Raw genomic sequence first — 172,415 nt, 5'->3', positions numbered from 1 at the left:
AATGGAGGCGCCTCCCGGAGTCGAACCGAGGTCCACGGATTTGCAATCCGCTGCATAGCCACTCTGCCAAGGCGCCTCATTTGTGAATAAAGCTAAGCTTTTTCACCACCCTTTTGAGCCGTGCTCTCTTGGGTACGGGATGCATTCTACGGATTCGAGCGATCGAGTCAACACTATTTTTATTTTTTTAAATCGTTTGACTAGAATTTGTGCGAAAGACGATGGATTGCTTAGTTTTAATACTAAAAATCGCTTAAATACACTTGTTTATCATAAAACTTTGGCTACGCCTTACACTGCTGGCCGTGCGTTGCGTGCATTGAAGTATTAATAATCAGAAGACTCGCCTCTCTAAGACTCTCCAAGGACAAAAACAAGACTTAGATCACAAATGGAACTCTATCGAAGCAAAAGCCCCAGATACAAATTGTAAGCATGGCCGTTAGCAAGCATTGAAAAGCGAGAGAAGCAAAAAATGCTGTAGATTGTCTTAGATACAAAAAAGCAGGCTATTAAGCCTGCTTTCTAACATCAGAATTTAATGGTGCTCTTCATTCAACAGATCGTCTTTCGCAGCAGCCAAATATTGAATCATTGACCAATATGTCAAGAAAGTTGCCACATACAAGGCCGCAAAGCCTAGCCAAACCATCCATTCATCGTAACGCCATATCAACACCCATAAGGCGAACATTTGCGAAACAGTTTTTACTTTGCCAACCCAAGATACCGCAACACTCGCTCGCTTACCGATTTCAGCCATCCATTCTCGCAATGCTGAGATAATGATTTCTCGCGCAATCATCGTTACCGCAGGAATGGTCACCCAAATTGAATGATAATGTTCCGTGATTAGAATCAATGCCGTTGCCACTAGCACTTTATCAGCGACAGGATCAATAAACGCGCCAAAACGAGAAGTTTGGCCAAGTTTACGGGCCAACATGCCGTCAAGCCAGTCAGTAAAACCCGCTACCCAAAACACCATTGCTGCTGCAAACGGTGCCCATGAATAAGGTAGATAAAAGACAACCACAAAAACAGGGATTAGGAACAGTCTAAGAAGAGACAGAATGTTCGGGATATTCAAACGCATTTTATTATTCTCTTACACATTGCGGCTTAATGTTGCGCGATTTTCCTTATTGTTTCAATGCTTGGAAAATAATTTCTGCTAAAGAGTGACTTATTCCCGGTACTTTGGCGATTTCTTCGACACTTGCACGTTTAAGTTCTTGTAACCCACCCATGTACTTGAGTAACGCCTGACGTCGTTTAGGGCCGATTCCCTCAATCCCTTCGAGTGCACTCGTACGTCTGGTTTTACCTCGCTTAGCACGGTGCCCCGCTATAGCATGGTTATGACTTTCATCACGAATATGTTGGATAAGGTGCAGCGCAGGAGCATCGCTTGGTAAATGAAACTCGTCCCCATCGACTGTAATCAGCGTTTCTAAACCTGGTTTGCGAGTAACGCCTTTTGCAATACCTATCATGATAGGACGCTTTGGCCAATCCCCCCAGTACTGCGAAATGATGTCATGCGCACGATTTAACTGACCTTTACCGCCATCGATAAAGATGATGTCGGGAATTTTCTCTACGTCCAATTGCTTCGAATAACGGCGCTCCAACGCTTGTCCCATTGCTGCGTAATCATCACCACCGGTAATCCCAGTAATGTTGTAGCGACGATACTCTTGCTTTACGGGGCCTTCGTTGTTGAACACAACACATGACGCAATCGTGCTTTCCCCCATCGTATGAGAGATATCAAAACATTCTATTCGAGCTATAGACTCCAAATTCAATGTTTCGCGAAGCGCATGAAAACGTTGATTAATCGTCATTTTGTGATTGATTTTGGTGGTAATCGCCGTTAGTGCATTCGTGTTCGAAAGCTTGAGATACCTTGCTCGAGAGCCAGTTGGCGACGTATGAAAATGAACCTTACGGCCTGCCACTTCACTTAACGCTTTCTGTATTGGCGCAATATCTTCTGCCAACTCTTGATTCAAAATAATACGAGAAGGAATTGTACGTGCTTCGTTATGGCTCAAATAGTATTGAGTCAGAAAACTATCGAACACTTCCTGCTGGCTTGTATTTTGTGGGATTTTCGGAAAATGGCTACGGCTACCAAGCACTTTGCCTTGGCGTATCATCAGGATATGGATACACGCGATACCATTCTCCTGAGCAAACCCGAGTACATCCATATCATCCATGCTGTCTTCTGAGACGTACTGCTGCTCTTGAACACGCCTAATCGCTTGGATTTGATCGCGAAATTTAGCGGCATCTTCAAAGCGCAATTGCTGACTGGCAACTTCCATTTTCTCGATCAGTTGTTTGAGTACTTGCTGATCTTTGCCTTGCAAAAACATGCGCACAAAGCCAACCAACTCTGCATATTCTTCATCAGAAATGATGGTATTAACGCATGGTCCTGCACAACGACCAATTTGGTACATCAAACATGGGCGCGTTCGGTTGGAATAGACAGTGTCTTCACACTGGCGCACAGGAAATATCTTTTGCAGCAAATGCAATGTTTCTCTTACTGCACCAGAATCTGGGTAGGGGCCAAAATATTCACCTTTGCGCTTCTTGGCGCCACGGTGGATAGAAAGCCGTGGGTGCTTATGACCGCTAATAAAGATATAAGGGTAAGACTTATCATCTCGCAGCAACACATTGTATTTCGGCAAATACTGCTTGATGTAGTTATGCTCTAAGATCAGCGCTTCTGTCTCAGTGTGAGTCACCGTGACGTCTATTTTGGCGATATTACTGACAAGCGCGCGAGTTTTCTCACTGTCTACTTTTTTCCGAAAGTAGCTTGAAAGGCGCTTTTTAAGGTCTTTGGCTTTACCTACGTAGATTACAACAGCTTCGGCGTTGTACATTCTGTAAACGCCGGGCTGATGAGTTACTGTCTTGAGAAAGGAAGCCGAATCGAAAGGAGGATTCACGCTAAAGGGTCTCGGTGTCCAGCATTCCGTGGCGAATCGCTAAGTGAGTTAACTCAACGTCACCATTAATGTCCAATTTACTAAAAAGTCGGTAGCGATAGCTGTTGACTGTCTTTGGACTTAAATTAAGTTGCTCAGAAATATCCGTTACCTTTTGGCCTTTGGTGATCATAAGCATGATCTGCAATTCACGTTCGGATAAGTCTTTAAAAGGGTTCTCAGAGGCTGGAGAAAATTGACTCAATGCCATCTGCTGCGCAATCTCTGGTGAGATGTAACGCTGACCACTATTAACTACACGAATCGCATTCACCATTTCGTCAGGGCCAGCACCTTTGGTTAAATAACCAGACGCACCTGCCTGCATCACCTTGGTTGGAAACGGGTTTTCTGTATGAACGGTAAGTACGATGATTTTCACATCAGGATTCACGCGAAGAATTTTTTTAGTGGCTTCCAAGCCACCAATTCCTGGCATGTTCATGTCCATTAAAACGACGTCAGCATGATTACTGCGACACCATTTTACTGCATCTTCACCGCTGTCAGCTTCTCCTGCTACGTTCATTCCACGGACGTCTTCAATAATACGTCGTATCCCTGTGCGAACCAGCTCGTGATCATCTACAAGGAAAACATTTATCAAACTTGTATCTCCACACTTTGTATTGGTTCTGCACCCACATAACCATTATTTGTTAAATGTGGATATCAGTATGACTGCCTATATACTAACGTAATCGACAAAAAATTGCTTTCTATGAATATGTGCTGAAACGCAAACTTTAGCAAGAACTTATTCATAAACCACTCTATTATTTTAGAGCGTGATGAGCAGAACCGAAATCTAAGAAAAGACAATTAACAACATTAAGTACAATAAATCAAGTAACTAGGTTTCATATTGCCCAGAGAAACACGCTATAACTTAAAATGACACTGTCCCTCTTGCACCAAAGACTAACTTGTAATCACTAATTCCAGCAAAAATTTGAGACGCTTTCTTTACTGGTTATTTTCACAGTTCTTAGTGTTAAACTAACGTTCTTCAAGTTTTCTAAGGTTTCTCACATTTGAATATTCAACAAGGCTTCCTGCTAACTCGACAGGCACGAGACATCAAAGGTCAAACTCAAATCGAGCTGTGGCTTTCGACAGAAGCAGGTCCTACTCAGTTACTTATTAATGGTGAGAAGCCAGTATTTTTCATCGCTCAGAAACACTCAGAGCAAGCAAAGACACTCGCACGAGAAAAAAACATATTCGTCGACATCCGCCTTTTGGATCTCAAAACGTTTGAACATACGCCTCTTGCTGCCTGCTATACCAATGTAACCAGAGACGCTCTCGCACTCAAAGACACATTCGCTCAAAAAGATATCACTACGTATGAAAGTGATATTCGCCTCGCCGATCGCTACCTAATGGAGCGTTTTATCAAAGGCAGTATCGAGTTTACAGGCAATGTGACTCGCACCAATGGCTACCAACGCGTCCAGAGCGCAAAATGCCGTGCGGGGCAATACGAGCCGAAGTTAAACGTTGTCTCGTTAGATCTAGAATGCTCTGAGAAAGGCATTCTTTACTCAATCGGATTAGACAGCGTCATGGATTCCCGCGTTATCATGATCGGAGAACCAGAACCTTCGGAGACACCGATACAATGGGTCCAGGATGAAAAGGCGCTTCTAGAAGCACTCATCGATTGGTTTAAAAAATTCGACCCCGATGTCATTGTCGGTTGGAACGTCATTGATTTTGACTTTCGTCTGCTACACAAACGAGCAGAATGGCACAACATGAAGCTAATGCTTGGTAGAGCAGACCAAGCCAGCTTTTTTAGAAGTTCATCTCAAAGCCAACAAGGGTTTATCTCCATTCCCGGGCGAGTTGTGATGGATGGTATCGATACGCTAAAAACGGCTACTTACCACTTTCGATCTTGGTCATTAGAGTCTGTATCTCAAGAACTCTTGGGGGAAGGTAAAGAAATCCACAACGTGCATGACCGTATGGATGAGATCAATCGTATGTACCGCTCCGACAAACCATCGCTGGCTAAATATAACTTACAAGACTGCGTGTTGGTGAACAAGATTTTCAATCACACTCACCTGCTTGACTTTGCAATAGAGCGCTCTCGTCTCACTGGTGTCGAACTGGATCGTGTCGGCGGTTCGGTTGCAGCATTCACAAACCTATACATGCCTCAGATACACCGAGCAGGCTACGTTGCCCCAAACCTACACCCTGAAAATTGGATTGCGAGCCCCGGCGGTTACGTGATGGACTCCATCCCTAACCTATATGATTCTGTTTTAGTATTGGATTTTAAGAGTCTATATCCATCGATTATTCGCTCTTTCTTGATTGATCCTATGGGTTTAGTTGAGGGGTTATTGCTCGATATTGGAAAAGAAGAAAATCAGGCTGTACCTGGCTTTCGCGGTGGGCAGTTCCATCGTACGAAACACTTTTTACCAGAAATGATTGAAAAGCTTTGGGCAGCACGTGATGTTGCAAAGAAGAACAATGAAAAAGCTTTTTCTCAGGCAATCAAAATCATCATGAACTCCTTTTATGGCGTACTGGGCTCATCGGGATGTCGTTTCTTTGATACTCGGTTAGCTTCTAGTATTACCATGCGCGGACATGAAATCATGAAGCAAACTAAGGTGCTGATTGAGGAGCAAGGATATCAAGTGATTTACGGCGATACGGATTCCACATTCGTGTCTTTGAATCGACCATACAGTCAAGTAGAAGCTGACACTGTTGGAAATCAATTAGTTGATTACATCAACTCTTGGTGGCAAGAACACCTGCGTTCTGAGTACAACCTAACATCTATGTTGGAAATCGAGTATGAAACCCATTATCGCAGATTCCTTATGCCAACGATTCGTGGCGCAGAAACTGGATCGAAAAAGCGCTATGCGGGTTTAATCGGTGAAGGAAAGCAAGAACGGATTGTATTTAAAGGGTTAGAAAGTGCCCGTACTGACTGGAGCTCGTTAGCACAGAAATTTCAAAATACACTCTATAGCATGATTTTCCATGGTGAAGATCCAAGCGACTATGTCCGAGAGATGGTTGAGAAAACTAACAACGGTGAATTTGATGAACAGTTAGTGTATCAAAAGCGACTGCGCAGAAAACTGCATGAGTATCAGAAGAACGTCCCGCCACAAGTGCGTGCAGCTCGTTTAGCCGATGAGATAAATGCCAAGCTTGGCCGCCCATTACAGTATCAAAACAAAGGACGAATTGAATACATTATTACCGTGAACGGTCCTGAACCTTATGAGTACCTCAATAGTCCGATTGATTATCAACATTACATTGATAAACAACTCAAACCCGTTGCAGATGCGATTCTCCCTTTCATAGGGACGGATTTTGACAGGCTTTCAGCGCCACAAATGGGGCTGTTTTAGCCGATACGAAACTCTGTTTTCTGGTACTGTTTGACTAACCAATCACCAAACGCATCAATTAGCCCGATAACAGAACGCTTGGGAATACCCCGGCCAGAAAGTAAAATTTCTAGCCGCTCGATCTCAAGCTGCTTTTCAGGATGATAAGTTAAGAATACCTTGCCACACTCTACGGGGTCATCAAACCAACGTTTATCTCGATACATCACCAAAGAGTATGACGCTCTTAGTAACTTTTTAGCAATCACGCGCTGGGCGACTACCTGCTCTTCTATCGTCTTCGCTTGTACGATTTTTTTGCGATACACCGCAATCCAATCTTCCACATCCATATTCCAGTGCTTAGCAATTTCCCAACTTGGGACGTAATCACCAAAACAGTCTGCTAGATCATCACCATAAACACAGACACAGCAATGCTTAAGCATAAAGCCCCAAGTGAAAATACTGTCTAAATGAGCTACTTCACTCACTAAGGCTGTACGGACCGATACACCATTAACGTGAGGGTAACTCTGCTGCGCACGCCACTTAATTGTGTTGAGCAAAGTCGCGCGATTGTGCTCAAAGGATGATTGAGTAACGACAACCAGGTCTAAGTTCGACTTCCCAACGATCGCTGTTTTACGAGCAACACTACCGTATACATAAACGCTGTGTAAGTTTTGCCCCAATCCACCTTTGAGACAAGCGATGACTTCCCTAATTAAAGGCGCAAACTCTGGTTGAAATGGTTGTTTAGGATCGATAACAGGCAGAGACATGACTTAAAACGTGTTCTCAGATGGTTCAAGAAGTTGGACTATATGTTCTCTTAGCCGACTCACTGAATCAAGTCCATTCAGGTGTTTAGTCATGGGAGTAACAACAAATTTCTGCAATGAATTTTAATGCTAGGCGGCTAACTTAGCGCTATAATCACCGAGTTTTGCTTAATAAGTATGAATAGGAATATACAATGCCAAAGGCAAGTGAAATCAAAAAAGGCTTCGCAATCGAGTCTAATGGTAAAACTCTTCTAGTTAAAGACATCGAAGTAACGACTCCAGGCGGTCGTGGCGGCGCTAAAATCTACAAAATGCGTTGTACAGATCTAAACACGGGCGCACGTGTAGATGAGCGTTACAAGTCTGATGACGTTGTTGAAACGGTAGAAATGAACAAACGTGCAGTTGTGTACTCATACGCTGACGGCGATGAGCACATCTTCATGGATAACGAAGACTACTCACAATACACATTCAAGCACAATGAAGTTGAAGACGACATGCTGTTCATCAACGAAGATACACAAGGTATCCACATTATCCTTGTTAACGGTGCTGCAGTGGGTATTGAACTACCATCTTCTGTTGAGCTAGTGATTGAAGAAACTGACCCTTCAATCAAAGGTGCTTCTGCATCTGCTCGCACTAAGCCAGCACGCTTCGCTTCAGGTCTTGTCATCCAGGTTCCTGAGTACATTGCAACTGGTGACCGTGTTATCATTAACACAGCTGAACGTAAATACATGAGCCGAGCATAAGCATGTCTGATTTGATTTCTTACGACGACGTCATCGACGCAGCGTACGACATTTTCCTTGAGATGGCTCCAGATAACCTAGAGCCTGCTGACGTGATTCTGTTTACTGCGCAATTTGAAGATCGTGGTGCCGCAGAACTTGTTGAAACCGGTGATGACTGGGTTGAACATGTTGGCTTCGAGATCGACAAAGAAGTATATGCAGAGGTTCGTATCGGCCTAGTAAATGAGGAAAATGACGTTCTTGATGACGTATTTGCTCGTATGCTAATCAGCCGAGACCCTGAACATAAGTTCTGCCATATGCTTTGGAAACGCGATTAACGTTTCTTCATCATGAACAAAGATACCAGCCTAGTGCTGGTATTTTTTTATCTGTTATTTTCGTCTAGCTGAGATATTTGTTTATACAAAGCACCCTGCTCTATATAGGCTTTAGACCCTTTTGTTATGTAACAGATAAGAAAAAGGCTTGCCGAATTGGCAAGCCTTTCTGATGTTTTGCTATCGATTAACGATGCTTGTTGCGTGCGCCTTGGTCACCAGCAGTCTTCTTCGGCTTACGACGAGAAGGGTTGTTGCTGCGACCTTTTGGCGTGTTAACACGCTCTTCATGGCGCTTAACTGCGCGACGAATTTTTTGGCTGCGTGCACGCTCACGTTTGCGTGACGTGTTGTCTTTGTTCAGATCAAGCATGGTTTCTTTCTCTGGACGAAGCTCTACAAGCTCACGCAAGTAGTTTACTTCTTTCAGGTCAAGCTCCATCCAACCGCCACGAGGCAGTTTCTTGTCTAAGAAGATGTCGCCGTAACGAACACGTTTCAGACGGCTAACGGTACACTCTTGCGATTCCCATAGTCGACGAACTTCGCGGTTACGACCTTCGTTGATAACAACGTAAAACGTGTGGTTCATGCCTTCACCACCCGCGTAAACAACATCTTCAAAGCGAGCTAAACCGTCTTCCAGTTCAACACCTTTTACTAGATTACGAACTTTCTGTTCAGTTACTTCACCGAACACACGTACTAGGTATTCACGTTCAACTTGGCGGCTTGGGTGCATTAAGCGGTTCGCCAGTTCACCATCCGTTGTGAAAAGTAGAAGACCAGAAGTGTTCGCATCCAGACGACCAACTGAAATCCAACGAGAGCCACGAATTTTTGGCAGACGATCAAAAACAGTACGACGACCTTCTGGATCGTGACGAGTACACAGTTCACCCTCAGGTTTGTAGTACGCAAGTACACGACAAATCACTTCTTCTTGAATCTTTGCAGAGACAATGTGACCATCGATACGAACTACGCTGCTCTCGTCTTCAAGTCTTTCACCAAGCTTAGCGACTACACCGTTCACGCTAACGCGACCAGATTTAATTAACGATTCAATCTCACGACGAGAACCGTGACCAGCACGTGCTAATACTTTTTGTAACTTTTCGCTCATTTATCTACCTATGTGTCGTCTTCACAGACGTCTAGACCAGGATTGGTCTGCATTTTGCTATTTACCCATTTCAGTGGGATTTTTCGGTCGGACATTATACGTAACTTTCTTAGTTAATGTAAGCTAAATCGGCGCCATTCTCTACACCAAAATTCACTTCAAAAATGACCGAAATATTTGTCCTATTCTGCAACTTTTTTACTACTTAAAGCAGTCATTGCTCAACGAGAATCCCACTAATATCGGTCTTCCTGAACCACTTTAACCACGCGGTACCTGATAAAATTGTCAGGGTTACAACAATAACCACTTGGGGTGTGTTTACTGTTCGTATTGCTAGAAAACAACGAAGAATAAGCCGTCCCGGTTTGCTGCTAAGTAATACCAATCACCGCAGACAATGAGCGCTCATAGCAAAGCACGGTCGTGGGTAACAAGACAAAAATTGTCTTTAAGTCATTAGTTCACATCAAAAATAACACTAATGCTATCGTGTACTCTGACTCACTCGGTTCGCTCTGCACTCTCGGCGATTGGCATAAATCAGACAAAAAGGAATAGAACAATGTCTATGCTAAATCTCGACCTAAATTGGATTTTTGGGACATCTCAAGATGACGATATGACAGGCACAAAAGGCTCTGAAACAACCGATATTTTCTTCGGCTTCTGTGGTGATGATAAGTTTGTAGGATACGGAGGTAATGATATTGTCTTCGGTGGCTGGGGAGATGATACCTTGCTTGGTGGCCGAGGTAACGACTTTGTTTCTGGCGGCTTTGGAAACGACTTCCTATCCGGCGGATTAGGAAACGACAAACTCTTTGGTGGCTGTGGCGACGACACAATTTTTGATTATTCAGGCAACAACTACTTGAGTGGTGGCTGGGGTAACGACACGCTCGTTGTTGGTGATGGTGAATCAGTACTGAGCGGTGGCTGTGGAGACGACACCTTCGTGCTTACAAACCGCCTTGCTATTGGTGTACCTGATCAGCCTGTATCTTCCAACGATATTGATGTCAAAGCCGACATTGTCGATTTTAATATTTTCCATGACAAACTTGTCTTTGATATGGGCCGAGACACTGATAACGATGGCATTCGAGATACGTTCTTGGATTCAGCGGATGATCTGACTTTATCTTACAATGAATGTGGCTGGGCAGTATTCTCAAGTGATGAATACAATGTTGAAGTGACACTAAACGGTGTGAGCTCTGCATACATCAACTATGCAGAACAAAATGGTATCGACATTTTCGATTTTGCTTAACCTCAATCAGTTAAGTTCAATGAGATATTCGATATGACAACTAAAATAGGAGGCGCGATGCCTCCTATTTTGTTTGGCGGTGGTGCGTCTACTATTCGAATGGTGCAGGGTCACCTGATCCCAAACGAACTACAACAGGTTCACCTTCGCTAAAGTCAATTACAGTCGTAGGTTGTTCACCTAGGTAACCGCCATTAAGAATCACATCAACCGCATGTTCTAGTTTATCGCGAATATCCTCTGGATCAGATTCTGTTACGTCACTGCCAGGTAGAATCAACGACGTAGACATCATCGGTTCACCTAATGCTTCCAACAAGTCCAAGGCAATTTGATTGTCTGGGACACGGATACCGATGGTCTTACGTTTTGCATTCATCAAACGACGCGGCACTTCTTTTGTGCCTTTGAAGATGAAGGTGTAAGGACCTGGTGTGTTATTTTTCAGCAGTCGGAATGCAGAGTTATCCACTCGCGCATAGAGAGAAAGCTCCGACAAATCACGACACAATAAAGTAAAGTTATGCTTATCATCCAGACGACGAATCTGACAGATTCGTTCCAGTGCCTGTTTGTTCTCCAACTGACAGCCAAGTGCGTACCCTGAATCAGTAGGGTAAACCACAACGCCGCCGTTACGAATGATTGCTACTGCTTGATTAATCAAGCGAGCCTGTGGGTTTTCTGGGTGAACGTAAAAAAACTGGCTCATTGTAATTCCTCATTATCGAGCCTCTCGGCTCTATATTTTTATGGGTTCTCGACTTCGTATTACTGAGTATTATTCAACGAAGGATCTATTCCCCAATCTTTCCAAACTGGTTCGACGCCAGCAGGCAACCATAGGTTCCTTCCTAGCTCCATCCACGGTGATGGGTAGTGAAAATCACTGCCTTGAGAGGCTAATAGTTTGTATTGTATAGCATAATCAGCCAAGTTGCGCCTTTCTTGTTGCGCTTGCTGTGGCTGTGCAACTTCCATCGCATCACCACCCGCTTCGACAAACGCTGCTAGAAGACGCTTAATCCACTTCGCTGTCAACTTATATCTACCAGGATGCGCTAATACCGCCATTCCACCAGCCGCATGGATAGCATCAACCGCATCCTTCATCGAACACCAATTCGGTGGTACATAACCTGGGTTATTACGCGTTAGGTATTTTTTAAACACCATTTGCATGGTTTTTGCGTAACCATTATCTACCAACCATTTCGCGAAATGCGCTCTTGTCACTGGAGCATCACCGGCGATTTGCCTTACCTCTTCAAGCACACCTACTCGAGTTGCTTTTTGTAGTCGCTCTGCAATTAACTCAGATCGTGTTATGCGATGCTGCTTCTGTTGTTCTATGAGGGCAGATAATTGTTCATTTTCCGGATCGATATTCAGGCCGACAATATGAATATCTTTGTTTTGCCAGACGGTCGATATCTCAATGCCATTGATGATTTTTATCGGCAAATTATTATCTTGAACGTATTGCTTAGCTAACGCCAAACCGTCAACCGTATCATGATCAGTGATCGCCAAAACCTCGATATCAAAACTCAGCGCCCTTTCCACTAAATCTTTAGGTTCTAACCGACCGTCCGATGCAGTGGTGTGACTATGTAAATCAATTCTCATATTTTTATCGTTTTAATGCCGTTTTGGGGTTGACTTTTTACTCTCGCACTAGTTAACTAGTACATAAATACAAAGTACGTAATTTAAGGTTCACCATGTTACAAGAATTTAACCAAAACCAAAAAGCGAAAGTTGCGGTTTGTCTTAATAAGGCAAACTCATCAGATCTTGCTTGGTGGCGCACTTGGACTAGTTCTTGGTGGGCAAACGTATACTTCTAGTTTATAGAACCAAACGTTGTAAAGCCCGCTACTTAAGCGGGCTTTTTTGTTTTGTTGCTCATTTCACATTCAACTGCCTAAACATTAATCGAATATAGCCAACTCTAGATTGGGAGAACGTTTGCTTTATGCGACTATGTACGGCAGGAAGATTTAAACAGCTACAAGGAGGTCTTGTGAACAAGGCCATTGAAATTAAGAAACTTGGACAGCTTGAAGCGCTAACGGCTTCCGTCCCTTATACTCAAGACCCGACTCGCTTGTTCCACACACTATGTGAGAACAAAACTGACAGCCTATTGCTGGAATCTGCTGAGATCGATTCAAAGCAAAATTTAAAATCCCTGCTGATCGTAGATTCAGCGGTTCGCATTGTTTGCTTCGGCCATACCGTTAGCATGCACGCCTTGAGCAATAACGGTAAAAACCTACTGTCTCACCTAAACCAGAACATCCGTGGTGACGTTGAGAGCAAGTTCGATGGCGAAACGCTAACTTTGCAGTTTAACCAGCCATGCGACACGTTAGATGAAGACTCTCGCCTACGTGAAGCCTCTTCTTTCGATGCGCTACGTTTGGTTCAGCATAGTTTTGATATTTCACAGCAAGACAAACACGCAGTTTTCCTTGGTGGTCTGTTTGCCTACGACTTAGTCGCAAACTTTGAGCCGCTTGGTAATGCCGAAGCAACAAATCAGTGTCCAGATTACGTTTTCTACGTCGCGGAAACACTACTTGTTGTCGACCATCAAACGGAATCTTGCCAGCTTCAAGCGACGTTGTTTGTTGATGGTTCAGAGAAAACAGCGTTAGAGACTCGTATTGCAGAAATTAGCGCCCAGTGTGCAGCGCCAAAACTGTTGCCGAGTGCAGAGCAAATAACAGATGTAACGGTAGAACCTAGCGTGTCTGATGCAGACTTCTGCCAAACCGTTCGCGACTTAAAAGAGTTCGTAGTGAAAGGCGATGTATTCCAAGTTGTACCGTCTCGTAGATTCACTCTACCTTGTCCTTCTCCACTGGCGGCTTACAAAGAACTGAAACAAAGTAACCCAAGCCCTTACATGTTCTACATGCAAGATGAGCTGTTCACTCTGTTTGGCGCATCACCTGAAAGCGCGCTTAAGTATGAAACCGATACCAACCAAATTGAAATCTACCCAATTGCAGGCACACGTCGCCGCGGTAAGCGCCCGAATGGAGAGATCGATTTCGACCTAGATAGCCGCATCGAACTTGAACTACGCACCGACATGAAAGAAAACGCAGAACACATGATGTTGGTTGACTTGGCACGTAACGACGTCGCTCGTATTGCTCAAGCTGGCACTCGCCACGTAGCAGACCTTCTAAAAGTCGACCGTTACAGCCACGTGATGCACTTGGTATCACGCGTGGTTGGTCAACTGCGTGAAGACCTAGACGCGCTGCACGCATACCAAGCTTGTATGAACATGGGCACGCTCACTGGTGCACCAAAGATTCGCGCAATGCAGTTGATTCGCGATGTGGAAGGCGCACGTCGCGGTAGCTACGGCGGTGCGGTTGGTTACCTAACTGGTGAAGGCACACTCGACACGTGTATCGTCATTCGCTCAGCTTACGTAGAAAACGGCATTGCTCAAGTTCAAGCTGGTGCAGGAGTGGTGTTCGACTCTGATCCGCAAGCGGAAGCAGACGAAACGCGCGGCAAAGCACAAGCGGTAATCTCTGCTATCCAAGCAGCGCATAAGTCACAATAAGGAATAGGGTTCAGAGATGGCTAATATCATTTTTATCGACAACTTTGACTCGTTCACCTACAACCTTGTGGATCAATTCCGCTCGCTAGGTCACTCAGTCAAGATTTACCGAAACAACATTCCAGCAGAAACCATTGAACAAGCGATAAACGAGCTTGAAAACCCGGTGGTTCTGCTGTCACCAGGTCCTGGTGCACCGTCAGAGGCAGGCTCAATGCCAGAGCTTATCCAACGTATGAAAGGCAAAGTACCGATGATCGGCATTTGTCTTGGTCATCAAGCTATTGTTGAAGCGTACGGCGGTACTGTTGCTGGCGCGGGCGAAATCATTCACGGTAAGGTCTCTATGATGGAGCACCAAAACCATGCGATTTACCAAAACCTACCATCACCACTTGCAATTGCACGTTACCACTCGCTGGTTGCGACCAAGGTTCCTGAGAGCCTAACCATCACAGCAGAAGTGGATGACTTGGTCATGTCTGTTGTACATGAAGAAGATAAAGTTTGCGGGTTCCAGTTCCACCCGGAATCTATTATGACGACCTACGGAGCAACACTGTTGGCCAATGCCATTGAATGGGCACTTGAAGAACAAACTTCAGCGAACCCACTCACTGCTTAAATAGCACTTGGCACATAAGAAATTTAGGAGAGGAAATATGGAAGCAATCATCAACCCTATTATTACCAAACTGTACGAGCAAGAATCGCTTACTCAGGAAGAGAGCCAACAGCTATTCGACATCATTATCCGTGGGGAACTAGACCCAATTTTGATGGCATCAGCACTGACTGCACTAAAAATCAAAGGCGAGACACCGGATGAAATAGCAGGCGCGGCAAAAGCGCTGTTGGCAAATGCAAACCCATTCCCTCGTCCAGATTATGATTTCGCAGATATCGTAGGTACTGGCGGCGACGGTCACAACACCATCAACATTTCAACCACTGCGGCGTTTGTTGCTGCAGCATGTGGTCTAAAAGTAGCGAAACACGGTAACCGCAGCGTTTCGAGCAAATCGGGTTCTTCTGACCTTCTTGATTCATTTGGTATCAACCTAGCTATGAGCGCAGACGATACGCGCAAAGCGGTAGACAATATCGGTGTTGCTTTCCTATTTGCACCTCAATACCACGGTGGTGTGCGACATGCGATGCCAGTGCGTCAAACCATGAAAACACGCACTATCTTTAACATTCTTGGCCCACTGATTAACCCTGCTCGTCCTAACATCGAATTGATGGGCGTTTACAGTGAAGAACTGGTTCGTCCTATCGCAGAAACCATGCTACAAATGGGTATGAAGCGCGCCGCTGTAGTACACGGCAGTGGCTTGGACGAAGTAGCAATTCACGGTGAAACAACCGTTGCCGAGATCAAAGACGGTAAGATCACAGAATACAAACTAACGCCTGCAGACTTCGGTCTAGAAGCGCACCCGCTAGAAGCGATCAAAGGTGGCGATCCTGAAGAAAACAAAGCGATCATTACCAACATTCTGACGGGTAAAGGTACAGACGCGCAATTGGGCGCAGTGGCGGTGAACGTTGCTCTGCTAATGCGCCTATTCGGCCACGAAGATTTAAAAGCCAACACGCAACAAGCGATTGAGGCAATGAATTCAGGCAAGGCGTACCAATTGGTACAACAACTTGCCGCACACGCTTAAGGAATTGAAGAACATGACTGACTTCAACACTCAGCAAGCTGACAACCTGTCTGAACACGTTTCTAAGAAAGAAGCAGAAATGGCAGAAGTACTGGCGAAAATTGTCCGCGACAAATATCAGTGGGTAGCAGACCGTAAGGTGTCTCAACCGCTAAGCACATTTCAGTCTGATTTGCTGCCATCGGACCGCAGCTTCTACGATGCTCTGAGTGGCGAAACGACGGCATTCATCACCGAATGTAAGAAGGCATCTCCTTCTAAAGGTTTGATTCGTGATCACTTCGACTTGGATTACATTGCATCGGTTTATAACAACCATGCTGATGCGATTTCAGTCCTAACAGACGAGAAGTACTTCCAAGGCAACTTTGACTTTCTTCCTCAAGTACGCGGTCAAGTCAAACAACCTGTTCTGTGCAAAGACTTCATGGTAGATACCTACCAAGTTTACCTAGCACGTCATTACAGTGCTGATGCCGTGCTACTGATGCTTTCTGTCCTTAATGACGAAGAGTACAAAGCGCTAGAGGAAGCGGCGCACAGCCTGAACATGGGTATCTTGACCGAAGTCAGCAACGAAGAAGAGCTTCATCGTGCCGTTAAGCTTGGCGCACGCGTTATCGGCATTAATAACCGTAACCTTCGCGACCTAAGTACTGATTTGAATCGTACTAAAGAACTGGCACCGACAATTCGTGAACTGGCTCCTAACGCAACAGTAATCTCAGAATCTGGCATTTATACGCATCAACAAGTTCGTGATTTAGCGGAATACGCAGACGGCTTCTTGATTGGTAGTTCACTGATGGCAGAAGACAACTTAGAACTTGCTGTACGTAAAGTGACCTTAGGCGAAAACAAAGTGTGTGGCTTAACGCATCCAGATGACGCAGCAAAAGCATATCAAGCAGGCGCAGTATTTGGTGGCCTGATTTTTGTCGAGAAGTCGAAGCGTGCGGTCGACCTTGAGGGTGCGCGCTTAACCATGAGCGGTGCTCCACTTAACTACGTAGGCGTGTTCCAAAATCACGATATCGACTTTGTTGCTTCTGTCGTGACCTCTTTGGGTTTAAAAGCGGTGCAACTGCACGGTCAAGAAGACCAAGCTTACGTTAATCAGCTAAAAGCAGAGCTACCAGCATGTGTTGAAATCTGGAAAGCTTACGGTGTGACAGATGCGAAGCCAGAACTGCTTTCGGACAACATTGACCGTCACCTATTAGATGCACAAGTTGGCACTCAAACAGGTGGAACCGGACAAGTGTTCGACTGGTCACTGATCGGCGACCCAAGTCAAATTATGCTAGCGGGCGGACTGTCGCCAGAAAATGCTCAACAAGCAGCGACACTAGGTTGCTTGGGATTAGATTTAAACTCTGGTGTAGAAAGCGCACCAGGCAAAAAAGATTCACAGAAGTTGCTTGCGGCCTTCACCGCCATTCGCAACTACTAAAGCTGGACATCAGCTAAAAAATTTAAAGCTATTCGTAGCGAAAAATACGAGAAGGAATATAACGATGGCAAAACTGAATGCCTACTTTGGCGAATACGGCGGTCAGTACGTTCCGCAAATTCTAGTTCCAGCGCTGGAGCAACTAGAGCAAGCGTTTATAGACGCGCAAGAAGATCCAGAATTCCGCAGCGAATTCATGACGCTTCTCCAAGAGTATGCGGGCCGTCCAACGGCTTTGACTCTAACTCGTAACCTAACCAAAGGTACGAAAACCAAACTGTACCTAAAACGTGAAGACCTACTTCACGGTGGCGCGCACAAGACCAACCAAGTGTTAGGTCAAGCTCTGCTTGCAAAACGCATGGGTAAAAACGAAATCATCGCAGAAACAGGCGCAGGCCAACACGGTGTAGCAACTGCACTAGCGTGTGCGCTGCTTGGCCTTAAGTGTCGCGTTTACATGGGTGCAAAAGACGTTGAGCGTCAAAGCCCGAACGTATTCCGTATGAAGCTAATGGGCGCAGAAGTTATTCCTGTCCACTCGGGTTCAGCAACGCTTAAAGACGCATGTAACGAAGCGCTACGCGACTGGTCTGCAACTTATGAAGACGCGCACTACCTACTAGGTACAGCGGCAGGTCCTCACCCATTCCCAACCATCGTGCGTGACTTCCAACGCATGATTGGTGAAGAAACGAAGAATCAGATTTTGGCACGTGAAGGCCGTCTTCCTGATGCGGTTATCGCATGTGTGGGCGGTGGTTCAAACGCTATCGGCATGTTTGCTGACTTCATCGAAGAAGAAAGCGTTCGCCTAATTGGTGTTGAGCCAGCAGGTAAAGGTATCGATACTGACCAGCACGGTGCACCACTTAAGCATGGTAAAACAGGCATCTTCTTCGGTATGAAAGCGCCATTGATGCAAGATCCAAACGGCCAAGTTGAAGAGTCTTACTCAGTATCTGCTGGTCTTGATTTCCCTTCAGTTGGTCCACAACACGCCCACCTAAACGCAATCGGCCGTGCTGAATACGACAACGTAACAGATGATGAGGCGCTAGAAGCATTCCAAGAGATTGCGCGTCACGAAGGTATCATCCCTGCTCTAGAATCTTCTCACGCACTGGCTCATGCACTGCGTATGGCTCGTGAGAACCCAGAAAAAGAGCAATTGTTGGTTGTTAACCTATCTGGTCGTGGTGATAAAGATATCTTCACTGTGCATGCCATCCTAGAAGAAAAAGGAGCAATCTAATGAGCCGTTATGAAAAGATGTTTGAGCGCCTAAACGAAAAGAACCAAGGCGCGTTTGTACCGTTCGTAACGGTTTGCGATCCAAACGCAGAGCAGTCTTACAAAATCATGGAAACACTGGTTGAGTCTGGCGCAGATGCCCTTGAACTTGGTATTCCATTTTCAGATCCGCTAGCCGATGGCCCAACCATCCAAGGCGCTAACATTCGCGCGTTAGATTCAGGTGCAACACCAGATATCTGCTTCGAGCAAATCGGTAAGATCCGAGCTAAGTACCCAGAGTTGCCTATTGGCCTTCTGATGTACGCGAACCTTGTTTACTCTCGTGGTATCGAGAACTTCTATGAGCGTTGTGCAAAAGCAGGCATCGATTCTGTTTTGATTGCAGACGTACCAACTAATGAAAGTGCTGAATTTGTTGCTGCTGCAGAAAAGTTTGGTATTCACCCAATCTTCATCGCACCACCAACGGCAAGTGATGAAACACTGAAGCAAGTATCAGAGTTGGGTGGCGGATACACTTACCTACTCTCTCGTGCAGGTGTTACTGGCGCAGAAACCAAAGCAAACATGCCTGTAGGTCATATGCTCGATAGACTGAACCAATTTGATGCACCACCAGCGCTACTTGGTTTTGGCATCTCTGAGCCTGCACAGGTGAAACAAGCACTAGAATCTGGTGCGGCTGGTGCAATTTCTGGTTCAGCCGTGGTAAAAATCATTGAAGCAAACGTTGAGCAGCCACAAATTATGCTCGACAAGCTAGGTGAATTCGTTTCTGCAATGAAAGCTGCCACTCAAAAATAATTTCAGTTTGATATGACACAACAACGCCCGCTTAACATTATGTTTAGTGGGCGTTTTCTTACTATCGCGTTTATACCACGTCATTTTTTGTTCAACGCCCGCACTTTCCAAATCTATCTCAAGCAGAGCACTCAAAGAGTGTTAAGCTTGGGTAACTTAACTAACTCAATAAAGCAATGTGCAGTAAGGTTGCTACATGGAAGAAGTCAAAACACTGCTAGCCAAATGTCCTGTACTATCAGGGCTGCCAGATAAAGGGCTCAGTGAAGCAGCGCAAATGACTAAGGTTCGCTGCTTCGACGAAAAAGCACTGATTTGCAATAAAGGTGCACTTCAATCTTCTCTTATGGTCATAGCTCAAGGTGCAGTGAGAGTGAACTCAATTAGTTCAAAAGGCAAAGAAGTCACACTGATGATTTTCGAAGCTGGTGGCTGGTTTGGAGACAATGTTTTTTCTCCCGGTATGCCTCGTATTTTTGGTGCGACCGCGCATTCGGACGTGACTGTAATGGAGCTTCCTGGAGATAAATTTCGCCAGTTACTCGCCAAATACCCTCAAAGTTACCCCACTATACTCGACTTACTTAGCCGCCGTTTATGGTCTGCTATTTCTGTTATCGAAGATGACGCGATTAGAGGAATTGAAGAACGAGTCGCCAAAAGGTTGTTGCTGCTTGCTGAATACCAACTTAATCAAGCGATCGATACTCGACCATGCGTTGTCAGGGTAACAAGAGAACATATCGCTAACATGATGGGGCTAACTCGTCAGAGTGTACACAAGATACTAAAACGATTAGAAAGTATCGGGATGCTAGAGCTAAACTATGGCTCAGTAACCATTACCAATCCGAAGCGCTTAGAAGAATACTTTAAAGAACTCGAGCAATAGATCCATTCAACAAACGCTAAGTATTGTCTAACGATAGCTAAAAAACTTATGCATCTAATTGGTCAAGAGCACAACACCATTTGCGCTTAGGCAAGTGGCGCTGTGACACAAAAACCATTAAATTGACTAAGCTATATTCAATTCAGATTTCAACTCACGTTTCAAAATCTTTCCTGTCGCACTCATCGGGAGGTGTTCACGAATTTCGACATAACGAGGATACTTAAACGAGGCTAATTGCTCTTTACCCCACTTATGTAATGAATCGGCGTCAATGTATTCTTTTGGTTTAAGTACAACGTAGGCTTTTATCTCTTCGCCATACTCTTCATTTGGAATCCCTATCACCGCTACCATTGAAACTGCAGGATGAGTCATGAAAACTTCTTCAATTTCTCTGGGATAAACATTAAATCCACCTCGAATGATCAGATCTTTCATTCTATCGACAATAAATAAATTACCTGAACTGTCAAAGCGGCCCACATCACCAGTATGGAACCAACCATTTTGTAGCGCAGATTCAGTAACTTCTGGGCGGTCAAGATATCCCTTCATAACATTATGACCACGCACAACAATCTCACCTTCTTCGCCTATCGGTAGTGCATTGCCTTCAATGTCGATAACTCTTACTTCGACGCCTTGAACCGGTTGACCTACCGAGCCTGGTATTCGCTCCTGATCTAAATGATTAAAACATGCAATAGGACTTGTCTCCGACAACCCGTATCCTTCTAAGATCGGCACATTAAATGTTTCTTCAAAGGTTCGAAAGATTTCGGTTGGTAATGGCGCACCACCGCTTACTGCAACACGCAATGACGAGGTATCAAATTGATGCTGCACATGAAGCAGACCGATGTACATCGTTGGCACACCAGCAAATATCGTCACCCTATGTTTTTCCACCAGCTCAAGAACATGTTTAGGCTCAAACCTAGGCACTAACACCAATGTTGCCCCGCCCAAAACACTAGCATTTAAGTGGACGGTTTGACCAAATGTATGAAATAAAGGCAAAGTTACTAAGTGAATATCATCGGCCTGGCTGCCCATAATGTTTTGTGCCACCAGAGCGTTCATTATGATGTTCTGCTGAGTCAGTTCAGCGCCTTTTGGTAAGCCTGTCGTCCCTGATGTATACAAAATCACACATGTATCATCCGCATTACGCGGTATATAATCCGGCAACGGTTGGACATCGGCTATAAACGCATTGAGAGTTATTACACCATTCCAATAGCTTTCATCTTGAGATTGAGTCAATACGACTATGCCTTCGCATGTATCGACTTGTTCAAAGGCTTTGACACCCTCTTTTGCCATTGGCAGTTCTTTCGTCCCTTCAAAGCAGAAATAAAACTTCGCTTTTGAATCTTCTAAGTGATACTTAATTTCTCGCGCTTTCAAAAGCACATTTAATGGGACTGCAACCGCGCCAGCTTTTTGTATTGCATAATAAACAAACGCGAAAAAAGGAATGTTTGGGCATGAAATCGCAACGCGGTCACCTGGCTTTACGCCTTTATTGATTAAAGACGCTGCGATCTTGCCGGCGATCGCATCAAACTGCGCATAATTTATCTTTTCAGTGCCACATATCAACGCCGTTTTATCTGGTTTACTCGCAGCATTTCTTTGTAACGCAGCAGCAAGATTCATCATAGTCTCTTCACCTCTTACTTGTCTTTCTCGTCTAATCAGCTCAGGAGCATTAACTAAGCAAGTTATCTCTAACACTGGATCGTCAGCATTTGAGTCTCACCAGTCATTACAATTTAACATTATGTTTACAACGCAATTAGAGCCAAGAATGTAAAGCAATTAACATTTCAGAAGGCAAATTAATAAAAGTGTGAGCTTGAAAGAGATGAATTGTTATAAATATCAACCCAAGTCACTAAAAACTCTGACTGCAATAGCAAATACAAAAGCGGTTAAAATTAACAAAAAGAAAACAAATAAAGAAAAATAAACTTGAACAATCCTAAGCGCGACCCTTATAAGAAAAATCAATAGCAAACGTTTGCTATTGAACAAAACTTTATCGTTCGTCAATAAAATATCGATTAATCCATCAATAATACCTTGCTGCATATTGCCAATTGTAAACGATAAGTGTAAAAAGCAAGGCGAGATAATTATCCGTAAATCCATTTATGGTTAGTGGGTAATTTTAGGATTTTACATTTTATTAGCACAGAGGTTATGGAAGTGTTAAAAGAAAAGAGTTTGCTAAACAACATTGGCGTACAAGTCGTAATCGCCATGATCGTGGGCACAGCCGTTGGTGCCATGATGGGTCATGATGCGACAGTGTTCGCTCCTTTAGGTGCTATCTTTATCAACTTAATCAAAATGTTGGTTATTCCTTTGGTCGCTGTAGCCTTGATTTCTGGCGCCGCTGGTCTTGGGAACAGCCAGTCAGCAGGTAAAGTTGGCATCGTCACTCTAGGTTATTTTGGTTTAACATCCGCCCTAGCCGTTGCGCTTGCACTATTTATGGGTGAAGTATTCCAACCAGGCATGGGTATCGACGTCTCTGGCGTTGAAGGCATGTTCTCAGCAGAATACGCTTCAAAAGGTGAACTACCTACTTTCTGGGCAACCATCACTGGTATGATCCCAACCAACGTTTTCCAATCACTAAATGAAGCAAACATCCTACAGATCCTCGTTTTCTGTATGTTCTTTGGTATTGCGATTTCTAAGCAAGCAAAAGAGCGTCGTGAACCAATCATCAATGGTGTTAACTGCATCGTTGACGCAATGGTTTGGATGATCAACAAAGTAATGATCATTGCACCTATCGGTGTATTTGGTCTGATGGCAGAAGCCGTCGGTACGTTCGGTTTTGGTGCGCTAATGGTGGTGTTTAAACTGTTCGTTGTTTACGTTGCCGCCATCCTAATCTTCGGTTTCGTTGTTTACCCAGCAATGGTGCATGTTTTCACGAAGACATCTGCGAAGAAATTCCTGTCTTCAATGAAGAAACCGCAAGCAGTTGCGCTTTCAACAGCGTCTTCTATGGCAACACTGCCTGTTACAATGGACACCTGTGAAAAAGAGCTGGGCGTAAAAAATTCAACTGCATCATTTGTTCTGCCTCTAGGCGCAACGATCAACATGTCAGGTAATGCGATTTACTATGGCTTGGTTGCTATCTTCTTTGCTCAACTGTTCAATATCGATCTAGGCATGGGCGCTTACATTGCAATTATCGTAACGTCTACATTGGGTGCGGTTGGTCAAGCGGGTGTTCCTGGCCCTTCTTTCCTAGTGGTTGCCGTGCTTCTTGCCGCTGGCATTCCAATTGAAGGTCTACCGCTGCTATTCGCTCTTGACCGTATTTTCGATATGATTCGTACAGCACTGAACATCACAGGTGATGCTGCATGTGCAGTTATCGTTGATGCGCTAATTGAAGAAGAAACGGCAGAAGCTGAGCTAAAAAAGCAAGAAGCCTAACCCTTTCTTGAATAGACCAAAAACCGCTCATAATGAGCGGTTTTTTTGTCTTTTCTTGCATTACGTAACTATACAAATAGAAACCGATGGCATAAATTTTTCAAAATGATATAAACCATTACAAAATATAACAAAACGTTAGAGCTAGGTTATATCATGAGTCTTGAGCAATCTTTGGAATATCTCACCAAAATAAATTTGCCGATCGAATCAAAGCAGCAGGCCCTGGTTGACTCAGTTATTCTTACCCTAACGAAACAAAAACGAGATGCTCTTTTTCAACAGGTTGCTCTGTATCGAATAAAACTGCTTAAATCTCTCTTTCCTAAACACGCATCAAAAAGTCTTTCTGCACTATTTGAGTTAATGGATTATCGAGATTTAGTGCAACAGTATCCGACAGGTTTCTCCAAAGAGATTCGTTTACTTGAACAACTTGCCGCAGATTGTTACCCGCATTGGATGGTTTTCTGGTGTCAATGCGAGATCGAAGCAATCAAGCAAAAATATCCTTCAAACGAAGCTGCGATTCCTACTCCGCTTCCGTTTGACGACCACAGCTATACTAGCGTGTTAATTGAAGATATCGCAGATTGCGATCTTGAGGTAATGCTGCCAAATCATGCAGCGTTAATGCCGATTTCCGAAGCGATCACACTGAGTAATCTTGAGCTTTTCGTCCAAACTGAACAATGGTTTGAAATCTTGCCTCTTTTATCACTCTCGCAAAAAGGGCAGCACTTTGCGCTCTTGCTCAAATCGTCATCTTCACCAATCTTGGTCTCCTCCGCTTTAGTGCAAAGCTGGCATCAACGAAATAACTGGCTCAGTTACTCACCACAGTTTAGTAACGAACAATGGCAGTTTTGCTTTCCTAATCATGGGTACAGTGTTCTCAATCAACTGGGTATTTTGGAGTGTCGTGCTCTAACTCCTGAGCACACTCTTGTTGGGTTTGATGCTCAGTTTCAATCTCATGTAAAGAACACTGAAGCGGTTTGCGAAGTACTGCGTCTTACGGTGGGAGGCAACATTCAACAAAAGCTGTATTTTTTGTATCTGGCGCAAAAAACTATGATGAGCGAGCTCTATAAAGCAGGCTATAAGCTCGGCTTTACCATTATTGAGCAAGTGTTTATGTTAAATTTCTATCAATCTATTGATTTAAGTGCCTACTTTCACTCAGGATACCGCGACATTAACGGTGACGGTACCAAGACATACCGCGGTTTCTGGAATTTAGGTATGATGGTTGAAGCATTTCAAGACATACAATTTCGCGACTACAAACATTGCGTACGAACAAAAAGAATGGATAAAAAGGTGAATGAGCATGCTTGATGTTCATTTGCACGGTCTCTTTTACCCAAAAGCAATGGCATTGTACGCGACTGTACTAATAGTATTCGCTTGGCTACTGTATTACTGCTATCGCCTAAAACAGAAGAGTGAATCAATCTTAGGCTCGCATCACGCGCCTTACATCGCTTATTCCAGCTGTATCATTGTTTGGATAAGCAGCAACGCCTATTTCCATACCGATTTATTGCCAGAATTAGGCTCTGTTGGTGGCATTTTTATGGCTAAGTTAGCGAACTTAGCGTCTTTTTTCGCCTTTGCGTTTGCATTCTATTTTTCTTGCCAGTTAACCGCAGATGTTAAAAAAACAGCGGTCAAAGTCTGGCAAAAAGTCGTCTTTGTCACACTAGCAACGTATTCACTGTACATCAACTTAGTGCCGAATCTTACTGTCGAAAATGTCACCATTAGTGGTCCAAGCCAGTTCGTCATTAAATTTGGCCCACATACCTCATATTTTTTCATTAGTTTGCTAGCTTTCGTGGTACTAACGCTGCTTAACTTGATTGCCATGCGCGCTAACAGCAGCAAGCTCACGTTAGCAAAAAGCAACTATATGATCGCTGGCATTTTGGTATTCATGTTATCTACGGCAGTGATACACCTTGGAATGACGTATTTCCTTGGCGACTTCTCCCTAACTTGGTTACCACCAGCACTTTCAATCAGCGAAATGTTGTTTGTGGGCTATGCCCTACTTACCTCTCGCTTCTACAGCGCTAAATATCTCACGTACTTAACGGTAAGCGCGCTCTTAGTCTGCGCCATTTTTGTTCTGCCGCTAGGGGCGATATTTATTCCTATCTCTGAAGATAACCAATGGCTTGTTGCGGTACCTTTATGCGCGCTTATCGGTATCAGTTGGCACTTGCTTTTTAAGCGAGTCAGTCGTTTCGCTTCATATTTTATTTATGGGAAACGACACACTCCCGTTCAGCAAATCCTTGGGTTAGAGGAAGAGTTTAAACGCTCAATAGATGATGCTATGCGTCAGTTGGCATCGTTACTTAACATACCAAACAACAAGCTACAGCTAGTCACTAGCAATTACACAGAAACGTTTTACGAAGAGTACCTGCCGTCAAGCAAGTCAGTTCTCGTGCTTGATGAGTTGTCTGAAGAAATTGATTATGCCTCCTCTTCTAAAGGGTCGATGAGAAAGCTCTACGAGCGTATGCGCTCAAGCAATACTGCGCTCGTTATGCCTCTCTTCGGTCGTGGAAAATCTGTTACTCACTTGCTGATTTCTTCACATAAAATAGATAATAAGCTGTTTTCTAATGAAGAAATCTCAGCTCTGCAAACGTTATTAGTTCGCATCCAGAGCACCATTGAAGCCGATAGAAAGGTACGCCAAAGCCGTGCGCTGGCTAACTCCATTGCACATGAAATGCGTAACCCTCTCGCTCAAGTACAATTACAATTTGAAGCTTTAAAACAGCATATAGAGTCAAACGCCTCACTGGATATGCTAAAAAGAGAAATTGATAAAGGTGAAGCCGCTATACAACGCGGTCGACAACTTATCGATATTATTTTACGAGAAGTTAGCGACAGCTCACCAGAGCATGAGCCTTTAGCTCTCACTTCCATACATAAAGCCATCGACCAAGCAGTAAGCCGTTATGGTTTTGAAAACGATCAAATAATTGAGAGAATTAACCTGCCACAGGCACACGATTTTGTCGCGAAGTTAAATGAGACCCTGTTTAACTTTGTCATTTTCAATTTGATTCGTAACGCTATCTACTATTTTGATTCTTATCCCGACAGTCAAATTGAGATTCGTACCCAGGCGGGGGCTTACGAAAACATTCTGATCTTCCGAGATAGTGGGCCAGGTATAGATCGCAGTATCTTACACAAGATATTTGATGACTTTTTCTCGTATCAAAAAAGCGGAGGCAGTGGCTTAGGTTTGGGCTATTGCCAACGTGTTATGCGCTCCTTCGGAGGACGAATAGAGTGCCAGTCTGAATTGAGCGAGTTCACAGAATTCTACTTGTATTTCCCAGTCGTACCAAACGCACCAAAACCAGAGACATTGAGAGCACCGGACTTTGATAACTGGAAAGCAACTCCATCACATTCTGAAAATCATTCAGCTCAACACGTACAAGTATGTAAAGATGCACCAACAGTGCTCATTGTTGATGACAAAGAGGTGCAACGCACCTTGGTACAGATGTATTTAAAAAGATTGGGAGTCAACAGCTTACAAGCAAATAATGGAGCCTCTGCGGTAGAACTATTCCACTCTCACAAGATTGATCTCGTTCTTATGGATGTCCAAATGCCGGTAATGAATGGATTTGACGCCAGCCAACGGATTAAGCAAATCACATCCTCCGTTCCAATCATTGCCTTATCTGGTGAGTCTGGAGCTAGAGAGTTGGAGCTAATTTCGACACTCATGGATGACAGGCTCGAAAAGCCCACCACGTTAAATGCACTTCAAGTCGTCATCCAAAGATGGTTACAGAACGAGAATTTTGCACCTTCCAACACTTTTTAATTTGCAAATATAGAATTGGCACTAGATGTGCATTATTGGAGTAAATCGAATTATCCAGAAGGTCAAGCAGGCTGCAAATGAGTAGCGTATGAGCTTGATAAGGAGATCGCCATGTTACTTCATCGACATACATACTACGGCTTGATTCATCATGGAATCAAAACACTGTTACTTGATCGCTTAGGCCACTATACAGAAGAAGAGTATCATCAATATCTGACCCTGATGACTGGTAAATCCACTTGCTTCACGATGTCTCTCGAAGAGCTAGAAGCAACGGTCGATAACTTACTGCGGGAAGGCTATTTAGAAGATGTAAAAACGCTTATTTCCCAATATCAACGTGTGGCTTAAGGTTTAAAACTCTCAACTCTATTGCCGCTTCACGCGGCAATTTTTATTCCTTCCATTTGCTGTTTCGACGTGGAAGAAGCTTGCGGGCTGTACGATATACTAAGCGTTACTATTCTTACCTTAACTTCCTCAGTATTCACATCTTGTCAGATTCCGTTAGACTGTCTTCAATTCAACAATTAGGTAGATTTTGCCATCATGAAGCAGATCCTAGACTTTATACCACTCATCGTTTTCTTCGCTTTATACAAGCTGTACGACATCTACGTGGCGACAGGTGCACTGATCGTAGCAACAGCCATTCAGCTTGTCGTCACCTATGCGCTGTATAAGAAAGTCGAAAAGATGCAGCTAATAACATTTGTTATCGTCACTATCTTCGGCGGCATGACCCTTTTCTTCCACGACGACAATTTTATAAAGTGGAAAGTCACCATCATTTACGCGATTCTGGCGATTGGCTTAGCAGTGAGCCACGCATTGGGAAAATCAGCCATCAAAGGTATGCTAGGCAAGGAAATTACGTTACCTGACGCTGTTTGGGCAAAGATTAACTGGGCTTGGGTTGGCTTCTTCTCATTCTTCGCTGGCCTAAACATTTATATTGCTTACGAATTGCCGTTGGATGTTTGGGTTAACTTCAAAGTATTTGGAATGTTGATCGCGACATTTGCTTACATGATTGCGACTGGCTTTTACATTTATAAACACATGCCAAAAGAACAAAAAAATAACTCATCCGATGTGTCCACTGATGATTAAAAACTCAGTTTTGCTATAATCCGCGACTTCACAGCGACCTTAGGGTCGCTGTTTTGCTCCATGTATCAGTAAACCGCTCAAACAACGTACCGTTTTCAGACCATTCTTGCTGCTGTAAACCAACTTTCTCTGGTCCGGTATCTGCGGTTTTTTAAGGACCTTTGGTTCTAGGTATTTACTATGTTGGCGCTTAGTTTGAGCGCCTTTAAGATTTAGGATGTCACAATGAGTCAAGAAATTAGCTCTCCGAAAGGTCAAATGCTGCTTCGTACCCTTGCAATGCCTGCAGATACAAACGCCAATGGCGATATTTTTGGCGGTTGGATAATGTCTCAGCTCGACTTAGCAGGCGCGATTCTGGCAAAAGAGATCTCTTGTGGTCGCGTTGTCACCGTTTCGGTATCAAGCATTACGTTCAAAAAACCTGTTGGTGTGGGCGATGTCGTATGCTGCTACGGCGAATGCACTAAGATCGGCCGCACATCCATGAGTATCGATTTGGAAGTATGGGTCAAACCCGTCAAAGCTCACGGTGTTGGCGAACGCTTCATGGTTTGTGATGCGACCTTCAACTACGTAGCCATTGACAGTGAAGGTAAACCACGTCCGGTTCAGAATTAGTCAACCTACAACGCTAACAGTTAGAAAGGACCTCACATTTTCTGTTGTTCACTTGTGAGAGACACAAAAAAGGCGTTAAATTAACACTTTACCCTACCAATTAAGGAACTATGCTATGTGGTATGTCATCTTTTCACAGGACGTTGAGAACTCGTTGGAAAAACGCATGAGCGTTCGCCCACAACACTTGGGTCGCTTACAAAAGCTACAAGACGAAGGTCGCCTTCTTACAGCTGGTCCGATGCCTGCGATAGATTCTGACAATCCTGGTGAAGCTGGATTTACGGGCTCAACTGTCATCGCTGAATTCGCCTCTCTAGAGGATGCTAAAGCGTGGGCAGAAGCCGATCCTTATGTAGCGGCTGGTGTTTACGATCATGTAATCGTGAAACCGTTCAAAAAAGTGTTTTAATTTATGAAAAAATTACTGTGTCTTTTCTTGGTATTTGGTGCTCTGGCTGGCTGTTCATCAACCGATGATAATCAGCGCCAACTTGAGCTTATGGCATCAAACCGAGCAGGAGTCTTGTCTGCGGGCCTCCCTTTAGAGTACGGTCCACTGCAAATAATGCGTGTCTCATCCAACAAAAATGTTGTAGAGATGATGATGATTTATAACGATAGCGCACTCGGTGCAAAGCCGTTAAATCAAGTACTGAATACCAGTATCTATACCTACTGCAGCAACCCAGAAGTTCGCAAGCAAATTGATATGGGCTTGATGTATCGTATTAAGGTACGTAATTCTCGCGGTCAGTTGATGGCAGATGAGTTGGTTTCCGCACAGACTTGTACTCAGGTGAAGTAGCTACAGTAATTTTTGTTGCTTTCGGCATGAGACGATGATTCGCTATTATTGGATAATCTGAAAACGAAAGTTAACAATTAAGAATAGAAAAACGGAGACCACAGTCTCCGTTTTTATTTGCTGTAACGATGTGTTACGCCAGCTCAGCACGGAGCTTCTTCGCCGCTGAAACCAGATTTGCCAATGCGGCTTCTGTCTCCTTCCAGTTTCGTGTTTTCAGACCACAATCTGGGTTTACCCACAAACGTTGAGCCGGAATTTTTTCTGCCGCTTTCTTGATTAAACCTTCAATCCATTCTTCCGTAGGAATGTTTGGTGAGTGAATGTCATAAACACCAGGGCCAATTTCGTTCGGGTAATTGAACTCTTCAAATGCTTTCAGCAGCTCCATATTTGAGCGAGATGTTTCAATGGTAATGACGTCCGCATCGAGTGCCGCAACCGAATCAATGATTTCATTGAACTCGCTGTAACACATATGAGTGTGAATCTGAGTTTCTGGTTTTGCACTTGCCGCAGAGACCTTAAACGCATTTACGGCCCATTCTAAGTACGCTTTGTGATCGCGTTTTTTGAGTGGTAAACCTTCTCGAATGGCTGGCTCGTCAATTTGAATGATATTGATGCCTGCATCTTGCAGGTCAGACACCTCATCACGTAGTGCCAAAGCAAGTTGCTGCGCAATTTCTTGACGTGTGATGTCTTCACGTGGGAACGTCCAACATAAAATCGTTACTGGTCCAGTCAACATGCCTTTCATCTGTTTGCTGGTTAGCGATTGTGCGTACGTCGACCATTCAACTGTGATCGGTTTTTCACGTTCAATGTCAGCAACTACAATGGCAGGTTTCACACAGCGAGAACCATAACTCTGTACCCAACCAAATTTGGTCGTTTGAAAACCCGCCAAGTTCTCAGCGAAGTATTCCACCATGTCGTTACGCTCTGCTTCACCATGAACTAGCACATCTAGGTCGAGCGCCTCTTGACGTTTTACTGCGTCAGCAATATGTCCTTTAAGTGCTTGGATATATTCAGACTCAGATAATTGACCTGTACGATAAGCGCTGCGCTGCACCCGGATTTCACCCGTTTGAGGAAAAGAGCCGATTGTCGTTGTTGGCAACAAAGGCAAGCCCAATACTTCAGCTTGATGCGCAGCACGCTCCGCGTAAGGTGCGCTGCGCTCGGCAAGTGACGCAGTAATACTGTTTAAACGTGCTTGAACTTGTGGCTTATTCACATGCGTTGCCGTTTTACGTGCTTTGATTGGCTGGCTGTAGGTATCACAAGCGAGAATCGCATCTTGATCACCATCGAGTGCGCGGCCAAGCAAGGCGACTTCTGTTACTTTTTGTTTTGCGAACGCAAACCAGCTTTTCACTTCCTCACTGAGTTCTGTTTCCTGTTCCAGATCAACCGGGCTATGTAGCAAAGAGCATGAACTGGCAACCCAAAGTTTGTCGCCCAGTTTCTCTTTGACTGGCTGTAGACGCTCGAGTTGGGCACTTAAATCTGAACGCCACACGTTACGACCATTCACAACGCCAGCAGAAAGCACCCACCCCTCCGGTAACTTGGCAACCACATCGTCAAGCTGCTTAGGGACGGTAGATAAATCGATATGCAAACCATCTACCGGAAGCTCTACAATTTTGCCTAGCGTATCGCTTACGGAGTCAAAGTACGTCGTTAGCAGCACTTTTACATCGCTTCGAATCACTTGGTAGGCTAGCTTAAACGAATCAGCCCATTTGCTTTCTAGCTCCAGTGACAAAATTGGCTCATCAATCTGAACCCACTCAACACCTTGACTTGCTAGCTTTGCCAAAATAGCTTGGTAAGCAGTAAGTAAGCGTGGTAGCAGGGTTAAGCGGTCAAACCCTTCTTCGACCTCTTTGCCCAAGTAAAGGTAACTGACTGGACCAAGCAAAACAGGCTTCACTTGGTGGCCAGCTTGAAGCGCTTCGTTGACTTCTTCAAACAGTTGCGGCCAGCTCACTTCAAACGTATCGTCCTTGCTGAATTCAGGGACGATGTAATGGTAGTTTGTGTTGAACCATTTGGTCATATCCGATGCCGCAGCGCCCGCACAGCTGCAACCCGCCTGAGATTGACCGCGACCCACTTTAAACAACGTATCCAGGTTAGGGAAACCATCAGCGTGACGCTTTGGCACATGACCCAATAGCAACGTGGTCGTCAGTACATGATCGTACCAAGCGAAGTCGCCAGCGGTGGCAAAACTCAAACCTGAATCCGTTTGCGTTTGCCAGTTTTTGGCGCGTAGATCTGCCCCAACCTTTTTAAGCTCAGCTTGATCAATTTCTCCTCGCCAGTATTTCTCCTGAGCGAATTTTAATTCTCTTTTTTCACCAATGCGTGGATAACCTAGTATGTGAGTCGTTGTCGCCATGTCCCTATTCCTTTCTCAATTTTGTTCAATTTGTTTGGTTCAGAGCATCTTTCGGTAAAGAATAAGATGTCTGGATGGCTAAACTATCGCTCTCATCTGATATTAGAACAACGTCCATTTATTCAACTTGTTTATTAAAAAAATTCATCATGAAGCGACATGATTCGCAAATAAAAACAACAAATAGACGTCTAGACGTTTACATATCCATTTTTTGTCGTTAAGTTATTTACACGATTGCTATTCTGTTCATAGCGAGCAACAAAGGATGAAAGGAATTCATGATAGAGCTAAAACATTTGCGGACACTCACTTCGCTTCGAGACACTGGCTCTCTAACGGCGACAGCGACCGCTTTGCATCTCACTCAGTCGGCACTGTCTCATCAGATCAAAGATTTGGAGGCGCGAATTGGAGGGCAACTGTTCCTGAGAAAGACTCGTCCGGTGAAGTTCACTTCAGAGGGAGAAATCCTATTGCGTCTTGCAGAAGATATCCTTCCGAAACTCGCAAGAGCAGAAAATGATATAGCGAGCTTGAAAGAAGACGTCAATGGCCGATTACATATGGCCATTGAATGTCACTCTTGCTTCCAATGGCTAATGCCTGCACTTAGGGAGTACCAACTTGCTTGGCCTAGCGTAACATTGGACTTTTCCTCTGGTTTTGGCTTTGAACCACTCCCAGCTCTATTGGCAGGCGAACTTGATCTCGTTATTACTTCCGATATCCAACCTCGATCTGAAGTCCACTACGAGCCTCTATTCGACTTTGAAATGCGTTTAATTACCGCAACCAATCACCCATTGGCGGAAAAAGAAATTATTGATCCGCAAGATCTCGCAGATCAAACCATGCTCTCTTATCCGGTTCAAAAACAAAGGCTGGACGTCGTAAAACACTTTCTTCAGCCAGCAGGAATAGAACCTGCGAAATGGAAGCAAGCCGACAACACTCTCATGTTAGTTCAGATGGTCTCTGCTGGATTAGGGGTGGCGGCACTACCCAATTGGGCGATTTCTGAATTTTCTCGCCAAGGTCTTATTACCAGTAAACCTTTCGGCCAAGGCTTATGGCGTCGCTTGTTTGCTGCAACGCGTCACTCAGAGAAAGAAAAGCGTTACTTACAAGCTTTTTTCGCAACCGCGAGGCTACAATGTAAAAGCCACCTTGACGGAATCAAGGTGGCTTAAAAGATTTGGATTATGAAAGGCTTAGCGTTGATATGCTTTAAATTGGTTAGTCAATGGATCGTACTGATAACCGAGCATATCAAGCTTGCCGACTACAGACTCTACATCCATCTCATACACTGATACTAACTCGTCAAAACTGTCGCACTCTAAACGTAGCTTTTCGTTGACGATACCTAGCAAAATAGTGCTGTCCAGATTACCTACATTGCTTAAATCCATCGCGACTCTCCTCTTCGACAAGGTATATAAACAAGCGTAGTAGCAATTATGCGAATTTAAAGTGAGTGCGATCTAAAACGTGATCACCTTATACCCAAGCACCAAGAAAGCACTTGGATATAAGCTGTCTAGCTTTGTCTTTAGAATAGAGGTTAAGCCGCGAGAGAGAATAAACCTTGCAGGCTCGTCATCGACGCGAGTGCTAGCAACAAGGCAACGCTCAGTTGCACCTTTTCTGGTTTCTTATGCGTAAAAATATGCCAACACCACACAATAATTGAAGAAATTAGCATAGCTAAAGACAGCAAGATCGGCTGTGTCGCAGCGTTTAGTGTGGCTTCATTTAACTGGTAAGAAGCAAACAACGTTGCGATGACTAATAGCATTCCAGACACAATGCCCGTAACTGGTAAAATACGGTGAAATGCCTGTAGTCTGCTGCGAGCTATCGTAAGCAGCAATTGAGAAAATGACGCCCCAAGGAAAAATATCATTAGCGCCATCGCTATCGATGCTGGCCAGCTTGATTGCTCAAATACTTGAATACTCACATACGCAAAGGCCAAACCATTCGCTAAATGCATCGCCCATAGTGGCCCTTTCTCACGCGTTTTCTTGGTTTGAACCTGAGAATAAAAGTAGAAAATAGCAAACACGATCATAAATGCTTCAATGCGAAGTGACGCAACAGCGAGCCACAATACAGCTACTGCTGGCAACATTTTATGAAGACGTCCTCGCTGACCAGGACAAATATCGCCCTTTATTAGAAGCAAAGTCAGTAGCGCTTGTGCGCCAAATAGCATCGGAGGGAAAGTAACCAGCAATTGTTGAATCATGTTGAATGCACGCTCAAAAGTCATTTTGGGGGGCGATAATATCAAATCAACTATCGCCAAACCACCGAAAGTCGGCCCCCAAATGAGCTAAAACGGTAAGACAATTTTATTCACAGAGAGGCAAGATACTTCAACGCGTCTTCCTGCGTTAAAACTCCACGGTACTCTTCTTTGGTATTACACAGTACCCAAGGGAAACGAATCCCGGTTTTAACCAACTCTCGAATAACAGAGACAGGTAAATCCTCATCAACCAACACAAATTCGGTGCTCATTATCTGATTAACAGGACGTTTCCAAATTCGGCTTTCTCGTTCAGTTTCTCGCTCTGTGCCCATCGAGGGCGTTAGGTGTAAATTCACCGTCTCTTTCGTAATTAACCCAACACAACGATTTTCATTGAGAACAACTAAAGGCGAGCTTGGATTCAAATTCATGTACTCCACTGCCAAGGAGAGCGGTTCTCCAGGGTCCATAGACCTGACTTGTTCATGGCTCACAGATTGCAACACATCACTTTGCTTAGACTCAATCGCGATGTCAGAGAACAGATGCTCATAACTGTTCGCTTTATCCATCAAATCGACAGGCACGGCAGCAGAAAATAGAAAGCCCTGCATGTAATCGACACCGATTTCTGCCAATACTTGAAGTTCTTGCTTGGATTCCACGCCTTCAGCAACCACTTTTACATTCATTTGCTGTGCAAGCTCGGTGACCATTTTCACAATGTTATAGCTGGTGCTCCCTTTATGAATGTTCTTGATGAATTTTCGGTCTATTTTCAGTAAATCAAACTGCCCTTTTTCTAGATAAGAAAAAGAAGAATACCCAGTACCGAAGTCATCAATCGCGATCTCAATGCCCTCTTTCCGCACTTCCTCTAGAACTCGAGTATGCTCCTCATCTTGTTCAAAATACGCGGTTTCTGTTAGCTCGATAGTTACTCGCTTAGGGTCTACACCACTGGCTTTAATCAAATCATGCGACCGCTGAAGGATCTGAAGAGAATCCAATTTCGTATTGAGGGAGCGATTGATGGTCACGCCCACTTCCTCGCCATAAATTTCTTGTAAGCGCGGAAAGTGCTTCAACGCAGCTTGGCAGACCACATCATCAAGTGCCGCTATGAGTTCTAGATCTTCAATAATAGCGATCATCTTCTGCGTACAATACGCATCATTTTCATCATAGAAGCGTGCGAGGGCCTCGAACTTAACCACTCTTCCGGTTTGAACGTCGATAATCGGTTGAAAGTAAACGTCCACTAGTCCACTCTCTATTTGCGCCTCCAAAAACGCCTCGAGATGTTGGCGCTTCACTAATTCAGAGTGAAGTTCACTGTCGTAAAAGTTGAAATAGCTGCCTTCACCGGAAATAGAGGACAACATCGCTTGCGCTGCATGTGCTAGCGCTTGTCTTGGTCGGTTCGTATCATAGCCAAGGATTGACACACCAGTTTGGCCTTTAACGATAGTGGCATGCATTTTTGTGCCCATTTCATTTCTAAGCTCATTAAAGAATCCTTTCATGGCAATTTGGATCAAACGAACCGGGCTCAACCATTGACAATGAGGGGTCTGCAAGCATACGACAAACACATCCCGAGATAACTGCCCCGCAATACTGGTGTAGCGACTTCGCATAATAAAATCTGCAAAACCTAATTGCTGTTCAAGCAAGTATCTCTCCGAAAACTTGGGTCTGAGTGTCATAACAATGTTGAGTTCTTTATTTCTGCTTTCATTCGCTAAGTTAGCTAATTGGAGTTCAAATTCTTTCCTCGTTGGTAAAAAGGCAGCCCAATCATGCTGTTGTTCACAACGATTTTTCATCCACAACAACGAAGCAGAAATATCCGTAGAAAATCCGAGATAGAGAATTCGTCCAGAATGAAACGTAAGTCGGTAAATACAAAGATGATGAGCTTGGTTGCTACCGTTTGCTGTTTTGCTCAGCAAGTTACCACACCAACATCCTTCATCATTAATTTGCTGCCACAGCTGATCATAAAACGCTTGGCTATGGTGAGAGGTACTGAAAATATGAGTTTTAAGCCCAACCAGATCTCGGTTTTGATAGCCCATTTGTAACTCAAAGGCACGGTTACAACCTAAGATGCGCGTATCTTCATCGGCAACTAAAACGCCTACATTTGGCAAATCAAAAATCGTTTCGAGAATTTTCGCTAACTCCTCGCAACCAGTGATTGTTAATTGTGGAATGATAGTGCCTTGGATAATGCGCTTATTGAGCCTTTCAAAACTAATAGTAACGTGCACTAAGTTAACGTTTTTTAGCATCATGCAACAAGAAAACCGCCCCCGTCCGCCAAAGAGTTCCACTTCTAGAATTCGTTGTTTTAGCGTTTCTTGTTGCCCCATCAGCATATGATCAAACAAGTTATTTAGGCTGGTTACTGGCGTACTTATCCCAAATGCCTTTGCCATTCCTTGCTGATCACATTCGAACTCGCGAGTATCAATATCGTAAGACCACTCTATAACAGGAGTTAGACTGGAAGTCGTTTGCATTTTTGGATGCACTGTTGTCGTAGATTCACTCATACCCTAGCCCCTTTTTTTGTAATTAGCCCAAGGCTCAAAATTCACAGTCAATTCGCGACATTCCAGTTGGGACCTGCCGATCCTCTTTATAGATGGATTGTGTCAACGATAAGCCTATCGACTTAGAACTATTTCCAGAGCAGCTCAGCCTTTTGCATTTAATATGCACTAATTTGATTATAGGCTTTACCCCATATAAGCACACCATTGCTTATGATTTGTATTAAGATTGCGACATTTTTCATGAACCGATCTATAACCATGAGGCTTTCAAGGTGAAATTAGACAGAAAATCGCCGATAGAGCATTGATATTTTTACAAACCAAATAAAACTCGATGAACTAAGCTTGAATAGATGAGTTTGTTATAGATACCTGATAATCAAATCGCTATAATTCGCGCTCCCTGGAACAGAGAGCAAAATATGACCAATAACATCACTCCTATTCATGAGTACAAAAAATACTGGGCAGAGTGTTTTGGTACGGCACCTTTCTTGCCGACCAGTCGCAAAGAAATGGATGCCCTAGGATGGGATAGCTGTGACATTATCATTGTAACCGGTGACGCTTATGTGGATCACCCAAGCTTTGGTATGGCTATCATTGGCCGCCTGCTAGAAGCACAAGGTTTCCGTGTCGGTATCATTGCTCAACCAGAATGGCAAAATAAAGATGCGTTCATGCAACTTGGTAAGCCAAATCTGTTCTTCGGGATCACTGCGGGTAACATGGACTCCATGATCAACCGTTACACCGCGGATAAAAAGCTTCGTCACGATGACGCGTACACACCGAATAACGAAGGTGGTAAACGCCCAGACCGAGCAACGTTGGTTTACTCTCAACGTTGTCGTGAGGCATACAAAGAAGTACCTATTGTTTTAGGTGGTATCGAAGCTAGCCTACGCCGTGTGGCACACTACGATTACTGGTCAGATAAAGTTCGCCGTTCTGTACTGTTTGATGCAAAAGCAGACATCCTACTTTTTGGTAACGCAGAGCGCGCACTTGTCGAAGTAGCACATCGCATCGCAAACGGCGAAGACATCAGCACCATGACCAATATTCGTGGTACTGCCGTGAACTTGCCAGCGGCGCCAGAAGGCTACACGGTTATTGATTCTTCTCGCATTGAAAAACCTCGTAAAGAAGCGTTCGTACCAAAGAACCCATACGAAGTAGAAACTCAGTGTGAAACTAAAAAAGACGAGCCAGTTGCACAACCAATCACAATTCGCCCATCACGCCACGATGCTGCGACGACTGCGGTCCGTTTACCTTCGTTTGAAAAGCTAAGAAACGATCGCATTCTTTATGCGCATGCAAGCCGTGTATTGCATTTAGAAACGAACCCGTACTCTGGTCGAGCGTTACTTCAAAGCCATGGTGATCGTGAACTTTGGGTAAACCAAGCTCCAATTCCATTGACGACCGAAGAGATGGACTTTGTGTTTGGCCTGCCTTACGCGCGTATCCCTCACCCTATGTACGGGAAAGCAAAAATTCCTGCGTACGACATGATCAAGACGTCTGTAAACATCATGCGTGGTTGCTTTGGTGGCTGTTCTTTCTGTTCGATTACCGAGCATGAAGGTCGAATCATTCAAAACCGTTCGAAAGAGTCTATCATCAACGAGATTGAAGAAATTCGCGACAAAGTTCCAGGCTTTACCGGCACAATTTCCGATCTTGGTGGCCCGACTGCAAACATGTACCGCCTGGGCTGTAAAGATCCAAAAGCGGAAGCGAACTGTCGTCGTCCTTCTTGTGTATTCCCGGGCATCTGTAACAAGCTAAACACAGACCACAAACACACGATCGATTTATACCGCGAAGCGCGTAAAGTTGAAGGCGTGAAGAAAGTGATGGTTGCATCTGGCGTACGTTACGACCTTGCGATTGAATCACCAGAATACGTGAAAGAGCTCGTGACTCACCACGTGGGCGGTTACTTGAAGATTGCACCGGAACATACAGAGAAAGGTCCTCTTGATCTGATGATGAAGCCAGGCATGGGTACGTACGATCGCTTTAAAGAGATGTTCGAGAAATACAGTGCAGAAGCAGGCAAGAAGCAGTACTTAATCCCTTATTTTATCTCTGCGCACCCAGGCACAGAAGACGAAGACATGCTGAACCTTGCTCTGTGGCTGAAAAAGAACAACTTCGAATGTGACCAAGTACAAAACTTCTACCCTTCGCCAATGTGTAACGCAACGTCGATGTACTACTCAGAGACAAACCCTCTGAAACGCGTGAAGTACAAAAAACGTGAAGATGTACCTGTAGCAAAAGGTGAACGTCAACGTCGCCTGCATAAAGCGCTGTTGCGTTATCACGATCCAGCAAACTGGCCAATGATCCGTGAAGCCCTAGTCAGTATGGGTAAAAAACATTTGATCGGTGACAAACAAGGCTGTCTCGTTCCTGCAGAAGACATTGAAGCACAAACACCTGCGCAACGTCGTAAATCTGGTCGTCACGGGGCAAACCGCTTTGCAACCAAACATACCAAAAATCAACCAGGCTTCGGTGGTCATTTGAACAAACGCTCTGAAAGCGGTTCAAAAGATGGTAAGCCATCTGGTAACCGTAACGGTTCTGGCAAAGCTACAGGTGGTCAACGCCCTGCAAGCAACGGCCAACGTCCTAGCGGCAACGGTGCAAACCGCCCGGCAGGTAGCAAGCCGCAAGGCCAAGGTCGCCCGCAAGGACAAGGCAAACCAGCTGGTCAACGTAAACCAAAGCGTCGCTAATTATTTAGAGCTTAAATACTAGAAAGGGCTCCAGAGTTAACTCTGGAGCCCTTTTGTTTTGTCGGCTCATTGAGGCATCACTCACAACTCAAACTTTGATTCAATCAATACAAAAAATGGTAAACACCAACCAACTTATTGGAAAAACAAACAATTATTTGATTGACGCAAAACCATAAAAATATAACCCATTGATTTTTAATCGCTTTATTTTGGTGCGATATTTGCGTAACAGAGTAAAACTCTTAAACATGGGCTAACGATGAATAATCCACTTCCCCCAAAAACTTCTATGTTCTGGTATGACAACAGCTATACCTATGAGGAGGCCGTTCAGGCATTTGAAAGCGATGGTACACTGAAATCGCTGAATATCGTTCCAATCACGGAATCCGATGATCTTGCTGGCTCACCCCCAGAGCGCAGTATGTTTTGGGAGGGAGAAACAAAAAAAATCGATCCGCCACCGCCGTCTGAACCAGAGCCTCTAAATTTAAAAACTGAGAAAGAAGCAACGGAAGCATCACCTGCGCACTTTATCCCAGTCCGCTATGCCATCGATCAGCTAGAAACAGAAGAGACACAACCTTTTGGTTTGCCTGAAGAATGGAAAGGCCAAGGCCCAGCCAAACTCAATACCGTTGGTTACACCCTGCGTCAACTGCGCGACGGTTGGCTGTATGTCTATGATGCAATCAACAAAAGCTTAGACGAATACGAAATCAAAGGAACGCAATTCACGCTCTATAAGTTGGGAGAATCAGAAAGCCCAAAATCAGAGCAGCGTGGGACACCACAAGATGCAAAGCCCTTCCTTACTTACGTCAACGGAAGCGTACTATCGATTTGCTTCTCTGAGCACCGGTGGACATGGCACACGTTCATGCGCGTACTTAACAATCCGAGTAATCATATCGATCGCATGCAAACCATTGTTCTGTCCTCAAACGAGAATCAGCACAACATTGCACCAATAGATAAGTTAACCCAAGTCGCTGATATTGAATCTTCTGCCGTCGATGATGGTCGCTTTGCGGATTCTGGCATCGCCACCAAAGCAGATGAAGATGGTTCTGTCTTTAAACCTGTCGCAGTCGAAAGCGATTTAACCTCTGCGATTCCAGAAGAAGAATCAGGCTACTTCGTCGCGATAAAAGATTACGCCGCAGACATTCAAGATATGTCACTGCATTTTGTTGGTGCCGCAAGCCCTTACCGCCTTTTCACTGACCAGTTTTCAAACCAGTGGAACTTGATGCAGACCGCCATGCAACTGTGTATGTTTGGTGCAAGTGACGAGATAGACATGCCAGCTAGCGTTAAGCGTAACGGCGAAGAGCTGTCGTTTTATACCGACATGGCTGACTATTATGACTCCTCTCACCAACTTGATTTGGCAGAGCAGAACAAAAGCTCAGTTCAGTCCGGCTATCCTGCTAAATTTTCCGCTGGAGCGATTGAATCACACCAACATACCCAAAGTGACATTGCTAAAGCGATACAGGACAAATATCGAATTTCTGCGAGCCGTTTTGGTAAATACGAACAATGGATAGCGACTGAACGCTGGCGTCAGCAGCTCAACTGGAAGCAAATGCTGAGCGAGATGCAAGATCTGTCAGAACAAAAAGAAACCATGCTAGCCCAAGTGGTTTCGGTCAAACGCGACTTTATCGCAGTAATGGAGTCCTTAACACCTCATCATCTTGAGAGAACCTTCGACCTATACAGCGAAGACACGCAGTACAGCTTGTATCAACTGCACAAGCAAGCGGTTGAGTCATTTACTTTGGTGATGCAAGAAGAAGACCGCCAATGGGCAGAAAGCCAATGGGAGAAACCAACCAGTTTACTCGCACTCTACACTTCCGGGTTTAGTCGTAGTCTCTTTAAACAAGTGGAGAAATTAATTCCTGAACAAGTTTCAAATCAGGTAGGTGAAGTAGACGTCGCCAAAATTGTTCCAGACACTGAAAGCTCAGACAAACAGTTTATGGACTACGTTTCGACAGCAAGTAACCGTGTGGGTATGTATGCAAAAGTAATGGACTTTATTTCTAACCCAAATACTGCAGAAACCGAATTTCTAAGAGATATAGCAAAAGGATTCGATGGGCTAGATAGCATATTCAAAGCGACTAACAGCGCTTTACTCAAGGGGGTAATAGAGTTTGGCGTTAGCCTAACAGCCCAAGCGTCTATCTTAATGATATCTCTATTGTCAAAACCGCTCACCCGAACAAGTTTTTACCTAAGAGCTGCCGTTGTAGAACGTTTGTCGATAAACACTCCAATCAATATCAACAAAGGCTACGCACAAAGTTTTGGTTCTTGGAAATCCAATCATGATAAAAAACTCATCGCATCGAACCAAAACAAGGAAGTGTTAGCAGCCTTCAACAAGGGTGATAAAACTATATCAAACACGCAGTATAAGAAGGCTCTCCAGCAACAGCGGCACCTTCAAAAAAGCTTGGCCGTTGCGACGTTGGAATACCCTCAGTACATAGAACTTCCAGATGACGTACTTGAGGCAACAATTCGAATGCGTAAAGACATATGGGATAACCGATTAAACAACCTCAAGAAACGGTTTGAAGATGTAGGCGGTCTGGGCTTCATAGCTCTGATTTTTAACTGCCTCGCATTTGCTGATGCAATGAACAGCATTCAAGAATCTGGGCTCATGAGCCAAGATGATTTCTTGGATATTCAGCAAAAGCTATTTTACACGGCCGGTGCTTGGACGGGTATTCGGACGGGTAAATTATGGGATAATGTTAAAGGGAATGAGAAACTAAGAAAGCACTCACTGAAAACTCTTAAAAATTTAGTCGATCGAAATGCCAATGGTTTTGAAAACTTGATCCTTGATGATTTAAAGGTCTTCAATAAATGGCTCGCGATTACAGGAGCTTTAGGAGCGTTGGCTTCGGGTATTGAGGCGTACCGTTCTTGGCAGAGTGCTGATGAAGTTTATGGTCTTGAAAGATCTTTGCATATAATAAATACCGCAACACTTGGTTTAACTAGTGCAATTGGTTTGTTCCAAGCATACGGAGGGTTGACTGGACAATTTGCACTAAACTTGACCTTTGGTGGACCCGTAATGGCATTCTTAGCTGTTCTCACGGTTGCATACCTAGCCATCAATTATAAACTGAACAAGCTGAAACAAGATGATTTCCAAAAATGGCTAGATAAACTCCCATGGGGATACCATCCTGCTCGTACTCAGTGGAGCCAATCTGCGAGCTTGCCTGAAAGAGAAAAACATAATTCAGCCTTGGTACAGCAAGCTCTGTTTGACTTACAGTCGATTATTCAGCAGCCTACGGTATACCATCAACCTATTGAAAAAGTACAAGCTTACCCAGGTTACACACATCGTGAGTTAATCGGTTTGGAAGTGCATATTCAACTGCCAAGGCGGGCAGCAACGAATGGTATTACAGTGAGTACCAACACCAAGGCAAAAGAAGATGATTTAACGTCCGGCTCGTGGCATCAAAACGCAGATTTAGTCACGCTACAAACCCAGAACCAAGCGAGCAAAGAATTACTGGTGTATAAGGTGACATTGCCGATTAAAGAGGCCGATCAATACCTCGCTATTCAAGTGACGTACGATATGGAAGATGATGCCCCAGCTAAGCGTGAGTATTGCTTCCAAAACAGCATAAAACAGAGTGCAACTTATGGCGTGATTTCAGACAATACTAAACAAGACATCATTAAAAAAGCACTCACACCCGTTGTTGGCACATTAGGTTTTCAGGAGTAACCCTTGGCATATTCACCATTTTATATCACCCCAGAAGAATTGGCGGTTTATCAAGAAGCGCAAGAGCAAGAGATTCTCACAGGGAACAATTTAACAACATGGCATAAGTATGATGTAGAGGAGCCTTTTCGCTACCATTACAAATTAACTGCGCTTCCATTTGTGATCGCACCATTCCTAATGGTTTTTTTTATACATACAAGCGATACGGTTGGTGCAACCATTTTTGCCTTTATTTTGTCAGTGATGATGGCCGGAGTCTTTTACCTTACGATTGGCCTAGATTATCGATATGACTACATTTTTTCAGATAAAGGCTTTGTGATGAAAAAACGTCGCAATATGCCTAAATGGGTAAATACCGCTACGCAAGCTGTTGGCTGGATAGGCGCAGTGGTGTGTGTGGTTATGGTAGCACTGGTTGGTCCAATGGCATTAGCGGGAGCAGGTGCCTTCATTTTGCTTTCATTTGGTATGTTAAAACGCCAGCCTGATGAACCAACAGAAGTGAGAGTTGGAGAGCGAGAAGATTGGCTTTTTGCTGATTACAATAAGAAAAGAAAAGTACTCCAATTCTATTTTAAGTATGACAGGTGCGAATACCAAGATACTGCTCAAGAGATTGTCTTTCGTTCACAAGATCGATTCGATTGTTACGTTTTCTTTAAAACTGAAGCAGATTTAGAATCCATGGTCGCGCAACTGTCAAAGGTCTACAAACTGAATTGTACAGAGGTCGAGGACCACAAAAAGCTGTTTGAAGCAAAGCCAGAATCAAGACTGTTTAGTATTCCTGTTTGTAGTCGAGAATATAAAACCGATGAGGTGTTTGATTTAAGGGCTTCGAAAGCCCCACTCCCAGAGTGTAAGTATCTTTACAACGGCAAGTGGCAAACGGAATCTGAGATTGAAAAATCTAAATCTGAACTAACAACAGCCAAGGTATAAACCTTGGCTTATTTACCTTTTTACATCCCCCATGAAAAGCTTTAGGTTTACTCTGATGTACAAAAAGAAAAATTGGTTCAAATAACGAATTTTTAACTCGAGGATAGGAGAGTAAGCCCGAACCTTTCTATCCTCTACTAAACACCCATTTTGCACTGAGCAAATAATTACTCATCATGCATGCCAATATGCCTAAGCTCAAAGCCAAATAGACCATCATTCCTTGCGTTCCTAGCGCGAGCGTTACGCCTTTAAACACAATAAAATTCGGCAAAGCACTGATACAGGCACTCATCATAGACTTTTTCCATTGAGCGAAAGGGTTGGTTTTTTCTGCTTGAGAGAAAGTCAGCCAGCGATTGCCAAGCCAAGTCGTGGTTGCTGCAAACAAAAATGCTATCCCACGAGCCAGCATCAACTCCAGACCAAACCAATGGAACAACACAGAAAAGATAAGGGTGTCGACCATAAAGCCGACACCACCTACTAGAGCAAACCTTGTTAACGAAGCAAACCTTTCCAGCGAAGCAAATTTTGGTAATTTGCGCATTCCGTTATCCAACCACACAGGTGTAGAGTGAGCGTTTCGATTTTGCTGTGAACTCGTTGGTACAACTCAACGCATTTTCATGAATCATGCTATCCACTTGCTGCGATTTACCAATCAGATGGAATTTCTTCAGATTGTTTAAGTCATTCTTATCTTCAAGCTCTTTCGCCTGACCATGACTATAGAACTGGCCTGAGAACGGGCGCTTACCAATATAAAAGACCGGAGCGTTGTCATTAATTTGCGAGAAGATTATGCGGTCGCTGCGGCTATCTGCTTTGCCCATATTCAAAACCAACATCGCAATCATAAGCAGGGCTGGCAACACCGCCGCCGTTCCGGTCAACCATTTGAAATCGTGTTTATCCACCAGCATTGCAATCAAGATACCCAATGCAGGCACACCCGGTAGCACGTAAGCAGGCAAAATATTCCCAGCCATGGTGAACAAGATCATTGGTGAAATCAGCCAACACATCAGGAAGCTAAACAAACCTTGATGATCGGTTTCAATGGCTTTGAGCACCTTACGACGTTTCCACGCCAAGATAGGCAATACAATTGACCAAGGCGCAGCCGATTGCAGCCAGAATACCCAGATCATCCCACGTGGTTGATCATGAGCAGAGCCATACAGGTCCCCTTCCCAACCGCTGACAACAAAACGCTTAAAGTGCTCGCCAACAATGAAGTAATCAATAAATCCAGGCGTCGCCATTTCTGCCATGATGTACCACGGTAGAGCAATCGCCAGCATGAGCGCCAACCCCGATACAATTGGAAAACGCTGCCACAGGGCTTTGAAGGCACCAAAGAAACCATGCTGAATCACGAGCCAAGGAAACACTGCGATACCCATGATCACGATCGCCACTGGACCTTTTGCTAACAGCCCGCAAGCCAAGCCAAAGAAACCAAGGTAACCCCATAATCGGCTGTGTTTGTCTTTACCAAGCCAGCAGTAGTAAAAGCCGACCATCGCCATCGTCATTGCCAACGTCAGTGCCATGTCTGTCATCACCGCACCCGCCGCAATTGAAAAGATGCCACAGGTCGCCAGTACCAACGCTGCGATGACTGCATTAAAGCCAGCGCGATGCGCCATGAAAGCAACAAAAACGATCGTCGCAACCCCCGCTAACCAATGAGGCGCGCGCACTGCAAATTCATTCAATCCAAACAGCTCAATGCCGTAAGCACTCATCCAAGTGAACAGGGGTGGCTTCCCCCAGAAAGGCACGCCGTAATCAAACTGTGGGGTAAGCCAATTGCCGGTTTCCACCATTAAGCGCGCCATTTCGCCATAGCGGGCTTCTGTGGTGTCCATCAAAGGGTAAGCGGCAAGTGAAATAAGACGGAGTAAAAGAGCAAACGCCAACAACAACCACAGATGGGTTTTATTAATACTCATGATTACGCGGTTTCTCCCAGTTTAAACTTCATGGTTTGGATGGATTGATGTTTTGCAGGCTGCTCGTAAACAGACTGAACAAGATAAAGAGGGCGTTGCTTGGTCTCGACAAAAATGCGGCCAATGTATTCACCCAAAAGGCCAATCGACAGCAGTTGCACACCGCCCAAAGCAAGTTGCACCACCATCATGGATGGGTAGCCAGTGACAGGCTCACCAAACACAACGGTTTTCATCACAATGAATGCGCCATAGATAAAGGCACTGAACGCCACTAACGCACCGGCAAGTGTCGCTAAGCGTAAAGGACGAATGGAAAACGAGGTAATGCCATCCATTGCAAGGCCAATCAGCTTGAGGTAATTCCATTTGGTTTCACCACAGAAACGAGCGTCACGCTCAAACTGAACCGTCACTTGTTTGAAACCCGGCCAAGAGAAAATACCTTTCATGTATCGGTTACGCTCTGGCAACGCATTGATGTGTTTAACCACTTTTGCGCTCAGTAGACGGAAATCACCCACGTTCTCCGGCACATCCAATTTCGCCATGCTGTTAAGCACTTTGTAAAAGCAAGCGGCCGAAAAGCGTTTGAACCAAGTTTCGCCGTGGCGTTCACTGCGCTGCATGTTCACTACGTCATACCCTTCACGCCATTTTGATACCATTTGCGGGATCAACTCCGGTGGGTCTTGCAAGTCGGCATCAATCACGATCACCGTTTCACCTTGGCAGTGTTCCAGACCCGCACTCATGGCGGACTCTTTGCCGAAGTTACGGCTTAGTGCAATACAACGAACGTCGCTAGAAGATTGAGAAAAGTTTTGCGCGATCATTAGGCTGTCATCTTTGCTGCCGTCGTCGACATAGACGATTTCGCAATGTTCTGGCATTTCATCCAAAACGGCGGCTAAACGACGATGAAATTCAGGTAAGACTTCTTGCTCGTTAAAGAATGGCACCACAACAGACAAAACTGTTTTAGGCTCAGTGTGTTGGCTCACCTTTGAAAAGGTTGCAGCGTGAATGTTGAAGGTTGACATGCTACTCTTCCACTAAATCCGATGAATGAATCCAGTCTACAAACATCAACGTGAAAGAGATGTTATTGACATCTTTTTCACGTCCTTAGTGAATAATGTTCGGTTAAGACGAAATCTTATTTTCGAGCACCTGCCCACTTGGAGAGAAATACATGAAACGCGTACTTTTAGTCGAAGATAATCGAGAAATCGCAGGCATGCTGTTCGATTATTTTGAGTGTGCAGGTATGGAACTCGATTATGCAGACAACGGCGAGCTCGGCCTGAAACTGGCGATGGAAAACACCTTCGACATCATCTTGCTCGACCTCATGCTGCCACGCATGGATGGCCTGACCATGTGTAATAAACTTCGCGATGCGGGCAACAACACACCAGTGCTTATGCTGACGGCACTTGATAGCCGTGACGATATGCTCAAAGGCTTCCAACACGGTGCCGATGATTACCTGACTAAACCTTTCGATCTTGATATTCTAGAAGCGCGCATGATGGCACTGATCCGCCGTTACCGTGGCACTGTCGCATCGAGTAAGTTGGAATACGGTGAAGTCTCTATCGACCAAAAAACGCGTAAAGCTTATCGCCAAGATAAACTGTTGGCGCTAAACCCTACCACTTACACCATTCTGGAAATGCTTGTGAAAAGCGCGCCAGACGTAGTGACACGCGAAGAAATTGCCTTCCAACTTTGGCAAGAGAACGAGCCGAACAACGACGTTCTGCGCAGCCACATTTACCAACTTCGCAACCAACTTGATAAGCCATTTGAACAACATGTGCTTATCACCGTGCCGAAAGTTGGCTTCCGCTTGGAGACAGGTGCATGATCAATCGCTTACTTGCAAGCACGCAAAGCACACAAAGTATGACAGGGCGACTCGCTCTGTTTTTCTCTTTTGTGTCGGTCGTGATTGGCATCTTCTGCTTTTTGTTGATTACCGGCTCCCTGCTTTGGTCTGAAGACCGCGTGGGCGAGCGTCGTATTATGGTCGACAAAAAAGAAGCAATTGAACATTTCCAGTCCCACCCAGAGCAAGGCAGTATTCAGCTTGACCTGCTCACCACTGCATACAACGACATCTCATTGGTTGCCGAGCGCTATCAAAAATACCTGATTGGTCAAAAGCACTTTCTTGATGAAGTAGAAGACGGTGAATACTCGCGCATGGTTTACATGAGCACTTACACCTACAAAGGAGTTGAACATCCCGTGATTCTGGTTTCCTTGATTGATGAAATCGAGATCACCTCAGAGGAATTCATTCTCGTCGTCGCTATGGTGCTCTCCATTGTCGCCGTATTGGTGTTCCTGTTTGGTAGCCTGCTGCTGCGCTTATCGCAGCGCTTAATTGAACCCGTCAATGCGCTTAAAACCCAACTCGATCATCACCAAGGCGATGCCACGCAGACCTTTAGTGTGCCTGAGGGCTCGGCCAAAGAGTTCCAAACCCTTGCGGATGAGTTGAATGAGTACCGCCACAAAATCAACCAAGTCATCAAGCGCGAGCAAGCCTTTGCACGATACGCAAGCCATGAACTGCGTACACCGTTAACCGTGATGAAAGGCTCAAGCAGCTTACTGGCGAGAAGTGCGAACACGGATTTCCAAAACCGCCAAGTGAACCGAATTCAGGATGCAACGCAGCAGATGTCGACCATGGTGGATGCCCTACTCGGCTTAGTGCGTTACGAGCGTAATGCAGATGATTCACCAGTACGCAGCATCACCGAAGAAGAACTCAACCAAATCATCTTCCAAAGCCAAGCTCAGGCGGATGAGAAAGCACTCAGCTTTAATGTACAGATAGACGGCAACCCAAGAACGCGCGCGACCAATGCCGTGTTGACCATCATTCTTGGCAACCTGATTCGAAACGGCATCGCCGCGACACCATCGGGATCAATTCATATCAATATGGATGAAAACACCATCTCGGTGCGCGATGAAGGTGAAGGCTTTTCGACCATTCCACATTCTGATGGGCACGGATTAGGTTTGATGATTGTGGACGATTTGTGCCAACGCTATGGCTGGCAATTTAAGATTGGTACACATCCAGAAGGTGGTTGTGAGGCGGTGATTGATCTTACGTCAGAGCATCAAGAGGCTTGCTCAGAGTAACTTCCCCAGCGCCTAATTCAATTGAGAGGTATCGACTTTGCTCAGTATTAAAACGAGCAATTCGATACCTCTTTCTAATTTCAATTGTATGAAATCTTATGCGGCAAGCGCTGCTAGTCGATTGAATGCTTGCGATGCCGATTCCGACGCTTCACACACTGAAAACATATCTTCGATAAAGCACTTCAACGCTCTCGATTCAATGGTTCGGATTGCCGCTTGCTGCTCGTCCGATAAATAGCCGTAAATGCTCGCCGCACCAAAATCGCCGAAGATCATCTCACCTTGGTCATTCACCAAAGTATTGTGCGCATACAAATCGCCATGGCACACCTTGTTATCGTGCAGGTGATTAAATACGTCCACCATTTGCTCAACAATGTAATACACTTGCTCGACCGTCAGCGTAAACCCTTGTGGGAATGTATCTCGGGTGCAAGTTTCCAGCGTTGGCGGCAAGCCTAAGTTGTAGTAACTGTTTGGGATCAGCTCCATCACCAAGGCAAGCTCATTACCGTCATCCACCTGCGCGATGGATTTCACCAAGTTGTTGTGATGCCCGGCTTGCAAACATGCTTCCAGTTCATCATGTGGGTAGCCGTCGCTGGTCACTTCACCCTTGAACACTTTCACCGCAACTTCGTTCGGGAAGTCGTATTGAGCGTCAGTCCAGTTAGCATGAGAAATCACGCCACTCGCACCTTGGCCAAGAACATGGTTAAGTGAGTAACTGTTTGTGGTCACTTTAGGCACGCTGTCTAGCGAAGATGGATGTTTGCAGAATGGGTTACCTGCGAATGCAAACCATGCCAATTTAGGCAGCTTCATCAACACATCCGGGAAATGCTCTAACTGGTTTGCAGATAAACGAATCAATTCTAAATTGACCAAGTTTTCCATGCTGTTTGGCAGTTGTTTGATGCGATTGCCCGCCAAAGCAAGCTTTCTTAGGCGCGGTCTTTCACCCAGGCTGTTTGGCAGAACTTCAATCTCGTTGTCGGTCAGAATCAACCAACGTAACTGAGTTGGTAGTGAGGCTTCACTGACTACTTTGATCTTGTTGGTTTTAAACCCAACCATCTCAAGGTTTGGCAGCTTGCCCAACACCTCTGGCAGATGGGTGAACAGGTTGTTGGAAGCAAAGATGATTTTTAGCTTGGTCAGCTGTTCCAGTTCTGGTGGTAAATCTGACAGTGCGTTGCCAGATAAATCTAACACTTCAAGCGTTTCTGCAAGCTCTAATATTTCCATAGGAAACTCAGTTAGCCCTTCCGCCAACTTCAGTTGTTTCGTTCCTACTGATTGTCCTGTTTTTAATTGTTCTAGAGTTTGCAAAACCAAGCCTTCTGATTGAGTTGAAATAAGCGGCGTAGTGTACGTGGCTTAAAGCAGAAAGGCGAGCCGTGGAATTGAATCCCCTGAAACCAAAACGGCAAAACATCAGGAATAACGAAATGGTTGTACTGAAACACAGACTTTTTATCTGGGTTTAATGGCGTTACACTACGCGCCCTTTTTAAATGGCAAAGGTGACACGGTTTATTCCGTCAGCATCGACATGAAACTCTCAGAAAGTCCTATCACCCAACATAGCTTTAATGGGCGCAAATTTTTCCTTAAACGTGACGACATGCTCCACTCCCACTTTTCTGGGAACAAAGCACGTAAGTTTATGACGTTAATGGAAGAGCAAAATCCCGACATCACCACGTTAATAAGCTTTGGCTCCGCTCAATCTAATGCCATGTACTCGCTAGCGGCTCTCGCCCAGATTAAACGTTGGGCATTTGAGTTTTATGTTCATCACATTCCATCTTGGCTAAAAAGCTCCCCCATCGGAAACTATCGCGGCGCTCTCGATTTGGGTATGAAAATCACCGCCATGCAAGACATCGGTAGCGAACTCCACCCTAGTGAATACATCCACCAGGTCCGAAGATTAGATGAGTCGACATTGCTTATTCCAGAAGGTGGACGTTCCCACCTCGCTGAAGCTGGCATCAAACAGTTAGCACGAGAAATTCTTGATTGGACGCGATTGAGAGGTAAAGAGCAGTTTGCGGTCGCCCTGCCATCAGGCACTGGCACGACGGCTTTATATCTTCATAAACATTTAAGTCCACACGGCATTGAAGTGCTAACTTGCCCTTGCGTAGGCGATGCAGATTACTTAACTGAGCAGTTCAACCAGCTCGGTGAAAACAGCCACCCAACCATTTTAACCATCCGCAACAAACACCATTTTGGTCGCTTGTACGAAGAAGATTACATCACATGGAAAGCACTCTTTGAGCAAACCGACCTCGAATTTGACCTGTTATACGACCCGTATATGTGGCAATGCCTCACCCCTTGGTTGGAAGAGAACACAGATAAAACGGTGATTTACATTCACCAAGGCGGGTTACTTGGCAACGAGTCGATGTTGCCAAGATATCAACGAGAATTTGAATAGCGTGTTCAGATAAAGTTGTTGCTGATTACAATGATTACACTATTTGATGAGCGCCAGAATTTCTTTGAATTCAGGTGCTCGGCAATCTTCGACCATTTCATACAAACACATTTCTAGCCCAGTGAGCACCACACCGTTAGCGGTTAGCTTCGCAAGAGCGAGCGCTTTATTAGCAGCGGTTCGGGAAGATACACAATCCGTGACTAATTCAACGCGATAACCGGACTGGCGCAGAGAAACCGCGGTTTGATAGACGCAAATGTGGGATTCAATACCGCAAACCAACCAGGTATCAACTTTCGCATTCTCCACCGCGATCTTAAACGTCGCCTCTTTGCAACCATCAAACGTGTACTTGGTAATAGGTAAATGCGTGCTTTCAAGCACTTCACGAATCGGCTCCGCGGTTGGGCCCAACCTTTCTGGATTCTGTTCTAGCCACAGAATAGGCAAATCTAGTGCTTTGGCACCCTTTACCAGTTTCGTGATATTTTCAATCAGTGCGTCGCTCTCATGCATTAATGTAGCGAGTTTGCCCTGAACATCCACCACAATCAGGCCCGTGTTTCCTTTCGACAACATTTCCATCTCCTATCTTGTGCGACCATAAACCATACTCAATAAGTTGAGTAACAGTTAATGTATCAGAACCCTTTCATGTTAGAGCAATAAAACCTAGAAAGACGATCTTCGCTCACACATTTGCCCTTAGTTAAGGGTGGTTTGAACTGACTATTTAAATTTCTCTCGAATTAGTTCAATCAAGGCTTTGACTTTATTGGGCAGAAATAAGGCCGAGGGATAAATCAGAGTAAGATGCTGCTTCGGATGCGCGAATTGAGGCAGCACCTCGACCAACAAACCGTCTCTCAGTGCAGGCTTGGAATGAATTTGAGGAATAAACGCGATGCCGTTTCCTGCTATCGCCATCGAGCGCAGCAAGTTGAGGTCGTCCGAGCGCAACGCCACATGCAGATCTGAATCGAGCAAATCGGCATTGTAACGATTAGTTAAAAGTCGATGCTGCTTAAGATCTTCCACCGTTTTTACTGGCGGATGCGATTCTAGATAGGCTTTTGACGCAACAAAGTGACTACGATAAGGCAAAAGACTGAACTGCACATAGCTGTCATCGGTGACTCTGACCACGCTCGGAAGAAGCTGCAAATCAAACGATTGACGCTTGAGATCGACACTCTCTTGATGGTTTTCAATCTCGACCGAAATATCCGGATACCGCGTTGTGTACTCGGTGATGATCGCGTTAAACGCGGCAGAGCTCATCAATGCGGAAGGAATGGCTAAACGCACCTTGCCCGTCAGCTCTTGTTGATATTCATGCATGGCATTTAAACCTTGCTGAATATGGTCAATAGGCTGCCCCACCAACTCAAACAAGCGTTTCCCGTGCTCCGTCAACTCAATGCTGCGTGTTGTGCGGATCAAAAGCTGTACCCCGAGCGATTTCTCTAATTCTTGCAGGCGACGACTCACTTTTGAGCGTTGTAGTTGATTCGCCTCTGCCGCTGCACTTATACCGCCGTGAATCACCGTCTGAGTGAATAGGTAAATATCATCAAAACTAACGTTCATTGTCCTATTTTTAGGTCATTTATGTTCGTATTATCATTCTACTGAATTGTGAGTGACTTCTCTATAATCCGCTATCCAATATGTTTAACGGAACTTGTAATGACGGCTGACCAAAAATTCAAACACTGGATGCGAACTTTGATTGTCCTGTTCATCGTACTATTTTTGTACATTATCATTGCTGACCGCCACGCCCCCTTAACGACCGAAGGACGAGTGCAAGGATACGTTGTCCAAGTCGCGCCCGAGGTATCTGGCAAAGTGACCGACGTTCTCATCGAGAATAACCAGTCCGTTCAAAAAGGCGATGTGTTGTTTACGATTGATGATCGTAAATACAAGATAGCGCTTGAACAGGCGGAGCTGTCTCTGCAATCCGCTTATGAAAAAGAAGCAACGCTGTATTCTCAACGCGAAGCCGCTCTTGCCAATATTGCCCGCGCACGAGCAACATTTGATAATGCACACCGCGAGTACAACCGCTTACTGACACTATCGAAGCAGAAAGTCATCTCTCAATCGACACTCGATAATGCCTTTGCCCAAAATCAGGTATCACGTGCAGCGCTTAAAGCGGAACGACAAAACTTAAAAGTCATTGAGGCGCAATTAGGCGATCAAAAAGGTCAAAGCACCGCCGTTCGAATTGCCAAAAATGGCATCGAAAAGGCGCAACTTGATTTGGCAAATACCGCGGTACTCGCTCCCAGTGATGGTGTCGTGACCAACCTGCAACTAGAAGTTGGCACGATGGCAAACACCAACATGCCATTGCTGACATTTGTACCAACAGGATCACTTTGGGTAGCCGCTGATTTTCGTGAAAAATCCGTCGCGAACGTAGACAAGACTTTCCACGCCTTGGTCACATTTGATGCCAACCCAGGTTCAGTGTACGACTTTGATTTAGCTAGCCGCGATTACGGTGTAGCAGCCGCACAACAAACGCCTAATGGCGCACTAACCAAAGTGGAAGTGAACAACCGCTGGGTACGTGATGCGCAGCGTACACGAGTGAACCTAACCAGCAGCGAAGAGTTACCACCAGCACTGTTTGTCGGCTCTCGCGCTACCATTGTTTTGTACCCAGACAACAGCATTTTCTGGCAGTTGATGGCGCAAGCACAGATTCACCTCGCAAGCTGGTTCCACTTCATTTACTAGGCGGCGACAATGAAAACCTTACGAATTTGGTTCGGCTGCTCTTTAGGGCTCGCGCTAAGCATGATCTTCGGTTGGTCTTACGGATTTTTTGCCATCATGATGCCGCTGTTTATATTGGGCAGAATGGACCACTTTAACCTAGCGGCTTTATTGATCGTGTTTTTCTCTGCGGTGTGGACAACCATACAAGCCACATTTTTACTGGAATACTTGCAGTTTCATCCAACATTAATGACCGTAGCCGTTGGAATCATGATGCTGTTTAAGTGCATTGCAATGATGAACCAGAAAACCTATTTGTTTGGTTACATGGGGCTGTTGGTGGGTTCAATTGTGTTGAATTTTGCCAGCTATAACTTCATGGATATTGAAGAGTTCAACGTCAACATGTGGGTGATGGCGTTCAGCAATATTTTTGTTTGCGCATTCGCGTATTGGTTGTTCCCGGAGCCAAAATCCCCCGCCGAGCACATTGAGATGTCGACCCCAGTAAAAAGCGATATTGACTACATCAGCCAAGTTGCTATGGGTTGGGTAGTGGCGATGGCGGCATTTATCGTATTCCAAGTAGCGGACTTATATGACTCGCTGTCCGCACAAGCTTCCATTTTGATCATCCTAACCCCAATGACTTTAGCGGGCTCGCTCGCCATGGCAAAAATTCGCATCATCGGCACCGCACTAGGCTGCATCGCAGGGATGGCTGTTCAGCTGATATTGGGCAGTTGGTATGGGCATGGGCTACTCTTTTGGCTCGCCTTTACCATTGCAATGGGGCCATCCTGCTTATGGCTCACAAAGGGGCAAATTAAAGCGGCTATCGCGTTTTCTGCCATGTCTGCCCTATCGGTTCCGCTGACGACTTCATTGGTGCCAGAACAAAAAGACGCGTTCTTTTCGATCTTGTACCGTTTCAGCTCGATTTTCGTTGCGGTTCTGCTCACCGCGATGGTGATGTGGGTGGTGCATCACTGGATTCGTGTGATGTTGCTAAAGCATCCTGAGATTAAGAACGTGGAGTTGAATTAAATCTGGCCGAGGCTGGAAATGGGAAATGTATGCCGCTCACTTTACTGTGAGCGGTATTTTTATTTAAAACGGTCACCCTGAACATCGAGGAACGAGCGTGGTTCAGGATCTACTCACCGAGTGCTGTGAAGTTCTAAGGTTATCGCCATTTCCTAGCGAGCTGTAACCCGATTCCTAGTCTCGTTTAAACTCGCTAGATTGACCCTAATTTTAGTTCATGGTGCGGAGCCTAAGTATTAATATCAACCCACCAACTCTTTACGAATGATCTCCGCACCCGCACTTAACGCATTGAGCTTAGCGGTCGATACTTCACGAGACAAAGGTGCCATACCACAGTTGGTACATGGGTAAAGCTTGTCGGCATCAACGTACTTCAACGCCTCTCGCAATGTGTTCGCTACTTCTTGTGGCGTTTCAATTTCGTTGGTAGCGACGTCAATCGCACCAACCATCACCTTCTTACCGCGAATCAACTCAAGTAACTCAATAGGCACTCGTGAGTTATGACACTCAAGCGAGATAATATCGATATTCGACTGCTGCAATTTAGGGAATACTTCTTCGTATTGTCGCCATTCAGTGCCTAGCGTTTGCTTCCAATCCGTGTTCGCTTTGATGCCGTAGCCATAGCAGATATGCACCGCCGTTTCACATTTCAGCCCTTCAATCGCACGCTCTAAACATGCAATGCCCCACTCGTTCACATCATCGAAAAACACATTGAACGCAGGCTCATCAAACTGAATGATGTCGACACCTGCAGCTTCAAGCTCTTTCGCTTCTTGATTGAGGATCTTTGCAAATTCCCAAGCCAGCTTTTCACGGCTACCGTAATGATCATCATAAAGCGTGTCGATCATCGTCATAGGGCCTGGCAGCGCCCACTTGATAGGTTGCTTAGTTTGCTGACGCAAGAACTTGGCATCTTCAACAAACACGGGCTTTGTGCGGCTCACTGGGCCAACCACAGTCGGAACACTTGCTTCATAACGGTTGCGAATGGTCACCGTTTTACGGTTTTCAAAATCTACACCGCTTAAATGCTCAATAAAGGTCGTCACAAAATGTTGGCGAGTTTGCTCGCCATCACTGACGATATCAACGCCTGCCAGTTCTTGTTCTTGCAAAGCGACACGTAACGCATCGCGTTTGCCATCAATCAGTTCTTCACCTTGCAGTTTCCACGGTGACCAAAGTTTTTCTGGTTCCGCTAGCCAAGAAGGTTTCGGCAAGCTGCCAGCCGTTGAAGTCGGTAATAGTGTTTTCATCGTCATTCCTTTCTAGATTCTCGTTGTCGATTACGCGTAGCTTGCAGACCATTGTTCAAGCACAGATTGATAAGGTTTGATGAAATGCTCCTCGGCAAATTTCCCTTGTTCAATCGCCAGTTGGCTGCGCTCTTCTCGGTCGTAAACGATTTGAGTTAGCGAGTGGTCTAGGTTTTTTAAGTTTGGCTGGTAGCAATTACCGGCAACCGCGTTGGCATTGTAAATCTCAGGTCGGTAAATCTTCTGGAATGTCTCCATCGTGCTTATCGTGCTGATAAGCTCTAGGTTTGAATAATCGTTCAACAAGTCACCGAAGAAGTAGAATGCCAATGGTGCAACACTGTTTGGCGGCATAAAGTAGCGCACCTGTAAGCCCATCTTTTTGAAGTACTGCTCCGTCAACGAAGATTCGTTCGGCTGATATTCAAAGCCCAAAACAGGATGTTGGTTTTCGGTGCGTCGATATACCTTGTTGTCCGATACGCTCAGACAAATCACTGGCAGCTTTTTGAAATGCTGTTTATAAGACTCAGAATTAACGAAAGCTTTGAACAGTTTGCCATGCAAATCACCGAAGTTCGCTGGGATGCTGAACTGTGGCTGGTTTTTGTTGTGGTCCAACAGCAAAACGCTAAAGTCGTAATCACGCACGTATGAAGAGAAGTTATTGCCCACAATGCCTTCGATGCGCTCGTTAGTGTTGTGATCAACAATGTTAGTTTTGAGCACTTCAATCGATGGGAAGGCTTCGCCACTACCCTGGATATCCATATCAACAGAGATGATTTCAAGTTCAACTGAGTAACGGTCACCTTGCGCGTTATCCCAATATGCCAACGCATTAAAACGATTGTCGATCATTCGGAGCGCATTGCGCAGATTCTCTCGGCGGTAGTTTCCGCGAGCCAGATTAGCAAAGTTGGTAGTGATTCGCGTATTGTCTGATGGTTGGTAATTCTCATCAAAGCGAATGCTTTTGATAGCAAATGTGAAATCGTTATTCATCGTGAGTTGGTATCCTATTTCCTTAGATAAAGCAGACTTTTCCTAACTCTGTGCATGGGGACATTTTTTGTTTTTTGGTTTTCCCAATCGTTAGGTTGCACAGCACTTACGACGAACGGTTCGTACAAAAATGACCGTCGCAGTGCCTAACACCAGAGCAGTCCTTTTTTATACTTGCTTCACGAGTTGAGTAATATTGGTATTGTTTCACATTGAACATGAAGGAAATTCATAGTGGGAGTTCCAACCCTAAGAGAGCTATCGTAGATACTGTTTTTCATTGACACCAATACACGTAACTTGGCGAGCATATTGCCAATATATGTAATTAAGAAACTGATAAGGGATTAGCAGTACGTAAACCAGTTTTAAGCCGAGAAAACGCATTGTATAAACAAGGCACCAACTGGAATATAGGACAGCGTAACTTAAATAGTACTTTTCATGCTCCATCGTTTATTCAAGCATTCGTTTAATTAGAAGTACGTTACATTTATATTCTCGGAAACATGATTATTTAATTATCTTATTTATTTCTTTTTCTATCTTTACCATCTTAAACGTAAAGTTTAATTTCCTGCTGTAAAAGCATATATAACTTCATACACGAACATGACAACTTCATTGACGGACGTTATCACTCAACTATTACATTTTAAGTTCTAAAAAACCAATAACAAAAAAACATAAACCACTGTTTTAATTTGAATTAAGCCCATAAGCCCGAGATGACCACATAACGATACTTTACTTAGTTTGGTATAACAAAAACCCTAAAAATAACATGGCCAACATTTATAAAATTCACTTTTATCAATAAAAAAGCTCAATATAACATTAGAAAATTAAAATTAAGCAATAACTTAAAAAGGCAAGACTTAATAACCAAATACTTATTTATTATAGTTGAGAGGTGAATTTAAAAACTATGAGACATTAATCCCACGAATCTATCCTTTTTCTTTTTTTAATAAAAAACAAGATGCACTATTTCACCGCTCATTTATTGAGCTTGAATTTATAACCTGTCCATAATTATAAAGTGCCCATCAAGATAGTTTAAAACAAAAGTCTTTATGGGCTGACTAATAGGAAACAATAATGGAAAAACAGCATCTTTCCGCGAGTATTATCGCACTCGCTTTACTTGGTTCTTTAGCACCAGCACATGCTGAAGATACATTAAAATCTTACACTTCGACGTTGCTTCAGCTTGATGATGGTGATGCACGCTCGAAAAAAATCCGCTTAATTTATTCTTTAGAAAATGTCTGGAACCAATCTTTACTACCAAATGGCGCTAAAGAAGCTAAGTTGATCCTAAATGGCGGCTCTGGCTTCGACATGACTAATGTTCCAAACAAAGAACAAATCTATGGTTTTGCCACTGGGGGAGATTACCGTTACACCGTTCCAACGGCTTTTAAGCTGGCACTGAGCTATTTAAATGGCGCCCCTTTACGCCACATGAGCCATGCTCCAGAAAACACCATTGCAACGGCATCTGTCAGTGAGTCGCTAGATTTTAACCTTGGATTCAGTGCTTCTACTTCTCCAAATATTAGTGGGGGAATCTCCTGGAGCAACCGTGTAACGTACGACCAGCCAGAGTTTCAAACGGTTGCCGATTTTAACCAAGCTAACGAAAGCATTAATTGGTTAATTGAAAACAAGACTATCCGCCATAATACGCCAGCTAAAGACTGGTTATTGTATCGCTGGACCAGTTGTGACATGGGTAATTTGATTGATTACAATGAGTTACCTGTCGTTATGCGTTCAGATTTTAAACCACAAGTCGGCGTCGTATATAGAAAAAATGACATTCAAGATGGCCTAGATACATCAGAGGTCAAGCTGGTTGCTGGTTGGCGAAAAACCAATTACTACTTTGGTCGCGACTGGTGTAGCTGGTATACCACACCAGAAAATACCTGGAAGAAAAATCGTGATAGCAGTCAATGGACAGAGACTAGCCGAGCCGTAACTATCTCTTGGAATGACGATCTCTACCACTAACTTATTAGCCTGCGGCCACGGAATAAATAAGTGGCCGCCGTATTTACTAATGAAATAAACGGTAAGACATGACACATGACAAGTAACAAAAAACTCTTGACTGGATCGGCGCTAGCACTTGGTGCAGTACTCGCCATATTTCTGATTAATTCAAATAACAAGAATGCCCAGACCGAACCTGTTGCAAGCCTTGACGAGCAAATCAAGACAGAAGACGCTGCGACAATAAGTGTAACGCCTCCTGAGAGCAATGCTGCTCAAAAGGTGGTTACCGCTCCAACACCACTAAGTCGCAATGATGATACTTCCGACGTCATTCCAACTACACCTTGGATATCTGCCCCATTAAATGAACTGAGCAATGAACTGTACGATTTTATTGAAGCTGAACAGGTAAGTTACATCAGTACGACCGACTATCCATTCGACGAGAAAAAGCAAAAACAATTGCGAACATTAGCTAAGCAAGGGGTTCCTATCTTGTTTGACAATACGGAGTCATCCTATTTGGATAGCTACGGTGTCAGCGAAACCAAAGTCGTATCAGAGTATTTTGGTACGGCGTCTGAAGGTGATGTCATCATCGCTACCGGAGTACAGAATGCAGATGGCAGCATTCATTATCTAGTTTTGCCTTTGAAGAGCAAAGATCTCAACGATAACAGTAAATTGATTGAGGACACTAAGCTCGCAATCACTCTACTTAAAGAACAAAAGCATGACTTGATAAAAGAGAGACAAAACGAACATCGCGAATAAAAAGTAAAGGGAGATAGCCTCTGTATCGCTATTTCCCTTAAAACTCAGTTCTCAATTAAGAAAAGCTCATTTCTCCCTACTTACCGGCACCCTATCCGAAATTACCTTGCCGTCTTTGATGGTGATGATGCGTTTAGTGCGCTCTGCCAGAGCGTTATCGTGCGTCACGATGATTAAGGTTCTACCTTCGGCGTGGAGTTGGTTGAACAGAGCTTCGATCTCAGCACCAGATTTTGAATCGAGCGCGCCGGTTGGCTCGTCAGCTAGGATGATTTGAGGGTCGTTGCCCAAGGCTCTTGCAATCGCAACTCTCTGCTTTTGACCACCAGAAAGCTGGTTTGGTTTATGGTCTAAACGATCCCCTAGCCCGACTTGCTCTAGCAATTTAGCTGCGCGCTGGCGACGTTCTTTGGCTTTGATGCCAGAGTAAACCAACGGCAGTGCCACGTTATCAAGCGCCGTCGCGTATTCCAATAAGTTAAAGCTTTGGAAGACAAACCCGATCTTTTGGTTACGAATGCCAGCCAACTCATTCGCACTTAAACTTGCGACGTTTTGGCCGCCAAGTTGGTACTCGCCATCGGTGGGCTTATCTAAACAGCCGAGCATGTTCATTAGCGTTGATTTACCCGAGCCAGACGGGCCAAGAATCGAAAGAAACTCACCTTGATTGATGGTTAAGTCTACGCCGTCGAGCGCACGTACTTCCGCCTCTCCGCTTGAGTAGTATTTGCAGATGTTGGTTAGCTCAACAAGCGGCTGGTTCGACATGTTCTCTCCAGAGTTATTGTTGTTATTCACTTTGTAGCGCCTCCAATGGGCTGACTTTTGCGGCTCGGTTTGCAGGTAACCATGCAGATGCCACACCAATTATCACTAAGGTGAGGATGACAATCGCGACAACGACCCACGACAACTCAGGGACAGGTTTACCCAGTTGTTCATAAAAGGCATTGCCCTCTAAAGGAATGGAACTGATGGCAGACACCAGCGCGTACGTCACGCCTAAGCCAAGCGCGCCCCCCATCATCATTGTCAATAAAGACTGCACTAAATAGTGCATGCGAATGGCCGTTGGGGTTGCACCGACCGTCATGCGCACGCCGATATCACGCGTAGATCGCTTTACGGTGGCATACATCACATTGGCGATGCCAACGCCAGCAACAGCTAACGTCACGAAGCCGATAATGCCAAGAAAACTCTGCAAACCTATCAGGAACTGCTGCATACTCTTTTGCTTAAGGAACATATCATCGACTTGGACGATCTGCTCATCGCTGACACTTGCCCCGTGCTTACGGGCAATCACTTGCCTTATCGTCTTTGCTAAGGCTTCTCGGTCTACATTCGCTTGTGGCTGCACATTGATGCCACCAATTTCACCGTTGACATGAAATCGCTTCCACGTCGCTAACGGCACAAAGCTGGAATAGTTGATAAGATCCCCCAGCTCTATTTGAGCGCTGTTTTTCTCCAATACGCCCACAACGGTGAACTCCTCATTGCCGATTTTTACCTTTTTCCCCACAGGGTTGACTTGCAATGTGACTGTCGCAAACCAACTAAAGTCCTCATTCGGGTTGAATAAGTCGGCTGCCAGTTCATAACCCAGTACAACGACTTTGCGCGTCTCTTTTTGATCGAGTGGATTTAACCATCGCCCCCCCGCCATCGGCACCAAATTGGTCATGGATTGAAACTCGCTCGTGACCGCTAACGGCTCTTGCCATGAGTTTCTATCACCAACGGTGATGCGCTCTTTCCACTTCGCAGTTGGCGCAACACTTTTTACATCGGGTAACGCTCGAACGACCTCTGAATCGTCCATTTTTAATGTCAGAAATTTACCTTGGTGAAAAGCACCGTGGTCGACGGTGGCCATCCCTCCGGTCAAATAAATCAAGTTGCCGTTACCATTTTGTGCGGTTTTCAATACGCCCTGACGAATACCCTCACCTACCGCCAACATAGCAGCGATACAGAGGGTCGCCCACGCTACAGCCAGAATGGTCAAACCCAATCTCAGCTTTTCTGCAGCCATTTCTTGGAAAATTTGTCTCATCGGTAACAACATGACTAGGCCCTCGCACTCAAAGCAATGACTGGCGTGAGACGCGATGCTCGCCTTGCTGGGAAATACGATGCCATCAATGCCAAGATAAGCGTCACAAGTAAAGACCAAGCAATGGAATCTGGCGTGATCACAGGCAAACCAATCCATTCCGGTAATGCCATGCTGCTTAAGACAGATACCACGGCATACGAAAACATCAGACCTAATGCCGTGCCCACGGCTACCAAAATAAGCCCCTCAAGAATAAACTGACTGAGTATGGATTTTTGAGTCGCCCCGATCGCCAAACGCACACCGATTTCACGCGTGCGCTCCGTGACAGATAAAAACATGATGTTGGCAACGCCAAGCGCACCGACCGCCATGGTCATCGCGCCACTCGCTCCGAGAAAAATCTGAATGCCACGCAAAATTCCACTGATGACCGCCGCACCTTCACTAAAATCGGGTAATTCGACCGCATCTTTATCACTTGGGTCAAAATGAAGCTGCTTGGCGAAAAAGTTCACGATATTTTGTCGAAATGACGATGCATCCATCCCTTCTCTCGGCTTCATCAATACCATCCAAGGTTTCGCATCCCACAAATCGCGGTACGTTGTTTGAGGAATGAAAACCGTGCGGCTATCGCCGAATGAAATGCCAGTGTCCTCACCAACGGTTATCCCAATCACCAAAAACGGAATGCCGTTGACTTTGAGCCTATCCCCGATTTGGATTCCACCCATTTGCGCAATTTGATCGCCTAACACCGCCACGCGAGTGTGGTTGTCCATATCACTTGGTGACAGGTTTCTCGAACCGGATTGCAGCTTGCGTTGCATTAAAGGAAAGTAAGACGTATCAATACCGCTGACCGTACTCGATAAATTCTGTCCTTTGAGATTGGTGATATTCGCATCCCATTTGGCGTAAACGCTCGACGCCAGTTGCACGAAGCCCGACTGTTTGATCATGTCGACTTTTTCTTGTGGAATATCAATTTGTCGCCTTGAAGGTAATCCTTGCCACGGTTTACTGGTGCTCGATGGAAACACCACTTGCACATTGTTGATCATAAATGAAAACGACTGGGTCTGATGGCGATAAAAGCCTTCGCCAAGTGCGATTAACACCACCACAGAGATCACGCCCCAAGCAATCGCGATAATGGCTAGCACGCTCTTCATGCGGTGCGCCATCAACGTTTGCCAAGTTTGCTGCAACAGGCTGCTCATGAATGAAAAGCCCGAGAGATCAACGCCATGGTATCGTCATCGAGTTTCCCTGCGGTTTGCAGTAAGCCGATTCTCTTACGCCAATAGCTGTACAAGTTGGTTTGCAGACTGTTTTTCGCCTCAAACAAGCTGTTGTGTGCACTGATAACTTCCGACACTTCAAGCAGGCCAGCATCGTAAAGTTTCTCTTTGCTTTGCAACACTCTGGCGCGCGACTCAACCAGCTCATTCGCTATTAAAACTTGATTCCAATTGATATCGACCCGCGTAAACTGCTGAATAACTCGTTTCTGAATATCAATTTCCACTCTACGCATATCTTGCTTGGTGCTTAAAATGTTCAACGATGCTTCGTCCACTTTCGCTCGCACTGCACCATTGAGGTCAATCGGCAAACTCAAACTAATCCCAGCGTTAAACTCGCCGTTTGAACGATTGTCACCATCGCTGTAGCCCACACTGCCTTTGACGGTCGGGTAGTATCCACCTTTAGCTGAATCTTTCGCGAACTCGCTCGCTTTCACCATCTGCGCCGCCACCAACAGCTCTGGACTGCTGTCTTTCGCCAGCTTTAGCCATTGCTCCTGGGAGTCCACCAACATCGGCGGCTGAATTAAAGAATCCGTTCGAATTTGGTCGACACTCTCCGGCATTTGATTGATTAACGCGGCAAGCTCTGCTTTTTTCACTTCGAGATCGGCTTTTGCATTGAGGATACTTGCTTGCTCAGAAACTTGATTCGCTCGCATTTCTTCGACATCAACCGACTTCACTTTGCCTGCTCGATAGCGTTTCTCGATGATGTTGAGAAGCTCCTTCCCTTCTTCCAGCTTGGACTGCGCTAATTTGAGGTCGCCCTGTGCGCTTGCCACATCTAGGTAAGCAGTGAGAAACTTCTGCGCAAGCTCGTTATGCGATTGAGATAGCTCTAACTGTGCTTTGAGATAATTGGCATTCGCTTGATCCAGTTCCGACCACAAACTGCTATCCCAAATAGTTTGAGATAAGGTAGCACCGTAACTGTTGGAATGGCTTGAGGACTCATTCCAATCCGCTGACGCACTAGCACTTAAACCCGGTAATAACGCACTGCGGCTACTCTGTACGCCAACCTCGCCAAGCTGGACGCCGATTTTCGCTTTTTCGTAATTTGGATCGTTCTGCTTTGCTTGTTGCCAAGCTTGTTCAATAGAAATTGCGTAGGTCGGCAAACTGAGCGTGGCAGCCAACAATGCAAAGGCGATTGTTGATCGTTGCAGCTTAACCATGCACCGCTCCCATCATACTGTTGTCGATAACCTCTTCATCAAGCTCCACGCCGTCAAGCACTTCGACATTGATGCCATCTGACAGACCGAGTTTCACAGGTTGTTTATGAAACCCTTGTTCTGAGCTATCGGGGATCAGAACATTCGGTGCGTCACCATCAAATTGCAGAGCGCGCTCCGGTAGCGTGAGCACGTTTTCAGAAGTCTTCAGAATGATTTGAGCCGTCGATGAAAAACCAGAACGAAGCAACACATCTTGTGGGATCTTGAGTTCTCCCACCTCAACCTCAAAACCGTTATCAAAACTTTTTGCCGAGGTATTGCCCTCTGGTGAGTTGAGGTTCTCAGATTGAATCGCCACTTTGGTTAGCACACCAGAAATCGCCACATCAGGATAAGGCGCAACCGTCAACATAACGGGCATTCCCGGAGACAACTGCGCAGCATCATGCTCACTGACGCTACCTTTAAAAATCAGACTGTTCATGTCGGCCAATGACATCATTTCAGTCGCGGCTTGGCTTGATTGAGTCGAAATGATCGGCTCTCCGACCTCAACTTTCTGGTTGAGTACCGTGCCATCAATTGGCGCGTAGATCGTCGACGTTAAACGCGCATCGCCGATCGACGCCTCACCACTGCGGATGAGTTCGAGATTCTGGCGCTTTTGCAATACGTCCGCTTGCGCAGATTTGACTGCCGAGCGCGCACTTACGTATTCGTCGTAGTTACTTGGAATAATATCCTGCTTGACCAAGCTTTCTAAGTTGGACATTTTTTGTTTGGCGGATTCCAGATCGGCTTCGCTACGCATGAGTTCTGCCGATGCATCCGTTAATGCTTGGGGGGTTGGGTTTGGACGCACTTTGATCAGCGGTTGGCCTTGCTTCACCTTTTCACCAACTTTCGCGTAAATTTCACCGACGATACCGTCGATTTGTGACTTGATAGACACGGAGTGTGCAGGGACAATTTTACCAACAGCCACCGCTTGTTTTTCAATCGTGCCTTTTTCCACAATCAATGTAGGCAGCAATTCTGGTTGAGCAGCAGATTGGAGATAGAAATACGTACCACCGCCGAGCAGCGCGAAGCTCACAGCGGAGACAAACCAACGTTTCGTCATTATTTATTCCAACAATTATTGGGTAGTCTAATGACTACTCCTAAAACACAAAGTTGAAGGAATAATATCCTGCTTTAATAGCGGTTTGGTTGTCACAGTTGGTATGGTTTTGTCAGTCGGCTCTGACAATCAAAAACTAAAGAATCATTCAGCAAAGACGTTGTCTACGATGGCGACTAACAAGCTCTGTAACCGCTCGTTTCAACCGCCACCCTTTTCATTCTGAACAATGTGCAAAATGGCGCTGTTCGATATCCTCCAATCGCATATCCATACAGTCTTGCGCCTCACGTCCTAGAGCAGGAAAAACTGCATGCGCTTTTAAAATGCCTTGGCTGATAAAGCCGCATTTCTCCAACACACGGATATTCGCGTGGTTGCCAATATGCGGGGCGGTGCGAATGCGCGTTATACCCAAGCTTTGCAGGTAGACAACGCCAAGTTTGCAGGCTTGGGTTGCATAGCCTTTTCCCCGATAGCGAGCAGAAATACCAAAATGGATTTCACTGCTGTCTTGCTCAGGTATCAGCACCAGACAACCAATAGGAGTTTGAGAAGTGAGTTCTTCAATAGCGAAGACTAAGAGATTGGGAGACTTTTGATCATATTGAGCACACCATCTTTCGATAGCTTCAAGGGTTTGATTAACATTTTGGTGGGCTTGGCGATTGAGGAAGCGGCATGCTTTCTCATCGCCTAAATAGTTTTCAAACAGGGGAGCAGCGTCTGTTGTTTTGAGGTATCTGATTGCCACTTGTTGAGATTCAACTCTCATCATGATTTAGCTCTGATAAACATTCGGTTTCCAGATTTGCATAAAGTTTTCTACTGGAGCAATAGGAGTGAACCCAAACTGTTCGTACAACCCATGAGCATCGCGGGTTGCAAGCATCATACGGCGTAAGCCTTGTAGTTCTGGATGAGCAACAATTTCTGAGATCAACCACTTACTGATGCCTTTACCACGGTGTACCTCCATAACAAACACATCGGCAAGGTACTCAAACGTGGTACGATCGGTAATTAACCGAGCAAAAGCAACGAGTTGATTTTCATCATCCAAAACCGCGAAACAGAACGAATGGCGCAATGACTTCTCAAGGCGTTCTCTTGGAATGCCCTTTCCCCAGTAACTGTTTGAAATGAACTCGTAGATAACGTCTAAATCCATGTCATCTAACGACGTAGTAATTTGAAATCCTTGCATTGTATCCCTCAACATTGATTTATATTTTCTTAGCCACACAGACAAGCGAGTTGGCATTCGCCTCAAATGCTTGCGCTGACCAAGACTGGTACTTCTCTATGATTCTGAATCCCGCTTGTTCAAGGAAAACCTCTATGTCTTCCAGCGGACGATATTTTAAATCAATGCTGGAATACTCAATCGTTCCACCTTCAAAATGGCGCTCTTTCTTCAAATACATGATGGATGTTTGCAAGTCATACTCGGCCTTCATACCTAAATAATTCACTTCACCATAGGTTGGAGAAACATAGGTTTGCCACAGTGCCATCTCATTATCCAGTTCTAGATTCTCTGGCGTTGGTAACCGCGTATCGAAGACAAATCGCCCACCTTTTTCGAGGTGTCTTGATATTGAGCTCAGTGCACCTGCTAGCATCTCATCACTTAAAAAGGCTTGGAATGCATTCCCTGTCATTATGGCTAGGTCAAACTTCTTACCTAACGAAAACTGGGTTGCGTCGAGATGAAGAAAACGCAAGTTACTCCTGCTTTTGGCTTTGTCCTTTGCGTGTTTGAGCATCCCTTCAGAAATATCAATGCCAATGGCTTCGTTGAGTTGCTCAGAGACTGGAATCGTGACAATGCCGGAACCACAACAGACATCCAGTACACTTCGAGCATTGGTTTCTTCGATTAACCTTGTGATAAAAGCAATGTCGTGATGGTAATGCTGGTCGTATTGAGCATCGTATTCAATGCCAGACCCGAACTCGGTTAAATCTTGTGTTTTCAAAAACAATCCTTGTTTGTTACTTATTTCAGCGGTGTGACTTTTTCAGCTCTAGCATCAAGTATCGACACACATAACCAACACCAGATACGTAACCAATCACATTTTCTAGGGAAACCACTTCCAACCCCGCTTGCTGACAGAGTTGCTCAACTTCACTTTCGGTATATGCCGTATGCACGACCGATCCACTATAAGTATTTCGAAGCAAATCTTGTCCATCCGGATCGTGGTATTGAAAGCTGATAAAACATCGTCCATTCGCAGTTAGCTTATGCGAAATGCACTCCAGAAGTTGTTGAGGCTCTGCTAGAAACTCAGTAAAACCAAGTGCGGTGATAAGGTCGAAGGTTTGTTCAAACAAAAGGGAAAATGGCTCATCGAGATTATGAACCGCGACGCTTTGATAGAGGTTAGTTTGGCGCGCTTTATCAACCATTTTGGACGAGATGTCTAAGCCATGGATGGCGAGTTCTGGATAGTGACTTTTTACGACATGGCCGATACTGCCAGTCGCACAGGCTAGGTCGAGAACCGAGCCTTGCTCGATGGGAAAGGTTTTTAACTTCTCAGAAATCCAACGTGGACCGACGTAGTGACTGTCATCCACCAACTTTTGATAACGATCCGACACATCATCATACATTTTTGCTACGTTCATCGTTTCCTCCTTGATAACCAGAACGATGCTCGAATGTAGCACGCAATAAGCATCTAGACACTTATTGGTTAACTAGTTCTTTATGGTATGTGACCGACTGGTTGTTTAGGACAACAAAAAAATCCGATACTCAATATTTTGAATATCGGATTTTTATAGCGTTATCGAGCTAACCAAATTCTCGCTAGTATTCCTATCGGAGTGGTAACGCCAGTTGTGACAGAGGAAGTTTCACCATTTCTTAAAACATAAATGGTTGGGGTCACGCTAATTTTCCATTCGCGCATAATATCGCTTGAAGGATCGTTTATGTTTTCGAAACGATATTCTTTTGCCCTCATAAACTGCGCCACACGCTCATTCGGTCCCGACGATCCAGAAACGCCAACTACGGTGTAGTCATCACTCAGCCAACTCACGCTTGGGCTTACAAATTTACAAGCGGGACACCAAGTCGCCCAAAAATAAACAACGACAGGTTGTTCATAACTTTGCGCGATTGCATCGAAGTGTTCGCCATCGCTCAAGACTGAGCTCAATGGTGGTGACTCCTGTTTAGGAATATCTTTAGTGCGATACCAATCCATCGCGATGGAAATGACGGTGACAATGAGCACCATCTGTACGATTTGAACGAGCCAATATCGGAATGTTCTACGCCGCTTTGTCGAACTCATTGAATAGCTCCCCCACTCGCTTGCTTCACCGCACTTAAAACAACATCATCAGTCAGAATCACAGGTAACGGGATACCTTGCGGCGCTGCCGGGCCATAGACGATGTTAAACGGCACACCGTAACGCCCATGAGCTCGTAAAAAGTCAGTTACCGAGCCGTCCGGATGTGTCCAATCCCCTTTTAACGTCGCTACATTAGGGCTTTGCAGCAATGAGTAGACAGGATCTTGCCAGATCACACCGATCTTGTTCGCTTTACACGTGACACACCAATCCGCAGTGACATCCACAAACACCACTCGCCCATTATTGACGTGATCTTCAATCGCCGAGTTAGAAAGCTTCTGCCACGCTAAGTCCTCAGGAAGCGGTGTCGCCCATTGGTCGGCAGTGACACTACCAAGTAACAGGCCACCAGCTATCAACACTAATGACGCAGTTCCGGATACAGCAAGCGCTTTCTCACCATACACTTTCTTAACTCTTGCCATCATTACAACAAAAGCAACCACAGCGATGAGTGCAATCCATAACATAGGTACATGATTTGCCATTAATGAAAGTAGCCAAACGCTGGTTGCCAGCATCATTATGCCAAACGCTATTTTAACGACATTCATCCACGAGCCAGGCTTTGGTAGTTTCAGCGCGATATTTGGAAACACAGCGACTAAGAGCCAAGGCAGTGCCATACCCAATGCTAATGCTGTAAAGGTTGCAAATAACGTTAATACGTCGGCACCCAAGGCAAACGCCACGGCCGTTCCTAGAAAAGGCGCGGAGCAAGGCGTCGCAAGCAATGTGGCAAACATACCTTGAACATAGTGACCAACTAGGGAGTTATCACCTTTCGAGGCTAGCCATGTATTGGTACCCGATGATAGACGGACTTCAAACAGCCCCAGCATATTGGCCCCAAACAAAGTGGTGACCAACACCATCAAACCTAAGAACCAAGGGCTTTGAAATTGCACGCCCCAGCCAATGGCATTACCTGTTAGCTTAAGCACCAAAATAAAACCAGCGAGAATCCAGAACGACGTTAATATACCAAGTGACGAGGCAACAAACTGAGCGCGAATTTGACGACGCTCGATACCTTGAGCGGCAACAATACTACTTAGCTTCATCCCCAAAACCGGAAGAACGCAAGGCATAATGTTAAGAATTAAACCGCCGAGCAACGCGAATAGAAAAACACTCGTTAGAGACGTGCTCGGCAACGGTTCAACTATTGCCTCAGCAGTTGCTTGAGTGGTTTCTTCTGCTAGTAAATTGGTGTCTTTGATGGTCACAAACAGCGACTGACCATCTAACTCCACATCGCCCAGCCAAGTATCAACGATATAGCTCGCGGTGACGATGTTTCCTTCTTGATGCATTCCTTCAAGCTTGAAGCTATAGTCTCGCGTTGCTTCATCGACACCATCCACCAGCACTTGTGGTTGTTGCCAACCCTGACTGTTCTTTAGCTTGATTTGTAGTTTCGATTGGTTCGCATCCCAACTCGCCTGAGTAACATCAATAAACGGCGATGGCTGCGGCACGTTGCTCACTGCTTGAGCGTAACTGAACATCACGCCTTCATCGACTGTTAGATCAGAAGGCAAGAACGTCAATTGAATTTGATAGTCCGTCAGCACACAAATCGTCGTACAAGAAGAAAGTGTCAGTACCGCATCAATCGTGACAGGTTTGGACATGTCTTCGACGTGCAGCGTCATGGGGAACAAAGTGTCGCCTTTATACCCAAGAGTCTCGATACCTAATAGTTCGAATTTTTTTGGGTGCGGCCATTGCCAATCCACTTTGGATAAATTTTGTGAATTTTGCCAATCAATAGATGGTGCTACGCCGCCCTCACCAGGTGAACGCCAGTAAGTTTTCCAGTCCCCAGCCAACTTGACGTCCAGATAGCCAGTGATTGTTTTGGCTTGCGGATCTTGTTGACCAGTGAGCACAAAGCGCGTTTGCACTGGAGGATGTTGTGGGTTGGTCAGCCAACCTGTATCAGTAGTTTGAGCTGAAACACTCAGAGAGAGCAAACTCAAAGCAAGCGTCATAAAAAACATGGACGCAAACTGAGTCAGTTTAGTAATTTGATTCATAGTGATTCCTAGTTATAAAGACAAAGGTGCTAAATAACTGACGCTAGTGGTCAGAAAGCACGCTTTTATTCTCGGAACACACAGAAAGTCAGATGGACTCGATACTTACGGCCTATCGGTTCAGTCCAATGTTGCGCACCAATATAGGCACTGCACAACCAAATTGCCGAAGCAAAAAGACCGACAAACAGAACAACAATAAATACATCGAGTTGATGTTGAGAAAACTGAATTAACTTTTCAGACAATTCGCACTTGCTAGTTTCTTTAGTATCAATCGACTTGACGCTCGAACGCTCATCAGCAAGTGAAACCGCAGGCGCTTCCGTCTCATATTTCATAGAGCATGACGATGCAAAGCCTGAATTTTGCATCAGACACACAACGACCACCCAGCCAATAATCGCCAGTAGCCATTTTGCCCGCTTATGTGGCGTGTGATGTCGTTTAGTCAACAAACTCATAAGAATTCAGATAAAGTAAGAACGAAGAAGATAATACGCGAGTCGTCATAAAGCTCAAGTTGTATCCTCTAAATAACCTTAAGAGGCTTCACTCGCTAAGCTTTAATCTAGCCTGCCATAAATATATGCCAACTCTGCGACGGTTTTTGCCGAGAACTTCTTCAATAGATTGGCTCGGTGTACTTCAACCGTTCGCATTGCTATGCAAAGTTCGTCAGCAATACGAATGTTGCGTTTTCCTTCAATGATCAAACGTAAAATGTCTTTTTCTCTAGGTGTGAGCGATTCATAAGCCGATTTAGCTGCTGCCATATCGAGGTTTGTGGCAGACTGCGCCTGTCCCTGCAAAATGGCTCGTGCCAGTTCATCGCCTTTGACTGGTTTTTGGAAGAAATTGACCGCCCCAGCTTGCAATGCATCGACCGCCATCGGAACATCACCATGCCCTGTCAGATAAATAACGGCCAACGGGCTGTTGGCTTGATTTAAAACTTGGTGCACTTGCTGACCACGAAGGTTGGGCATTCGGCTATCAAGGATCACGCATCCGGCCTGATGAATGTTCACTTTATCGAGAAAAGATTGCCCATCAGCAAAAGTCGTCACGTTGAAGTCATGCTCTTCCAGCATAAAAGCGAGCGAGTCACGCACCGATTCATCATCATCGACTACAAAAACAGGTAGCTGCTTTTCACCGCTGCTCATTGAATGCTCCTATGCCTAGTTCAGATTAGTTTTGATATGGAAACACAAGCTCAACCAAACAACCATGTGGTGCTGTCGAGCTGATGACAAACTCGCCACCATGCATTTCCATCACATCGCGACAAATGGCTAACCCTAGCCCAAGCCCTTCTTCTTTGCTACTCACAAACGCTTGAGTCGGATTCTCTTGCTGCAACCCTGTACCATTGTCTAACACTCGAATAGAGATTTGACTGATTTGGTAATCGCAATGCAGGGCAATTTTACCTTGATAACCTGATGAGTGATATTTCTCTTGGAACAAAGTACACGCATCAATCGCGTTGCTGATCACATTAACTAAAACCTGTTGTACGCCAACTGCATCGACAAGTAACGGACGAATGTTCCCTTCTGTACTGGCCACAATAGAAATGTTTTGCTTCTGCATCCGAAAATGGAGTAACTCAATCGTGTCATCAATGAGTACTTGAAGATCGCACGACGTTTTGTCGACACTGCGCTTGCGAATCAACGTTCTTAATCGCTGAATAATTGCATCGGCTCTTTCAACTTGGCCCTGTATTTTCTCAAGCACAGGGACAATATCTTCATGAGGGCGCTTTTTGGCCAAGCGAAGTAAACCGCCTTCACTATAGTTGCGAATGGCTGCCAGTGGCTGATTGAGTTCATGGGCAAGACTAGTGCCGATTTCTCCGACAATCGCGACCCTTTGTGAATGTTCTAACTGTTCACTTTTCTCTTTTAATCGCAACGATGTCTGCTCCAACGCTTGCTTACTCTTGCTAAATCGATACTCAAGCCAAAAGTGGTACGCGTTCAACACAATCACAAACATGAACAGCGCCCATGCCCATTCTTGATGACTACGCAGCCAGCGTAGAGCCTCACTCCACCAAGGTTGTTGCAACGGATGGAGATCCAACGCCTGATAAAGTTTGTCGATGCTCAGCAAGCTGACGGGGGACGTCCAACCTGACGCGCCTGCCGCAATAACCGCAGGGTGTTCAGGTGGCATCGCTAACAATACTTGCGCAATCTGTTTGGCGATCTGAGCTGAGCCGCGCTCTGTTTTGGCAAATGACCAGTTAGGATAAAGCGGTGTGGAAACAGCGCATAACGAGCGCTCGTTCGGCTGTTGATGTAAAACTCGGTAATTACTCGGTTGTAAAAGCCCTTCACTTAGCATCTGTTCCAATAAACAAGCAGGGACAACGGCCGCTTCCACATTGCCATCACGTAATTGATACAGGTTGGCATCAATAGGAAAACCAAGATAGCGGACATCAGAAAAGAAATCGTTTGGATTAAGCCCCATTTTGACTATTTGATAGCGCATCGTTAGATAACCACCAAACGCTTTTTCTGATACCGCCGCAACAGGACGTCCTGAGACATCTTGCACCGTTTGATAACTTGAATTGGCTCGAACCACAAGCGCCGAACCAATGCCGTAATTCGAGTTTTGTGGTGCTCTGCTGGTTAGCGTTGCCATCCACGACAGCGCGTATTGCCTGCCCAACCGCACTGCCTGACCTGGGTTGGTTAAGATGAAATCCATGGTCTGAAACTTCACCGCTTCGCCCATTTCATCCAAGTTAAGGGGATGAAGGACAAAATGCACATCGGAAATTTGCTGATTGAGCCAATCAATGGTCGGTTGCCATCTCTGCTCAGCATAAAGATGGCCGCGTATCGCTAACACGCCCACTTCGACTTTTTGCTTGGCCTGTGGCTGCTCTGCTTTTTGCTCTTGCATTCCTTGCAGATCTGCTTGTTCAGAAACTGCGCCCTGAGCCAAAGATGCAAAGGCAACTAAGCAAAGAACCCAAAACTGAAGCAACCGTGGCGTTTTGTTCATGATGAGTAGAATCGTTCCTTCGAAAGTAATGGAGCAAGAATAACAGCTACCCTTGGTAAACCACATTTGTTTTAGATCAAGTTTGATCTGGGTATGTGGAAATCCACAATATAAGCCTCGCAGTGCATTTCTCACAATGGAATCAGTCAATTCAAATACAACAAAAAAAGCAGGTGAGTTATGGATTCCACCAAACGTCGCTTTCTCAGCGCGGTCACAGCCGGAGCCGCGTTAATTCCAGTCGCTGGCATTGGCACGGCAACTGCGGGAAACATTATTCGAAATAACCAGTCCGCTGACCGAAAAGGACAAGTCGGGAAGCGTTATGCCATGGTGATAGATTTGCGTAAATGTGTCGGATGCCAGGCTTGCACTGTGGGTTGCAGCATCGAGAACCAAGCGCCAATCGGTCAGTTCCGAACCACCGTAAAGCAATACGAAGTTACGTTAGATGATGGCTCTACAGCCACGCGAGAAGCAAAAGCCTTTATGCTACCGCGCCTGTGTAACCACTGCGACAACCCACCTTGCGTGGCAGTGTGTCCGGTTCAAGCAACCTTTCAGCGCAAAGATGGCATTGTCATGGTGGATAACAGCCGCTGCGTCGCCTGCGCGTACTGCGTACAAGCTTGCCCTTACGATGCTCGCTTTATCAATGAAGACACCCTCACCGCAGATAAATGTACCTTCTGTGCTCACCGTCTAGAACAAGGTCTATTGCCTGCCTGCGTGGAAACCTGTGTTGGCGGTGCACGTGTAATTGGTGATTTGAATGATCCATCAAGCGAAGTCCGCCGCTTAATTGCGAAGCACCAAGACGACATCAAAGTGCTAAAACCCAACGAAGAGACCAAGCCACACGTGTTTTACATCGGCATGGATGAACGCTTTACCAGCCATATCGACGGGCAGCCAGCTATTTACGACCCACAAGGAGAGCACGCATGAACATCACCGAAGTGTTAGTCCAACCTCAAGCGATGGCTTGGCTCCCGTGGGCGGTACAGTATTTCTTCTACATCGGTTCGGCTTATGCGGCTGCTATTTTATTCCTAATCGCCCTATTATTTGAAAAACACACCAGCCACAGACTGCGCGCTGCGCTTGTGCTGACGCTGGCCATCGGCGCCATCGTGGGACCATTAGCGTTAACTGGTGATTTACACCAACCGGGACGCGCATGGCATTTTTACGCACACATCACTCCGTGGTCATGGATGTCTCTAGGCTCGCTGTTCCTGCCTGTTTTTTCTACGCTGGCGGTTGCGACAGCATGGCTGTATCTGCGTCAGGATCTTATCGCACTGCGAAATCAACCGGGAAAAGTACTACCTCTGTTATCTAAGTTATCGCTCGGTGAGTGGACAATTTCTCACAAAGTGATGCTCACAATATCTGCAATCACCGTGTTATCAGGCTTAACCATCGCCCTTTATACTGGAGCTGAAATTGCAGTCGTTAAATCGCGCTCTTTATGGCACCAACCCGCGTCACCAATTCTTTGGTTTGTCACTGCATTTATGGGCGCTGTCGGATTTTCTCTGCTGATTTGGTTACTGCTGCCTAGCCAATCGAAAGCTCTCACTTCTGGTGATAACAATTTACTCAAAAAGTCACTGGTAACGAGCGGCGTTCTGACGCTGATTCTCCTACCCATTTGGGCATCCAACAACTCTACATTTTCGCTCTATTCTAGCGAACGATGGATGCACAACATTGCCTTGCTCACTTTTGTCGTTTTAGGTTGTATTTTGCTCGCCTTCATCTTCTTGCGCGATACCCAAAAGTCCACATCAGCCAGATTTCGTCACGTCATAGGGCTCGGTTTTGTGTCTGCTGCCGCACTGGCAAGTGCATGGCTGATTCGCTGGTTCACCATCATGGAAGTGCAAACCATCGCCAAGTTCGATGCAGGGCTGTATCCATACCAACTCACTATGGATGGAAATGGCTGGATAGGCATTATCGGCATGCTCGGATTATGGCTTGCTCTGGCACTGCTCGGCTCAGAGCTGGTTCAGCCAAAACAAGATATCGAAGCAAACGCATCATCACTCACCTTAACTGAACGCTAATCAAAGAGGATTTCATTATGGATAACAAACGCCGTCAGTTTTTGAAATCAGGCCTTGCAGTCGGTGGGCTTGGCGCATTTGCTGCAGGTTACGCCACCACAACCAAGCACATGGTAGAAGGTGCGCTGGAAGGCACTGCTGGGCAAAAGACCCGCGATATTCACCACGGCAATTCCCTCGAACCAGAATACGCCGTCAATAACCAAGGTAATCTGATCCCAAATCCAAACCAGCGTGTTGCACCATCGATGTGTTTTGGTTGCTGGTCACTGTGCGGATTGCGTGTACGCATTGATAACCGCAATGACGAGATCTTGCGTATCAGTGGCAACCCATATCACCCGCTGTCTCATCAGCAACACATTCCTTTCGAAACGCCAGTCAAAGATGCTTATTTGAGCTTGGCAGGAGAAGCGGGCCTTGACGGCCGTTCGACCGCCTGTGCAAGAGGAAACGGGATGCTAGAAATTCGCAACAGCCCGTACCGCATTACTCAGCCGCTGAAACGAGTTGGCAAACGCGGCGAAGGAAAATGGATTCCGATCAGCTACGAGCAATTGATAAAAGAAGTCGTTGAAGGTGGTGATTTATTTGGTGAAGGCCATGTTGATGGCTTACGCGATATTCGCGATTTAACAACGCCCGTTGATCCTGAAAACCCAGAATATGGACCGAAAGCCAACCAATTGTTAATGACCAACGCAGGTAACGAAGGCCGAGACGACATATTCAAACGCTTCGCGTTCAACAGCTATGGTACGCGTAACTTTGGGCATCATGGCTCTTACTGCGGCTATGCATTTCGTGCTGGCAGCGGCGCATTTATGAACGATTTAGATAAGAACGCACACTTAAAGCCAGACTTTGATAATGCGGAATACATCATCTTCATCGGTATGTCGCCAGCTCAAGCGGGTAACCCTTTTAAGCGTCAGGCGCGCCAACTCGCCAATGCGCGAACAGAAGGCAGCTTGGAATACACCATCATCACACCAAGTTTGCCGGCGGGTTCATCGAGCTTGGCAGCAGGTGACAATAACCGCTGGATACCAATCAAACCGGGCACCGACTCTGCCCTCGTGCTTGGCATGATCCAATGGATCATCGAAAACCAACGCTACAACAAAACCTTCTTGGCGCAGCCGGGGGCAAACGCGATGAAACGAGCCGGCACCGCGCACTGGTGTAATGCTACGCATCTCGTGATAAGCGATAATCAGCACCCGAGAAACGGCACGTTTTTACGCGCGTCCGACTTGAATCTGCCATTCGAGGGCGAAGTGTTGTCTGACTCCGACCCGTACGTCATCGTGGATGAGCAAAGCGGCGAATTTGGTGTTCATACCCAAGCTGAGGAAGCGGCACTGTTTGTCGATAAAACGGTTTCGCTTGCATCGGGCGAAGTGCGCGTAAAATCGTCTCTACAAAGACTCAAAGAAGAGGCGTTCAAATACAGTCTTGAGTTCTACAGCCAACAATGTGAAATCCCTGTCGAACAAGTTGTTGAACTAGCAAAGCGCTTCACCAGTCACGGAACAAAAGCGGTGGTCGATACCCACGGTGGCAACATGCACACCAATGGGTTCTATAACTCGTTTACCATCATGATGCTCAATGCGTTGATTGGTAACATAAATATGAAAGGCGGCGCGATGGCCAAAGCGGGTGGCTACCCAACTTCCGCTGCGGGTCCTCGTTACGACTTCACCAAATTTGCTGGCAAAGTCGGCCCGAAAGGCGTCTTTTTGTCGCGCAGTAAATTCCCCTACCACAAAACCAGCGAATACAAACGTCGCGTTGAGGCAGGTGAATCACCTTACCCAACTCGCGCCCCTTGGTATCCGTTTGCCGCGCCACTGCTGACAGAGCACCTATCTGCGGCTATTGATGGGTATCCATACCGCGTTAAAGCGTGGATCAACCACATGGCGAACCCGATGTATGGTGTACCCGGATTGAAAACGCTGCTGGAAGACAAGCTTAAAGATCCAAAACAACTCGGTTTGATTGTGTCTGTTGATGCGTTCATTAACGAAACCACCGCGTTGTCGGATTATATTGTACCTGACACGGTCACCTACGAAAGCTGGGGTATGGCAACGCCTTGGCACGACGTTCCGGTGAAAACCGTCACCGCTCGTTGGCCGATTGTGGAAGCGCGAACAGAGAAAACCGCCGATGGTCGTTCGATTTGCTTAGAAAACTTTTTGATTGATGTCGCCAAGAAAATGCAACTAGGCGGCTTTGGTGACAACGCGATTCAAGATGCGCAAGGGAATTGGCACGCTCTCCACAGCGCTGAAGATTTCTACTTACGTTCCGCGGCAAACTTGGCTTATGTGAAAGGCGGGGTGCCTGAAGTTTCGGCAGAAGACATTGCGTGGTCCGGCCTAGAGCGTTTAATGCCAGCCATGCAGAAGACGCTGACAGCGGATGAGATGAAACGTGTGGCGTTTATTTTTGCTCGCGGTGGACGTTTTGAAAATGCAACCGAAGCGTATCAAGGTGAGCAAATGAAGCACAAATGGACACGATCTGTCGCGATATGGAATGAACGTGTCGGCAGCGCAAGAAACACCATGACCGGTGATTTCTACACGGGTTGCCCAACATGGCATCCACAAAAACTGGCCGATGGCACATCAATGGAAGACCAGTTCCCAAGCTCAGAATGGCCTTTCAGCCTGACGAACTTTAAATCCAACATTCACAGTGCGGTATCCAATCTATCGCCAAGGTTGAACTCGATTAAAGGCGTAAACCCAGTGTACATCCATCCAATCGATGCCGAGTGCGCAGGCATTAAAACGGGTGATGAGTTTGTTATCGAGACACCATCTGCAAGCACCAAAGCACTTGCGATGATAGTCAGCGGGATTCGCGCTGGCACACTCGGATTTGAACATGGGTTTGGCCATACCGAGCTAGGACAACGCTCGCACTGGATCGGCGATAAGCAACAACCCGTAAAAACGCGCAGCCAAGATGGCGTCAATATTAACGACATTGGCTTAATTGACCCTACTCGAGAAGGCAAAGGCGTGTTGTTGGATTGGGTCGTGGGCGCGGCGGCACGTCAGTCCCTGCCGGCCAAAATCCGCAAAGCGTAACGCCGCACGTTAAGACGTCTCTACCACTTAGAGCTGCCGATTTGTGCAGCTCTTCACCACTTTGTTTTTATCGCTTATAGAACAACCAATAAAAACAAATACGGCCATTTACACTTATTAAATATGTGGAAATCCACAATACCTTTCATTATTGACAAGGCCGACAATATTGTCCAAGTGACTACCAAGTAGCACTTAGACATATTAATAAAAATTAAAGTGAGTCAGCATGTCAAAAATTCTTCCAGTGGTGGTGGCCTGTTTGTTAGCAACCACTATGGGCGCAAGCGCCTCGTCTATTCCGGAAAAAGCCAGCGTATGTAGCGGTTGTCACGGCCAAGATGGCATGGGACAGCCAAATATCGCGCCGATGATCGCTGGTTTAAACGCGAATTATCTCAACACTCAAATCGAACTATTCCTTAGTGGCGAACGCCAAAATGTGGTCATGCAAGGCATGGCGAAGGAACTCAGCGATCCCGCAGACCGTAAGGAAGTTATGGAGTACTTTGCTAACCTCCCGAGCTATGAGTTCACGAATCCAGAACAACGCGGCGACCAAGCTGATATTCGTAACCCGTATCGTAAATTAATTTTCCAAGGCGATTGGGATAGAAATATTCCAGCTTGCGCAACTTGTCATGGAGCCAGCGGTATGGGCGTCGACAAGTTCCCTCGCCTCGCAAGCCAACATGCTGATTACTTAAAAACGCAATTGATGGCATGGAAAAACGGCACTCGCAGTGGCGACCCGCTCAATATGATGGGGACCATCGCAAAAAATCTCACTGACAAAGAGATCGAAAATCTTGCTTACTACTTTGCCTCATTACGTTACTAGGAGCAGTCATGAAACGTTTCTATTCTTTGTTCGCACTGCCTTTCATTTCTACGCTCGTACTAGCTAACGATCCATTACCGGACCGCCAGAAAGAGCTACCTGCGATAGAAAAAGAAAAGCACGGTGAATACTTAAAATCGCGTGATCTCAGCACAATCCCAAACACCGCATTTGGTGAGCAAGTAAAACGCGGTTACTCGCTCTTTGTTAACTCACAACAAATGCGCGGAAAATACGTTGGCAACGAACAAAACTGTGTGAACTGCCATATGGAGGCAGGACGAAAAGCAAACGCTGCGCCACTGTGGGCAGCTTACATGGCATACCCTGCATATCGTAAGAAAAACGATCGCGTAAACAGCTATGCTGACCGTATCCAAGGTTGTTTCGAGTATTCCATGAACGGTAAAGCGCCCGCTTACGATTCGACAGAAATTGTTGCCCTTAGTGCTTACGCCTACTGGTTAGCGATGGGCGGCTTGCTTGACAAACATGGTATGGCGGATGAACCCATTCCAGAACTAGACGCAAAAACGTTGCAAATTGGTGGAAAAGCAAAAGACTTCCCGTTGCCCGAAGCCATCGCACAAGCATTACCAATTGAAAAGCGGGGTAATCTCTCTGGGCGTGGCTACCCAAAAATCGCCGCCCCTGAGCAAGAACCATCAATAGAGCGAGGCGCATTGGTCTACGAAAAGAACTGTGAAACTTGCCATCGCGCCGACGGTTCAGGCATCAAAGACACCAACGACCATTCATACATTCCACCACTTTGGGGCGAATATGCGTATAACTGGGGCGCAGGTATGCACCGGATTAACACTGCAGCCTATTTTATTTACGAAAACATGCCGCTTGGGAAAAGTGTGCAGCTGACAGAGCAAGAAGCATGGGATGTCGCAGCATACGTCAACAGCCATGAGCGTCCACAAGATCCTCGATTCAAAGGCAATGTCACCGCAAACGCGGAGAAATATCACCAGCACCAAGGCTATTACGGCAAAACGCTCAACGGTACGCAAGTCGGCTCCAATGCCTTTAAGAGCGGAACGGTCAAGTAAAGTACAACTAAGCACCTTAAATAAAATGCTCTTTTTCCCTGCTCAGATTATCTGGGCAGGGTTACTTACCCTTAAAAACAAGTAATTACCCCTCCACAGACAAGCAATATCACATTATTTTCGGCTTCCAACATACTCATCTTCGCCGTAAAATCTTGTACCAAACGCGACTTCGTTTATGTCTTAGATCTCCCATATCCTCTAATGCCAAAAGTAAGAAACTCGTAAACTCCTGAATCAAAACAAGCGTGCCTAGTGAAAAAAGAGTATTCTTAAAGCAAATGAATCTAAAACCTACCCGATGAGTATTCAACCTAATTCCCGTCAGTTAATTTCATGCGAAGAGTGCGGCCTTGTTGTTCGCATTCCCGATATCGAACAGGGGCAAAAAGCACAATGTCCTCGATGTTCGCATTCGCTGACTAAAGTGAATGCCAAGCCTTACCAAAGCGTGATCGCCATATCATCGGCATGTTTGATCATGTTAGTGCTAAGCATTTCTTTCCCTTTTATGTCGTTCAGCGTGCAAGGGTTGTCGCAAGAAATCACCTTGTTGCACGCTGCCAAAATGCTGGCTGAGTTTCAAAATGTGCTTTTGGGTGTGCTGCTACTCGCAACAGTTATCGTTTTGCCTGCAATCTATGTTGGTCTCATTCTCTTTCTTCACCTTGAAGCATTAAAAGCACGTAAACATACCCCCTCTAGAAAGCAGCAACGAATGGCAAAAGTTTTATGCCGTCTTCTGTTTCGAGTCGAACCCTGGTTAATGGTGGATGTCTTTTTGATTGGCGTGTTGGTCAGCTTAATTAAAATCGCTTCCCTCGCAGACATAGGAATGGGCACTTCATTCTGGGCGTTTTGTGTATATACCGTTCTGGTAGTCAAATGCATATCAATGGTCGACAAAAGCTGGCTCTGGGGGCACTTTATTCCAGCTATCGAGCTATCTGATGTAAAAGAGGGTGATACGCACCATAACCACAACCATATTGGTTGTCATACGTGTCACCAGCTCAACCCTATTGAAGCTAAAAAACACCAACACTGCATTCGTTGTAAAAGCCCTATTCACAAATACAACCCCGCAGACAATTTACAAAAAGCTTGGGCGCTTTTGTTTGCTTCAGTCATTTTCTATATCCCTGCGAACCTCTACCCTATGATGTACACCGTAAGCCTTGGACATGCAGAAGGTTCAACTATCATGGAGGGGGTAATATTGCTTTGGCATTTAGGTTCTTACCCTATTGCGATGGTAATTTTCTTTGCTAGCGTATTTATTCCAATGGCGAAAATGCTGGCACTCGCGTGGCTGTATTACAATGCGCAAAAAGCGCGATATCTTCCGCACGAAGAGAGTATTTCACGCTTAAAGATCTACCGCATAACTGAGTTTATTGGTCGTTGGTCCATGATCGATATCTTCGTCGTCGCGATCTTAGTTGCACTGGTTCAGCTGCAAAACTTAATGGCGATTTATCCAGGTCCTGCTGCGCTCTCTTTCGCGGCAGTGGTCATTTTTACTATGCTTTCTGCAATGATATTTGACTCACGTTTGTTGTGGCAATTGCCACAAAACGAAGTGCAGGAGCCGATTTCTGACAACTTAAACGAGAAAGCCAAATATGAGTGATGAGAACAACGTAACCGCTCAAATAAAACCGCAAAAGCAGATTTCTGCGATATGGATTGTCCCGATCCTTGCGCTAGCCATGGGAGCGTGGATGCTGTTCCAATATATCAACAGTACAGGCCCACAAATTACTCTCCAACTGCCAACCGCAGATGGGATTGAGGTTGGCAAAACCGAAATCCGAGCATTGAATGTAAAAGTCGGACTGATTACTGAAGTCACTCTCAGTGAAAATTACGATCACATCATCGCTAAGGCACAAATGAACAAGGATGCAGAACGCATGCTGCGAGATGACACCATGTTTTGGGTGGTGAAGCCTCGTATTGGCCGTGATGGCGTTTCAGGTTTAGAGACCTTGCTCTCTGGCGCTTATATCCAACTTCAGCCGGGTAAATCTAAAATAGAGAAAGAGCGCTTTACGGTCTTAGATGTTCCCCCAGTGGCCTCTCCTGATGCAGAGGGGTTACGCCTTGTGTTAACACACCGCGAGGCTGGTAAGCTAGGCGTTGGTGACCCCGTCATTTATAAAGGCTTTACGGTTGGTCGTGTAGAGAAAACTAGCTTTGATGTTGACACTCGCAAAGCGTTATACCAACTCTTTATTTTCAAGCCTTATGACAGCTTAGTGCGCACTCGTACCAAGTTCTGGCTGAATTCTGGCGTAGATTTACAGCTCAATGCTGAAGGGTTCGAAGTCAAGTTTGGCTCATTAGAGAGCATGCTAACGGGTGGTGTTACCTTCGATACCGTTCCAGGTCTTGAATCCGGTGAACAGCTCACTGAAAATATGGTCAACTTCCGCTTGTACGATGATATTAAACAACTTCGAGAAGGCATGTACGATGATTATATTGAATTCGTTATGCTTTTTGATGAATCGGTACGAGGACTTAAACGTAAGGCACCTGTCGAATATCGAGGCTTGAGAATTGGTACTGTGATGCGTGTACCAATGCGACTTCCAACCCCAGAAGAGAACTTTTCTGCGAAAAAAATCCCTGTATTGGTACGTATCGAGCTCGGCCGTGTTTATGGCGATTTCCAATCCCAATCTTTACCAATGTTAAAAGATAAATTGAAGAGTGAGTTTGCTAAAGGCCTACGTGGTACTTTAAAAACAGGTAACTTATTAACAGGCGCACTGTATGTTGACGCCGACTTCTATCCAAACGACGAGCCTTACGTACCGAGTAAGTTTGCTGATTTAGATGTTTTCCCAACCATGCGTGGTGGTTTTGCGCAGGTTCAGCGCCAAGTGAACGACTTCCTAAATAAGATTAATAACTTACCAATGGAAGAAACACTAGACTCTCTCAATTCAACGTTAAAAACGTCTGAAAAAACGTTAGCTTCAGCAGAACGCGTGGCGGACAGTATTGATAAACTTTTGAATCAAAAAGAGACGCAAGAGATCCCAACAGATATTCGCCAAAGCTTACAGCAATTACAAAAAACACTCGATGGTTATGGGCCCAACTCAACCATGTACAGCGAAATGGAAGCCACGCTAAAAGAATTAGAAAGCGTGATGACAGAGTTTAAACCCGTACTTAAACAGCTAAACGAAAAGCCAAACTCTCTCGTGTTTGGAGAAGATGAAATCAGTGACCCAATACCAGTTAAAGGCAAAAACTAATGAAACGAGTATTCTTTCTGTCTATCGCGCTATTTGTCGGTCTAACGGGTTGCAGTAGCGCTCCGCAAACTAAAGGAGCTATGTACCTTCTACCTAAGGCGGAACCAGTGACGCTGAGCTCTTCTGATATCGCTCAGCGCCCAACTTTAGTTGTTCGTCCAGTGATATTGGCGAGTTATTTGAATGATAATGGCATTGTTTATCGAACCTCTGAGACCCAAGTTATTCAGGCGAAGCACAATCAATGGGCGCACAGTATTTCTGAGCAAATCACTCAGAGAGTCGTCGCGGAACTACGTCACAAGCAAAGTCATTACTGGCCGACTGAAATGAATAATCTGTTGGATCAAAGCGGTGAAGCCAAACTCCAGCTTACGTTAAATAAATTTAATGGCAGCTACAAAGGTAATATCGAAATTGAGGGGGAATGGTTACTCATTAATGCCGAAGGTAAGGTAGAAAACAGCGCGCCAATACAAATCTCACAGCCGCTTCAAGATGAGGGCTATGAAGCGCTCGTCAACGCTTTATCCATAGGCTTAGAAAGCCTAACCTCAGACATTGCCAAACAACTCTAAGTCAATGTCAATTACAGGGAAGCAAGTTGCTTCCCTTTTTTATGCAGAGTGTAGCGACTTCTACTAAGCTGAAAGCTGACGAAAAGCCGAAAAGGAAATTGGATGAAACCATGTAACCTGCTATCACTCTCCTCACTCATTCTTGTATTACCTACATCAGTAGCGCTCTCAGCCGAGACACAAGAATCTCGTTGGCGAAATAGCATAGAAGTGTACATGCTAGGACTGAATATCCACGGGGATACCAGTATTGGTCGCTTTTCATCAGAGGTGGATGTCGATCCTAAGTTCATCGTAGACCACCTCGATATTGGGGCGATGTTGCGATTCGAGAGTATTTACCAAAGTAAGTGGGGCTACTACATAGATTATAGTTTCATGAACTTAAGTGGTGATGTTAATAATATCAAGGGCGCTCTGCCTAACGCTCGTTATCGTGCGGACATCGAAATACGGCAAGGTGTTCTAGAAGCAAAGGCATTCCAACGCGAACAATATTCATTTGGTAAACTGGATTATATGTTTGGATTACGTTGGTGGGACAATGACATCACCGGCAAGCTGTATCGTAATGACAACCGGGTACTAGAAGATAGACTGTCATTACAAGAAGATTGGGTCGATTTTTTAGTTGGCTTGCGACTCATTGATGAATTGAGCGAAAACTGGCGATTTCATGCCAGCATCGACGCCGGATTTGGCAACGATACTCACTTCACTTATGCCATTCAAACTGGTGTTCGTTATAGCTTTAACGAATGGTCTGATCTCAACTTAGCTTACAAGTCGACCTGGGTCGATTACAAAAATGAAGAGGTATTTGAATATGATACGGCTTCTCAAGGGCTTTTAGTCGGACTTGGCTTTTACTTTTGATTAGGTTGAACCCTAGCCTATATTCAAGCGTTGTAACTTGTACCAACTCTAGGTACACGTCTAGTGCCACGTTACAGATGCTTAAATAAGGCAAATTGATCTTCATCAGACTATAAATTGCTCTTCGGTGCTACTCTCTGTCACAAAATATAAAACCCCACTCTATGACCTCATATAGGTCTTGTTGATAAGGTTCCCGAATAGCAATGTCGATTAACATTTCCGATTTAACCACCGCCCTAAATAAGGTGGAGCATATTCATAAAGTGCAGCTTGAAAACGTACATCAGTTCTTCAAAGCAAACGAAGCTTTCTCGTTGCAAACATTCAGCCAGCTGATATCAAGCGACACGCTTGATGATCGATTTAAAACCATCGATAAAGCTTTCTCTTTGCTTGGTGATGCAAAAACCTACCTTTTAGAAGTGTCTTACCTTGTTAAGTAAAAAAGAAAGCCCCGATAAAATTCATTACCGGGGCTATCATTTTCTATCTAAACTACTGATTTACAATTTGTAACGATCATCAATTACCGTTAGTTCTGGGAAGGTTTTACCCTCGTCCATCGCTTCTTCTGTCTCTTCTTTTACTTGGTTATCAATCCAGAAATTACCGATATCCATTGGATGAAGCACCCATTCTGTCGCTTTTGTCATGCCGTTTTTAGGAATTTTAACCCAGCGCCAATGAGCAACTCGAGAATAAGGCACCATGTAGCCAGGAACGATGATATTTGCTTTGCTGACATAGTTTTGGATTTGATGCGACAAGTCGTAACGCTTCTCCTGATCAAACTCAGAGTCATATGCTTCAATTAACTTGTCTAGCTCAGGGCTGCTGTAGTTGGTGTGAGCATTCGTTTGTGGTCGATTTGCATTATCCGAGTGTAGGTATTCCCAATACGCAGGGATCTCACCAGAGCCCATATTCAAAAACGCTAGCTGATGCTTTTTCTCAAGAATGTATTTAAACGCAGATGAGCCATCCACCAAGTTTAACGTGAACTCAAGACCAGCAAGTTTCGCTTGCTCTTTCAGGTATGCAATACGCGGTGTCCAAGAGTTGTATCCGTAGGTGATGGCAAAGCTCAAGCGTTGGCCCTTGTCGTTAACACGAATACCATCTGCGCCCACTTTGTCAAAGCCCGCTTTTTCGAAGTGTTTAACCGCCGCATCAGCATCAAACTTTGGCGGTGTATTGTTAGGATCATCGTATTCGCCATGACCAAAGCCGAGTCCATGCGGTTTACGTGAATAATCTCCACGCATGATGTTTTCAATCATGCCGTCATAGTCAGTGGCTGCCATAACACCTTTACGCACTTCTAGGTTATCCAACATCGGCATCGCTGTGTTCATCCAAAGACCACCAGCTCCTTGCGGTGCTTCGTTAAAGCCCCAGTACTTTTGGATATAGCCTTTTTTGTACACATCACTATTGGTTTTGTCATGCCAAAAGCTTGGTAGCACCATCTCAAAGTAGTCTAAGTTGCCTTTCTCAAAGTGCTTCATGGCAATATCAGGATCGCGAATTACCTTAATGCGAACCTTTTCAACGTTATAACGGTTTTTATAGTAGCGGTTGTTGTATCCCCACCAATCTTCACCGACATGTTTGAATGTCACGCTCTTACCTTTCTTCACTTGATCAATGTAGTAAGGCGCTGCGGTTGGCTCAGATTTAAAGTTAAACTTTCTGACGAAGTTATCAGGCATGCCATCGTTATTTGCGTCCTTTTCTCCTTCAAAGAAGTGTTCAGGACGAGGCTGAAAACCATTACTTGGCATGTTAATCATAACCATAAGTGAGTCATGACTTTGAGCTACAGCAAGGTTGACTTTGATCGTGTAGTCATCAATTTTTTCAACACTCACAATACTGTTTGTGAAGAAGTCGTTATACCACGGGTCGATAATGTCTTTTGACGTGTAGTACTTCATCATAAAGACGTAATCATCTGCTGTAATTTTTTCACCATCTGACCACTCGGCCGTTTCGTCGAGTTTAAAGAATACGGTTTTGTTGTCCTCTCCAAATGCCCATGACTTAGCAAGTTGAGGGATCCATTTGCCAGTATTTGGATGACGCTGAGCCAGTTTTGGTGAACCATCCATTAAGTATTGGCGCAAACCTGAGTTCGCATCTGGACCAACACTTCGTAATGTTTGCGGAAAGCTCTGAATGTAAGTGCGATAGGTGCCACCTCGTACCGCCTCTTCAGAGGCAAATAGAGGTTCGTTGTTGTTTGAAATCCATTCGATATCAGCTGGCAATTCTGCCGCACTCAGTTGAAAACTGGCAGCGGTCAGTGTTGCTAGTACTGAAAATGGCAGTTTTTTAGTCATGTTTCTTCCTTGTTGTGTTTGCGCACTAAGGTCGTAACAAGGAAGACAGCGTGTGAAAGCTCACAGAAAGCTGCGATTTAAAATACGCAGATAGGAAATAATAGGAACGTAATATGAAGTGACGTCCTGCCAGCTTCTATATTAATTTCAAAGAGTTTCACTAGGTCATCCTAGACCTTACAACGCAGTGAATGCATCTTCGCCATAGTATTCTTTAGACATTTGTAACGCAAGCCATCAATAACACATGGTTGCATTTTCGAGGCATCACAATGAGTTATGTTACAAAAGTGTGATCGGCATAGTACCAAGCCCTACTTTACTCAGAATAAACCGCAGAACCTTTATCTCAATTGGCCCCGATATACCAGTTAAAGCGAGTAAATGATCAGACATAGCTGGTTAAAAGGAATGGTTGTTTACCGCGATTAGTATTTTCATTCGATGTAAAAAGTGAGGCATCTTAGCCTCACTTTTCTCCATACAATCGAGACAGTGCTTACATGTTAGATAAGCTCTCATTGACCGACTTCAGCACTTCTGCAGGATTTGACGCTTGAGTGATAGGGCGACCAATCACAAGATAATCTGAACCTGATTGGATAGCGTCTACTGGCGTCATGATACGGCGTTGGTCACCTTGTTCTGAGCCAGCAGGTCGAATACCAGGGGTCACTAATTTAAATTCTTGGCCTAGTTCGCTCTTCAGTAGTGAGGACTCTTGCGCTGAACATACGACACCATCTAAGCCCGCGTTTTTGGTCAAGGTTGCTAGACGAATCACTTGCTCCTGAGGCGCAACATTCAAACCAATACCAGCTAAATCACTTTGTTCCATACTGGTTAGTACCGTTACACCGATAAGAAGTGGACGATCTTTACCATATGGCTCAAGAATTTCACGTGATGCCGTCATCATACGCTCACCACCGCTCGCGTGTACGTTCACCATCCATACACCCATTTCAGCCGCAGCGCGAACTGCTTTCGAACAGGTGTTTGGAATATCGTGAAATTTTAAATCTAGGAATACCGAGAAACCACGTTTATGGAGTTCACGTACAAAATCAGGACCAAATAGCGTAAACATCTCCTTGCCAACTTTTAGTCGGCATGACGCAGGATCAATTCTATCTACAAACGCAAGTGCATCTGCTTGGTTATCATAATCCAGTGCGACAATAACTTTTTGGTCGATCATTTCATCTCCTAACTGTTTTGGTTCTTATTAAATAAAAAGTTAAAAAAATGCAGCGGACAGAAACTCTGCCAGCTGCATTAAGAATTATTCACCATCCAATCCGCGGATTGGCTTGATCGTCCCCCATCCTTTACAGGACGGACAATGCCAATAAAGGGAATGGGTAGAAAATCCACACTTCCGGCATCGGTAATGCGGTTTCACTTTTAACTGTTCACCCACCATCGCTTGTAGCGTCGATAGGCTGTCTTTCGCTCGACCATCTTCTGCTTCTGCAATGTGGTAGTCAATTAAACGGTAGAAGCCCTTCATGGTTGGGTTTTTCAGCAATTGTTTCGTCAGTAACTCTTGAGCAGCCCCAACGTTCTCGTGATGAGCAACTAATTGAGCCAACATCAACTCGGCTGATACGCCTGCTTTCTTATCAATACAAGCTCGCAGAAACTCGACAAGTTCATCTTCCTGACCCAGATGATGATAGCATTCTGCAATAGTTGGCAAGACATCACTGATAAAGTCTTTATCTTGCTCAAGTACCCCTGTCAGATATTTGATGGTGTGCTTATAGTCTTCAGACTCTAGATAAATTCGTCCCAAAGCAATACTTGCTCGAACACACTTCGGGTCTTCCGCTAACGCTTTTTTAAAATGCTGTATTGCCTTATTAGTATTCCCATCAGCTTGGTCGAGCATGGCTATTTCACACCAAAAATGGGCAATATTTGCACGCATCCTTGAGCGTTTATTACCTAACTTAGCCAATTGGTTCGCGTAATAAATCGCCTTTTCCCATTCTCGTGTTTGCTGATAAATGGTCACTAATTGTTGAAGAGCCGCCTCTTTGTAATCTGGCTCTTCGACTAACTGTTCGAAGATTTTCTCTGCACGATCAAGAAAACCAGAGACCATGTAGTCTTTCGCTAACTGTTGAAGGGCGAGGTTCTTTTGGTCCAGTGTTAAGCCTGAACGAGAAATAAGATTTTGGTGAATTCTGATTGCGCGGTCGACTTCACCACGAGACCGGAACAGGTTACCCAACGCAAGGTGAGTATCGATGGTCTCGTTATCAACTTGGAGCAATTCAATAAAGTGATCGACAGCCTTATCTGATTGGTCAGAGAGCAGCAGATTAAGACCCGTCATATACTGACGAGAGATTTGATGAGATTGCTTCTGCTTGTCTTGCTGAGCGCTGCGATGCCCCATATACCAGCCATACGCAGCAGCTATAGGCAACAACAAGAAGAGTAGTTCAAGCATTAAAGTTAAGCCTTATCCTTATGCCTGTTTTTCAATGGCTGGCTTATCAGCAGCGTTGTTTGATTCAGTTGGTTCGTACTTTTTCAGTTTTTTCTTTAAACGACGGACCTGTAGCTGAGTTTTCAGTTGGATGCTACCAAAGATAACCCACGCTAAAGCAAAGCCAACCACAAATACTACACCTAATAGCGTAGATAAGTGGAACTCTCCTTTTGCTAGAAGATAGTTAAAAGTCACGAGCTCTTGGTTTTGGGAACCTAACGCCAATGCAATTAAAAAGAGAGCTAAAACAGCAACGATTTTTATAATTTTCATGTTACATCACCCTTCTAGGAGTAAGTCGGTAAGATTATGCAGGAAAATGCTTCTTCAGACTACGTATATTAGCAATAATCTATACCCAAGTAACCTCAAGATGCTTAGTTTGTAGACATGCTTAGAAGTTAAAGTTATTTGGGTATAGAAAACAGCTGAATCCACAATTAGATTAGTAAACGATCTTGGATGTATTACTAACTTGGATACATTACAAAAAAGCGGCATACACAAACGTATGCCGCTTTTTTCAAACTAATAAGAGTGCATTAACCAATATTTACACGCTCACGAAGTTCTTTACCAGGTTTGAAATGTGGAACGTATTTACCTTCCAATTCCACTTTATCGCCCGTTTTAGGGTTACGACCTACGCGAGGCTCGCGGTAATGAAGAGAAAAACTACCAAAGCCACGGATCTCGATACGGTCACCGCTCTCTAGTGTAGAGGCCATGTGCTCTAAAATATCTTTTACAGCATCCTCTACCTCTTTCGCTGATAAGTGTGTTTGCTCAGCGCAGAGTCTTTCAATCAGTTCAGACTTAGTCATAGTTGCCCTCTTTGAGTATCTTTATCACTTATTATAGTAAGTAATACTAATTCCAACAAACACTTGCTGACAATTCTAGACAAATTTTATGCAAAATGCGCAATGAAGAAATGCCTTTTATTAAGATAGTTTACTGTCATTAGTATTACTACTTAAATATGACCAAATATAAAAAAGGAGCCTTGCGGCTCCTTTTTTGCTTAAGCGAGTATATTATTCGCCTTTAGCAGCTTTGAAAGCGTCAGCCATTGCGTTACCGAATGCATTGTCATCTTGCTTGTTGATAGATGCCATTGCTTCTTGCTCGTCAGCTTCGTCTTTAGCTTTGATAGATAGGTTGATTACGCGGTTCTTACGGTCTACACCTGTGAACTTCGCTTCAACAACATCACCAGCGCTTAGGATTAGAGAAGCATCTTCTACGCGATCGCGTGATACTTCAGAAGCACGGATGTAACCTTCAACGCCTTCTGCGATTTCAACAGTAGCGCCTTTAGCGTCAACAGCAGTTACAGTAGCGTTAACTAGAACACCTTTCTTGTTGTCAGCAACGTAAGCATTGAATGGGTCATTTTCCATTTGCTTGATGCCTAGAGAAATGCGCTCACGCTCAGCGTCTACTGCTAGAACAACTGCAGAGATCTCGTCGCCTTTCTTGTACTCACGTACAGCTTCTTCGCCAGCAACATTCCAAGAAATGTCAGATAGGTGAACTAGACCGTCGATGCCACCTTCTAGACCGATGAAGATACCGAAGTCAGTGATAGACTTGATCTTACCAGTAACTTTGTCGCCTTTAGCTTGTGCTTCAGCGAATGACTGCCATGGGTTAGCTTTACACTGTTTCAGACCTAGAGAGATACGACGACGTTCTTCGTCGATTTCAAGAACCATAACCTCAACTTCGTCGCCAACATTAACAACTTTAGAAGGGTGGATGTTCTTGTTAGTCCAATCCATTTCTGAAACGTGAACTAGACCTTCAACGCCTTCTTCGATTTCAACGAAGCAGCCGTAGTCAGTTAGGTTAGTTACGCGACCAGTTAGTTTGTGACCTTCTGGGTAACGCTTAGCGATTGCTACCCATGGATCTTCGCCTAGTTGCTTAAGACCTAGTGATACGCGAGTACGCTCACGGTCGAACTTAAGAACTTTAACTTGGATCTCGTCACCAACGTTAACGATTTCAGATGGGTGCTTAACGCGCTTCCAAGCCATATCAGTGATATGTAGAAGACCGTCAACGCCACCTAGGTCAACGAACGCACCGTAGTCAGTAAGGTTCTTAACGATACCTTTAACTTCAGAACCTTCTTGTAGAGTTTCTAGAAGCTCGTCACGCTCAACGCTGTTCTCTGATTCGATAACTGCACGACGTGAAACAACTACGTTGTTACGTTTTTGGTCAAGTTTGATAACTTTGAACTCTAGCTCTTTGTTTTCTAGGTGAGCAGTGTCGCGGATTGGACGTACGTCTACTAGAGAGCCAGGAAGGAAAGCACGGATACCGTTTAGTTCAACAGTGAAACCGCCTTTAACTTTACCGTTGATGATACCAACAACAGTTTCAGCTTCTTCGTAAGCTTTCTCAAGTACGATCCAAGCTTCGTGACGCTTAGCTTTCTCACGAGAAAGTTGAGTTTCACCGAAACCATCTTCAACAGCGTCTAGAGCTACGTCTACTTCAGCGCCAACTTCAACTTCAAGTTCGCCAGCAGCGTTCTTGAACTGTTCAGCAGGGATAGCAGATTCAGACTTAAGACCAGCGTCAACAAGAACGAAACCGTTCTCGATAGCTACTACAGTACCTTTAACGATGCTGCCTTGTTGGAATTCTGTTTCGTTTAGAAACTCTTCAAAGAGTTGAGCAAAAGATTCAGTCATTTAATTAATCTTCAATAAATTAAACTTCCACGGGTATCCTACCGCATGGGGTTATTAAATTCGCCAGTCATCATCCTTGCGACCAACGCTCTTAGCCTAGTCGAGTATTATTACTCAGCTAGCTTCGATTCGATATATTGTAGTGCCTTTTCTACTACTTCGTCGATAGTCATCGACGTAGAATCTAGCACAAGCGCATCCTCAGCAGGGCGTAATGGCGCCACTGGGCGGTTACGATCTCGGTCGTCACGCTCTTGGATCTCGCTTAAAAGGTCAGCAAATCTAACATCTAACCCTTTCTCTTGCAACTGTTTAAGGCGTCGATTTGCACGCTCTTCAGCACTTGCATCAAGGAAGATTTTTGCTTGCGCACTCGGGAATACAATTGTGCCCATATCACGACCATCAGCAACCAGACCCGGAGCGGTCTCAAATGCACGCTGACGACGTAGTAATGCTTCACGAACACGTGGCAAAGCCGCAACTTTAGATGCTGCCATACCCGTTTCTTCTTTACGAAGCTCCCCTGACACATCTTCGCCTTCTAGAATGACCTTAACTAAGTCACCTTCCGCGATAAATTGAACGTCTAGGTGTGTTGCTAGTGGGACAAGAGCATCTTCTGACTCGGTGTCGACACCGTGGTGAATCGCAGCAAGTGCAAGTACACGATAAATTGCGCCAGAATCTAAGAGTTGGAAACCCAACTTTTTCGCCAGCAACATACATAAAGTGCCTTTACCTGCACCACTAGGTCCATCTACGGTTACAACCGGAGTTTGAGAGGACATGTTCTTCTCCACCAATAGTTTCTTTTCAGCAATTTGCTCGGTTTTCGAGGCGCACATTATACGGGTAATCAGTCTTTGGAGCGAGGAAAAATGTCGTGTAAAGCATTACACCTAATGCGTAATTGGATTCATCAATAAACATAAAGTTCAACAAAAACGGCGAGAGCTTCCGCCCTCGCCGTTTTAAATGTCATGAACTTAAGCTCGATTAAACAATCGGCTTTTGACCACGCTCAGCTAACTTTAAAATCACACTATCAGCGACTTTACCCGCCACACCTGCTAGCTTGTCTGCCAGCTTTTTCTTCTGCACATAATGCACAGAAAGTACGGTTTTATCTTTGCATGCCGCAACAACGATATCATCAGATGTACTAATGTCATCCACCAAACCAAGCTCTTTCGCTTGTGTACCGAACCAGTGCTCACCAGTGGCTACTTTGTCTAGGTCCAAACTAGGACGACGCTCACGGATGAAGTCTTTAAACAAGACATGTGTTTCTTCAAGTTCTTGCTTAAACTTATCGCGCGCTTTATCGGTATTCTCACCGAACATCGTTAGCGTGCGTTTATATTCACCCGCTGTTAGTTGTTCGTACTCAATGTCATGTTTCTTCAACAGTTTGTTGAAGTTAGGAATTTGTGCGATAACGCCAATAGACCCCACAATTGCAAATGGTGCAGAAACAATCTTATCTGCTACACATGCCATCATGTAACCACCACTTGCCGCAACTTTGTCAACAGAGATGGTCAGAGGAAGACCCGCAGCTTTGATTCGGTCCAGTTGAGAAGAGGCAAGGCCGTAACCATGAACCATACCACCGCCAGACTCTAAGCGAAGTAACACTTCATCACCTTCACGTGCGACAGCCAAAATAGCGGTGATTTCTTCACGTAGAGACGCGACTTCTTTTGCGTCTATGCTACCGTTGAAATCAAGAACAAATAGGTGTGGTTCACGCTTGCTATCTAATGAACCGTCTTTGCTCGCTTGTTTGATTTCTTTCTCGCGAGATTTGTTCTTCTCTTTTTCTTCTTTCTTGACGGCTTTATCTCGAGCCTTGATGAAAGCATCGTCATGCAAATGATGCTCTAACTGCTCAACAGATTGTTTGTGTTGCTCTGAAAGGTTGGTAATCTCTAACTCCCCTTTCGCCGCACCCGATTTGCCACCAGCCGATTTTGCAATAATGAGCAGAACAATTATCGCAGCAACCACCGTGATAATTTTGGCCAGAAACAGACCATAATCTAATAAAAATTCCAACGAGAGCTCCTTTATCTCATTTCAGATGACGTTAGTATGTTACGCAGAAACATCAGCGAGAAGGCAGCGCGGTTTGTAACCACTTGTTCTGATTGATAGCATACTTAACGAAAGTTCTGGAATTGGTATAACACATGAATTGGTGTATTGTAACCATCTTGTCACGATTACCAAGATTTTCCATTGAGAAACAGGCGTTTTTTAGCGTCAATTAACTATCATGGACCCTCTTACAATAATAAGGATTTATCGCCGTGAACTACTCCGTTTCAGCTGATGCTCTAAAAGGTAAAGTCATTCTTGTTACTGGCGCTGGTAATGGCATCGGCCGTCAAGCCGCGCTTTCTTATGCCGAGCACGGTGCAACTGTTATTCTCTTGGGTAGAAATGTGCAAAACCTTGAATCTATCTATGATGAGATTGAAGCTGCTGGCTATCCACAAGCTGCTATCATTCCATTGGATCTCAAGGGTGCAACTCAGCAGAATTACATTGATATGGCAGAGACAATCGAAGGACAGTTTGGTCGCTTGGATGGTCTATTACACAACGCAGGTGTCTTGAGTTCGCTGTGTCCATTTGATCAAATCAAAGAGGAAGACTTCGACGATATCATGCAGATCAACGTGAAAGCCGAAGTGCTAATGACTCAAGCATTACTGCCTGTGATGCGTAAATCAGAAGCTGGGCGTATTATCTTTACCTCTTCAACCGTCGGCCACTCTGGCCGCGCATTCTGGGGGCCATACGCTATCTCTAAATTTGCCGTAGAAGGCATGATGCAAGTTTTAGCTGACGAGCTGAGTGATACACCGATCCGCGTTAACGCAATTAACCCTGGTGCCACTCGTACTCGCATGCGTGAAAAAGCATATCCGGGTGAAGATGCGAATACTCTCAAAACGCCACTGGATATCATGCCGCTATATTTGCACTTAATGGATCCTGCGGTTACCGATGTGAACGGTCAGTGCATCGACGCTCAACCGAAGCGTAAATAACTCATTCAGGTTACCTCACATAATCGATTGAAAAGGCAGCAAACGCTGCCTTTTTTCATTTCTCTCTTCATAAAAATCTTGCGACTTTCTCCCACAGAAATATACTGTATGTATATACAGGTACTTATTATGCAAGATATTATTCAGAACTTAAAAAGCCAACACCTTGTTTGGCAAGCAAATTTAACGAAAGCAGATCCGCAGCAGTTGCAGACTAGTTCCGGTTTTTCTGAATTAGATGATTTGCTCGGCGGAGGCTTTCCACCTAATGGCGTAGTGGAGATGGAATCTATTGGTAGTATTGGTGAATTGCGTTTGCTCGCTCCCTATTTAAAAGCCACTCAGACCAATGGTATGACCGCATTTATTCAACCACCTGCTCTAGTGAACTCTCTGTTTTTACACTACATCGGGTTGGATATAAACCAAGTGTGGGTTGTTACTCCAACTCACCCCAAAGATGCTCTTTGGGCAGCAGAGCAATGTCTGAAAAGTGGGGTATGCAGTAATGTTTTGTTATGGCAAGAAGAGCTTGAAATACATCAAGTGAAACGCTTACAGGTAGCGAGTGAACAAGGTACTTGCCCTCTCTTTATGCTTAAAACAGATACTATCAACCGCTTGTCTTTGCCTGTGTCACTCAGTTTAAAACTGAAAGGCGACGAGCAAGGGATTCATGTTGAAGTGCTGAAAAGGAAAGGAGGCTGGAATAGAGGTAGAGGTAGCGTTAGTATCGGCTTCCAACACCATTATCCGCAACTGGTGAAACCATCATCTGAAACTGTGCACTCGACTGTGGTCAATTTCCCACTGGCGAACCAAGGTTAGTGATATGGCTCTGTGGATTTACTTGCACTTCCCTCGCCTGCAGCTAGACGCACTCTTTGGTGATAACCAAGAACAACCCGTGGTGATTGTCGAAAGCCAACGTTGCCAGATTATTCAATACAACGAGATTGCCGAACAACAAGGCATTAAACCAGGTATGGGCCTAGGCAGTGCTGCGTCCTTGTGTCGAGATTTACAAGTGCATCCTTATCATCCACAAACCGAATTAAATAAATTACAAGAGGTAGCCCAGTGGTTGTATTTGATCACATCTGACGTTGTGTTGATGCCAAACCAAGGTATTTTACTGCGTGCTACTCCAATGCTCGCTCTGTATGAAGGGCTTGAAAACTATTGGAGTAAAGTCAGAGCTCACTTATCGGAGCTGAAACTGAGTTTTCAATTCGGATGTGGTTTTTCGCCTTTTGCTGCCAAATTGATGGCAATATCAGGAGCGAACGTCATCAGTGAAGACAAATCTGCCATACAAAAAGCTTTATCACCACTACCGTTAAAACTGACAGATTTATCAAACGCTACCGTAGAGAAGTTACAACGTGTAGGCGTCACCACATTGCAAAACCTGCTTGAACTGCCATTGCAAGACATCGCACGACGCTTTGATATCGATTTGGTGAACTACGTTGGTCGACTGACTGGGCAGTTTAAACACCCTGTCGACTTTTATCACCCTACCGAATCCTTCCAAGTTTATTTAGAGCTGTTGTTTGAGATCGAAAACGTTCAGTGGATTGAAAAGCCGTTGGCCAAATTACTTCGTCAACTCGAAACCTTTCTTAAATTAAGAGATAAGGTCGCTTTTGAACTGTGTTTAACACTCCACCAGCGTGAGAAACAAGAGCAACACCTTCAACTCACTTCTGCGCAAGGTGATTACCTATGTCAGCGTTGGCAACAGTTAGCGAGTTTAAGCTTAGAATCACTCTCGCTTAATGGCCCAGTCACAGGGCTAACGTTAAAAGTCATCCGTCAAGGTGAGCCTCTTAGTGCATCACGCGATCTCTTTGCTGGGCAGAAAGGAAACATGAATGCTTTAGAGCTGCTCTCTTTACTGCAAGCTAAATTGGGAAAAAGTGCCGTTTTAAAACCCAATATTGCTTGCGATCCTAGACCAGAAAAGGCCAGTCAGTATCGCCCTGCTGATGCTCCGGATGAAAAGGGGCACGCCATACCATCCATACTACGCCCAGCAATGCAATTACCGACTCCCATTGTATTGCAAGAGCAAGTTTCTTTGGTCCACGGACCTGAGCGAATAGTTTCTGGGTGGTGGGATGGTGATGAGATCATGCGTGATTACTACATTGCACACACCAAGCAAGGCCGCTGGTTATGGATATTTCGCGATCAGCACAAGCACTGGTTTCTTCATGGCTATTTTTGTTAAATCGACAGTTATTTTTGTTGGGTCATTATGAGTTACGCGGAACTATTTTGTCAGTCTAACTTCTCTTTTTTGACTGGGGCTTCTCATGCAGAAGAGCTGGTACTCCAAGCTGCTTTCTATCGCTATCAAGCTCTAGCTATAACGGATGAATGTTCAGTCGCGGGCGTTGTCAAAGCCCATGCGACCATCGAACAACATAAACTCGATATCAAACAAATCGTTGGAAGTATGTTTTGGTTAAATGATGAATGCCAAATCGTACTGCTTTGCCCTTGTCGCAAGGCTTATGCCGAGTTGTGTCGTATCATCACAAACGCAAGGAGACGCAGTGAAAAAGGCAACTATCAACTGTTCGAATGGGATTTGATGTCGGTTCGACATTGTTTGGTATTGTGGCTGCCCACACATCAAGAGAGTGATCACTATTGGGGGCGCTGGCTCAATCAACACCACGCTAATCGTTTGTGGGTAGCGATTCAGCGCCATTTGAGTAACAACGATACTGAGTACATTGCGCACTGCGAGCAGTTAGCACATGAATTTCAATTACCTATAACTGCCTGCGGAGGCGTTCTCATGCATGATGTTGAACGCTTGCCATTACAGCATGTACTTACTGCTATAAAGCATGGGTGTAGCGTCGATAAACTCGGTTTTGACCGTATTTCGAATACTGAGCGAGCGCTTCGTCCTTTTAAAAAGTTGATTCGGATTTACAAACCAGAATGGCTGGAAGAAAGTACTTACATCGCCGATTTATGCGAGTTTAAGCTCTCCGATTTAAAATACGAATATCCTACCGAGCTGATCCCAGATGGTTATACACCCGACTCTTACTTACGTATGTTGGTCGAACGTGGTAAAAGGCTGCGTTTTCCTGAAGGCGTGCCAGCAGAAGTCAATCAAACCATCGAGAATGAACTGGCGCTTATTCAAGAGCTGAAATACCACTACTACTTCCTTACTATTCACGACATCGTAATGTTCGCGAAACAGCAAGGCATTCTTTACCAAGGGCGAGGTTCCGCTGCAAACTCTGTGGTGTGTTATTGCCTGGAAATTACCGCCGTCGATCCTCGACAAATCGCTGTCTTATTCGAACGATTTATCAGTAAAGAACGTAAGGAACCGCCGGATATTGATGTGGACTTTGAACACGAGCGCCGTGAAGAAGTTATCCAGTATATTTACAAAAAATATGGCCGTGAGCGTGCAGCACTTGCTGCAACAGTGATCAGCTATCGCTTTAAAAGTGCCGTGCGTGAAGTCGGTAAAGCACTAGGGATTGAAGAGACCCAATTAGATTTTTTCATTAAGAACGTTAATCGCCGAGATCGCAGCCAAGGCTGGCAAGCTCAAATTATTGAACTGGGCTTACAACCAGAATCTCTCAAAGGGCAGCAGTTTATCCAATTGGTCAACGAGATCATTGGCTTCCCACGCCATTTATCTCAGCACGTAGGTGGCTTTGTAATTTCATCTGGCCCTTTATATGAGTTGGTACCTGTTGAAAATGCCTCGATGGAAGATCGCACTATCATTCAATGGGATAAAGACGATTTAGAAAGCTTGAAGCTACTAAAAGTCGATGTGCTCGCACTCGGCATGTTAAACGCCATCAAAAAGTGCTTTCAGCTGGTCGAGAAACATCACCAGCGATCCCTCTCTATTTCCGAAATCACTCGCCGACAAGATGATCCACACGTGTATCGCATGATCCAAAAAGCTGACACGATAGGCGTATTCCAAATAGAATCTCGTGCACAAATGAGCATGCTTCCTCGCCTAAAGCCTGCTTGTTATTACGACTTAGTGATTCAAATTGCAATTGTTCGTCCAGGCCCTATTCAGGGTGATATGGTGCATCCTTTTTTAAAACGACGAGATCACAAAGAGCCTGTCAGTTATCCATCGGAAGAAGTAAAAAGCGTTCTTGAGCGGACTATGGGCGTCCCTATTTTCCAAGAGCAAGTCATCAAGCTAGCCATGGTAGCCGCAGGGTTTAGCGGCGGCGAGGCCGATCAACTCCGTCGAGCAATGGCATCATGGAAAAAGAATGGCGATCTCGCTAAATTCAGACCAAAACTGATCAATGGTATGCAAGAGAGAGGTTATGACTTAGCGTTTGCTGAGCGCATTTTCGATCAGATTTGCGGCTTTGGTGAGTACGGCTTCCCTGAAAGTCATTCAGCGTCTTTCGCAGTGCTGGCATATTGTTCTGCATGGTTAAAATATTATTACCCAGCCGAATTTTACACTGCATTGTTGAACAGCCAACCAATGGGGTTTTATAGCCCATCGCAATTAGTACAAGATGCTCGCCGACATGGCGTCGAAGTATTGCCGGTGTGCGTCAATCATTCAAAATATCAACATCATCTCGTCTCACGTCCGAATGGCAGGCTCGGCGTGCAACTTGGTTTTCGCTTGGTGAAAGGCTTTAACGCAGAAAGCGCACAAAGGCTTATTGAGCGCAAACCACTTAATGGTTACCGATCGATTCAAGAAGTAAAGCAGATATTAAGAAGCCGAAGTGACATTGAATTATTGGCTTCAGCCAATGCATTTCAGGCCTTATCGGGAAATCGTTATAACGCTCGCTGGGCAGCAATGGATTCCTTATCTGACCTACCATTGTTTCACAAGGTCGAAGAACCCAATGTTAGCTACCAGACTCAACCTTCTGAATATGAAAATTTAATTGAGGATTACGCAAGCACGGGACTATCTCTTAGCCGCCATCCAATTAAATTATTAGAAGAAACGGGCAAACTCCCTCACTTTACCCGCATGAGGCAACTGACAGAGAAACCGCATAAGTCACTGGTCACAGTGGTAGGTGTGGTAACAGGAAGACAATCTCCAGGCACCGCCGCTGGCGTGACATTTTTTACGTTAGAAGATGACACGGGCAACATTAATGTGGTCGTTTGGCAAGCGACAGCACGAGCCCAAAAGCAAGCGTATTTAGGCGCTAAAGTATTAATGGTGAAAGGCATTCTTGAAAGAGAGGGAGAAGTCACGCACGTTATTGCTGGTAAGTTGATTGATTGCACGCACTACTTGAACAATCTACAAAGTAAGTCTCGGGATTTCCATTAGTACAGAGGAATTAAGGAGAGAGATGTTAAAAATCAGAGAGAGGTGCGCTCCCTCTGATTTCACTAGATCTAATCATGCACTTTTAGAAAGCATCTGGCGTAATCGGTCTTGAGCAACTTCAACCAGCAGATCCGGTTGGAATTTAGATATAAAGCGATCACAGCCTACTTTTTGTACCATGGCTTCATTAAAACTACCGCTCAGAGAAGTGTTCAATGTGATAAACAACTTAGACATACGTGGGTCTTGGCGCACTTCATGGGTCAGTTTATAACCGTCCATTTCAGGCATTTCAGCATCCGTAATCATCATCAACAGCTCTTTTTCTACATCTTTACCTTCATCACACCAACGTTTTAAAACCGTTAACGCTTCTAGCCCGTCACGACACTCGATGATATTCATACCCAATTGAGAAAGCGTATCGCGAACTTGATTACGAGCTGTAGAGGAATCATCCACAATCAGAACATTACGCCCGACCATTGCTTGGGCCAGTTCTTGATCGAGAATGTCCTCCGAAATAGTCACGTCGTAATGCACGATCTCTGCTAAAACTTTTTCAACGTCAATAATTTCGACAATTTGAGAGGCATCCCCTTCTTTGATTTGCGTGATAGCCGTGAGGTAATTCGAGCGACCAGACGTGGAAGGAGGCGGCTGAATTTCAGTCCATGCCGTATTAATAATGTTTTTAACCGGACCGACTAAGAAGCCCTGCACCGTGCGGTTGTACTCTGTCACGATCAAATTTTCTTCTTCCGCTTCACCACGTAAAGCAGGAAAACCAATTGCGCCTCGTAAATCAATCACTGGTACCGCTTCACCTCGTAGAGAAGCAACCCCACGAATATTGTAGTGCGATCCAGGGAGCTTGGTTAACGGTGGAAGCTTGATGACCTCTTTCACTTTGAACACATTAATCGCAAATAATTGGCGACTATTTAAAGTGAACAGCAGAAGCTCTAGTCGATTTTCACCAACCAAGTTTGTACGCTGGTCAACCGTATTTAACACTCCGGACATACTACTACCTAAATTATGGATAATTCTTATTTTACTCGAAATCAGTACAGACACAGCAAGGTTATATAACCAAATAACCTTAAAATATTTGGCTTTTCGAGCACAGCTTTAAAGTACAACAGTTTTAGCGTATTACTTCTCTTTGCATCAGACGCAAAGTCACGCAGCACATTGAAAGCCATTTTGTTTATTTACTTGAGCTTTTTAGGAAATTACATGAATGGCGCAGATATAGCAATGCAACATAACTCAAATTCCCTTTCTAGTAATAGGCGATCAAAAAGGGTGAGCCGTTAAGTCTCACCCTAAATCACCTACAAATGCAGTCTCAACAGCCAGGCACATCATCATGTTAAAAAGTACTTAACCTTCCACAACCTTCATCAATAGTTGACCATCGTACAACGCTTGCTTAATCAACGCGGCACCAGGCATTGTGGCTTGCTTATAGAAACGAGACTCCACCAGCTCAAGATCTTGGTGATAAACAGGTAAACTCTGCTCTTCGATACATCGACGAACCGCAGGATAAAGCACATCTTTTGCTTGGTTAATCACACCACCGATCAAGATTTTCTCAGGGTTAAATAAGTTGATCACAATAGCAATTGCAGAGCCTAAGTAGCGTCCAAGTTTTTCAATCACATCGACGGCCAAAGGATCACCGTTTGCAGCGGCTTCACAAATGCTCTCAATACTCATTTCCTCTTGTTTAGCAAGAATAGAGTCTTCGCCATCAGCGATTCGTCTTACGACTTCTTCACGAATTGCTTGAGAACTGGCAACGGTTTCCAAACAGCCAATATTGCCGCAATGACAACGTTTTCCATTTGGGTCAATTTGAATATGCCCGAGTTCACCAATGTTACCGTGACGGCCTTGCAAAACGCGCCCATCCAGAATGATGCCCGCACCTAAACCGTGGTGGATAGAGATAAGAACGGAGTTGTCATTATCTTGAGAATGACCAAAAAGCTTTTCTGCTAATGCCCAAGCTCGCGTGTCATTGGCAATGAAAACTGGCAAGCCTGTTGCTTTGTATATCTCTGGTCCAAGAGCAAGATTTTCGACATTGTAATGAGGCATCTGCAAAACGACACCTTGCTCTGAGTTCACGAGACCAGGCAGTGTAAGGGCAATACTGGTAACCCGATCCAGTTGATCCGCGTAAGTCTGAAAAAATTCATCAATTTCGTAAAGCAGGCGCTCAAGCACATCGTCTTGGTCAAGCTCGTGTATCTCGATTTTAGTATCGATCAGTACATCACCGCCTAACTCATGCAAAGCAATGGTTAAATAACCCCGCCCCAAACGCATTGACAAAAATTGCCAGCCTTCATTATTGACCTGCAAACCGACAGCAGGTCGACCACGACTCGTCGCTTCTTGTACTGTCGTTTCATGAATCAAGTGCGCTTCAATTAATTCTCGAGTGATTTTGGTGATACTAGCAGGAGCAAGCTCACTCTGCTTGGACAAATCAATTCGAGAAATAGGACCTTTTAGGTCAATTAGTTTATATACACGACCAGCATTGACCTGTTTGATATGATCAATATGGCCCGGTTGAGCCATGTACATCTTGCACTCCGAAATTCTATAACGGGACAATTTTTTTACTTTGCGAACTAATTGTGAAGTGAATTAATAAATCCCCGTGACAAGCATCACGTATAAACCTGTTTGTTTGTGTATTCAATCAAATAACGAAGAATCTACTCCTGTTAAATTGTTTGAAAAATAACTTATTTTTATTCACTAAATTATGAAGTAGTGCCTTTAAAGCAGCGCATTTTTATCAATAAGGCCATTGCCTGTCGAATATCTGTCTGTTTTACCGGGGTTACTCTTAATGTAAACATTCTGTGCATATACTTATATTCAAATAGCTTTAAGGTGTGGGCTCAGCAACGAGGCTAACCTTGAGAGCGATTGCGTAAAGTAAGGATAGAGTTCAAGTTACCTTTACACACACATTCATCGGAGAATCTATGACTTCCAAATTAAGACGAACAAAAATTGTCACTACGCTGGGTCCTTCAACGGATAAGGACAATATACTTGAGGAGATCATCAAAGCCGGTGCAAACGTTGTCCGTATGAATTTTTCACATGGAACCAGTGAAGACCACATTCAACGTGCGAACAAAGTCCGTACCATTGCAGCAAGACTTGGGCGTCAGGTTGCAATTCTTGGTGACTTACAAGGCCCTAAAATCCGTGTATCAACGTTTAAAGACGGCCAAGTCATTTTGAATGTGGGCGATAAATTCACATTAGATAGTGATTTACCAAAAGGTGAAGGCAATCAAGAATCTGTAGGGTTAGATTATAAAGAACTACCGCAAGATGTTTCACCAAATGACATTTTATTACTCGATGATGGACGCGTTCAGCTGCAAGTTACCAAAGTAGAGGGTAATAAAGTTCATACCCGTGTGATTGTCGGTGGTCCACTGTCCAACAATAAAGGGATCAACAAAAAAGGCGGCGGATTGTCAGCGGATGCGCTCACTGAGAAAGATAAAGCCGACATTCTTACCGCCGCAGCAATTCAAGTGGACTACCTTGCTATTTCATTCCCACGTAACGGCGAAGACATGCATTACGCTCGACGCTTAGCCAGAGATGCAGGCCTTGAAGCCATGTTAGTGGCTAAAGTCGAACGAGCAGAAACCGTCGCGACCAATGAGTCTATTGACGACATTATTCTCGCATCCGATGTGGTGATGGTTGCACGTGGTGACCTTGGTGTAGAAATCGGTGACCCTGAGCTCATTGGTGTCCAGAAAAAACTGATTCGCCGCGCACGCAGTTTAAACCGTATCGTGATTACTGCGACACAAATGATGGAATCCATGATTACTAGCCCAATGCCAACGCGTGCTGAAGTGATGGATGTAGCCAATGCGGTTCTAGACGGCACTGACGCGGTGATGCTGTCTGGAGAGACTGCTGCAGGTAAATATCCTGTAGAAACGGTCAAATCCATGGCCGAAGTATGTGTGGGGGCAGAAAAAATGTCGGAGGCAAGTCTATCAACCTATCGCTTAGATAGAACCTTCGAAACCGCTGAAGAAACCATCGCAATGGCAACCATGTACTCTGCGAATCACATGGAAGGAATTAAAGCGATGATCTCGTTAACTGAGTCCGGCAGGACTGCGTTGATGATGTCTCGCTTAAGCTCTGGCTTGCCAATATTTGCCTTATCACGGAATGAATCGACACTAAATCGAGCAGCATTATACCGAGGCGTGACACCTGTATATTTCGAGTCAAAAAGTGATGCGGGTTTACCAACGGCTCAAGCAGCGATTACTAGCCTTAAAGAGCAAGGGTTCTTGCACAAAGGTGATTTAGTCATTATTACTCAAGGCGATGTAATGGATGTTGTGGGCTCAACCAACTGCATGCGCATTCTACAAGCGTAGTCGTTATACCTAACTGGAATTAATCACAAGAACCCGCAAATAAGGCTCAGAAAATGGAGCCTTATTTATATGCTTTGTATATTGCGCACATCGTGAACGTAAGAAGGTTTATGCACTCTCTCTACCATCAATTTCAACATCCAGCTGGTCGTAGAGTTGAACTAGGTTAAACCCAGCTTGAAGCCCAAGTTGATAGTCATGCTCTAGTGACTCTTGGTCACTTAACAAAGAAGAAGAACGAAGTCCCTCTTTAGGCGCAACTTGTAAAATAAAAGTGTCGTCAGGTGGAGCAGATATAAAGGCCTGCGTGAGCTCAAATGTTTGATAATGAATCATCAGCATGTCGGCTAAACCTGAGTCAAAATTCTCACCAATCAGGTGGCTTAAACGATACAAGTTATCGGCACCGAACAACCAACGGCCTCCATTTAACAGCATTTTCCCTGCAAGCTTCGATTGATGTGCTGCATTAATTTTTTGTTGGAAGAACGACGCCCAATCCAGCTTCCACTGATTCACTTTTTGCTGCCATGATTGCTGTACTGAGTTGATAGACTCCCGATACCATTCGACAGGCACATCCCCCACCTCACTTTGGGCTCTCGCTTCAATCTCTGAAAACGGCTCTGTGCGAATGACAATAATGTTGCGAGCATTCTGACGCCACGCTTCTTGAACAGGGATAGAGGCAGACACGCCGCCATCCACAAACTTATTGCCATTTACGTCGACAGGTCCGTGATATAACTTGGGAATCGCACATGTCGCTAGCATAGTGTTAAACCACGAGTCATCCAAGATTGGTAGATATTGATCTGATAGCGTCTCTATATTCGTTACCGCAGCAAACGCCCCTCGTTTTCCCAATGCACTGCGACCTAAATCAAGGTCAAGCTTGTATGGGAAATCTTGAATCCGTTCTAATGCCCACTCTAAACCTAAGTACTGCTGCTTTCGGATATAGCGAAACAGATTAAAAAATTCAGGAGACGTTGTCAGCTCGGTAATAAAAGCTTTGCCCATGCCATGTTGACGACACAAGTAAGAACATAAGTTAAGTGCTCCGGCAGAGGTGCCATAGAATTCATCGAAAGGATCGAAGTTGGAAAGTAAAAAGGCGTCTAAAACGCCAGCGGTAAAAATCCCTCTCTGCCCTCCACCTTGCGTGACTAAAGCAGTTTTACCATGCCTAAATTGCTCATAAACTTTTACATCAAGCTCTGCATGGCTTTCTGTGATTATACCGCTGTTACGTATCATAGGCTCACGCCATTTTGTTAAAACGTTTGGTAAAAGTGGTTATCTTAAGCTGTTGTAATAGCAATGATGCCAAATGACAAAAGCACTGCAAAAACAGTCACCACAATGATTAATGCGGATTTTAGATCGTGTTCCATAAACACCTCCTTAGTATGTAACAAATTAATAACACCGGTGTGAAATATGTTCAAGATTTGCTTAATTTAGTCGCGCAATTTTGACTAACCCATCACAATTAGCTTAGTCATAATAAGGAGATAGGGCATGAACCAAAAACTCAGCTGGCTAGTAGGAATCATGATGATGAGTACTGCTATCAATGCACAAGCGAATATCATCGTTACACCATACATAGGCTATACAGGAGGCGGCCAAGTAGAGGATGAAAGTGGTAATACATACGATCTCGACCCCGCAGTGAATTACGCTCTTTCAGTCGAGACTCCCTTAGAAAAAGGAAGGATCGGATTGTTTTACTCCAATCAATCGACGGAACTTGAAAAGCTGTCCAACTCGGCAGATATCCATTATCTGCACTTCCAAAGCAGCATGTACTATCCTGTCGCAGAAAAATGGCAAACCTATATCGGTGTAGGTTTGGGCGCTTCTTACGCCGATGTGGATTGGGTAGACAAAAAATACGGATTTTCGGCTAGCGCTTTTGCAGGGCTGGAATATGAATTTTCAAAGAACTTTGCATTAACAGCCCAACTGAGATGGTTAGGAACGGTCGTTGATAACGATACATCTGGCGCCTGTACTCTACCTAATGACGGCTCAAACTGTATCATTAAGTTCGATACTGATTGGATGAACCAATTCCAATCAAATGTCGGTTTTAGTTTCCGCTTCTAATTTTTATGCATGTTCCTTTATAGGACTCGTCACAAAGAACGCTGAACGAGTCCTGCACAGAGCCGATAAAGGATATCGTCTAAACACCATTGTTTGGCAAAGTAACGAAGCATCATCTAGATAGGTGCACAAAAGATAGCCGTACGCCCTAATTAATCAAAATAGTCTTAAACACCAAAGCAATTATTAGATCCCAGTCATTTATTCCAGACAAACAACCACACACCCACATAAAACCACAATCAAACTCAAATTTAACAAGATTAAAACCAGACAACGCATCTGAATTAACATTTAGATTCTATTGCGCTAAGTATTATTAGAAGTTAGTCTGATCAGTGAAAACAGATAAATATTTCAGTTTTATCAAACACACATCAAAATTTTAAGATTAATAATCTACTTTCTCTTACAGTAGCCAGAATATAGCTCTATAAAATTATAAGAAGTTAGAATTAAGGATAGAAAAGCTGATGGATAACAGCGGTCCTTTCTTCCAACTGTTTGCGCAATTATTACTGTGTTACGTAGAGAGCTTCATTCCTCAGGGAGTCTTATAGGAGTCAAATATGAAGCGAGAACAATGGGGATCCCGGGCGGGATTCATCTTAGCAGCAGTTGGGTCTGCTATCGGTTTGGGAAACATTTGGCGTTTCCCATACATGGCCTATGAAAACGGTGGCGGCGCATTTTTTATTCCTTACATTTTTGCCATGATCACTGCCGGTATTCCATTTATGATCCTTGAGTTCAGTATGGGACAAAAATACCGAGGCTCGGCACCAAAAACACTAGCGAAAATTCATTCTAAATTTGAATGGCTTGGCTGGTTCCAAGTTGGTGTGGCTGCAGTTATTGCCGTTTACTATGTGGCTGTTATCGGTTGGTCGATTTCTTACTTTGGGTTGTCGTTCACTCAAGGTTGGGGAACCGATACCAACGCATTTTTCTTTAGTGAATACCTAAAGCTAGGTGACAACTCACCAACAGACTTAGGCAGTATTCAATGGAAGATTGCTTTATCCATGGTGATTGCTTGGGCAATTACTTACACCGCTATTGCCAAAGGCGTGAAATCAGGAATTGAACGAGCATCTAAAATTATGATGCCAATCCTATTCTTGATGGTGATTTTCTTAATCGGACGTATGATTTTCTTGCCAGGAGCTCTAGATGGCGTGAACTACATGTTCGAACCCGATTTCAGCAAAATTTGGGATGTGAAAGTATGGGCAGCGGCATATGGTCAGATCTTCTTTACGCTAAGTATCGGCTTCGCCATCATGCTAGCTTATTCTAGCTACCTACCAGAAAAGTCAGACATAACGAATAACGCGTTTATGACCGTGTTGATCAACTGTGGCTTCTCGATCCTAGCCGGCATCATGATCTTCTCAGTATTGGGTTACATGGCTCAAGAGCAAGGTAAGCCGTTAACAGAGGTGGTATCTGCAGGCGTTGGCTTGGCTTTTGTTACTTTACCTGCGGCAATTAACCTACTACCTGCCCCATATATTCTTGGTCCACTGTTCTTCTTTGCACTGGTGGTTGCTGGTCTAAGTTCGCATATTTCAATTATGGAAGCCGTAACTTCAGCCATTATCGACAAGCTGAAGTGGAGCCGTAAAAAAGCTGCAAATGTTGTGATTGGTATTGGCTTCGTTGTCTCTATGGCGTTTGCTACCAATGGCGGTCTGCTGCTACTCGATCTAGTAGACCACTTTGCAAACAACGTTGGCATCATGGTTGGTGGTCTGGTTGAGATTGTCTTGATGGCGTGGCTATTGAAGCGCGTGCCAGAAGTACGTAATTACGTTAACGAGCGCTCTGATTTCTCTGTTGGTCAATGGTTCGAGGTCTGCTTACGCTTCGTTACACCAATCATGCTCGCCATTATCTTAGCGACCAAGCTATACGCCCTAATTACTGAAGGCTACGGTGGCTATGATCTAACTTTAGGCTGGGCACTTATCGCCGCACTCTTTATCTTTGGTCTAGTGATCAACGCAGTGAACCGCAAGGAGACAGCAAAATGACAATCAGCGCAATTATTATGATGGTTATTGGTTTAGGTATCACTTGGGGCGGCGCTGCCGTTTGCATCAAGCGAGCCATGGATAAACAATAGAACGTTAAGTTCCACATAAAAAACGCCGGTAGTTACCGGCGTTTTTTTATACATACATTAGTTCAATTCTAGAAACTGTACTTGATGCCAACGGCGCCGCCAAGTTGCAAGTCAGCACCTTTGTAAAGATCTAGCTCTGGGTGTATTTGACCATAAAGGTCCCAGCCGCGTGATAAATCCCAGTTCACACCAAGTGGTACTCTCACACCAAACTCGTCATCCCATTCATACCAGCCACCAACGCCGACATACCAAGTCACAGGCATGTTTTGATCGAATGTTCCACGCTTAGCGATGTAATCAAACGCCATACCATCGTTTCCGATAATGCCACGATATTTGTTATCTAACTCTACAACAACACTTAATTGTTGATCGACAGCCATACCAACTGATAGATCCGTTGGCTCGCTTGCCGCCATTGCCGTACTAGAAACTAGTCCCAAAACTAAAATGAATTTGTTCTTCATACACGTTATCAATTATTCAAAAAAACATTATTCGCTATTCAAACATAATGGCATATCAATATGTCAACGATGGGTAAGCTCGATGTATGAAAAAGCTGACAAAAGTAAAGATGAGTTTAGGATCACACTAAAAAAGGAACTGTCAGTTAATAAAATAGGAACTAAAAAAGGAACTGTCAGTTAATAAAATAGGAACTAAAAAAGGAGGCCGAAGCCTCCTTTTATGCATTACTATGAATGACTGCGATTAACCGTGGTTACGAATCCACTCATCCATTTCAGTTTTTAGGTTATCAGACTTAGTACCGAAGATAGCCTGTACACCACCAGCTACAACTACAACACCAGCAGCGCCTAGTTGTTTTAGCTTGTCTTGGTCAACAGCTGCTGTATCTGCAACTGCTACACGTAGACGTGTGATACATGCATCTAGACCAGTAATGTTAGCTTTACCGCCAAACGCTGCAACCAGTTCACCGCCCATATCAGAGCCAGAAGTTACAGCTGCACTTTCCGTTTCATCTTCACGGCCAGGTGTTTTTAGGTCAAGCGCTGTGATTACACCACGGAACACTACGTAGTAAATTACTGCGTAAACTAGACCAACGGCAATCATTAGCACCATCTTCTGAGCGTTACCAGATAGAACTAGGAAGTCGATCAGACCGTGAGAGAAAGAAGTACCGTGTACAAAGCCTAGAGTGTTCGAAACGATGTATGCAGAACCAGCTAGTAGAGCGTGGATACCGTATAGTAGTGGAGCAACGAATAGGAATGAGAATTCGATTGGCTCAGTAATACCAGTTAGGAATGAAGTCAGTGCAGCTGACGCCATGATACCCATTACTTTTGCACGGTTTTCTGGTTTAGCACAATGAGCAATTGCGATTGCTGCAGCTGGTAGACCGAACATCTTGAACATGTAACCACCCGCTAGCTGACCGAAGCCATTACCAGCAGCACGAGATGCTTCATCAGCAACTAGGTAACAAGTTAGTACACCATTTTGAGCTTCACCGGCAGCGTTAACACAAGAACCTGCTTCGAAGAAGAACGGTACGTTCCATACGTGGTGTAGACCGAATGGGATTAGAGAACGCTCAACAACACCGTAGATACCGAATGCTAGCTGTGGGTTTTGGTGTGCAGCCCAATCAGAGAATGCAGAAATTGCACCGCCAATTGGTGGCCAGATAACAGAAAGGATAACACCTAGGATGATCGCAGCAAAACCAGTGATGATTGGCACTGCGCGCTTACCAGCGAAGAAGCCAAGGTACTCTGGAAGTTGGATTTTGAAGAAACGGTTGAATGCCCAAGCAGCCACACCACCGACAAGGATACCACCTAGTACACCTGTATCGATTTTCTCAACACCCATAACGCCCGCCATTACACCTAGCGTTGCCGTCATGATGCCGTAACCAACGATAGCTGCAAGACCTGCAACACCGTCGTTGTTAGTGAAGCCTAGAGCTACACCTACTGCAAATAGAAGTGCCATTTGGCCGAATACTGAACCACCAGCTTGTTCCATAAGATTAGAAACGATCTCTGGAATAAAGCTTAGATGGGCAGCACCCACACCTAATAAAATACCTGCAACTGGTAAAACTGATACTGGAAGCATCAGAGCCTTACCAACTTTTTGCAGGTTAGCAAAAAGGTTCTTAAACATGTTTATGCTCCTGATAAATTTATAAGTATTATTTGGGCACTAACGGCACACCCCCGTAGCCTAAAGGTTAGCACCCAATGAAAATGTAACCACAACTGCATTATATTTTCCGGCTCTAAATATATATTGATGACCCTCAAACTTTCCACACAGTTACGAAATTTAGTTTCAAAACAAGTCTTGGATCACACCCAAAAACAGCCGATGAAAAGGTTTGCATTGCACTTATATTACTGTTTTATAAAGAATTAATTATTTATATAATTAATTTTAAGGCGTAAATAAAATACGCCCCAATGTTATTTTTAGTAACAAAATTACATTTGTGATTTTTGAATGTTATTAAATCAACATTTTTAGTAAACATTAAACTCGTGAGCGTATCTGTTGTTTTTATCAACAAAAAAGGAGCCTAAGCTCCTTTTTTATGCTCTTATTATTTTTTCATCGCAAAAAAAGATTTCGGAAGTTTTCGGTGGTTTTTTGTGCCACTTCAGAAAGAGAGCACGATTTGAGTTGCGCAATATAAGAAGCGACTTCGACAACGTAAGCGGGTTGATTCTCTTTGCCACGATGGGGAACAGGAGCCAAGTAAGGAGAATCTGTCTCAATAAGAAGCTTCTCTAAAGGTAGAGTCTTCACCACTTCTTTTAACTCTGTAGCTTGACGGAAAGTAACAATCCCCGAGATAGAAATATAAAACCCCAGCTCCAGTGCAGCTTCAGCAAATGGAAGATCTTCTGTAAAACAGTGGATAACACCACCACATTTCTCTGCCCCACCCTTACGCAAAATATCTAGAGTATCCGCACGTGCGTTTCTGGTATGGATAATTAAAGGTTTGTTGAGCTCCACTGCAAGATCAACGTGTTGCTCAAAGCGCTCTTTCTGTAACGCGGCCGTTTCGGGCTTGTAATGATAATCTAAACCCGTTTCGCCAATAGCGACGACTTTTGCATTCGACGCATGGTGGCGCAATACGTCCATCGAAAAGTCGCTTTCAACATCAAGTGGGTGCACACCGCACGAAGCATAAACATTGTCATAAGGCTCGATCATTTCCATCATTTTCGGGAAAGAATCCAGCGTTACTCCAACAGAAAGTAGCTCAGTTACGTTTGCTTGTTTAGCTTTGTTAATAACGTCTTCCACATTGATGTGGAGATCGTCGTAATTCAATTTGTCTAAATGACAATGAGAATCTACGAACATAATGCCTCTCGTGATTCAATTAACCAATTCATTGATAGTAGCTCAAGGTTCAGGCCAGGAAAGGCTTGCACCTGAGCTTTCAGGTTCATCAGCGCCTTCGCTGATGAGTACAAACCGTTATAGTTGTCCGGTTGAAACTTTGTCGCGCCCGGAAGCATTTGAGCTTCTGATACACCAAACTGCGCTTTCTGAGCATCTGTCAGTAAATACCATGCCCAGTCTAGTGATTGCTCTGAGTGTTTAGCGATTAAAGAAGCACACTCAGAAACGTCTGAAACAGGCGAAGACATTGCCTTAATAAAACTGCGTTCAAAAGCCAAGTAAGCTTCGAGATCACCATTATTTAACGCATCCAATGTTTTTATTGGAGAGCCCATATTCAGTTTTAAAGCATAAGCAGGAACTTGCTTCGCCCCTTGTTCGTGCATCCATTGCATTGCTTGTTCCGCTGACGGAGGCGCAACAACCCAGTGTTGGCAACGGCTACGAATCGTTGGGAGCAGACGCTCCTGATTGTGGGTAACGAGCAAAAACAAGCACTTTGCCCCAGGCTCTTCTAGCGTCTTTAACAGCGCATTCGATGCCGACTCGTTCATAGAGTCCGCCGGTTCTATTACAAATAGGCGGTAACCATTAAGCTGAGATGATTCCTGAGCAAGACGGTTACAAGCGCGAATTTGGTCCACCGTTATCGCCTTTCCTTCTTTCTCTGGCTTGATCCAGTGTAAATCAGGGTGGTTTTGAGATTGATTTAGCTGGCAGCTATGACAAAAACCGCATGCTTCACTCGCGTAATTTTGGCAAAGAAGCGCTTGGCTAAAAAACTCGATAAGTTTTTCGATGCCTAAGCCCTGATCGCTTTGTAATAAAAGCGCACCTGGTATTCTGTCCGACTCTAACCCTACTTTGAGGTTATCCCATATTGGCTGTAGCCATGGATAATCATTTAACATGAGTCACCTAAATTTACATTTCACTTATTGACGAGCTAGCCACTCGTTTAGAGCGTCCCGAATATCACGCGACACGCCTTCAATCGTCTGTTCTGCGTTAATGATAACGATGGAAGGATCGGCATGAGCAATCTCCAAATAACGCTCACGTGTACGCTCGAAGAAACTAATATCCATCTTCTCTATACGATCTAACTCACCACGCCCACGTGCACGCTCAAGCCCAACACGAGGGTCAATATCCATATAGAGAGTGAGAGCAGGTTTAAAATCACCAAGCGTTGTATCCCGGAGATTTTTCATTAACGATGCGTCAATCTGACGGCCACCACCTTGATAAGCTTGCGACGACATATCGTGTCGGTCACCAACCACCCACTGACCGTTTTCCAAAGCTGGTTTGATCACGTTCTCAACCAACTGAACACGTGCAGCGTACAGAAGAAGCAACTCCGTCATGTCCTTAAGTTCTTCGCCTTCGTGCTCTTCTTTCACCAGAGCGCGCATTTTTTCTGCTAGCGGTGTGCCTCCTGGCTCACGGGTATTTACGATATCCTCAATACCGGCCGCTTTTAGCGTATCTAAAACGGTTTTAATCGCAGTGCTTTTACCCGCGCCTTCTAGGCCTTCAACGACAATAAAGTTTGCTTTCATCATTTGTTCTTTCTTAGTTCTCTTAAATAGGCACGAACAGCACGGTTGTGCTCAGCAAGGGATTTCGAGAATACATGTCCGCCCTTTCCACTTGCTACAAAATATAAATAGTTGCTGCTTTCTGGATTCAAAGCCGCTTCAATGGAAGCTTCACCAGCCATCGCAATCGGTGTTGGTGGCAAACCATTGATGGTATAGGTGTTATATGGTGTCGGCGTACGCAAATCTTTCTTACGAATGTTGCCATCGTAGGCGTCACCCATACCATAAATAACTGTCGGATCAGTTTGTAACCTCATACGTTTGTTCAATCGGTTGATAAACACAGAAGCGACGCGCTCACGCTCAGAATCAATAGCCGTCTCTTTCTCGATGATAGACGCGAGAATCAAGGCTTCATATTTATCCTGTAATGGCAGCTTTTCTTGACGAGCTTCCCAGCTAGCGTCCAGTATTTTCTTGAGTTTTCGATGCGCTCGTTTTAATAACTGGCTTTCACTCGCACCCGCTGTGTAATGGTAGGTTTCTGCTAAAAACAACCCTTCTAGCTTTTCTCTCTCAATTCCGAGCTTCGCAGCCATTTCTTTTTCTGAAAGATCGGTTAAATCATGCTTTAAATAAGGAGCACTTTTTAGTTGATCTACCCATTCAGAAAAGCGGCTGCCTTCAACAAAAGTGATCGCAAACTGGTATTCTTTTCCAGTATTCAGATCCTCCAATGTTTGCGAAAGTGACATACCAGGCTCAAGTTGGTAAGTACCCGCTCGCACTTGCAACAATTCTGGATATAAGTGAGGAATTAAACGGATATACTCCGATGTTTCAATCACCTCATCTTCAACTAAGGCGCGCATGACATGATGAAAGCTTGTACCACTTTCTACAGTAAACAGCTGAGGTTGTTCCAATAGAATAGGCTTTTCAACGTATTGTTTAGCCTGTGAAATTATATAAAAAACAGCTGCTGCGCCTATCACTGCAATCAGCACAACAAAAGCCAACAGTTTTTTAATCACGTAGTTAAATTCCCTTGCAGTCGTTGAGTCAATTTTCCTATCGGAAATATAGTCTTAGAGTTCGATGTCACTATGCTGCGAATAGGTGCGACACCTAATATTGAGTTACACATGAAAGCCTCGTCAGCACTCAGAAAATCTGGAAGTATAAAACGCCCCTCGATGACTTCAATATGACTTACTTTAAGTAACTCAAGCACCTTACGACGCATTACGCCCGTAACGCCTGATAAGGTCAGCTCCGGCGTAAATACTTTATTACCTTTAACCCAAAAAAGGTTGGCCATTGTAGTTTCAATGACATGGTTTTGCACATTTAACGTTATTGCATCTGCAAACTCTGTATTGTCGATTTCAGCCTTGGCGAGAATCTGCTCTAAACGGTTGTTGTGCTTATGTCCAGCAAGTAAAGGTTGAATCCCTAGACGAGTATTACAAACGCCCAAGTCCACACCTTGTTCTTGCCAAGATGAATAATGAGAAGGAAACGCAAAATTGGAAATCGTCACGATAGGGCCTTCAATCCCATTAGGGCTATACCCTCGCCCGCCAATACCGCGGCTAACGTGAATCTTCACCCCCGCTCGTGCGTCAGATAAAACCGCTTTGCTTGCCCAATCATGCACAACTTTCCAGTCAGGTGAAGAGATCTTCAAAGCGTCAAGGCAAGCACTCATGCGCTCAGTATGTTCTTGCCAGTAAACCAACTCTCCATTTTGGGTCAGGATGGTGGTAAAGCCTCCATCACCGTATTGGAATGAGCGATCACCTAGCTCTACATGCGTTTGCGGAACTCCATTTACCCAAAACATTCACGTACCTTCAAATTAGCAGACAACAAATAAAACAAAACGGCTCAATGCTAAGCATCGAGCCGTTAGAATACAAGTTTCGCTTATCTAAATTAGGTTAGATAGTGTTACTCAGCGAACTTCTTGAAGATCAAAGAACCGTTTGTACCACCAAAGCCAAACGAGTTACAGATAGCGTACTCCATACCTTCAACTTTGCGCGCTGTATGCGGCACAAGGTCGATGTCTAGACCTTCTTCTGGATCATCAAGGTTAATGGTTGGCGGAACAATTTGGTCAACCAAAGACATAACCGTGATAATTGCTTCAACAGAGCCAGCAGCACCTAATAGGTGACCCGTCATCGACTTAGTTGAAGACACAAGAACTTGCTTCGCACCTTCTTCACCAAGAGCACGTTTCACGCCCTTGATTTCTGCAACATCACCAGCAGGAGTAGAAGTACCGTGAGCATTCACATAACCTACTTGAGTACCTGTGATGTTAGCGTCACGCATCGCCGCTTCCATCGCAAGTGCACCACCAGAGCCGTCTTCGCTTGGAGATGTCATGTGGTAAGCATCACCAGACATACCAAAACCAACCAGTTCTGCGTAAATCTTCGCGCCACGTGCTTTTGCGTGTTCGTACTCTTCAAGCACCATCATGCCAGCACCATCACCTAGAACAAAACCATCACGGCCTTTATCCCATGGGCGAGACGCTTTTTGAGGCTCTTCATTACGAGTAGATAGTGCTTTAGCTGCACCGAAGCCAGCCATGCCAAGAGGCGTAGAAGCTTTTTCTGCACCACCAGCAACCATCGCATCTGCATCGCCGTAGGCAATCATACGTGCTGCATGGCCGATATTATGCAGGCCAGTAGTACATGCGGTAGAAATCGCGATATTTGGACCACGAAGACCACGCATGATAGATAGGTTACCTGCAACCATGTTTACAATGGTCGAAGGAACAAAAAATGGGCTAACTTTGCGAGGGCCTTTGTCTACTAATGCAGTATGGCCAGTTTCGATAAGGTCAAGACCGCCAATGCCTGAGCCGATAGCAACACCAACTCGAGCCGCATTTTCTTCGGTAATTTGTAAGCCAGAGTTATCAAGAGCTTGAATACCCGCTGCAATGCCGTACTGGATGAAAAGGTCCATCTTACGAGCATCTTTTTTAGACATGTACTCTGTGCAATCGAAATCTTTAACAAGACCTGCAAAACGAGTTGAGAAGTTCGTAGTATCAAAGTGCTCGATATTTACGATACCACTTTGACCTTCTAGCAGGGCTTTCCAAGATGATTCTACTGTGTTGCCTACCGGTGACAACATACCCATGCCAGTGACAACTACACGACGCTTGGACACGATATAATTCTCCGGGAATTGAATATTTCTATGAGAGGATAGAAGAAGTTAGAAAGAACACAGGCGGTCTAGGAGACCGCCTGGGAGAGCTAATTACTGAGCGCTGTTTACGTAGTCGATTGCAGCTTGAACAGTAGTGATCTTCTCAGCTTCTTCGTCAGGAATCTCAGTGTCGAATTCCTCTTCTAGAGCCATAACTAGTTCTACAGTGTCTAGAGAATCAGCACCTAGATCGTCAACGAAAGAAGCTTCGTTTTTAACTTCTGCTTCGTCTACACCTAGCTGTTCAACAATGATTTTCTTTACGCGTTCTTCGATGTTGCTCATTTTTCTTTTCCTTTACAGATTTCGCCTAATGCGATGATTCCGTAGTTTATTCGAACTATTGAAAGTTGCAAGGGGGTCCTTGCTGGTCAAACCACAAAATTAGCGAATTTAACCGAATTTCAATACATTTTTGACTTAAATCATGCACAAATCTTGCGCATAAGCATGACAAGTTCATGACAGTTAACTGCAACTATAGGCTATTTTTCACAATGTAAAATAGCTTATTTTGCATAAACTGTCGCATTAAACCATGTACATGCCACCATTTACATGCAAAGTTTCACCAGTAATGTACGCTGCTTCAGGAGAAGCAAGGAAAACTACTGCTGATGCAATTTCACGTGGGTCACCTAAACGACCTGCTGGCACGTTCGACAATGTTGCCGCACGTTGGTCATCATTTAGTGCCTTAGTCATGTCAGTTTCGATGAAACCAGGAGCAACAGTGTTCACTGTTACACCACGAGACGCAACTTCACGAGCCATTGATTTAGTAAAACCAATCACGCCCGCTTTCGCTGCTGCGTAGTTAGTTTGACCAGCATTACCCATGGTACCAACAACAGAGCCTACGTTGATGATACGACCCGCACGTTTTTTCATCATACCGCGTAAAACCGCTTTAGACATGCGGTAGATTGGCGTTAGGTTGGTATCGATGATGTCGTTCCACTCATCATCTTTCATGCGCATCAATAGGTTGTCACGAGTAATACCAGCGTTATTCACCAGAATATCGATCACACCAAATTCTTCGTTGATCGTTTTTAATGTCGCTTCGATAGACTCGACATCAGTCACGTTAAGCGCTAAGCCTTTACCGTTATTACCAAGATACTCGCTGATAGCAGCCGCACCACTTTCAGAAGTAGCAGTACCGATAACCGTAGCACCTCGCTCGACAAGAAGTTCCGCGATCGCGCGGCCAATACCACGGCTTGCGCCGGTAACTAGCGCGATCTTACCTTCTAGATTCATCATGTTGTGTTTCCTTTTCTTATCGCAAATTTATCGCTTGATGGATTACTTCGCAGCGTCTAGCGATGCGATATCATTCACTGCGGCTGCAGTTAGCGTTTTCACGATACGTTTTGTTAGACCTGTTAAAACTTTACCAGGACCAAGCTCAAGAAGATTTTCTACGCCTTGTTCGTGCATCAGTTCAACTGTCTCAGTCCAACGAACTGGGCTATGTAGCTGACGAACAAGCGCATCTTTGATTTTTGCAGGATCTGTCTCAGCAACCACATCAACGTTGTTGATAACTGGCAGCTGTGGTGAGTTAAATTCGATAGACTCGAGAGCTACAGCAAGTTTTTCCGCTGCTGGCTTCATAAGTGCACAGTGTGAAGGTACTGAAACAGGAAGAGGAAGCGCACGCTTCGCACCAGCTTCTTTACATAGCGCACCAGCTCGCTCTACTGCGTCTTTGCTACCAGCGATAACGACTTGACCAGGCGAGTTAAAGTTTACTGGAGAGACCACTTCGCCTTGCGCTGCGTCTTCACACGCTTTTGCAATCGCATCATCAGCCAAACCGATAATCGCGTACATTGCGCCAGTACCAGCTGGTACTGCTTCTTGCATAAGTTGACCACGTAATTCAACCAGCTTGATGGCTTCTTTAAAGTCAATAACACCCGCACATACAAGTGCTGAGTACTCACCTAGGCTGTGACCGGCTAGGTTTGCTGGTTGCTCTAAGCCAAGTTCCTGCCATACACGCCAGATTGCAACAGATGAAGCTAGCAAAGCTGGTTGAGTACGGAAAGTCTCGTTTAAATCTTCTGCAGGTCCATTTTGAACAAGCGCCCATAGATCGTAACCTAGTGCGTCAGATGCTTCTGCAAATGTTTGTTTTACTACGTCATATTGTTCGCCTAGTTCTGCAAGCATACCTACAGCTTGAGAACCTTGACCTGGAAATACGATAGCAAACTTGCTCATGTTGTTTTCCTTTAAGCAAAGTAAAAAGAAATAAGATGCACCAAGTGCACCTTAAATTTTGAATTCTTGTGAAACTTAGAACTTCACAAGGGCCGAGCCCCAAGTGAATCCGCCGCCAAACGCTTCAAGAAGCAGAGTTTGACCGCGTTTAATACGACCATCACGTACCGCTTCATCTAGTGCTGTTGGCACCGTCGCAGCTGATGTGTTGCCGTGTTTATCAAGTGTAATCACGACTTGGTCTAGTGACATCGAAAGTTTCTTCGCTGTCGCTGAAATAATGCGGTAGTTCGCTTGGTGCGGCACTAGCCAGTCTAGTTCAGACTTATGCATGTTGTTGGCTTCAAGCGTATCTTTTACTAGTTTCGATAGCTGAGTGACAGCGACTTTGAATACTTCGTTCCCAGCCATATGAAGCCATTTATCCGCATCTTGCCCCCGCACAGGTACAGGTAGGCTTAGAAGCTCTCCGAATTGACCATCCGAGTATATGTGGGTAGAGATAATGCCAGGCTCTTGGCTAGCGCCTACGACAACGGCTCCGGCACCATCACCAAATAGGATAATGGTTGAACGGTCTGTCGGATCACACGTTTTAGACAAAGCATCTGAACCAATCACAAGTACGTTTTTGCACATACCAGATTTGATATGTTGGTCTGCAACAGATAATGCGTACACAAAACCAGAACAAGCAGCGGCTAAGTCAAAAGCTGGACAACCTTTAATGCCAAGCTTTGCCTGCACCTGACACGCAGATGAAGGGAAAGTATGGCTACTGCTCGTTGTGGCTACGATAATCAGGTCGATATCGTTTTTATCAATACCCGCCATATCGATAGCGTTTTCAGCTGCGTAGAATGCCATGTCTGCTACAGTCTCGTTTTCTGCAGCAATTCGACGCTCTTTAATACCCGTGCGAGCAACGATCCACTCATCACTTGTATCTACCATTTTCTCTAGATCTGCGTTTGTACGCACCTGAGATGGCAGGTAGCTGCCAGTACCTAAAATTTTGCTATACATGAAGACTAATAATGCCTCTCGAGTAAAACCGCTTCCAAACGATCGCTAATACGGCTTGGTACTTGTCGTTTGACCTCGTGTACTGCCTCGCCAAGTGCATTGACAATCGCAGATACATCCGCACTTCCATGGCTTTTTATGACAATGCCGCGCAATCCTAGCAAACTTGCGCCGTTATACTGGTCGGGGTTCAGTGTTTTTAGTTCATTAAACAGCCTAGAAAACAACTTTCTAGCTATCCAACCCTTTATCGTTGATGCCATTATGCTGGTTTTAATTTTTTCGATAAAAAGTTGAGCTGTTCCCTCACTGGCTTTTAAGCATACGTTGCCGACAAATCCATCACAAACAATGACGTCAGCAACATCATGCAAAATTTGATTACCTTCAATATAACCGACAAAGTTAATCGCATCGGTCTGAGAAAGCATTTCTGCGCAACGTTTGACTAAATCGTTACCTTTAATCTCTTCTGCGCCAATATTGAGTACAGCAACGCGAGGAGGACGACCCAAGTGTTCTTCAGCTAATGCACTGCCCATTACAGCAAATTGGAACAAGCTATCAGCATCGCACGATACATTCGCCCCCAGATCTAGCATCCAAGTGCGCTTTCCGGTAATCGTCGGTAAAGCGGAAACTAAAGCAGGACGTTCAATGCCAGGAAGTAACTTAAGAATGAAACGCGATAGTGCCATTAATGCACCGGTGTTGCCACCACTAACACAAGCATCCGCTTTCTGCTCAGAAACCAAATCGATAGCCATACGCATAGAACTATTTTGGCTATTACGCAACGCCAATGAAGGTTTTTCTGAGTTCGAGATAACTTTCTCGCTGTGAAGAATAGTCAAGCGGGAACTGGTCGAGGTACCGAGTTGAGATAATTGAGACGTGATCAGAGATTGATCACCAATAAGAATCACTTTTAGCTCTGGGAAATGAGACAGTGCCTGCACGGCGGCAGGCACTGTTACGCGTGGACCGAAATCCCCGCCCATTGCATCAAGTGCAACGGTAATACTTTGCAAAGGTTCAACCTTACTTGTTGATAACCTTTTGACCACGGTAGTAACCTTCAGCAGTTACGTTGTGGCGTAGGTGAGTTTCACCAGAAGTCGCGTCTACAGATAGAGCAGCTGTAGTTAGCGCATCGTGTGAACGACGCATACCGCGCTTAGAACGAGTTTTACGGTTTTTCTGTACGGCCATTGACCCTACTCCTATACTATTGGGTTAAAAACCTGAAGAAGAATCGGCTACCACACCTATTACTTTTTCAGACTTTTCAAAACGTCGAATGGATTCGGTTTTTCTTCCTCAATTTCTTCAGGAATCTCACCAAAAACCATGTTATTTGAATCAACGCTACAATCCGCTTCATCGTGCATCGCAATTTGAGGTAATGCTAAGATGAACTCGTCTTCAACAAGTTGTATGAGGTCTAATTCACCATATTCATTTAGATCTACCAAATCATAAATTTCTGGTGCTTCCTGTTCTGTTTTCTCACCGTAGTAAGGAGTAGAAAGGAATTCAACTTCGCACTCATGTGCGAATACCTCATTACAACGCTGACACTCTAAATCGACTTCGATGTTAGCTTTACCAGAGATAACAACGAGTCGCTGTTCATCCATCCCAAATGACAATGAGACTTCTGCGTCGCGTTTTACGCCTTCAGTTGTTTCCACTAAGCGCTTGAAAAGACTAGCTTGGATGATGCCATCGTAATCCAATCGTTTCTGTGCAGCTTTAGCTGGGTCAACCGTTCGCGGTATTTTTACCTTTTGCATAGGGCGCGAATATTATCTTCCAAATCAAAATTAGTCAAAGAAAAAGGCAAAAAAGTTGTACTTTTTTGCGCTTAACATACAGAGCATTAGCCAGAATCATTTTTGATCGATTATCCTATTGGAAATGCTCCCACGAATTGTAATTCAAAATGAAAAATTACCAACTGGTTTTAGCCTCAACTTCCCCTTTTCGTAAACAACTGCTTGAAAAGCTCTCACTACCATTCGTTTGTTTATCACCTGATTGCGATGAAACACCTTTTGACCAAGAAACGCCAACTGAACTTGTGCAGAGACTGGCCCAAGAGAAAGCAATATCTTGCCAGACGGATAAAGCAAGTTTAGTTATCGGCAGTGACCAAGTTTGTGTCATTAATGGTGAAATCGTTGGCAAGCCTTTAAATAGAGATAACGCGATAAATCAACTTTTGGCTCAAAGTGGAAAAGTCATCACTTTCTATACTGGTCTTGCGGTACATAACACCGTCACAAACCATACAGAAGTCGGCTTTGATTCTTTCGAGGTGCACTTTAGAGATTTAACGCTTGAACAAATCAAACGCTACGTCGACAGGGAAGAACCTTTTTACTGCGCAGGCAGCTTTAAAAGCGAAGGCATGGGAATTTGCTTGTTTACGAAATTAGTTGGTAAAGACCCGAACACACTTGTCGGACTACCATTGATTGATTTGATTGATATGTTGCATGTTCAAGGACTCGATGTCCTTTAACCCAAATACGATAAAAGGGAGCCACAGGCTCCCTTTTGCATCCGCGAGGAAAACATGGTTACGCGTTTCTTAAACCCGCCAACACTTTTTCTAGTTTCGGTTCCATCGGTGCGTTGATTTCCATCCACTCATCATTTGATGGGTGTTGGAACTTGATGTTTGCCGCGTGTAGGAACAAACGATCTAAACCAACTTGACCTGTGTAAGCGTCAAAGCGACGATCACCGTAGCGATCATCCCAAGCGATTGGGTGACCAGTGTATTGCGTATGAACTCGGATTTGGTGAGTTCGACCAGTAATCGGACTCGCCTGAATCAATGTAGCTTGTTCGAACTTTTCCAAAATCTTAAAACGCGTTTCTGACGGCTTACCATTAGGGTTAACACGAACAATACTGTTCACTTCGTTTTTGAGCAGTGGCGCGTTCACAACCTTACAACTGCTTTTCCATTGCCCCATGACAAGAGCTAAGTAAAACTTCTTTACTGTCTTTTCACGAAACTGGGCTTGCAAGTGACGAAGTGCAGAACGCTTCTTAGCAACCAGCAAAATCCCTGAAGTATCACGGTCAATACGATGCACAAGTTCAAGAAAGCGAGCTTGAGGACGCAGAGCCCTAAGCGCTTCAATCGCACCAAACTTTAAACCACTGCCACCATGCACAGCGGTGCCAGATGGTTTGTTTAGAATCAACATATGATCATCTTCGAAGATAATCATATTTTCCAACTCAGCGACTTTGTTAAGTTTCGTACTTGGTGCGACATCGTCATCTTTTTTCTCGACGGTCACCGGTGGAATACGAACGAGATCGCCTGCTTTTAACTTGTACTCTGCTTTTATACGCTTTTTATTTACGCGCACTTCGCCCTTACGCACAATTCGGTAAATCATGCTTTTAGGAATGTCTTTTAATTGGTTGCGCAAAAAATTATCAATGCGCTGACCCGCCATATCTTCGTCGATATCGACGAACTGGACTTTTGTTCTTATTTCGTTCATGGGCGGTATTGTAAACTCAATTTCGTGCGACTTCACATTATTCTTGTCGTAAAAGAAACACTCCGTGGCACATACTGGTCTAAATTTCGCCAAGCTTTTGTTTAAATTATTAAAACTCTCAATCAAGTTCTCAATTTGTTTTCTGTCTTGAACAGTTTGCACATCTCAATTGCTTATGAAACAGCCAGTTATAAAATAGAAATTTTGAGTTTAGCGGCAAATTTTCTATCGTTTGCGTGAAAGCAGATTGCTGATAGCCACGCGCACTGCTATAGTTCACAGCTGCTAAGGAAGGTTTGGTTACATTTTATTCATTACCAATCATTTATCCTCAAGCAATGTGAGTAGATCGTTGAAGGTCGAGTGCAGCATTGGCGTGAGACACATCGAATTCAACACTCTTGCCACCCTACTCCTCGCATATTCACGTTGAGTACCTACCGCCCAAATAGCGGGTCACAAGTCTACGTTTCCAACAGAAACCACAAGAGGCTTGTGATGACTGAAGTGCCCGAGAGCATCCCCTTCCAGCCGGGAGGCTGCAAAATACAAGCCATGGGATCAGGCACCGTGAAAGAGCGAAAAAACAGTGGCAAGTCGACAAGAAAGATATAAAAGAAAAGACAACGAGAATTTTCAATGAAAAGAATGTTAATTAACGCAACTCAAAAAGAAGAGTTGCGTGTCGCTCTGGTTGATGGCCAGCGACTTTTCGATCTTGATATCGAGAGTCCAGGACATGAATCTAAAAAAGCGAATATCTACAAAGGGCGTATCACACGTATCGAACCAAGCTTAGAAGCCGCATTTGTTGATTACGGCGCCGAGCGTCACGGTTTCCTCCCTCTCAAAGAAATTGCCCGCGAATATTTCCCTGAAGGTTACACCTACCAAGGTCGTCCAAGCATCAAAGAAGTGCTAACGGAAGGCCAAGAAGTTATCGTTCAAGTGGAAAAAGAAGAACGTGGAAGCAAGGGAGCTGCTCTTACTACTTTCATTTCTCTTGCTGGTAGTTACCTTGTTCTGATGCCTAACAACCCTCGTGCTGGCGGTATTTCTCGTCGAATCGAAGGTGACGAGCGTACTCAACTAAAAGCCGCATTAAGTACTTTGGAACTGCCTCAGGGCATGGGCCTAATCGTACGTACTGCTGGCGTTGGCAAGAGTGCTGAAGAACTTGAGTGGGATTTGAATGTACTACTTAACCACTGGGGTGCAATCAAAGGTGCAGCGGACTCTAACCCTGCTCCATTCTTAATCCACCAAGAAAGTAACGTTATCGTTCGTGCAATCCGTGACTATTTGCGTCGTGATATTGGCGAAATCTTAATTGATAGCAACACCATCTACGAACGTGCAAAAGAGCACATTCAATTGGTGCGCCCTGATTTCCTTAACCGCGTTAAGAAATATGAAGGCGAAGTTCCACTATTCAGCCACTACCAAATCGAAAGCCAAATTGAATCGGCTTTCCAACGTGAAGTGCGTCTGCCATCTGGCGGTTCTATTGTTATTGACCCGACTGAGGCACTAACGTCTATCGATATCAACTCTGCTCGTGCAACCAAGGGCGGTGATATTGAAGAAACAGCCCTAAACACGAACCTAGAAGCAGCCGACGAAATTGCTCGCCAGTTACGTCTACGTGACTTGGGTGGCTTAGTGGTTATCGACTTTATCGATATGACACCTGTTCGCCACCAACGAGAAGTAGAAAACCGTCTACGTGAAGCCGTTCGTCTTGATCGCGCTCGTGTACAAATCGGTCGTATTTCTCGCTTTGGTTTGTTGGAGATGTCACGCCAGCGCTTGAGCCCTTCTCTTGCAGAAGCAAGCCATCACATCTGTCCTCGCTGTAGCGGAACTGGTGTCGTTCGCGACAACGAATCTCTAGCACTTTCTGTACTTCGTTTAATTGAAGAGGAAGCGCTAAAAGACAACACAGCACAAGTACTTGCAGTCGTACCTGTGCCAATCGCCTCTTACTTATTGAACGAAAAACGTCGTTCAGTAAACCATATCGAACGCATTCAAGAAGTGAAAATTACGGTTGTTCCTAACTCTGATATGGAAACACCGCACTTTGAAGTTATCCGTGTTCGTGAAGGCGAAGAGTTCGATCTGATTTCTTACTTACTTCCTAAGAAACTGGAAGCAATGAAAGAAGCAGAAGGTAAAGAGCCAGCGGAAGTTGACGTAAAACCAAAACGAATTGAAGAGCCAGTTCTTAAAGGCTTTGCTGCTCCGTCTCAAACCGCACCTGCACCAGCAGCTAAACCAGCTCCTGAGGCGAAGAAGAAAGAACAAAACGTTGAACAAGAAGAGAAACCTGGATTGTTCAGCCGTCTGTTTAAAGCACTTGGTAGCTTCCTATTCGGTGGTTCTGAAGAAACAAAAGAAGAACAGAAACCTCAGGAAGAGAAAAAACCAAATCGCGATAATCGACGTAACAAACGTGATCGCAACGATCGTCGTCGCAATAACAACCAGCGTGATAATCGTGATAACCGCGACAATCGCGATAACCGACGTCGTCGTAAGCCTCGTGATGAGCAGGCTAATGAGCAAAACGAAGCTCAACAACAAACAAATAAACCGCAAAACCGTAACCAAAAGCGTAAACCTAAAGCTCAACAGGCAGATAAAGCCCAAGAGCAGAAAGCAAACGCAAAAGTAGCGGAAAAAGGTCTGCAGCTAGCAGCGGAAGCTCGTACTGAAACAAAACCAGAAGAGAGCAAACCGAAGCAGCAAAATGCGAAAGCAGAAAAAGTGAAAGAGCGCCGCCAACGTCGCAAATTGAACAAGTCTGTACGCGTTAAGGACCAAGAAGCTATTGAGAAGAAAGCCGAAGAAACAGCGGTTAAGACTCAAGAAACGGTTGAAGCTAAAGTTGAAAAGCCAACAGAAGCAGCGGTAGAGGCACAGCAAGACAACAAGCAAGCAGAGTCTAAGCAACGTCGTAATCGTCGTTCGCCACGTCACCTGCGTGCAAGCGGCCAGCGTCGTCGCCGTGGCCGTGATCGCCGCCCTAACCCGTTCCGCCTACGTAAGGGAGGTGTCGCTTCTCCTGAAATGGCTATGGGTAAAGTAATGCCACGTTACATTCCGAAACCAGCACCTAAGAAGGAAGAGCGAGTTAAGGAAGAAGCTGTAGCAGCAGTACCTACAATCCAAGGTGGCTTTGCGTGTCCAGAAATGGCAATGGGTAAAGTGATTATTCGTCGCGAGCAACCTGTCGTAACAGATGCGCCAGTTGTTGAACACAAGGTTCAAGAAACCGTTGAAGCGAAAGTGGAAGCTCCAGTAGTAGAAGCACCTGTTGTTGAAACAGTAATCGCAGAAAAAGCTGAATCGGCAGTAGTAGAAACAGCATCGGTAGAGCCTATCGTTGAAACTCCTGTAACTGAACATGCTGAACCGGTTGATGCCATTGTAGAAACGGCACCTACTGAAGAGCCTATCGTTGAAGCAGCAAAAGAGATTGTAGCCGAAGCGCCAGTAGATAAACCAGAGCCTAAAGTCGAAGCCATTAAAGTTGCTGCTAAGCTAAACGCTAGCGCACCGATGACGAAAGCACCTGGCCCTCAAGAGCTACGCGAAATCACGGTTGCAGCAGCGCCGTTCAAAACCGAACGTTACCAAGCTAAAGGTGCAGGTAGCCAAGTGGCTAAAAACCGTGCATCGGCAGAGATGACAAAGCCTAACTTTAACTAGGCTAAATCATTACGTTCAACTGCTTAACGGCATAAATAAATTAAAGGCTACCATCTGGTAGCCTTTTTTATCTTCATATTTGCCCAATAAATTGTTCATATAAATACCAATTCGTGATCACATTTGTACGCCATTATTCGTATCATTCTTGAACTTAATCACACTTTTCGGTAGCATGCGCCGACTCAAGTTTTCGACACCATTCTGATGCTGCTCTTTTAATACTACGGTTTACACTGCAATGTTTGATTAAAAATCAACCTTCCAGTGGCTTGTGCAAATACGAATATGTGTCGGGTTTAACTCATTGCAAAGAGAACTTAAAAACAAACATGTTCGAATTTCCCCAATTTTCTAAGCACTCCGTAAAAAATGATGTGCTATCAGGCTTAACCGTTGCGCTAGCATTGGTTCCTGAAGCTGTCGCATTTGCGTTCGTCGCAGGCGTAGATCCGATGGTCGGTCTTTACGCTGCATTCATCGTTGGTCTTATTACTTCCATTTTCGGTGGTCGTCCTGGCATGATTTCTGGTGCAACAGGTGCCATGGCAGTCGTAATGGTTTCGCTTGTCGCGACTCACGGTGTCCAGTACCTATTCGCAGCCATCATGCTCGCTGGTATTCTTCAAATTGCCGCTGGTATGTTTAAATTGGGTAAGTTCATCCGTATCGTACCTCACCCTGTGATGATCGGTTTTGTGAACGGTCTGGCTATTGTTATCTTCCTAGCTCAGTTGGGTCAGTTTAAAGCGCCAGACATCAACGGCATGCTTACTTGGCTACCACAAGACCAGATGCTGCTAATGCTTGGTTTGGTTGCGCTGACTATGGCAATCATTCACTTTCTACCAAAAATCACAACAGCTGTACCCTCTTCACTTGTTGCGATCGTAACGGTGACGGCTTTAGTGGTTGGCTTGGATCTGGAAACTCGCACTGTTGTTGACTTCCTGCGTACAATGTCTGGTGATGAAGCTGCAACACTCGCAGGTTCACTACCAACCTTCTCTATTCCTGCGGTACCATTTACACTAGAGACACTACAAATCATTCTTCCATACGCGATCATTCTCGCGGCCATTGGTCTAATTGAATCTCTACTAACACTGACAGTTTTAGATGAGATGACGAATACTCGTGGTCAATCTAACCGCGAATGTATCGGTCAAGGTATGGCAAACATGACGTGTTCTGTGTTTGGCGCAATGGGTGGTTGTGCGATGATTGGTCAGTCGATGATCAACGTAAACTCAGGTGGTCGCGGCCGTCTATCTGGTATCGTTGCGGCTATCGCCCTATTGATGTTTATCTTATTCGCTTCTTCGTTAATTGAAATGATCCCACTCGCTGCTCTGGTTGGTGTGATGTTCATGGTTGTCATTGGTACATTCGAATGGGCAACATTTAAACTAGCGCGTCGCGTACCGAAGCAAGACTTCTTCGTTATTGTTCTTGTAACCGTTGTTACTGTTCTTACTGACCTAGCCGTTGCCGTAGCGGTTGGTGTTATTGTTTCTGCATTAATGTTTGCATGGCAACACGCTAAGCATATCTATGCCGACACGTGCTTAAACGAGGAAGGTTCAAAAGAGTACAAGATTCACGGTCCTATTTTCTTTGGTTCTGCCGCTAACTTCTTGGAGTTGTTTAACGCGCCTGAAGATCCAAAAGATGTGATTGTCGATTTTGCAGACTCTCGCGTGACGGATCACTCCGCAATTGAAGCGATTGAAACGCTAGCAGAGCGTTACAACTCTCAAGGTAAAACACTACACCTTCGCCACCTAAGTCCAGATTGCCGCAAGCTTTTAGATAAAGCGGGCAGCTTGGTTGAAATAAATGTGAAGGAAGACCCAAGCTACAAAGTGGCAACCGACATTTTAGCGGGTTAATACAAATAAAAAGGGATGGGCTCAGCTCATCCCTTTTCCTATTGTCTTCAAGCCCGGCGATTATAGCTTCTTCAAAATCTCCTCTGATGCCTCTTCGATTAAATCAAGCACCAGTTCAAAGCCATCTTCCCCACCATAATATGGGTCCGGCACTTCGTCGTAACCTGACTCAGAATGACTTAAAAATAACGATACTTTGTGTCGATACTTCAACGGACAAATATCCAATAAATCGGCCAAATTTGCTTTATCTGCGGCTAATATAAGGTCAAACTTTTCAAAGTCATCAATGGTGACTTGGCGCGCTTGCATTCCTTTAAAAGAATAACCTCGCTGCTTTCCTGCTGCCATCGCTCTTGAATCCGGTCGGTTTCCTGCGTGGTAGCCAATTGTACCTGCCGAATCAACCTCTACTTCAACGCCTAGCTTTTGAGCTTTCGCTCTTAACACTGCCTCTCCAGTTGGTGACCGACAAATGTTTCCCATACAAACAACAAGTATTTTCTTCATTTTATTCCCTGAATTATCGGTGGTTTTTCTTCACGATATGTTGGTCTATCATAGCGAGATAAATCAATGAACCCAAATTAGCTTGGGCACAGCACGAAAAGGAATTGAGGAAGTATTATGTCTATCGAAGAAAATAAAGAAGCACGCCATAAAGCTCGCCAACAAAAAGTCAAAGAACAGGTAGACGCAAAAATCGCTGCTGCTCAAGAGGAAAAAGGTCTGCTACTGATCATTACCGGAAATGGTAAAGGTAAATCGACATCAGGATTCGGTACGATCGCACGCGCAGTGGGTCATGGTTTGAATTGTGCTGTCGCGCAGTTTATTAAAGGTACTTGGGACAACGGTGAGCGCAACCTACTTGAGAAACTCGGCGTTGAATTCCAAGTAATGGCAACCGGCTTTACGTGGGAAACTCAAAACAAAGCCGCTGATACCGAAGCAGCGCAAGGCGTATGGCAAGAATGTAAGCGCATGCTGCAAGACGACTCTATCGATGTCATCTTATTTGACGAGCTAACTTATATGGTGAGCTACGGCTACATCGACTTAGACGAAGTGGTCGAAGCACTGAGCAACAGACCTAAAATGCAGTCGGTTATTATTACTGGGCGTGGCGCACATCGAACCCTGATTGAAATGGCCGATACCGTTTCTGAAGTGAAAAATGTAAAGCACGCATTTGAATCTGGCGTAAAAGCCCTCAAAGGCGTCGATTGGTAACACTCGCAGAGTAATTTAAAAAGGGTTGGCAAAATGCCAACCCTTTTGGTTTTCACGCACGGTTAGTTGAAAAGATTCTTCAATAAACCATCGACCGCATCTTTGGTTTTCTCGTCTTTGATTTTGTCCGTTAGCTTCTCCACGCCACGATCGATTTCTTTTTGAGCTTTCTGCTTCAGAACATCATCGAATACGAGCTTGAATTTAGGATCTGCCCACTTACCAGACACATTGATTGGAATCGTGATGTCTTTCAGCTCATCTATATCTTTACCGCCCTGGCCTTCTAGGCTGCCTACAACTGACGTGCTGATAGTAAAGTCGACTGTTTCATTGATGTAGTTTGCGGTACCTTTACCACGAACACGTAACAATGGAGACTGAGCTTGCATATTATCCGTTGATACAACACCTTTGTTGAGTTTCAATGTCGCCGTCATCGCACTGAAGTCTGTTTTCTTAGCTTCATTGGTGCCTTCAACTTTTTGCCCTTTAAATTTCGCATAGTTTTCACGAATCAACTGAGCAACGTTGATGCCATTCACCGCACCGTCAGCAAAATTGATAACAACCGTACCAGATAGATTCTTCTTGATACCGGTAGGCGTGAGACTCTTACCTGTAACATTCACATCAATGTTACCTGTCCCTTCAAGTTTGTCGTTTTCAGCAACGTCTATAAGTAGCGGTTGAACTTTCACGCCTTTGATTGACTTTTTAACACTGTAAGTCGCTGGTGATTGGCGTGCATCTAACTTCGCTGTCGCTGAGATTGAGCCTTGGTACAACTTCGAACTAAAAGATGTAAGCTCAAACACGCCACGATTTACAGTGAAGCTCGTTTTTACCGCTTCCATCTTCGCATTTGCCGCTTTGAATTTGTCGATGGTAATGTCACCCTTTACATCTAACGTTTTCAACGCAGACAAATCAGGCTCAACCTCAGGTCCAGCAGGAGCACTCTCGCCACCAGAAGCAGGCTTATTACCTTCGGCAGCTTGCTTATCTAACCCTAAAAACTCATCAAGATCGATATTGGGGCTATGGAGAGCAAAGCGTACTTTAGGAATATCACCGAGTGTCACATCTGCCTTACCATCTAGGGCGATAGCATTCGCTGTTAACTTCTCTAGAACAAAACTCAGATGGTTTTTCGTTAGGTCGAAAGACAGATCAGACACCATGTCGACTTTCATCGGGGACTGAGGTAAAGCATCACCCTCAAAAGTCGATTTAAGAGTTAACTTATCCAACTGTACTTTGCTGATAGCCTTGTCCACGCTAAGTTGACCAGCACCCTGCATATCTAACTTCATACCACCAGCGACACCCTTAATGGCATAAGTCAGGTTATTTACTTTATCGAATTCAAACGTGTCTAAACCGATCGTTGCCGATTCAATTTTATTGGCAGGGTCAGAGTATGTCGCATCAAAGTTGATGTTCTTTAGCGCGTAGTTTGCCAAACCTTTTTCTAGCTTAAAGTCGGCCTGACCTTTCGCTGTGAACTTTTGGTCGTTCATTTCGCCCTTCACGCCAAAATCAGCCGTTGTCCAGTTGTCAAAAGCGAATTCGGAAAGGTTTAATGAAATATCATAAAGTTTGGTGTAACTACCGGCTTGCTTATCCTGCATTTCTAATGAACCGTTAGAAACAGTAACGCCAGCAAGATTAATACTCCAATCAGAACCAGAAGTTTGCGTTTCACCATTTTGCGTAGGCGCAGCATTGCTCTCTTGTTCTGCTTGTTGTGTTTGGGCTTTCGTCAATGCATCAATATTCTTGCTGCCATCTTTCTTGGTTTCAATGTAGAACTCAGCACCATCAAGCGTGACGTTTCCAATTTCAAGCTGTTGACTAAAAAGTGGCATAACAGAGATGTCTACACCAACGGTATCAACTTTGAATAAATTGGGTTTACTAAAGCCTTGTGGATTTCGCAATTCTGTATGTCCCAACTCAAAGCCAATCGATGGGAAAAATTGCCAACTGATATCCCCTTCAATCACCAACTCTAATCCCGTTTGCTTTTGCGCTTGCTCAACAATAAGGGGTTTAAACTGATTCGGATTGACGAAGATGGTTAACGCTAAAATTGCGACCAAAATGACCACAATCGGTATTGCTAGAATTAAGAGCAGTTTCTTCATTTGTTTTTCCTTGCTCGAGTGTTTTTACAATTATAAGCGCAGACTCCATTTACCGCTGACAGTTCCACAAAAGCGTGAAAAGTGTCTGGTTTTAACCTGCAACTGACTAATTTAAAAACAAAAAAAGAAGTGGCACTTAAGGTGCCACTTCTTCTCTTAAAAATAAAGCGATATAGCCGTCTATAGGCTTAAGCTTTCAAAAGTCTTGCAATGTGAGCTTTTAATACATCAATTGCGATACGGTTTTTACCACCGCGAGGAACAATAATGTCCGCATATTGCTTAGAAGGTTCGATAAACTGCATGAACATCGGACGTACTGTTTGTTGGTATTGCTTAAGAACAGACTCCATAGTTCGGCCTCGTTCTTCCACATCACGCTTAACACGGCGAAGCAAGCAAATATCTAACGGTGTGTCCATAAATACTGTCGCATGCATCAAATCACGAAGACGAGGGTCTGTAAGAAGAAGGATACCTTCTAGAATGATCACCTTTTTAGGTGTCATTGTGGTGGTGTTAATTGTTCTTGTGTGCTCAGTGTAGCTGTACTCAGGCACTTCTACTGCTTCACCACGTACCAATTTTTCTAGGTGCTCACACAGTAGGTCGTGGTCCAACGCACTCGGGTGATCGTAGTTCGTCTTTACTCGCTCTTCCATGCTTAGGTGGCTTTGGTCGTTGTAGTAGCAATCTTCCGTGATGACACCGATTTGATGATCGCCTACTTTCGCGCGAAGCTCATTATAAATAGTGCTCGCGATCAGACTTTTTCCAGAAGCAGAAGCGCCAGCAATACCTACGATGACGCATTGATTATTATCAGACATTAGTTTGCACCCGATGATGATTTCTAGTCACATAAAAAGATAAACTGCCTGATTATAGGGAGTTCACCCCATAGTTACTAGTTGGAATTAGGGTTTAGTCATAAGTTTCTGCCTGCTCAGAGGATTAACCTCCGAGCAAACGTTAAAATGTGCAATTATCAACCAACAGGCATAGTAAACTTAGTTCACCATTGTAAAGCTAATCGCATCTGGTTTTGCTTTGCCTTGCCAAAACATCGTGCTACATACGCGATCGGCAAGTTGCTTATAATACCCTGCATGCTCACTTTCTGGGCGTCTTGCTACCGTTGGCACGCCAGCGTCAATATCTTCTCTCATAGAGATATGAAGCGGAATTTGTCCTAACAATGCTAAGCCAAATTCTTGCGACATTTTTTCAGCTCCGCCCATACCAAAAATATGCTCTTTCGCGCCACATTGACTACAAATGTGATAACTCATGTTTTCCACAACACCAATGACTGGGACATGGACTTTGTTAAACATTGCCGCTCCCTTCCTTGCATCGGCAAGGGCTAAATCTTGCGGCGTTGTGACTAGCACGCTACCTGTTACCGGAATTTGTTGTGACAGAGTCAATTGAATATCCCCCGTTCCTGGCGGCATATCAATCACCAAATAATCCAAATCTGGCCAATCTGTTTCAGTTAATAACTGCGACAATGCTTTTGAAGCCATTGGACCGCGCCATATCGCCGCTTCTGATTTATCCACCAAATAACCGATAGAATGAGTATAGATGCCGTGAGCAAAAATGGGTTCCATCCACTTGCCATCACGAACTTCTGGTTTAGCATCTTCTTGCCCCAACATCATAGGTACAGACGGACCATAGATATCTGCATCCAACAATCCCACTTTCGCCCCAGATTGAGCAATCGCCAACGCTAAGTTAACTGCGGTAGTAGATTTACCAACGCCACCTTTCGCAGAACTGACGGCAATGATGTTCTTAACACCCTTAACCGAGTTAGCCACTTGAGTTTCTAAAGCTTTAACTCCAAGGCGAATATTAAATGGGAATTCAGCCACTTTACCCGAGGCTTGCTGCTGTTTGATCCAGTCATGCAGTACGGTTTGAAGCTCATTACTTGCGAATGGCAACGTTATATCAATAGAACCCTGTGTCGTAATCGAAATTGCGCCATGAATATCTGCCCAGTTTTCCACCAACTGTGGATGTTGGAATTGGTTAAACCAGTGACAAAAATCTTGCTTTGAAGTGAACTGATGCATAAGCCCTCCTTTTAGATGTCATGCTACCACCGTCCAGGCTCAACCAGAACCCCAAAAAAACTAAGGCATTCCGCAGTTTGACACCTTGGAGTTAGTCAGTTCATGGGGTAGTATTATCCATCAAAATTTATTTATACCTATCAAGAAAAGCGAATATTAAGTATGGCAAACGATCCAAAAAACTTTCCGTCAAGGAAAATGCTGGTAACTTGTGCCCTTCCGTACGCTAACGGTTCGATCCACCTTGGTCATATGCTTGAGCATATCCAAGCGGACATTTGGGTTCGTTACCAACGCCTACGCGGCAACACTGTAAACTTCATCTGTGCTGACGATGCTCACGGCACGCCAATCATGCTTAAAGCGCAACAGATGGGTATTACTCCTGAAGAAATGATTGCCGCAGTTAGCGAAGAGCACCAAAAAGACTTCGCTGGATTTGATATCAGCTTTGATAACTACCACAGCACACACTCAGATGAGAACCGTGAGCTAGCGTCACACATTTATCTTGAGTTGAAGAAAAATGGCTTTATCTCTAGCCGCACTATCTCTCAGCTGTTCGATCCAGAAAAAGAGATGTTCTTACCGGACCGTTTCGTAAAAGGTACCTGCCCAAAATGTAAGTCTGAAGACCAGTACGGTGACAACTGTGACAACTGTGGTGAGACTTACAGCCCAACAGAACTGATCAATCCTAAATCTGCGGTTTCTGGTGCGACGCCAGTAATGAAAGATTCAGAGCACTTCTTCTTCGACCTGCCTCAGTTTGAAAGCATGCTAAAAGAGTGGACTCGCTCTGGCTCGCTACAAGCTGAAACAGCGAACAAAATGCAAGAATGGTTCGAATCTGGTTTGCAGCAATGGGATATCTCACGTGATGCACCATACTTTGGCTTCGAGATCCCTGGTGAGAAGAACAAATTCTTCTACGTATGGCTAGACGCGCCTATCGGCTACATGGGCTCTTTCAAAAATCTATGTGACAAGCGCGACGACCTAGATTTCGACGAGTATTGGAAAAAAGACAGCTCAGCAGAGCTGTACCACTTCATCGGTAAAGACATCGTTTACTTCCACAGCCTATTTTGGCCAGCAATGCTAGAAGGTTCTGGCTTCCGCAAGCCTAACAACGTATTCGTACACGGTTACGTAACCGTAAACGGCGCGAAAATGTCGAAGTCTAAAGGTACGTTCGTAAAAGCAAGCACTTACCTAGAGCACCTAGACCCTGAGTGTCTACGTTACTACTACGCTGCGAAGCTAAACAGCCGTATCGACGATCTAGATCTTAACCTTGAAGACTTCACTCAGCGCGTAAACGCTGACGTTGTTAACAAGATCGTTAACCTGGCATCTCGTAACGCAGGTTTCATCGCGAAACGTTTTGAAGGCAAACTGTCTGACAACTTTGCAGAGCCTGAACTTTACAACGAATTTGTTGCTGCTGCTGACCGTATCGCTGAGCTTTACGAAACGCGTGAGTTTGGTCGTGCAATCCGTGAAATCACGGCATTGGCAGACAAAGCTAACCAATACGTTGATGAAAAAGCACCGTGGGTTGTAGCAAAAGAAGAAGGCAAAGATCAGGAACTACAAGACATCTGTTCTGTCGGTATCAACCTATTCCGCGTACTGATGACTTACCTGAAACCAGTAATGCCATCGCTAGCTGCGCGTACTGAAGCGTTTCTAAACCAAGAGCTAACTTGGGAAAACATCGCTGCTCCACTAACAGGCCACGAGATCACTAAGTTCAAAGCACTATTCAACCGTATCGATCCGAAGAATGTTGAAGCGATGATCGAAGCGTCTAAAGAAGATGCGGCGGCAGAAATGGCGGCGAAAGAGAAAGCTGAAGCGGAAAAGAACAAGGCTAGCCAAACCGAGCTAGACAAAGAACCAATCGCTGAAGAGATTGAGTTCGATGCTTTTGCTGCAGTAGATATGCGTATCGCTCGTATCATCTCTTGTGAAGAAGTACCAAAAGCCAACAAACTGCTTAAGTTCCAATTGGACATCGGTGGTGAAACTCGTCAGGTATTCTCTGGCATCAAGTCAGCTTACAGACCTGAAGAGCTAGAAGGCAAGCTAACGGTAATGGTAGCAAACCTAAAACCTCGTAAGATGAAGTTTGGTATGTCTGAAGGTATGATCCTAGCGGCAGGCCCTGGTGGTAGCGACCTGTGGATCCTTGAGCCACACGAAGGCGCTCAACCTGGCATGCGTGTAATGTAAGTTGTAGCTTTACGATCAAATTTAAAAAGTCCTCGCCAGTTCAGCGGGGACTTTTTTGACTGAATTCACACTTTTGGGGAATTTGTGCACCAAATTTGTACAGCATCTTTCCCGTCACAAGCCTAACTCACTGTTTTAGTAGAAGTTAATTAGTGGCATCAAAACTGCAATCTTTCTTGTTAGGTCCAAACACTAACAAGGAGTTGGTTATGTTTGTTTTGATTTCCACACTATTGTCCATCGCTATTTTAGCTGGAATATATCACTTATCTTCTAAACGAGAGCAGCAACATGCGCGCAAATATCAGCTGTTAACATTGTTGCGAGATGTTGTTCACCTTCTGAGACACCACCGAGCTGCTACTCACTACTCGCTTCAATTCCAACAAAACGATCAACAAAAATTGGACGCTCTTCATGATGCTCTGACTAACAAGCTGCATCTTTTAGTCGAAACATCACGGTTTGAAAACAAACCCATGTATCGCGTATTACAGATTAAAGTAGGGAAACTACTTGAACAATGGAATGACCATAGTGTTGCAAGAAACCAGATGGAGCATGGTAAGTTAATTCGTCATTGCTTGTTTTTGATGGATGAAGTAACCATCGCATGGCTAGCGGTTGAGCAAAGAGATGACTTGCATAATGAGTATCACATGAACTGGCAAAACATTATGGATAGCTTGGAGACCCTGACTCAGTTACGAATCAGCATTCAAGATTTAGGAGAACAAGGCGGAAATGAGCGTTTCAAAAACTATGCATCGGTCATGATGCGTAAGCTAAACCAACTAGCGGTTATCGCTCCACTTAGCATTACCTCTCCTGCTTCCACGCGCTCAATACAGACGCTAAATGAATACGTGACAGGGAGTCATGTCGACTTAACAGAAGCAGAGCTTTATGGCGTCACATCGGACTTGTCATTGACCATCTTCAATACATACGACCATGTCCTTTCAGATGTCGTAGAGTCATTATATCTACCGTTACCCAGACTCTCACTAGCAGGATAAACGTTCCATACCTTATTATTGGTGCTTGGTTCGTCGCCGACTTATAAATAAAAACAAAAAAACCGCAGGCCTAAGGCACTGCGGTTTTCGTTTATCCAACTTGTCAGCGCTTAGCTGTCGTCTTCCGTGAAGTTCGTTGGTAATTGCTTTTTCATTTCGTTCCAGATCAACGCACTTTCCATACCATAATGACGAATCACTACTGGTAGTTGCTCACGCTGGCCACTTTCACAAGTTTCGAGCAATTGATGGTAAAACTTCAGAGCTAGCTCACGAGAAGCTGGATTTGAGAAGTAGTAGCTACCGACACGATCGTAGAGCTTCTTCAAACCATTAAAGATCAAACCGTAAATTTGATTTCCTGAATGGAATGCTAGGCGCTGGAAAAGCATATAATCGTAAAAGTTGAACGTTTTAGCAATCAAGATTTCTTGACGCTTCGCTTCATCTTTCTCGTTATCTTCTTTCACATTCTGCAGAACTTTTTCAGCATACGGCGAAGAAGCGATGAATTCGTCCCAGGAAGCCGCATTCATTAAAGCTTCACAAGATTCGATTACGTTCTTAATTGTACGCTCAGAGCTCTCTTTGTTCGCTTTAAATGCATAGCGCATAAAGATAGGACTGATGTTGGTACGTGCCGCAAGCAGATCTTCTACAATGTTTGTCGCATTATCAACGTCTAGCGTCATTAAAGTATCCAAAATATGCAGGCCAGAGGTCTCCATAAATTGGTTAACTTTCGTAGGTTTGCCGTGCTGGATAGTTAACCATCCGTCACGGGCTAGTCGTTGAAGAACCTCTCTTAAAGTCGTTCGAGTAACACCAATCAGTTCGGACAGCTCGCGCTCAGCAGGTAAAATTGAGCCTGGAGGAAAACGGCCGTTCCAAATGCTCTCGATAATATATTTTTCTGCGAATCCCGCAGGGCTTTTCGCCTTTATGACCATTCTACTTTTTATCCAATATTGATTTCTGAGGGTCGATACTACTCATCATACCACTACTTAGCGGTTTGAGAAAATTTACGATCAATAGTGGAAATGACTCCATAACATAGAGTTAATACTCTATATGTTGTGTCAATTTAAGAGGCTCTAACATGCGAGCGAAAGCAGTAAAATATGAATTTTCATTTAATTAAACAGCTCACAAATCTCGGAGAAATAAAGACAACCTTGTCACATTTTTATATTCAAAATATGAAAAATTACTTTGTATATCACAGTTAATATTCTTTCTTAATTTGCCTTTTCTCGTCACTGACCGTCATTTAAAATCCAAGAGGATTTTTTTAAGACTTTCATGGTATAGTAACGCCGTTTTGATCGCGTTATTACATTTAAAAAGTCATTTTAGTCGGTAGCATCACGTTTTGTTATTGACTAATAAATGCCTGAGTGTAGAGTTTGCGGTCGAAAGTGAGCGGTGCTTGAGTTCAGGGGAAGTAACTTGGCAAGACTACAATAAACAAAGGATTGTTGTTTTACTAAGTTATTGTTTTAAAAGACTAGTTAATAAGTCTAACAAACAGATACTTAAGCACTATTGTAGTGTCTATTCATAATTTTGTTATAAAGAGAATTATCATGCCGATATCGCTCGGAAACGCTTTTATCAAGAACTTCCTTGGTAAAGCGCCTGATTGGTACAAAGTTGCCATTATAGCCTTCTTAATAATTAACCCGATTGTATTCTTCCTAATAAACCCATTTGTAGCTGGATGGTTGTTGGTCGCTGAATTTATTTTCACGCTAGCAATGGCATTAAAATGCTACCCATTACAACCTGGCGGTTTACTTGCTATTGAAGCCATTGCTATCGGCATGACTAGCCCTGCGCAAGTTAAGCACGAATTAGTAGCAAATATCGAAGTACTGCTACTTCTGGTGTTTATGGTTGCGGGCATCTACTTCATGAAGCAGCTATTGCTGTTCATTTTTACCAAAATTTTACTTGGCATTCGCTCTAAAACCCTACTATCACTCGCGTTCTGCTTTGCTGCGGCATTTTTGTCTGCATTTTTGGATGCCTTGACGGTTATCGCCGTTGTTATCAGCGTGGCGATCGGCTTTTACTCTATCTATCACAAAGTAGCGTCTGGTAACCCTATCGGTGACCATGACCATACACAAGATGACACGATCACTGAACTAACGCGTGATGACTTAGAAAACTATCGTGCCTTTTTGCGCTCTTTGTTGATGCATGCTGGTGTAGGTACTGCCTTAGGTGGCGTAACCACGATGGTTGGTGAACCTCAAAACTTAATTATTGCAGACCAAGCGGGTTGGTTATTTGGTGAATTCCTAATCCGTATGTCTCCAGTGACACTACCTGTATTTTTCTGTGGTCTCATCACTTGTGCTTTAGTTGAAAAGCTTAAAGTGTTTGGCTACGGCGCGAAGCTTCCTAATAACGTTCGTCAGATCCTCGTCGATTTTGACCGTGAAGAGCGTAAAACGCGAACAAATCAAGATGTCGCAAAACTCTGGGTTCAAGGTCTTATTGCGGTTTGGTTGATCGTTGCACTCGCTTTGCACTTAGCTGCTGTCGGCTTAATTGGCCTTTCTGTGATCATTTTAGCGACCGCATTTACTGGTGTCATTGAAGAGCACTCCATGGGGAAAGCGTTTGAAGAGGCCCTGCCCTTCACTGCACTGCTTGCAGTATTTTTCTCGATCGTTGCTGTAATCATTGACCAAGAGCTGTTTAAACCAGTCATCGATGCGGTGCTTGCCGTTGAAGATAAAGGTACTCAGCTAGCTCTGTTCTATGTGGCGAATGGCTTATTATCTATGGTGTCGGATAACGTGTTCGTTGGTACGGTTTACATCAATGAAGTAAAAACTGCACTCATTGAGGGCCTCATTACTCGTGATCAGTTCGACTTACTGGCGGTGGCAATCAATACTGGTACTAACCTGCCTTCTGTTGCAACGCCAAACGGTCAAGCGGCATTCCTATTCTTACTCACATCGGCTCTCGCTCCATTAATTCGTCTGTCTTACGGTCGAATGGTTATCATGGCGCTGCCTTACACCGTCGTTCTTGCGATTGTCGGTCTGATGGGAATCATGTTCTTCCTAGAGCCTGCAACAGCTTCTTTCTACGAAGCTGGTTGGATTTTACCTCATAGTGGTGATCTGACTCCCGTAGTATCCGGTGGTCACTAAAATTTGAGTTGATTAGGAAACTTATCCACGATAAAAAGCTCTGAGTATTCAGAGCTTTTTCTATTTCAGACAGGAACAAAAACGTGACTATTTTAAATTCACTTAACCAGTTTTCAAAGGGACGTTTATCGTGGCTACTGCTTCTGCTATTCGTCGTTTTCTTTGAAGCATGTGCCCTCTATTTTCAGCACGTCATGATGCTTGCACCATGTGTCATGTGTATTTATGAAAGAGTCGCGATGATGGGAGTGGGCGTCGCTGCAATGGTTGGTATATTGGCACCCAAGAACCCAATTTTCCGCTGGCTAGGTTTGATAGGCTGGGGATTAAGTGCTTACAAGGGTTTGTTACTTGCGATGCAGCACGTGGACTACCAGTTTAATCCATCACCATTCGCGACTTGCGATTTATTCGTCACATTCCCTAGCTGGGCTCCGCTCAATCAGTGGGTTCCTTGGATGTTTGAAGCATATGGTGATTGCTCTAAGGTTGTGTGGCAGCTCCTTGATTTATCAATGCCACAATGGTTAGTAGTAATTTTTGCAGGCAATTTAATCGCTTTGGCATTAATTGTAATTGCACAATTCTTCCCTGCAAAACGCGTTAATCCAATTCGTTAATCCTACTGACGCGTAAAAATTAACAAAAAGCCGACCATCTGGTCGGCTTTTTTGTTAAGTGGATAGCGCGGCGATTCGCTTTAGCCGCGTGATTGACCACAGCACTGCTTGAATTTTTTTCCGCTCTCACAAGGACAGGGATCATTGCGCCCGATACCTTTGAATGGGTTTAGGCTTTGAGCTTTATTGCCTACCATCAACTCATCCGCGCCCAGCGCGACTTCACCGACCATTAAATCAAGCTGGTCGACTAAATCTGTCAGGGCCGGTGGCGTTTCAATACCTGCGTCACGCATCTGTTGCTGCGTTGCTGGCTCATCGATCGCCAGCATCAAAGTGGTCAGTAATGCTTGCAGCATACGCTGTAATCCATCATTGAGCTCAACGTCTTGCCACTGTTCTTCAATCATTGGCCAAACAGACATAAAGCCTTCGGCAAAATCAGCAAGTTGTTCAGGTTCTTTGCCTGTTAGCTCTAGCACGGAATATTCGTTTCGTTGAATTCGGTTATGCTGCTTGTGAATTTGCTCTTCCACAGCTGGTTGAATCGCTTTGAATCCCTCACCTAATAGCGGCTCTAACCACTTTTCAGGAGCGAGTGGTTTTGTCGTCAGATTCGCAGCTAACACTGCGCCTTCGATAAATAGGCAAGATTCATCGACGTGAACTTCACCTTTTTCAATCAATATGTATTGCATGACATCTGGTTTCCCATAAATTTGGCGGCATTATACCTCAGAGCTCAAAAGCACGTAACCTAACGTTGTGTGTTTGACTGCATTGGGCGCTTCGACTCTTTTAATGACAAACTTAACTTACATCGCTACAATCGCCCTCCTTTTTACCACCAAACTGTATTAGGCAAGCTATGCGAGTTGTACTAGGCCCAATGGAAGGCGTTTTAGATCATTTGATGCGCCAAATCCTGACCGAGATAAACGACTATGACCTGTGTGTTACGGAGTTTGTTCGCGTAATCGACCAGCTATTACCCGATCATGTGTTTCACCGTTTATGCCCAGAGCTGTTGCAAGGTTCTCAGACTGCATCTGGTGTGCCAGTACATGTGCAATTGTTGGGACAAGAACCAAACTGGATGGCTGAGAACGCAATTAAAGCGGCAAATCTTGGCGCCAGAGGTATTGATATAAACTTTGGTTGCCCAGCCAAAATGGTCAACAAAAGTAAGGGTGGTGCTGCTCTACTTCAGCATCCTGAGCTCATTCACCGTGTGGTTAAAGCTTGTCGAGAAGCCGTTCCAGAAGCCATTCCCGTAACTGCAAAAATTCGTCTTGGCTGGGAGAACCCTGAAGATTGCTTTGAAATTGTCGATGCCATTCAGTCTGCTGGCGCAAATGAATTGACCGTACACGCACGTACTAAACAAGGTGGTTATAAAGCTTCTGAGATAAAATGGGATTACATCAACCAAATTCGCGAACGTTTTGATATCCCACTGATTGCGAATGGCGAAATTTGGAATTATGAAGACGGTCAACGTTGCATTGAAACGACTGGCGTTAACTCTTTGATGGTGTGCCGAGGCGCTTTCAATATCCCTAACTTAGGCAATATGGTAAAACATAACCACCAGCCAATGTCATGGCCCGAGGTGGTTGAGTTGCTCATCTATTACTCCAAGTTTGAGATGAAAGGCGATAAAGGCTTGTATTACCCAAACCGCGTAAAACAATGGTTCTCTTATTTGCGTCAGGCTTATCCTGAAGCAAAAGACCTATTTAGAGAAATCAGAACGTTCAATAAAGCCGCACCAATTGTTGAGCATATTCAACGCTACCGCGATGACTTAAACTCTCAGGTTGCATAATTCCCGAACACAAAAAGGACGAATATCTCGTCCTTTTTGTACCTAAATCCTAGTAACAGATCTTATTTTTGCCGGTACTTTTGGCTTGATATAACTTTTCATCCGCCGCTTTAAACAATTCATCAAAGTTTTCTACTCGGCTCTCTTTACTAAACACCACACCGCCAGAGATCGTAAAGCCTTCTTTCGTTACGCGTATCGAGCGCTCATCTATGGCTTTTTTTACTCTGTCTAAAATGAGTTTAATGCCTTCTGAATCTTCGTCATAAATAGCTAAAACGAACTCTTCGCCACCAAACCTTGAGGCAACATCGGTATGGCGAATATTTTCACGTATACATTTTGCAACAAGCTGAATTGCAGAATCACCGACATCATGACCATAGGTGTCGTTGATCTTCTTGAAGTTATCAATATCGAACACTGCCAAAGCAACCTGTTTTTTTGTCATCTTATTACGCCACACGGTTTGCATACCTCGACGATTCAATAAACTGGTCATTGGGTCTCTTGCTGCCAGTTCTTTAAAGTAACGTCGCTCGCTATGCATATTCACATAGAACAAGACGACGGTACTCAGCACGTAAATAAATAGTGCGACAATAAGGCTGTATTTTTCAAAAACCGCTAGGTTCTTAGCTTCATCCCAAAGGTTGTACTCGTAGTACATGCTGTGACTCGCACTCAATCGCTCTAATTCGACTGGTTTGATTCGTGTACTGTTTGAAGGAATGGATTGTAAATTGGAAACCAAATGAAACTGACCAACAAGACTTAGCGACGAAGCCATGAGCGTATTGATGTCGAAATCAATAGACAAAACACCTTGATGTTCTCCTTTCTCATAGACGGGTACCGTCATACTAATGACTTGACCTTCCATCGAGTCCAACACAGGCCCTGGTCCAGCCAAGGTAATGTTCACTTTATCTTGCGCGGTTTTTTGCCAAAAAGGTCGGGCTTTTAGCGTTGACAAAAGCTCTCTTGTGAAATTTTTTGCGTAGGTATCGGGTGAGGAGATAACGTAACCGCGCTTGTCAATGTAATGGATTCCAACAATGTGCGATTCAATATCGTGCAGAAATGACAATGACGGCGCAAAACCCGCCTTTTGTTCAGCTAACTGGTTAATCGTTGAACCTTGCTGACATAAGCTTTCGTCCCCTACGATCATATAATCAAGGTCAACCGCAGGTAACCCTTCACTATAGACACTTTCGAGTAATAACACATCTATAGGCCAAAGATAACAAAGCCCTTCTTTGACTAAAGAATTATGTTCTTCAAACAGTGGGTTAGCGTAATTGGTATAGTTGGTGAAGCTGTAATCTAAAGCCGTGAGTACTTTAATACCGCGAGACATTGCACGCTCGATACGCGAATACTCAGAATCGATATAGCGGTTAACCGCATCATAGTAATTTTTCGTTGTCACGAGTAAAACCACTACAAATAACGCCAGAGGAAAAAAGATGACAAATGAGAGGCTAAATCGCCTTTGGTTTACCATTGAGTACCATGCATATGAAAGGTCAATAGTCTCTTATGACTGCTATTAAATTGATACTCGTTATCTGGTGACGCATGCAATGCAGCACCAGATAACAAGAGACCAAACAAATGTGTGCGCGCTGTTTGAGACCGTTTATATATTAAAGGAGTTTAATCAATATAGAGTGTGGTGTCACTTTAGTCGCCATAATTTGCAGCTCTGTGCCGACATATTAACAGAGATATGACCTTTATAATCAACCTGTTCTGTGTCATCTAACAACGATATAACTTGGCTAACCTCCAAGCCCAGTTGCCACATAGGTAAATCGATTGAACATTCATTACCACTGAGATTAATCATAACAACGACTGCTTCACGACCCAGTACACGTGCGTACGCCAACTGGTTGTTAGTGCAATGCAACCATTGAATACAGCCCGACTGTAAAGGCTTACATTGTTTACGTATCTTGATCCATTGTTGGTAAAGCGATAGCCATTGTGAACTTTCAATTTCATTCCAAGGAAAACAACGACGATTATCCGGGTCTAGCCCTCCTTCTAGACCGACTTCACTCCCATAGTAAATACAAGGCGTGCCAACGTAAGTCATAAGCATTGCTAGCGCGATGTTCATTTTACACTTATCACCATCAACCAATGTGATAAACCGAGCAGTATCGTGACTATCGAGTTGATTTAGCTGCGATAGCTGATTAGAAAATGGGATTTTTGCTCTGGCTTCGTCCAACCACGCTTTAAACTCCAAACCATCAATGTTGATTGGATCGTACATAATGTCTTGTCGTGCGATAAAAGCTCGGACTGGATGAGCAAAACCGTAGTAGTTCATCGCCCCATCCTCTTGATCACCTTGCAACCACTGCGTTGCTTCAAAAAAGTGCTCACCTAACACATAAGCATTCGGGTTTACTGACTTAGTCGCATGACGAAACGCTGCCACATAATGAGCATTGTTTTTCGCGCCGTCCCATTCGCCAAGCATATGGATTACATCAAACCGCCAGCCATCAACCAAGTACGGTGGCTTCAGCCAGTACTTGATGACAGACTCTTCACTTTGGTAGATGTAGTCGCGCACCTGTTCATTTTCAAAGTTCAGAACCGGTAAGTTACCAATGCCTTTCCAACCAATGTAGTGATTGGTTTCGCCTTCGAAAAAGTAGTAATCACGGAACTTTGACTGCGGATTGCCATACGCTCCTTCTCCTTTTCGTTCTATATCAAACCAAGGATGATGCACTGATGTGTGGTAAAACACCGCGTCTAAGACAATCTTCATATTCTTACCACGGATTTTCTCACACAGTTCAGCAAACTGATCATTGGTGCCGAACATAGGGTCAACAGTGAAGTAATCGGTGGTGTCGTATTTATGATTACTTGGTGAAGAAAAGATCGGATTAAAATAAAGCGCAGTAACGCCGAGCTGTTCAAGATAGTCCAACTTTTGCTCCACACCTTTGAGGTCGCCGCCAAAGAATTCACGCGCCCCGGTATTTTGGTGAGAGCCTACCGCGTCTCCCCACGCCTTGACGATCGATGCAGAATCATACTGAGCATAAGCGTGGCGAATATCAGACTCACTTTTACTAGCAGAAAAACGGTCAGGAAAGATTTGATAGAAAACTTGCTCTTGGACCCAGCTTGGTGGTTGATGGTTTACATTCAACTTAAAGTGGAACTCTTTGGGTGGAATACGCTTTTGCACACCCCGTGCATCGAGCCAGTATTGTTGTCCGTCTTTGAGGATCTTAAACACATAATGTGTGACATCTCGATCTTGATTTGGTCGAAACGATGCCTCCCATAGTAATAATTCACCAGCTGTTCCTACTTGAGCCATGTCGACCAGATATTCTTCATTGTCCGGCTCAATACGCACATAGACGGAATCAAAATCCAATGTCTCGGTTTTCAGTCTGACTGTAATTTGCTCGTCATTAAAAGCTAAACCATCAATAGTTTGACTATGAAAAATAAATGGCAGGTTCATTATGGGCACTCCTCGTCATCGGATATGCCACTATGTTATTGAAGAATTAGAGACAAGAAATCCTCCTTGCGAGTTGACATATCAGCCAATTTTCCCAAGGAGGATCACACTTAGTAGGCGTAGTGACTTGTCGGATACCGCTTAGTTCAACAAGAGACTGTCATCTGCCAGCTCTTCACCACGCACTTTGGAGAACATATCCAACAAGTCTGGTACTTGCATGTTAGTGCGCTGCTCTCCAGCCACATCAAGCACAATTTCACCTTGGTGAAGCATTACGGTCCTATCGCCACATGCTAATGCGTCTTTCATCGAATGCGTCACCATCATCACTGTTAAATCGAACTCATCGACAATACGTTTAGTTAAGTCGATAACAAACGCCGCCATACGAGGATCAAGCGCAGCCGTGTGTTCATCAAGCAATAACAACTTACTCTCCGATAACGTCGCCATCACAAGGCTAACGGCTTGTCGTTGTCCACCAGACAGTAACCCAATGCTATCGCCCAAGCGGTCTTCTAAACCAAGACCGAGGATGCTAATTCTCTCTTGGAACAGCTTGCGACGTTTAGTAGAGAGCGCCAACCCCCAGCTGCGTTTTTTACCACGCATGTGCGCTAGAGCCATGTTCTCTTCTATCGTCAGTTCACCACAAGTCCCGGCCAATGGATCTTGAAACACTCGGGCGCATTGCGTCGCACGTTGGGCAACCGTCTGCTTGGTGACGTCTTTGCCGTCAATGATAACCTGACCACCTATCATCGGCGTCTCACCTGTCACCGCACCAAGCAACGTCGATTTTCCTGCGCCATTAGAACCAATCACGGTAAGAAATTGATGCTCTGGAACCTCTAAAGAGACGCCTTTCAATGCATGATTTTCCAAAATCGTCCCAGGGTTGAACGTGACCTGAATATTATTTAGTTCGATCATAATGCCTCCCCAGAACCATTTTTTGATGCCGCTTGTTTAGCATCAGTAACGCGTTGTTTCGCTCTCATGCTCTGTTTTAGCTTTGGGGCAATAAGCGCCACAGCCACCAATACTGCGGTAACAAGGTTGAGGTCTGAAGCTTGTAAACCAAACATGCCAGAGCTCAAAGCGAAAGCCACTGTAAGGCGATAAAGTACCGAACCGATGATGACCGCAAACACCGCAACCCAAATCTTGCGCCCGGGAATAAGGGTCTGCCCCAAAATCACAGCTGCCAAACCAACGACAATGGTGCCCACGCCAGAGGTCACATCCGCAAAGCTGTTCGTTTGTGCAAACAACGCGCCTGCGAATCCGACAAAACCGTTAGATAAAGCCAAGCCAAAGTAGGTATAAAAGCCAGTGCTCGCCCCTTGCGCAGAAACCATACGCGCATTCACACCCGTGGCTCGTAAACCAAGACCAAAGTCGCTGTTCAGCAGGCGAATGACAAAGAAAGCGGAAAGAAGAACTAAGACCCCAACAACCAGAGGGCGAATAAACATCGCATCGCCCAATGCTTCAAACGGAGTGAGAATAGTATCCTCTCCAAGCAACGCCATATTAGGTTTGCCCATAATACGAATATTAATTGAAAATGCAGCGATCATGGTAAGAATGGAAGCTAACAGGTGTAAAATACCACACCGAACAGCCAGAAAAGCGGTTACCCACCCCGTCATACTACCAGCTATCATCGCCATTATTGTCGCAAGCCAAGGATTAATACCTGCGACAATCGCCGTTGCAGCCACCGCCGCTCCCATTGGAAAGCTGCCATCCACACTCAAATCGGGGAAATCGAGAACACGGAACGTAAGATACACACCCAGAGCGACTAGGCCATAAATCAAGCCAATTTCGAGTGCGCCAAAAAAAGCAAATGCAGACATAACTGCTCCTTTCTGCATGCTCAGGCTGGCTAATACCAACCTGAACGTAAGACTTCTAACGTATACTCCCCTTCTTCTCTAGCAGAATGCTCTACACGAGAAATCCGGCGAGTATCAATTTTGGGGCAAGCGTCTACCAACCAACGTGACGGTCTTTACCCCAAAAAGCGTTACTTATTGCATGCTTGTCGCACGTTCAACCACAGAACTTGGCAGCTTGATACCGAGCTTAGATGCTGCGCTTTCGTTAATTACAAGGTCAGAGCCCGTCGCGACTTTTACATCTAGCTTGCCTGGTTCTTGACCATCAAGAATCGCCGCCACGTAATCCGCGGTTTGTACACCAACCTGGTAGTAGTCAAAACCTAAGCCTGCAATTGCACCTTTTTCGACATACGACGTCGCGCCACCAAATACAGGTTTCTTCGCTTGATTCGCTGCCACAATCATTCCTTCAATCGCACTTGCAACTGTATTGTCTGTTGGGGCGTAAAGAATGTCTGATTTCGCTGCAATCGCTTGAGTCGCAGACTGAACATCAGCACTTTTTAGTGCGGTCGCTTCAACCACTTGTATGCCTTTTGCTTTTGCGCTTTCTTTTAGTAATTCAACCAAAGTCACGGCATTAGCTTCACCGGGATTAAATACAACCCCGATGCTTTTCACCTGAGGAAGAATTTCTTGGATGAGATCGACATGCTGAGCAACGGGTGAAAGATCAGACAGGCCAGTTACGTTTTTGCCTGGTTGTTCCATCGACTTAACCAATTTCGCACCAACCGGATCTGTTACCGCAGTAAAGACAACAGGAATAGAGCGAGTAGCCGACACCAAAGCTTGCGCCGAAGGTGTCGCGATGCCAACTAACACATCAGGATTTTCGCCGACATACTGACGGGCAATTTGCACCGCAATCGCTGGATTACCCTGTGCGGTCTTATAATCAAATTCTAGATTTTTGCCTTCTTCGTAGCCTTTCGCTTTCAAACCATCAAGTAACCCTTGGCGCGTCGCGTCTAACGCCGGGTGTTCGACAATCTGTGAAACTGCGACAGTTGCAGTGGCGGCCAGTACATTGGTAGAAGAGAAAATAGCAGTAGCTGATAGAACGGCAGTGGCTAATAAACGTTTCGTTTTCATCATAACTCCTTGATGTGACTTCGTCCTTGTTTCACGAGCTTTCAATATGTGTATCGACTCGTGAATTCAAATGTTTGAAGGCGGTATTGTTGTGTTCATATAACTGTGCACTTCTTGCGCATCTTGTTTTTATTATTACTACTAAGTCTTAGTAAAGAAAAGAAAGATTTAACACTAAAGCAACATTTGTGATCAGGGGGACTTCTTCATCCGGAAAGAATCTTTGGTAAACAAAGCTTCGCTCGCTTCATCAACGACCGTCAAAGTAGTAATAGAGGCAGGATCAAAAATGGAGCGGCCAGTGCACACTCCATTTCAAACAATTTAAATTAGAACCAACGCTCTAATGACGATTTATCGAGCTGGCGAAACGCTCGGTTCAATATTATCGCAAGCTCTTTGTAACGAGGGCGAGCTTTTACAGGCTCTAAGGCAAAACCTGTTTCCACAATTTTTTGATGCAACTCCCGATACCAAGAGGCCAAAGAAGGCGGCAATTTCGTGTTGGATCGAGCACCAAGCCACCAAATGCCTTGAAGTGGCAAGCTAATCGCAAACAAGGCGACAACAATGGATTGAGGTAACGCGTGGTAATTGTTGAATGCCATTTGAGTGAGTACGCTGATCGCAGCAACGGCTGGCATGACTTTAATGCCAAAGCGAGTCGCCTTAATGATACGCTGTTCCGGAAATATGGCGCTTAGCTCTTTACGAACCGGCCAGATCTCCATGTAATTCTGGCCATCTTTCAGGCTATGGATCAATCCGACTTTATTACTCATACCGCTCTCTCACTAAAAAATAGTTGAACATTTCAACTGAAGGTACAAAAAATTGATGAAAGTTAATATTCTTTCAAATTTTTTTTGTTATCATTGCTTATTATCGCTATCCTTTGCAGACCCTCAATCTCATTGTTGCTGTTATTTACAATTTAAGCAACTCCGAGATATCTATCTGCACGGATCGCATCATAGTGATGGAAGGGTTCATCACTATTTCTTTATATGGAATTAGAACAATTTTTGACCAGGATTAGTACGCAGCCTTCTGGGTATCGGCTATTCTTGTGATTAATTTTTCATTCTTTAACTGATTTTTATCAGACGAATAACAGGTAGTCATACATGTCTAAGCTAGTTTTAGTTTTAAACTGCGGTAGTTCTTCTCTTAAATTTGCCGTTGTTGATGCCGAGAACGGCGACGAGCACTTGTCAGGTCTTGCTGAGTGTCTTCACCTTCCTGAAGCTCGCATCAAGTGGAAACTTGATGGCAAGCACGAAGCTCAACTAGGCAATGGTGCAGCTCACGAAGAAGCACTAGCGTTTATGGTAGAAACTATTCTTGCTTCTAAGCCAGAGCTTAAAGCTAACCTAGGCGCAATCGGTCACCGTATCGTTCACGGCGGCGAGCAGTTCACTCAATCTGCACTAATTACTGATGAAGTTCTAAAAGGTATTCAAGACGCTGCAACATTTGCACCTCTTCATAACCCTGCTCACATCATCGGTATCGAAGCGGCTAAGAAAAACTTCCCAGAGCTGAAAAACGTTGCTGTATTTGACACTGCGTTCCACCAAACTATGCCTGAAGAGTCTTACCTATACGCTCTTCCATACAACCTATACAAAGAACACGGTATCCGTCGTTACGGCATGCACGGTACTTCTCACTTGTTCATCACTCGTGAAGTTGCAGGCCTACTAAACAAACCAGTTGAAGAAGTAAACATCATCAACTGTCACCTAGGTAACGGCGCATCTGTATGTGCGATCAAGAACGGTCAATCTGTAGACACTTCTATGGGTCTTACTCCACTTGAAGGTCTGGTAATGGGTACTCGCTGTGGCGACATCGACCCTGCTATCGTCTTCCATCTACACGACGCTCTAGGTTACTCTGTTGATCAAATCAACACGATGCTAACTAAAGAGTCTGGTCTTCAAGGTCTAACTGAAGTGACTTCTGACTGTCGTTTCGTTGAAGACAACTACGGTCAAAAAGAAGAAGCAACACGCGCAATGGACGTGTTCTGTCACCGTCTAGCTAAATACGTTGCTGGCTACACTGCTTCAATGGAAGGCCGTCTAGACGCAATCACTTTCACTGGCGGTATCGGCGAGAACTCTGGCCCTATCCGTGAAATGGTTCTAAACCGTCTTGGCATCTTCGGTATCGAAGTAGATAGCGAAGCTAACCTTAAAGCTCGCTTCGGCGGCGAAGGCGTTATCACGACTGAAAACAGCCGTATCCCTGCAATGGTTATCTCTACTAACGAAGAGCTAGTCATCGCTGAAGACACTGCTCGCCTGACAGGTCTTTAATTGAATTCCTGGCTAGCCACTCGGCTAGCCAGATTTTCATTCAAACGAATTTCTTAGGGGCTCAACTCCTATTCTTCGAGCTTCATGGAATAAGAGTTGAGCTTTTATCCCCCAAATAGCTAAAGGTACTCTACGAATGTCTCGTACTATTATGCTTATCCCTACTAGCGCAGGCGTTGGCCTAACAAGCGTTAGCATGGGTGTTCTTCGCGCTATGGAGCGTAAAGGCGTTAAAGTTTCTTTCTACAAGCCAATCTGTCAGCCACGTTCAGGTGGTGATCAGCCAGATCTGACTTCAACTATCGTTGGTCGTAACAGCGATATGAAGATCGGTGAACCAATGGCGATGTCTGTTGCTGAAAGCCTAATCGGTAACGACAACATGGACGAGCTGCTAGAAACCGTTGTTGAACGTTACAACCAAATCAACAAAGACGCAGACGTTACGCTAATCGAAGGTCTTGTACCTACTCGTAAGCACCCATTTGCAAACCAAGTAAACGCGGAAATCGCGGCAACACTTGGTGCAGAAATCGTGCTAGTTGCGACTCCAGGTACTGATAACCCTGCGCAACTGAAAGAGCGTATCGAAGTAGCATGTTCTAACTTCGGCGGCACTAAAAACAAAAATATCTCTGGTGTTATCATCAACAAGCTAAACGCTCCTGTTGACGAAGCTGGCCGTACTCGCCCTGACCTATCTGAAATCTTTGACGATGCAGACAGCGCGAAACAAAACGAATTGAAAGTGATGGAAATTTTCAACACTTCTCCAATTCGTGTACTAGGTTGTGTGCCATGGAGCATTGATCTGATTGCGACTCGTGCAATCGACATGGCTAAACACCTGAAAGCAGATATCATCAACGAAGGTGACATCAACACTCGTCGCATCAAGAGCATAACTTTCTGTGCACGTTCTCTGCCAAACATGATTGAGCACTTCAAACCGGGTTCTCTACTTGTTACTTCTGCAGACCGTCCTGATGTTATCGTTGCTGCTTCTCTTGCTGCAATGAACGGTGTGGATATTGGTGCAGTACTGCTAACTGGCGGTTACGATATCCCTAGCGAAATCGAAGGCCTATGTAAACCAGCATTCGACACTGGTCTACCTATCTTCAAAGCACAAGGTAACACTTGGCAAACGTCTCTAAACCTACAGAGTTTCAGCATCGAAGTACCTGCAGACGATAAAGAGCGTATCGAGTTCATCAACGAACACGTTGCTGGCCACATCGACGGTAACTGGATCGAGTCGATGACTGAAGGCACTCAGAAGTCTCGTCGTCTAAGCCCACCAGCGTTCCGTTACCAGCTAACTGAACTTGCTCGTAAAGCAGGTAAGCGTATCGTTCTTCCAGAAGGTGACGAACCACGCACAGTTAAAGCAGCGGCAATCTGTGCTGAACGCGGCATTGCAGACTGTGTACTTCTAGGTAACCCAGATGAAATCCGTCGCGTAGCGGCTCAACAAGGCGTTGAGCTAGGTACTGGTGTAACCATCATCGATGCAGATGCTGTTCGTGAAAACTACGTTGCTCGCCTAGTTGAGTTGCGCGGTGCGAAAGGCATGACTGAAGTTGTGGCTCGTGAGAAGCTACAAGATTCAGTATTCCTAGGCACAATGATGCTTGAGAACGACGAAGTTGACGGCCTAGTTTCTGGTGCTGTTCACACTACGGCGAACACTATCGTTCCTCCGTTCCAAATCATCAAGACGGCACCAAATGCGTCTATCGTATCTTCAGTATTCTTCATGCTTCTGCCTGATCAAGTACTGGTTTACGGTGACTGTGCAATCAACCCAGATCCAACTGCTGAACAGCTTGCTGAAATCGCTATCCAATCTGCTGACTCTGCAGCAGCATTCGGTATCGAACCACGCGTTGCAATGATCTCTTACTCTACTGGTGAATCTGGTAAGGGTGCAGACGTTGATAAAGTACGTGAAGCAACAAAACTGGCTCAAGAGAAACGTCCTGATCTTATCATTGACGGTCCTCTACAGTACGACGCTGCTATTATGGAAAACGTTGCTGCTTCTAAGGCACCAAACTCTCCAGTTGCAGGTAAAGCGACAGTATTTGTATTCCCAGACCTAAACACGGGTAACACAACTTACAAAGCGGTACAACGTTCAGCTGACCTAGTATCTATCGGTCCAATGCTGCAAGGTATGCGTAAGCCTGTAAACGACTTATCTCGTGGCGCGCTAGTAGACGACATCGTGTACACCATCGCTCTAACAGCTATCCAAGCAGACCAAGAAGCTAAATAATCGCTTCTGACATCTAGTTGGATATAGATACAAAGCCCTCGATTCGTCGAGGGCTTTTTCTATTGCTGGCCAGAACACTTATTTGTTTTTTGTACCAATCACTGCACAACCTATAATTACTGGTGCACAAAGCTTTTCTCCCTATCGCCCCCCATACCTAATCGACATTGCTCGTGCTTGTTCTTACACCGATTGACCCACTCCCAAAAAATGCATTGGCTCCAAAGCAGCACGGTCCCTGTTCAATTTATCGACATTATTTACGTTTTAGCTAAACTTTTTTGCTAGGAAATACGTAAAAGCTAATGCAATGCACAAACTCATTGACTGCTAAGGAATATATATGAAGGATTTCATCAATACATCACTGATAAAGTTTGGTTTAGCTGCGTTTCTGATTAGTTTTTCTTCATTCAGCTTTTCCGCCCCGATTATTAAAGGCGTCGATCAAGATATGTCCGGAGGAACGGTGACCGCTGAAATGGCTCATGCTGATGACAATGGGTGGATGGTTGTCCACCGAACAGACGAATCAATGAAGCCTGGTCCTGTTATCGGCTACGCTCCGTTAAAAATGGGAAAGAATGAAAACGTAAATGCAATTTTGATGGAACCAGTAGAATCAGGCGATATGCTGATGTTAATGGTCCACGGAGAGAAAGGTGGCATGAAGACTGGTGTGTTTGAGTATACGCTCGGCGCTAAAGAGGACGGTCCTGTAAAAGTGGACGGAAAGCTAGTGATGGACATCGTACGCGCTAAGTAAGGTGGCGATGAATGAAAAAGTAAACTTCCTACTCCCGGTATTTAGATGACACAAAAGTACTTAACGGCATTGCTAACCGTTAAGTACTTTTTCATTTGCGATGGAAGCAGCAAACTAGCCAATCCTTTCTCTTCCATGAGGAGTATTTAGGTCTAAATCAGGCCCTTTAGGTACAACTTGCGTCGGATTAATCCCAGTGTGGCTGAAGTAGTAGTGGCGTTTAATGTGATAGAAATCCGTCGTGTCTTCGACGCCTTCAACTTGATACAACTCTTTTAAGTAGCCTTGTATATTTTCGTAGTCTGCGATGCGCTGCTTGTTACACTTGAAATGCCCCACATACACCGCATCAAAACGAATAAGAGTCGTAAACAAACGCCAATCCGCCTCAGTAATTGTGTTCCCTGCTAAGTAACGATGCGTCGCTAGGTGAGCATCGATTTTATCTAACGCATTAAACAAAGAATCAAACGCTTCTTCATACGCCTCTTGCGTAGTCGCGAAGCCACAACGATACACTCCGTTGTTGACATTCGGATAAACAAAATAGTTCCACTCATCAATAACGTGTTTTAGATGTTCTGGATAGTAGTCGTCGTGATTCCCTGTTAACGCATTGAACTCCGAGTTAAACATACGAATGATCTCTGACGACTCGTTTGACACAATAGTATTGGTCTTTTTATCCCAAAGTACAGGCACGGTTACGCGGCCCGTGTAATCGGGTTTGGCCTGCGTGTAAATTTGATACATGCGCGTGTGACCAAACAATGGCTCAGGAAGCCCCATTTGCCAACCTTGGCTGAGCATATCAGGGCAAACGACCGTGACATCAATATGTGGTTCTAAACCTTTCAGCTTGCGGAAAATGAGGGTTCGATGTGCCCACGGACAAGCAAGAGAGACATACAAATGGTATCGACCGGACTCTGGTGTAAACTCCGCATCAGGGTCGTTTTTAACCCAGTTACGGAATCCGGCATCTTCGCGCACAAATTTGCCACCATTTGATTTTGTGTCATACCAGACATCTTGCCAAACACCTTCAACCAACTTACCCATGATTGCTCTCCTCTTGTTCTGTTTGTGTCTATATTAGCGTTTCCTATCAAACAGAGAATCATCGAACTTAGGACATCATGTTCAAGAAATTCGAATGTATAAATCAGACACATAAAAAAAGCGCGACCCGATGAAGGTGTCGCGCTTAAGCCCGTCACAGGCTGAATTTATACACTAACGTGTAAACAAGATACCGCGTGAACGTCATTACCTAAAATGGTTGGCTTTGTCTTCGCACACTCTTCGGTTGCTTGTGGGCAACGAGTGCGGAATACACAACCCGACGGTGGGTTGATAGGTGAAGGAAGATCACCTTCTAGCATTTGGATTTTCTTATTGCGCTCAATATCCGGGTCCGGGATCGGAACCGCAGACATCAGCGCACGCGTATATGGGTGCTTAGGATCAGCAAACAGAGCCTCGGCCTCGCCAAGTTCCACGGCATTACCTAAATACATAACTAAAACGCGATCTGAAATGTGTTTAACGACAGACAAGTCATGCGCAATGAATACCAGAGAAAGCCCTAACTCTTTTTGAATCTCTTTAAGTAGGTTAACCACCTGAGCTTGAATAGATACATCAAGCGCCGATACTGGCTCGTCACAAATGATCATCTTAGGCTTAAGGATAAGCGCACGCGCTATCCCGATACGCTGACACTGACCACCCGAGAACTCGTGTGGGTAACGGTTAATCACGTTAGGTAATAGGCCAACTTTCGCCATCATCTCTTTAACGCGATCTTTCACTTCCTGCTTAGACAGTTCTGGATAGAATGTCTCAAGAGGTTCAGCAATGATATCACCAACAGTCATACGCGGATTCAGCGATGCCAATGGGTCTTGGAAAATCATCTGAATTTCTTTACGCGTCTCACGGCGCTGAACGCTTTTCATTTTAGTAAGGTCTTGACCCAACCAAACTACTTGGCCGTCAGTAGCTTCAACCAGACCAATGATGGCACGAGCAAACGTCGATTTACCACAACCTGATTCACCTACTACACCAAGCGTTTCCCCTTCGTATAGTCGAACGTTCACGCCATCTACCGCTTTCAGGCTCGAAGGCTTTGACCACGGCCATGCCGACTTTGAGGCAATGCTGAAGTGAACTTTCAGCTCAGAAATGTCCAGAATTAGTTTTTTGTCTACTGCGTTCATTTGTTCCAAGCCTCCCATTCAGAAAAACATGCACGCTGACGACCATCACCAAATGGTGTCAGAATTGGCGCCTCGCGCTTACAACGATCCATCACACGGTGACAGCGCTCTTGATAAGGGCAGCCCGGCGGTAGACGAAGCAAGTTTGGTGGATTACCAGGAATGGTCGGCAGAATTTCACCCTCAGTATCGAGGCGAGGAATCGCCTTCAGCAGCCCCTCCGCATAAGGATGGCTTGGATTGTAGAAAATTTCGTTTACGTTGCCGTACTCCATAGTACGGCCTGCATACATCACCAGCACCTTGTCACACGAACCTGCAACTACACCAAGGTCGTGCGTGATCATGATGATCGCTGTGTTGAACTCAGATTTCAGCTCATTCAACAAGTCCATGATCTGTGCTTGTACCGTCACATCAAGTGCTGTTGTTGGCTCATCGGCAATAAGCAGTTTAGGACGACATAACAACGCCATCGCGATCATTACACGCTGACGCATACCGCCTGAAAACTCATGCGGGTACATCGTGATACGCTTACGCGCTTCAGGGATTTTTACCGCTTCCAGCATGCGTACTGATTCTTCAAATGCTTCCGCTTTGCCCATGCCTTTGTGCAGCATAAGCACTTCCATCAACTGATCACTCACTTTCATGTAAGGGTTCAGTGATGTCATTGGGTCTTGGAAGATCATTGCGATCTGTTCCGCACGCACTTTGTTCAGTTCTTTTTCTGGTAAGTTTAGGATTTCTTTGCCTTCAAACTTTGCGCTACCAGAAATAATACCGTTCTTAGCCAAAAGGCCCATGATTGCGAATACGGTTTGAGATTTACCTGATCCCGACTCTCCAACGATACCTAAGGTTTCGCCTTGGTTGAGAGAGAAGTTCAAATCGTTTACTGCGGTTACGATACCATCTTGCGTGGTGAATTCGACGCGCAGATCTTTGACATCTAATAAGCTCATCATTGCTTCCTTAATCTTATCTTTTAATTATCTGTCTTTTGGATCCAGCGCATCGCGCAGGCCGTCACCAACGTAGTTGAAGCAGAATAGCGTCACAACCATGAACACTGCTGGGAATGCCAGCTGCCAGATTGCTACTTCCATTGTCTGTGCACCTTCTTGTAGAAGAGCGCCCCAACTTGTCATTGGTTCCTGAACACCAAGACCAAGGAATGATAGGAATGATTCCGTTAGAATCATACTTGGGATAAGCAGCGTAGAGTATACCGCTACAATACCCAGTACGTTCGGTACGATATGACGAGTAATGATTTTCCAGTTGCTTACACCACACACATGTGCCGCTTCGATAAACTCCTTGCTACGTAGACTAAGAGTCTGACCACGTACGATACGCGCCATATCTAGCCATGCGATAGCACCAATCGCAACGAAGATCAGCATGATGTTACGACCGAAGAATGTTACCAGTACAATCACCAGGAACATAAACGGTACCGCGTATAAAATTTCTAGAATACGCATCATTACGCGGTCAACTTTACCGCCGATGAAACCAGATGCTGCGCCGTAGAGCGTACCAATCAGTACCGCTACAAATGCACCCATAACACCTACCATCAACGAAATACGACCTCCAATTAGCGTACGCACGTATAAATCACGGCCTAAGCTGTCAGTACCAAACCAATGGTCAGCATTCGGTGCAACGTGCATCGCGTACCAGTCAGTATCATCAAATGTGTACGGTGCGATCATTGGCAGGATAATAACCGCCAACGTCATTAGAACAAGAAGGAATAAGCTCACCATCGCCGCTTTGTTGCGCATGAAACGGATACGAGCATCTTGCCAAAGACTGCGACCTTCAATCTCCAAGTTTTCGGAGAATTTCTCAATCGCTTCTAGGTTTTCTTTTTTCGTTAACATAACCAAACGTCCCTGTTAGTAGCGAATTTTCGGGTCAATCATTGCAAGTAAAATATCTACAATCGCGTTGAATAGAATGAATAGGAAACCAATCAGAATGGTTACACCCATTACTAGCGAGTAGTCACGGTTAAACGCAGCGTTAACGAATAGTTTACCAATACCAGGCAGACCAAAAATGGTTTCGATAACAACGGAACCGGTGATGATACCTACGAAAGCTGGACCCATGTAAGAAACAACAGGGAGAAGTGCCGGCTTAAGAGCGTGTTTGATAATGATATAACGGTAACTTAAACCTTTAGCACGTGCCGTACGAATAAAGTTACTGTTTAGGGTTTCGATCATCGAACCACGCGTAATACGAGCAAAGGTAGCAACATACAGTAGCGACATACCAATAACAGGAAGCACTAAATACTGCCAGCTACCATCTTGCCAACCGCCCGCAGGGAAGATATTCCAGTGAAGCGAGAATATGTAGATAAGCGCAGGCGCTAATACAAAGGATGGCATTACCACACCAAGCATCGCAGTCGACATAATGGTGTAATCAATCCAAGTATTTTGCTTGAGCGCAGCAATGGTACCGACGGTAACCCCCATTATCAAAGTAAAGATAAAGGCGATGAAGCCCACTTTAGCCGAAACAGGTAAGGCAACCGCGATCAGCTCGTTTACTGAGTAATCAAGGTATTTAAATGACGGTCCGAAATCACCTTGGATAACATTGGTCAAATACGTGGTGTATTGTTCAAATACAGGTTTATCCAAGCCATATTTAGCTTCGATATTTGCCATTACTTCGGGTGGCAATGGACGCTCTGTCGAGAAAGGGTTTCCCGGTGCAAAGCGCATAAGAAAGAAAGATACGGTGATCAAAACCAACATTGTTGGGATCGCCTCAAATATCCTTTTTGCGATGAATTTAAGCATAAACTCACTCTTTCAGTCTGTGACAGTTAAATTAAAGAAGTCGTCCAATTCTTTTGGACTAAAGATAGGCGCTACATGCAATTTCTCACATGTAGGGCCTCATTTTTATAGTTCTATCGAGTTACGAATTACTCTGTGATGTAGAGATCTTTAGAGTAAATCTTGTCTTCCGCGTTATTTACTGGGAAGCCACCAACTTTCGGTGATAGTAGACGTGATTTCACGTACTGGTAGATAGGTGCGATTGGCATATCTTTTGCCATCAACTTCTCTGCTTCTAGGTAAAGCGCTTGGCGCTCTTCGTCAGAAGTTGAAGCAAATGCTTTGTTCATGATCGCATCGTACTCTTTGCTGTCGTAGTGAATACCACCAGTAGTGTTATTACTCATCATCAGCGTTAGGAAAGATGAAGCTTCGTTGTAGTCGCCACACCAACCTGCACGAGCAACCTCAAAGTTGCCAGAATCTTTGGTAGATAGGTAAGTTTTCCACTCTTGGTTTTCTAGCGTAACGTCTAGACCAAGTGTCTTCTTCCACATTGAACCCAGTGCAACCGCAAGTTTCTTGTGGTTCTCTGATGTATTGTATAGAAGGTTAAATTCAAGAGGGTTGTCTGCGCCGTAACCCGCTTCTTCCAATAGACGCGCAGCTTCTGCGTTACGCTCTTCTTGCGTCATTTTGCCGTATGCAGGAATTTCTGGGTTGAAACCTGCCGTAATTTCAGGTGTTAGGAAGTAAGCTGGCTTTTGACCTTGACCTAAAATCGCATCGGTCACAATGTTACGGTCAATCGCATAAGAAATCGCTTTACGCACACGAACATCATCAAACGGCTTTTTCTTCGTATTGAAGATGTAGTAGTAAGTACATAAGTTACCGGTTACAGACACTTCTTGTGGGTGCTCTTTCTTCAGACGCTTGAAGTGCTCTGTAGGCAGCTCATTCGTGAAGTCGATTTCACCCGCTAGGAAGCGGTTCATTTCCGCTACTTGGTTCTCGATTGGTAGGAAAGTAACTTGGTCAAGCGTCGTGTTTTCGTTGTCCCAGTACTGTTCGTTACGTTTTAGAACCAAACGCTCGTTTACAACCCAGTTGTCAACAACATAAGCACCGTTACCTACAAAGTTCTCTGGCTTCGTCCATTGATCGCCGAACTTTTCAACAGTTGCTTGATGAACAGGTTTCACTGTCGTGTGGCCCATCATCATTACAAAATATGGTACTGCAGTATCTAACTCAACCACTAACGTGTGATCGTCAACCGCTTTAACACCTAACTCGCTCTTATCTTTTTTACCCGCAACAATGTCTTTTGCGTTCTTCATCTTGGTGTATTCCATGTACCAAGCATATGGAGAGGCGGTTGCTGGATCGACTGCGCGTTGGAAGCTGTAAACGAAGTCACCTGCAGTGACAGGATCACCGTTTGACCATTTTGCGTCTTCACGTAAGTGGAAAGTGTATGTTTTGTTGTCTTCAGTTTCCCAAGATTCTGCAACACCAGGGATAGTGTTACCGTCCGCATCTTGGTTTACAAGGCCTTCAAGAAGATCGCGAATCACGTGGGATTCTGGAACACCTTGAGATTTATGAGGGTCTATTGTCGCAACTTCTGTACCGTTACCACGCACCAATTCTTGAACAGCAGCAAGTTTTGGCTCTTTAGAATCAGATTTAGCTTCAGGGGCTGGAGCCGGAGCAGGCTCAGCAGCTTGTTTCTCCGCAGGCTTTTCACCACAACCGGCTAGAGCGAGAGAAAGACCAGCACCAATAAATAAAGCGCGCGTGATTTTATTCTTATACATGCGTAAAACTCCAAATTTTTTCGTTAGCATCCATGACTTCTTTGTAAGGGCCTGGAACGGTCAGAGTTTTAGATTTTTTTAGTGCACTTTCTGAGCACAAAAGTCTAAAACCTTACAAAGACTGCGGCACACATTAGCAATCATTGAAGTAATTTGCCATAAAAATGTAGCAAAAAAACCAATAATGCTGACCAAACCACACATATCTAGCAGTAAACTCTAACTCCAAAGCATTCACCAGCCAAATAAAGACCAGAAGCGACATTTAACAGGCGAAACTTTCGATTAATCTGAGTTTAAACCATTTACTAGCATCTTATGCTAGATATTTACACATCATTTAACATTTATGACAAATCAAGTCTAACAAATAATTGTTTATATATTGGGCAAAAAACTTTTATTGTGAAGAATATCACCAGACAAAAGATAGGAAATATTGAAACAAAGTGAGCAATACAATGAAGATAAATACAAAAAAAGCTAAGTGCCATTAGCACTTAGCTTTTTTCACTAGAATGCGGGTTAGTTCTATTTTTCCCAACGCTGTGCAGCTTGATGATCGGTGTCGCGCGACTCAATCCAACGATCTTCATTCGTCGTACGCTCTTTTTTCCAAAATGGTGCTTGGGTCTTCAGATAATCCATGATGAACTCGCACGCATCAAATGCCGCGCCGCGGTGCGCACTGGAAACGCCCACAAATACAATTTGATCACCGCTATCCATGTCTCCGACACGATGAATCACGCGTACACCTAATAGTGGCCAGCGAGACTCTGCTTGATCGCAAATGTCGCTCAAGCTCTTCTCTGTCATCCCCGGATAGTGCTCTAGATGTAAACCAATGACATTATCCCCAAGGTTCATATCTCGAACTTTACCAACGAATGTAACGACAGCGCCGGCAGCCGTCCCTTCAGATAGACGTTGATATTCCTGCTCAACCGAAAAGTCTTCAATTTGTACAGATACACGAGAATCCATCTTAACCCCCAGTTACCGGCGGGAAAAACGCAACTTCGTCACCTGCTTTTACTTGTGTATCCAGAGGGACGATGGATTGGTTCACTGCAGCAAGTAGCTTTCCTGGCTCGAGCGCTAAATCCCACTTGCCATCTTTCTTAGTGCCTTCTTCCACTAGATGTGCACGAATGGATTCCACCGTTTCAAACGGCCCGTCTAACTCGACACTGTCGATGCCAATCAGCTCTCGAGTTTGAGCAAAGAAGAGTACTTTAATCATGATTCCACCTTAAAGTGACCAGATTTACCACCCGTTTTCTCTAGTAGACGAACTTGACCAATGACCATGTCTTTTTGTACTGCTTTACACATATCGTAAATCGTTAGAGCAGCAACGGAAGCTGCCGTGAGCGCTTCCATTTCCACACCAGTTTTACCCGCAAGTTTACATACTGATTCGATGCGAACTTTGTTTTCTGCTTCGATAGCTTCCAGTTGAACTTCAACTTTAGAGAGTAGTAGCGGATGACAAAGTGGAATCAAATCCCAGGTTTTCTTCGCAGCTTGAATACCAGCAATACGAGCCGTCGCAAATACATCACCTTTGTGGTGCTGGCCAGAGACAATCAGTTGAAGTGTTTCTGGGGCCATGTGAACAAATGCTTCAGCACGAGCTTCACGAACCGTCTCCGTTTTTGCTGACACGTCAACCATGTTTGCTTCGCCAGAAGCATTGATATGTGTAAATTGGGTCATTGTTTTTCCTTCGCTTTTAGGAAAGGTTATACAGATAGGTGTGGCATGAAGTTACAAGGGCGATGACTTGCATCCAACTGCTGTTTAATAATTTTTGTCCAGCCTGTGCGGCACGCACCAGTTGAACCTGGCATTGCGAAGATCACGGTGTGGTTAGCAAAACCAGCAATCGCACGAGACTGAATCGTAGACGTACCGATCTCTTCGTACGACACCATACGGAACAACTCACCAAAACCTTCAACTTCTTTATCAAATAGAGGCTTAAGTGCTTCTGGCGTGCTATCACGTGAGGTGAAACCTGTACCGCCAGTAATCATGATCGCTTGTACGCTTTCATCAGCAATCCATTGAGAAACAATCGCGCGGATCTTGTACATGTCATCAATAACAATTTGCTTGTCTACTACGTTGTGACCCGCTTCTTGAGCATGCTCAGCTAGGTAACGACCAGAGGTATCGTTTTCTTCAGTACGAGTGTCAGATACCGTTAGAACGGCAATATTTGCAGGTTGGAATTTGCTTTCAGCGTGACCCATTTGTTCACCTATTCTCTTAATTAGCTTTGATACGCTTGGTATCGATTCGGAAAAAGTTAGAGCCAGCTTATCAGTGAACTCGCTCTAAAAATTGAATGAAGTTAGCCGCCGATAGACGCGAGGTGTGGCGTCATACCAGTATTGCCATCATGCAAGAAATGGCTTACCGACTTGGTTTGTAACTGCGCCTGGATACGTTCAATAAGCTCACTCTCTTGCTCATCACGTTCCAAAAGATCACGCAATTCTACACCGTGGTCTCCAAACAGACATAGGTGCAGCTTACCCATCGCAGAAACGCGCAGTCGGTTGCAGCTTTCACAAAAGTCTTTTTCATAAGGCATGATAAGACCTATTTCACCCTTGTAATCAGGATGAACAAATACTTGCGCAGGACCATCATTATGCGAGCGCACTTTCAGCAACCAACCATTTGCAATTAGCTGGTTACGAATTGCCACTCCGGATACATGGTGCTTATTAAATAGCTCATCCATCTCACCCGTTTGCATCAACTCAATGAAACGCAGTTGGATTGGACGATCTTTTATCCAGTTAAGAAACGCTGGCAGCTCGTGATGGTTCAGATCTTTCATCAACACCACATTAACTTTTACTTGCTCATAACCGACCTCGAACGCACGTTCGATACCATTCATGACTTCAGTAAACTTATTTTCACCTGTGATTTGATGAAACATACGCGGGTCAAGGCTATCCACACTGACATTAATGTGGGTTAAACCCGCTTCACGCCAATCTGCGACTTGTTTTGCCATGCGATAGCCATTGGTTGTCGTTGCAACTTTTTGAATGCCAGGCGTCGCCGCTACTGAATGGATAATGTCGGTAAAATCTTTGCGTAAGCTAGGCTCACCACCAGTGATGCGCACTTTTGACGTGCCACAATCAGCGAATGCTTTTACGACCCGTTTGATTTCAGGGAGAGATAAAAAAGACGAGTTTTTATTGCCCGAAGGCTTATAGCCATCAGGAAGGCAATAGGTACATTTGAAATTACATACGTCGGTCACAGACAGACGCAAGTAATAAAACTTACGATGAAATTTGTCTTCGAATTGTTGCGCCACGGAACACCTTTCCAAACACGGGAGGCATGGCCATTTCCAATCATGCCCTTGTGACAGTATGCCACTGGCTCAAAACGCTTATCCAAGGACTTAGCAATAGTGAGCTCGGAGTTATGGCAACCAGAGATATGAAATCTCTGATAGCTTTGCGGTGTAAAATACTTAATATTTGTAATGGAATCCAGACTTGAGTGATAAAAAACTCTCTAGAGACACAATTTACCGCTAAGTGAGTACCTTTAAGACACTCCTTAAGATAAATTGTAGCCGTTTTTTATTAGATTATTAGAAGAACATAATGAATATCTACACAGATAAAAAAGTGGTCGCTGTTGGCGGTGGTCATGGCTTAGGTCGAATGCTGGCCGCATTACGAGATTTTGGCAGCAATGCAACTGGGATTGTTGCCACGACTGACAATGGTGGTTCAACAGGAAGAATTCGTCACTGCCAAGGAGGAATCGCTTGGGGAGACACACGTAACTGTATTAATCAGCTCATTACAGAGCCTTCGATCAGTTCTATGATGTTTGAATATCGCTTCAAAGGCACTGGCGAACTTGATGGTCATAATCTTGGTAACTTGATGCTTACTGCACTCGATAACTTATCGGTCAGACCTTTAGATGCCATTAATCTGATTCGCAATATGTTAAAAGTCGACGTTAACATCCTTCCTATGTCCGAACACCCTTCGGATCTTTCCGCGTTATCCGTAGATGGGAAGTGGGTTACGGGAGAAACAAATGTCGACGAAATGAAAGCAGACTTGCGACGTTTGGATCTTTCACCAGAAGTGCCTGCTACCAAAGAAGCCATCACAGCTTTGGCGGAAGCTGACGCGATTATTCTTGGCCCTGGCAGTTTTTTAACTAGTATCATGCCTCCTTTATTGCTGCCTGAACTCGGCAAAGCGATTGCAGCAAACACAAAAGCAAAAGTCATTTTTGTTGCTAACCTGAGTCCAGAATACGGCCCAGCGGGACGAATGACGATGGCTCAAAAATTAGAATGGTGTGAACGTGCCTGTCAAGGAAGAAAAATAGACGTGGTTCTAGCAGAGAAAACCGAGCAAGACGTCTTAAGTCAATGGAATGTAGTGACGGAGTCACTCGCCTCCTCTAACCGAGACTGGCGTCACGATAGAAACAAGCTCAAACTAGCGATTGAAAATCAGCTACAACTTTCTATTTAAGAGCACGTTACCTGGCTAGCGCCCTCTTTTAAGGTGTTTATTGATAATGAAAACCCTTCTGTCATCGAAGGGTTTTAGTTCAGGCATCCAGTAAAAACAGATGTTTACTAAGAAAAAATTGTTAATAGAAAAAATAGCTACTGTCGCCAAGAGCGATAAGCATCTCGAGTTTCGTGCAAAAGATCGAACATAGCCTCTAACTCCTCAGACTCCGCAGTCAACTCACCGGCTTTCGCTTTTTTGTCTATGGACATAGCCAGTTCACAAAGGCGATCTGCCCCAAAGCTCGCAGCACTACTTTTCAACGCGTGGCTGATTTCTTTTGAGTAAGCTAATCGCTCTGCCCCCTGCAGTTGGGATAAGTTCTCGATATAGGTATCCATTTCTCCTAGGAAGATATCGAACAGTACAGGTACGTTGTCACTGCCAATTTCCATCGACAGTTCATCTATTTTTTGCTGATTTAATACATTTACACTCATACTTTTTGCCGCTCTTCCTTGCCGTTCCATGCCTGTAACTTGCGGTAAATCGTCGACGGACTGACATCAAGATATCCCGCCGCTCGAGGAATATTGCCATCACATGCTTCAATCGCTTGCTCGATTGCCATTTTTTCCGTCATCCATAATGGCATAATCTCAGATGCGGTCATCGCTTTCGGCTCAATTAATTTAGCCACAGACGACGGACGGTCAAGCGGTTGATTCAACGGTGGCGGTAACATGTCCAACGTAATCTCTTTACCGTTGTTTAGAACAACGATGTTGCGTAGCACGTTTTGTAACTGACGAACGTTACCCGGCCACTCATAGCTGTTGAATCGCTCGATGACATCAGGCGCAAAACGTATGAAGCTTTTTCCTTCTTCGTGTGACATGTAACCTAGCAGTGAGTATGCAATTTCAATAACATCTTCGCCTCGTTCGCGTAAAGGCGGTAAATGCAAAGGAATGACATACAAACGATAGTACAAATCTTCACGGAATCGACCTTCTTGTACCTCTTTCCAGGGATCACGGTTAGTGGCACAAACAAAGCGCACATCCACGCTCTTCATTTTTGAGGAACCCACTTTTTGGAATGTGCCCGTTTGAATAAATCGTAGCAACTTGGTTTGTAAATCCAAGTCCATCTCACAAAGCTCATCTAGAAAAAGTGTGCCGCCATCCGCTAACTCAGCTGCCCCTTGACGATCATTCGCAGCGCCAGTAAAGGCCCCTTTTACGTGACCAAACAGTTCACTCTCAATCAAATCTTTTGGAATTGCAGCACAGTTAATTGCAATAAAAGGTTTGTCACCACGTTTACTTGCTGCGTGAATAGCCTCGGCACATACCTCTTTACCAGTACCACTTTCACCTGTGATAAAAATACTCGCTTTACTGCTCGCCGCTGAATCTATCGTACGGTAAACCTGCTGCATGGTTTGGCTACTGCCGATAAACCCCTGATAGCTCTGATTGCCTGGATTATCGGCTTCATTTTTTAGCTTGGTCGCTTTACGAATTGCATTGTTAACCGTGACACGTAAACGGTCCGCTTCACACGGTTTAATTAGAAAGTCTTGTGAGCCATGACGCATGGCCTCGACAGCGGTATCGATAGAACCGTGAGCGGTCATAAAAATTATAGGTACGTCGGGATGACTCTTTTTAACGGCATGTAAAACGTCCATCCCCGTCATATCTGGCAGACGGAGATCGAGTAAAATAAGATCTGGAATTCGATGATTTAGGCTCTCAATGGCATCCCTACCTGTGCCGACAATATTGATATCTATGCCAAGCGGTGTCAGGTATGAGCGGTACAGAGCCGCAACAGATGCGGTGTCCTCGACCATTAAAAGGTAACGAGACTTTGGGCCTTCGGGTTTTTGTTGCATAACCTAGCTATTATTTTGTTGTGTTTTAAACAATAATCGCATTACGCTTTGCATTTTGCAAATAACATTAGCTAAATTATGGGCAAAGGAAAAAATTCAAAAATAATATCAATTATTTAAAAAGTGGCACAAACCATGCTGTAACGATAGTGACCCCTCGGGTCACCTAGCCAACTGACGTTGTTAGTGAACGATATGTTCACAAAACAAGCCAATAGACCCGACTGCCTATTGGCTTCTTTTTTTTACAAGCGACCTAAAATGCTTGGATAGTTAAATCGGTAAGTTTGTTCAAC

150 protein-coding genes, 1 tRNA gene, 1 riboswitch and 1 other annotated feature (1 of these 153 cut by a window edge) are annotated in these 172,415 nt (G+C 44.7%); of the genes, 62 read left to right on the top strand and 89 right to left on the bottom strand.

The genetic code is table 11. The annotated features are described in order from the left end of the window. Positions 1-2: 2 nt before the first annotated feature. The 4 genes from R7R24_RS09645 to uvrY all read right to left on the bottom strand — a co-directional run bounded on the left by R7R24_RS09645 (position 3) and on the right by uvrY (position 3,621). A tRNA-Cys gene (locus tag R7R24_RS09645) sits at positions 3-76 on the bottom strand. A gap of 462 nt (positions 77-538) precedes the next feature. Further along, positions 539-1,096: a CDP-diacylglycerol--glycerol-3-phosphate 3-phosphatidyltransferase gene (pgsA, locus tag R7R24_RS09640; protein WP_005394805.1), complete on the bottom strand. Its 558-nt coding sequence runs from the start codon at positions 1,094-1,096 to the stop codon at positions 539-541. Between the two features lie 46 nt (positions 1,097-1,142). Next, positions 1,143-2,975: an excinuclease ABC subunit UvrC gene (uvrC, locus tag R7R24_RS09635; RefSeq protein ID WP_206946752.1), complete on the bottom strand. Its 1,833-nt coding sequence runs from the start codon at positions 2,973-2,975 to the stop codon at positions 1,143-1,145. 1 nt (position 2,976) lies between these two features. Then, positions 2,977-3,621: a UvrY/SirA/GacA family response regulator transcription factor gene (uvrY, locus tag R7R24_RS09630; protein WP_005386783.1), complete on the bottom strand. Its 645-nt coding sequence runs from the start codon at positions 3,619-3,621 to the stop codon at positions 2,977-2,979. Between the two features lie 427 nt (positions 3,622-4,048). On the opposite strand from uvrY, the gene R7R24_RS09625 reads away from it, so the two are divergent. Beyond that, positions 4,049-6,412, top strand: coding sequence for a DNA polymerase II (locus R7R24_RS09625; RefSeq protein ID WP_206946750.1), 2,364 nt, complete (start codon positions 4,049-4,051; stop codon positions 6,410-6,412). Here R7R24_RS09625 and R7R24_RS09620 read toward each other — a convergent pair. Further along, positions 6,409-7,176: a nucleotidyltransferase domain-containing protein gene (locus R7R24_RS09620; protein ID WP_206946748.1), complete on the bottom strand. Its 768-nt coding sequence runs from the start codon at positions 7,174-7,176 to the stop codon at positions 6,409-6,411. The two genes, R7R24_RS09625 and R7R24_RS09620, sit on opposite strands and share 4 nt — an antisense overlap. Before the next feature lie 194 nt (positions 7,177-7,370). Between R7R24_RS09620 and yeiP the strand changes: the two genes are divergently transcribed. Together yeiP and R7R24_RS09610 are read left to right on the top strand one after the other, a co-directional pair. Continuing rightward, positions 7,371-7,937: an elongation factor P-like protein YeiP gene (yeiP, locus tag R7R24_RS09615; RefSeq protein WP_005376801.1), complete on the top strand. Its 567-nt coding sequence runs from the start codon at positions 7,371-7,373 to the stop codon at positions 7,935-7,937. A 2-nt stretch (positions 7,938-7,939) separates the two neighbouring features. Then, positions 7,940-8,260, top strand: a complete 321-nt coding sequence (locus tag R7R24_RS09610; protein ID WP_005376800.1) for an HI1450 family dsDNA-mimic protein — start codon at positions 7,940-7,942, stop codon at positions 8,258-8,260. A gap of 187 nt (positions 8,261-8,447) precedes the next feature. Here the strand turns inward: R7R24_RS09610 and rluB are convergent, their stop codons facing one another. Beyond that, positions 8,448-9,386 carry a 23S rRNA pseudouridine(2605) synthase RluB gene (gene rluB, locus R7R24_RS09605; protein WP_005376798.1) on the bottom strand — a complete coding sequence of 313 codons (939 nt, stop codon included), beginning with the start codon at positions 9,384-9,386 and terminating at the stop codon, positions 8,448-8,450. A 565-nt stretch (positions 9,387-9,951) separates the two neighbouring features. Between rluB and R7R24_RS09600 the strand changes: the two genes are divergently transcribed. Continuing rightward, positions 9,952-10,662 (top strand): calcium-binding protein, encoded by a 711-nt coding sequence (locus tag R7R24_RS09600; RefSeq protein ID WP_005376796.1) that lies wholly within the window; start codon positions 9,952-9,954, stop codon positions 10,660-10,662. 91 nt (positions 10,663-10,753) lie between these two features. Here R7R24_RS09600 and R7R24_RS09595 read toward each other — a convergent pair whose 3' ends face one another. Together R7R24_RS09595 and rnm are read right to left on the bottom strand one after the other, a co-directional pair. Next, on the bottom strand, positions 10,754-11,374 hold the full coding sequence (locus R7R24_RS09595) for an L-threonylcarbamoyladenylate synthase (RefSeq protein WP_005376791.1): 621 nt from the start codon (positions 11,372-11,374) through the stop codon (positions 10,754-10,756). A 59-nt stretch (positions 11,375-11,433) separates the two neighbouring features. Beyond that, positions 11,434-12,291, bottom strand: coding sequence for an RNase RNM (gene rnm / locus R7R24_RS09590; RefSeq protein WP_005386777.1), 858 nt, complete (start codon positions 12,289-12,291; stop codon positions 11,434-11,436). Positions 12,292-12,386: 95 nt separating this feature from the next. Here rnm and R7R24_RS09585 point away from each other — a divergent pair, with 95 nt between their 5' ends. From R7R24_RS09585 to R7R24_RS09550, 8 genes are all read left to right on the top strand, one after another. Further along, the gene (locus tag R7R24_RS09585) at positions 12,387-12,512 is read left to right on the top strand and encodes a trp operon leader peptide (protein WP_005376787.1); all 126 of its coding nucleotides are present in this window, start codon (positions 12,387-12,389) and stop codon (positions 12,510-12,512) included. After that, positions 12,459-12,562, top strand: a sequence feature (Trp leader region). Its footprint overlaps the gene before it by 54 nt. A gap of 126 nt (positions 12,563-12,688) precedes the next feature. Further along, positions 12,689-14,254 (top strand): anthranilate synthase component 1, encoded by a 1,566-nt coding sequence (locus R7R24_RS09580; protein WP_054577684.1) that lies wholly within the window; start codon positions 12,689-12,691, stop codon positions 14,252-14,254. A 16-nt stretch (positions 14,255-14,270) separates the two neighbouring features. Further along, positions 14,271-14,879 (top strand): aminodeoxychorismate/anthranilate synthase component II, encoded by a 609-nt coding sequence (locus R7R24_RS09575; protein WP_054577683.1) that lies wholly within the window; start codon positions 14,271-14,273, stop codon positions 14,877-14,879. A gap of 37 nt (positions 14,880-14,916) precedes the next feature. Further along, positions 14,917-15,927, top strand: a complete 1,011-nt coding sequence (trpD, locus tag R7R24_RS09570) for an anthranilate phosphoribosyltransferase (RefSeq protein ID WP_041058298.1) — start codon at positions 14,917-14,919, stop codon at positions 15,925-15,927. Between the two features lie 13 nt (positions 15,928-15,940). Then, positions 15,941-17,380: a bifunctional indole-3-glycerol-phosphate synthase TrpC/phosphoribosylanthranilate isomerase TrpF gene (gene trpCF / locus R7R24_RS09565; protein WP_054577682.1), complete on the top strand. Its 1,440-nt coding sequence runs from the start codon at positions 15,941-15,943 to the stop codon at positions 17,378-17,380. Between the two features lie 64 nt (positions 17,381-17,444). Beyond that, positions 17,445-18,635 (top strand): tryptophan synthase subunit beta, encoded by a 1,191-nt coding sequence (gene trpB / locus R7R24_RS09560; RefSeq protein ID WP_005445041.1) that lies wholly within the window; start codon positions 17,445-17,447, stop codon positions 18,633-18,635. Continuing rightward, a complete protein-coding gene (gene trpA / locus R7R24_RS09555) occupies positions 18,635-19,441 on the top strand; it encodes a tryptophan synthase subunit alpha (protein ID WP_025767264.1) in 807 nt (268 codons plus the stop codon). The genes trpB and trpA overlap by 1 nt, the downstream gene beginning before the upstream one ends. Positions 19,442-19,637: 196 nt before the next feature. Then, the gene (locus R7R24_RS09550; RefSeq protein WP_005376777.1) at positions 19,638-20,333 is read left to right on the top strand and encodes a Crp/Fnr family transcriptional regulator; all 696 of its coding nucleotides are present in this window, start codon (positions 19,638-19,640) and stop codon (positions 20,331-20,333) included. 126 nt (positions 20,334-20,459) lie between these two features. Here R7R24_RS09550 and R7R24_RS09545 read toward each other — a convergent pair whose 3' ends face one another. Then, positions 20,460-22,001 carry a long-chain-fatty-acid--CoA ligase gene (locus R7R24_RS09545; RefSeq protein ID WP_054577681.1) on the bottom strand — a complete coding sequence of 514 codons (1,542 nt, stop codon included), beginning with the start codon at positions 21,999-22,001 and terminating at the stop codon, positions 20,460-20,462. Positions 22,002-22,544: 543 nt separating this feature from the next. Between R7R24_RS09545 and R7R24_RS09540 the strand changes: the two genes are divergently transcribed. The 8 genes from R7R24_RS09540 (at position 22,545) to R7R24_RS09505 (ending at position 30,223) form a co-directional block, all read left to right on the top strand. After that, positions 22,545-23,804 carry a dicarboxylate/amino acid:cation symporter gene (locus R7R24_RS09540; protein ID WP_005376774.1) on the top strand — a complete coding sequence of 420 codons (1,260 nt, stop codon included), beginning with the start codon at positions 22,545-22,547 and terminating at the stop codon, positions 23,802-23,804. Between the two features lie 156 nt (positions 23,805-23,960). After that, positions 23,961-25,145 carry an acyl-homoserine-lactone synthase gene (locus tag R7R24_RS09535; protein WP_054577680.1) on the top strand — a complete coding sequence of 395 codons (1,185 nt, stop codon included), beginning with the start codon at positions 23,961-23,963 and terminating at the stop codon, positions 25,143-25,145. Next, positions 25,138-27,678: a hybrid sensor histidine kinase/response regulator gene (locus R7R24_RS09530; RefSeq protein ID WP_054577679.1), complete on the top strand. Its 2,541-nt coding sequence runs from the start codon at positions 25,138-25,140 to the stop codon at positions 27,676-27,678. The genes R7R24_RS09535 and R7R24_RS09530 overlap by 8 nt, the downstream gene beginning before the upstream one ends. A 111-nt stretch (positions 27,679-27,789) precedes the next feature. Further along, the gene (locus R7R24_RS09525; protein WP_017634694.1) at positions 27,790-28,032 is read left to right on the top strand and encodes a hypothetical protein; all 243 of its coding nucleotides are present in this window, start codon (positions 27,790-27,792) and stop codon (positions 28,030-28,032) included. A 198-nt stretch (positions 28,033-28,230) separates the two neighbouring features. Beyond that, entirely contained in the window at positions 28,231-28,794 is a 564-nt protein-coding gene (locus R7R24_RS09520; RefSeq protein ID WP_005376769.1) for a septation protein A, read from the top strand. A 225-nt stretch (positions 28,795-29,019) separates the two neighbouring features. Beyond that, positions 29,020-29,415, top strand: coding sequence for an acyl-CoA thioester hydrolase YciA (gene yciA / locus R7R24_RS09515; RefSeq protein WP_318119487.1), 396 nt, complete (start codon positions 29,020-29,022; stop codon positions 29,413-29,415). A gap of 115 nt (positions 29,416-29,530) precedes the next feature. Then, on the top strand, positions 29,531-29,827 hold the full coding sequence (locus R7R24_RS09510; protein WP_017634695.1) for a YciI family protein: 297 nt from the start codon (positions 29,531-29,533) through the stop codon (positions 29,825-29,827). A 3-nt stretch (positions 29,828-29,830) separates the two neighbouring features. After that, the gene (locus R7R24_RS09505) at positions 29,831-30,223 is read left to right on the top strand and encodes a GspS/AspS pilotin family protein (RefSeq protein ID WP_054574761.1); all 393 of its coding nucleotides are present in this window, start codon (positions 29,831-29,833) and stop codon (positions 30,221-30,223) included. A gap of 133 nt (positions 30,224-30,356) precedes the next feature. Here R7R24_RS09505 and metE read toward each other — a convergent pair whose 3' ends face one another. Beyond that, positions 30,357-32,639 (bottom strand): 5-methyltetrahydropteroyltriglutamate--homocysteine S-methyltransferase, encoded by a 2,283-nt coding sequence (gene metE / locus R7R24_RS09500; protein ID WP_191115993.1) that lies wholly within the window; start codon positions 32,637-32,639, stop codon positions 30,357-30,359. Between the two features lie 281 nt (positions 32,640-32,920). On the opposite strand from metE, the gene metR reads away from it, so the two are divergent. Next, positions 32,921-33,832 carry an HTH-type transcriptional regulator MetR gene (gene metR / locus R7R24_RS09495; protein ID WP_053349657.1) on the top strand — a complete coding sequence of 304 codons (912 nt, stop codon included), beginning with the start codon at positions 32,921-32,923 and terminating at the stop codon, positions 33,830-33,832. Positions 33,833-33,853: 21 nt separating this feature from the next. Here the strand turns inward: metR and R7R24_RS09490 are convergent, their stop codons facing one another. The 3 genes from R7R24_RS09490 to R7R24_RS09480 all read right to left on the bottom strand — a co-directional run bounded on the left by R7R24_RS09490 (position 33,854) and on the right by R7R24_RS09480 (position 37,460). Further along, complete coding sequence (locus tag R7R24_RS09490) at positions 33,854-34,054, bottom strand: DUF4250 domain-containing protein (RefSeq protein WP_005376762.1); 201 nt, start codon at positions 34,052-34,054, stop codon at positions 33,854-33,856. A gap of 152 nt (positions 34,055-34,206) precedes the next feature. Next, on the bottom strand, positions 34,207-34,917 hold the full coding sequence (locus R7R24_RS09485) for a hypothetical protein (protein ID WP_005389354.1): 711 nt from the start codon (positions 34,915-34,917) through the stop codon (positions 34,207-34,209). Between the two features lie 86 nt (positions 34,918-35,003). Further along, positions 35,004-37,460, bottom strand: a complete 2,457-nt coding sequence (locus tag R7R24_RS09480; RefSeq protein WP_318119486.1) for an EAL domain-containing protein — start codon at positions 37,458-37,460, stop codon at positions 35,004-35,006. A gap of 425 nt (positions 37,461-37,885) precedes the next feature. On the opposite strand from R7R24_RS09480, the gene R7R24_RS09475 reads away from it, so the two are divergent. The 3 genes from R7R24_RS09475 to R7R24_RS09465 all read left to right on the top strand — a co-directional run bounded on the left by R7R24_RS09475 (position 37,886) and on the right by R7R24_RS09465 (position 44,951). Beyond that, the gene (locus tag R7R24_RS09475) at positions 37,886-40,219 is read left to right on the top strand and encodes a YgiQ family radical SAM protein (protein ID WP_054577677.1); all 2,334 of its coding nucleotides are present in this window, start codon (positions 37,886-37,888) and stop codon (positions 40,217-40,219) included. 262 nt (positions 40,220-40,481) lie between these two features. Next, positions 40,482-44,003: a T6SS effector BTH_I2691 family protein gene (locus R7R24_RS09470; protein WP_054577676.1), complete on the top strand. Its 3,522-nt coding sequence runs from the start codon at positions 40,482-40,484 to the stop codon at positions 44,001-44,003. Positions 44,004-44,006: 3 nt separating this feature from the next. Continuing rightward, positions 44,007-44,951: a hypothetical protein gene (locus tag R7R24_RS09465; protein WP_054577675.1), complete on the top strand. Its 945-nt coding sequence runs from the start codon at positions 44,007-44,009 to the stop codon at positions 44,949-44,951. A 127-nt stretch (positions 44,952-45,078) separates the two neighbouring features. Here R7R24_RS09465 and R7R24_RS09460 read toward each other — a convergent pair whose 3' ends face one another. The 3 genes from R7R24_RS09460 to R7R24_RS09450 are packed head-to-tail and all read right to left on the bottom strand — an operon-like array spanning position 45,079 to position 47,955. Then, positions 45,079-45,501: a GtrA family protein gene (locus tag R7R24_RS09460; protein WP_054577674.1), complete on the bottom strand. Its 423-nt coding sequence runs from the start codon at positions 45,499-45,501 to the stop codon at positions 45,079-45,081. A 4-nt stretch (positions 45,502-45,505) separates the two neighbouring features. Further along, positions 45,506-46,912, bottom strand: coding sequence for an ArnT family glycosyltransferase (locus R7R24_RS09455; protein WP_054577673.1), 1,407 nt, complete (start codon positions 46,910-46,912; stop codon positions 45,506-45,508). Between the two features lie 2 nt (positions 46,913-46,914). After that, positions 46,915-47,955, bottom strand: coding sequence for a glycosyltransferase family 2 protein (locus tag R7R24_RS09450; RefSeq protein ID WP_081008259.1), 1,041 nt, complete (start codon positions 47,953-47,955; stop codon positions 46,915-46,917). A gap of 152 nt (positions 47,956-48,107) precedes the next feature. Here R7R24_RS09450 and R7R24_RS09445 point away from each other — a divergent pair, with 152 nt between their 5' ends. After that, on the top strand, positions 48,108-48,785 hold the full coding sequence (locus tag R7R24_RS09445; protein ID WP_005389368.1) for a response regulator transcription factor: 678 nt from the start codon (positions 48,108-48,110) through the stop codon (positions 48,783-48,785). Next, on the top strand, positions 48,782-50,080 hold the full coding sequence (locus tag R7R24_RS09440) for a sensor histidine kinase (RefSeq protein WP_054574771.1): 1,299 nt from the start codon (positions 48,782-48,784) through the stop codon (positions 50,078-50,080). The genes R7R24_RS09445 and R7R24_RS09440 overlap by 4 nt, the downstream gene beginning before the upstream one ends. Positions 50,081-50,176: 96 nt before the next feature. Here the strand turns inward: R7R24_RS09440 and R7R24_RS09435 are convergent, their stop codons facing one another. Next, complete coding sequence (locus tag R7R24_RS09435; RefSeq protein ID WP_054577672.1) at positions 50,177-51,415, bottom strand: leucine-rich repeat-containing protein kinase family protein; 1,239 nt, start codon at positions 51,413-51,415, stop codon at positions 50,177-50,179. A 223-nt stretch (positions 51,416-51,638) separates the two neighbouring features. On the opposite strand from R7R24_RS09435, the gene R7R24_RS09430 reads away from it, so the two are divergent. Then, positions 51,639-52,535, top strand: coding sequence for a 1-aminocyclopropane-1-carboxylate deaminase/D-cysteine desulfhydrase (locus R7R24_RS09430; protein WP_191116013.1), 897 nt, complete (start codon positions 51,639-51,641; stop codon positions 52,533-52,535). Positions 52,536-52,574: 39 nt separating this feature from the next. Here the strand turns inward: R7R24_RS09430 and R7R24_RS09425 are convergent, their stop codons facing one another. Next, positions 52,575-53,117: a hydrolase gene (locus R7R24_RS09425; RefSeq protein ID WP_191115995.1), complete on the bottom strand. Its 543-nt coding sequence runs from the start codon at positions 53,115-53,117 to the stop codon at positions 52,575-52,577. A 150-nt stretch (positions 53,118-53,267) separates the two neighbouring features. After that, positions 53,268-54,128 carry a LysR family transcriptional regulator gene (locus tag R7R24_RS09420; protein ID WP_086495063.1) on the bottom strand — a complete coding sequence of 287 codons (861 nt, stop codon included), beginning with the start codon at positions 54,126-54,128 and terminating at the stop codon, positions 53,268-53,270. A 99-nt stretch (positions 54,129-54,227) separates the two neighbouring features. On the opposite strand from R7R24_RS09420, the gene R7R24_RS09415 reads away from it, so the two are divergent. Both R7R24_RS09415 and R7R24_RS09410 read left to right on the top strand, forming a co-directional pair. Continuing rightward, entirely contained in the window at positions 54,228-55,292 is a 1,065-nt protein-coding gene (locus R7R24_RS09415; protein ID WP_025625303.1) for an HlyD family secretion protein, read from the top strand. 9 nt (positions 55,293-55,301) lie between these two features. After that, positions 55,302-56,321: a DUF2955 domain-containing protein gene (locus tag R7R24_RS09410; protein ID WP_054577670.1), complete on the top strand. Its 1,020-nt coding sequence runs from the start codon at positions 55,302-55,304 to the stop codon at positions 56,319-56,321. A gap of 242 nt (positions 56,322-56,563) precedes the next feature. On the opposite strand, the gene R7R24_RS09405 is transcribed toward R7R24_RS09410, so the two are convergent. Further along, on the bottom strand, positions 56,564-57,592 hold the full coding sequence (locus R7R24_RS09405; RefSeq protein WP_047103352.1) for a methionine synthase: 1,029 nt from the start codon (positions 57,590-57,592) through the stop codon (positions 56,564-56,566). Between the two features lie 30 nt (positions 57,593-57,622). Continuing rightward, positions 57,623-58,597, bottom strand: a complete 975-nt coding sequence (locus tag R7R24_RS09400; protein WP_139059381.1) for a DUF1852 domain-containing protein — start codon at positions 58,595-58,597, stop codon at positions 57,623-57,625. Positions 58,598-59,698: 1,101 nt separating this feature from the next. Between R7R24_RS09400 and R7R24_RS09395 the strand changes: the two genes are divergently transcribed. Both R7R24_RS09395 and R7R24_RS09390 read left to right on the top strand, forming a co-directional pair. Beyond that, positions 59,699-60,616, top strand: a complete 918-nt coding sequence (locus tag R7R24_RS09395; protein ID WP_005376731.1) for a leukocidin family pore-forming toxin — start codon at positions 59,699-59,701, stop codon at positions 60,614-60,616. A gap of 75 nt (positions 60,617-60,691) precedes the next feature. Beyond that, positions 60,692-61,375 (top strand): topoisomerase I, encoded by a 684-nt coding sequence (locus R7R24_RS09390; protein ID WP_191115997.1) that lies wholly within the window; start codon positions 60,692-60,694, stop codon positions 61,373-61,375. A 66-nt stretch (positions 61,376-61,441) separates the two neighbouring features. On the opposite strand, the gene R7R24_RS09385 is transcribed toward R7R24_RS09390, so the two are convergent. The 14 genes from R7R24_RS09385 to R7R24_RS09320 all read right to left on the bottom strand — a co-directional run bounded on the left by R7R24_RS09385 (position 61,442) and on the right by R7R24_RS09320 (position 75,518). Further along, complete coding sequence (locus R7R24_RS09385; RefSeq protein ID WP_191116014.1) at positions 61,442-62,146, bottom strand: ABC transporter ATP-binding protein; 705 nt, start codon at positions 62,144-62,146, stop codon at positions 61,442-61,444. Positions 62,147-62,168: 22 nt separating this feature from the next. Beyond that, positions 62,169-63,452: an ABC transporter permease gene (locus R7R24_RS09380; protein ID WP_191115998.1), complete on the bottom strand. Its 1,284-nt coding sequence runs from the start codon at positions 63,450-63,452 to the stop codon at positions 62,169-62,171. Positions 63,453-63,454: 2 nt separating this feature from the next. Continuing rightward, positions 63,455-64,669, bottom strand: coding sequence for an ABC transporter permease (locus R7R24_RS09375; RefSeq protein ID WP_149192479.1), 1,215 nt, complete (start codon positions 64,667-64,669; stop codon positions 63,455-63,457). Then, positions 64,666-65,937, bottom strand: coding sequence for a TolC family protein (locus R7R24_RS09370; protein ID WP_191115999.1), 1,272 nt, complete (start codon positions 65,935-65,937; stop codon positions 64,666-64,668). Before R7R24_RS09370 ends, R7R24_RS09375 begins: the two co-directional genes overlap by 4 nt. Next, positions 65,930-67,063: an efflux RND transporter periplasmic adaptor subunit gene (locus R7R24_RS09365; protein WP_064354161.1), complete on the bottom strand. Its 1,134-nt coding sequence runs from the start codon at positions 67,061-67,063 to the stop codon at positions 65,930-65,932. The genes R7R24_RS09370 and R7R24_RS09365 overlap by 8 nt, the downstream gene beginning before the upstream one ends. A gap of 217 nt (positions 67,064-67,280) precedes the next feature. After that, on the bottom strand, positions 67,281-67,841 hold the full coding sequence (locus tag R7R24_RS09360; protein ID WP_086046924.1) for a GNAT family N-acetyltransferase: 561 nt from the start codon (positions 67,839-67,841) through the stop codon (positions 67,281-67,283). 3 nt (positions 67,842-67,844) lie between these two features. Then, the gene (locus tag R7R24_RS09355; RefSeq protein ID WP_191116000.1) at positions 67,845-68,270 is read right to left on the bottom strand and encodes a GNAT family N-acetyltransferase; all 426 of its coding nucleotides are present in this window, start codon (positions 68,268-68,270) and stop codon (positions 67,845-67,847) included. A 19-nt stretch (positions 68,271-68,289) separates the two neighbouring features. Continuing rightward, entirely contained in the window at positions 68,290-69,045 is a 756-nt protein-coding gene (locus R7R24_RS09350; protein WP_086046926.1) for a class I SAM-dependent methyltransferase, read from the bottom strand. Between the two features lie 25 nt (positions 69,046-69,070). Next, entirely contained in the window at positions 69,071-69,703 is a 633-nt protein-coding gene (locus R7R24_RS09345) for a class I SAM-dependent DNA methyltransferase (protein ID WP_191116001.1), read from the bottom strand. A gap of 161 nt (positions 69,704-69,864) precedes the next feature. Then, entirely contained in the window at positions 69,865-70,380 is a 516-nt protein-coding gene (locus tag R7R24_RS09340; protein WP_086046927.1) for a protein disulfide oxidoreductase, read from the bottom strand. Next, positions 70,377-72,488, bottom strand: a complete 2,112-nt coding sequence (locus tag R7R24_RS09335) for a protein-disulfide reductase DsbD family protein (RefSeq protein ID WP_191116002.1) — start codon at positions 72,486-72,488, stop codon at positions 70,377-70,379. Before R7R24_RS09335 ends, R7R24_RS09340 begins: the two co-directional genes overlap by 4 nt. A gap of 65 nt (positions 72,489-72,553) precedes the next feature. After that, entirely contained in the window at positions 72,554-72,952 is a 399-nt protein-coding gene (locus R7R24_RS09330; protein ID WP_065274697.1) for a hypothetical protein, read from the bottom strand. A gap of 102 nt (positions 72,953-73,054) precedes the next feature. Continuing rightward, positions 73,055-73,657 (bottom strand): response regulator transcription factor, encoded by a 603-nt coding sequence (locus tag R7R24_RS09325; RefSeq protein WP_017633878.1) that lies wholly within the window; start codon positions 73,655-73,657, stop codon positions 73,055-73,057. Between the two features lie 25 nt (positions 73,658-73,682). Beyond that, the gene (locus R7R24_RS09320) at positions 73,683-75,518 is read right to left on the bottom strand and encodes a sensor histidine kinase (protein ID WP_191116003.1); all 1,836 of its coding nucleotides are present in this window, start codon (positions 75,516-75,518) and stop codon (positions 73,683-73,685) included. A gap of 180 nt (positions 75,519-75,698) precedes the next feature. Between R7R24_RS09320 and dsrO the strand changes: the two genes are divergently transcribed. From dsrO to R7R24_RS09270, 10 genes are all read left to right on the top strand, one after another. Then, positions 75,699-76,466, top strand: a complete 768-nt coding sequence (dsrO, locus tag R7R24_RS09315) for a sulfate reduction electron transfer complex DsrMKJOP subunit DsrO (protein WP_191116004.1) — start codon at positions 75,699-75,701, stop codon at positions 76,464-76,466. Then, positions 76,463-77,593: an NrfD/PsrC family molybdoenzyme membrane anchor subunit gene (nrfD, locus tag R7R24_RS09310; RefSeq protein WP_191116005.1), complete on the top strand. Its 1,131-nt coding sequence runs from the start codon at positions 76,463-76,465 to the stop codon at positions 77,591-77,593. The genes dsrO and nrfD overlap by 4 nt, the downstream gene beginning before the upstream one ends. A gap of 17 nt (positions 77,594-77,610) precedes the next feature. Then, entirely contained in the window at positions 77,611-80,703 is a 3,093-nt protein-coding gene (locus R7R24_RS09305) for a tetrathionate reductase subunit A (RefSeq protein ID WP_318119485.1), read from the top strand. 277 nt (positions 80,704-80,980) lie between these two features. Further along, the gene (locus R7R24_RS09300; RefSeq protein WP_370687796.1) at positions 80,981-81,544 is read left to right on the top strand and encodes a c-type cytochrome; all 564 of its coding nucleotides are present in this window, start codon (positions 80,981-80,983) and stop codon (positions 81,542-81,544) included. Between the two features lie 8 nt (positions 81,545-81,552). After that, the gene (locus tag R7R24_RS09295) at positions 81,553-82,605 is read left to right on the top strand and encodes a c-type cytochrome (RefSeq protein ID WP_017821654.1); all 1,053 of its coding nucleotides are present in this window, start codon (positions 81,553-81,555) and stop codon (positions 82,603-82,605) included. Positions 82,606-82,906: 301 nt separating this feature from the next. Then, positions 82,907-84,238 (top strand): paraquat-inducible protein A, encoded by a 1,332-nt coding sequence (locus R7R24_RS09290; protein WP_005385807.1) that lies wholly within the window; start codon positions 82,907-82,909, stop codon positions 84,236-84,238. Continuing rightward, the gene (gene pqiB / locus R7R24_RS09285; protein ID WP_017821656.1) at positions 84,231-85,877 is read left to right on the top strand and encodes an intermembrane transport protein PqiB; all 1,647 of its coding nucleotides are present in this window, start codon (positions 84,231-84,233) and stop codon (positions 85,875-85,877) included. Before R7R24_RS09290 ends, pqiB begins: the two co-directional genes overlap by 8 nt. Further along, the gene (locus R7R24_RS09280; RefSeq protein ID WP_205461170.1) at positions 85,877-86,455 is read left to right on the top strand and encodes a membrane integrity-associated transporter subunit PqiC; all 579 of its coding nucleotides are present in this window, start codon (positions 85,877-85,879) and stop codon (positions 86,453-86,455) included. Before pqiB ends, R7R24_RS09280 begins: the two co-directional genes overlap by 1 nt. A gap of 102 nt (positions 86,456-86,557) precedes the next feature. After that, entirely contained in the window at positions 86,558-87,331 is a 774-nt protein-coding gene (locus R7R24_RS09275; protein ID WP_213883362.1) for a hypothetical protein, read from the top strand. A 206-nt stretch (positions 87,332-87,537) separates the two neighbouring features. Then, positions 87,538-87,777 (top strand): hypothetical protein, encoded by a 240-nt coding sequence (locus tag R7R24_RS09270; RefSeq protein ID WP_318119484.1) that lies wholly within the window; start codon positions 87,538-87,540, stop codon positions 87,775-87,777. 60 nt (positions 87,778-87,837) lie between these two features. Here R7R24_RS09270 and R7R24_RS09265 read toward each other — a convergent pair whose 3' ends face one another. The 8 genes from R7R24_RS09265 to sohB form a co-directional block, all read right to left on the bottom strand. Further along, positions 87,838-89,676, bottom strand: coding sequence for an extracellular solute-binding protein (locus R7R24_RS09265; RefSeq protein WP_017633867.1), 1,839 nt, complete (start codon positions 89,674-89,676; stop codon positions 87,838-87,840). Positions 89,677-90,175: 499 nt separating this feature from the next. Continuing rightward, positions 90,176-90,877: an orotidine-5'-phosphate decarboxylase gene (gene pyrF, locus R7R24_RS09260; RefSeq protein WP_151515003.1), complete on the bottom strand. Its 702-nt coding sequence runs from the start codon at positions 90,875-90,877 to the stop codon at positions 90,176-90,178. Between the two features lie 84 nt (positions 90,878-90,961). Further along, positions 90,962-92,137, bottom strand: a complete 1,176-nt coding sequence (gene lapB, locus R7R24_RS09255) for a lipopolysaccharide assembly protein LapB (protein WP_005376665.1) — start codon at positions 92,135-92,137, stop codon at positions 90,962-90,964. A gap of 18 nt (positions 92,138-92,155) precedes the next feature. Continuing rightward, positions 92,156-92,452, bottom strand: coding sequence for a LapA family protein (locus R7R24_RS09250; RefSeq protein WP_005376663.1), 297 nt, complete (start codon positions 92,450-92,452; stop codon positions 92,156-92,158). 269 nt (positions 92,453-92,721) lie between these two features. Continuing rightward, positions 92,722-93,003 carry an integration host factor subunit beta gene (gene ihfB / locus R7R24_RS09245; RefSeq protein WP_005385816.1) on the bottom strand — a complete coding sequence of 94 codons (282 nt, stop codon included), beginning with the start codon at positions 93,001-93,003 and terminating at the stop codon, positions 92,722-92,724. A 213-nt stretch (positions 93,004-93,216) separates the two neighbouring features. Beyond that, positions 93,217-94,887, bottom strand: a complete 1,671-nt coding sequence (gene rpsA / locus R7R24_RS09240) for a 30S ribosomal protein S1 (protein WP_005385817.1) — start codon at positions 94,885-94,887, stop codon at positions 93,217-93,219. Between the two features lie 110 nt (positions 94,888-94,997). Then, a complete protein-coding gene (gene cmk / locus R7R24_RS09235) occupies positions 94,998-95,678 on the bottom strand; it encodes a (d)CMP kinase (RefSeq protein WP_021033981.1) in 681 nt (226 codons plus the stop codon). Positions 95,679-95,886: 208 nt separating this feature from the next. Then, positions 95,887-96,948: a protease SohB gene (gene sohB / locus R7R24_RS09230; RefSeq protein ID WP_005385819.1), complete on the bottom strand. Its 1,062-nt coding sequence runs from the start codon at positions 96,946-96,948 to the stop codon at positions 95,887-95,889. A 254-nt stretch (positions 96,949-97,202) separates the two neighbouring features. On the opposite strand from sohB, the gene R7R24_RS09225 reads away from it, so the two are divergent. From R7R24_RS09225 to R7R24_RS09210, 4 genes are all read left to right on the top strand, one after another. Beyond that, positions 97,203-97,949: a YciK family oxidoreductase gene (locus R7R24_RS09225; RefSeq protein WP_005372980.1), complete on the top strand. Its 747-nt coding sequence runs from the start codon at positions 97,203-97,205 to the stop codon at positions 97,947-97,949. A gap of 129 nt (positions 97,950-98,078) precedes the next feature. Then, positions 98,079-98,777: a translesion DNA synthesis-associated protein ImuA gene (gene imuA, locus R7R24_RS09220; RefSeq protein WP_086046931.1), complete on the top strand. Its 699-nt coding sequence runs from the start codon at positions 98,079-98,081 to the stop codon at positions 98,775-98,777. A 4-nt stretch (positions 98,778-98,781) separates the two neighbouring features. After that, entirely contained in the window at positions 98,782-100,185 is a 1,404-nt protein-coding gene (locus tag R7R24_RS09215) for a Y-family DNA polymerase (RefSeq protein ID WP_213883364.1), read from the top strand. Positions 100,186-100,212: 27 nt separating this feature from the next. After that, a complete protein-coding gene (locus tag R7R24_RS09210) occupies positions 100,213-103,287 on the top strand; it encodes an error-prone DNA polymerase (protein ID WP_132936836.1) in 3,075 nt (1,024 codons plus the stop codon). 72 nt (positions 103,288-103,359) lie between these two features. Here R7R24_RS09210 and R7R24_RS09205 read toward each other — a convergent pair whose 3' ends face one another. Continuing rightward, positions 103,360-104,313 (bottom strand): chemotaxis protein CheV, encoded by a 954-nt coding sequence (locus R7R24_RS09205; protein WP_005372976.1) that lies wholly within the window; start codon positions 104,311-104,313, stop codon positions 103,360-103,362. A 363-nt stretch (positions 104,314-104,676) separates the two neighbouring features. After that, entirely contained in the window at positions 104,677-105,894 is a 1,218-nt protein-coding gene (locus R7R24_RS09200; RefSeq protein WP_005385828.1) for an ROK family protein, read from the bottom strand. A gap of 410 nt (positions 105,895-106,304) precedes the next feature. Here R7R24_RS09200 and pyk point away from each other — a divergent pair, with 410 nt between their 5' ends. Continuing rightward, a complete protein-coding gene (gene pyk / locus R7R24_RS09195; RefSeq protein WP_005372972.1) occupies positions 106,305-107,747 on the top strand; it encodes a pyruvate kinase in 1,443 nt (480 codons plus the stop codon). Between the two features lie 108 nt (positions 107,748-107,855). Here the strand turns inward: pyk and R7R24_RS09190 are convergent, their stop codons facing one another. Both R7R24_RS09190 and R7R24_RS09185 read right to left on the bottom strand, forming a co-directional pair. Next, entirely contained in the window at positions 107,856-109,007 is a 1,152-nt protein-coding gene (locus R7R24_RS09190; protein ID WP_149192474.1) for a patatin family protein, read from the bottom strand. Between the two features lie 44 nt (positions 109,008-109,051). After that, positions 109,052-109,144, bottom strand: a complete 93-nt coding sequence (locus R7R24_RS09185; RefSeq protein ID WP_005372970.1) for a YnhF family membrane protein — start codon at positions 109,142-109,144, stop codon at positions 109,052-109,054. A gap of 127 nt (positions 109,145-109,271) precedes the next feature. On the opposite strand from R7R24_RS09185, the gene R7R24_RS09180 reads away from it, so the two are divergent. The 3 genes from R7R24_RS09180 (at position 109,272) to R7R24_RS09170 (ending at position 111,990) form a co-directional block, all read left to right on the top strand. Further along, positions 109,272-109,862: an outer membrane protein gene (locus R7R24_RS09180; RefSeq protein WP_005372968.1), complete on the top strand. Its 591-nt coding sequence runs from the start codon at positions 109,272-109,274 to the stop codon at positions 109,860-109,862. Positions 109,863-110,431: 569 nt separating this feature from the next. Further along, the gene (locus tag R7R24_RS09175; protein WP_065274707.1) at positions 110,432-111,898 is read left to right on the top strand and encodes a sodium-dependent transporter; all 1,467 of its coding nucleotides are present in this window, start codon (positions 110,432-110,434) and stop codon (positions 111,896-111,898) included. Next, complete coding sequence (locus R7R24_RS09170) at positions 111,895-111,990, top strand: MetS family NSS transporter small subunit (protein ID WP_005372963.1); 96 nt, start codon at positions 111,895-111,897, stop codon at positions 111,988-111,990. Before R7R24_RS09175 ends, R7R24_RS09170 begins: the two co-directional genes overlap by 4 nt. 68 nt (positions 111,991-112,058) lie before the next feature. On the opposite strand, the gene R7R24_RS09165 is transcribed toward R7R24_RS09170, so the two are convergent. The 15 genes from R7R24_RS09165 to yceD all read right to left on the bottom strand — a co-directional run bounded on the left by R7R24_RS09165 (position 112,059) and on the right by yceD (position 125,242). After that, positions 112,059-112,460 (bottom strand): hypothetical protein, encoded by a 402-nt coding sequence (locus R7R24_RS09165; RefSeq protein WP_005372960.1) that lies wholly within the window; start codon positions 112,458-112,460, stop codon positions 112,059-112,061. A gap of 247 nt (positions 112,461-112,707) precedes the next feature. Further along, positions 112,708-114,138, bottom strand: coding sequence for a PTS glucose transporter subunit IIBC (ptsG, locus tag R7R24_RS09160; RefSeq protein WP_005372959.1), 1,431 nt, complete (start codon positions 114,136-114,138; stop codon positions 112,708-112,710). 444 nt (positions 114,139-114,582) lie between these two features. Beyond that, complete coding sequence (locus R7R24_RS09155; protein ID WP_005372957.1) at positions 114,583-115,350, bottom strand: TatD family hydrolase; 768 nt, start codon at positions 115,348-115,350, stop codon at positions 114,583-114,585. Next, a complete protein-coding gene (locus tag R7R24_RS09150; RefSeq protein WP_017821391.1) occupies positions 115,341-116,303 on the bottom strand; it encodes a DNA polymerase III subunit delta' in 963 nt (320 codons plus the stop codon). Before R7R24_RS09150 ends, R7R24_RS09155 begins: the two co-directional genes overlap by 10 nt. 24 nt (positions 116,304-116,327) lie before the next feature. Beyond that, the gene (gene tmk / locus R7R24_RS09145; RefSeq protein WP_005387350.1) at positions 116,328-116,960 is read right to left on the bottom strand and encodes a dTMP kinase; all 633 of its coding nucleotides are present in this window, start codon (positions 116,958-116,960) and stop codon (positions 116,328-116,330) included. Then, positions 116,957-117,973 carry an endolytic transglycosylase MltG gene (gene mltG, locus R7R24_RS09140; RefSeq protein WP_191116263.1) on the bottom strand — a complete coding sequence of 339 codons (1,017 nt, stop codon included), beginning with the start codon at positions 117,971-117,973 and terminating at the stop codon, positions 116,957-116,959. Before mltG ends, tmk begins: the two co-directional genes overlap by 4 nt. Then, positions 117,970-118,785 carry an aminodeoxychorismate lyase gene (gene pabC, locus R7R24_RS09135; protein WP_054577645.1) on the bottom strand — a complete coding sequence of 272 codons (816 nt, stop codon included), beginning with the start codon at positions 118,783-118,785 and terminating at the stop codon, positions 117,970-117,972. Before pabC ends, mltG begins: the two co-directional genes overlap by 4 nt. 107 nt (positions 118,786-118,892) lie before the next feature. Beyond that, a complete protein-coding gene (fabF, locus tag R7R24_RS09130) occupies positions 118,893-120,143 on the bottom strand; it encodes a beta-ketoacyl-ACP synthase II (RefSeq protein WP_005372948.1) in 1,251 nt (416 codons plus the stop codon). A gap of 93 nt (positions 120,144-120,236) precedes the next feature. Beyond that, positions 120,237-120,470: an acyl carrier protein gene (gene acpP, locus R7R24_RS09125; RefSeq protein ID WP_004406112.1), complete on the bottom strand. Its 234-nt coding sequence runs from the start codon at positions 120,468-120,470 to the stop codon at positions 120,237-120,239. 246 nt (positions 120,471-120,716) lie between these two features. Beyond that, positions 120,717-121,451 (bottom strand): 3-oxoacyl-ACP reductase FabG, encoded by a 735-nt coding sequence (fabG, locus tag R7R24_RS09120; RefSeq protein WP_054577711.1) that lies wholly within the window; start codon positions 121,449-121,451, stop codon positions 120,717-120,719. Between the two features lie 45 nt (positions 121,452-121,496). After that, positions 121,497-122,420, bottom strand: coding sequence for an ACP S-malonyltransferase (gene fabD / locus R7R24_RS09115; RefSeq protein WP_005387313.1), 924 nt, complete (start codon positions 122,418-122,420; stop codon positions 121,497-121,499). 75 nt (positions 122,421-122,495) lie between these two features. Then, the gene (locus R7R24_RS09110) at positions 122,496-123,446 is read right to left on the bottom strand and encodes a beta-ketoacyl-ACP synthase III (protein ID WP_017821385.1); all 951 of its coding nucleotides are present in this window, start codon (positions 123,444-123,446) and stop codon (positions 122,496-122,498) included. A gap of 5 nt (positions 123,447-123,451) precedes the next feature. Then, positions 123,452-124,477, bottom strand: coding sequence for a phosphate acyltransferase PlsX (plsX, locus tag R7R24_RS09105; RefSeq protein WP_017633846.1), 1,026 nt, complete (start codon positions 124,475-124,477; stop codon positions 123,452-123,454). 10 nt (positions 124,478-124,487) lie between these two features. Further along, entirely contained in the window at positions 124,488-124,658 is a 171-nt protein-coding gene (gene rpmF, locus R7R24_RS09100) for a 50S ribosomal protein L32 (RefSeq protein ID WP_005396978.1), read from the bottom strand. Between the two features lie 59 nt (positions 124,659-124,717). After that, positions 124,718-125,242, bottom strand: a complete 525-nt coding sequence (gene yceD / locus R7R24_RS09095) for a 23S rRNA accumulation protein YceD (protein WP_005387307.1) — start codon at positions 125,240-125,242, stop codon at positions 124,718-124,720. 149 nt (positions 125,243-125,391) lie between these two features. On the opposite strand from yceD, the gene R7R24_RS09090 reads away from it, so the two are divergent. After that, positions 125,392-125,973, top strand: a complete 582-nt coding sequence (locus R7R24_RS09090) for a Maf family protein (RefSeq protein ID WP_054577644.1) — start codon at positions 125,392-125,394, stop codon at positions 125,971-125,973. Between the two features lie 58 nt (positions 125,974-126,031). Here R7R24_RS09090 and rluC read toward each other — a convergent pair whose 3' ends face one another. After that, complete coding sequence (gene rluC, locus R7R24_RS09085) at positions 126,032-126,976, bottom strand: 23S rRNA pseudouridine(955/2504/2580) synthase RluC (protein WP_021033985.1); 945 nt, start codon at positions 126,974-126,976, stop codon at positions 126,032-126,034. A 639-nt stretch (positions 126,977-127,615) separates the two neighbouring features. Between rluC and rne the strand changes: the two genes are divergently transcribed. Then, a complete protein-coding gene (gene rne / locus R7R24_RS09080) occupies positions 127,616-130,690 on the top strand; it encodes a ribonuclease E (protein WP_042523100.1) in 3,075 nt (1,024 codons plus the stop codon). A 332-nt stretch (positions 130,691-131,022) separates the two neighbouring features. Beyond that, a complete protein-coding gene (locus R7R24_RS09075; RefSeq protein WP_005396973.1) occupies positions 131,023-132,582 on the top strand; it encodes a SulP family inorganic anion transporter in 1,560 nt (519 codons plus the stop codon). A 60-nt stretch (positions 132,583-132,642) separates the two neighbouring features. On the opposite strand, the gene R7R24_RS09070 is transcribed toward R7R24_RS09075, so the two are convergent. After that, the gene (locus R7R24_RS09070) at positions 132,643-133,092 is read right to left on the bottom strand and encodes a low molecular weight protein-tyrosine-phosphatase (protein WP_054577643.1); all 450 of its coding nucleotides are present in this window, start codon (positions 133,090-133,092) and stop codon (positions 132,643-132,645) included. Positions 133,093-133,209: 117 nt separating this feature from the next. On the opposite strand from R7R24_RS09070, the gene cobO reads away from it, so the two are divergent. After that, entirely contained in the window at positions 133,210-133,815 is a 606-nt protein-coding gene (cobO, locus tag R7R24_RS09065) for a cob(I)yrinic acid a,c-diamide adenosyltransferase (protein ID WP_005380837.1), read from the top strand. 62 nt (positions 133,816-133,877) lie between these two features. On the opposite strand, the gene R7R24_RS09060 is transcribed toward cobO, so the two are convergent. The 3 genes from R7R24_RS09060 to apbC form a co-directional block, all read right to left on the bottom strand. Next, on the bottom strand, positions 133,878-135,965 hold the full coding sequence (locus R7R24_RS09060; protein WP_047103439.1) for an AsmA family protein: 2,088 nt from the start codon (positions 135,963-135,965) through the stop codon (positions 133,878-133,880). Positions 135,966-136,153: 188 nt separating this feature from the next. Then, the gene (udk, locus tag R7R24_RS09055) at positions 136,154-136,795 is read right to left on the bottom strand and encodes a uridine kinase (RefSeq protein WP_005380833.1); all 642 of its coding nucleotides are present in this window, start codon (positions 136,793-136,795) and stop codon (positions 136,154-136,156) included. A 180-nt stretch (positions 136,796-136,975) separates the two neighbouring features. Beyond that, a complete protein-coding gene (apbC, locus tag R7R24_RS09050) occupies positions 136,976-138,052 on the bottom strand; it encodes an iron-sulfur cluster carrier protein ApbC (protein ID WP_005380830.1) in 1,077 nt (358 codons plus the stop codon). Between the two features lie 162 nt (positions 138,053-138,214). On the opposite strand from apbC, the gene metG reads away from it, so the two are divergent. Together metG and R7R24_RS09040 are read left to right on the top strand one after the other, a co-directional pair. Then, entirely contained in the window at positions 138,215-140,290 is a 2,076-nt protein-coding gene (gene metG / locus R7R24_RS09045; protein ID WP_054577642.1) for a methionine--tRNA ligase, read from the top strand. Between the two features lie 209 nt (positions 140,291-140,499). Continuing rightward, positions 140,500-141,309: a hypothetical protein gene (locus R7R24_RS09040; RefSeq protein WP_017821380.1), complete on the top strand. Its 810-nt coding sequence runs from the start codon at positions 140,500-140,502 to the stop codon at positions 141,307-141,309. A 110-nt stretch (positions 141,310-141,419) separates the two neighbouring features. Here R7R24_RS09040 and fadR read toward each other — a convergent pair whose 3' ends face one another. Next, positions 141,420-142,259, bottom strand: a complete 840-nt coding sequence (gene fadR, locus R7R24_RS09035) for a fatty acid metabolism transcriptional regulator FadR (protein WP_005380824.1) — start codon at positions 142,257-142,259, stop codon at positions 141,420-141,422. 639 nt (positions 142,260-142,898) lie between these two features. On the opposite strand from fadR, the gene nhaB reads away from it, so the two are divergent. Continuing rightward, entirely contained in the window at positions 142,899-144,485 is a 1,587-nt protein-coding gene (gene nhaB / locus R7R24_RS09030; protein WP_005380822.1) for a Na(+)/H(+) antiporter NhaB, read from the top strand. Positions 144,486-144,568: 83 nt separating this feature from the next. Beyond that, the gene (gene dsbB, locus R7R24_RS09025; RefSeq protein WP_031779052.1) at positions 144,569-145,105 is read left to right on the top strand and encodes a disulfide bond formation protein DsbB; all 537 of its coding nucleotides are present in this window, start codon (positions 144,569-144,571) and stop codon (positions 145,103-145,105) included. A gap of 80 nt (positions 145,106-145,185) precedes the next feature. Here dsbB and R7R24_RS09020 read toward each other — a convergent pair whose 3' ends face one another. Next, positions 145,186-145,803, bottom strand: a complete 618-nt coding sequence (locus tag R7R24_RS09020; protein WP_054577641.1) for a YecA family protein — start codon at positions 145,801-145,803, stop codon at positions 145,186-145,188. A 170-nt stretch (positions 145,804-145,973) separates the two neighbouring features. On the opposite strand from R7R24_RS09020, the gene dusC reads away from it, so the two are divergent. Continuing rightward, positions 145,974-146,933 carry a tRNA dihydrouridine(16) synthase DusC gene (dusC, locus tag R7R24_RS09015; protein WP_017633856.1) on the top strand — a complete coding sequence of 320 codons (960 nt, stop codon included), beginning with the start codon at positions 145,974-145,976 and terminating at the stop codon, positions 146,931-146,933. Positions 146,934-146,982: 49 nt separating this feature from the next. On the opposite strand, the gene R7R24_RS09010 is transcribed toward dusC, so the two are convergent. The 6 genes from R7R24_RS09010 to yfbV form a co-directional block, all read right to left on the bottom strand. Continuing rightward, positions 146,983-148,443, bottom strand: coding sequence for a sensor domain-containing diguanylate cyclase (locus R7R24_RS09010; RefSeq protein ID WP_206946735.1), 1,461 nt, complete (start codon positions 148,441-148,443; stop codon positions 146,983-146,985). Positions 148,444-148,617: 174 nt separating this feature from the next. Then, positions 148,618-150,444, bottom strand: a complete 1,827-nt coding sequence (gene malZ / locus R7R24_RS09005) for a maltodextrin glucosidase (RefSeq protein WP_318119483.1) — start codon at positions 150,442-150,444, stop codon at positions 148,618-148,620. Positions 150,445-150,585: 141 nt separating this feature from the next. Beyond that, positions 150,586-151,380 (bottom strand): ABC transporter ATP-binding protein, encoded by a 795-nt coding sequence (locus tag R7R24_RS09000; protein ID WP_170893536.1) that lies wholly within the window; start codon positions 151,378-151,380, stop codon positions 150,586-150,588. After that, on the bottom strand, positions 151,377-152,312 hold the full coding sequence (locus R7R24_RS08995) for an ABC transporter permease (protein WP_206946731.1): 936 nt from the start codon (positions 152,310-152,312) through the stop codon (positions 151,377-151,379). Before R7R24_RS08995 ends, R7R24_RS09000 begins: the two co-directional genes overlap by 4 nt. Positions 152,313-152,486: 174 nt before the next feature. Beyond that, complete coding sequence (locus R7R24_RS08990; protein ID WP_017633858.1) at positions 152,487-153,452, bottom strand: ABC transporter substrate-binding protein; 966 nt, start codon at positions 153,450-153,452, stop codon at positions 152,487-152,489. A 329-nt stretch (positions 153,453-153,781) separates the two neighbouring features. Continuing rightward, entirely contained in the window at positions 153,782-154,234 is a 453-nt protein-coding gene (gene yfbV / locus R7R24_RS08985; protein WP_005380809.1) for a terminus macrodomain insulation protein YfbV, read from the bottom strand. A gap of 345 nt (positions 154,235-154,579) precedes the next feature. Between yfbV and R7R24_RS08980 the strand changes: the two genes are divergently transcribed. The 3 genes from R7R24_RS08980 to R7R24_RS08970 all read left to right on the top strand — a co-directional run bounded on the left by R7R24_RS08980 (position 154,580) and on the right by R7R24_RS08970 (position 158,823). Then, positions 154,580-155,776 (top strand): acetate kinase, encoded by a 1,197-nt coding sequence (locus R7R24_RS08980; RefSeq protein WP_005380807.1) that lies wholly within the window; start codon positions 154,580-154,582, stop codon positions 155,774-155,776. 136 nt (positions 155,777-155,912) lie between these two features. After that, positions 155,913-158,057 carry a phosphate acetyltransferase gene (pta, locus tag R7R24_RS08975; protein WP_005380805.1) on the top strand — a complete coding sequence of 715 codons (2,145 nt, stop codon included), beginning with the start codon at positions 155,913-155,915 and terminating at the stop codon, positions 158,055-158,057. Between the two features lie 343 nt (positions 158,058-158,400). Beyond that, positions 158,401-158,823, top strand: coding sequence for a hypothetical protein (locus tag R7R24_RS08970; protein WP_054577640.1), 423 nt, complete (start codon positions 158,401-158,403; stop codon positions 158,821-158,823). A gap of 114 nt (positions 158,824-158,937) precedes the next feature. Here the strand turns inward: R7R24_RS08970 and R7R24_RS08965 are convergent, their stop codons facing one another. The 11 genes from R7R24_RS08965 to moaA form a co-directional block, all read right to left on the bottom strand. Then, a complete protein-coding gene (locus R7R24_RS08965) occupies positions 158,938-159,885 on the bottom strand; it encodes a glutathione S-transferase family protein (RefSeq protein WP_054577639.1) in 948 nt (315 codons plus the stop codon). Positions 159,886-160,052: 167 nt separating this feature from the next. Then, on the bottom strand, positions 160,053-161,066 hold the full coding sequence (oppF, locus tag R7R24_RS08960; protein ID WP_005387265.1) for a murein tripeptide/oligopeptide ABC transporter ATP binding protein OppF: 1,014 nt from the start codon (positions 161,064-161,066) through the stop codon (positions 160,053-160,055). After that, positions 161,045-162,016 carry an ABC transporter ATP-binding protein gene (locus tag R7R24_RS08955; RefSeq protein ID WP_005380792.1) on the bottom strand — a complete coding sequence of 324 codons (972 nt, stop codon included), beginning with the start codon at positions 162,014-162,016 and terminating at the stop codon, positions 161,045-161,047. Before R7R24_RS08955 ends, oppF begins: the two co-directional genes overlap by 22 nt. Positions 162,017-162,043: 27 nt before the next feature. Beyond that, positions 162,044-162,946 (bottom strand): oligopeptide ABC transporter permease OppC, encoded by a 903-nt coding sequence (gene oppC, locus R7R24_RS08950; protein ID WP_017633861.1) that lies wholly within the window; start codon positions 162,944-162,946, stop codon positions 162,044-162,046. 15 nt (positions 162,947-162,961) lie between these two features. Then, complete coding sequence (oppB, locus tag R7R24_RS08945) at positions 162,962-163,882, bottom strand: oligopeptide ABC transporter permease OppB (RefSeq protein ID WP_005380786.1); 921 nt, start codon at positions 163,880-163,882, stop codon at positions 162,962-162,964. 128 nt (positions 163,883-164,010) lie between these two features. Next, positions 164,011-165,687, bottom strand: coding sequence for an ABC transporter substrate-binding protein (locus R7R24_RS08940; RefSeq protein ID WP_017633862.1), 1,677 nt, complete (start codon positions 165,685-165,687; stop codon positions 164,011-164,013). Positions 165,688-166,218: 531 nt separating this feature from the next. Beyond that, positions 166,219-166,674: a molybdopterin synthase catalytic subunit MoaE gene (gene moaE / locus R7R24_RS08935; RefSeq protein ID WP_005380781.1), complete on the bottom strand. Its 456-nt coding sequence runs from the start codon at positions 166,672-166,674 to the stop codon at positions 166,219-166,221. A gap of 1 nt (position 166,675) precedes the next feature. Beyond that, positions 166,676-166,933 carry a molybdopterin synthase sulfur carrier subunit gene (gene moaD, locus R7R24_RS08930; RefSeq protein WP_005388938.1) on the bottom strand — a complete coding sequence of 86 codons (258 nt, stop codon included), beginning with the start codon at positions 166,931-166,933 and terminating at the stop codon, positions 166,676-166,678. Continuing rightward, on the bottom strand, positions 166,930-167,409 hold the full coding sequence (gene moaC / locus R7R24_RS08925) for a cyclic pyranopterin monophosphate synthase MoaC (RefSeq protein WP_005380779.1): 480 nt from the start codon (positions 167,407-167,409) through the stop codon (positions 166,930-166,932). The genes moaD and moaC overlap by 4 nt, the downstream gene beginning before the upstream one ends. Positions 167,410-167,435: 26 nt before the next feature. Then, entirely contained in the window at positions 167,436-167,948 is a 513-nt protein-coding gene (gene moaB / locus R7R24_RS08920; RefSeq protein WP_005388935.1) for a molybdenum cofactor biosynthesis protein B, read from the bottom strand. A gap of 101 nt (positions 167,949-168,049) precedes the next feature. Then, a complete protein-coding gene (gene moaA, locus R7R24_RS08915; RefSeq protein ID WP_017636052.1) occupies positions 168,050-169,039 on the bottom strand; it encodes a GTP 3',8-cyclase MoaA in 990 nt (329 codons plus the stop codon). Next, positions 169,028-169,162, bottom strand: a riboswitch (molybdenum cofactor riboswitch). (Overlaps the previous gene by 12 nt.) A 175-nt stretch (positions 169,163-169,337) precedes the next feature. On the opposite strand from moaA, the gene R7R24_RS08910 reads away from it, so the two are divergent. Next, a complete protein-coding gene (locus R7R24_RS08910; protein WP_005388931.1) occupies positions 169,338-170,234 on the top strand; it encodes a YvcK family protein in 897 nt (298 codons plus the stop codon). Between the two features lie 137 nt (positions 170,235-170,371). Here R7R24_RS08910 and luxU read toward each other — a convergent pair whose 3' ends face one another. From luxU to uvrB, 3 genes are all read right to left on the bottom strand, one after another. Continuing rightward, positions 170,372-170,716, bottom strand: a complete 345-nt coding sequence (gene luxU / locus R7R24_RS08905; RefSeq protein ID WP_017636054.1) for a quorum-sensing phosphorelay protein LuxU — start codon at positions 170,714-170,716, stop codon at positions 170,372-170,374. Next, on the bottom strand, positions 170,713-172,119 hold the full coding sequence (gene luxO, locus R7R24_RS08900) for a quorum-sensing sigma-54 dependent transcriptional regulator LuxO (RefSeq protein WP_005380768.1): 1,407 nt from the start codon (positions 172,117-172,119) through the stop codon (positions 170,713-170,715). The genes luxU and luxO overlap by 4 nt, the downstream gene beginning before the upstream one ends. A gap of 291 nt (positions 172,120-172,410) precedes the next feature. Beyond that, positions 172,411-172,415: the end of an excinuclease ABC subunit UvrB gene (gene uvrB, locus R7R24_RS08895; protein WP_017636056.1), read on the bottom strand. The gene runs 2,026 nt beyond the window's last position; 5 of the gene's 2,031 nt are visible here — the last part of the coding sequence; its start codon lies off the right edge, out of view; the stop codon is at positions 172,411-172,413.

Source organism: Vibrio sp. 704 (assembly GCF_033339295.1).
The sequence above is the reverse complement of the archived record's forward strand: the minus strand, read 5'-3'. Positions and strand labels throughout refer to the sequence as shown.

What these genes read in the sequence shown, in the direction of transcription:
- R7R24_RS09540 (WP_005376774.1), top strand. Translation starts at nt 22,545, where the DNA reads ATGGAAGTGTTAAAAGAAAAGAGTTTGCTAAACAACATTGGCGTACAA.
- R7R24_RS09405 (WP_047103352.1), bottom strand. Translation starts at nt 57,592, where the DNA reads ATGAAAACACTATTACCGACTTCAACGGCTGGCAGCTTGCCGAAACCT.
- R7R24_RS09165 (WP_005372960.1), bottom strand. Translation starts at nt 112,460, where the DNA reads ATGAAGAACAAATTCATTTTAGTTTTGGGACTAGTTTCTAGTACGGCA.
- fabG (WP_054577711.1), bottom strand. Translation starts at nt 121,451, where the DNA reads ATGAATCTAGAAGGTAAGATCGCGCTAGTTACCGGCGCAAGCCGTGGT.
- R7R24_RS09170 (WP_005372963.1), top strand. Translation starts at nt 111,895, where the DNA reads ATGACAATCAGCGCAATTATTATGATGGTTATTGGTTTAGGTATCACT.
- dsrO (WP_191116004.1), top strand. Translation starts at nt 75,699, where the DNA reads ATGGATTCCACCAAACGTCGCTTTCTCAGCGCGGTCACAGCCGGAGCC.
- pabC (WP_054577645.1), bottom strand. Translation starts at nt 118,785, where the DNA reads ATGTTTTGGGTAAATGGAGTTCCGCAAACGCATGTAGAGCTAGGTGAT.
- R7R24_RS09470 (WP_054577676.1), top strand. Translation starts at nt 40,482, where the DNA reads ATGAATAATCCACTTCCCCCAAAAACTTCTATGTTCTGGTATGACAAC.
- R7R24_RS09155 (WP_005372957.1), bottom strand. Translation starts at nt 115,350, where the DNA reads ATGTTCGTAGATTCTCATTGTCATTTAGACAAATTGAATTACGACGAT.
- yciA (WP_318119487.1), top strand. Translation starts at nt 29,020, where the DNA reads ATGAGTCAAGAAATTAGCTCTCCGAAAGGTCAAATGCTGCTTCGTACC.
- R7R24_RS08955 (WP_005380792.1), bottom strand. Translation starts at nt 162,016, where the DNA reads ATGAGCTTATTAGATGTCAAAGATCTGCGCGTCGAATTCACCACGCAA.
- trpA (WP_025767264.1), top strand. Translation starts at nt 18,635, where the DNA reads ATGAGCCGTTATGAAAAGATGTTTGAGCGCCTAAACGAAAAGAACCAA.
- R7R24_RS09585 (WP_005376787.1), top strand. Translation starts at nt 12,387, where the DNA reads ATGTTACAAGAATTTAACCAAAACCAAAAAGCGAAAGTTGCGGTTTGT.
- R7R24_RS09400 (WP_139059381.1), bottom strand. Translation starts at nt 58,597, where the DNA reads ATGAATAACGATTTCACATTTGCTATCAAAAGCATTCGCTTTGATGAG.
- R7R24_RS09265 (WP_017633867.1), bottom strand. Translation starts at nt 89,676, where the DNA reads ATGACTAAAAAACTGCCATTTTCAGTACTAGCAACACTGACCGCTGCC.
- R7R24_RS09525 (WP_017634694.1), top strand. Translation starts at nt 27,790, where the DNA reads ATGTTACTTCATCGACATACATACTACGGCTTGATTCATCATGGAATC.
- R7R24_RS09150 (WP_017821391.1), bottom strand. Translation starts at nt 116,303, where the DNA reads ATGTTAAATGATTATCCATGGCTACAGCCAATATGGGATAACCTCAAA.
- R7R24_RS09020 (WP_054577641.1), bottom strand. Translation starts at nt 145,803, where the DNA reads ATGCAATACATATTGATTGAAAAAGGTGAAGTTCACGTCGATGAATCT.
- R7R24_RS09330 (WP_065274697.1), bottom strand. Translation starts at nt 72,952, where the DNA reads ATGAGTTTGTTGACTAAACGACATCACACGCCACATAAGCGGGCAAAA.
- apbC (WP_005380830.1), bottom strand. Translation starts at nt 138,052, where the DNA reads ATGCATCAGTTCACTTCAAAGCAAGATTTTTGTCACTGGTTTAACCAA.
- R7R24_RS08995 (WP_206946731.1), bottom strand. Translation starts at nt 152,312, where the DNA reads ATGTCTGCATTTGCTTTTTTTGGCGCACTCGAAATTGGCTTGATTTAT.
- yeiP (WP_005376801.1), top strand. Translation starts at nt 7,371, where the DNA reads ATGCCAAAGGCAAGTGAAATCAAAAAAGGCTTCGCAATCGAGTCTAAT.
- R7R24_RS09375 (WP_149192479.1), bottom strand. Translation starts at nt 64,669, where the DNA reads ATGAGCAGCCTGTTGCAGCAAACTTGGCAAACGTTGATGGCGCACCGC.
- R7R24_RS09600 (WP_005376796.1), top strand. Translation starts at nt 9,952, where the DNA reads ATGTCTATGCTAAATCTCGACCTAAATTGGATTTTTGGGACATCTCAA.
- R7R24_RS09370 (WP_191115999.1), bottom strand. Translation starts at nt 65,937, where the DNA reads ATGGTTAAGCTGCAACGATCAACAATCGCCTTTGCATTGTTGGCTGCC.
- R7R24_RS09380 (WP_191115998.1), bottom strand. Translation starts at nt 63,452, where the DNA reads ATGTTGTTACCGATGAGACAAATTTTCCAAGAAATGGCTGCAGAAAAG.
- R7R24_RS09075 (WP_005396973.1), top strand. Translation starts at nt 131,023, where the DNA reads ATGTTCGAATTTCCCCAATTTTCTAAGCACTCCGTAAAAAATGATGTG.
- R7R24_RS09450 (WP_081008259.1), bottom strand. Translation starts at nt 47,955, where the DNA reads ATGTCAACCTTCAACATTCACGCTGCAACCTTTTCAAAGGTGAGCCAA.
- R7R24_RS09460 (WP_054577674.1), bottom strand. Translation starts at nt 45,501, where the DNA reads ATGCGCAAATTACCAAAATTTGCTTCGCTGGAAAGGTTTGCTTCGTTA.
- oppF (WP_005387265.1), bottom strand. Translation starts at nt 161,066, where the DNA reads ATGGGAGGCTTGGAACAAATGAACGCAGTAGACAAAAAACTAATTCTG.
- R7R24_RS09395 (WP_005376731.1), top strand. Translation starts at nt 59,699, where the DNA reads ATGGAAAAACAGCATCTTTCCGCGAGTATTATCGCACTCGCTTTACTT.
- metE (WP_191115993.1), bottom strand. Translation starts at nt 32,639, where the DNA reads ATGGCGACAACGACTCACATACTAGGTTATCCACGCATTGGTGAAAAA.
- metR (WP_053349657.1), top strand. Translation starts at nt 32,921, where the DNA reads ATGATAGAGCTAAAACATTTGCGGACACTCACTTCGCTTCGAGACACT.
- fabD (WP_005387313.1), bottom strand. Translation starts at nt 122,420, where the DNA reads ATGAGCAAGTTTGCTATCGTATTTCCAGGTCAAGGTTCTCAAGCTGTA.
- R7R24_RS09475 (WP_054577677.1), top strand. Translation starts at nt 37,886, where the DNA reads ATGACCAATAACATCACTCCTATTCATGAGTACAAAAAATACTGGGCA.
- R7R24_RS09340 (WP_086046927.1), bottom strand. Translation starts at nt 70,380, where the DNA reads ATGAGTTCGACAAAGCGGCGTAGAACATTCCGATATTGGCTCGTTCAA.
- R7R24_RS09280 (WP_205461170.1), top strand. Translation starts at nt 85,877, where the DNA reads ATGAAACGAGTATTCTTTCTGTCTATCGCGCTATTTGTCGGTCTAACG.
- R7R24_RS09205 (WP_005372976.1), bottom strand. Translation starts at nt 104,313, where the DNA reads ATGTCCGGAGTGTTAAATACGGTTGACCAGCGTACAAACTTGGTTGGT.
- R7R24_RS09090 (WP_054577644.1), top strand. Translation starts at nt 125,392, where the DNA reads ATGAAAAATTACCAACTGGTTTTAGCCTCAACTTCCCCTTTTCGTAAA.
- R7R24_RS09455 (WP_054577673.1), bottom strand. Translation starts at nt 46,912, where the DNA reads ATGAGTATTAATAAAACCCATCTGTGGTTGTTGTTGGCGTTTGCTCTT.
- nhaB (WP_005380822.1), top strand. Translation starts at nt 142,899, where the DNA reads ATGCCGATATCGCTCGGAAACGCTTTTATCAAGAACTTCCTTGGTAAA.
- R7R24_RS09190 (WP_149192474.1), bottom strand. Translation starts at nt 109,007, where the DNA reads ATGATACGTAACAGCGGTATAATCACAGAAAGCCATGCAGAGCTTGAT.
- R7R24_RS09305 (WP_318119485.1), top strand. Translation starts at nt 77,611, where the DNA reads ATGGATAACAAACGCCGTCAGTTTTTGAAATCAGGCCTTGCAGTCGGT.
- imuA (WP_086046931.1), top strand. Translation starts at nt 98,079, where the DNA reads ATGCAAGATATTATTCAGAACTTAAAAAGCCAACACCTTGTTTGGCAA.
- R7R24_RS09175 (WP_065274707.1), top strand. Translation starts at nt 110,432, where the DNA reads ATGAAGCGAGAACAATGGGGATCCCGGGCGGGATTCATCTTAGCAGCA.
- R7R24_RS08980 (WP_005380807.1), top strand. Translation starts at nt 154,580, where the DNA reads ATGTCTAAGCTAGTTTTAGTTTTAAACTGCGGTAGTTCTTCTCTTAAA.
- moaB (WP_005388935.1), bottom strand. Translation starts at nt 167,948, where the DNA reads ATGGGTCACGCTGAAAGCAAATTCCAACCTGCAAATATTGCCGTTCTA.
- R7R24_RS09445 (WP_005389368.1), top strand. Translation starts at nt 48,108, where the DNA reads ATGAAACGCGTACTTTTAGTCGAAGATAATCGAGAAATCGCAGGCATG.
- R7R24_RS09415 (WP_025625303.1), top strand. Translation starts at nt 54,228, where the DNA reads ATGACGGCTGACCAAAAATTCAAACACTGGATGCGAACTTTGATTGTC.
- R7R24_RS09300 (WP_370687796.1), top strand. Translation starts at nt 80,981, where the DNA reads ATGGGCGCAAGCGCCTCGTCTATTCCGGAAAAAGCCAGCGTATGTAGC.
- cobO (WP_005380837.1), top strand. Translation starts at nt 133,210, where the DNA reads ATGTCTATCGAAGAAAATAAAGAAGCACGCCATAAAGCTCGCCAACAA.
- R7R24_RS09545 (WP_054577681.1), bottom strand. Translation starts at nt 22,001, where the DNA reads ATGATGAATCTTGCTGCTGCGTTACAAAGAAATGCTGCGAGTAAACCA.
- R7R24_RS09430 (WP_191116013.1), top strand. Translation starts at nt 51,639, where the DNA reads ATGAAACTCTCAGAAAGTCCTATCACCCAACATAGCTTTAATGGGCGC.
- rluC (WP_021033985.1), bottom strand. Translation starts at nt 126,976, where the DNA reads ATGAACGAAATAAGAACAAAAGTCCAGTTCGTCGATATCGACGAAGAT.
- tmk (WP_005387350.1), bottom strand. Translation starts at nt 116,960, where the DNA reads ATGATGAAAGCAAACTTTATTGTCGTTGAAGGCCTAGAAGGCGCGGGT.
- R7R24_RS09520 (WP_005376769.1), top strand. Translation starts at nt 28,231, where the DNA reads ATGAAGCAGATCCTAGACTTTATACCACTCATCGTTTTCTTCGCTTTA.
- R7R24_RS09320 (WP_191116003.1), bottom strand. Translation starts at nt 75,518, where the DNA reads ATGAACAAAACGCCACGGTTGCTTCAGTTTTGGGTTCTTTGCTTAGTT.
- R7R24_RS09410 (WP_054577670.1), top strand. Translation starts at nt 55,302, where the DNA reads ATGAAAACCTTACGAATTTGGTTCGGCTGCTCTTTAGGGCTCGCGCTA.
- R7R24_RS09360 (WP_086046924.1), bottom strand. Translation starts at nt 67,841, where the DNA reads ATGATGAGAGTTGAATCTCAACAAGTGGCAATCAGATACCTCAAAACA.
- R7R24_RS09385 (WP_191116014.1), bottom strand. Translation starts at nt 62,146, where the DNA reads ATGTCGAACCAGCCGCTTGTTGAGCTAACCAACATCTGCAAATACTAC.
- R7R24_RS09110 (WP_017821385.1), bottom strand. Translation starts at nt 123,446, where the DNA reads ATGTATAGCAAAATTTTAGGTACTGGCAGCTACCTGCCATCTCAGGTG.
- R7R24_RS09390 (WP_191115997.1), top strand. Translation starts at nt 60,692, where the DNA reads ATGACAAGTAACAAAAAACTCTTGACTGGATCGGCGCTAGCACTTGGT.
- R7R24_RS08990 (WP_017633858.1), bottom strand. Translation starts at nt 153,452, where the DNA reads ATGAAAACGAAACGTTTATTAGCCACTGCCGTTCTATCAGCTACTGCT.
- R7R24_RS09295 (WP_017821654.1), top strand. Translation starts at nt 81,553, where the DNA reads ATGAAACGTTTCTATTCTTTGTTCGCACTGCCTTTCATTTCTACGCTC.
- metG (WP_054577642.1), top strand. Translation starts at nt 138,215, where the DNA reads ATGGCAAACGATCCAAAAAACTTTCCGTCAAGGAAAATGCTGGTAACT.
- R7R24_RS09490 (WP_005376762.1), bottom strand. Translation starts at nt 34,054, where the DNA reads ATGGATTTAAGCAATGTAGGTAATCTGGACAGCACTATTTTGCTAGGT.
- R7R24_RS09425 (WP_191115995.1), bottom strand. Translation starts at nt 53,117, where the DNA reads ATGTTGTCGAAAGGAAACACGGGCCTGATTGTGGTGGATGTTCAGGGC.
- R7R24_RS09180 (WP_005372968.1), top strand. Translation starts at nt 109,272, where the DNA reads ATGAACCAAAAACTCAGCTGGCTAGTAGGAATCATGATGATGAGTACT.
- R7R24_RS09480 (WP_318119486.1), bottom strand. Translation starts at nt 37,460, where the DNA reads ATGAGTGAATCTACGACAACAGTGCATCCAAAAATGCAAACGACTTCC.
- R7R24_RS08965 (WP_054577639.1), bottom strand. Translation starts at nt 159,885, where the DNA reads ATGGGTAAGTTGGTTGAAGGTGTTTGGCAAGATGTCTGGTATGACACA.
- yceD (WP_005387307.1), bottom strand. Translation starts at nt 125,242, where the DNA reads ATGCAAAAGGTAAAAATACCGCGAACGGTTGACCCAGCTAAAGCTGCA.
- rpmF (WP_005396978.1), bottom strand. Translation starts at nt 124,658, where the DNA reads ATGGCCGTACAGAAAAACCGTAAAACTCGTTCTAAGCGCGGTATGCGT.
- luxU (WP_017636054.1), bottom strand. Translation starts at nt 170,716, where the DNA reads ATGAGTGTAAATGTATTAAATCAGCAAAAAATAGATGAACTGTCGATG.
- moaE (WP_005380781.1), bottom strand. Translation starts at nt 166,674, where the DNA reads ATGGATTCTCGTGTATCTGTACAAATTGAAGACTTTTCGGTTGAGCAG.
- R7R24_RS09485 (WP_005389354.1), bottom strand. Translation starts at nt 34,917, where the DNA reads ATGACTTTTGAGCGTGCATTCAACATGATTCAACAATTGCTGGTTACT.
- R7R24_RS09575 (WP_054577683.1), top strand. Translation starts at nt 14,271, where the DNA reads ATGGCTAATATCATTTTTATCGACAACTTTGACTCGTTCACCTACAAC.
- nrfD (WP_191116005.1), top strand. Translation starts at nt 76,463, where the DNA reads ATGAACATCACCGAAGTGTTAGTCCAACCTCAAGCGATGGCTTGGCTC.
- R7R24_RS09595 (WP_005376791.1), bottom strand. Translation starts at nt 11,374, where the DNA reads ATGAGCCAGTTTTTTTACGTTCACCCAGAAAACCCACAGGCTCGCTTG.
- R7R24_RS09290 (WP_005385807.1), top strand. Translation starts at nt 82,907, where the DNA reads ATGAGTATTCAACCTAATTCCCGTCAGTTAATTTCATGCGAAGAGTGC.
- moaD (WP_005388938.1), bottom strand. Translation starts at nt 166,933, where the DNA reads ATGATTAAAGTACTCTTCTTTGCTCAAACTCGAGAGCTGATTGGCATC.
- R7R24_RS09275 (WP_213883362.1), top strand. Translation starts at nt 86,558, where the DNA reads ATGAAACCATGTAACCTGCTATCACTCTCCTCACTCATTCTTGTATTA.
- R7R24_RS09325 (WP_017633878.1), bottom strand. Translation starts at nt 73,657, where the DNA reads ATGAGCAGCGGTGAAAAGCAGCTACCTGTTTTTGTAGTCGATGATGAT.
- rpsA (WP_005385817.1), bottom strand. Translation starts at nt 94,887, where the DNA reads ATGACTGAATCTTTTGCTCAACTCTTTGAAGAGTTTCTAAACGAAACA.
- R7R24_RS09000 (WP_170893536.1), bottom strand. Translation starts at nt 151,380, where the DNA reads ATGATCGAACTAAATAATATTCAGGTCACGTTCAACCCTGGGACGATT.
- R7R24_RS09440 (WP_054574771.1), top strand. Translation starts at nt 48,782, where the DNA reads ATGATCAATCGCTTACTTGCAAGCACGCAAAGCACACAAAGTATGACA.
- R7R24_RS09420 (WP_086495063.1), bottom strand. Translation starts at nt 54,128, where the DNA reads ATGAACGTTAGTTTTGATGATATTTACCTATTCACTCAGACGGTGATT.
- rne (WP_042523100.1), top strand. Translation starts at nt 127,616, where the DNA reads ATGAAAAGAATGTTAATTAACGCAACTCAAAAAGAAGAGTTGCGTGTC.
- pta (WP_005380805.1), top strand. Translation starts at nt 155,913, where the DNA reads ATGTCTCGTACTATTATGCTTATCCCTACTAGCGCAGGCGTTGGCCTA.
- R7R24_RS09040 (WP_017821380.1), top strand. Translation starts at nt 140,500, where the DNA reads ATGTTTGTTTTGATTTCCACACTATTGTCCATCGCTATTTTAGCTGGA.
- R7R24_RS09070 (WP_054577643.1), bottom strand. Translation starts at nt 133,092, where the DNA reads ATGAAGAAAATACTTGTTGTTTGTATGGGAAACATTTGTCGGTCACCA.
- R7R24_RS08970 (WP_054577640.1), top strand. Translation starts at nt 158,401, where the DNA reads ATGAAGGATTTCATCAATACATCACTGATAAAGTTTGGTTTAGCTGCG.
- fadR (WP_005380824.1), bottom strand. Translation starts at nt 142,259, where the DNA reads ATGGTCATAAAGGCGAAAAGCCCTGCGGGATTCGCAGAAAAATATATT.
- rnm (WP_005386777.1), bottom strand. Translation starts at nt 12,291, where the DNA reads ATGAGAATTGATTTACATAGTCACACCACTGCATCGGACGGTCGGTTA.
- ptsG (WP_005372959.1), bottom strand. Translation starts at nt 114,138, where the DNA reads ATGTTTAAGAACCTTTTTGCTAACCTGCAAAAAGTTGGTAAGGCTCTG.
- oppC (WP_017633861.1), bottom strand. Translation starts at nt 162,946, where the DNA reads ATGTTAACGAAAAAAGAAAACCTAGAAGCGATTGAGAAATTCTCCGAA.
- trpB (WP_005445041.1), top strand. Translation starts at nt 17,445, where the DNA reads ATGGCAAAACTGAATGCCTACTTTGGCGAATACGGCGGTCAGTACGTT.
- oppB (WP_005380786.1), bottom strand. Translation starts at nt 163,882, where the DNA reads ATGCTTAAATTCATCGCAAAAAGGATATTTGAGGCGATCCCAACAATG.
- R7R24_RS09535 (WP_054577680.1), top strand. Translation starts at nt 23,961, where the DNA reads ATGAGTCTTGAGCAATCTTTGGAATATCTCACCAAAATAAATTTGCCG.
- R7R24_RS09250 (WP_005376663.1), bottom strand. Translation starts at nt 92,452, where the DNA reads ATGAAAATTATAAAAATCGTTGCTGTTTTAGCTCTCTTTTTAATTGCA.
- dusC (WP_017633856.1), top strand. Translation starts at nt 145,974, where the DNA reads ATGCGAGTTGTACTAGGCCCAATGGAAGGCGTTTTAGATCATTTGATG.
- R7R24_RS09530 (WP_054577679.1), top strand. Translation starts at nt 25,138, where the DNA reads ATGCTTGATGTTCATTTGCACGGTCTCTTTTACCCAAAAGCAATGGCA.
- pgsA (WP_005394805.1), bottom strand. Translation starts at nt 1,096, where the DNA reads ATGCGTTTGAATATCCCGAACATTCTGTCTCTTCTTAGACTGTTCCTA.
- R7R24_RS09060 (WP_047103439.1), bottom strand. Translation starts at nt 135,965, where the DNA reads ATGAAGAAACTGCTCTTAATTCTAGCAATACCGATTGTGGTCATTTTG.
- yfbV (WP_005380809.1), bottom strand. Translation starts at nt 154,234, where the DNA reads ATGAGTAATAAAGTCGGATTGATCCATAGCCTGAAAGATGGCCAGAAT.
- R7R24_RS08940 (WP_017633862.1), bottom strand. Translation starts at nt 165,687, where the DNA reads ATGTATAAGAATAAAATCACGCGCGCTTTATTTATTGGTGCTGGTCTT.
- R7R24_RS09215 (WP_213883364.1), top strand. Translation starts at nt 98,782, where the DNA reads ATGGCTCTGTGGATTTACTTGCACTTCCCTCGCCTGCAGCTAGACGCA.
- acpP (WP_004406112.1), bottom strand. Translation starts at nt 120,470, where the DNA reads ATGAGCAACATCGAAGAACGCGTAAAGAAAATCATTGTTGAACAGCTA.
- R7R24_RS09610 (WP_005376800.1), top strand. Translation starts at nt 7,940, where the DNA reads ATGTCTGATTTGATTTCTTACGACGACGTCATCGACGCAGCGTACGAC.
- R7R24_RS09200 (WP_005385828.1), bottom strand. Translation starts at nt 105,894, where the DNA reads ATGTACATGGCTCAACCGGGCCATATTGATCATATCAAACAGGTCAAT.
- luxO (WP_005380768.1), bottom strand. Translation starts at nt 172,119, where the DNA reads ATGCAACAAAAACCCGAAGGCCCAAAGTCTCGTTACCTTTTAATGGTC.
- R7R24_RS09505 (WP_054574761.1), top strand. Translation starts at nt 29,831, where the DNA reads ATGAAAAAATTACTGTGTCTTTTCTTGGTATTTGGTGCTCTGGCTGGC.
- trpCF (WP_054577682.1), top strand. Translation starts at nt 15,941, where the DNA reads ATGACTGACTTCAACACTCAGCAAGCTGACAACCTGTCTGAACACGTT.
- R7R24_RS09345 (WP_191116001.1), bottom strand. Translation starts at nt 69,703, where the DNA reads ATGAACGTAGCAAAAATGTATGATGATGTGTCGGATCGTTATCAAAAG.
- R7R24_RS09185 (WP_005372970.1), bottom strand. Translation starts at nt 109,144, where the DNA reads ATGGAACACGATCTAAAATCCGCATTAATCATTGTGGTGACTGTTTTT.
- ihfB (WP_005385816.1), bottom strand. Translation starts at nt 93,003, where the DNA reads ATGACTAAGTCTGAACTGATTGAAAGACTCTGCGCTGAGCAAACACAC.
- R7R24_RS09550 (WP_005376777.1), top strand. Translation starts at nt 19,638, where the DNA reads ATGGAAGAAGTCAAAACACTGCTAGCCAAATGTCCTGTACTATCAGGG.
- cmk (WP_021033981.1), bottom strand. Translation starts at nt 95,678, where the DNA reads ATGTCCTCTCAAACTCCGGTTGTAACCGTAGATGGACCTAGTGGTGCA.
- pqiB (WP_017821656.1), top strand. Translation starts at nt 84,231, where the DNA reads ATGAGTGATGAGAACAACGTAACCGCTCAAATAAAACCGCAAAAGCAG.
- udk (WP_005380833.1), bottom strand. Translation starts at nt 136,795, where the DNA reads ATGTCTGATAATAATCAATGCGTCATCGTAGGTATTGCTGGCGCTTCT.
- pyrF (WP_151515003.1), bottom strand. Translation starts at nt 90,877, where the DNA reads ATGATCGACCAAAAAGTTATTGTCGCACTGGATTATGATAACCAAGCA.
- R7R24_RS09365 (WP_064354161.1), bottom strand. Translation starts at nt 67,063, where the DNA reads ATGACGAAACGTTGGTTTGTCTCCGCTGTGAGCTTCGCGCTGCTCGGC.
- R7R24_RS09210 (WP_132936836.1), top strand. Translation starts at nt 100,213, where the DNA reads ATGAGTTACGCGGAACTATTTTGTCAGTCTAACTTCTCTTTTTTGACT.
- R7R24_RS09355 (WP_191116000.1), bottom strand. Translation starts at nt 68,270, where the DNA reads ATGCAAGGATTTCAAATTACTACGTCGTTAGATGACATGGATTTAGAC.
- rluB (WP_005376798.1), bottom strand. Translation starts at nt 9,386, where the DNA reads ATGAGCGAAAAGTTACAAAAAGTATTAGCACGTGCTGGTCACGGTTCT.
- trpD (WP_041058298.1), top strand. Translation starts at nt 14,917, where the DNA reads ATGGAAGCAATCATCAACCCTATTATTACCAAACTGTACGAGCAAGAA.
- R7R24_RS09510 (WP_017634695.1), top strand. Translation starts at nt 29,531, where the DNA reads ATGTGGTATGTCATCTTTTCACAGGACGTTGAGAACTCGTTGGAAAAA.
- R7R24_RS09270 (WP_318119484.1), top strand. Translation starts at nt 87,538, where the DNA reads ATGTCGATTAACATTTCCGATTTAACCACCGCCCTAAATAAGGTGGAG.
- R7R24_RS09335 (WP_191116002.1), bottom strand. Translation starts at nt 72,488, where the DNA reads ATGAATCAAATTACTAAACTGACTCAGTTTGCGTCCATGTTTTTTATG.
- R7R24_RS08910 (WP_005388931.1), top strand. Translation starts at nt 169,338, where the DNA reads ATGAATATCTACACAGATAAAAAAGTGGTCGCTGTTGGCGGTGGTCAT.
- pyk (WP_005372972.1), top strand. Translation starts at nt 106,305, where the DNA reads ATGACTTCCAAATTAAGACGAACAAAAATTGTCACTACGCTGGGTCCT.
- R7R24_RS09620 (WP_206946748.1), bottom strand. Translation starts at nt 7,176, where the DNA reads ATGTCTCTGCCTGTTATCGATCCTAAACAACCATTTCAACCAGAGTTT.
- lapB (WP_005376665.1), bottom strand. Translation starts at nt 92,137, where the DNA reads ATGCTTGAACTACTCTTCTTGTTGTTGCCTATAGCTGCTGCGTATGGC.
- R7R24_RS09010 (WP_206946735.1), bottom strand. Translation starts at nt 148,443, where the DNA reads ATGGTAAACCAAAGGCGATTTAGCCTCTCATTTGTCATCTTTTTTCCT.
- malZ (WP_318119483.1), bottom strand. Translation starts at nt 150,444, where the DNA reads ATGAACCTGCCATTTATTTTTCATAGTCAAACTATTGATGGTTTAGCT.
- moaC (WP_005380779.1), bottom strand. Translation starts at nt 167,409, where the DNA reads ATGACCCAATTTACACATATCAATGCTTCTGGCGAAGCAAACATGGTT.